Genomic DNA, 230686 nt, shown 5'->3' with positions numbered 1-230686 from the left:
TTGTACATGATTTAGCAAAAGGGCATAATGGTAAATTAAGAATTGATGTACTAGAAGGAAAGAAAGATTTCATGAAAGTATTAGAGATTGCTGGTTTTAAAAAGGTGAATACACCACCAATTATGATGAAAAATAGCGGTCAATTATTAAAAAGGAATAATGAGTTATATAGCATTGCAGCACAAATTTTTGGGTGAAAAAGAATCCTTCTGAATGAAGGATTCTTTTTCGCTAATCACGATATTGATCATGAGTCGGCTGAAAGAGGTCTTCCTCGATATCTCTCACCATAGAAAAATGATCAACGTTATAATGACCGTGTAAAGTTTTATTGTGATGACCAATAATTTGCTCTGCAGACAATACGTTAGAATCAGTTGTTGAATGCCCGTTTTTAATTAATGTAACGTCAAATCCTTGTACAGTTGCTGTCCTAACGGCAGTGTCAATGCAATGTTCTGTTTTACATCCGCCTATAACAATATGATTAATGTTTTCTTCTTTTAAAAGTTCAAGTAAAGAAGTGCCGTAGAATGAATTGGTTGCTGCTTTATTAATAAAGATTGCAGACTGGGGTACTTGAATTTGATTATGTACTTCAAATCCTTCGCCACTACCAGAAGCAACATCGATATCTCTTACGAAAACAATAAGAGCATTTGAATCTATTGCTTTCTGCAGGGCTATATTTAGTGTAGATAATAGCTCGGTTTTACGAAAAACTTCATTTTCTTGCTCATTTCCATCAATTAATTCTTGCTGAGCGTCAATAATTAATAGTGCTTGTTTCATCGTGTCTCCCCTTTAATATGAAATAAGTTCCACTGTACATATTCCTTCAGATTGTTAGAAAATCCTCCATTGTAAGAGAAGTAGAAGATTGATTTACAAAGTTGTCAAAGAAATTTCATTCTCATAGCGTGTAAAAACATGTATGATAGGAGATGGAGAATTTTTGAGTAGGTGGGAATAACATGCAAACAGTAGAAGATTATCTTTCATTCTTACATACGAAAGGATTTAAATTATCAGAGGAAGCACAAGGGTTTATTATGTTTGGACAAGGATATACTGGTGCGTCTGATGGGATTGTGAACGCAGCAATAGAAGCCACAATTAAACATCAATTGCAGTTTGATGGTAGTTATTTCGTTGCGTTATTAGAACGATTGAAAGAGGAAGAAATTACAGATAAAAAAAGCGCTAAGGCTTTTATGCGGAAGTTACAAGCGTAACTTCACGCAGCCTGCGCTTCTTTTTTTGTTTTGGAAGGTAATTCAACAAAAATCATGCCTAGAAAAATACATAGACATCCGATAATAGCAGAAATAGAAAGTTGTTCATTTGCAACGAGAACGCTTGTTAATGCAGCAAAAACGGGCTCCATTGCGAAAATAATTGCTACTCTCGTTGGAGAAGTGTGTTTTTGTGCCGATGTTTGAATGAAAAAAGCAATAGATGTTGCAAACAGGGCAGTTAGAAAGAGTGCGAATAAAAAGGATTGATTCGTCCATAGTGATACTGAAAATAACTTTTCCCAATCTTCAAACAAGAAAGCGCAAATAGAAGAAAATATACCAACAGCTAATACTTGAGATGTGCTTAATAATAAAGGTGATATTTTTTTAGAAAAGAAGCCGTTAATAAGAATATGGGCAGCGAAAGCGACTGCACAACCAAGAACAAGTATATCTCCTATATTTAATTGGAAAGAATCAGCAGCTGTTAATAAGTACAAACCTGTTGTAGCTACAGCAATACCAAGTACGATGAAAATGGTGGCTTTTTGTTTTAAGAAGATAAATGATAAGATTGGGACCATAACAATGCTTAGCCCAGTTAAGAAACCTGCTTTTGAAGAAGTTGTATAAAGTAAGCCAAATGTTTGTAATAAATAGCCGACAAATAAGAAGAACCCAACCATTAATCCAGCTAAACTACTATGTTTTAATTCTTGTTTTGAAGTTTTCTGTGAGGAAATAATTTGAACGAATAATAAAATAATTCCAGCGAATAAAAAGCGAATACCATTAAACGTAAATGGACCAACGAAAGACATAGCGTTTTGAACGACAACAAACGTAGCTCCCCAAATAAAAGAGACAAATAATAAAGCAAGAGGAGCAATCCACTCTTTTTTCACACTCATACCCCCGTTAATTTTGTAAGATAGCTTTTCTAGCTAATTCATCAGCTACTTTATTTTGACTACTTGGAATCCACTTAATAAAAAAGAGATCGAAGTTTTTTATGTACTGCAGTGCTTCATCTAAAAGAGGTGCAAATATTTTATTTTTTGCGTATTCCTTTTCAACAGCCCGCTCAACAAGCTGCGAATCTGTACGAAAAGAGACAGTGCTATAATTATGCTCGATGCAATATTTTAATGCTAAAAGTAAAGCGCGGTATTCTGCTTCATGATTGGACATTGTTCCAAGTGGTACTGATAATTGTACAGGTGGCTGAACGCCTTTAATAAACACTCCTGCACCAGAAGGACCAGGATTTCCTTTTGATGCACCATCAATATATACTTCAATCAAAATGAGAAACCTCCAAATTATAAGATGATCCCCTACTTAAATATTTTTTTGAAGTAGGGGATAGAGTAGTTATCCGATTGTGATGCTGTAACGACATGTAAATGTTTCATTCGCTTGTAAAGATTGAATTCCCTTTTTGTTCTTGAAATCTTTTGCTGGATTTACTTCATCAGCGATGCCATACCAAGGTTCAATACATAAGAAAGGTGCGTTATCCCCTGGTGTCCATACGCCAACAAATGGGAATCCATCAAATTCTACTTTTACAAATTTATTATGTTTATGAGAACGAATCGAAATTTCATTCGTATTCATATGTTCAAAAATAAGTGCATCATTTTTGAATAAATCATATGTAAGTGGCAATTCAGTCGTATTTTCAGCGATTAATTGCTTTTTGTTTGAAAGATAAGGTCCTTCTAATACGCTTGTTTCTAAGCGTTCCGAACCATTAAACGATAAGTGATAATCTGTAAATGATTCACCGTCCAATAAAGGGAAGTTGAATCCAGGATGTGCTCCGATTGAGAAGAACATCTCTTTTGAAGTAGGATTGTTTACTTCATATGTTATATGAACGCTTTGTCCATTTAGCTCATAAGAAACGAGTAATTCGAATTCGTATGGGTATTTTTTTAATGTTTCTTCATTACTAGTAACGGTATAAGTGATTTTTGTTTCGCTTTGTTCTTTCACAGAGAAAGTAAGATCACGGGCGAAACCGTGTTGTGTTAATGAATATGGTTTACCGTCTACGTAGTATGTATTATCTACTAATCGACCGACAATTGGGAACAAAATTGGTGCACGGCGTCCCCAATAAGTAGAATCACCTTGCCATAAATATTCTGTGTTGTCTTCTTTTAAGCGAACGCTCTGTAATTCTGCACCTTTGTCAGAAATGGAAACGATCACTTTTTCATTTTGAATTGTTGCTGTCATGAAGTGAAACCTCCTAAATCTTTCATATGTTTCATTATACGTTGTCTAAAAGGAAAAAGGTAGTTTATGATAGGAATCTATTGACGAAAGAGGGGCTACCACGTAAAATATAATCTTGTTGCTTAAAAAACGAATAACGTGGTTCGAAACCATCCCACGTAAAAAAACTAAGGAGATTTTGTCATGAATATTAGAACTTTAGTCGGTAATGGTATTTTAGCGGCATTATATATTGCTGTTTCTATGCTTATTCAGCCATTTGGCTTTACGAATGTACAATTTCGTATTTCAGAGATGTTTAATCATCTCGTTGTATTTAACAAGAAAGCAATTTACGGAATTGTATTAGGTGTATTTTTAACGAATCTCTTTTTCTCACCTATGATCGCTTACGATTTAGTATTTGGAGTAGGGCAATCTATTCTTGCGTTAGTTGCAACGATTATTTCTATGCGATTTATTAAAGGTGTTTGGGCTCGTATGATTTTTAATACAGTTATCTTTACAATTACAATGTTTATGATTGCAATTGAACTTCATCTTGCATTGGGTTTACCATTTATGTTGTCTTGGTTAACTTGTGCAATTGGTGAATTTGTTGTCATGGCGATCGGTATGCCTGTAATGTACTGGATTAATAAGCGAGTACAATTTGAAAGATTTATGTAATAGATGAAAGAGCTATTCCTATAGGGATAGCTCTTTTTGTATGTAATCATATTGAATATAATGCTGTGACTCTAGATAAAATATAATAAAATAAAGTGAGGCTTCAATTAGCCGGATATATATAAGAAGTCTTACATAAGGGGAATGTAGTATGAAATATAAAATTCATTGGTTGTATAAAACGAAGCGTGGATTGCAGACGGAATTAACAACAGAGTATATGAACATAGAAGAAGTACTTCAATTTGCAGAGGATTTTGAGAAAACAGGAAGAGCTAAGGAACTTTTATTTTACGATGAAATGGACGCAGAATGGTCATTAAAAGAGATGAAAAAGTTAAGTAAGCAAGTAGAGGAAGAGCCCCAAGAAATACTCGTTTATTTTGATGGGGGGTATGATGTGCAAACGAAAGAAGCTGGCGTTGGTATATGTGTGTATTATAAAAAAGGAAATACAAACTACCGCATTCGCCGCAATGCATATATAGAAGGTATATATGATAATAATGAAGCGGAATATGCATCATTATTATACGGTATGAATATACTCGAGGAACTAGGGATTAAGTATGAAGCAGTTACACTTCGCGGAGACTCACAAGTGGTACTGCAGCAATTAGCCGGAGAATGGCCTTGTTATGATGAACATTTAAATCATTATTTAGACCAAATTGAGCAAAAGGCGAAGCAAATGAAATTAAAACTTATATGTGAGCCGATATCTAGAAAACAAAATAAAGAAGCACATCAATTAGCTACGCAAGCATTAGAAGGAACAAGTATTGATAGTCATAAAGAAATAACCGAATAGAGAGGTGCAAAGGTGGATAAAAAGCAACTCATTACAGAGGTAAATGACTTATTAGAAACGTATTGTGAAGGATGTTTTTTGCGAGAACATAATCGAAAGACAAATAGTAAGTATTACGCTCATTCATTTTGTATAAGGCAATGTACAGTGGGAGAAACATTGAAAAAGTATGGGGAACAGTTGTCATGAAAAAACATCCAGAGAAAATTCTCTGGATGTTTTTTAGTGTCTTGCTTCGTTTAGTTGATGCTCACATTTATTTAATTTTTTTTCCTCATTCATTAAAAATGGCTCATCTAAATCAGTTGCAACAGATTTCATAATTTCAAGCTGAGAGCGAGCTGCTTCTACAGCAGTAGTAGCATGTTCTAATGTATCTGGATCCATTGAAATTGTTGCTGATCCTACCATTTTTTGTGCTGTTTCTACACGGAATTTCACTTCTTCAAAATCATTTACTTCTGATCCCATTAATAATTCCTCCTTTGTATAGTGCGCATTTCACATAGTTTTTGCTCTGTAAAACGGAAATATACAAAGGAATAACAAAGGAGGTTACCAAGTAAGGTAACCTCCTGTTATATGTTGGATTAAAGTTTTACTACGTTAGCAGCTTGAGGTCCGCGGTTACCTTCAGTAATGTCGAAAGATACTTCTTGACCTTCTTCTAAAGCTTTGTAGCCGTCGCCTTGAATAGCAGAGAAATGTACGAATACATCGTCAGCGCCTTCCATTTCGATAAATCCAAAACCTTTTTCGTTGTTAAACCATTTTACTTTTCCTTGCATGTTACAATTCCTCCTAAAAGCGTTTACTATTTTCATTTAGTGAAATTCATTTTAAAAAAATAATATAAACTAAAAATGCTATATTCTTGAATATTCTGCTAAATGATTAATTTAAATATACACGAATTGGGAGAATTTAGTCAAGTAAGCGATTTTATTTTTTTGTATTTTTAAATAATTTTTCAGTCAAATTTTTAAATAGGTATAGGACAGGCTGAGTATATAATATTCTTAATTGAATGCTATACATAATGAGGTGAAAGAATGAATAAGTCTTACTTATTAGATAATGAAGGAATGAGAACGAGAACCGACATACCGGATTGGGTTGCAAAAGAATTTGAGATTTTTTCAAATGTTGTGTTAGAACCAACTTTTCCATGTTATTTCGGTTTAACAGCTTTGAAAAAGAATGAACTTCGTTATTCATTTCTTTCTCATAATGATTGGAGTCATTTACCACATACAATGTTATCTTTTTTAGAGTTAATGAAAGAGAGGCCGATTGTAAGAAGGGGCTTTTTCCTTTTTGTAGAACCGGAATGTGAAGAACAGCCACTCGAATATTACCGTGATTCCTTTTGGAAAGTGTTACAGTATTTACATGAAAACGATAATCAAGCATGGCCAAAGCAAATTCCTGAAGATCCAGACCATTATTTATGGGAATTTTCATTTGGTGGTGAGCCAATATTCGCATTTGGAAATGCGCCAGCTTATAAACAACGAAAAACTAGACATTTAGGGAATTCTCTCGTTATTGGGTTTCAGCCACGCACTATTTTTGATGGATTAGAGGGAGATCGTCCTAAAGGAGCATATTCAAGACAAATGGTTCGTGAGCGAGTTGAAAAGTGGGATCAATTGCCGAAACATCCTAACATTAGTCATTATGGTGACCCAGAGCATCGTGAATGGAAACAATATTTCATAGGAGACGATGTAGAGCCAATAAAAGGGAAATGTCCTTTTCTTCATAGGATAGAAAAGTAAGAGCCATCACCTAGATGGCTCTTTTGTATATTTTGGATAAAAAAGGGTATTTTATTATGAAAGCTAGTCTATTTTTTCAAATTACATCATTAACTAGTAGTAAAGAGAGTAGAAAGGATAGAGCGATGTTTGGAGCAATTATACAGCAAATCGTATTAGGTATATCATTAGCTGCGCCAGTAGGGCCGATTAATATTGAAATGTTAAAACGAGGAATTGAACGTGGGTTTTGGCACGCTTGGGTTGTTGGAATTGGTGGAATGACTGCAGATGTTTTATTTATGCTTCTCATTTATTTCGGTTTATCTTCTGTGTTTATGTATACATATGTACAAGCCTTCATGTATTGCACGGGTTTTTTCTTGTTATTTTATTTAGGATTTCAAAGTGTAAAACAAGGAATTTTCGACTCGAATATGGAATATAAAAAAGAAGAGGTAGGTGGCCTTAAGCAATCGTTTATGGCAGGATTTTTAATTGCGATATCCAATCCATTAAATCTTGTTTTTTGGTTTGGTATATACGGAAGTACACTTAGCTCATTACTTACGAAGGTAACGAAACAAGAAGCTTTTTTGTACAGTCTTTGCATTATTGTTGGTATTATTTTATGGAATTTAAATATTGCTTTTTCTGTACATTTTGGAAGAACTTTATTAAAACCAAAAGCGCTTGGCTACATAACAGCCGGAGCAGGTATTATTTTAGTAGGTTACTCTATACATTTTGCATACAAAGCTTTACAGTTGTTCACATAAGATTGAAGGGGAGATTTTTATGTATCGAACCACTATTGACGGAAAAGAAATTATAATTACGTTAGCGCCAAAAATCCGAAAAGAAATTACTGATAGAAATCCACTATATGAAGCGGTATTTCATAATGCTGCAAGATTGTTACAAACAAAGCAACCGACGTTTGCAGTAAATCATGAAATATTTGGGCTCATTATTGGAGAAGTGCAAAGAGGAGAAGTAACAGTGTTTGCAGTGGAACATATTATTCCGAAGCAAAATATATTTGGACCAAACAATTTTTTCTCGACAATAGAACAGCAGGCAAATTTGTAAAGTGAATAGAATAAGAATAGAAAAGAAATAGTCGTAACGATATGTTGCGGCTGTTTTTTGGGAAAAGGGGGAAACAAGATGAAGAAAGTGGGGAAAGAGTTCTTTTTACAACATGATATCGTTATTATGTATAGCATTCTATTTGTTTTCATTATTATTTTAAAAATGCAATTTTTTACGTGGTTTGGCATGTTAGCATGTATGTTTGGGATTGTTTTCTATACACTTAATGAATATATGACACATCGTTTTTTATTCCATATAAAGCCACCTAAAAACACATTTCTATTAAAAGTGTTAAGAAGATTGCATTATGATCACCACGTATATCCAGATGATTTAAAACTTTTGTTTTTACCTGTATGGTTTAGTATACCTAGTTTTACTATATATTTACTTATAGCATATGGTATTACAAAAAGTGTTACTATTACACTTTCATTTGGAATCGGAATGATTATTATGCTGCTCGTTTACGAATGGAAACATTATATTGCTCATAGACCGATTCGTCCCGTCACTAAGTTTGGAAGATGGCTAAAAAAACAACATATATTACACCATTATAAAAATGAAAAGTTTTGGTTTGGTGTTTCAAATCCAGTATTCGATTTTATATTTGGAACACTGAAAGACGGAAAAGATGTTGAGCTAAGCGAAACGGCTCGTAATTTAGAAAAGGAAAAAAAGACAAAAGTAGTGCGTTAAGCACTGCTTTTGTCTTAATGAGGATAAATAAGTAAAGTGTCACTTTATTTTGAAAAAGTATATTAAAAATTTAGGGGAAATTGCCGAAAAATGTCTATCAAAAAATCTTTGCATGAATGCATGGATTGTCTAAAATGAATATAAGTTTCTGAATATTTATAAAATTTAGTCTTTAGGTATGCAAGGGGGAAGTGTATTTCAAGTAAGAGAGGGGATCGGTTAATGAAACGAGACGATACGTCAGCACGTAAGTTGCAAAATGAGGTGAATTATACAGAGGTCGTTCAGTCGGAAGAATTTCAATTGTTATTAAATACGAAAAAGAAGTTTATCATTCCAATGAGTATTTTCTTTTTTAGTTTTTTTATCGCATTACCTATTCTAACATCGTATTCAAAGGTGCTTAATACACCTGCATTTGGAGACGTTACATGGGCGTGGGTATTTGCTTTTTCCCAATTTATCATGACATGGGCACTATGTATGATTTATAGCAAAAAAGCAGAATCATTTGATGAAATCTCCCGAAAAATTCTGCAAGATATGCAAAAAGGGAGGGGCTGAACTTGAATACTACTGCATTTGCACTATTTTTAATTATTGTTCTTGGTACGCTCGTCATAACCTATTTTGCATCGAAAAAAACGAAAAATGCGAGTGAATTTTATACGGCTGGAGGGGGATTAACTGGTTGGCAAAATGGTCTGGCCATTGCTGGAGATTACATGTCTGCTGCTTCATTTCTCGGTATAGCTGGAGCAATCGCATTAACTGGGTTTGATGGATTCTTTTATAGTATCGGTTTTTTAGTTGCTTATCTAGTTGTACTATATCTTGTTGCAGAACCGCTTAGAAATTTAGGAAAGTACACTTTGGCGGATATGATTGCAGCACGCTTTGATGCGAAAAAAGTTCGCGGAGTTGCAGCTCTTAATACGATGACGATTTCTATCTTTTATATGATTGCACAATTAGTTGGCGCGGGTGCACTTATTAAATTATTATTAGGGATTGAATATACGACATCTGTATTAATCGTTGGAACACTTATGACGGTGTATGTTATTTTTGGAGGTATGACAGCAACGAGCTGGGTACAAATCGTAAAGGCTGTATTACTTATGGCTGGTACGTTTATTATTTCTGTTATCGTTTTCGCAAAATTCAACTTCAGCGTGACTGAAATGTTCGCTCAAATGAAAACAGCTACACCTTTAAAAGATTCATTTTTAAATCCAGGTGTAAAGTATAAGGATGGTCTTGATACACTTTCTTTAAATTTAGGACTAGTACTTGGTACAGCTGGATTACCACATATACTTGTCCGCTTTTTTACAGTACGTGATGCAAAAACTGCACGTCAATCTGTCGTATATGCGACGTGGTTAATTGGTGCATTTTATATTATGACGATTTTCTTAGGATTTGGTGCGGCAGCGTTTGTAGGAAATGAAGCGATTATTAAAGCAAACCCAGCTGGTAATATGGCGGCACCTTTATTAGCCAAAGCGTTAGGTGGAGACTTCTTATTTGCTTTCGTATCAGCAATTGCTTTTGCAACGATTTTGGCTGTAGTGGCAGGTCTTGTATTAACAGCAGCATCAGCATTCGCTCATGATTTTTATAATGAAATCATTCGTAAAGGAAAATCAACGGAAAAAGAGCAAGTATCCATGGCTCGTTATGCATCTATTGGAGTAGCGATACTATCTATCATACTTGCATTATTTGCCCAAACATTAAACGTAGCATTTTTAGTATCATTAGCATTTGCAGTTGCAGCGAGTGCAAATCTACCAGTAATTTTATTTACAATATATTGGAAGCGTTTTAATACAACGGGTGCTATTTCGGGTATGATTGTAGGTCTCGTATCAGCAATTGTTCTCGTAGCGTTGAGTCCGAATGTTTGGAACCCTGTAGCTGAAAAAGCTATTTTTGTTGGGGAAGCGTTATTCCCATATACGACACCAGGAATTATTTCAATTCCACTCGGATTTCTTGCAGCATATTTAGGAACGGTTTTATCTAGTAAGAAAGAAGATGAAGCGAAATTTGATGAAATTCTAGTGAAATCTAATACTGGTCATGGCATTAGCGATGCGTCTTCACATTAAATAAAAGAGGAGCTTTTCGATAGATAAGAAAAGCTCTTTTTTCTTTTGTCATTTTCTTGTAAATATTACTGATTTGTAAGTAGGATTTGTCTTAATTTTGTGGAATGAAAATAGCAGGGAGAAATTTAAGTCATCATGGCACCAGCGCAGCTTTTGTGAAAAATAAGTTGTTATGGAAGGTGGAAGTAATGATGAAAACGAAGCAAACTGATGAATTATTAGCAAAAGATGAGCAATATGTTTGGCACGGAATGCGTCCCTTTAGTCCAAATAGTACAATGGTAGGGGCAAAAGCTGAAGGGTGCTGGGTTGAAGATATACAAGGAAAAAGATATTTAGATGGTATGAGTGGCCTTTGGTGTGTCAATAGTGGATATGGAAGAAAAGAGCTCGCAGAAGCGGCTTATAAGCAATTACAAACATTATCATACTTTCCAATGTCACAATCCCATGAGCCAGCTATAAAGCTTGCTGAAAAGTTAAATGAGTGGCTTGGGGGAGAGTATGTTATTTTCTTCTCAAATAGTGGTTCAGAAGCGAACGAAACAGCTTTTAAAATAGCAAGGCAATACTATGCTCAAAAAGGTGAACCACATCGTTATAAATTTATGTCACGTTACCGTGGGTATCACGGGAATACAATGGCGACAATGGCAGCGACGGGACAAGCGCAGCGTAGATATCAGTATGAGCCGTTTGCTTCAGGTTTTTTACACGTAACACCACCGGATTGTTACCGTATGTCTGAAATTGAAGGGCAGCATATTTATGATGTAGAATGTGTGAAAGAAGTCGATCGTGTTATGACGTGGGAATTAAGTGAAACAATTGCCGCTTTTATTATGGAACCAATTATTACAGGCGGGGGCATATTAATGCCACCACAAGACTATATGAAAGCTGTTCATGAGACGTGTCAAAAACACGGTGCCTTGCTTATTAGTGATGAAGTAATTTGCGGTTTCGGTCGTACAGGAAAAGCATTTGGGTTTATGAATTATGATGTGAAGCCAGATATTATTACAATGGCAAAGGGCATTACGAGCGCATATTTACCATTATCTGCAACAGCTGTGAAAAAAGAAATATATGAGGCTTTTAAAGGTAAAGGAGAATATGAATTCTTCCGCCATATTAATACATTTGGTGGAAATCCAGCAGCTTGTGCATTAGCACTTAAAAACTTAGAGATTATGGAAAATGAAAATTTAATCGAGCGATCTGCGCAAATGGGTTCCCTTTTATTAGAGCAACTAAAAGATGAAATTGGGGAACATCCGCTTGTTGGGAATATTAGAGGAAAAGGTCTATTAGTTGGAATTGAATTAGTAAATGATAAAGAGACGAAAGAGCCAATTGATAACGACAAAATTGCAAGTGTTGTAAATGCTTGTAAAGAAAAGGGCTTAATTATAGGACGAAACGGTATGACAACAGCAGGATATAATAACGTTTTAACATTAGCGCCGCCTCTTGTTATTTCAAGTGAAGAGATTGCTTTCGTTGTTGGAACGTTGAAGACAGCGATGGAGCGTATTTAATAAATAGAGAGAGGAGCGAGCTGTAATATAAGGCTCGCTCTTGTTTAGTAGGAGGGGACTTTTAATGGAGAAATATGATCCTAACAAACATTATCACATCGGATATTATGAAGACGGATATGGTTTAGAAGTGACGGCGTACAAAAGAATAAATGAACCAGTTTGGGATGCTTATATTCCGCACTATGAGGCAGACGATTTTTATAAGAAAGTGGAGGGAATGAAGCTAGGTAAATATATAGATGATTATGGCATTATGGTGTATTCATTTGGGAATGATATTGATGATGATGAAGCACGAATTATTTTTGAAAAATGGTTAAAAAAGAACGGGATTGTTTAAAGATAAAACAAAAAGGAGATTGCTATCTTATAAAATAGCAATCTCCTTTTATTATAGTAAATTTATTTACTTGCTTTCATTGCTTTATCTTTTGCACCAAAAGTGTATTTTAACATTGGTGGTGTAATCATTGTAGTTAAAATAACGACAATAACGATTGCTGTAAAGTAATCTTGTGCCAATAGACCTGAAGAAAGTCCTGTTCCTGCGATGATAAGTGCAACTTCACCACGAGAAACCATTCCAGCACCGATAATTGCAGAAGACTTAGCGGCAAATCCAGTCATTCGTGCACCGAATCCACAGCCGATTAATTTCGTTAATACAGCGATAACAGTTAATGCTAAGATGAACCAAATTTGATTGCCGATACCGTCAAATGTAATATTCATACCGATACTAACGAAGAATACTGGAACGAACATAGCGTAAGCAATTGGTTCTACTTTCTTTTCTACTTCATGTTTGTAGTTTGTTTGAGAAATTGCAATACCAGCAGCGAAAGCACCGATAATACCAGCAATTCCTAATAATTCGCCGAAATATGCGAATGAGAAACAGATGATAAGGGCCGCGCTCACGATAGACTCAGATACGCGCAGTGGTGATAACCAGCGCATAATCGCAGGAACACCTTTCCATCCGATTAAAATAATAGAAGCGAAGAATACTACTTTCTTCAAGATAACCATTGTTAAGTTAACATCATCAGTACCTAAGAAGCTCATTGCAAATGCTAATAAAATAACAACAAGAATGTCATCAAATACAGCTGCGCCTAGCATAGTTGTACTTTCACGTGTTTTCATCTTTCCTAAATCGCGAAGTGTTTGAACGGAAATACTAACACTTGTCGCACATAGAAGTAATCCTAAGAATACAGCGTTTCCTTGTTCCATTCCCATAACAAGGCCGGAAACGTAACCACCTACGAATGGAAGAATGATACCTCCGAGTGCAACTGCTAAAGAAGAATTACGATTTGCGTTTAATTCTTCTAAGTCTGTTTCAAGTCCAGCCATAAACATTAAGAGAATAACCCCGACATTACTTAATTGAGTTAGAAGCTCTGAATTTTCAATCCAACCTAATACAGCTGGACCGATAACGATACCGACAATTAATTTACCTAGTACAGAAGGTTGACCTAATCTAACACTAAGATCACCAGCAAGCTTTGTACTTAATAAAATAAGTGCAATTTGAAAGAAAAATTCGAATTCCATCTGATCCTCTCCTCGTCATTTTTAATTTTATCATACGATTTCTCGGAATTTGCCTAATGAAAATATGTAAAACCCATTAAACAAAAGGGTCTGATTACAAGTTCTTTTGAACTCGTAATTTGAACCTGTAATTAATATATAATAGATTTTATAAAAAATCAATGAAAAAATGGGAGCTTTTTGAGGAAGAAGCTGTCTTATTGGGATATAGGTGTAAGAGTAGTGTGTGAATTTTATATGTATAAAATAGTATGAAGTCCTTTTCCATTACAAATAATAAATTCTACATACTATTTCACGAACTATAACTGTGAAAGGGAGGATTTATAATTTGAAGGCATTAAAAAATAACTTGTCTATTGTTGCTTTAGGTGGAGTAAATGAAATAGGAAAAAATATGTATGCTATCCAATATGAAAATGATATTGTCGTCATTGATTGTGGATCTAAATTTCCAGATGAAAGTTTATTAGGGATTGATTTAATAATTCCAGACGTCACATATTTGCAAGAAAATAAAGAAAAAATTCGCGGTTTAATAGTAACGCACGGGCATGAGGACCATATTGGCGGAATACCATATTTTTTAAAACAACTAAATGTACCAATCTATGCAACAAAGTTAACGTTAGGTTTAATTGAAATTAAATTAAAGGAACACAATCTTCAAAATGATACGGAATTAATCGTTATTCATTCAGAATCAGAAATTGATTGTGGTTCTATTAAGGCAACTTTTTTTAAAACGAACCACAGTATTCCGGATTGTCTCGGTATTGTTTTTCATACACCAGAAGGTACTGTAGTACATACAGGTGATTTTAAATTTGATTTAACACCAGTAAATAATCAACATCCTGATATTCATAAAATGGCTAAAATAGGAAGTGAAGGTGTACTAGCTTTATTATCTGAAAGCACAAATGCAGAACGTCCAGGTTTTACTCCATCAGAAAGGTCAGTAGGAGAACGGATAGAGGAAATATTTATGAAAGCAAATAGAAAAGTAATTATTTCTACGTTTGCTTCTAATGTGAATCGTGTTCAGCAAATAGTTGAAGCATGTATAAAAACAAATCGAAAACTAGCTTTGCTAGGGAGAAGTATGGTAAATGTAGTAGAGGTTGCTCTAGAGAAAGGTTATTTACATATTCCAGAAGGTATGTTGATTGAAGCAAATGAGGTAAATCGTTTAGATCCAAAGCAGGTTGCAATACTTTGTACAGGAAGTCAAGGAGAACCAATGGCAGCTTTAGCGCGTTTAGCTAGTGGAAACTATAGACAAGTGGATATTTTACCAGAAGATACGGTTATTTTAGCCGCAACCCCTATCCCAGGAAATGAACGTAACGTTTCTCGAATTATCGATAATTTATTTGCATTAGGAGCAAAGGTGATTTACGGATCAGGTAGTTCTACTGGAGTGCATGTATCCGGTCATGCATATCAAGAAGAGTTGAAGTTAATGCTTACATTAATGAAGCCAAAATATTTTATTCCAATTCATGGAGAGTTTAGAATGCTACACCACCATAGTTTGTTAGCAGAATCAATTGGTATTGAAAAGGAAAATATCTTTATTGTACGTAATGGAGATGTTGTAGATATAAGTAATGAAGTGGCAATTCAATCTAGAAGGATACAGGCAGGAAATATATATGTAGATGGATTAGGAATTGGAGATGTTGGAAATGCATTATTACGTGATCGTAAACAACTTTCAGAAGATGGAATGCTCGTTATAGTTATTACTTTTAATAAAGTGGATGGAGAAATAATTTCAGGTCCAGATATTATTTCTCGTGGATTTGTCTATGTCCGTGATTCAGAAGAATTTCTAAGAGAATTAAATAAATTAGCTGTTATTACGATTAATAATTTAAAGAAAGAGAATGTGAATAGCTGGGGTATTTTGAAAAGGGAGGTAAGAGAAGCATTAGGGAAGTATATATATACAAATACAAAACGAAAGCCGATGATTCTTCCTATAATAATAGAGGTTTAATAGTAAAAAAGAATTCTCGTATGGGAATTCTTTTTTGTTTTGAAGAGAAAATGAACATATAATGAAATAAATAGAAATGGAAGGAAATAAAAGATGTTATTAAATAAACGTTTTACAATTGGAGAAATGGCGAAAATGCATAATATCGCAGAATCTACATTAAGGTATTATGATGAAAAAGGAATTTTTCATCCGTCCATTGTGGATCCTCAAACGAATTATCGTTATTATACAATCGATCAATTTTCACTGTTAGATACGATTAAATTTTTACGCCAGTTAAATATTCCGTTAAAGGAAATTAAGAAATATATTGATGAAAGAAATCCAGCATACGCACTCAATTTACTGGAAAAACAACAAGAGATGATGCTGAAGAAACAAAGAGAAATTGAGTATGCTTTGGCGAAAATGGAGCATAGAATTCATTTAATTAAGAAAGCAACAAAAGCAAAAGCTGAACAAATGGTAATTAAAGAGATTCCGCAGCGAAAAATTACAGCAATTGCGGTTGCTCCAAATACGACGGATGATATGTTTGAGTACTACATTCATTCGTTACAAAAAAATATGAGGCAAATGGATGATAGTTTATTTTCTGGAGATATTGGTGTAACTGTTGCGAAAAAAGGATTAATGCAAAATGAGTTTCAAGCATATAGCAGTGTATTTATTCTTTTGGATTATATGCCGTATGAAGTGCATACTTCAGATGAAATTAAAGAAGGTTTATATGCTTGCTCTTATCATCATGGACCGTATGAAGAAACAGATGCAACGTACAAGGAGTTACTTACATACATTGATAAAGCAGGTTACGAAGTACATGGAGATTCGATTGAGATTGGATTGATTGATTGGTCTGTAACAGAAAATCCAGAGGAGCAAGTAACAGAAATTCAAATTCCTGTAGTAAAAAAATAAGATGAACACCTTTGAATGGATTACAAATTTACATTCATTAATATAAGTCAGTTACCTGTTTTTTTAATTCTCTCTTGACCTTCAAGTTACTTGAAGGTTTAAACTAAGAAAAGAGAGTTGAAAAAAAGGAGCATATTAGAGTATGGAAGCAACAGAAAAATTAAGAGAAAAACCGATAAAAAGCTTATTTATTTCTTATTTAATACCAGCCGTTCTTGGAATGGTATTAATGTCAGTGAATATTGTAATTGACGCGGTCATGATTAGTAGAGGAGTTGGGGCGAACGGTTTAGCAGGAGTGAACGTGGCTATTCCAGCATTTTCGATTTTCTTCTCTATTTCATTATGGATCGGAATGGGCGGGGCAACGTTATACTCCATTGCATTAGGTGAAAATAAACGAGAGAGAGCAAGGTCTATTTTTACTCAATCCATGACGGTAGCAGTTGTTATCGTAGGTGTTTTAGCGGCTATTTGCTTATGGAGAATAGAAGATTTAGCATACTTATTTGGTGCAAATGAAGTGATTCTACCATATGCGTTAGACTATTTACACGTATTATTAACATTTGGAATGATATACGTTTTAGAAAATATTTTAAGTACATTCATACGAAATGATGGAAATCCTAATTTAGCAATGGCTGGTCTTGTTGTAACAGCTGTATTAAATATAGTGTTTGACTATATCTTTATTTTTATCTTTGGATGGGGCGTAACAGGTGCTGCTTCAGCGACTATTCTTTCGGCAGCGATTGGTTTCCTTGTATTATTAACTCATTTCTTTAGAAAAAGTAGTATTTTAAAGTGGACGAAATTCCATTTTGAATGGGATACTGTCAAACAAATTATGGTGATTGGTTTCCCAAGTTTTACAGCAGAAAGTACGGTTGCAATCGTAACGATTGGTTTTAATATCGCATTCGTCCAATATGCAGGAGAAGTAGGAGTAGCTTCCTATGCGATGGTGAATAGTATTCATGCAATGACATTACTATTATTCTTTGGTGTTGGAGCAGCATTACAGCCAATTGCTAGTTTCCATTATGGGGCAAATTTATCAGAGAGACTTCGTGAAGGATTGAAGTTTGCTGTGAAAATTGCAGTTGTCCTCGGAGGCATTGCGATAATTGTCGGATTATTCTTCGGGAAATATATCATTGGTTTATTTGATGTTCAATCTCCAGAATTATTGGAGTTAACCTTAACAGGTATTAGCTTATTCTTTATCCAATACGTATTTTTAGGTTATAACATTGTGTATGGAGAGTATTTCCAATCAGTGCGACAAACGAAGAAATCAGTACTTATTATAATGAGCCGAGGATTACTATTTATTATTCCATTGTTATGGATTATGCCGAAATTATTTGGGATAAACGGAATTTGGCTCGTTATGCCAGTTGCAGAAGTAATGACAGCGATTATCGTATTTACGATGAATCGTATGAAACATCCTGTTCCATTAAATATGGCAGGAGAGAAAGAAGCGATATGATGAAAAAAATCCCCTTAAGCAATTAAGGGGATTTTTTTATTCCTTTAAACTAATCGCAAAAGATCCATCCGTTTCTTGAACAGAAGCAAAGGCAACGTTTTTAATATTTGTAATTCCTTTTTCCTTTAATTCTTTATATAACCATTTTTCATCTTTATGTATTAACTTTAAGTTATCATATTGAATTTGTGAATCGACGATAAGTGCAATTGGTAATCCAGCATACTTAACTTCTATGTTTAAATCTTTTGGAGTTAATGGTACAAGTTCTCTTTTTGGTAAAATACTAATAGCGCCGTTCGCTTCTAAAATAGCGTATTCAATTTCATGAACACTTGGATATCCTGCAACGCGAAGATTAGAAAGCAGTTCTGCAATGGGGTATCTACTTTTTTGTAAGTTCTCAAAAATAATATCACCATGTTTAATTAAAATGATAGGGTGTCCGAGAATAAAACGATTTAGTTTGTTGAATAGGCTTAATTTTGTAAGGAGTAAATGTAAACATGTGATAATAACCATACCGAGAAATGCTTGCAAAGCACCAGAGACTGGTATGGCCTGAAAAGCTAAATAAGATAAAAAGATAATAGCACCAAAATCATGAGGAGTTAGTTGTGCTAAAGCTGATTTACCGAGCATCTTAAGTGATAGTAAAAATAAAATAAAAAAGAACGATACGTTACATAAAAAGAGAAGCAATAGAGACACTCCTTCGTGCAAAGTTGTACTTACTGTTCCCGAAAGAAATATAAATATTACTTTCTAGAGGATAAATTAGGTTGAATTGGAATTTGTCTGTATACAAACAAATAAATGGATATTATCATGAAAGAAGCAAAGAACATAGGAGTATATGGATATGAAAAAGAAAAAAATAATTAAGTATATGATAGGAATTATAATGGTTTGCGCCGTTTATGTGGGATTTTTACAATATAACATTTATAAGCATGGGCAAATGAATGCGACCTATGAAGCTGATTATATAATTGTATTGGGCTCGAAAGTAAACGGAACGAAACCATCGTACTCATTGCAATATCGTATTGATAAAGCAGCTGAGTATTTGAAATCACATGAGAAAGCAATCGCTATTGTATCTGGAGGGAAAGGAAAAGGGGAAGATATTTCAGAAGCATTAGCAATGAAAAATGAATTAATGAAATTAAAAATTGCAGAAGACCGCATTATAATGGAAGATAAGTCAACGAGTACTGATGAAAATATTAAATTCTCAAAACCTTTAATTCCGGACAATATGAAAAAAGGAATGATCGTAACAAACGATTTCCACATGTTTAGAGCGAAAAAAATAGCGGCAAAACAAGGTTTACAATTAGAAGGTCTTCCGGCAAAAACACCGAAACCAATCATCATTCCATCGAATGTACGAGAATATTTAGCAATCACACAGTACTGGTTTATGAATCGAATATAGAGAAAAAAATCCCGTCTGAAAGTCCAGGTGGGATTTTTTGAGGGAAATCTTACAAACATGTCATCTTAATGAAAGGTAAAGCGATAGTTTCTAGAATGGATTCCTGACATAATGAAGATAACAAAAACTATTTAGAGGTGAGTCGGATGAAAGGAAATAATATACTATCTTCACTATGTTACTTTAGTATCTTTTTTGCACCATTTTTACTACCAATTATCGTGTACTTCGTTGCGGAAGATGAAGTGAAATACCACGCGAAAAAAGCATTTTGGTCACATATTTTCCCGTACGCAATTTTATTCGGAGGATTAGCGATATCAGGAATATTCGGTTTAGGATTCAATCAATCTGACGGTGCTGGAATTGGAATGATGATCACATATGCAGTGTTCATTCTTGTAGGAATTTACTACTTCATTTGGAATATCGTAAAAGGTATTAAAGTTTTGAAAACGGCGTAATAAGATAAGAAATAATATGATGTAAATCTGTCGGTATAATTTCATTTACCGTATTAATAAACGTTTTAAAAAGAGCAATTCAAAAAGAATTGCTCTTTTTGTGCTTATAAGTTGTGAATATTGAAAAAGATATGTTAATTTTTCATTAGGAAGAGAAAAAGGAGTGATTTTCATGAATGAGATGATACATAAAATGGAGCAACACGTTTCAGTTCGTAAATATAAAGAAGAACCTATTCCGAAAGATGTAGTAGAAAGAATGGTGCAAGCTGCGCAGCATGCTGCGTCCTCGCATTTTGTACAGGCTTATTCTGTTATATATGTAACAGATCAAGACCTAAAGATTAAACTAGCAGAGCTATCCGGAAATCGTCACGTGAAAGACTGTGCAGCATTCTTTGTTTGTTGTGCAGATTTAAAACGACTTGAAATGGCATGTGAAAAACATGGTACCGAGATAAAGCATGAAGGAGTAGAAGATTTTATCGTTGCGACAGTAGATGCTTCACTTTTTGCGCAAAACTTAGCGCTAGCAGCAGAATCGTTAGGATACGGTATTTGTTACATTGGTGGTATTCGTAATAACCCAAGAGAAGTGAGTGAATTGCTTCATTTACCAGATAAAGTATATCCTGTATTCGGAATGACAGTCGGTGTACCAGATGAAGATCATGGAGTGAAACCACGTTTACCAGTAACAGCTATCCTTCATGAAAATGGATATGATGAAAAGAAATATGATGAATTATTAAACGAATACGACGAAACGATGAGCGCGTATTATAAAGAAAGATCATCAAATCAAAAAAACGTAACATGGACGGAATCAATGAGTTCATTTATGTCTAAAGAAAAAAGAATGCATATGAAAGAGTTCTTAAGTGAAAAAGGATTAAATAAGAAGTGAGTAAAGAGGCAAACCTGTGATATAGGTTTGTCTTTTTGGGAAGGAGAAATACCTAAGGCCAGAAAGTTGTTTATTCTTTCTGAACTTAGGTATTTTGTTTGTTATCATATACATAGAAATAAAAATTAATAATTTTTTACAAAAGTGATAGAAAATGAGAATGAAATGCCAATAGTAAGTAAAAGCAGCATAATAGCCGCTTTTTATCGTTTTATTTAGTATTTGATTTGAAATGTTTATCTTATGAAAGAAAGATTATTGCTAATTGTAAACTGTCAATAAAGTTATTTAAGGTTTGATATGGAATACCCTGCCGGAAAATACAGCAATAATTTTGTTTGAACATATCTGTTATGGCACAATCTAAAGCATCTTCTATAACAAGTTCAAACTTTCAATAAGAAGATAACCCCCTGTACAACTTAAAAGAATGTACGTAAATATTTTAAAAATCCGTTGATTAAGCCATTTAAAAATAATTTGACCTATAAACAAACCTAAAAATACAATTGGAATGGCATAAAAACTTGATTCCCAAATGGTTTTGTTTGTGCCAGTAAAGAGTATTTGAGTTACTAGGCTAATGAAATATATAAACAAATAAAAAGCTAATGTAGTTGCTCTTGACTTCTCTTTTTCAGTATCAGTCCCTGTAAAATAAAGTAACAGGGGTGGACCGGGCATACCGATACTTGTCGTTAAAAAACCAGATAATCCACCAACTATGAAATCTCTAGATTGTGTTGATCTAACCTTAACGTTGCATATTAGCAACAATGTTAATAGTAAGAGTAGGATGCTAACTGCTAATTTAAAAGTGTTTATGTTAACGGAAATGAAAATTAAAATGCCAAAAGGAACACCAACTATACTTCCAAAAATAAACCTTTTCAGTAGAACAAAATCAACGTCCATTCTTATTTTCCAAATGAGTGAAATGGAAATAATTAAAGATAAAATAATGTTTATTTGTATAGCTTCTTGTGGTAGAAATAACATAAGTAAGAAAGGGGTTGCCATTATGGAAAAGCCAAAACCTGTACTTGCTTGCAGAATAGAAGCCACTAATATAATACATACGAAAATGAATGTGATACTCAAAACAGCCCTCCTATTTAATCAAGTTTAACTAGTTAAAGTCTATTATTTAAGTGCAATATTTCACAAACTCATTTGTATTTTAACATAAATATCTAGTTTTTTCTCAAATAGTATTGCCATATAAGGCTCTTTAACTAAAAAATCCGACTTACATTTTGAAACAATTTTATTATGGGGAAACAAATAATGAATGGAATCAAAATGTATTGGTTATCATTAAATTATTCACTGAGATCCCCGCGATAAAACAAGAACAGCCATATAAAACTTACAAAAATACAGCATGTAGCTAATAAACTGCCAATCATTTGAGGAGAAAGAATTTCTAACAGCCCTCCTGTAAAAAACATCGATAACTGAATAAGAGATCCGTAAATAGAATAATGGAATGAAAAAACTTTACCTATCATATTTTCGTGTGTGTAAGTTTGAAGTAATGTCGTATCAAGTGGAACGATGATTCCTCCTGCTATACGCATACAGAATAAAGTAATGATACCGATAATAAGTTGATCGGATAGAATGAATCCGAGAAAGAAAATTCCTTGTAATAAGTAGGCCCAACCGAATACTTTTTTCATTTTTTCTTTATTATGGGATATATAAAGATTAACGAGAAGGCTTCCTATCATAAGCCCAGCCCCTTGAACCGTATATAAAATCCCAATGTTCGTATGGAAAATTTTTTCGGCATAGATCGTTAGAAGTAGTTGATAAGCGCCTCCAATAATGCCCCATGAAATGCCGACAAGAATTAATGTTAAAATGATTTTTGTTTGTAATATGTATGTATAACCACCTTTTATATCAGTGAAAAATGCTTTGTTCTTGTTACAAGTATCATGAGCAGGAATACTCATGTTATAAATAAAATAGGCTGAAATAAAGTATGATAGGCTATTTACTAAAAAAGCGAACTCAATATGTAAAGATTGTGTAAGTATCCCGCCCAAAGAAGCACCTATAATAGACATAAAACCAGTAATTGTACTAGAAAGAGAGTTAGCAGTTACGAAATGGTTTTGGTGTACGATATTTTTTAGGGTTGCTTGTTTAGCCGGTTCAAATAAACAAGAAAGTAAAGATAAACATATATTAGCAATGAAAATAATCTCAATTTTATAGCCTGCGAGTAAGTATGTAAGGACTAGAATTCCCCGTGTAATATCGGTAAAAATCATAATATTCTTTTTAGAGAAACGATCTACAATTCCGCCTATGAATGGACTAAGAAGAAGCTGTGGTAAACTTTTACTTATAAAAGTAAGTGCGATCATAAACGGCGATTCCGTTATGCTGTAGACAAATGTTAATAAAGCTACCGTATGGAACCAATCCCCAAGTACACTTAATGTTTGCCCATAAAATAGTTTATTGAAGTTTTTATTTGTTTTAAGAAGTGTGGAATAAGAAACTGACATAAATAGATTAATCCTTATGTATTGATGATGCTTGAACTTGTTTTTTCCATTCGCTTACATGCACTTTCTCCTCTGTAGGAAGTCCAACAGGTAATTGTGCTTCGTAAAGACCTTTAATCATTGTAATCCTCCTTAGTAAAATGTTTCTTCCTCCATATTAAACGATATTTTGTTAGTTGAAATCGCAAATAAGAGGGATATAAATTCATACGAAAGTATGAAAAAAAACAGCTCATATTTGAGCTGTTTTTTTATAGTTTTTAGTTCATTTTTCAAGGATAGGATATATTAATATCCGTATCCGCCGCCACCCCAACAGCTACATCCGATGATGATTAGAAGGATGAATAGTACGATAAGCAAAGCAAATCCACCGCCGAAACCAGCGCAACTTCCACCATAACTCATATGTTTTCCTCCTTTTTAGTAAGTTAATCTATATGGTTCATGGACTACTATATACAGTATGTTTTTTGTATAGAAAACGAGCCAGTCTCATTTATAATTAGACAAATGCCTGTAGATTCATTAGGATTGCATGTTAGTGATTTGTAAATAAACCTTTACGTAATTCATAATTTAGGCATAAAAAATAAAAAATTGTAAAAAAAACCATTTTCTTATTTTTTTATGAGAGAATATGTACTATAATTTTACAAGTAATATTATGGGAAAAGGGAGTTTTAGTATAGAGATGGAGATGGGACAATTAAAAAATAAAATAGAAAACAAAAAGAAAGAGTTAATTCAACTTGTTGCGAGACACGGATTGGATCATGATAAAGTTTTGTTATTTAGTCGTGATTTAGATATACTTATTAATAAGTTTATGAACATAAAAGACAAAGTGCATAAATAAAAAATTTATAGTTTTTTATATTAAGATGTTTCACAGAAAGGAGAGGACAGTAATTGGAACATTTACAGGAAGAATTGTATAAACAAATAAAAGAAGAAAAAGGTACAGTTACAATTTTCTTAAAGAGTGGCGTTAGAATAATAGGAGAAGTTGTTGGAGTGGATAAATTTACAGTTTTAATCTTAGTGGATGGAAAACAACAGCTTATTTATAAGCAGGCTATATCAACAATAATGAAATAAGACACTCTTGTTGAGTGTCTTATTTCATTATTGCTTGCATGCTTCAACATCAATGCCGGCAGCAATTAACTTCTTTTCTCCATCTTGTTCAATGATTTTTTGTAATTTAGATAGGAAAGAATCAAAGTTTGTATGCTTTGCTACTTGGAATGTCATTTTATGTTCAATTGGTAGCCACGTATCAATATCAGCTTCGTTATGCTGGATTTTCACCTCAAGTTTATCGAGTGCATTAGCAACTTTTGCTTCGTACGTTTCTTTCGCTTCAAACTCCATCCATAAGTCATATAATTCCTCACCGAGAGAACCTGTTAATGTTTGTTTAATATTTAAAATAGCTTCTAGTTCATTTTTTTGTTTTTGTAGCTGTAAGTCATGACTATTCATTGTATCAAATGCAGGGATATCACCAGCTTCGGCTTCGACTAGATCGTGAATAATAACCATTTTAAGTAATTTCTCAATATTTACTTTTTGATCCAAATAAGGTTCAACTAAAATGGCCATTAGAGACATGCGCCATGTATGTTCGGCAACACTTTCTTGACGTCCGTTGGAAAGCCAGCTATGTCGCATTTCATATTTTAGTTTTTCTGCTAATGCAATGACTTGTAAAATGTTGTGTTCCATCGTGATCCTCCTCACTTATTCATACCATAATTCTAATATAGAAATGAAATGTGTCAATTTCATGAGTATATTGCGATAAACAGATGATGAGCGTATAATACATGTTATATGTGAAAACGTATTATTAAAATAAAAAAATGTTATATAAAAATGGAAAGGAAAGGGCAGAAATATGGGAGAGAAAAATCAAGTATTAGCTAGACCACAAAGAAGAAAAAGGAAGTTTGATATTTCTAGCCCAGTGGGCATTATAGTAGGTTTCATTATAGTGATAGCGGCAATTATGCTTGGCGGCGGTGGAATAAAAGCTTTCAAAAACTTTTTAGATGTTTCATCTATTTTAATTGTCATAGGGGGAACAACAGCGACAATTGTTGTGGCATATCGATTTGGAGAAATAAAAAAATATACGAAAAGCATTTTTACTGTTTTACATAGAAGAGAAGAAGATTTAGAACAGTTAACGGATTTGTTTGTTGATTTTTCGAAAAAGTCTAAAAAGCACGGCTTGCTTTCTTTAGAGGTAGATGGAGAGCAAGTGGATAATCCTTTTATTCAAAAAGGAATTCGATTAATGTTAAGCGGTTACGATGAAGATGAATTAAAAGAAGTGTTATTGAAAGATATTGAAACGGAAGTGTATGAGTTAAGAAAAGGAGCAGCATTATTAGATAAAATTGGTGATTTTGCTCCAGCTTGGGGCATGATAGGGACTTTAATTGGTCTTATCATTATGCTCCAAAACTTACAAGATACATCGCAAATTGGTACAGGGATGGCAGTTGCGATGTTAACGACATTATATGGGTCTGTACTTGCGAATATGATTGCAATCCCTCTTGCGGAAAAAGTATATCGTGGTATTGAAGATTTATATACAGAGAAGAAGTTTGTAATAGAAGCAATTTCAGAATTGTATCGTGGACAAATCCCTTCTAAATTAAAGTTGAAACTGGATACATACGTATACGAAACAAAGGTAAAAAAGGTAAAAGGAGCAGCCTAATATTTCAAGGAGTGGTATGATGAGTAAAGGACCGCAAAAGGGATCGCCTCGTTGGATGACGACTTTTACAGATTTAACGATGTTATTATTAACTTTCTTTGTATTACTAGTTGCTACATCAAAGCAAGATGCAGTAAAATTGTCAAAGATGCTTGAAAAGTTTAGTGATACGGGGCAAGTAGATGCAAAAGTAATGGAAAATACAATACCAGATATTTCACATGAAAAAAATGATGAAAAAATGATCTCAAAAAAGAGAATGGATGAATTATATAAGAAGTTAAAAGCGTATGTAGATAATAACGGTATTAGTCAAGTGAATGTATATCGGGAGGATACAGGGGTAAGCGTCGTTATAGTAGATAATTTAATATTTGATACAGGCGATGCAAACGTTAAGCCCGAAGCGAAAGGGATAATAAGTCAATTAGTTGGATTTTTTCAATCCGTACCTAACCCAATTGTTGTAGAGGGACATACAGATAGTAGACCTATTCATAACGAGAAATTCCCTTCTAATTGGGAGTTATCTTCAGCACGAGCGGCAAATATGATTCACCATTTAATTGAAGTGTATAATGTGGATGATAAAAGGCTAGCTGCGGTAGGATATGCAGACACAAAGCCAATTGTACCAAATGATTCACCGCAAAACTGGGAAAAGAACCGTCGCGTTGTTATTTATATAAAAGAGTAGTATATTATTATTTTAATAATAAAATAATAAAAATACGAAAATTCTTTTAAAAAAATATTAAATTTTATCATTTTATTTTGTATAATGAGTGAGAATGATAAGGTGAAATATTAAGATATATTTATACATAGAAGGAGAGAATTAAAAAGAATGGCACATAAAATTTTAGTAGTAGACGATGCGATGTTTATGCGAACGATGATTAAAAACTTATTAAAAAGTAATGCTGACTTTGAAGTTATCGGCGAAGCAGAGAATGGGGTAGAAGCGATTCAAAAGTATAAAGAACTTCAACCTGATATTGTAACATTAGATATTACTATGCCAGAAATGGACGGGCTTGAAGCATTAAAAGAAATTATTAAAATTGATTCAAGTGCAAAGGTTGTTATTTGTTCTGCAATGGGACAACAAGGTATGGTATTAGATGCAATTAAGGGCGGGGCAAAAGACTTTATTGTAAAGCCATTCCAAGCCGATCGTGTAATTGAAGCTTTAACAAAAGTAGCAAATAGTTAATATAGAAGGGGTGCCACAAGGAATCAAAACAGTGATAGCAGATCGACGTGTGGCCCCCTTTTTTCTCATTGTAAAACACTAAATTGTTATACATAAATGAAATGTTTGTTAGACAGGTAGGGGATAAAAATGCAAACAGATCTATTAAATATATTTTTCGAAGAGTCAGAAGAACATTTACAGTCGCTAAATGAAAATGTGCTAGTGTTAGAGCAAAATCCTGCTGATATGGATGTTGTGGGAGAAATATTCCGCTCCGCTCATACATTCAAAGGTATGTCTGCGAGTATGGAATTTACGGAGATGGCTGATTTAACGCATAAGATGGAAAATGTGTTAGATGAAATTCGTCATGGAAATATAGTTGTAAATGCGGATATTATTGATGTGATTTTTGAGTGCATTGATAATTTGGAGAAGATGGTTGCAGATGTGCAACAAGGTGGAATGGGCAATATTGATGTAGCCTCAACTAAACAGAAATTAGAAGCGTTATTGAACGGCAATGTAGAAACTCCTACGGAACATATAGAGCAAAATCATATAGACAACGATGATGCAGTTTCGCATGAAGTGCATATAACAGTTGAACAGCAAGCGATTTTAAAAGCAGTACGTGCCATTATGTGTATTGAAGCATTGCAAAATGTAGGGAATATACAAAAAACAGCTCCGAGTATTGAAGAAATTGAAGCAGATGCTTTCGGATTTGAATTTACAGTATTTATGGATACGGATTGTAGTATAGAAGAATTGAAACAAGTAGTACTTCATGTTTCTGAAATTGAGAAAGTGGAAGTAAAGCAAGGAGAACCTATATCGAAGGAAGTAGCTTCTAAAAAAGTCGTTACACAAGAAGTTGTGCAAGTAGAAGAAAAGCTACAACCAGCTGTGGCTACGCAGGTAGAATCACCGATAGAGGCAACGAATCAACCTTCAAGTGCTATGCCAGCTAAAAGTACTACAAAAACGAAAAATGCTAAAGTGGAGAATCGTTCAATTCGTGTTCAATTAGAGAAAATCGAAAGATTAATGAATATGTTTGAAGAAAGTGTAATTGAACGTGGGCGCATTGATGAATTGGCTCAAACGATTCAAAACAAGGAGCTAATTGAACATTTAAATCGATTAGGCGATATTTCAAAAGATATTCAAAATGTACTATTAAATATGCGTATGGTGCCGATTGAAACTGTGTTCAATCGTTTCCCGCGTATGGTACGTATGTTAGCGAAAGATTTAGGGAAAAAAATCGATTTACAAATTACAGGTGAAGATACTGAAGTAGATAAAATTGTTATTGATGAAATCGGTGATCCGCTCGTTCATTTAATTCGAAATGCAATCGATCACGGTGTTGAAACTGTTGAAAAACGACGTGATGCAGGTAAAAATGAGACAGGTACGATTAAATTAGAAGCCTTTCATAGTGGAAATCATGTCGTTATTCAAATTACGGATGATGGAAACGGTATTAATAAAGGGAAAGTATTAGAAAAAGCGATTAAAAATGGCGTTGTAACTGAAGCGGATGCGAATAGATTAACAGATCGTGAAGTGTTTGATCTTATTTTCCAACCAGGATTTAGTACAGCTGAAGTTGTATCAGATCTTTCTGGACGCGGTGTCGGATTAGATGTTGTAAAACATACGATTCATAGTTTAGGTGGACATTTAATTATTGATTCTGAGGAAGGAAAGGGAAGTACATTTAGAATTGAACTTCCATTAACGTTGTCTATTATTCAATCTATGCTTGTTCAAACGAATGATAAGCGTTATGCTTTACCTCTTGGGAATATCGTTGAAGCAATTCGAATTAAGAGAGAAGACATCCAATCCTTACAAGGGAAAGATGTGTTAAATTATCGTAATCAAATTATTGAAGTGAAACATTTAAGTACTGTATTTGGTGAAAAAACAGTAGATGAGGCGTTTGCGTCATATGATGGTCAAATGGTTCCTGTGTTAATTGTTCGTAATACACATCGCAGCTATGGACTTATTGTAAACACAATTATCGGTCAAAGAGAAATAGTCTTAAAGTCATTAGGTGACTTCTTTGCAGAGAGTTCTAACTATTTCTCTGGTGCGACGATTCTCGGTGATGGACGAGTGGTCCTCATTTTAAACCCAGAAGGTTTATAATAGGAATGAAGGAAAGCTCCCCACTTGTATACAATTGGGGAGCTTTTTGGCTAATTGCTACGAATCTAATAATGGGATACATAGTAACGTTTTATACTAATGAGTTTGCTAAAATAAAATAAGAGTTTATATTATTTGATAGAAAAACAGAAATGAGGAGGCAGGGAAAATGCCTGAGCAACACACAAAAGGGGATACGAGCACGATTGTGCTAGAAAAAGAAAATGAGCATTTAACGCCTCAAGAATGCGATATTCTTGGCGAAATTGCAAATATATCATTTGGTTCAGCTTCGACTGTATTATCAACAATTTTAAATAGGCAAGTAAGCATTACTGCTCCTCGCATAGAGTTGGTAGATTTATATGATTCAAGAGATGTCGAAGTTCCACATGTTGTATTAAACATTCATTTTACAAAAGGATTAGATATGGAAAACCTTCTTGTCCTTAAGCAAGATGTTGCATTATCCATTGCTGATTTAATGATGATGGGAACAGGTGAAGTGGAGGACGGAAAAGAACTTGGCGAATTAGAGCTAAGTGCTGTACAAGAAGCGATGAATCAAATGATGGGATTCGCAGCTACATCTATGTCGGAATTCTTCCAAGATACAGTAGATATGTCTCCGCCGACGATTAAAGTTGTAAAGTTATCAGAAGAAATGGAGAAAATTTCTGAAATCGATGGGAATCATACGATTGTTAAAGTGTCGTTTGATTTAAAGATAGATAATCTTGTAAACTCTAAACTTGTACAAATTGTTTCAGTTGATCATGCGAAACAAATGGTAAATAAATTAATGCAATTATCTGGTGAAGTAGAAGAAACAGTCGAACCAGCAGAAGTAGTGGAAACTGAGATTGTAGAAGAACAAGTTGGAAAAGAGCATTTAACACAAGAAGAGAAAGATGTACTTGGTGAAATTGCAAATATTTCAATTGGTTCCGCTTCAACAGTATTGTCAACGCTTTTAAATCAGCCAGTTACAATTAGTACACCAAATGTGGAAGCAATCAATGTTCGTCATTATGATGGAGTACCAGTGCCATTTGTTATTTTAAATGTCGACTTTGTTGAAGGGCTAAAGAATGAGAATGTATTCGTATTTACGAAAGATGTCGCCTTAACAATGGTAGATTTAATGATGATGGGAACAGGGGAAGTTGATCCGGAAAAAGAGCTTACTGAATTAGAACTGAGCGGTATTAAAGAAATTATGAACCAAATGATGGGTCATGCTGCTACGGCGATGTCAGAAATGTTCCAAGAAAAAATGGACATGACGCCGCCAAATGTTAAATTTGTAACGTTAAAAGAAGAAATGGAGTATTTGGGAGAGTCAATGGAAGTGGACGAACTCGTTCAAATTACGTTCAATCTTGAAATTGGTGATCTGCTTCAATCGAAAATGTATCAAATTTTGCCAATTTCTGAAGCGAAAGAAATGGTAAGGCGACTTCTGTATCCAATGGTGGAAGAAGAAGAGATTGCCACAGAAGAAATTGAAGAAGAAAAAATTGTAGAACCAGTTGTGCAACCTATTGAATTTAAAGAAGTAAAACAAATGGAACCAGTATATATGGACACGTCCATTCTACAAAATGTAGAAATGAATGTGAAATTTGTATTTGGAAGTACAGTGAAAACGATTCAAGATATATTAAGTTTACAAGAAAATGAAGCAGTTGTGCTAGATGAGGATATTGATGAACCAATTCGTATTTATGTAAATGATGTATTAGTGGCGTATGGTGAACTTGTAAATGTAGATGGATTTTTCGGAGTAAAAGTGACGAAATCACTATAAGGCATTGAAATAGGAGTTTGAACTAGTAGATGAAAAACGTAAAGTTTTTTCTAATGAGTTGGCTATGCATACATGTATGCTTGTTCGTCCCCTTGCAAAGTCAGGCTGAGGAACAAATTGAGTCAGATCAAAAAATAAATGAAGTGAATGTACAAGAAGAAAATAAGGAATCTCAAGAATCGTCAGAACAAGTGGAAACGAAACAAGATGAAGAGAAACAAAAAGAAGCAGAACAACAAGAAGTAGTAAATAAACAATTGAGTGAAAGAAAGATAGAAACAGAACAGGGAATTATTACAGTAAATAAGCCGGAGCTTAAAGTTGGCGAAGAGGTGCGAATTGCTGTAGAACCAAATGGGAAAAACATTCAAAGTATGAAAGGTATATTGCAGTTACAAAAAAATGGGGAGCAATATGCGCAAGAAAGAATGTTATCTTTTGAGTATGATGAAGAAACGAAGAGCTGGGTTGCTAACTATAAAGCAGGGGATTTTGATTTGCAAGGTGATTGGAATCTTCAGCTCGTTCAAAGTTACAAAGAGAATGAGAAAGAAGAGCTCATAAAAAATGAAGTGAAAGTCCCGCTCATTCGTATTAAAAATGAAACCCCAACTATAGATAAAGAATTGCCAAAGTTACAGAAAGTTACTATTGATGAAGTAAAAGAGAACTTAGTTGAACGAAAACAGGGAGATTCTATACATATACGAGTAAAAGCGTCAGATATAGAATCGGTTGTAAAAGAAGTGCGCGTTACATTAAAAGGGAAAGAAAATAAAGAGCTTTCGTTTTTATTAGACTACAACAAGCATGATATGGATTGGCAAAAAGTATTTGAAATAACAGAAGCATTGCCGGCTGGGCCATACGAATTACTTGTAGAGATAATAGATGCAGCAGGTAATAAACTTGTTGAGGAAAGTGAATATACCATTTCTGTTTTGGCGCCAAAAAATGAAGATGATAAAAAGATAGAAGAGAAAGAAGATAAATTAGATAATAAACTAGAAAATGAATTAGAAGATAAGAAAGAAAATGAGAAGCAAGAAGATTCCAAAGTCAAAAACCCGGTTCCAGAAGAAAATTTGCCAGTTGTTCAAATTCCGAAGCGAGATGAGAAAGTAAATAAGTTTATAAAAGAACCGTTGAAAGAGAAAGAGGAATTTACTTACGTTATAAAAGAGCCGTTCGAAGACAACAAGGAAGTACATAAGGCGAAGGACCAAAAAGAGAAAAATAACAAACAAGTTGCCTCTAAAAAGAAAGAACAAAAAGAAGAACCGAAAGACAAGAAAGAAGAAAAAGGTGAACAGGGAGTGCAAGCTTCTGATGTGTTTACTATCATGTCAGGTTTATTCGTACTGTTTTTAGTTTTAAAGAGTAATAAAGAATGGGGCTAATTATTTCATAGTAGTGGAGGCGCTTAAATGGAGATTAAACGTACGACAATTGAAGATAAGGCGTTACAACCATTAAAACAGCCTGCAGCTATTTCGGAGCATGAAATCCAGAAAGAACGAAAGCGTAGCAATTTAGTGTTTACTGGACAGTCTAAAATTATTTCGAAAAATAATGAAATAGGCATTTTACTTGCAAGTTTAAGTGATGGAAAGATTATGAAGGAAATGCTTTCTAAAGAGATGGATACAGTGTTACAACTTTTTAAAAAGTTACATACGTTATCTGGAGAAGGTAAGCAAACAGAAAAAATATTTGAACAAGTAATTAGAAGCCTACAAGGGCTTGTTAAGCAGGCGCATATAAAAGAACTTCCTTTGTTAGATGGAACATATGATTTCGCTGAAGTACAACTATCATTTGGTAGAAAAGTACATATTCCGTTACTAGATGTGAGTGCACTTATCTCTAGAGTGGAAAGTGATTCTTCAGAAGGAAATATAAATTTGATGGTAACGGTTATTACTGCTTATATAACGAAATTGGCTAACGAAACAATTTTAATTAGTGTTACAGACCGCATTGCTAAAGATCGGGATGTAAGTGTATGGAGAGCGCTTGCGGAAATGAACATGACACAATTATCACAGGCATTGAAACAAACGATGCAAGAACATAAATGGTCTATGACGCTTCTTTTTCTCTTTATATGGATTGTCGGTATTATTTTAATTCGAGTTATGTAAAAAGGTCGTCACTCCATTGTGACGACCTCTTTTATATTTTTTCGTAGAAGAATGTATCAAATCGCTGAAGATTGTAACGCTCGGGTGTTAAAATTTGTTCCGTACTACCAACAAATAGTACACCGCCTTTTCGTAAAGAACGACTAAATTTTTCGTAAAGTTTTACTCTTGCTTCTTCTGTGAAATATATCATTACATTGCGACAAATAATCAAATCATAATTTGTATCGAATGACTGCATTAAAAGGTCATGTTGTTTAAACGAGACGTTTTGTTTAATGTTTTGATGCAATGAATATAGATCATTTTCTTTTGTGAAATGACGTTCTTTCAAATCAGTAGGTAATTCCTTTAAAGAACGTTCTGTATATTGACCGCGTTTTGCGGTTTCTAAAATATGAAAATCAAGATCTGTTGCTTGAATTTCAAAACGAAATGGAGCAAGATGCTTCGATAAAATTAAAGAGAGTGTATACGGTTCTTCACCAGCAGCGCAAGCGGCACTCCATACCTTTAATTTTCCGCTATTTTGTTCGAGTAATTTTGGTAGTGCTTTCGACTCTAAAGTTTGCCATCGTTCTTTATTTCTAAAAAACTCTGAAACGTTAATTGTAATATAGTCAATAAAATTTAAAAATAAATTTTGATCAGCGCGTAATTTGTTTAAAAAATTAGTGTAGTTTTCGAAGCCTTTTCTCGAAATGAAAGCATCGATTCTACGGCGCATTCTATCTTGTTTATATGAAGCGATGTCCATATTGAATTGTTGTTTAAAACTCGCGATAAAATGATCATAATCTTGTTCAATTATCATATTTACAATGGGCACAATAATGATATTGTGCCTCCCCCTTTACATCATACGAATTTTTTGTTCAAAGCTTTTTTTCATTTGCTTTTCATGTAATCCTGGTAAATCATAAATGACAGCATCAATACCTGCTTCTTTTGCAACATCGACAGGGATGACAGATGTATGTTTGTCCCCATTATAAAAACAGAGAACTAAATCAGTGTCTTCAATAATTTGTTTAACAAAAAACATATAATCTGATCGGTAAATGGAGTCAGAAGGATGATCAAAAGCAACATATTCGGCTCCGTGTTTTTTTAAGTAATCAACGACTTCTTGGAATTCATCTGTAATTGCTTGCAATGGTTGCAGCGTGTAAAGGCATAAATTTTGAGCGAGTCTTTCATTCTCAACGAAAAAACGAAGAACCTCATTTTCAATAGATTTATAACATAATATGTAAATTTTATGTTTGTGAGCATAGTCAGTTAAAAATTTTTTAATTTCTTCTTGATCTAATGCTGTTAATTGATTTGAACCACAAAGGAAAATATTCATAGAATTGTGCCACCTCATGCTAAATTGTAACATATCTTTTATAAAAAATAACTGCAAAATATTACTGTTCAGAGTATAATTATAAATAACTGGATTTTACGATTAAGTTTAGGAAGAAATAAAAAAATAAATAGGTGATATATATGCTACGTTCTATCTCGCATAATCCAATTTTATCGCATATACCGCCTGCTACTCAAATGCCGAAAGAAGCAAATGTCAGAACAGGACTTGCATTTTCGGATAATTTGCATGCAGATCCGAAAAAAGATAAATTACTAGAACAAATGGAAGCGTTTGTCGATAATATTGGAGAAATTAAAGAGAAAATTGAAATGGAATTAACGCTTGATAATGTAATGGAATACAAAAATACAGTAAAATCATTTTTGAATTTCTACGTTGATAATGTATTGCAGTATAAAGATGTCATGTCTCGTCACCCACGTTACGGATATTCACAGAAAATGACGATTGTGAAACAGGCAGAAATGGGATTGAATGAATTAGAAGATGTTATGAATTTAATTAACACGAAAACAGGACATTTAGAAATGTTAAATCAAATTGGAGAAATCCATGGCTTAATTGTAAATTTAGTCTTGTAAAAGGAAGGAAGCTATATGTACATACAATTATATGAAAAGCTTGTTATTATACAAAAAGCGTATGAAAATATTCAAGCGCTTGGAGAGCAAATATATGAGAATTTAAAAAATAAAAATGTAAATGCAGTTCAAAAGTTACAAGTAGAGCAATTGCAGTACATTGATGGTTTAAAAGGGTTATCAAGCTCATTTGAAGAAATGGTTGTTCAGTTCTGTAAAGAACAAGGAGTTGAATCGTTTCGTGTAAGTGCGTTATTTTCGTATTTTTCTCAAGAAGAAATTGAAAAAATGAAAGAATTACAAAAAAACGTAACTGAATTAGAAGAGAATGTAAAAATGATTCTTTTGAAAAATCAATATTACTTAAACGTACTATTAAAAACTACAGAAAGTATTGTGGATTCTGTTTCTGAATATAATTTAGAGCGAAACAATAATTCGCAAATCTTTATGAACGAACTATTGTAAAGGAGAAGTGAAGCTTTATGAGATTATCTGATTATAATACACCGCTATCGGGCATGTTAGCGGCTCAAATGGGGTTACAAACAACGAAACAAAACTTGTCTAATATTCATACACCGGGTTATGTTCGTCAAATGGTGAATTACGAATCTGCTGGAGGGAGTAAAGGGTATGCACCAGAACAAAGAATAGGGTATGGTGTACAAACGTTAGGTGTTGATCGTATTACAGATGAAGTGAAGACAAAGCAATATAATGATCAAATGTCACAGTTCTCTTACTATGCATATATGAATTCTACTTTGTCGCGAGTAGAGTCTATGGTAGGAACGACAGGTAAAAATTCATTATCTAGTTTAATGGATGGGTTTTTCAATGCTTTTCGTGAAGTTGCAAAAAATCCGGAGCAATCAAATTACTACGATACATTAATTGCTGAAACGGGGAAGTTCACAAGTCAAGTAAGTCGTCTTGCGAAAAACTTGGATACAGTGGAAGCACAGACGACAGAAGATATTGAAGCGCATGTTAATGAATTTAATCGACTTGCTGCTAGTTTAGCAGAAGCGAACAAGAAAATTGGACAAGCTGGTACACAAGTACCAAATCAACTATTAGATGAACGTGATCGTATTATGACAGAAATGTCTAAGTATGCAGATATAGAAGTATCGTATGAAGCTACAAATCCTAATATTGCAAGTGTTAGGATGAATGGTGTTTTAACTGTAAATGGTCAAGATACATACCCACTTCAATTACAGAAGGATAAAAAGCCAATGTCTGTACAAATATCTGGAACAGATATCCTATTAAGTGGTGGAACAATTTTATCGGCAATTGATACGAAAACAAAGATTACAAATTATAAAGATAATCTGAATGAGTTTGTAAATTCGTTAAAAAAACAAGTGAATAATACTATGAAGAAAGAGCTTTTTGTAGGAGAAGATGCGAAGAAGCTTGAATTGAATCCTGATTTTATAAAAGATATTTCAAAAATGAAAATTTCGGCTGAAACTGCCAACAACCTTGCGGCTATTACAGATAAAGGCTATAAGGATGGACTTACATATAAGCAAGCCTTAGATCAATTTTTAGTTGGTGTAGCCTCTGATAAAAGTTCAGTAAATGCATATCAAAATATTCATAAGGATTTATTAGAAGGTATCCAGCAAGAAAAGATGAGCATCGAGGGCGTAAATATGGAAGAAGAAATGGTTAATTTAATGGCCTTCCAAAAATACTTCGTGGCGAATTCTAAAGCTATAACTACTATGAATGAAGTGTTTGATAGTTTGTTTTCGATTATTAGATAAGGAGTAGTCATGTATAGTTGGTAATTGGAAATATTTAAGGAGGAGATAGAAATGAGAGTATCTACATTTCAAAATGCAAACTGGGCAAAGAATCAGTTGATGGATTTAAATGTGCAACAGCAATACCACCGAAATCAAGTAACCTCAGGGAAGAAAAACCTTCTTATGAGTGAAGATCCACTTGCAGCAAGTAAATCATTTGCGATTCAACATTCATTGGCAAATATGGAGCAAATGCAGAAAGATATAGCGGATTCGAAAAATGTATTAACACAAACTGAAAATACTTTACAAGGTGTTTTGAAATCTTTAACAAGAGCAGACCAATTAACAGTACAAGCGTTAAATGGTACAAATAGTGAAAAAGAATTGCAGGCTATTGGTGTAGAGATTGATCAAATTTTAAAACAGGTCGTCTATTTAGCGAATACAAAAGAACAAGGTCGTTATATTTTCGGTGGTGATAGTGCAGAAAATCTGCCATTTACAGAAGATGGTACGTACCAGGGTGGAAAAAATGATGTGAACTGGAAACTAAATGACGGTTATGAATTCAAAGCGTTCCGTAACGGTGAAGCATTATTATCCCCTGTTATAAAAACGTTAAAACAGATGAGTGAAGCGATGCAAAACGGTGACCAAAAAGCATTAAAACCGTTATTAGAAGAAAATAAGCAAAACTTAGATGGCATCATTAACCGTACAACTGAAGTTGGTTCAACAATGAACACAATGGAGACGTTTAAAACAATTTTAAGTGAGCAAAATGTAGCACTTCAAGAAAACCGTAAAGAAATTGAGGATGTTGATTTAGCGGTCGCAATTTCTGATTTAGCTTATATAAACGCAACGTACGAAGCGACATTAAAAGCTGTTAGTACGATGAGTAAAACGAGTATTTTAGATTACATGTAAATGATAAGGAGTGAAAAATATGGCAGGAACAATATCTGATTATGGTGGCAGACAACAAATATGGAATTTAGGAAATAACATAATAGATACAAAGAAGTTAGTAGATTTAGAGTTACAAGCATTGGAAATGAAAAAATCACCTTATACTACACAAAAACAAACATTAACAAATGAAAAAAACGTGTATGCAAGCATGAAAAAAGAATTTGGAAATCTTGTACAAGTGTTCAAAGATTTATACGCATTTAAAGGTGATGAAAAGAAAACAACTTTATCCAAAGATGGTTTTATGAAAGCACAAGCAGACGCTGCTGCAATTCCTGGAACATACACGATTACAGTAGAACGGGTAGCTGAAAGACATCAAATAACTACAGCTCCACTTACTCCTTCAAAAACTCCTGAAGGTATGGAGCAAAAGTTTAGTTTAGATTTAAAACTTGGAGTAGATGATGTATTTCAGATAAATGGAAAAGAAGTTAAAATCTCAAAAGATATGACGTATAAAGATCTTGTCAATAAGATAAATAATGGGAATTATGGTGCATCAGTATACACATTAGGGGATCAACTATTTTTCACATCGACTACTGCAGGAGAAGCTGGAGAGCTGAAATTAACGGATGGCGCCAATGGTTTTTTACAAAATATAGGGTTAGTTACTTCTGCGAAAAATCCGGATGGAACGAATGTTGTTGCACATCAAGTGACAGGAGCAATAAATGCTGAGTATACAATAAACGGAATAAAAGGAACTAGTAAAACAAATAAGATTGATACAATTCCAGGATTAACCATTAATTTAGAAAAAGAAACTACAGAGCCAATAAAATTAACTATTGAAGATTCTGATATAAAAAATTCAATAGATTTAATAAAAAAAATGAAAGACGAGTATAATAAGGCTGTTAAAAGTTTGGATTTATTTGCTGGAGAAAATGGAGTAATGCAAGGGAGTAATGTGTCATTTGCTATCAATAATGCAATGACAGGTATTTTTAAATTTTCCCAAGATGATAAGTATTTATTTTCTTTTGGAATTCAAATTGATAAAAAAGGCAATATGACTCTTGATGAAGAAAAATTAAAAACAGCTTTTAAAGAGAATCCGGAATCTACGAAACAATTTTTCTTTGGTTTAAATGGTTTAGGTCATGATACAGAGAAAAAGTTAGATGGGATATTTGGAGATGAAGGAATTATTGGGAAACGTTCTAAAAGTATTGAAAAGCAAGTAACTGATTTAGAGAGAAAAATTCAAGATATTGATACAGTTAATAAGGAAAAACAAAAAACAATTATTGATAAATATGCAAAATTAGAAAGTCAGTTAGCATTGCTTGATAGTCAGTTGAAGACAATTCAAGCAATGACAAAAACAAAAAGTGATGACTAATGAAAGCTGAGGAAGTGATTGTATGCAAGCATGGCAACGTTATATGCAAAATGATATTATGACGAGTAATCCAATTAAAAATACAATATTTATTTATGAAAGATGCATCATTGAGTTTCGTAAATTGGAAGAACTTTTAAATACATTCAAACTTCAAGATGGTGATGAACTTCTTGAAAAGTTAGAACGTATATTTGAAGAGTTGAAGCTCCAGTTAAATCCTGATATTACGAAAGATTTATACGATAGTTTATTTGGTTTATATGATTGGATTAGCATTCAAATTCAAACGATGAAAGTCACGCGTGAAGTAAAAGACATTGATGCCATTGTGCAAGTGTTACAAGATTTAATAGATGGATACCGTGGAGCGCTTGAAAATGAACAATGATATTTATCGAACGTTTGTCAGTTGTTTTAATGAAATCGGTGAATTACAAGTGTCAGATGAAGAGTTTGCTGAGAAGAGTGAGATGTTAAATCGCTGGATGATGACACTAGATGAAGAAAGACGTGCACAAGTTGCAGCAGAAGTAAGCCCATTCATTATTAAGGCAGCACAGCACATTCGAGATAAGCAAAAGATTTTGGAAGAAATGATAATGGCAAATGATGGGCGAATGAAGGCTAATTCATTTTACGGTAAATATTAATAATAACGTCTGGAAACAGATTCCCCTTTTAAAAGGGGGTCTATTCCTTCGTTTACATAAAGAACTCCGCTGATTGAGGTTTCATTTTATGACTGTGATGAAAAAATAATAGTAATCTAAATAATAGAAAAATGGACTTTAGTTTATAGTTTATATATTGAAATGTTCTATAGATTACTATGTGTATACAGTTTTTTGCATTCTTTTTTTATATTTTTGTATTTTTCTAAAGACAACAATGAAAAAATGGAATAAAATATGTAAGGGTACATAATAGTAAATATTTTAATAAACGCATATAAGAAAATAAATAATGAAGTGAAACTTCTATCAGTGGATCATTACGTTAGAAAAGGAAGGGTGTGGAATATGCCAGATTTAGTGAGTGATGTAAGCCATTATATGAATTATTTAGTAACGAAACGAAATACTGTTTCCAGTAATATTGCAAATGCGAATACACCTGGCTATAAAGCACAAGATGTAACATTTGCTGAGCAGATGAATAAAAGTAGTGCATTATATAAAAACAATGCGGCTGATTTAAAGAGCAATCCAGATTTATATCAAACGAATGAAATGCACTTGCCGACAGTAAATACGAAAAATACATATGCAAAGATTCAAACAAAATCAATGCAAACGAATAAAGACGGAAATAGTGTGGATGTAACGACAGAAATGCTAGATTTAATGAAAGCAAATCAGTTATACGGTATTTCAATTAACGCAATTAATACACAATATGCAATTAACCAAGCGGCACGCGGACGTTAAAAGTAGAAGGAGAGACAACGAATGTTTCAGGCAATTAATGCAAGTGGCTCAGGGCTAACAACAGCGAGAAAGTGGATGGAAGTTACTTCTAACAATATTGTAAATGCAAATACGACGGCGGCTCCGGGGACAGATTTATATGAGCGTCGTAGTGTGGTGCTAGAATCAAACAATAGTTTTGCAAGTATGCTAGATGGGGCTCCTACTAACGGAGTAAAAATAAAAAGTATTGAAGCAGACAAAACGGAAAATTTAGTGTATGATCCGACGCATCCGCACGCAAATGAAGAAGGATATGTACGTTATCCAAATATTGATGTAACTGCTGAAATGACGAATGTAATGGTTGCTCAAAAAATGTATGAAGCGAATACGAGTGTATTAAATGCGAATAAAAAAATGCTTGATAAAGATTTAGAAATCGGCCGAGGATAAGGGGGAAGATCGTAATATGAAAATTCAACCAATGTTACATACACAACCATTTGGAGCAATTCAGTCAATTGGTGCACCGAAAACTTCTCAAACATCGGTAGCTCCGGAGAAAAAGTTTATTGATTTATTGGAAGATATGAATCAAACGCAAAACAATGCACAAACAGCAGTATATGATTTACTAACTAAAGGGGTAGGAGAAACACATGACGTTTTAATTCAGCAAAAGAAAGCTGAGTCTCAAATGAAAACGGCTGCTCTCGTACGTGATAATCTTATTGAAAATTATAAGTCACTAATTAATATGCAAATTTAGGAAAGTGGACGGGTGTGTTTAAATGGAAAAGATGAAAAATGTTATCCAATCGTTAAAAACGTGGCATAAGTTAGTAATCGGTGCTGCGCTTTTAGCGATTGTAACAGGAGCACTTTTATACTTCACCTTGCCAGATAAATATGTTGTTGTATATCAAAATTTAAATGATGCAGATAAACAAGAGATTACAGCAGAATTATCGAAGTTAGGTGTCGATTACCAATTAGCGGCCGATGGTTCAATTCGTGTGCAAAAGAATGATGCTCCATGGGTTCGAAAAGAAATGAATGGGATGGGCTTACCGTTTAATTCGAAAAGCGGTGAAGAAATTTTATTAGAAAGCTCGCTCGGTTCAAGTGAACAAGATAAAAAAATGAAGCAAATTGTCGGTACGAAGAAGCAATTGGAACAAGATATCGTAAGAAACTTTGCGACAGTTGAAACGGCAAATGTTCAAATTACATTGCCTGAAAAAGAGACAATTTTTGATGAAGAAAAAGCGAAAGGAACAGCGGCGATTACGGTTGGAGTAAAACGTGGACAATTGTTAACAGCTGATCAAGTTGCAGGTATACAGCAAATGATTAGTGCAGCGGTTCCTGGTGTGAAAGCAGAAGAAGTAAGTGTTATTGATAGTAAAAAAGGTGTTATCTCAAAAGGAGCAGATGAAGCACATTCTAGTAGTTCCTCTTCTTATGAGAAAGAAGTAGAGATGCAGCACCAACTTGAAGGTAAATTAAAGCAAGATATTGATGCAACGTTAATGACGATGTTTAAACCGAATGAATATAAAGTGAATACGAAAGTATCTGTAAACTACGATGAAGTTACACGTCAGTCAGAGAAGTATGGTGATAAAGGTGTACTTCGTAGTAAACAAGAGCAAGAAGAAAGCTCTACTGCGCAAGAAGGGGCAGATACGAAGCAAGGTGCTGGTATTACAGCGAACGGTGAAGTGCCAAACTACGGTACGAACAATAATCAAAATGGTAAAGTTGTCTACGATAATAAAAATGGCAACAAAATCGAAAACTATGAAATAGATAAAACAGTTGAAACAATTAAGAAACACCCAGAATTAACGAAAACAAATGTTGTTGTATGGGTAGATAATGATACGTTAGTAAAACGAAGAATTGATATGACTACTTTCAAAGAAGCAATTGGAACAGCGGCAGGACTTCAAGCTGATCCGAACGGTAACTTTATAAATGGTCAAGTTAACGTTGTAACTGTTCAGTTCGATCAGCCGAAAGCTGAAAAAGAGAAAGAGCCAGAAAAAAGTGGTATGAACTGGTGGTTATTCGGTGGAATTACAGCTGGCTTATTAGCAATCGGTGGTCTAGTATGGTTCTTATTAGCAAGACGTAAGAGAAAGAAAGAAGAAGAGGAATATGAAGAATACTTAGCAGAAGATGAAATTGCTGCAAGTAATGAAAGTATCTTGGAAATTCCTGAAGAAAAAATAGTGCCAGAGCCAAAACCTGAACCAGAAGAACCGAAAGAACCAACGTTAGATGAACAAGTGCAGGATGCTACGAAAGAACATGTAGAAGGTACTGCAAAAGTAATTAAAAAATGGTTAAACGGACAGTAAGGGAGGAACAACGATGTTAGATGAAATCTCCTCCAAAGAAAAAGCTGCCATCCTCATTCGTACATTAGACGAAGGGGTGGCAGCAAAAGTCATTGAATATATGACAGCTGAGGAAAAAGAAGTATTACTTCGTGAAATTGCGAAGTTTCGTGTATATAAACCAGAAACGTTAGAGAATGTACTAGGAGAGTTCTTATATGAACTAAATGTAAAAGAATTGAACTTAGTCACTCCAGATAAAGAGTATATTCGTCGTATATTTAAAAACATGCCAGAAGACGAACTGGAAAAATTATTGGAAGACCTTTGGTATAACAAAGATAATCCATTTGAATTCTTAAATTCACTTACAGATTTAGAACCACTTCTTACAGTGCTTAATGATGAGTCACCACAAACAATTGCAATTATCGCTTCTTATATTAAACCGCAACTTGCGTCTCAATTAATTGAGAGATTGCCAGATCATAAGCGAGTAGAAACGGTAATGGGTATTGCGAAACTAGAACAAGTTGATGGTGAATTAATTAATCAAATTGGTGAGTTGTTAAAAACGAAATTAAATAATATGGCATTTAGTGCAATTAATAAAACTGATGGCTTGAAAACAATCGTAAACATTTTAAATAATGTTTCACGAGGTGTTGAAAAAACAGTCTTTCAAAAACTGGATGAAGTCGATTATGAGTTATCTGAGAAAATTAAAGAAAATATGTTTGTCTTTGAAGACTTACTTGGTCTTGAAGATCTTGCGCTTCGCCGTGTATTAGAAGAAATTACAGATAACGGTGTTGTTGCGAAAGCACTTAAAATTGCAAAAGAAGAAATTAAAGAGAAATTATTTACATGTATGTCTTCAAACCGTAAAGAGATGATTCTAGAAGAATTAGATGGCTTAGGACCGCTTAAGATGACGGATGCTGAAAAAGCGCAGCAAACGATCACTGGTACAGTGAAAAAGCTAGAGAAAGAAGGAAGAATTATCGTTCAAAGAGGTGAAGAGGATGTCCTTATTTAAAAACAGAATTCCGAAGAATTCTGTTTCTTTTTCTGAAGAAACGTATGAATTACAATTTCCAAAACCAGCTTCAGTCCAAATAGAAGAGGAAGAATTACAAGCAGATCATGCAGAGCTTCGCGCCCAGCAAGAATCATTACATATGGAAATGAATCAGCTAAGGCAAGAGCAGCAAATGCTAGAACGAGAGCGTCAGCAGTTATTACAAGATAAAGAACAATTTCAAATGCATATTCATGAACAAATGGAACAGATGGAAGCAGCGCGTGTGCAGTTTCAAAAAGAACAACAAGAAATAGCATATGAATGGACAGAGTTATTATGGGATCAATCATTTCATTTAGCAGAAAAAATCGTGAATCAAGCGGTAGATTCACGATTGCTTGATGTGCTACCTATTTTAACTGGCATCGTGCAAACATTGCCAACTTCGTTTGAAAAATTAATCATTACAGTACATCCAGAAACGTTTGAACGTATTCAAGAAGAGAAGGAGAATACGAAAGAATATTGGTTACTACAATTAGTAGAATGGAAATATGATTTCTCCCTGCAGTTTGGTGAATTTGTTCTGGAAGAAGAGAAAGAGTTCTTTGAATTTAAATTTGCACCTATATTTGCGAAACTTCGTCAGAAATGGGAAGAAGAGAAGTTATTTGAGGAGCAAAATGTATGAGCCGCCTGTTAATGAATGAGAACGAAAAATGGAATAAGTTCATTGAAACACCGCTGTATACGAAAGTAGGCAAAGTTCATAGTGTACAAGAACAGTTTTTCGTAGCAAAAGGGCCGAAAGCGAAGATCGGAGATGTTTGCTTCGTTGGAGAACATAACGTCTTATGTGAAGTGATTGCCATTGAAAAAGAAAATAATATGCTACTTCCATTTGAACAGACAGAAAAAGTATGTTATGGAGATTCAGTGACACTAGTTTCAGAAGATGTTGTTGTACCACGTGGTAATCACTTGCTCGGAAAAGTGTTAAGTGCAAATGGTGAAGTGTTAAATGAGGAAGCTGAAAACATTCCATTACAGAAAATAAAACTAGATGCACCGCCTATACATGCATTTGAACGTGAAGAGATTACCGATGTATTTGAAACAGGAATAAAATCAATTGATTCTATGCTAACAATTGGTATCGGTCAAAAGATTGGTATTTTTGCTGGGTCAGGTGTTGGTAAATCTACTTTACTTGGAATGATAGCAAAAAATGCAAAAGCTGATATAAACGTTATTAGTTTAGTAGGAGAACGTGGCCGGGAAGTAAAAGACTTTATTCGAAAAGAGTTAGGCGAGGAAGGTATGCGAAAAAGCGTCGTTGTTGTAGCGACGTCAGATGAAAGTCATCTTATGCAACTTCGTGCAGCGAAACTCGCAACGTCTATTGCTGAATACTTCCGTGATCAAGGTAATAACGTATTACTTATGATGGACTCTGTTACTCGTTTTGCCGATGCACGAAGAAGTGTTGATATTGCTGTTAAAGAGTTACCGATTGGTGGTAAAACACTGTTAATGGAAAGTTATATGAAGAAGTTGTTAGAGCGTTCCGGAAAAACACAAAAGGGATCTATAACAGGTATTTATACGGTACTTGTTGATGGGGACGATTTAAATGGTCCTGTACCAGATTTAGCACGTGGTATTTTAGATGGACATATTGTATTAAAGCGTGAGCTTGCAACGCTTAGTCATTATCCTGCGATTTCAGTATTAGATTCAGTAAGTAGGATTATGGAAGAAATCGTTTCACCACATCATTGGCAACTTGCAAATGAAATGAGAAAGATTTTATCAATTTATAAAGAAAATGAATTGTATTTTAAGTTAGGAACGATTCAAGAAAATGAAGAAAATGCTTATATTTTTGAATGTAAAAATAAAGTAGAAGGCATAAATACATTTTTAAAGCAAGGCCGATCGGATAGTTTCCCATTTGATGATATCGTTGAAGCGATACACCATATAGTATAAGGCCTCTGCCCAAGAGGTCTTATTTTTTTGTTTTTTAATATTTCACAGATTTTTTTGGAAAAAAACTATATAATAGAAAAAGAGAACGTTATAATAGGAAGGGGCTATGAAAACAGGTGGATAAACAGCAGTACGACACAATAAAATTGCAAATAAATCAAGAAAAAGAACATATTTTAAAAGAAGTGTATGAATTAACAGCTGAAAAAAGAAAAATAGAACAAAAAAAAGAATATGATTTATATGTTGTGAAATCGCGTAGTAAAGTCGTACAAACTGGGCAACGTATTATGGCTGGTATGCTTTCTTCACATACGTTTTCACCTGAAAGAATTGAAGAATGGAATCGGAAAATTAAAAAAACGGAAGGTTTTATTCAAAAAAATGAAAGTCTTTTAGAGCAAGTAAAAGAAAAAGAACGTGTCATTGATGAGATGTATCAAGAAGATTGCAAAAAGCTTGCGAAAGCACAAGAAAAGCTGGAAGAAAAAATGCTTCTGGATTTAAAAATGTGTATGAATGGATGAGGTGAATGTAGTGATACAGTCTGTATTACCGGTGCAACAAAGTTTACCTCCGCAAAAAGAAAAAGGGCTAGAAGTACAATCGAAAAATGAAGATTCTTCATTTGATCGTACGATGAGAATCGAAAATAAAAAGCAGCCGAAAACGGAGAAAACGAAACGAGAAGAAGCACCAAAAGAAGAGAAAAAAGAATATAACCTTTCTAAAACATCGGTAACGAAAGAAGAACCAATTGTAAAGAAAGAAGAAAAAAAAGAGACAGAACAGTTGTTATTAGCTGTATCTGAGCAAATGGTTGCAATTGAGCAATTACATGTGCAGCCGGAATTGTTATATCAATACATACAAAAAATACAAGAGCTATATAAAGAATATGGCAATATTAAACTTAATGAATTACCTGCAGCTGAATTACAACAATTACAAGAACTTCTTTCAAATATGAATATCAAAAATGCTATATGTTTAGAAGATACAATGCAAATGGTATTAGACAAAATGAAGATGCCAGAGCAAACGATGCAAGCATTGAAGGTTGTAGAAACAGAAACTTGTAATATTGCAAAGAAACAAGAAGAGTCTAAAGAGGTAGATCTTCCGAAACTTGAGAGCGATGATGCAAAGGTAGAGTTGCCAGAAGTTGATGCATTAAACGATTCGAGCTCTGCAGGTGCAGAATTATTAAATAAAACGACGAGTACCGAACAAATAGGGAAATCAAATAGTGGTGCTGAGAAAGTTTCATTACCTGACTTAGGAAAGAAAATGGAAGCGCAAGTAGAAGCGCTGCAAAAATTTGTAGTGAAACAAGAACGTGTTTTATTCCAGTTAAATCCAGAAAAACTTGGTACATTAACAGTGTTTATGAAAAAACACGGAGATCAAATTGACGTTCACGTAGAAATGGAAAAACACGATGCGAAAAAACGTGTTGAAATCATTTTTGATGAATTGAGATTAAAGTTAAAAGAAAAAGAAATCAATATTCAAATTAGCTATTCAGATAAAGATGAAAATCGTAAAGAACAGCGAGAACAAGAGCAAAGGCAAAAACAGAAATTAGCAAATACAAATCATGAAAAACAACAATCAACAGAATTTGCGGGATTATTGGAGGAATAACGCGTGCCAACAGTTGGATTAAATACAACGAGTACAAATCATATTCCGTTACAAGCAGGAGCGCAAACAAAAAACGCATCTGTAAATGGTGTGCAATCGCCAGTTCAACAAACAAACGGAGTATCAGCAAGTAATCAAAAAACACCCGGTATTATGGATAAAGATGATTTCCTGAAACTTTTTTTAGCGAGCTTTCAACATCAAGACCCGTTTAATGCGATGGATATGAACCAAATGATGAATCAAACGGCTCAACTATCGCTTATGGAGCAAGTACAAAATATGACGAAAGCAGTAGATAAACTACAATCAACGATGTATACGACAGCTCTTGATGGTGGGATGAAATTTTTAGGAAAGTATGTTAGAGGTATAAACAATAAGGGGGAGCAAGTGACTGGTCAAGTGGAAACAGTTCGACTTGCCGAAAATAACGATGTACAACTTATTGTTGATAATCAAGTTGTCTCACTTCGTTTTGTAGAAAGGGTTTCAGATAAACCGATAGCAGAAACAAATCCAGAAGATGAGAAGAAAGATGATATAGAGAAAAATGAAGAGGTTAAGCAAAATTAATAAAAGGAGTGTGTATAGGTTATGATTAAAGCGTTATATACGAGTATTACAGGGATGAATGCGGCACAAAATGCATTAAGTGTTACTTCAAATAATATTGCAAATGCACAAACAGTTGGATATAAAAAGCAAAAAGCTATTTTTGATGATCTGCTATATAATAATACGGTTGGTTCACGTGGGGATGGTGCTTATGCTGGTACGAATCCAAAGAGTATCGGTAACGGTGTAAAGTTTAGTGGGACATCTACAGATTTTAGTGATGGTTCTATTACTTTAACTAGTGATAAGATGGAGACAGCAATAGAGGGAAATGGTTTATTTTTAGTTGGCGATCGTAATAGCGGAAATGTAGAGTATACGAGAAAAGGGTCTTTCAGTGTATCGAAAGATAACTATGTTACAAATACAAGTGGTCAGTATGTGCTAGGGTATGGTGTGAAAACAGGAACTCAAGAAATAGATTTTTCTTCACGACCAAGTCCAATTCATATTCCAATGGGATCAGCTGTTGGTGGGATTCAAACAGATAAAGCAACAATAGGTGGAAACCTTCCTAGAAATCAAAATGCATTATCTCACGAATTCACAGTTTTTGATGAGGAAGGGAACTCGTTAACGTTACGTGTAAATATTAAACAAAAGACTACAAAAGAGACTGTAGATGGTAAAGAAGTTGAAAAGCCTGTGCCAGGTGAATATACGTATACAGTTTCTGTAAGAAATGATTCTAAAAACGAAAAAGAGTTTAAGCCGGTTGAAGGCATGACGGGCGAAAAAAATCTTAAATTTGATACATTAGGAAATCTAAAGGAGACAGATGAAGCTGTACAAAAAAATCCAGTAACTGGTGAAATTACTAAAGGTGGAACGGTTAAAATTCCTTTTGGTAAGGGACTGACACTGGACTTAAGTGGTTTAACAAATTATCCAACAGGGAAAACTATTTCTACAACAGAAGTAACGGGGCGTCCAGCTGCAATTGCAAATGACTATTCAATTTCTGACGGTGGTTTCGTTATGATGAGATATTCGGATGGTAGTATGAAGGTTGTAGGACAACTAGCTGTAGCTACATTCCCTAATTCAGGTGGATTAATGAAAACTGGGAATGGCAATTACATTGCCACACCATCAGCAGGGATTCCAGGGATAGGTGTTGCTGGTGAGAATGGTGCAGGTAATGTAAGAGGTTCAGCAAAAGAAAGTTCAAACGTAGATTTATCTGTAGAATTCGTTGACTTAATGTTATATCAACGTGGATTCCAAGGAAATGCGAAAGTAATTAAAGTGTCAGATGAAGTATTAAATGAAGTTGTAAACTTAATTCGATAATGTATTATAAAGAAAGATCGTAATGTAGTAGAAAGGGTTTTTATTCGTATGACAAGACAAGAACGAATTTTACAATTGCCATTTTTCGAGAATAAACGTGAACTTGCTGAGCAAGTGCTAAAAATGGAACGAGAAGAGCATGTATATTTACCAGATCAATTTGAAATTAAGCAAGTGCCCCCGTATTCATTTGCTGAAAAGGAAGCGATTATTGGTCGTATTCATGAGTTTTATTTCGTCAGTATTGGCAGTGATGGCGCATGGAAGTATCAACTGTTTAAGGACGAGATGAAGTGCCGTGAGTTTTTTGTTACATTATCAGGCATTACGGATCAGCAAATTGCGTTTTGGTTCAACAATATCGAGTTGCTTAAAGGCGCTTAAAAGTGTTTTTAGTCTTAGGTGGCTCGGAGCTGTAAGAAGAGAACTATAGAAATGTACTGGAATGGTTGAACAATAATCTCTTTATAGCAAGTCAGTACTTTTTATAGTCTGTGAGTTGTGACAATAGGTCAATGAAATGAGAGTATGCTAGTTTCATTTCATATGTTTGTGACGATAGATTTTTATAAAAGGAGAGGTGAAGAGGATGGCGCAAAATAAGTATCGCGTTACATTCATTTCGCCGAGTGAGGTTGAGCAGCGGACTGTAATGGCGGCGAATAGTTTGCCAGATTTAATTCGTAAAGTAGAAAGTATTATTGCAGATCCAAACGGTTATTTTGTAAACGATAAAAAAAATAATTGCTATTTTAAAGTGATTAAAGAAAATGTTACGTTTATTCAATATGAGTTACTGTTTTCGGATAAGGAAATTCATATTGAAAAATTAAAACATATAGCACCAGTGGTATTAAAACGATTATTTGAAAAAATAAATGACCCGGAACTATATGCACTCGCGCTACTTGATGTTGATATAGCAACGAAAGAATATGTGCTAGCAGAAATGAATTCTGAGCTGAGAATAAGAGTAGAGACGGAGCTTTCGAAAAAATGGGAAGCAATGCCGACAGAAATTGTAGGGGCGCAAGAAGTGTTATTAGAAGCACTTGCTTCTTTTATACAAGATTAATTGTTTTTTAATAAAATGAATCGATCGACTATCTATATTTTTTATATAGGTAGTTGACTTTTTCTCTTTTATAAAGCTTAATAATTAGATATACGGAATTAATGGAAGGGGAGCGACACCTTTATGTCACAAGCACAAAGTATTTTATTAGAAAGCGGAACAAATGAATTAGAGATTGTTACGTACACTGTTGGTGAAAACCTATTTAGTATTAATGTAATGAAAGTACGTGAAATCATTAATCCATTCCCTGTTACAACTGTGCCAGAATCTCATCATGCAGTTGAAGGTGTTGTTCAAGTACGTGGTGAAATTTTACCTGTTATTAACTTGGCAATGGCTCTTAATTTAAAGTCAACAAAGCCACTTGATCAAACGAAATTTATCATCTCAGAATTAAACCAAATGAAAGTTATTTTTCGCGTTGATGAAGTGCATCGTATTCAACGTATTTCGTGGGAACAAATTGATGAACCAGCTTCATTATCTATGGGACTAGAAGAAACGACATCTGGTATTGTAAAACTAGATGGAAAAATCATCTTACTATTAGATTATGAAAAAATTGTATGTGAAATTAGCGGCACTGGTTATGACAATAAATCAATTGCAGGATTAGAACAAAAAACAGATCGAGCTGAAAAAGTAATTTATATTGCAGAAGATTCAGCGATGCTTCGCCAAATATTAGAAGAAACATTATCATCAGCTGGATATACGAAAATGAACTTCTTCAGCAATGGTGCAGAAGCGTTAGCGCAAATTGAAAAATTAGCGAAAGAGCAAGGCGAAAAAATGTTTGAACATATTCACTTGCTAATTACGGATATTGAAATGCCAAAAATGGATGGACATCATTTAACGAAAGTGGTTAAGGATAGTGAAGTAATGAATCGTTTACCAGTCATTATTTTCTCTTCATTAATTACAAATGAATTATTCCATAAAGGTGAAGCTGTAGGAGCAAATGCTCAAGTAAGTAAGCCAGATATTCAAGAGCTAATTGGTTTAGTTGATAAGTTAGTGTTGTAAGAAAAGTACTTTTTTAGCTGGAATAGAGGAACTAGCTATGTGTGGCAACGGTCAGTGCCTAATAGAGACCCATGCGATGTAAGACCAGAGATATGGAGTGTTTTTTAGGTAAATGGGAAGAGAGAGCCGCCGAGATAGCTTTAGAAGAAGTGAGACTTCGATTGAGGATTTGAAGAATGGGTTTATAACTCTATTCTGTTAGAGAGAGGAAGGAATTAGCCATGTGTAGCATTGGCTAGTTCCTTTTTAGTATTCTATACTTTAAGCTGGCAGAAAAATAAAAGGTTTCTGAGGTGTTTGTCGCTGAATGTAAGTATAATCTTCATTTGAAGATTTTTGATTTGAAAATATAAGAGAACGTATTTTTTGGATTATTTTAGTAATATTTTCGTGGTAACGCAAATTTTTTCGGTGAAAAAACATTTGAAATACCATATAATATAATTAAATGTAATTAATATGCAATTTTACATATTAATTAAAAAATATTTTCCAAATTTTTATACTTTCTATACATTTTTGTATGTTTATTATTTGACAGATAATTTCGAACTGTTATAATATGGATATGTAAAAATTGCTATTTTCTTAAAAGACATGGGAGTCAGATGAGAATTGTGAAAGGATGAGGGGGAGTGGCACAGATTATGTATCACCACACAGCAATTAATGTATTAGGTCTTTTACAAAACATGTCAAATAATAAAATGAACGATATGCAACTAGAGGTGGAATTTAAAAAAATAGAAAAAGAATTCCAAGTAAAGTATGAAGAATTAGTTGATTTACATAATAGAATGGTATTATTCCAAATAGATATAGAAAAAAATGGCGGGATGCGAGCATATGAAAAATCAACAATTACATGGCTGAAGTCTGAACTAGAGCTACTGTATGAAGTGTATCAATTTTGTCAGCGTCACGGTTTAAACATTTTAAATATTTCAAAATACGTAAGTAAAAATGAACTAAATCTTTTTCCTAAAACGGAAAGTCAATTGCAAAATACGTATTATAAATTGAAAAAACGTGAAATACCGTTTGAAAATATTGAAAAACAAAAACCGGGACGAAAGCGAAAATATATACCAGTAAAAGAGACAATCGTTGCAAGAAAACAAGAAAACGAGTACGAATTAAAAGAAGAAATCCAGCATAAAGAGGATGAAAAAAATCTTGTAACAGTTATATCTGGTATCGTTGATAACTTTGAAACAATTAATCAGTGTAGTGAAAGGAAAGAAGACGAACTACATCAGTTTATGGAAGGTATTTATAAGCTTTCTAGCATGGCGGCAGGGCGTTCTAGAGAAGCAGAGAATACACGTAGCTTAGAAGATGAATTGCAGTCGTTACAACTAGAAAATGAAAGGCTAAAACGAGAGAAAGAAGATCTTGTACAAGATATTAAAGGTATGACGCAGCTTTTAATTCATTTCATTACAAGTTCTGATATTGATCAAATACGTAAATTACCAACTTTCGTACAAGATTGTAAAATGGAATTACATAAACTAGGGCTATATAATGCACAGGACGGTAAAATGAAAATTATGGTTGATCGTAGCGGACAAGTTATGACCGTAACACAGTAATAAAATTTGGGTACAAAATAAAAGGGAGATACATAGTTTATATGTATTTCCCTTTTATTTTGTATAGAATCGTTCCAAAGAAGGAAGATGAATTTTTACGAGTGTAGTAGTTTAGAAACCATTTGCGGAATTTGATTTGCTTGTGAAACCATACTAAGTGCAACTTCAGTCAACAATCTGAACTTTAAAAAATCACTTATCTCCTGCGCCATATCCGCATCTTCAACTTGAGATACAGCATCTGTTAACGCCATACTTTGGCTATTTAAATTTTCAATATTGAACTGTAAACGATTTATTATAGAGCCAAGGTCGGCACGGTGAAGTGATACATTTTGTAAAGCCTCTTCAATTTTAAGAATCGCCGCGCTTGCTTCTTGTTCTGTTGAAATCTTGATGTTATGTTGTGTAGGGGAAGGGGGAATATGTTTCGTCATATGTACCGTATGACTGATATCGTCTAATGTAATAGGGCGGTTTTGACCGTCAAATACGGATAAATCATTAAATTCAGTTGTCTCGCTAATATAGCCAATTTGTTCTGTTAAAGATTGAAACTCTGTATTCAGTGAATCACGGTTTTTATTTGAATTCGTACCGTTCGTAGATTGAACGGCTAAATCACGCATACGCTGCAAAATATTCGTCACAGTTTGAAGGGCAGCTTCTGCCGTGCGAAGCATTGATATCGCATCCTCATCATTACGAATCGCCACGCGCATACCACTTGCTCTCGCATGCATTCGAGTCACAATTGCAATATTAGCGGGATTATCAGAAGCATGGTTTAACTTCTTACCAGTCGCCAAATGCTCCATTGACACATTCATACGTTTCTCATTCTCATACAACGACTGCCTAGCATTCATACTTAAAACATTCGTACCAATACGCATAATAGACACTCCTTATAGATTGATATAGTCAGTGTTCTAAAGTTAATAAACGGTTATGAAGTGAAAAAGAGATTTATGCTCACTTTATCTTTTTGTTTTCATACACGGAACGAGAATAAAATAGGTCCTGACCGCTACTAAATATGGCTAGAGCTTCTCTTTAAGCTAAAAAAATCTTTCAATCTATCTATATAGAAAAAATAAACCTCTCTGCAAGCAGGGAGGTTTATTCAGGAAACTAACACAAATGGCTTATTGTAATAATTTAGAAACCATTTGTGGAGTTTGGTTAGCTTGAGAAAGCATGCTGATTCCAGCTTCGTTCAAGATTTTGAACTTAGTCATTTCAGACATTTCTTTCGCCATGTCAGCGTCTTCGATTTGAGAAGCAGAAGCGGCCATATTAGTAGCTTGGCTGTTTACATTGTTTAAATTATGATCTAAACGGTTTAACTGAGAACCAAACGTTGCGCGCATGTCAGCTACTTTTTGGATAGCTGCATCTAGTTGTACAATGGCACCAGCAGCATCGTTATCTGCAGCTGGTGCTGGTGGTGCTGGTGGTGCTGGTATTACAGGTGCTGGTGGTGCTCCAATAGTTTTTGTAAGGCCAAGTCCTGTAGCACCTGTTGTCGCATCAACAGCCGTAATTGTAAGATTATCGCTAGCTACATCAGAAAGCTGAATGCTAATATTTTTATCTGTTCCAGCCGCAGCTAATAAGCTTTTTCCATTAAAGTTTGTTTTTCCAGCGATATGATTAATTTCCTCCTGCAATTCTTTAAATTCCAGGTTTAGAGAATCTTTATCTTTGCCGTCATTTGTACCATTAGCAGATTGGGTAGCAAGGTCACGCATACGAAGTAAGATGTTAGAAATAGAATTCAAAGCAGAGTCAGTTGTACGTAAAGCAGACATAGCGTCTTGCGTATTACGTGCTCCAACGTTTAATCCGCCTTCTTTCGCACGCATACGAGTAGCGATAGCTAAACCAGCCGCATCATCAGCAGCACTGTTAATAGATTTACCGCTAGATAAACGGTTCATAGAAGTGTTCATTTTGTCTTGATTTTGGCGCATGTATTCTTGTGTACGCATGCTATTAATGTTTGTATTAATTCTCATGTTAAGAACCTCCAGTAGTTTTTAGTTATATAAAATAACCCTCTGTATTACAGAGAGTTATTTTTATTGTAAGTCATTAAACAAATTATTGTAATAATTTAGAAACCATTTGAGGAGTTTGGTTAGCTTGAGAAAGCATGCTGATTCCAGCTTCGTTCAAGATTTTAAACTTCGTCATGTTAGACATTTCTTTTGCCATATCCGCATCTTCAATTTGCGAAGCGGAAGCGGCCATATTAGTAGCTTGGCTGTTTACGTTGTTTAAGTTGTGATCTAAACGGTTTAATTGAGAGCCGAATGTCGCACGCATGTCAGCAACGGATTGGATAGCTTTGTCAAGTTCCTTAATTGATTCCGCAGCATCTCCACCTTTTCCTGTAGATGCAATAGTTTTCGTAAGATTGAGTCCATCGGCTCCTGTTGTTGCATCTACAGATGCAATTGTAAGTTTATCGCCAGATATATCGGAAAGCTGGATATCAATATCAGTTCCTTTTGCAGCTAATAAACTCTTTCCATTAAAGTTTGTTTTTCCAGCGATATGATCAATTTCCCCCTGTAATTCTTTAAATTCTAAGTTCAGGGAATCTTGATCTTTACCGTCATTTGTACCATTAGCAGATTGAGTAGCAAGATCACGCATGCGAAGTAAAATGTTAGAAATAGAGTTTAAAGCAGAGTCAGTTGTACGTAAAGCAGACATAGCGTCTTGCGTATTACGTGCTCCAACATTTAATCCGCCTTCTTTCGCACGCATACGAGTAGCGATAGCTAAACCAGCTGCATCATCAGCAGCACTGTTAATAGATTTACCGCTAGATAAACGGTTCATAGAAGTGTTCATTTTGTCTTGATTTTGGCGCATGTACTCTTGCGTACGCATGCTATTAATGTTTGTATTAATTCTCATGTTAAGAGCCTCCAGTAGTTTTTATTTTATATCATCAAATGAATTTTATTGTAGTAATTTAGAAACCATTTGAGGAGTTTGGTTAGCTTGAGAAAGCATGCTAATACCAGCTTCGTTCAAGATTTTAAACTTCGTCATGTTAGACATTTCTTTTGCCATATCTGCATCTTCAATTTGAGAAGCTGCTGCCGCCATATTAGTAGATTGGCTGTTTACGTTGTTTAAGTTATGGTCTAAGCGATTTAATTGAGAGCCAAAGGTAGCTCTATTATCAGCAACTGTTTGAATAGCTGCGTCAAGAGCCGTAATAGAGTCAGATGCGTTTTTGGTGCTTTTAACATCTCCAGTAATTTTAAGCGTAGCAGCTGTTGCATCAATTGCTGTAATTGTAAGTTTATCACCAGATACATCGGAAAGCTGAACGTCAATATTGTTTGCAGCGGCAACTCCAGCTAATAAAGTTTTCCCATTAAAGTTTGTTTTTTCAGCAATATGAGTAATTTCACCTTTTAACTCTTGAAATTCTAGATCCAACGAATCTTGGTCTTTTGTATCATTTGTACCGTTTGCAGATTGAGTTGCAATATCACGCATACGAAGTAAGATGTTAGAAATAGAATTCAAAGCAGAGTCAGTTGTACGTAAAGCAGACATAGCGTCTTGCGTGTTACGTGCTCCGACGTTTAATCCGCCTTCTTTTGCACGCATACGAGTAGCGATAGCTAAACCAGCCGCATCGTCAGCTGCACTGTTAATAGATTTACCGCTAGATAAACGATTCATCGCAGTATTCATTTTGTCTTGGTTTTGTCGCATGTACTCTTGCGTACGCATGCTGTTAATGTTTGTATTAATTCTCATGTTAAGAAACCCCCATTTTTTTATATTGATTTTTCTGTTAATTGTTAAACGTAAATATGCAAAAAAATCAATTTCGAGATTAATTGTAATCCTTGGTATATATCGTGTCAACGAATAATTGTAATTAATGAATATAAAAAAATGATAATTTCCTATTTGTTCATTTTTTTATTACAATATTATCAAAAGGATTATTGCAAACTTTAAAAAAAAACTCTAATATTAGATTATCTTTGTTTACCGAAAAGGTGATATTATGATAGTTGGAAATATAGTAAAAGAAGTGCTTGCATATAAGAAAGGACAAATTCAGCAAAAGCTAAGTAGTCCACAAGCATTTGTTAGTAGTCGTTTTCAAGAAAAGTTGCAGAGTGAACCTGTAAAGGAGACGAAGGCTACTACGCAACCGGCAAAAGTAGAAGATATGAGTCAGCCGGTACAATCTACGAAAATAGAAACGGTTGTTAATAAGCCGGAACAATCTATTAATAAAGTAGATGAAGCGAGTAAGCCCGAAGAAAAGGGTGAAACGAAGAAAGCAGATGAAGTGCAAGTTGCGCAAAAAGAGTTTGAACGACGTTTCCCAGAAACGAAAAATGAGGCTGCTGATACGTGGGGATTAACGAAGAAGTATAATATTCAAAAAATACGTTCTTCCAATGAAGGGAAGTATGAGGATATTATTGATCGAGTAAGTCGTACATATGGAATTCCAAAAACGTTAATTCAAAAAATGATTGAAGTAGAGTCTAATTTTAATCCGAAAACGGTGTCACATGCCGGTGCGATGGGACTTATGCAGCTTATGCCAGCGAATGTGAAGGAGATGGGTGTGAAGAATCCCTTTTCACCAGCTGAAAGTATTGAAGGTGGCGTGAAAGAGTTAAGCGGTTATTTAAAGAAAAATAACGGCGACTTAGTATTGGCGCTTGCTTCTTATAATGCTGGCCCTGGGAATGTGAGAAAGTACGGAGGCGTACCGCCATTTAAAGAAACGCAAGGATATATTAAAAAAATATTAAATATCGACGTTTCAAAATAGGGAGTTTCATATATAGAGAGAACATGAAATTTTCGTGAACATGATATGGGAGTTGGCTAGATTTGAAATTACAAGATGATATTCCGTTAACAATTTATTTTGAAATCGGAAATACGAAAAAGAAAATTGAAGATTTGCTTCATATTACGAAAGGTACATTGTATCGTCTTGAAAATTCAACGAAAAATACGGTGCGTCTTATGCTTGAGAATGAAGAGATTGGAACCGGAAAGATTTTAACGAAGAATGGGAAGATGTACGTTGAAATCGTTGAATTGAAAAGGTAGGGAAGGGGATTGTCATGAGTGGCGAAAAATTAAGCCAAGAGCAAATTGATGCCCTGCTGAAGGCGGTAAATGAAGGCGAGGAAATGCCAGCTTTCGCACAAGAAGCAGGAAAGCAAGAGAAATTTCAAGAGTATGATTTTAATAGACCAGAGAAGTTCGGTGTTGAGCATTTACGTAGTTTGCAAGCGATTGCTTCTACGTTTGGAAAGCAGACGTCACAGACGTTATCAGCGCGTATGCGTATTCCAATTGAACTAGAACCTTCAACAGTTGAGCAAGTTCCATTTACGAGTGAATATGTGGAGAAAATGCCGAAAGATTATTATTTATATTGCGTAATTGATCTCGGTTTACCAGAGCTTGGAGAAATTGTTATTGAGATTGATTTAGCATTCGTTATTTATATTCATGAATGTTGGCTTGGCGGAGATAGTAAGCGTAACTTTACGATGCGCAGACCGTTAACAGCGTTTGAGTTTTTAACGCTTGATAATATATTCTTGCTTCTTTGTAAAAATTTAGAGCAATCATTTGAAAGTGTTGTTGCGATTGAACCGAAATTTGTAACGACGGAAACAGATCCGAATGCATTAAAGATTACGACAGCGAGCGATATCATTTCATTACTTAACGTAAATATGAAAACAGATTTTTGGAATACGACGGTGCGTATCGGAATTCCATTCTTATCTGTTGAAGAAATTATGGATAAGTTAACGTCTGAAAATATTGTCGAACATTCTTCAGACAAGCGTAAAAAGTATACGTCTGAAGTGGAAGTGAAAGTAAATCAAGTGTACAAACCTGTTCACGTTGCAATTGGTGAGCAGAAAATGACAATGAGTGAGATTGAACAAATTGAAGAAGGCGATATAATTCCGCTTCATACGAAAGTTTCGGATGAATTACTTGGTTATGTAGATGGAAAGCATAAATTTAATTGTTTTATTGGAAAAGATGGAACGCGTAAGGCGCTCCTATTTAAAAGTTTTGTAGAGTAGGAGGATCCATATGAAGCATGAAGTATCTCCCGTGTCATTAATGGGATTAGAAGATTTTGCAGGAAAGCGAAATGAAGCAGGTAAAGCACATATTGATACTGTTTCAGATATTTCGATTGAACTTGGTGTAAAGCTTGGAAAGTCATCTATTACACTTGGTGATGTAAAGCAGTTAAAAGTTGGCGATGTTCTGGAAGTAGAGAAAAACTTAGGACATAAAGTAGATGTGTATTTAAGTAATATGAAAGTCGGCATCGGTGAAGCAATCGTAATGGACGAAAAATTCGGTATTATCATTTCTGAAATTGAAGCCGATAAGAAACAAGCGGCGCTCATGAAAGCGCAAAGTCAAATGCAAGATAAAGAGTAGAGGAGGAGTCATATGTCGTATATGACGACCTTATTTCAAGTCGTTTTACTGTTTGGTGCGCTCGGTTACGGTGCATATTATATGACGAAAAAGACGCGCAAACAGCAGTTTTTTAAGCAGGGTGAAAATGGACATATTCAAGTAAAAGACGGCGTTTATTTAAATCATCAAACGAGTGCCTTTTTATTTGAAGTGGACGGAAAGCAAGTGTTCACTGTTATTAGTAATAACGGTGTGCAGTCTGTGCAATTAACCGGAACAGGAAATCAGTTTCAACAAGCACTAGAAGACGCGGTGAAGAGTGAAACGAAAAAAGTAGAGGATCCATCATGAGAATAAAGAAACAGTTATCATTATTAGCCGTTATTTTCGTATTTTCTATTGTTTTTTCAATTGTTTTTGTAAATCCAGCGTATGCAGCCCCGAACGGTTTTATTAATTTCGAAAATGGAAAAGAGTTTACGAGTAATTCAAGTGTACAACTATTTGCACTCGTTACCCTTTTATCATTATCTTCTTCTATCGTTCTATTATTTACACATTTTACTTATTTTATGATCGTTCTAGGGATTACACGTCAAGGACTTGGGGTAATGAATTTACCACCAAACCAAGTGCTTGTTGGACTTGCATTATTTTTATCACTCTTTACGATGCAGCCTGTACTTGGGCAACTGAAGAGCGATGTGTGGGATCCGATGACGAAAGAGAAAATAACGGTAAGTCAAGCTGCGGAGACGACAGCTCCTATTATGAAAGAATATATGTCAAAGCATACGTATAAGCATGATTTAAAAATGATGTTGAAAGTACGCGGAGAACAGTTGCCAAAAGATTTGAAAGATCTTTCCTTATTTACACTCGTACCATCCTTTACGTTAACGCAAATTCAAAAGGGTTTACTAACAGGGATGTTCATTTATTTAGCGTTTGTATTTATAGATTTGATTATTAGTACACTTTTAATGTACCTCGGGATGATGATGGTACCGCCGATGATTTTAAGTTTACCGTTTAAAATACTCGTTTTCGTATATTTAGGTGGATATACAAAAATCGTCGACATTATGTTTAAAACGGTCGCCTGAAGCGTTTGATGCTATGTGATAGGAGTCATATAAATGAATACGTCACCAATTATAGATATTTTTCAAACCTTTTTTTATAAAGGGGTTATGATTTTAATGCCGGTTGCCGGCGTAAGTATGATTGTCGTTATTATCATCGCTGTCATTATGGCGATGATGCAAATTCAAGAGCAAACGCTGACGTTTTTACCGAAAATGGCGAGTATTGTCCTCGTTATTATCATTTTAGGTCCGTGGATGTTTCAAGAGTTAACGACGCTTATTTTAGATTTATTTGATAAAATCCCATCGCTATTGCGTTCGTACTAAGATAGGTGAACTGAAATGAATATGGAATTATGGGCGGCAACGTTTTTTGCGTTTTGCCGCATTACTTCATTTTTATATTTTTTACCGTTTTTCTCAGGACGATCTATTCCAGCAATGGCGAAGGTTACAGTTGGACTTGCTCTTTCAATTACAGTGGCTGATCAAGTGGATGTCTCTCACATCAAGACAGTTTGGGACGTTGCAGCTTATGCAGGAACGCAAATTGTAATTGGATTATCACTTTCAAAAATCGTAGAAATGCTGTGGAACATTCCGAAAATGGCGGGGCATATTTTAGACTTTGATATCGGTTTATCACAAGCAAGTTTGTTTGATGTAAATGCGGGCTCACAGTCTACTTTACTATCAACCATTTTTGATATATTTTTTCTCATTATTTTTATTTCACTTGGCGGCATTAATTATTTCGTTGCCACGATTTTAAAGTCGTTTCAATATACAGAGGCGATTTCAAAATTGTTGACGACTAGTTTCTTAGATAGTCTACTCGCAACGCTATTATTTGCGATCACATCAGCGGTTGAAATTGCTCTTCCGCTTATGGGAAGTTTATTCATCATTAACTTTGTTCTAATTTTAATTGCAAAAAACGCTCCGCAATTAAACGTTTTTATGAATGCATACGTAATTAAAATTACATGTGGGATTTTGTTTATTGCGATGAGTGTACCGATGCTCGGTTATGTGTTTAAAAATATGACGGATGTATTACTAGAAGAGTATACGAAACTATTTAACTTTTTCTTAACGAAGTAGGGGGACGCGCATGGCAAAGGATAATAAAACAGAAAAGGCCACCCCGCAGAAGCGTAAAAAATCGCGTGAAGAAGGGAATATTGCCCGGAGTAAAGATTTAAATAATTTATTTTCCATTCTCGTATTAGCAGTTGTCGTTTATTTCTTCGGAGATTGGCTAGGGTATGAGATTGCAAATTCCGTAGCGGTGCTGTTTGATCAAATTGGAAAAAATACAGATTCAACCGAGTATTTTTATTTAATGGGGATTTTATTACTGAAAGTATCGGCTCCGATATTAATACTCGTATACGCTTTTCATTTATTCAATTATATGATTCAAGTCGGCTTCCTATTTTCTTCTAAAGTCATTAAACCGAAAGCGTCACGTATTAATCCGAAAAACTATTTTACGAGACTGTTTAGTCGTAAAAGTTTAGTAGATATTTTGAAATCACTATTTTATATGGGATTAATCGGTTACGTCGCTTACGTTCTCTTTAAAAAGAATTTAGAGAAAATTGTCAGTATGATTGGATTTAACTGGACTGCATCACTTACTGAAATTATTAGGGAAATTAAATTTATTTTCTTAGCAATTTTAATTATTTTAATCGTTCTTTCTATTATTGATTTCATTTATCAAAAATGGGAGTACGAGCAAGATATTAAGATGAAAAAAGAAGAAGTGAAACAAGAGCATAAAGATAATGAAGGGGACCCGCAAGTTAAAGGGAAACGAAAAAACTTTATGCATGCAATCTTGCAAGGAACAATTGCGAAGAAGATGGATGGCGCAACGTTTATTGTAAACAACCCGACTCATATTTCGGTCGTACTTCGTTACAATAAACACGTTGATGCAGCACCAATTGTCGTTGCAAAAGGGGAAGATGAGCTCGCATTATATATACGAACGCTTGCCCGTGAACAAGAAATACCAATGGTGGAAAACCGTCCGCTTGCTCGTTCTTTATATTATCAAGTCGAGGAAGATGAGACGATTCCAGAAGATTTATATGTAGCTGTAATTGAAGTTATGCGCTATTTAATTCAGACGAATGAACTTGAAGTATAATAGCGCGTTTGGAGGAGATCTCTTTGTTTAAGATAGATTCTGCAAGAACCTATTTTTCTATCTTTTTAGCAGCGTCATTCGTAGTGGCGCTCTTAATTCCACTTCCACCATTTATACTTGATATCATTATCGTTTTTCTACTAAGTATGTCAGTGCTTATTTATATGCGAGCGACAAGTATTAACGAGTGGGATGAATTAAAGTCATTTCCAACGATGTTGTTATTAATCGGGATTTTCCGCGTATCGATTAACGTATCGACGACGCGAGCGATTTTGACAGATGGAAATGCAGGTCATGTTATTGAAGAGTTCGGCCAGTTCGTAATTGGCGGAAACTTATTAATTGGTATCGTTATTTTTACAGTATTAATCATATTCCAGTTTATCGTTGCAAACGGTGCGTCTCGTACAGCTGAAGTTGCAGCTCGTTTTACACTTGATTCTTTACCAGGGAAACAAATGTCTATCGATGCTGATTTAAACCAGCGTATTATTTCAGAAAAAGATGCACAAGCAAAACGAAAAAAATTAAATATGGAAACAGAGTTTTACGGGGCGATGGATGGTGCCGGAAAGTTCATTAAAGGGGACGTTATTTTCGGGATTGTCATTTTATTCGTAAACATTATTTTCGGTTTAATTGTCGGAATGATGCAGCAAGGGATGAGCTTTGCAGATGCGGCTCTTCATTATACACAGTTAACTGTCGGTGACGGAATCGTAAACCAAATTGGATCGCTAATGCTTGCAATTTCAACAGGTATTATCGTAACGCGTGTATTTGACGGCTCACCGGATACAGTAACAGAAGGTATCTTTAAAGAGTTATTAGCGCATGAAGTCGTTGTATATGCGCTCGGTGGTTTATTTATCGCAATGGGTATTTTTACTCCGCTACCATTTCTACCATTCGCACTCGTTGGCGGAACAATTATCTTCTTAGGAATTCGTAATAAAAATCGAATAAAGAAAGAAAAAGAAGACGAGCTTCAAAAAGAAATAGAAATGATTCAAGGCGAAGATGAGCAACTGCAACAAGTGGAAGATTCATTTGGAGTATTTACGGATAAATATCCAATTATAGTAGAACTCGGTTTAGATTTAGCAGCACTTGTAAAGCAGAAAATTAACGGAGAAACAGCGCGTGATAAAGTTGTTCTTATGAGGAAGTCAATTATTACTGACCTTGGTATTAACGTTCCTGGAATTAACTTTAAAGATAATACGAGTTTTAGACCACGCGGACGTTACATTATTCGAATTAAAGGTGCGAAGGCGGCTGAAGGTGTTTTAAAATCAGGTTATTTATTAGCACTGAAAACACCGAACGTAATGGCTGATTTAGATGCAGAGCCAGCGAAAGATCCAATTTTCGGTGAAGATGGATATTGGATTTTAGAGCATATGGTGCAAGATGCACAAATGAAAGGCTATCAAGTGTTAGAGCCACTTAGCATATTAATTACACATTTAGATGTTGTCGTTAGACGTAATCTTCACGAATTAATTCAGCGTCAACATGTAAAAGACTTAATTAACTCGCTTGAAAATGATAATGGCGTTCTATTAGAAGAGATTAAGAAAAAAGAAATTGATTTATCACTCGTTCAAAATGTTATTAAACAACTTCTAAAAGAAGGTATTTCTATTCGTGATTTACCAACAATTATTGAAGGTATTATTGACGGCAAAGAAATTTATCAAAACCACGTGGATGGTGTAACATCATTTGTTCGTGAATGTATTTCAAAAGTTATTTGTGAAAATGCGAAAAATCCAGACGGAAAAATATATGCAGCGCTCTTCTCTGATTCAATTGAGTTAGATGCGGATGTTGTGAATAATTCATATCAAGGTTACTTATTAAACTGGGATTTAGATTTAGAAACACGTGTCGTTGAGCAAGTGCAGCGCGTCTTTAAGCAAGCACGTTTAATGGGAAGAGAGCCAGTGTTATTAACACGTAGAAAAGATTTTAGATTTGCGATTGTAAGATTGCTAGAACGTTATCAAGTGGAAGCACAAGTACTTTGTATTAGTGAATTAGCACCAGAAATTGTTGTGGATCAAATTGCCTATATTGAATAGTAGGGGGTGAAGTAATGGAAAGTACAGAAAAGAAAGAAGCGTTAATGCGAATAAAAGCAGCTTCGAAAAATGAATTGTATCGAAAGTTATTTGACCAATATGGTACAGATTATTATTACGTTGTCGATGAAAGTGTAAAACGAAATATACCGTTTTTCTGGAAAAAGGATTATGAAATGTTAGTTGCTTTTCCAGAAGAAAAACAGGAAGAAGTGAATGAAGGTACAGCTCAATTTCATGAACAGTTAATGGATGTTGTGAATGATCCTTCAGAACAAATTGTGAAGGCGAATGGAATTCAATCAGTACTGCACAATTTAGAAAACGTAACGACTTCTATGTCATACGCGGCGATGCAAACAGGAAATAGTGAAGAATGGGCAAGAAAAAAAGAGAAACTATTAAAGCTGTTTGAAAAAGGAATTGTCGTGGTGAAACAGACGAAAGAAACGGAAGTAACGAAAAAGAAAAAAGTTGTGAAACAAGTCGTTCCGGTAAAGAAAGAAGAAGTAGTTCCAAAGAAAGAAAATCAAGAATCTGTACCGTTTATTATTCAAAAAGTAATTCGGATGCTAGAACAAAACGATGTGGAACAATATTTCATTCATGCATATGCTGAAAAGTTAAAAATAAAGTTTGAAAATGCAACGATGATTACGGAAGAAGAAGTTATCAGGTACATATTGGAAGATATGAAATCTCATTTCAATACGGAAAACGTCTTTGAAAAAGAAGTACAAACAATTGCATTAATAGGTCCAACTGGCGTTGGTAAAACGACGACACTTGCGAAAATGGCATGGCAATTTCACGGTAAGAAAAAAACAGTTGGTTTTATAACGACCGATTATTCGCGCATAGGGACAGTGCAGCAATTGCAAGATAACGTAAAGACAATTGGATCTGAAGTAATTGCTGTGCGTGATGAAGCTGCAATGACAAGAGCGCTTATGTATTTTAAAGAAGAAGCACGCGTCGATTATATTTTAATTGATACAGCAGGGAAAAATTATCGTACGTCAGAAACAGTGGAAGAAATGATTGAAATGATGGGACAAGTAGAACCAGATTATATTTGTTTAACGTTATCAGCTTCAATGAAAAGTAAAGATATGATTGAAATTATTACAAACTTTAAAGATATTCATATAGATGGTATTGTGTTTACGAAATTTGATGAAACAGCAAGTAGTGGCGAATTGTTGAAAATTCCAGCAGTATCATCAGCTCCTATTGTATTAATGACAGATGGCCAAGACATAAAGAAAAATATACATATCGCTACAGCTGAACATTTAGCAAAACAAATGTTACAAACATCGTAGAAAAGAGGTGAAGAATAAGGCGCTTGCCTTATTCAAACGAATATGAACGGTCTTTATATAGGTTCTATGGGCATGATGAATTACATGCAGCGCATTAATGTTCATTCGAATAACGTTGCAAATGCTCAAACGACAGGATTTAAAGCAGAAAATATGACGTCTAAAGTATTTGATGTACAAGACACATATCGCCGCGGAGATGGGGCGGTAACAAATATCGGTTCGGTCGATTACGCTGTAGTACCAGCTGCAACGCATGTGAATTTAGTACAAGGAAATATACAAATGACAAATAGCGCTACAGATTTCTTTTTAGATGACGGCGCGGCTGGTACAACATCATTTTTTGTTACTTCTAAAAATGATGAAACGTTTTTAACGAGAGATGGTAGTTTCACATTAAATAGTGATCGTTATTTACAAACGTCATCTGGTGCTTTCGTAATGGGAGAGAATAATGAGCGTATTCGTATTCCAGAAGGAGCAAAGGTTGCTGTACAAGCAGACGGTACATTATATGATGAAGTAACACAAAATAATATTGGTCGTTTGCAAACAAAAACAGTAGATGCAGAAACGAATGCACGTCTCGTGCAACGTGAAAACAAAAGCTTTACACTAGCAGAAGGAAACATTGCTAATTTACCGAACGGAACAGGAATAGTAAAAAATCATATGCTAGAAAATTCAAATGTAGATATGACGAAAGAGATGGCAGATCTTATGACAGATCAAAAGATGATTCAAGCATCACAGCGTGTTATGACGTCATTTGATAAAATTTATGAAAAAGAAGCGAATGAAATATTGAGATAGTGGACTCCTAATAAAGGAGTCTTTTATTAATTTTAAATTTCAGAATTATCAATTGACTTTACGGAGCTTCTTTTTTATATTAGTAGGTATAACTATAACTACTAAAGAGGTGAGAGTATGGCAACGGCATTATATTTAGAAGATGCATACAAAACGAGTTGTGAAACAGAAGTGATAAAAGTAGAAGGGAATAAAGTATTTGTAAAAGAAACAGTTTTTTATCCAGCTGGTGGAGGGCAGGAATGTGATACGGGTGTCATTGTACAAGATGGGTCTGTATTTGAGGTTGAAAAAGTAAAGAAGGAGCAGGGAGAAATAGTTCACTATATAAAAGATGAAGCTCAAGTAAAATTAGGTCCAGTTAAATTAGAGATGAATTGGGAAAGACGTCATAATTTAATGCGTCATCACTCTTTACTGCATCTTATCGGAGCTGTTGTTTATGAAAAATATGGAGCTCTATGCACTGGAAATCAAATTTATCCTGATAAAGCACGTATCGATTTTAATGAGTTACAAGAGTTATCGAGCATGGAAGTAGAAGAAATTGTTGAGGAAGTGAATAAACTTATTAAGCAAAATAAAGAAATTTCCACTCGTTATATGAGCCGCGAAGAAGCAGAAAATGCTGTAGGAATGATTAAAACAGCAATAAATCTCCTGCCAACTACTATCCAAGAAATCCGCATTGTTACAATTGAAAATTTAGACGAACAAGCTTGTGGAGGCACACATGTGAAAAATACGAGTGAAATAGGAACACTTGTTATTGATAAAGTAAAAAGTAAAGGGAAGCAAAATCGTCGTTTTGAAGTAAGGGCGATTTAGATTGTGAGGGGTTACCGATGGATGAAATTATAAAGGAGTTACAAAAGTTAGGATTTTCCCAGTATGAATGTAAAGCGTATATTGGACTACTAAAACATTCCCCAGTAACAGGCTATGAAGTGAGTAAACAAACAGGAGTACCTCGTTCTATGATTTACGAGGTACTCGGTAAGTTAATGGATAAAGGAGCGGTGCATATTGTACCTTCTGAACCAGTGAAATATGTACCAGTACCAGCTACCGAATTAATGAATCGAATGCGAAAAGACTTTGAAAAGTCCTTTGAATTTTTAGATGAGAAACTAAATTGTTTAGAACAAGAGCGACAAATAGATGTAATTTCGCATATTCGCTCAAATGATCGTGTTTTAAAAGAAATATGCAATATAATTAGTAGAGCTAAGGAAGAATTATGGATTTCTGTATGGGAAGATCAAGTGCATGAAATTGAGCCATACATTCATCAAAAGGAAGAGGAAGGCGTACATATATTTTCAATCTTATTTGGAGCTCCAGAAACAAAAATAGGAGCGACGTTTCATCATAATTATATGACGCCCCACGTCGTTGAAAAGAGAATGGGTGGTCATTTAACTGTTATTGCTCGTGATGGAGAGGAAGTATTAATTGCGAACTTCTCAAATGATAGCACTTCATGGGCCGTTACAACGTATGACCCAGCGCTAGTTCTCGTTGCTACAGAGTATGTGCGGCACGATATTATGGTTGAAGAAATCACAAAGGAATTTGGAGCTGATAAGTTAGATACGTTATGGCGTGAAAATATAGATTTAGTTCATGTCGTAACAGGAAAACGAACTTTAGAAGGAATGGAGGATGATAGAGATGAGTAAAGCTCAGGCACATGTAGCTTTGCAGAGCGATGATACATTTCAGCAAGGAGTAAAAGATTGTTTACCAACTGTATTTGGTTATTTGAGCATCGGTATAGCAGCTGGTGTAATTGCAAAAACAGCAGGTTTTTCTATCATTGAAATTGCATTTATGTCGACTTTAATTTATGCAGGTTCTGCCCAGTTTATATTAGCTGGTATGTATGCAGCCGGTGCTCCTGCTTCCGCAATTATTTTTACTGTGTTTTTTGTTAATTTACGCCATTTATTAATGAGTGCTGCCCTCGCGCCGTACTTTACGAAACTACCTCTATTAAAAAACGTCATTATTGGTTCGCAAATTACAGATGAAACGTTCGGCGTCGCAGTGCAGCATGCAGCGCAAAAAGGATATTTAGGCGAAAGATGGATGATTGGGCTAAATGTAACGGCTTATTTAAACTGGATTCTTGCTACTATCATTGGCGGGCTATTTGGTGAGTGGATACCAGATCCACATACATACGGGATGGATTATGCATTACCAGCGATGTTTATCGGATTATTTGTACTTCAGCTCATAAGTAGTAAACCAAAGCTAGCAATTCATTTAAGTGTTGCAATTGTAGCGATTATACTTGCATACGTTTCACACTTAATTATGCCAGATAGTATAGCGGTTATTATCGCAACATTACTAGCTGCGACGATTGGAGTGGTGATTGAAAAATGGAAATGAGATTAGATGTATTATTACTTTTACTAGCAGCAGGAGCTGTTACACTCGTGCCACGTATTTTACCTCTACTCGTATTTAGCAAACTACAAATTCCAGACTGGGGTTTAAAATGGTTAAATTACATACCAATTGCAATATTAGCAGCACTTTTAGCACAAGTTTTATTTATGCACGAGACGATGCAGTGGGATTATCTTATTGCAGCAATTCCAACATTTCTTGTAGCGATATATACTCGTAGTTTATTAGGTACAGTATTAACGGGAGTGGTTGTGATTATTTTGTTACGTTTCTTTTTCTAAAAAGGATTACGCTCATATAATAGCGAAAAGTGTAATAACATGAAAAATATAGGGGTGGTGTTATGATACTTTTAACGATAGGAGCAATTTTGTTAACGTTGTTTATTTTCTTTATTATCGGTTTCGTTACGTTTATGATGTTTGTTGATAAGGCGACACCTCAAATATATTATACACCTTGTGAATCAGTGACAGTGAAAACTAAAGGTAAACATAGAAGGAAGAAAAGTTGAAAGTTGGCTTTTCTTCCTTCTTCTATTACATCCCCGAAAGAACTAACAACAACAGCCCAAATAGAAAACTAATAAAGGAAAGAAAAACAATACATATCGAGAACACACGATTATTTCTCCATTCGTGCCAAAAAGCGATAAATCCTAAAATACAAAGGAAAAACCAAATGGGCAGGAATATGAACTCGCTAACTTTCTCGGGGAGTAACGAATAAAAAGTTGTTACATATAAAATCCAATTTGTAAAAAATAAAATGCAAATGATAATAGATTGTAAGTAGGGGCGGTTGAAAAATATCCCTTTTTTTACGGTTTTAAAAATGATAGTTAGCGCTGAGATAAAGGCAATGAGTATGAAAACAAGTAAGAGTAATGTCAGCGTCATTTTGAGTCTCCTGTATAAGATTGTTTTTATCACGCATGGGCAGTAAGACCCACACCTTAAAACTCAACGTAAGAAAAGAGATTAGGTGGGGGATGCCCCCCCACTGATTGAAGTTTCACTTTACAAGAAATGAATCTATTAAATTGTATGCTTCTTTTGTAGAGTGCCCGTTATATTTTTCAGTGTACGGATTTAGAAATCCATGTTCACCGTGTAGTTGTTTTATTTCTAATAAAGGGTTATTCTGTTGCTGCAATGTTTGAATGAAAGAGGATACTGAAAAACTAGCTTCTTTTTCAGGGAATATAAGTAATGTAGCGCATGTAGGCTTTATGTGAACATAGTCGCGTATACGAGAACCGTAACATCCGATAATAAAATCTATTTTCGGATTGTTACTACATAGCCATGAGATGGTAGCTCCAACACTAAAGCCGATAAGTCCAATATGTGTATAACTACTAGAAAGATGAGAAATGAATTCTTCAATTTGCTTTTTTCCATCATCAAATCCAATATGATTTACAAAATGTTCATATGCTTTTTCTTCATCACGATAATGAAATGCGTGTTGTGATTGTAGAAGATTAGGACAGAATACATCTATATGAGATGAAGTAAAGTGCTGGGTAACGTGATGCATATGGTCGTTCACACCATATATTTCATGAACAATAACGAGAGCTAATTTTTCCTTCATAGTTATAAAGTACCTCTATGAAACTTAAATTCTTTCTCAACAAGGCAAATACGCAGATGGAAGTTTTCATACCATTGCTCACGACCTCTTTTTTTCGCTTCTTTATGTAAGGTGTTCTTCTTCCAATTTTCAATCGCATCAAGTGATTCCCAATAAGAAATTGTTATTCCGAGTCCAGAATTACCTCTTGCACTTTCTACACCTAAAAATCCAGGTTGTTGCTTTGCAAGTTTCTCCATTTCTTCGGCAACGGTATTATAGTCTGTTGTATCATTTGATAAATTAGAAGTGAATATAACTGCATAATAAGGCTTGTTTTTTTCTAAAGTAGATGCCATTATTTTTCCTCCTTAATGTATAGTACGAATAATTAATCCATAGTTTGTATTTTAGCAGGTCACAAAAAGAAAAGAAGTAGAAAGTTCTTATTTTTTCAGCTCATGTAAAATAAAGGGTTGAAGAAATTTATAGTAAGTAATCTGAAAGAAGAAAAATGCCACTTCAAAAGAGAAGTGGCATTTCTTATATTTCCTCTAAGCTATTAACTGGAACAGTTAATTCGCGTTCTGGGTTTTTTACTTCATATATGCGGGCGGTTTCATTGCTTTCATCGACGTGTTGAATCATAACAGGCATGCCTTGAAAACTGACATTGGCTTGCTCTGCTGACACAGAAAGCTCTATTGCACGTTGTATATTCATTTATATTCCTCCCATCATTATTATCTTTGCTAAAAAAGAGGAATAATATACCATTTAGAGACATTCTTAAAGTTTTTGTATTATTTGTAATGTTTCTTTAATAAATGAAGTGAAGATGGAATCAGGATAGGACTGTACGATTTCATATGCTTCTGTTACTTCTTCAAGAGCTCTTTTTTTATCATTAAGTTTCACATAACAAAGAGCGCGATATGCCCCAGCTGTTGTAAGTCGTGCGTGATCAAGTGGATGGTTTATATAATCTGGTATGATAGCGCGTTGCAATGTTTTTAAAGCTTCTTCGTATTGTTTTAAACCATACAAAGCTTTTCCTTTTTCAAGATAATATGATCCATCATCTTGAAAAATTGGCTCATCTTTTAATTTTTCTCGAAATTGTTCTAAATGTTCTAATGCAACTGTATATTCATTAGCAATTGTGTTGTAGTAGAAAGCTTTTAAAAGATCAATAACCGCCGCAGAGAAATTATCTTCTGTAAAAATGGCGAATTGCTCTGATTTTTTTATGTAATGTAAATATTGTTCTTTATCAGCCGTGATTACTTTTTGATAAGATAAAATACGATAAAATTCATCTGTTTTATAATACACTTGATGCTTTTTTGAAAATGCAAGTGCATCTAAAATGACACTTTCACATTGTTCGTAATCACCACATGCAAGAAAAATAATTGCTTCATATAAATATAATTCGATATGTATAATGAGATCCATTTCTAAATGTTTCTCTTCATAGTCATTTCGGATACTAGCTATAAGTTGTAAACATTCAGCATATTTTTTACGTGTGAATATCGTAAAGGATAATTTTAATTTTGTTTCCGTACTATCCCGGTATAACGTATATTTCTCAAAAATAGAAGTAGCCTTTTCAACGTAATATTCAATATTGTAATCTTTCATTTTAGCCGCAGCTGTTACAAACTGTTTATATAAACGAGCAGTATTCAAAGTGGGAGGTAGCTCTTTTTGAACGATCGGTAGTAAAACCTCATATACTTCATCGTACTTGTTTGCTTTTATTAGTTTCTCCGTTTGTTGAATGAGTTCTACAATTTCTACATCATCATCTTCTAATAAAAAACTTGTTTCACATTCAAGTTTGTCAGCGATATATTGTAGTGTTTTCATAGAAGGTGTAGCTTTTCCATTTTCAATTTGACTTAGCATACTTTTTGTGAGTTCTGAACCTGCTAGATCAGTTTGAGTAAGCTTTTTTTCTTTTCGTAACGTTTTAATTTTTTCACCGAGAGTAGCCATATAATTGCTCCTTTATAGTTAGAAAGTTAAATGTCATTAAACTTTTTGTTGTAAAAATTGGAAAGTTAATTATATAATAAGTTTAACACAATTTAACTTTTAAGGGGAGAGTGTCAAAAATGGGGGATATAAGTATAGGACAACATGATTCAAGAATGAAGATTGCAACGAGAAATATTATTTTAATGATGATTGGGAAAATGACGTCTTTGCTAGGAGCCGGTATTTATACGTTTGCAATGGGATTATACGTATTAAAGACTACGGGTTCAGGAATGGGGTTTGCAACTACGCTTATTTGCGGATCGATTCCAAGGCTAATCTGTGGACCGATTGCTGGTGCTGTAGCTGACCGCGTCAATCGAAAATGGCTTGTTATTGGCACTGATTTATTAAGTAGCTTAACGATGCTTATTATGTTTATTCTTGCTACTATATTTGGACCGTCACTTCTTTTTATTTATATTTCAGCAGCATTATTATCAATTTGTGCAAGTTTTTATTCTGTTGCATTAACTTCGTCTATTCCGAGTTTAGTAGATGAAGGACGTATTCAAAAAGCGAGTGCTTTGAACCAGACGGCAGCTTCTTTATCAAATATTTTAGGGCCGATTATTGGCGGAGTTGTATTTGGTTTCTTTTCAATTCAGTCGTTCTTTTTGTTAAATAGCATTACATTCTTTTTAGCGGTTGTTGTGCAATTATTTATCGTATTTGATTTATACAAAAAAGAAATGGCTGAAAGTAAAGAGCATTTCTTGACGAGTATAAAAGAAGGGTTTTCATATGTAAAAAGACAGCATGAAATATATGGTTTAATGAAAATTGCAGTAGGGGTAAACTTTTTTGCGAGTGCACTTTTCGTTTCACTTCCATATATTATTGTTCAAAATTTGCATCTATCTTCGAAGCAACTCGGTGTTGTAGAGGGAATGTTAGCAGTTGGGATGTTAATTGGTGCAATTGCGTTATCAGTACGTAAAGAAGTGAATAATCCGTTTCGTTCTGTTTATATTGGGTTGCTTTTATTTGCGGGCTTGAGTTTATGTACAGTGTTTCCATTAGTAGTCACCATCCCGAAAGTAGCAAGTTTTATTTACTATATCGCTTTTATGATGTTAACTGGTATATCAATGATGGTTGTAAATATCCCGATGCAAGTACATTTGCAAAAGACGACAGATCCAAGTTATTTAGGACGCGTTTTCGGCTTACTTGAAACAATTTCTACTGCAATCGCACCGCTCGGTATGATTGTGTATGGATTATTATTAGATATGTTGCCAACTAGCATTGTTATGATGACATTAGGCGGAGGTTTATTGTTAGTTGTATTAGTAGGAATAAAGAAGCATGTAATGAAAAAGCAAGTGGATGTGTCTGTCTAAAAGGCAATTTGACTTAATAAAATAAAAATGACCGAATTAGTATTTTAGTTTTTGAAACTCTTTTTCATGTATGTTACAGTATAGTGAGCAGGAAAAGAAAAGGAGACAACAGCATGAAAAAATTAAGTTTTGTTATGCTTTTTCTATTAGTCGTAATGGCTGGATGTAGCAATTATGACACATATATTGAAACAGGTATGCAATCATTGAAAGATGAAAAGTATAGTGATGCAACAATGTGGTTCGAAAAAGCAGAAAAAGAGAAATCAGGAAATGAAGCGAAATCATATAAAGAAGTTGCTGAGAGAATGGATCACGGAGCAACAGCATTAAAAGACGGTAAGTATTTAGAAGCGAAAGACATTGCAAATGAAGTGTTACAAAAGAAAAAAGATGATGAACTTGAAAAAGCTGTAACATCAAATGCAGAGAATATGCTTCAAAAAGCAAAAGATGTGGAAGAGAAAGTAAATGAAAGAGTGGCAAAGCGTAGAAAGGTAGAAGAAGAAGGAATCGATAAACTTATTAAAGCTGTCGATAGTATAGATGAAGTGAAAGAAAAAGAGAAGAAAGTATCAGAAGCATTAGATAAGGCTGAAGAGGCGCAAGCAAAAATTGAGGCAAAGAAAAATAAATAGATTTATAGTTTAAAAGGCTGTCGTGCATAACGACAGCCTTTTAATTTTTTGTTGTAAATGAAGTGATGCTTTGTAGTAAAAAAGAAATGATTTTAGAATTCCATCTGTCCTCATGATGAATCGTATAAATATTACGCTGAAATTCAAATTCAGGGATTGGTATATAGCATAGCTCATTTCGTTGTATTTCTTGCTCGATAGCAAGTTTAGAAATAAAGGCAATTCCATTACCATATTTTAAAATTTGTTTCATCGTTTCTAATGAGTCTAATTCAATTTCAGATTGGAATGTAATGTTGTGCGCCAACGTCCATTGTGTAAGTAAATCTCTCGTTGTAGATGGATTACGATGCAATAGTATGCGTTCCTTTTCGATATTTTGTAACGATACATTGTCTTTCTTTGAAAAATGATGTTCTTTGGAAAAGGCAAGAACAAGTGTATCGGGCATTATATTCGTTTGTTTTAAAAGTGGTTCATCCAATGGAGCAGCGGAAATTATCCCAAGATCGATTTCGTGATTTTGTAGCATCATTCGAATTTCAGGGGCTGTTTTCACTAGTAGCGTTATTTTTATATTGGGAAATTCGCATTGAAATTGATGAACGACTTCTGGCAAAAGATAAGTCGCTGGTACATAACTAGCGCCGATTGTTATAGCACCTTTATGAAAATCTTTAAACTCTTGCGTGACACGTCTAGCTTCTTTCATAAGCGCATCTATTTTACAAGCATAATGGTGCAAAGCCTCACCAGCCTCTGTTAAGAAATACCTTCCAGAACGTAATTCAAATAAAGACACACCGAGTTCTTCTTCTAAGCTTTTTATATGAAATGTAATAGTTGGTTGTTTAACGCCAAGTTTTTCTGCAACGATTGTAAGCTTTTTGTATTTCTTAATAAGTACTACAATTTCTAATTTTAAGAGATTCATTATGAATTGCCGCCTTTTTTATTTTAACTATAGAAAAAATCTATAGAAATAAATAGTTTATTAGAAGTTTTTTAATTTAATCTTTACAGTACATTAACATTGAGTATAAATCTTCCATATAGAATGAAAGCAGGTTAAGAATGAGGGGAGAGAGGTGAAGCAATGGATATTACAATTAGTGGATTAGAAAAGACATTTGGAAAAATACAGGCGTTAAAGCCGTTGCAGATTGTAATGAAACAAGGGGAATTCACTACACTTTTAGGACCTTCGGGGTGTGGGAAAACGACTTTGCTTAGAATGATAGCAGGACTTGAAGAACCGGATAAAGGAGAAATATATTTTGGAGACCAGTGCATGTATTCTGCTACAAAAAAGATAAAGACATCTCCTCATGAACGGAATATCGGTATGGTATTTCAAGATTTTGCTTTATGGCCGCACATGACTGTTTTTGAAAATGTTGCATTTGGTTTAAGGGCTACAAAGCAAACGAATCATTTACGAGAAAAAGTAGAAGATGCGATAAAGCGAGTTCGCCTGCAAGGTATGGAGAAACGGTATCCACACGAACTTTCTGGTGGACAGCAACAACGTGTCGCATTCGCTAGAGCAATTGTAACAAAACCTCACTTTATTTTGTTTGATGAACCGCTAAGTGCACTCGATGCAATTTTGCGAGAAGAAATGAGAATAGAGCTTATGGATATCGTTCATTCCATTGGTTTAACTGCACTGTATGTCACTCACGATCAAATAGAAGCAATGTCAATGTCAGACCAAATTATTGTCATGAAACAAGGAGAAGTATTACAAAAAGGAACACCGGAAGATATTTATGTGAAACCGTCTCATGAATTTGTTGCCAAATTTGTTGGTAAGGCGAATTGGCTTGTAGAGGGTGAAAAAATGATTCGTCCAGAGCATGTGAGTTGGACAAAAAATGATGTGTGCGAAATGTATACAGGTGAAATTCAGCACGTTACATATGTAGGAGAACGTTATGAAGTGAAAGTAAATATGGGGACTTTAGGCATCTGGACAGCCTATCACAATAGTAAGCTAAGCATCGGTAAACCAGTATCGTTATATGTGCCAAAAAAATGTATTCATCATATAGGGGGAGAATCGTATGAAGAAATTCAGTTCGCTTAAGTCTTTATTTGTATGTACTTTATTATTTTCGGCTGTAGTAACAGGGTGTAGTTCAAAGACAGGTAATGCAGATGCAAAAAGTAAAAATACGAATGAAAAGAAAATTGTTGTATATAGTGCAGGACCAAAAGGGTTAGCAGAAAAAATTCAAAAAGACTTTGAAAAGAAAACTGGTATAAAGGTGGAAATGTTTCAAGGGACAACTGGTAAAATTTTAGCGAGAATGGAAGCTGAAAAGAAAAATCCAGTCGTTGATGTAGTCGTACTTGCATCATTACCAGCGATGGAAGGATTAAAGAAAGAGGGTCAAACGTTAGCTTATAAAGAAGCGAAACAAGCTGATAAGCTGCGTTCTGAATGGTCAGATGATAAAGGACATTATTTCGGGTATAGTGCTTCAGCATTAGGGATTGTGTACAATACAAAAAATGTGAAGACAGCGCCTGAAGATTGGAGCGATATAACGAAAGGAGAATGGAAAGGGAAAGTGAATCTTCCAGATCCAGCACTTTCAGGTTCAGCTTTAGACTTTGTAACAGGATACGTGAAAAAGAATGGACAAGATGGATGGAATTTATTTGAGCAGCTTAAGAAAAATGAAGTTACAGTAGCAGGAGCAAATCAGGAAGCGTTAGACCCAGTTGTAACAGGTGCGAAAGATATGGTCATTGCGGGTGTTGATTATATGACGTATAGCGCAAAAGCAAAGGGTGAACCTGTTGATATTGTATATCCAAAAAGCGGAACAGTTATTAGCCCACGTGCAGCTGGGATTATGAAGGATAGTAAAAATGTTGAAGGTGCAAAAGAGTTTATTGATTATTTATTATCCGATGATGTACAAAAACAAGTTTCTAAAGCGTATTTATTGCCTGGTAGAACAGATATAAAAGCTGAAAATAGACCAAATGTAGAAGAGATTCCAGTATTAAATATTGATTGGAAAACAGTTGAGAAAGAGCAAGATGAAATAGGAAAACAATTTAAGAAAGTATTTCAATAAGATGGTGATTCCATGGTAAATCGATTCGTATCAGTAAGACAAGTTGGAATGACGGTAGCGTTATTACTTGTGGCGATGTTAATCGTCATTCCACTTTTTCTTATTTTATTTTCTAGTGTATATGAAAATAGTAGTTGGAACTTTTTAAAGCCTTTTGAAGTGATGCAGAGTGGTGGATTAGCGGGGATTTTTCTAAATTCGATGCTTCTAGGTGTACTCGTTGTAATAGGTGCTACAATATTTGCATTTCCATTGGCATTTATTATGAGCAAAACAGATGTAGGAAAGTATAGTAAGTTAGATATTGTTTTTATGATTCCATTTATGACACCGCCGTATATTGGATCGATGGGCTGGATTTTGTTCATGCAACCTAACGGCTATTTTGAACAATTTTTCCCGATGCTAAAGACAGTTTCATCATCGTTTTTTAGTTTAGGAGGTATGGTATTAATTATGAGTCTGCATTTATTCCCATTCCTTTATTTCATGCTGAAAAACACGTTACTTCAGATTGGGAGTAGTAAAGAAGAAGCTGCAGCAGTTCATGGCGGAAGTTTTTTCTATCGTTTAAGAAAAATAATATTGCCGTTATTAGTATCAAGTTATGTAATGGGTGCTTTACTCATTTTCGTAAAGACGATTGCTGAATTTGGAACACCGGCTACATTCGGACGTAGAATAGGATTCCACGTGTTAACATCAGAAATCCATAAATTTATTTCGAGTTGGCCAATTGATTTTAGTAGTGCAACAGCATTATCTTCTTTATTACTTAGTGCTTGTATGCTCATTTGGTATATGCAAAATGTATTGAATCGAAAGTATTCATATGCAATAGTTAGTGGAAAAGGTGTGAAATCTAAAAGATATACTTTGTCTATATTTACGCGCGTTGTAGCATGGATGTATGTAATTGGTTTATTAATCGTATCAATTGGAATTCCATACTTTTCTATACTTATTGCTTCTTTTTCAAAATTAAGAGGCGGCGGTTTACATGTAAATAACTTTACAACAAGCCATTATGAGGCATTGTTTACAATGGGATCTCCGGGATTAGAGGCTTTATGGAATAGTTTTCTTTTTTCACTCGTAACAGCGATTATAGCGGTAATGATTGGAGTCTTTTTGGCACTTATGATTCGAAAGGGGAAAAAAACCTCTGAAAAATGGCTTGATATGTGCGGTATGTTACCGAATATGGTACCAGGAATCGTTATGGTTGTAGGTCTTATTCTATTTTGGAATTCACCATATATGCCTATGTCAATTTACAATACACCAGTCATGGTTATCGTAACGTATGTTGTGCTGTTTTTACCTTACACGGTGCAATATGTAAAATCATCACTCGGACAAATTGATGATTCTCTCATGCAGGCAGGAAGTGTTTTTTCTGGAAATTATATTTATATTTTTAGAAAAATAATATTGCCTCTTATTATCCCAGGCATTCTTGCTGGATGGGCGATGACATTTACAATTTCGATAAGAGAGTTAGTAGCATCGCTTCTCGTATTACCTCCATCAGTAGAAACGTCAGCAACGTTTATTTTTGCTCAATTTGAACAGGGTGAAGTATCTATAGGCATGGCGATGGCCGTTGTTTCTGTTGGGCTTACAACAATATGCTTATTACTGCTACAACATATGGAGCAAAAACGAAAAGGGGTAGCATGATGAGAGTGGAAGTATGGGGAGGAGCAGGAGAATACGGTCGCTCCTGCTATTTTGTAAAAAATAAAGAGACGAAAATAGTATTTGATTGTGGTATTAATCGATCTTATGAGGATAGTTACCCAAAAATAGAGAGAGAAGCTGTTCCATTTTTAGATGCGGTATTTTTATCACATATTCATGAAGATCATACGATGGGTTTACCTTTATTAGCGAAGTATGGCTATAAGAAAAAAATTTGGACGACTCGTTATACGAAGGAGCAACTGCCGTTATATTATGAAAAATGGAGAAACTATAATGTGCTGCAAGGGTGGAATTTACCTTATAGCGACCAACATATAAAAGATTTAAATTATGTATGTATTGATGAGATTAGCAATCCAAATGAATGGGTACAAATTACTCCTACATTGCGGTTTCAATGGGGATATAGTGGGCATGTATTAGGAGCTGTTTGGTTTTTAGTTGATATGTGTAATACATACGTATTTTATTCAGGCGACTATTCAGCAGAGTCTAATATACTACGAGCTAATTTACCTGAGAAATTGGGCCACAATATAAAAGTTGCAATTGTAGATGCCGCTTATCACACAGAGGATGTTTCGCAAAATGAAAGATTAGACGATCTATGTGCAGAAATTGAACGAGTTATGCAAAATAAAGGAATAGCATTATTACCGCTGCCACAACTTGGTAGGGCACAAGATATAGTATTGTATTTATATGAACGATATAAAGAATTTCCGCTTATAGTAGATAAAGAAATTTTGGCTGGGTTTGAAGAGATGTTCGTATATAAAGATTGGATAAAAAATAATGAAGAACTTAAATGGGTTATGGAGAGTTTAAAAAGAAACATAATAGTGATGGATAATGATATTAGTATGCAAAATAGTTACGGAATAGTTGTAATGAGTGATGCGAATATGCAAACGAAACGAGCGCAGTTATATTATGAACAACTTCGGAATGAAAAACGGAATGCCGTTATTTTTACTGGGCATATTGCGAAAGGGAGTTTTGCAGAAAAAGTTATGAAAGAGCATGTAAGGAATACATGTAGGGTGAATCGAGTTGTGTATAAAGTTCACCAAAGTATAAGAGACGTTAAAGAGATGTTAAATACATTATTACCAGAACATACGGTGCTAGTGCACGCTTTGAAAGAGGATACGGATCGATTACAACAAAAGCTAAGTACAGCAGGATATGAAAATGTATATTCACTTGCAATGGAACGTATAGAAGTCATTTGAAATGTAAAGGGGATAGGTATATGAAAAAAGTATTTGTATTCGTAAGCATTTTCTTTTGTTGTTTCCTTTATAACGTTAAGGAAGGGTTTGCAGCTAGTCCAATGAAACCTAGTTTTGAAGTGAAGTTATTATTGAAGCCAGAACAAGTATTAGGTGATAACAAAGAGATGAAGCAAGAGGTACTAGAACATTTCCAGGCTGGTACAAAATATGAAAGAATACAAGTGCAATTTTTAGATACTGCGAATAAAAGTTTAAGCGAGGAAGGTTGGTTTGCTAGAATTCGAAAGAAAGAATTTAGTAAAGATTTTGAACTAACATATAAAAAAAGATATCCTATTCCAAATGGTGTAATTCAAGATGCACTAGAAGTAGCTAAAAAAGAAGGATTCGATAGTAATACGGATAGTTATGAGGCGGAAATAGATTGGGGATTTGAGAAGAAAACATTAAGCATTTCAAATAAGAAAAGTTACAGTGCTAAAGGATATGGAATACTTGATTTACCAAATAAACAAGCTGCTCAAAACATGTTAATAGAAAAATTACCAGGGAAAATGAACAAATGGTTGTATACAAATTGGGGAGAAGAGATGTTAAAGAATTCCCGTATTTACGGTCCTGTATTAATGAAACGATATACAGGAGAGTTTGAAAACATAAAAGCAAATATTGAAATTTGGCCATTAAGTAATATAGGAAAATTAGAAGATGACTTCGTAATAGAAGTGTCATTTAAAACAAATGAAGAAAGTATTGCGACAAAACAAAGGGAATTATTAATGGCGAGTTTAGAGAAAAAAGGCTGGTTGTTACCGAAAGATAGTTTGAAGACAGAGCTTATTTTTCAGTAAATAGTAAAAAGGAATCCATATGCCATGGATTCCTTTTTATATATGAGTATTAAGCTAAATCAGCTGACACGAACATATCACTATTTTGAAGGTTTTTAGAGCGTAAACTATACGCAACTACCTTCTTTTTATATTGTTTTACAACATCAACATGCTCTTCATGACTATAAATATAAAATGTAAAATCTTTTTTACCACGTTTTGCATTGATAATTAAAGGAGTGCCTTCATTATGGGGTGGTGCATAATAGCGATCTAAAAATAAACCTTCGTTAAAATCATGAATAATTTTTGATTTCTGTTCGCCTTCTACGTTATTTCCGTGAATTGTAATAGTCACATTCTCTTCTTCAAGTTGTGGATGTGTTTCGTACTTGCTAATAATGGATTCAATAACAGTGTTAGGAAGGCTAGAAACGATAATTTTAAATGCTCCAAATACAACTAACATTACAATAAACCAAGTCGTCATAGTATATCATCCCCTTTATTCTATTTAATAATATAACTCATATGGTAATAGTACATATGGTGAAGTTTTGTATAATTTGTGAAAAATATGCCATTTTCACGAACGAAATGTTAGAAAAATCAATTTTGTTACAAAAAGTTGAAATCGAAGTATTTTAAAAGAAAAAGGTTTATAATAAAAATATAACTAATAACCACATTACTAATTATAAGGAAGTGTAACTATGAGTACTGTAGCAATCGTATATGGTATTATTCTTTCCACAATTATTGTTTTGTTTTTCGTTGGGGTTTCACGTTATATTCATAAATGGAAAGAAGGCGTTGCGAAATTAAATCACATTGAAGAAGAACTTAGTGATTTAATGTTACATCATGGTAAGTAAACATTTATTTTTTAACTAAACAATGTGAAGAATATCACAAAACGTGCTTTCCTAATGAAGGCATGTTTTTTTTGTTGTTTAAGAAAAGAAGTATTTTTGTATAAATAATCTAATTATTACTTAAAAAGGGAAATTTATTTAGTATAATATATAATATGTTTATTTTAGGGGGAGTATCATGAGGGGATTAAAAGTTGTTGGAATTATAGCTGGAATTACTATAGTAGGCTGTATAGCTTTCTTTTCAGTGAAGGAATATGTCAATTCCAAAGAAGACTCTAATTATGTGCTAAATTACATAAAAGAACATAAGGATGATAAAACAACTTCTTTAATTGTTAAAAGAAATGGTGAAACATTGACATCAATAAATGAAAAAGAAAAATTACCGCTAGCAAGTATGTCGAAAATCGTTATAGCAATTGAATATACTAAGCAAGTAGCTGAAGGGAAAATAAGAAAAGACGAGAAAATTTCATTGAAAGAATTAGAAAAATACTATGTGAAAAATACTGATGGTGGTGCACACCCTGCATGGCTAGATGATGTAAAAGGTAAAAAGTTAGTGAAGGGTGGTCAAACTTCTTTAGAAGAAGTAGTGAAAGGAATGATCCATTATAGTTCGAATGCGAATGCATCATATTTATTGGACAAGCTTGGAGCAGCGCGGATAAATGAAAGTTTGAAAGAGTTAGGCTTAAATAGTCACGATGAATTTTATCCAACGTATACAGGGGCATTATATATGAGGGGCTATGTTGAAAAAGAACTGCATATTCCTCAAAATAAAGCATTGGACAAGCTACGTAATATGTCTAATGATGAATATGTTAAGCATGTATGGCAAATACATGAATGGATGAAAGACGAGAAAGAATGGACAAAACGCGAGATATCGTTAAAAGCCGATATGGATTTTCAGCGTATTTGGTCAGATCGGTTTATAGGTGCAAATGCGAAGGATTACATGAGTTTATTGGAAAAGATAAATAGCAGAAATTATTTTACACCACAAATGCAAGGTGAGATTGAGAATATATTTAAAGGAACCGTAGGAGAGGGTATGTTCGAATTTGCTGGACAGAAAGGTGGTTCTACTGCATTTGTATTAACAAATAGTTTCTATGGTACTGATAAAAAAGGGAATAAGATTGAGATTGTCTTTATGATGAACAATTTGAGTGAAAAAGCATTTGAAAAGCTTCTAAGTAATATGGATTACTTTATTCGAGATATTGTCATAAGTGAGGAATTCAGAAATAAATTATAATGAAATAATTTTATTATGTAAACAAAGGGGCACTTATGAAAAGTGCTTTTTTGTAATACAGGATTTTCCAATCTTATTATTGAATATAAATTGAAAATAAGAAAGGAGGTTGAAAAATGACAACAATATATTTCGTTCGCCATGCCCATTCTACATATACAAAAGAAGAACGGGAACGACCTTTATCTGAAAAAGGGCACTGTGATGCAGAGAATGTAACACATTTATTAAAAGATAAACATATTGATGTTGTTATTTCTAGTCCGTACAAAAGAGCAATCCAAACTGTACAAGGAATTGCGAATACATATAAATTATCAATACAAACAGAAGAAGATTTGCGTGAAAGATTATTGAGCACAGAGCCAGTACCAAATTTTAATGATGCTATGCAGAATGTGTGGGAAGATTGGAGTTTTGCATACGAAGGCGGAGAATCGAATGATATCGCACAAAGGCGCGCTGTAATATGTATGCAAAATATATTAAAACAATATGAAGGTAAGAATATTGTAATAGGTACGCATGGAAATATTATGGTATTACTCATGAATTATTTTAATTCGAAATATGATTTTGAGTTTTGGAAAACACTTCATATGCCTGATGTGTATAAATTAAATTTTGATAAAAATCGTTTCATTTCTGCTGAAAGAATAGAGAAAACAGGTCATCGGTTAAATATTTTGTAAAAGTTTATCAAAAAAAGAGGAAAGAGAGAAGTTATTGTAGAAGTATGACTTTGTAACATAAAAAATATATGTTAAAGGAGGCTGTTTACATGTTTGAGAAAGAGAAAGAAGGGCTTATTGAAGTTCAAAACGTATATGAAATTGCACCAGAAGATGGAACAATCATTGGTATGGCAACGGAAGAAGAAATGGAAATTGCTGCTGAACTAGAGTTACAGTACTATGCCCATTCTCGTTTGTTAGAAGCAAATATTCAGTTAGACGGTTCCTCCTACAAAGAGTTACTTCAGGAGTTCCAGGAGTACGAAAGAAAATCAATGAGCTTTTGGCGAGCGATACATAAACGTTTAGCTGTGCCATGGGCGTGGGTACTACGTATTGATGTTGCGAATGGCCCTATATATGTAAGTAATGGAAGTTCATATTACGAAGAAATCGATGATGAAGAAGATTATGAATAGATAAGTAAGGAAGCAGCTTTAGTTGCTTCCTTTTTTTATTTGTAAGAAATGAATCGCCTCAATAATAATATCTGGTCGATCATTTTCTATACCGTGACTAGCATGTTCGGCAAGAATATATTGGCTGTTAGTTGAGAGGTGTAATTGTTCGTGAATTAGTTCTTGCCACATTGCTTCAAGTTGTGTTGCTTCCTCTTTTGGCATGCCACCATTAGTCAATTGAGTAATAGAATATTGAGGATCTCTACCGATAACGATTAATGGTATTTCTAATGTTTTACATAGCTCTTTTAGTGAGAGAGCACAGTTTTTCCACTCCGATAGTTCAGAAGCTGTCGCTTTATATAATGAAGGCGAGGTAGAGAATTCAATTTGCTGTTTTGATTGATCGGTGAGAATAGGTTTTAGTTCGTTATAAAGTATGTCTACATCCATTTTTGAATACATATTATATTTTTGAAACCAAACATCATCAGAATCAGTTTGATCAGAAATTGGTAAATGAAGTTCATCTAAACGGTGTAAGTTCATCGAAGTAGAATCAACTAAAATAAGTGCTTGCAGCTTATCTTCATGTAACATCGCAAAATGTTGTGCACATAATCCTCCATAGGAATGACCGATTAGAATAAATGGTTCTTGAATAGCTAGTTTGTTTAGTAACATATGTAGCTCTTTTGTAACTTGCCTTATTGTACGCGGCTGATTGCCTAAATCACTTTTTCCGTAACCTGGGCGATGGTATGAAACAACTGTAAAGTGCTCTGAAAGCTTTTCTATAATAGGAAACCAATCATAAAATGAGCAAGTCATTCCGGTTTGAATGACTACAGTTTGTTTACCATCTCCTTTTATATGTACTTCTATATTTTGCCCCATTATTTCTACAAATTTATGAATGTTAATTCCTCCTAAGCTTGAAATAATTTTTGACAAGCAAAAACGATACACCAAACACCTATACCAAGTAGGACAGATGTACTAAGTGTAAATGAATTTTTTAAACCAATATAGACAATAAATAATAGTAGTGCTGATGCGGGGAATCCATATAATACCCCTAAAGCAAATTGACTCAATTCTTGTTTATTTCCGCCTTCGAATGAAATCCAAAATAAACTAAGTAAACTCACGAGAGGAAGGGCAGCAATAAAGCCACCTATCGTACTGTAATGTTTAGCGACTTCAGTGATAACGCCGATAATAAGTGCCGAAACGATTATTTTAACGAGGAAATGCATATTTTGCCTCCTTCGCTAATAAGGAAAATGCTTTTTCAATTAATTGTTGTTCTTCTGTTGATAACTGTGATTCTAATATTTTTATCTTTTCTTTATCTAGTAAAATATGTTTTTCTAATACTTCAATTCCTTCAATTGTTAATGTAAGGTTTACCACTCTTTCATCTTTTTTATTTCTCTCTTTAACGATGAAACCCTTTTGAATAAGGCGTTTTATATGTTCAGATGCTGTGTTATGAGAAAGACTAAGCTCAGTAGCGACATTTCCAATTGTTATATCTTTCTCACGAGAAACGATTTGTAAAATACGAATTGCTTGGTGGGAAAGATTGTCCTCGTATTCGTATCGTAAGTGATAATAAATGCTCTCCCAATGTTGATTAATGTTGTTCATAATAATAAATCCCCTTTTTATATCGTATAGTAAGATATATTCGTCGTTTTAGAAATAAAACCCTTTTATTTGGATAAAAAATGTTGAAAAAGTTTATTTTTATTGAAATATAAGGTAATCTATGTGTAAAGGTATACATTTAGCAAGAGAGAGGATGATAGCTGTGAATACATTCAAATGGATTAGTCATGAACAGATGTATGTAGATGAAATACATGTTGAAAAATGTGGTCCTCTTTCAGTCGGCGTATATGGGGGAAATCAAGAGAGTGATGCGTATGAACGAGGAGATGCGGTGCTGGCTTGGTGGGATCCTGAATTACACTTTGAATTTGTTATGATTTTTGATACACATCACAAAACAAAAAATATAGATTATATAATAGAAGCGATTTCGGAAAGAAAAGAAAAACTAAAAGAGTTATTCTCATATCCAATACATTTAGCTTTTCATCATACACATATGTACTTATTAGCGTTATTTACAGATGAGTTATTTATTAAAAAGTGTGATCAAGATGATGAGGAACTCGCTTGCTTAATTTGTTTACGAAAAGGCGAATTTTTATATTGGTTATCAGTTGGTGATTGTTTCGCGTATTTATTCCATTCTGAGAAAACGAAAAATGGAAAAGGACGATTAAATAAACGGAAAAATTACGAATATATTGGCAGGAAAAATATTTTTGCAGCAAATACACCTTGCTTTACGTCAGGTGTAAGAGGATTAGAAAAAGGAATGAATCACATTGTAATGGCAACGGACGGTATTTTAGAGTGTGATAAACGAAGGTTTGATGATGATCAATCTTTAGTAGAAATATTACATGACGGGAATAGCTTGCAGATTGAGCCAGTATTAACAAATGTACTGCAGTGGAAAGGTAGAGATTGTGCCACGATTATTGGGTGGTCTATTGATACTGATAATAAACAATGTGCTAATTAATATAAAAGGAGTTCAAGGCTTTTATCCTTGAACTCCTTTTTGTTAAGCAATATGAATATGATATGTTTTTAACCATTCATTTACTTGTAGCATATACTCCATGGCACTTCTTGCCTCAAAATTGTTAATCTCTTTATTACTTTGATCAGCAATTGAAAGTAAGATGGAATGGTTAATAAGTGAGAAAATAGGATTGTTTTTATTACTACACATATCAAGTGTTAAATTACGGATTGTTTGTAAGTAGTGTGGATCTTGTGAAGTTGGATAAGCGCTTTTTCTTCTATTACGTACATCGTCAGGTAAAGCTGGTTGTAGTGCTCTACGTAAAATGCCTTTTTCAATATTATCAATACTTTTTATGTTGAAAGGAACATTCCATAAATATTCAACTAATCTATAATCGCAAAACGGTACACGAACTTCAAATCCAACAGCCATACTCATACGATCTTTACGGTCAAGTAAGAAAGGAAGGAATCTTGTTAAAAATAAATAAAACATTTGGCGTTGTTTCGCGGATTTTTTACTTTCCCCTTCAAGAGTAGGTACTTCAAGTATCGCTTCTTGGAATCGTGTATCAATATAGTTTTCTAGATTACATTGGTTACTTACTTCATTTAGTAGAAGAGGGGATGTATTTTTCCAATTTGTTAGCCAAGGAAACTTATCTACATATAGTAATTCTTCTTGATGAAACCAAGGGTATCCACCGAATACTTCATCAGCCGATTCACCGGATAAAGCTACGGTCGCATCTTTTTTCATTTCGCAAAATAGTAAATATAGTGAAGTTTCCATTTCACCAGCACTCGGTAAATCTTTCGCATGAAGGGGAACGAATAAGTGATTTGCTAATTCTTCAGCATTCACAATAATATCATGATGTGCTGTCCCTACATGTTCAGAAACGCGTTTTACCCAAGGAGCGTCTAAACCAGTGCGAGCAAATGTCAGTTCGAAATCTTTTGCGCTATTTACAAAGTCAACAGAATACGTATGAAGTGTTTTATTTTCAGCAGCAAATTCTTTACCCGCAAGTGCAGTAATACCGCTAGAGTCTAATCCGCCTGATAACATACAAACGAGAGGAACATCGGCGATTAATTGTCTTTTTACTGTATCTTGTAAAATAGATAAAATATGCGAAGATGTATCTTCTATAGAGTCTGTATGGAACTTACTTTCTAAATTCCAATACTTCGTAACTACTTTTTTATGACGTGTAAACGTTATAAAATGTCCAGCACGTACTTCTTGAATATGTTTAAAGACGCCACATCCTGGAGTGCGAAATAAGCCTAATCCAAATATTTCATTTATTCCACCCGCATCAATTTCAGCAGGAACAGATGGATGCGCTAATAATGCTTTTATTTCAGATCCGAAAATAATGCTGTCATTTCTTTCTGTGTAAAAGAGTGGTTTTACACCTAAATGATCACGCGCTAAAAATAATTGTTGCTTCTGATCATCCCATAAGGCGAAAGCGAAAATTCCGTTTAAATGTTGTACGCAGTCTTCTTTCCATTCTAAATAAGCATGTAGTAATACTTCTGTATCTGAATGGGTTTCAAATGCATGCCCACATTTTTGAAGCTGCTCTTTAAGTTCACGGAAATTATAAATTTCTCCATTATAAGTAAGAGCATACGTATAATCACCAGCACGGAATGTCTTCGGCTGTGTCCCGCCTTCTGGATCAATTACAATTAAACGCCGGTGTGCAAAGGCCGCATGAGGTGAAAACCAAAATCCTTCAGCATCTGGACCACGATGCTCAATACTATTTGCCATCTTTTTTAAAATAACATGTTGATTTGAAAGGTCTTCCTTCCAATCTACCCAACCTGTAATTCCACACATACACATCTCATCTCCTAAATTAAAATAGTAGATTAACGAAATAAAATGTACACTAAGTTAAAAAGTGACTATATAAATAGTGTACTACATGAATTAAATTACAGACTTGAGAAAATTTTCTTTGAACGCATAGTTATGTGAGACAATGGCTAAGGGAAAGTATTCCAAAAAATAAAAAGATGAGAGAAAAAATTTTCTCAGACGTTATATAGGGTGTAAAAGCTTTTACAAAACAATAAGGGGAATCGCTACATGAAATCAAATGAGAAAAATTTTATAAAAAGATTACAGCGGCAAAAAGAAGACGCGTTAGAATTTGTTGTCGATACATACTTACCACTCATAAAGGGGATCACGCATAAAGTTCTACTTCCAATTCAAAATGATGGACTCATAGAGGAATGTATAAACGATATATTTCTTTCCATTTGGAATAACGCAAATAAATTTCATGGAGAGCCGAGTGATTTTAAAAAGTGGATTGCAGCTATTGCAAAGTTTAAAGCAATTGATTATTACCGGAAATCGACTAAAACGGTAGAAATCATTTCAGATGAGTTTCATATCAGTACAGAAAAATCAGCAGAAGACGAATTAATTGTTATGGAAGATAGAGAAGAATTATTAATGCTTATTAATCAATTAGAACCGCTAGATCAAAAAGTGTTCATTATGAAATATTTACTCGGTATGAAGACAGAAGAAATAGGTGACAAGTTAGGATTAACCCGGGCAGCAATCGATAATCGAGTGTACCGGGGGAAAAAGAAACTACAACAAAATGCTACGAATATTAGTTTTGGAGGTAGTGCAATATGAAAGACATTTATGAACTATTAAATGATATTGATATAGACGAAAAAGAACTAGAAGAAATTGAGGCTTCTGAAATTGAAAAGGAAAAAGTAAAACGAAATGTAAAACAATCGATACGTACGAAGAAAAAGATGAAAAGTTGGAAAAAAGGTGTGGCTGCTGCATCTATTTTAGTAGGATTATCAGTTGCAACACTCGGTATCGGATTTCCTACATATGCGGGGGGATTGCCAATTGTAGGGGACATATTCCGATTTTTAGATAATGGTAGAACAGGGTTATATGAAAATTATAAAGAATTTTCGACTGAGTTGAATATGACGAGAGAGAGTAGTGGAGTTAAGGTTACAATTAATGATGTAATTTCTGATGGCAGAACATTATCTATAACGTATTCACTGGAAAGTGAGCAGGACTTAGGGGAGGATCCTATCATATTAGGGGGATTGGATATAATGGACGCTCATGGTAGTTCAGGCAGTGGTAAAATGACTAAAGTTAATGAAAAAAAGTATGTAGGTATGGTAACAACGACGCATCATGATAGCAATAAAAAGGACAAAGTAAACTTTAGATGGAATATAGAGAGAATAGAGATGCCAGATAGGAAAAAATCAATACAAGGTAATTGGAATTTCGCCTTAACTGTAAAATCAGTGGATAGTAAAGAGAGAACAATTGGTGGGAGTTCGGAAAAAGAAGGTATAAAAGCAAATATGGAAAAGGTCGCAATATCGCCAGTTTCATTTATTCTTTATTACAATCAAGAGGTTTCTAAGGGCGCGAGGAAAGAATGGGATAGTGTAGATGTTGAATTGACGGTTAAGGATGATTTAGGGAATATTTATTCGGGTGAAGGAAATGGGGGAAGTGGCAACGATCCTTACAATATCCATTGGAGTGCCACCTTCCAAAAACTAAACGAAAATGCAACAAAGCTTATCGTTACACCTAGTGTGCACTTGCGAGTACATACACCTGAAAATCATGGTGGAGTAGAGTATGTGAATGGGAAAGAGAAGAAAATAGAAGTGCCGAAAAAAGAAGCGAAGAGTAAAGATATTGTGTTAGATGATATTGTCATTGATTTAAAGAAATAAAAGAGAGACTGCCTAAAATCATTTAGGCAGTCTTTTTTCGTTAAGAACTAGTGACGAGTAGTGCATGCGGATGCTGCGTTTTATATTCATCTTTCCACGGAATGTTTAGTTGTTCCCACGATTCGCCGCTATCATTGGATTGAAAGACGCCATTGTTATTTAACGTGTAAAACGTATGTGGTTCAGCCTTGTTTGTCGCAAACATCGAAATGACTGTACCGATTGCAGATGGTAGTCCTTGTTGTACTTGCTGGAACGGAGTATCTTTCGTTTTTCGATAAATATAAGATTCATAAGGGATACGGTGATGAGCCAGATCAGCACTCGGTGCAGCTGAAACGAGAATCGTATTGCAATCAGCTGGATCAATTGCCATGCTGTATAAATAATGATGTTCAAGTCCTTCACTGCGTGAGATCCAGCTGTTTCCATTGTTATAACTTTCAAGATAAGCACGATCAGGTCCGCCCATAAATCCGTCACCACATGATGCATAAAGACGATTTGGTGCTTCAGGGTGCATAAGTAATTGATGAGCATCGATAGGAGCACCGAATTTTTTATCAATCCATGTATGCCCTTTATCATTACTTTGAATAACAGCACCAGCTTCGATTGAAACGTGTATTGTATTAGGGTTGTTTGGATCAACTGTAATCCAGCGTACGTGATGGGTAAAAGGTCTAGGCGGGAAAGCCCACGTATAAGAAGATAATAATGATTTCATATTTTTAAGTTCAGTCCACGTTTCACCACCATTTTCAGAGCGAAATAAAGCGCTCGGTTCTGTGCCGACATAAACGACCCCATATCCGTTCACTTGTTCATTTGAGCTTATTGTTATGGAAGTGATAGAGGAGTGTAAAATACCATCTTCTTTAGGGAAATCAAAGTAACGATAAGAATCTCCAATTGGTCTCCATGAATCCCCGCTATCGTCACTTAACCATAGACCTCGTCCAAATGTTCCGCAATATACACGGTTTGGGTGGAACGGATCAACAGCGATACAGGTAGGTTGCATATTTTGTAAGTGGTAAGTCGTTTCATAGTTATCATATTGTTCTTTCACTACAACAAGTTCACGTTCCATACAGAGAAATAAACGTTTCATTTAAGTAACCTCCTTAAAATTCTTTCATTAGTAAACAATATGAAAATAAAAAAGAAGTAGTCTTGTTTTATTTGAGAAAAAGGGATTGTCTAAAAAATAGCGAAGTGTGTATACAGAGGAAGCGGGCGTTTACAATCAGTCGATTCGGGATAAAGATGGGGAGTTTGTTTCATACTAACATACAGATATTGTACTTAAAGGAGTATAAGTATGGGACATTCGCATGATCATGGTCATTCAAAAAATAAAAAGGCATTACTAATTGCCTTCCTACTAACAACAAGTTTTATGATTGCAGAAGTTGTTGGTGGATTTGTAACAAATAGCTTAGCACTACTATCTGACGCGGGGCATATGCTAAGTGATGCGGTATCGTTAGCGCTAAGTTTACTTGCGTTTAAGCTTGGAGAAAAAACAGCAACAACTGCAAAAACATATGGATATAAGCGAGTCGAAATGTTAGCGGCATTATGTAACGGTGTCGTTCTTATTGTCATTTCAGTATACATTTTTATTGAAGCAATTCGCCGTTTTAAAGAGCCAGTTGAGATTGCTAGTAATGGGATGCTCATTATTGCTGTACTTGGTCTACTTATTAATATTTTATCAGCTTGGATATTAATGCGAGGCGGAGATGTGAAGGGCAATTTGAATTTAAGAAGTGCTTTCTTACACGTATTAGGTGATCTATTAGGATCAGTTGGAGCGATTATTGCTGCGTTACTTATTAAATTTTTCGGATGGATTGCTGCAGATGCGATTGCTAGTATTTTTGTGTCTATTTTAGTCATTATTAGTGGATGGCGTGTAACACGTGATACGGTTCATATATTAATGGAAGGTGCACCACAGCACATAAATGTTGAAGAGGTAAAAAGTACGTTATTAAATATTCCGATTGTCAAAGAAGTTCATGATTTGCACATATGGTCTGTCACATCAGATTTTCAAGTATTAACATGTCATCTTATTATTAAAGGGAATGAAACGCAAAGTGTATTAAAAGAGGCTACGTATGTATTAAAGGAGAAATTTCATGTAGAACATGTCACCATTCAAGTAGAAATAGATGGTGAATTTAATCATGATGAGACAACTTGCAAAGTATGAAAGAAAAAGGATAAGAAAAAGTGTCATAACATTTTTCGCACGGCATACATATATATAATGTGGCCACAAATACTTTGCAAGGTAAATATTTCATGAAATTACTTTACTTATAAAGAGTCATCTTTTATAATCAAAAGTGGTAATTGATAAAGATTATCATTTTCAATGATCGTAGAAAGGAGTTTTTTAAAAGATGAGTAGTCAACTCCGTTTTGCTGTTGAAAATCGTAAGAGGCATTTAATTGATGAGTTAATTGGAGCAGGTGTGTTTAAGATTCGCGACCGACAATTATACGAGCTGTCTTTAGAGGAATTGGAAAAAGAGTACGAAGATATGGAAGATTATGCAAATGTTCAGGCATAGCTATATAGATTAGTCAAAGGAGAGCTGGTTACGATTTTGTGTAACCAGCTCTCTTTTTATTTCGTAGAAATTATTTTTTGTATTTCTTTCATGGGACGGAGCCAGTTTTGAATCATTATTTGTTCCATTTGTTTTTCGTCCTGCTTCTGCAATGCTTGAATGATAGAGTGATGTTCTTCAATAGATTGACTTGCTGGAACAAAGTTTTGGAAAAACAAATATTCAAGACGTAAAACGTGAAGTTGCATATTTTCTAGAAAGGGTTCAATATATTGGTTTTTAGCAATAGAAGAAATTGTATTGTGGAATTGTATATCTAATTTTAAAGCTTGTTTTGCGTTTTTTTTCTCTATAGAGTGCTGAAAATGATCATTTATTTCAGAAAGTAGTTGAATATCAGCGTCTGTAATGTTTTGAAGAGCTTGCTTTCCTATAATAGAGTGAAGACCAGCCATCGTTTCATAAATGATAGATACGTCGTCTAACTTAATAGGAGCAATTTTCGTTTTTTGCCCTGGTACCATTTCCACTAATCCAGAAAGCTCTAATATTTGAAGTGCTTCCCTTACAGGTGTTCTGCTTACTCCTAGTGCCTCAGCCAATTCCCCATCATTAATTTTTTCATTGGGCTTCAGTACACCTTCAATAATCCAAGTTTGTAGTTGATTTAAAACGAGTGATTTTGCTGAAATTCTTCCTGGTTTTTTATAATTTTGAGGGACAGGCATAGTGAATTCAATCCTTTCATTGTATATTTTCCTTTTTTGCATGAACAAGCTTTAATTTTTGTTTCCCTTCATCCGGTTTTTGGCTTAAGATGAGCACCATTACAATGACACAAAAAGCGCCTAATAACTGAAAAGATTGAAATGGCACGTGCAATATAAGTACAGAAGAAATAATAGCTGCGAGTGGTTCTGTGCAACCAAATAATGTTGTTTCTTTCGGAGTCAGGTATCGTATGCTGTCTAAGTATAAATAAAAGGCAATAAGTGTCCCGAAAATGACGACAAATGTGATGAGCGGTAGGGTACTTAGTTTTACATATTTCATAGTTGATAATAAAATGAATTCGTTTGTAGAAATAAAGTGTACAATCGTTACACCAATACCCCCAATAATCATGCCCCATCCAACGATAACGGAGGAAGACCACTTTTCTAACAATTCCTTTGAATATAAACTATAAAAAGCGAGAGATAATCCAGATAAAATACCCCAAATAATAGCTGGTGTAGAAACAGCCAAGTTATGAACAGACCCGTTTGTTAGTAAGAGAAAAGTGCCTACTAATGAAAGGGTAATTGAAATGAAATCAATTTTTGATGGACGAACGTTCCATTTGAAAAGTAAGTATACAGTGATGAATATAGGAGCTAAATATTGTAATAATGTTGCCACGGCAGCATTTCCTTCTTTAATTGAAGCGAAATACGTATACTGTACAGCAAGCATACCGAATAGACCAAACAAAATCATTTTAATAGCATCAGATTTTTGTTTCCAAATGCCAAATATCTCTTTTTTTCTCGTTCCGAATGAGGAAATAATGAGCAAAATAATTCCAGATATAAGTAAACGGATCGTAACTAACCATTCGGTTGAAACATTGTCATATTGAAAAAGCTGTTGTGCAGCTGTACCAGACAAGCCCCATAAACAAGCACCGATTATGACCATTATAATTCCTTTTAATCGATTTGAATCCATATGATTTAAAATTCTCCTTTCTAAAAATATAAATTGAATACAATATGCAATATATCACAGAATAACTCGTTAATAAACTGAAATTTCTAATTTTATTTTTTTTATGTATAGTAAAATATTGTAGAGGAGGGGGAGTATATGTTAGCTGGATTTTTAGTTTGTTTATTTGTTGGGTTACTTATCATTTTTTTAGGGTATCAAATACATGTGAAAAAGAGGTTGTTTTTGTTAGCAGGATATCCAGAAGAAACGTTTGTTGGAGATAAAAATAAATTAGCGAAGCTTTCAGGAGCATTTTCTTATATAGTTGGAGTTGCTACTATAATATTACCGCTTGGCTTAGAAAAAATAGGGGATGTAGTTGGTATCGTATATGTTATATTAATTGTTTTAGGTACAATTGTATTTATAATTAAAGCAAACCTATTAAATAAGAGTGCTATAAAGTAAAAAGGCTTCATTCTACTGAAGCCTTTTATTAATTATTATGAAGTATAAGTAAAAGCCGGAATAGGATCAATAAATGTATTCCACTTTTGTCCCATTTCCTTTTCTGTTAATAGACAATCATCTAATGATTGTTCAATCACAGAACGATTCATATCAATACCGATAAATACGAGCTCAGTTATTCGATCTCCATATCGCTCGTCCCAGTTTTTTAATACTTCTGGTTCTTCTGCAATCATTTGATTTCTTTCAGTTTCAGGTAATGCGGCTATCCATTCACCGGCTCCTTGAATTGTAATAGAGGAACCTGCTTGAGATAGAAGCCCTATCATATTATTACGAGATGCCAGCCAGAAGAATCCTTTCGCTCTTACAACATCTAAAGGCCATTTTTCTAGCCAATTCATAAGGCGCTCGGGATGGAAAGGATATTTGCGGCGGTAAACAAAGGAATTGATACTGTATTCTTCCGTTTCCGGTGTATGATGTTCACTATTTAATTCTTGTATCCAGCCGGCCGATTGACTAGCTTCTTCATAATTAAATAGATTTGTGTTTAAAATTTCTTGTAATGGTACTTTGCTAAACGAAGCTTCAAGAATTTTTGCATTAGGATTTAATTTTTTTAGTAAATGATGAAGCTCTATCACATCTTCTTTTTCTAGCAAATCTATTTTATTAAGAATAATTACGTTTGCAAACTCAATTTGATCTATTAATAAATCAATAACTTCCCGGGTATCATTCTCATCGATTGCTTGTTTTCGGTCTAATAAACTTTCTCCGTCTGCAAAATCATCCCAAAACCTATTTGCATCTACAACTGTAACCATCGTATCGAGGCGACAATTTTTTGTTAAATCAATGTTAAGAACTTCGTCTGTATAAGTAAATGTTTGAGCAACTGGAATAGGCTCACTTATACCAGAAGATTCAATAATAATATAGTCAATATCACCATTTTCAACAAGACGATTCACTTCTATCATTAAATCTTCTCGTAGTGTACAACAAATACAGCCATTTTGAATTTCTACTAGTTTTTCCTCCGTACGTGAAAAACCACCCTTTTTTATAAGAGATGCATCAATGTTTACTTCGCTCATGTCATTAACGATGACAGCTACTTTTAAGTTATTCTTATTAGTCAAAATGTGATGTAGTAAGGTAGTTTTTCCAGATCCTAAAAAACCACTTAATACAGTGATAGGTACTTTTTTCATGAAATGATCTCTCCTTTAAATCGTAATGATTACGTTTTATGTTAAACGATGGGAAAAGAAAAAGCAAGAATAAATCATAATGATTACGATTTAAGAATAGAAATAGACTATAAAATTTGTGCTGTAGTATGGAGCATTTGGACAAGCACATGTTTACATATAAATAAAATGGAGGCGAGAAGCTTGGTCTTTAATAGAGTTTCAAAAGAATTAGTAGGCATAGCTCTTATCGCTATGTTTCTCTTTTTATTATTTTTTGTAGATTTTACAAGTCTAGCAAATTTGCACAAAAATATGCCACAGGAATGGTTGAATGTGAATACAGTATTTTTAAGTATCATTTTTGAAGCAATACCCTTTATTTTATTAGGGGTCATTGTTTCTTCATGTATTCAAGTGTTTGTGACGGAAGATATGATTCAAAAAGTAATGCCGAAATCTCCGATTGTTGCAATGATTCCGGCAGTATTTGTGGGAGTTCTTTTTCCAATGTGTGAATGTGTCATTATACCAATTGTAAGAAGGCTCATTCAAAAGGGGTTACCACTTCATGTAGGCATTGTTATTTTACTGAGTGCACCCATTATGAATCCAGTTGTTCTTTTATCTACTGTATATGCGTTTCCAAAAAATGATTACGTTGTATATGCACGCTTTGGGATAACAATTTTAGTTGCTCTATTCATAGGTCTAATTGTGTATTATTGCTATCGCGAAAGAAATGTTTTAAAAGATGTAGAGGTTTCAGTTCAAACAAGCAATAAAAAGAGTTGGAAAGATGTTATGAATCATATTGTAGATGAGTTTTTTGATACTGGTAAGTATTTATTGATTGGTGCTTTTTTAGCAAGTGTATTTCAAACGTTTTTTGATCGGAATGTACTGGATGCAGTAGCACATAACGAAGTAATTGCCCCCTTTATTATGATGGGATTTGGTTATGTTTTATCAATTTGCTCTGCAGCCGATGCTTTTATAGCGGCATCTTTTGGACATGTTTTTTCGGTAAAGGCACTTCTCGCATTTCTTGTGTTTGGGCCTATGCTTGATATGAAAAATATGTTAATGCTATTTGCATATTTTCAAAAGAGATTTGTATTCTTTTTGATAGGAATTGTCATTATATCTGTGTATACCATCCTGCAAATCATAATGTTATAGGAGGTGAGAAAGAATGGGGAAAGAGGAGCAGAAGGCATATCATTGCTATATTCGTGGCATTATTTTAATTGGTTTAGCAATGCTCTTATTTAAACTACTTGTAACAGGGAATATTTATAATTTTATCGCTCCAAAAATGATCAAATTTACGTATATAGCTTTTGTAGTAATTTTAATTTTTGGTATTGTACAAGTTTGGAGAGATGGAAGAGAAAAACAGCATGATTGTAATTGTTGTAAACATCATACAACATCAAAATCAGGGATAAAAAGTTTCTTTGTATATGTTTTATTTGTCGTTCCGATAGTTAGTGCTTTTCTCTTTGGAAGTGTAACAATTGATGGAAGTTTAGCAGGAAAAAGGGGTATGAATCAAAGTGTACAGTCGAGAAGTCTAGAAAGGAACGAAAAAGAGGGGAAACAGGTTAAGTTTGATGGGCGAGAAGTATCAGTTGATCCAGAAGAAACATCAAATTTAGCAACGATTTATAAAACGGAAGAGCAAGTAGTAAAAAGTATGTTAGGACAGCGTAAACTACAAGTAAAGGATAAGGATTATGTTCAAACAATGAATGTAATTGGTCAAAATGTCAATTGGTTTAAAGGGAAAGAAATTACATTCTTAGGGTTTATATATAAGGATAAAGATGTGACGGGTAATAAAGCAGTAGTGGCTCGATATGGTATAACTTGTTGTATTGCGGATGCATCAGTCTGGGGGATGATTGTTACCGGGAAAAATGTTGAAAAAATTCCAGAAGAAACATGGGTGAAAATAACAGGATTATTAGATGAAACGACATATAAAGGAACAGTCTTTCCACTTGTAAAAGTAAACAAAATCGAGAAAATTAATAAGCCAACTGACCCATATGTATATGATGCTTTACCTCAATAGAAAAGAATAAATTCTTCATATTTTCATGAAATAGAATCATAATCATGGCAATAAAAAAATAAAGATAAGAGTAATTTGGTTTGTTAAAAATATGTGCAGAAGGAGTTATGCGATGAACTGGGTTACTCATAAACCATCATTTGAATTTGAAACATTTAGTCCTATTATTCGGTCACAATCTGCGTGGAGTGGACATTTAGATTTTGCATATGACTTAGTACGATTTGAAAAACCGGAAACTTTAGTTGAGTTAGGTACACATCTAGGTGCTTCTTTCTTCAGTTTTTGTCAAGGAGTAAAAGATGGAGGGTTATCGACTAAATGCTTTGCAGTAGATACTTGGGCTGGAGAAGGGCATACAGGTCCATATGGAGAAGGGGTTTTTCAAATAGTAGAAAAAGTAGTGAGCGATAACTACCTTAATATAGGAAATTTAATTCGATCTACTTTTGATGATGCTGTAGACCGGTTTCAAGATGAAACGATAAATCTGTTGCATATTGATGGCTATCATACGTATGAAGCTGTTTCTCACGATTATAATACATGGCTACCGAAAGTCGCGAAAAACGGTATTGTATTATTTCATGATATTGAAGTTAGAAGTGGTGATTTCGGCGTGTATAAGTTTTGGGATGAGGTAAAAGCGAAGTGCCCTCATTTTCAATTTGCGCATTCATATGGACTGGGAGTGTTATTTCCGAAGGGTTGTAGTGATAAGTTTGAGGAAATACTTAAAAATAAAGAAGAAATACAAAATATGTATAAATAAAGATAGGGCATACATCATTTTAAGGATGTGTGCCCTATTTTTTGCGTAGAAAATAATGGTGTGAATTAAAAAGTTAAGATAGTTGTAAAAAGTTTTGTTGCAGCAAATATTAAAAAAGTTAGTATGGGATTGTACCTTGTAAATAAAGTGAAGCTTTAATATGTTCATATCGATTCGGAATTTTACAGTAGTTAATTTCTTACCTAAGTGCTTTGCACTTACTGAATTTTAAGGCGGAGGTCTTATTGGCCGAAAATATCGGGATAAATAAAAATACAACATTTTTTATATTTTTCATTGCGAAAAACGTAATCTACTTTTACAATAGAAAGGGTTGTGAATATATTATACTGGAAAAATAAATCGAAATAATATGAAAATTTTGTTTTGTCTTCGCTAATTGTATATTACATACATGTAAGACGACATACGTCATGTTATCGACTTGTAAGGAGAGAAAAAAATGAAAAGTGTAAGATTACCATCGATGCTAGAAATCATAGTTCTTTTATTACTATTTCTTGCTGTTGTCTTTTCCTTCCAAACGATTTTTGATCTCCCAATTCAATTAGCGCTATTTATTTCATGGTTTTTAGTAATTGCGCTTGGATTAAGATTAGGATTTCGTTATCAAGAATTGCAAGATGCAATTACGAAAGGGATTTCTAACGGATTAGAAGCAATACTGATTTTAGTTGCAGTAGGTGCTTTAATTGGAACGTGGATTGCTGGTGGGGTAGTACCAACATTAATCTATTATGGATTAGAATTTATTCACCCTAGCATATTCCTATTAGCAACATTAATTATTTGTTCTATAACTTCTATCGCAACAGGAACGTCTTGGGGAACAGTGGGAACAGCAGGTATTGCTATGATGGCAATTGGTGAAGGACTTGGTTTACCACTTCCGCTTGTTGCTGGTGCAGTTCTTTCAGGAGCTTATTTCGGCGATAAATTATCACCACTTTCTGATAGCACAGTTCTTGCAGCTTCTATGGCGAAAGTAGATGTTATTGCTCACGTTCGAGCTATGCTCGTATTAGATGTTCCGGCTTATATTATTACTAGTATTATGTTTACTGTAGCTGGTTGGATGTATGGCGGCGATAATGTAGATTTGAATCGAGTAGAATTTTTAAAAGAAGCTTTATTAAAGCAATTTGATATTAAAATATGGATGCTTGTTCCGGCGGTCATTGTTATCGTTCTATTAGCGATGAAGAAACCGTCTATGCCAACAATTGCAATGGGAGCTTTAATTGGTGCAATTTGGGCAACTCTTTTCCAAGGGATGAACTTTGGAGAGGCGATTGGAACAGCTTATAACGGATTCTCAATTCAATCTGGTGTTGAGTTTGTTGACAAGTTATTAAACCGTGGTGGAATTAACGGCATGCTTGGCTCAGTAGCCGTTATTATTTTCGGTTTAGGATTTGGTGGATTACTTGAAAAACTAGGTGTTTTAAAAGTAATCGTATCAAAATTTGAGAAGAAATTAAATTCTGCAGGTAATGTAACATTGTCTACATTAATCGTGGCATTCTTAGCTAATATATTTGGGTGTGCGATGTATGTATCACTAATTTTAACACCAAAAATTATGGAAGATAGCTATGATAAATTAAAAATAGACCGTCGTGTATTAGCGCGTAACTCAGAAGTAGGTGGAACGTTAACTTCAGGTATGGTTCCATGGTCTGATAATGGTATTTTTATGGCTGGTATTTTAGGTGTAGCAACGTTCTCATACGTTCCGTTTATGTGGTTAAGCTTCGTATCGTTAATTTTAGCAGTTATTTACGGATATACAGGCAAATTCATCTGGTATGTAGATGATGCAGATAAAGGAAAGCAAGCATCATAAAATAAAAATCACCTTCTACAATATGTAGAAGGTGATTTTTTTATTTTTTAATAGCATTTGCTGAAGTTATTTCATTCTCATATTTAGCAATTTTTTGTTGTATCTTTTTTAAGTTTTTTTCAGTGTCTTGCATGAGCTGTAAGACATTGGTCTCCTGTTGTTTCATTAATGCTAACCTTTGAAGGATGGTAGATTCTCCTTCCATAGACCAGTCGATAAATTGTTTTATTTTTTGAATTGGCATACTGGTGTTTTTTAAACACAAAATCATTTCTAAATATTTCAGTGCTTCTTCATCAAAAACTCGATCTCCTTTTTCGTTTCTTTGCAGAAAAGGAAACAGTCCTTGTTTATCGTAATAACGTATTTGAGAAATAGTTAAATGTTGCATTTTGGCGACTTGCCCAATTGTATAATACATATCATTCATCCTTTTATTACCAAGGTATAATGCCATCTTTGTTAAGTATTTTACCATTATAGTTTGTTTCACTTAATGCATATTTAATAATAATTTTAGCACTTTCAGTGGTTGTATGGCCACCAGGGGAATTTCCATTAAGATCCGTAGTTGTAAAACCAGGAGTTACCCCAAATACTTCTGGACCGTTAGTGGCAAATTCTTTACTAAAAGCTAATGTTAAAGCATTAATAGCTGTTTTGGAAGAATTATATCCTAGTGTATTAATTGGATGTGTTTCACCATTAGCAAACATTGTTAGTGAGGCCATGTCAGTTGTTACATTTATGATTTTACTGTTGCTTGAATTCTTTAATAATGGTAAAAAGGCTTGCATCATTTGGAAAGTTCCAAAAAAATTAACTTCAAATCCTTGGCGTAAAGTTTCAATATTTAATTCACTAGGTAGTGTATTGAAGTCTAGCGCTATGCCTGCGTTATTAATTAATAAATGTAAGTGGTCAGTCATTTCGTAAATTTTCTTTATTGCTTCTTGAATGGATTGTGAATTTGAAATATCTACTTGAATATAGGAAACGTTTGAAACATTTAAAGATTCTACGGCTTGTTGTCCAAGTTGTTCATTACGAGCACCTAAAAATACGTGATAATCTTTTTCTGCTAATTGACGAACAAGTTCATATCCAATTCCTTTATTTGCACCTGTTATAAAAGCATATTTTTTCATATTGAATTCCTCCAGTAGTGTTATAGTAGGTTACAATGGAAAGGATACAGCCTAAACTTAAGTTTAGGTCAAGAGGAATTTTTTAAAATAAATATAGAATATCTATATATAAGAGTGAGAATTCTTATCATTTAAGAGAAAGTCTGTTATTATAAGAGATGTAGGTATTATATTTTCAAGGGGATGAAAACATGGAGTACAGAATTGAAAGAGATACATTAGGAGAAATAAAAGTTCCAGCTGATAAATTATGGGCAGCACAAACACAACGTAGTAAAGAAAACTTTCCAATTGGAACAGAGCAAATGCCACTTGAAATTGTAAAAGCATTTGCAATTTTAAAGAAGAGTGCAGCGCTTAGCAATCAAAAATTAGGAAAGCTATCAGAAGAAAAAGCAGAAGCAATTGTAGAAGCTGCGGATGAAGTGATTGCAGGGAAATGGAATGAACATTTTCCGCTTGTCGTATGGCAAACAGGTAGTGGTACACAGTCAAACATGAATGTGAATGAAGTAATTGCAAATCGTGGGAATCAAATTTTGAAAGAGAAGGGATCTGACGTACATATTCATCCGAATGATGATGTGAACATGTCACAAAGTTCAAATGATACATTTCCAACGGCGCTTCATGTAGCTTGTGTAATCGCAGTAGAAAATCACGTATTACCAGCAATTACGAAATTAAAAGAAACTTTAGCAGAAAAAGTAACTGCATTTGAACATATTATAAAAATTGGTCGTACACATTTACAAGATGCAACGCCGTTAACTTTAGGGCAAGAAATTAGCGGATGGCACCGTATGCTTGAAAAAACAGAGCGTATGATTGCAGAGAGCAATACATATATGAAAGAGTTAGCAATTGGTGGAACTGCGGTTGGAACAGGTATCAATGCTCATCCTAAATTTGGTGAGATGGTATCAGAGGAAATTAGTCAATTTACAGGTAAACAATTTGTTTCTGCACCAAATAAGTTCCATGCATTAACGAGCCATGATGAAGTTGTATATACTCACGGTGCATTAAAAGCATTAGCTGCGGATTTAATGAAAATCGCTAACGATGTACGTTGGCTTGCAAGTGGTCCACGTAGTGGTCTTGGAGAAATTATTATTCCAGCAAATGAACCGGGAAGCTCTATTATGCCAGGGAAAGTAAATCCAACGCAAAGTGAAGCATTAACGATGGTTGTAGCGCAAGTGATGGGGAATGATGCAACAATCGGATTTGCTGCGAGCCAAGGTAACTTTGAGTTAAATGTATTTAAACCTGTTATTGCTTATAACTTCTTACAATCAGCTCACTTATTAGCGGATGCAATTGTTTCGTTTAATGACAATTGTGCAGTTGGTATTGAAGCAGATGAAGAAGTAATTAATGAAAATGTGAATCGTTCACTAATGCTTGTAACAGCGCTAAACCCACATATCGGATATGAAAATGCAGCGAAAATTGCGAAGCATGCTCATAAAGAAGGGTTAACTTTAAAAGAAGCAGCATTGCAATCTGGGCTACTAACAGAAGAGCAATTTGATGAAATTGTAGATCCAAAGAAAATGATTGCTCCAAAAGAGTAATAGAGAAAGCCAAGGTTCTTAGTATAGAATCTTGGCTTTTTTGATGTTCATTTTTATGTTTCATCTACTTGCAATACTACAAGCTTCAAAATATATTATTTGTTAGCAGGCGTATTCATTACTTTCATCTGTGGGCAGTTCTCTTTTAAGAGTGAAATGAATTTTTCTTCTTCTAGTGGTACGAAAGTGGTCACTGAGTCAAATAAATTGTAATGGATTTCTAATTGTTGTCTAGTCCATTTTTTTGAATGAAGTTTTTTACCAGAGTATTTAACGTGACGAATATCTTCAAATGGAATTTCAGTATGAAAAATGAAACCGTGTTTTACAACAAGAGATGATTCCGTTATGTTGTAGTGAGAGAAATAGAATGAAGAAAGATTCACGATATTTAATAGCATCATGAGAGTGAAAAAAATAGAATTTTCATTTTGGAAGAATAACGAAACGAAAAAAATAATTATAAATAATGTAATGAAAATGACGTGGAATGGATTTTTTTTCGCTTTAAATTTCAAGTTAGTCACCTCGGTATACTTGTTCTTTAACTAAATTAAATCATAACATTGTGATAAAACGTGTGAATATGCAGAATTGCATATTCGCGCGTTTTATTATTCATGTAAAATTTCTTGATGGGATAAATTCAAAAGAAGTTTTGTAATAGTGGAGTGGCATAAAGTGACTTACAAGAATAGAAAGATAGCGTTAGTCATAATTAGTTGTATGATCATTATGAGTAGTTGTGCTAATAAATTTGTTGAAGATAGAAATCGAAAGCATACATTTGTACAAGCAAGTAAGGTTTTAGTAGAGACTGTAAATAGAATATATAAAAAGTAAAGGATGTTTTCTTATACGAAAACATCTTTTTTGTAGTTAAAATTGAATACTGAAGTTTTGGAATGAGTGAATACCAGTTCCATATTCACTGATCGCATATGTATTCTGTGCAATTTGTTTAACGGTAAACTAAGGGTCTTAAAGAATATTTATGTTCTATTTCACATCCTATAAAATGAATTTGTATAAACATATTCGCTTTTCGTTGTATTAAACCCTTTTGTTAGATGTTTTTATAAAAGTTTATAAAATGGGCAAACGAAACGTTGAAATGTTTGTTTGCGTTGTGATAAGATGATGAAGTGATAATAAACGATATATTGATTTGTTTGGTTTTAAATAAACATTTTGAAGGAGTGTTTAGTATGAGCGATATTTCAGAGAAGTTTTGGGATGCGTCAATAGAGGAATTAAAGAAAGGGTATGTGTTTGATGAAGAAAAAGAGGAGTACATTTGCTTAGCTTGTGGTGAAACATTTATTAAAGGTGTTATTTATCAAGATAACCAAATTTTGTATGAAGCAGAGAAGTTCGTCCAATTGCATATTCAAAATGAGCATACGTCTATGTTTGATTATTTGTTAAATATGGATAAGAAATTTACTGGTTTAACGGATTTACAAAAGAAAATGGTTCAGTTTTTCCATATGGGACTGAATGATAAAGAAATTGTAAAAGAGATGGATGGCGGAAGTACATCAACAATTCGTAATCATCGATTTACACTGCGAGAGAAAATGAAGCAAGCAAAAGTATTTTTAGCGCTAATGGAATTATCAGAAGAAAAATCAAAAGTACAAACGAAATTTGTGCCAATTCATAGAACAGCAACGATGGTGGATGATCGATACAATATTACGGAAGAAGAAAATGATGAAGTATTAAAAGCTCATTTTACAGAAGGATTAGATGGACCTCTCTCTAAATTTCCGAAGAAACAAAAGCGTAAATTAATTATATTGCGCCATTTAGTGAAGAAGTTTGATAGTAATAAAAAGTATACTGAAAAAGAAGTAAATACAGTGATAGAAAATGTATACCCTGATTTTGTAACTTTAAGAAGATATTTAATCGAATATGGATTTTTAGATCGAACAGCCGATGGAAGTCAATATTGGGTGAAGTTATAATCATACGAAAAGAAAATGAATAGAAGCACAGTATTATAACAACTATACAAAGAGATAGAGATTGAAAATAGATGTTTAATAAAAGGAGAAATGAAATTTGAAACCACCTGCAGATAACAATAAAGAAGGTGCGGAGTCACATAAGTTGGAAAGTGAGAGTAAACCGATTTGGAAATCGATGTCGATGTTTTTAGTACCGTTATTATTAAGTAATGTACTACAATCAGTTGGACAATTATTTGGTATGGTAGTAGTAGGAAGATGGCTTGGAGTTAATGATTTAGCGGCTATATCAGCATTCTTCCCATTATTTTTCTTGCTCGTTTCATTTGTAATTGGTATCGGTTCAGGAAGCTCTATTTTAATTGGTCAGGCGTTTGGTGCTAAAAACGAAGATCGTTTAAAAGCTATCGTTGGTACGACGTTGACGTTTACCTTTATTATTGGAGTTGTGTTGGCGATAATAGGCAGTATTTTTGCGATGGATATTATGCGTCTAATGGGAACGCCAGAAAATATTATTGAAATAAGTGTACATTATGCACGGATTTTATTTATATCGATGCCAGTATTATTTTTATATTTCGCATATACAACATTTATGAGAGGTACAGGAGATTCTAAAACGCCATTTTACTTTTTAATTGTAAGTACAGCGCTAAATATGATCTTATTACCGATTCTTATTTTTGGATGGTTAGGAGCTCCGAAATTAGATGTGTATGGAGCGGCCTATGCATCTGTTATATCTACAGTTATTACGTTTATTGTCATGCTTGTGTATTTAAAGAAGAAAAATCACCCATTACAACTAGATGGAACGGTTAGAAAATACCTTCGAATGGATGGGGAGTTATTAAAGCTATTACTAAGGCTCGGTATTCCAGCGAGTATTAATATGATATTAGTTTCATTATCTGAAATTGCCGTAATCGCATTTGTAAATCGTTACGGTTCGGATGCAACAGCTGCTTACGGCGTTGTGAATCAAGTTGCAAGTTATGTACAAATGCCAGCAGTTAGCCTTGGTATTACAGTTTCCATTTTTGCGGCACAATCGATTGGTGCGAATCAATTTGATCGATTACAGAAAGTTGTGAAGGCCGGAATTATTATGAACTACGTCATCGGTGGTGTGTTAATATCTCTTATTTACGTATTCTCAAGAGACATTTTATCACTATTTTTAACGAGTCAAACTACAATTGAAATTGCTCATAGCTTAGTTATGATTACATTATGGAGTTATTTAATTTTCGGTCATGCACAAATTATTAGTGCGACAATGCGAGCGAGCGGTACAGTACTTTGGCCAACTGTTATTGGAGTTGTTTCAATTTGGCTTGTAGAAGTACCCGTAGCATATTATCTTTCTTACCATACAAGTCTTGGAATAGAAGGCATTTGGATCGGGTATCCAGCAGCATTTATTGTCAGCTTAATATTACAGTATGCATATTATAAGCTTTCATGGCAAAAGAAACGAATTACACGATTAGTTAGTTAAATAGAAAAATGTCCCTAAGTTATTAGACTTAGGGACATTTTTTCGTAAGTTCAGGTTTATAAATAGCTTTTTAAAGTTATATCAAAATGTTGTCTAATGAGTGTTTTATTACTCATATAAAACTCCCACGCTTTTTCCGGTTCACCGATAATCTCAAAGGATTCCTCTGTAATATATAAAGCGCAATTATCCTCCAGTGCAATTCCTTCTATATTCCCTTGATGATTTTGTAAAAAGGAATGGAAGGCGTTCATTCTGTTTAATTGATTATAATGTGGACAAAATCTTTTATTAACAATACCCCATCCGTTACTCTCTATATAACCAGAACCTTCATAATCTGATCGGATACTAGACGTGAACCAACACATAGCACCAGCGCTATAACCAGCAATAAGTGTTCCTTGCTGCAGAGCCAATAATAATTTTTCATCGAGTCTATGTTCTTTCCATTGCGTAAGCATGTGAATATAGTTCCCGCCACCTAAATAAATTAAATCGGCTGAATGAATCATCTCGTCTATTTCATACTTTGAAGGTGAATCTGTTGTAGTACGTAAAATTTGTACTTCACAATGTAATTGTTTTTCAAAAGTGTCTAAAAATAATTTTATATAGCTTTCATCATCATGACTAGCCGTTGGAATAAACAATATTTTTGGGTACTGTTTATTTGTTAATTCTATAAGGCGTTCATTAATAGGCAAGTGATTTGAATCTTGTAAATCACCGCCACCAATGACAGCTAATTTCATAGTAAAGCACCACCTAATTATTTTTGTTATATAAAAATTCGATAGAAGAGAGTTACATTCCTTCCGTAATGTAATCAATAATTAGAAAATGTAGCTTAAGTATATCGGAATAGTAAAGAAACTACTGACTATATATACCAATGCATTAGAAACCATACATTGATATATAATATTTCATACTAATGTTTCAAAATATGGAAAAATATGTTTAAATAGATATAATGACGCATTGATTCATATTGAATTTATACTTATATTTTAAAAGGGTATCGGAAATAATAGCGATTTTTTAAAACAGTTTTTACTTTTAATAGGAAGTTGTATTACAATATGTTAAAATTATTTCAATATATTTATTTAATATGAAATACAAAGAAGGAGAGTGAAAAAAGTGGATTTTCGATTTGAATTTACAACGAAGCTGAAAGAATACTTAGACGATGAGAAGGATGAAAAAATAATAAAAGATGGACACAGAGATGTAATTTTTCACTATTTATATGCGTTAGAGACTGAAATTGGCGTTGTTAAAAATCCTAATTTTACTTTTTTTGCATCAGGAAGACGTTCACATATAGTGTTAGAAAACGTTGAATTTAAAACAGAAGTAAATGTAAAAAGTAATATAATTGAAATTACAAAAATAGTGGATAATGTAGCTATTCCGTTAGATACTATCGTAGCGAAAGATCGGGAATTATTTGCACTTGGACGTAATGAGAAGTTTAGTGTACAAATATTAGAGCAGTATCTTTTTGATACATTTGGAGAAAAATTAGGTTTAAAATGAATGGAATAGCCTATGTATTTATGGGTAGTTAATTTTCATATATATCATTTACGTTTGACCTTTCATTTAATTTATACTACAATTCGTAGTGTGAAAGGAGTTGTACAATGTTTACTCAAAACTATAAGTTAAATGAGCACGGGTTAAATCATTTCTTTGGACCGCTTGAAGCGAAAATTATGGAGATTGTTTGGTCTAGCGATGGTATTACTATTAAAGAAGTGCAGCAGAAATTAAGTGAAGAATCACCTGTGAATTTTAACACTGTTATGACAGTTATGAACAGGTTAGTAGAGAAATTACACTTAGAAAAACAGACTGTGAAAAGAAGTGGTATATATCGTGCTGTACAAACAAAAGAAGAATTCTTATCCAATCAAACGAAGAAAATGACACAGGAATTGATGGGGGAATTTGGAGATTTAGTTGTAAATCATATGTTAGATGAGTTAGAGCAGGCTGATCCGACTTTAATAAAAAAGTTAGAAGACAAATTGAGTCAGTTAAAAAGAGAGGATTAATGAAATGAAATGGCAAATGCGTAAAATCGTATTGTTAGCAGTAATTGTTAGTATCCTCTTTTTCAGTATGTTAGTGTATTACGTTACATATCCATTTCTGTTTCAAAATAAGATGTTCCTTCTTTCAAATTTTTGCTTGTTCCAGTTAGAAAAACATATGAAAGAATTATCGCTGATTCGTATTATAATCGCTGGATTATTACTACTTACTGTATTAATCGTGTGCAAAAGAATTTGGCGACAATTTTTCTATAGTAAAAAATTACAAAAAGTACTTATCCCTTTCGTCCGAAAAGGAAAACAAATATATATATTGCCGACTACGGAAGTTGCGGCATATACAATTGGGCTATTTCGTCCGAAAGTTGTCATGTCAGAAGGGATGCTTCAAACATTTTCAGATGAAGAAATAGATGCAATTATTTTCCATGAAGAATATCATCAAAAGAATTGGGATCCGCTAAAATTATTTTGTTTTACGCTATTAGCAGAAGGAATGATGTACATACCGATATTAAAAGGGTTGTTACAGCGATATCATACGTATCAGGAGCTAGCTGCTGATAAATATGCGATGCAAAAAATGGAATCTTCATTTGAGTTAGGTAGCGCGTTATTAAAATTAATTAAAATAAAGACAATGGAAAATCGATGTGTTACAGCTTCATTTGCAAAAACAGCAATAAATTTACGAATCGAGCAAGTGTTAAATGAAAAGGTTGTTAAGCTTACTATTCCGTTACATACGAATTCGGTATATGTAACAGTAGGTTTATTCTGTATGTCGGTTGTACTTATTGTCGGAGAGTGCATATAGCCTCTTTTTTTAAGAATAAACACTACTCATTGTAGTGTTTAAGGGGGAATAAAATGAATGCAGCAGATTTAACAATTTGGCTTGTGGCTGGGGCGGGAGTATTGTCATTTATATCACCGTGCTCTTTACCGCTATATCCATCTTATTTATCTTATATTACCGGTGTGTCTATCCAAGATTTAAAAGAAAATCGTGGAATTATGCAAAAATCAGCGATTATACATACAGTATTTTTTATGATCGGATTTTCGGTTATATTTTACGCGTTAGGTTTATCGGTAAGCTGGATTGGAATAACATTTTCATCTAATCAAAAATTGATTCAACAAATTGGTGGGATTTTTATTGTTTTAATGGGGCTATTTATGACGGGCTTGTTTCAGCCTAAGTGGCTTATGGCAGAGAAAAAGGTGCAGTATAGAAGTAAATCGACTGGATATATTCGCTCGATTTTAGTCGGTATGACATATGCAGCAGGTTGGACGCCATGTGTTGGACCGATATTTTCAGCTGTACTCATGCTTGGCGCGACGAATCCTGAAGGGGCGCTTCTTTATATTACAGCGTATACTCTTGGGTTTGCGGTTCCATTTTTCGTGATGGCATTCTTTATTGGGAAGGTAAAATGGATTGTTACATATGCCAATGTCATGATGAAAATTGGCGGTGGAATGATGATTGTAACAGGTATTTTATTGTATACAAATCAAATGACGAAAATTACAGCATTCTTTATTCGTCTATTCGGTGGATTTACAGGTTTTTAAAAATGAGGAGGAAGAAAAGTGAAGAAACTAATTGCTATTATACTAGTAGGTGCTCTCGCTTGGGCGGGGGTTAACTTTTATAATTCAAAGAAAGAAGAAAAGGAAAGAAAAGCAAAGCAAGCAGAGTTACAGGAGAAAGAAGTATTACCACAAGTCGGTTTTAAAGCACCTAGCATCACATTAAAAGGATTAGACGGAAAGTTACAGTCGTTAAATGATGCAAAGGGAAAACCGTATATTATTAATTTTTGGGCATCATGGTGTGGGCCGTGTGAAATGGAGGCACCTGACTTAGTTCATATGTATGATAAATATAAAAAGGATGTTGAAATTTTTGCGGTGAATGCAACTGTTAGTGACCCAGTACAAGAAGCAAGCGCATTTGCTAATCGTTATGGTTTTGAGTTTCCTGTTCTACTAGATATGGACGGAGTAGCTGGACTAGATTATAAAGTATTCTCTTTACCGACGACATTTTTTGTTAATAAAGATGGAATTATAGTAGATCATGTACGAGGTGTATTACCACCAGATCAATTAGAAAAGAAATTTAAGAAATTGATTGAGAATTAAAAGGAGATTTGGTGACGATGGAGTGGATTGTGAGGTTACAACCCATATCTCTTATAATTGGAAGTCTATTTGGTTTTATGTTGATGAAACGAAAGATGAAGTATCAAAATGTATCATATGAAAAAATGATGGATGCCATAACAAATGCTTTTCTTATCATCGTATTTGTATGGAAGTTTGCACCAGCAATTTTAAATCCTGTATGGGCTTTTGGGGCGCCGGTGCAAGCAATATTAGCTATTGGAAGTATGCAACATATTGTAGTAGGATGCGTAATTGCGAGTGTATACATTTTTTTGAAAAGTAAAAAGGAACAATTTTTGCTTCGTATTTTACTTGATGTACTCCCTTTTGGATTGTGTGTGTGCATTATCTTTTATTTTCTATTCCATCATGAAGTAGGTGTACAAACGACACTACCATGGGGAATGAATATATATGAATCTAAATTTTTATATCATCCTATTTTCGTATATGAGATCATCCTTGCTCTTTGTATAATGGGCTTGTTATGGATGAAAAATGAAAGGCTCGGAAATGGAAAGAATATAAGTGTTTTTCTAATTATTGAGGGGTTTGCTCATATTATTATTTCGCTTGTTAGTGAACAAAATTCGGTTCTGTTTGGTCTATCAGCAGAGCAAATAATGAGCTTTTGTATTATTAGTTTAGGGATTTTGTTGGTGCCGAAAAAATAAAAGATAGCCATGTACAGAGAGTATCTGTATGGCTATCTTTTATAAGCATATTTCTTCATCATATGCTAAATCATTATATTGTAGAAATCTAAAAACCCCTTTATTAGGGGTTTTTAGGTTTCTATAGGTCTGCATGTGTTTCTTGTTTATCTGTATCCCATTTTGGAAGTTGTTTTGCTTGTTGACTTTCAGTAAAATTATTAAATCCAAAAGCAAGTATGCATGTAAAGGTTAAAATAGCTAAACTAATCTTTTTCATTATCTTAGTGCCTCCTTAGTTAATAATTTTTGTTTTGCTTCGTAAGTTTTGAAAAAATATTTTTGAGATTTCTCTATTTTATTCACTTTATGAAATTCTACTGCTAATAATTCGTAATATTCTTGTACATAATCGTATAATTCTTTACTGTTAAAATATGTAGTGCCTGCAATGATTGCGTTTTCTAAGTCGTCTAGAATACCAGTGTGTTGTGTTTTTAAGATAGTGAAATGGTGTTTATATTCTTGATTATTTAATTCATTACAAATTTCTAAGCCTTTTTGAACCCAATCGTTTGCAAGTTCTTTTTCATTTAAACTAAAATGTTCTTTGGCTTGTAGAAAATTGGCTTTTAGGTGTTTAGGTAATTTGTTTGTAACTATTGTAAGATGTCTAATAGCAAGGGTTGATAGATTTTGAGAAGAGTAGAGCCAACCTAAGTTATTTCGAACTTTTAAGATTAGTGTATCGTCTTTCAGCTTTTGTAAAATATTGATTGCTGAATTATAGTTCTCTTCTGCTTGTTCGAATTGTTTTAAATAAACAGAACATGAGCCTAAAATGTTTTCGCATAGAGCTATTTTAATTTCATAACGTGGATATTTTGAGAAAATCTCTTTAGCTTGATTTGCATAATTGATTGCTGTAAGTGGTTTGTTTGTATGGTGATTAAATATAGCAAATTTATATTTATATTCAGCTTCTTCTAGTTCGCCTGGTACATGTTTTAAAAGGGATTCAGCTTTTTCGTATTCTTTTTTTGCTTCATCATAATTTCCAATAATGGTAGCATGTTCAGCTTTAAAAAAGTGATAATAATAAGTAATAAAGTCTTCAGTTATTGGATTGTCTAAACGAACAATTTGACTAAAAGTATCATACTTAATGTTTGTCCAATCGGTTAGGACCTTATATTTAAAGTTTAGTAGGGAGTAGTAAAGCGATAGAGTTTGATCAGCTTCAATTTTATTAATCTGTTTCTCTATTTTTTCTTTTAATTGTTTCGCTTCAATTAATTGCTCCGCTACCATTACTTGATATAAAATGTTTAATTCGTTGACAATCTGTTCATGCCCTTTTAATAACACACTCATTATATATTCCCCCATTCGATAAAAGTATCCTAATTTAATTATTTCTATAATAGCAAAATAGAAGAAGTATAAGAGTGATTTTATCATATTTTTCAACAAAATTCTGAAAAATTAATTAATTTTTACATATTTCTTATTTTTATGTGAATATTACAAGTGCCTCTGGTAGTGGTGGGATGAATCTGACTCATGATACGTTAGCATCAATGGGAGGGATAGTTTTACTTGTAAATATGTTTTTAGGAGGATTGTTCGGATTGGGTCCAACTGTTAAGTTTTTAACAAAAATTTCACTTTCTTATTTAATAAAAACAGGATAATCCTCACTTTATAAGAATCATCCTGTTTTTATTGATATATTAAAAAATCGGCGGAGTAACAGAAAATAGGACTATCGCGTTTTTTTCAAAATGATTCACCCATTTATGCTTTAAATAAGCAGGTATTTTTACACTGTCGCCAGTTTCTAATACGTATTCTTCCTCATTTAAATATAATGTGATTTTCCCATCTAAGACAAATGCTAATTCTTCTCCTTTATGTTCTAGCACATTTTCTGATGAAGCTGTATTAGGCGGGACGGTCATAATTGCTGTTGCTAAATTTCCAGTGAAATCAGGTGAAAGCATTTCATATGATAAATTATCAATAATCATTTTCTTTCGTTTATGGGAACGTACAATTAAATCGTCTGTATTTGTATCTTCAAGTAAAAAGCTAAATGTTGGCACATCAAGAGCTTTAGCAAGCACTTTTAATGTTTGGATAGAAGGGTTAGCGGACCCGCGCTCAATTTGACTTAACATTGATGGTGTAATATCGGCCATCTTTGCTAGTTCTTTACTAGTTAAACCTTTTTCTTTTCTTTGTTTTTCAATTTTTTTACCAATATCTATATTTTCCATAATGAAAATCTCCTTAATAATTATTAAATTATATTTAAATAAATTAAATTAAAATTAACTTAATGGGATTATTTGTGTTAAACTATATTAAAATTAATTTAATTATAATTTATTGTATGGTGAGCTACAAGGATATAAGGAGGAAACAAAATGAAAGAAATAGGGGCATTACAAGCAGAATATCCATTAGTGAATAAGCTTATTGCAACAGAAGAAGTATTTTGGATAAATCCAAACATAGAAAAGTATGAAACAGCAATAAAAGATTCACCACTTAATGAAGAGAATGTAAAAGATGCGGAAGAGAGATTAAAGCGTTTTGCACCATATATTGCGAAAGTTTTTCCTGAAACGAAAGGGGCGAACGGCATAATCGAATCACCTTTAGTGAAAATACCTTCTATGAAAGAAGCTTTAGAGAGAAAATATGAGCAACCTATTTTAGGAGAATTATTATTAAAATGTGATAGTCATCTTCCAATATCAGGATCAATTAAAGCTAGGGGCGGTATTTATGAAGTGTTGAAACATGCTGAGCAACTAGCATTGCAGCACGGAATGGTAACAGAAGAAGATAATTATTCCGTTTTAGATAGTGATACATGTAGAGAGTTTTTCTCGAAATATTCAATTGCAGTAGGTTCTACAGGGAATTTAGGACTTAGCATAGGGATTATGAGTGCGAATCTAGGTTTTAATGTAACTGTTCATATGTCAGCAGACGCAAAAGAATGGAAGAAAGATTTATTAAGAAGTAAAGGTGTAAACGTTATTGAATATGAAGATGATTATAGCAAAGCAGTAGAAGAAGGAAGAAGACAAGCGGATGCGGATCCTAGCTGTTATTTTGTAGACGATGAAAACTCGCATGATTTATTTTTAGGATACGCAGTAGCAGCATCACGATTACAAAAGCAATTAGAAGAGTTAGAGGTTGTAGTAGATGAAAATCATCCTTTATTTGTTTATCTTCCGTGCGGAGTAGGAGGAGGACCTGGCGGAGTAGCATTCGGTTTAAAGTTATTGTATAAAGATAATGTTCATTGTTACTTTGCAGAGCCAACACATTCTCCTTGTATGTTACTCGGCTTAATGACAGGCCTTCATGACAAAATTTCCGTTCAAGATATCGGAATTGATAATGTAACAGATGCGGATGGACTTGCGGTAGGAAGGCCATCTGGATTTGTCGGTAAAACGATGGAACCATTTTTGAGTGGGAATTACACAGTAAGCGATGAAGAGTTATATAGATTGTTAAAAGAGCTAGCTGATACGGAGAATATTTATTTAGAGCCTTCTGCACTAGCAGGTATGATAGGGCCAGTGAAAGTATGTAAAGAAGATGAGTATTTACAAAAGCTACAGTTAACAGAGAAGGTGAAAAAAGGTACTCATATTGTGTGGGGAACGGGTGGAAGTATGGTTCCAAACGATACAATGGATGAATATTATAGGAAAGGTTTGGAATTAACGATATAAGAAAAATGAGGCTAGTTGTAGCCTCATTTTTTCATGTACATAAAAATCTTTGTTATTTTCACAATAGTTCTTTATAGTATATATAAAGGATAACTAATATTGAATAAATACAACAAAAAGCTTTATTTTACATAATAAGAGGATGTGTATACGATGTCATTACAGACTAAATATATAGCGGGTATTTCACTTGGGGTTATGGGTGTCGGCTTTGCGGCTTCTATCCCTTTTCAAGGAACGATAGCTGGAGAGATTATACAAGGGGGATTTGAAGCTGGGTTAGTTGGCGGGCTTGCAGATTGGTTCGCAGTTACAGCATTATTCCGTCACCCGATGGGAATACCAATTCCGCATACAGCTTTGTTACCTAAAAATCGTAAACGAGTAACGAAAGGGCTCATCAATACGTTAGAAAATGAATGGCTGACGAAAGAAAGTATTACGAATAAAGTAAAAGAGATGCAGTTAGCACAAATGGTACTGCAAATTGCTGAGAGAGAAATGCAGTCTGATGCTGTGAAAAAGGGGATTGTAACGATTGCAGAGAAAGCAATTGTTACAATAGATACAGAAAAGTTAGCTGTTATTATTGAAAAAGAATTAAAAACATATTTGCATACAATTAATACAAGTAACATCTTACAAGTGCTTGTTGATCAATTAGTTGTGCAAGAATATGATGAGAAGACACTTGATTACATTTTAGTAAAAGTGAAAGATTGGACAGCGCAAGATGAAGCACGCTACCAGCTTGGAAGTTTAGGTATGAAGGCGATGGAAAATATAAAAGTAGATGGATTCTTACAGTTTACATTGAAATCGTTTATGAATATTGTAGATGAAGATAAAATTGGCGGCATTTTGCAGAAGTTTATTATTAGCAATATTAACAGCTTACAAGATGCAGATAATAGCACGAGACAACTTATATTAGCGAAAATTCGTCAAGAAATTATAAATGTAAAAGAAAATGAAGCGTTACTACAAGAATTAGAAAATTGGAAAGAAAAATGGATTGCCAATTGGAATGCTACTGACAAAATAAAAGAGATGCTAGAGCAAGTACAACAAAGAGCAGTTGCTTTTGTAAATAATGAAGAATTTGCTGATAAATATGTTATTCCATTTTTACAAAAACAAATGAACAAAATAAAAGAAGATGAACAAACTGTTCAAAAAATAGAGGAGTGGTTACAAAAGCAAGTTGTTACACTTGTGGAAAAAAACCATTCGAAAATCGGTAAGCTTGTACAAGAAAATCTTGATAAGTTAGATGATAAAACGTTAATCGAAATGATTGAAAATAATGTCGGTAAAGATTTGCAGTGGATCCGAGTGAACGGGGCGGTTTGCGGATTTATGATTGGATTAGTGTTAGAAGGAATTAAAGCGATTATATGAGAAAAACCTTCCGCAATTGCGGAAGGTTTTTTATTTTTCGAGAACACTCATATTCAAATTATAAGCTTTCTCAATATTTAACTTGTACGTGCCATTTCCAGTTTTAATCGAATTTTTATACCAATGTTCTTGGTTGTTTAATTCTGGATGTTCTTCTGAAGAAGTATTTTCGTTTTTCGTTAAATCTTCTACTTGTTCCCAAGGTGTGCTTCCGTGTGTTTCTTTTTGATTTGTTACTGCTGTTAAAGATACATCACTTTCTTTTGCAAGATGGACAGACACTCTTGAGCTTTCCTGTACAAACCAATTATTTTGTAATTGACCTGGATAAAGAGATAGTTCGTTATTTGAAGCACGGATTTCCACATTTTTATTTTGTGGAAGAACAAGCGTTGGTTTCACCTGTGGTGCTGAATTAAATAACGTATGCTGAACAGGTAATGATTTTAAAGTGATATACATCGTTTCTCCAGCCGTTTGAACTGAAAGGAAATCATCTCGTTTTAAATTGAGTTTTTCATTTGCTTTCGTTGTCATTTCATAAGTTCCCAAAAGATGAATTTGATTTGTATTATTTCCCTCTATCGTTAGAGGTTGATGTCCTGCATCTACTACGATTTTTTTGATAGATTCAGGTATATCAAATTGTCCGTCTGGAATATTACTCGTTTGCCTCGTTGTGTTAATAGAGTGACGAACTTCTTCTAGTAATCCAGTTGATAATAAACAGTAAAAAGCAATTCCGACGCTTCCTAAAACACCGATAAAGAAAATACTAAAAATATCATATTTAATAAATGATTGTTCCTTCTTAGAAAATAGAAGGTATAGTAAAACTTCAGCTCCAAGTATGATAAGTAAAACTGGCCACCATGCAGTTAGTGTATCTAATACTTGAATTCCTTTTACGACTGAAAATAGTAAAAAGCACCCTAACGATATAATAGAAAGCCCCATTGAGAATGTTCCAACACGCCAAGTCCTCATTCGCTTGTCCCACCTTTGTTTTCTTTATTTCCAAGTAACAATTTAAAGCCGCCGCCAATTAAAAGGAGCGCAACGATAGATGTCTGGAAATAGCGATAATATAGTTCACTAAGATGAATATTAAATATAGTTACAAAATAATCATTCAAAATAGGAAGGACTGTTTGATTTAATAAATAATAACCACCGAGTGTAATTAATCCGATACCGATCCATCTTTGATGATTTATAAAATAATCGATAATGGGTTCGTCTTGTACTCGTTCTTTTCCGTATTTTGCTGTTTGCTGTAACGCATCAAAAAAGCTATAGAACCAAATGATTGGTACTAAAAATAAAAACGCAGAAAGTCTTAATAAGTCGAGTAAATAAATAGATAGTAAAAAGGCTGCCATAAGCTGAAGACCACGGCGTTGTAAACCTAAATACATATGACCTGCTCCAGGGAACATCGCTAAAATAGAAGCAAATGTTTTACTTTTCTTTCCTTGCTCTCGATGTTCTTCAAAATCTTCGAAAATAGTACGGTCAATTAATTGCTCGTCGCGTTCTTTTTTCTGTAGTTGCTGAACAACGTCAAAGAAATTATAAATCCATAAAACAGGTAACGTAATAAGAAAGATAAGGAAACTTCCTTGAGATGTTAATAATGTTACAAATATAATCATGCTGCCTAAGCCAGCGCAAGCGACTAAAAATGTAAGACCGCGTTGCATAAGTCCTAATTGGAAATGGCCAAGTCCAGGGATGATGGATAGGAGAATGATATAAAATCGTTCGCTCTCTTTAGAGGAATTTATCAATTCTCCAGCTTCTTGTTTTTTCGTTTGTTTTATAATGGTGATAACTAAATCTAGTAAGTTAATTACCCATAGAACAGCTAGTAAAAATAGAGAAAGAAAAGCAATATCACGTTCTCTTACTACTATGGTACAAAATACTGCAAAGGAGAATAGAAATAAAGATCCTCCGCTATATAAAATAAACCGTCCTAGCTTTTTTAAGTATAAATGTCCAAGCCCAGGAATTAGCCCTAATACAAGTGCTAAAAAGGGGTTTTTATTCATGCTTTAAACCTCCGTCCTTTTTTGATGTATCTACCGATTTGTTTACAATTTGTTGTGAGATAGAAGACTCGTTATGTTTTGAAGATTTCTCGAAATTTGATGTCGCTGTAAAAATATATTGGAATAAACCACTTACCATAAAAATAATTGTAGCTGCAGTCGCAATTATGTAGTGAATAATTGTGCGCTTTAGTGAGTTTGTTTTTATATTTTCATTAGGTTGTAGCGTTTCAAAATTAATTTGCGTCATAACTTCGTTCGTAAATGAATCATCATTTATCATTGGAAGGTTTTCATGTTGTTCATCAATACTTTCCATATAAAGTGTTAAACAATGATCACATTCGTAAAGATGTTCTTCCATAGATTCACGTTTATTGTTTTCTATAAAATCTAATGTATAATTGCGCCAATCTTCTTTTGAATAATGCATCATAGAAACTCTTCCTCCTTCCAATGTTTTTTAATCCATTTTCGTGCCCGATACAGTTTCATTTCGACTGTTTTTACTTCGATGTTTTCCTGTAAAGCAATTTCTTGATAACTTTTTTCTTCTAAGTAATGTGCGAGAACGACGTCACGGTAATTTTCGGGAAGTTCTCTCAGTTTTTGAGCAATGAGTAATTTCTGCTCTTTCGTCAATAATAAAGCCTCAATATTATGAGAGGACTTTATATTTTCCTCAGCTTCTTTACATAAGGAGAGTTCTTCACTTTCTCTAGCTTTCTTCCTCTTATAATCAATAGCGTGATTGGTGGCAATACGCGCCATCCACGTTTTTAATCCGCGAAATTGATAATTTGGGAGAGAGGTGTGAATTTTTACGAATACTTCTTGTGTAACATCTTTCGCATCTTCTTCATGTCTTAAAATAGAAAAGATAACTTGAAAAATATAATGACGATATGTTTGTACAAGGATACGAAAAGCATGCTCGCTTCCTTGCTGTGCTTTTTCAATTAATTGTTTTTCCTCAATGGGTCTCTCCCTCCTTTTTGACGCATTCTATTATATAGACGTAAAGAATGATAAGTCACCCTACACATATTGTAAAAAAAGAATAATATATTTTTTGCAGGAGAGCTAGATGAAAAAAGGTGTGAAAAAATGGTAAAGAGAAGTATATAATGAGCAAGTAGGAAATGTTACACGGAGAAAGGATGTGAATGTTAGTAGGGGAAGGGCCATACTAACAAACATGAAAATTAAAATATTAATAGCGGATGATAACTCTTTTATTAGAGAGGGCATGAAAATTATTTTAAATACATACGAAGAGTTCGAAGTAGTAGATACTGTAAATGATGGGGAAGAAGCTGTAGCATATTGTAAAAAGCATGAAGTTGATATTGCTCTTTTAGATGTTCGCATGCCAAATATGAACGGGGTAGAGGCGACGAAGTTCATTTGTGAAGAGACGAAAACAAAACCGCTTATTTTAACGACGTTTGATGATGATGAATATATTTTGGATGCAGTAAAAAACGGAGCGAAAGGTTATTTGTTAAAAAATAACGATCCGGAGCGTATTCGTGATGCGATAAAAGGAGTATATAACGGTCAAACTGTTATGCAAGATGTTGTCCTCGATAAAATTAAGTCTAATTTAATGGAAAGTAAAGAGGAAGAATGTAAAATTGATAAGAGCCTTTTCACAGAAAGGGAGCTTAGTATTATCGCATTAATTGCAAAAGGTTTCTCGAATAAAGAAATTTCGAAACAGCTTTTTATATCTGAAGGAACAATTGCAAATTATATTACGTCAGTTTTAGGGAAAACTGGACTTGAACATCGCACACAAATTGCGATTTATTACTTAACAGGGAAAGTAGATTAGTGATATGGAATTTTGGCTAACTGTAAGTAAATTAATTGTCTTTTTATATATTGTGTTTAGTTATATTTACGCAAATGTAGTAAATTTACCTTGGGTTATATTTACTTTACTTATTTACCTCTCTGTAAACGTAATGATTTCTATATTTAAAAAAGATACGTATAAAAAATTATTAATCTGTATGTCAATTGGCATAATTATGTTATTTACATGGAGGGTTCATCCATTTTTTATTTTGTTTTTACCTTTGAACTTATACGAAATTACATTCCATTACATAGAAAAGAATTGGCCACGCTTTGTTGTTATGATGCTCCCAATTACGATTGCAGATGAAAGTATTCGAATGACTTATGGATTAATTGTTGCATTTTCTTTTCTCGTTTTAACTATAGCAGATCGATATATATCGCGTGTAGTAAAGCTTGAATCGCAAAATGATAAGATGCGAAAAGATATGCAACGACTTACGAAAAGCTTACATGAAAATAAAGAGTACATAAGACAATCTGAATACACATTTAAGCTAGAAGAGAGAAATCGGTTATCGCAAGAAATTCATGATAAAATTGGTCACTCGATGACGGGTGCACTTATTCAAATGGAAGCAGCAAAAAGGTTAATGGAAATAGATAAAGAAAAATCTGCGGAGTTATTACAAAATGCAATTCACATTTCAAAAGATGGAATTGAAAGTATTCGCATTACATTAAAAAATATGAAGCCTCCAACTGAGCAAATTGGCATTCATCGTATGAAATTATTCATAGAGGAATTTGCCGGTAAGAATGATGTGAATATTCCTTTTGTATACAAAGGGAACTTAGATATGATTTCTCCCATTCAGTGGAAAATTATCGGTGAGAATGTTACAGAAGCACTAACAAATGCAATGAAATATGCTGATGCGACAGTTATTTCTATAGATATTCATGTACTTAACAAGATGGTTAAGGTGCAAGTGAAGGATAACGGAAAAGGGGTAGCTCTTGTTAAAAAAGGTCTCGGTATTATGGGGATGGAGGAGCGAACGGCGTCTGTAAACGGAAAAATTATTGTAGATGGGACAAGTGGTTTTTCAGTAACGATGTTGTTGCCAATATAAAGAGAATGGTACGAGGATGAACCATCTCATATGAAAAAAGTGAATATTCTCATGTGAAAAGAATGAACTTCTGCACTGAGCAGGTTCATTCTTTTTGTTTATACTAAAAGCAGAGAAACCGAAATAGGGGTGAAAATGATGAATACATTAGAAATTAAAAATTTAACGAAAAAATTTGGTGATTTCATCGCAGTTGATAATATGTCTTTATCTATTAAAGAAGGAGAAATATTTGGCTTTTTAGGATCAAATGGTGCTGGTAAGAGTACAACGATAAATATGATTGCTGGTTTGTTAAGAAGTAATGAAGGTGAGATTAGCATACTAGGAAAAAATATAAAGAAACATAATCGATTTGCGAAAATGAATATCGGTATTGTTCCGCAAGATATTGCGATTTATGAAGAGTTAACTGCCTATGAAAATGTGAAATTCTTTGCTGGATTGTACGGGTTACGAGGAGCCGAATTAAAAGCTAGGGTAGAGGAAGCTCTTAAATTTGTAGGACTTAGTGATAAACAGAAAAGCTATCCGAAGAACTTTTCTGGTGGGATGAAGCGAAGACTGAATATCGCTTGTGCAATTGCTCATAGACCGAAGTTAATTATTATGGATGAGCCGACAGTTGGAATTGATCCACAGTCAAGAAACTACATTTTGCAGTCAGTACGTAAATTAAATGAAATGGGAAGTACAATTATTTATACGAGTCACTACATGGAAGAGGTAGAAGAGATTTGTACGAAAATAGCGATAGTAGATCACGGTAAAGTAATTGCAGAAGGTACGAAAGAACAGTTAAAAGCAATTATTACTGACACGAAAGATATTTGGATTGAAGTGAAATCGGTAGAGAATTTAGATGTAGAAAAATTAAAAGAGATAAACGGTGTGAAAGCAGTTCAAATTGAAGAAAACGTAATTAAAGTGAATTCTGATGCGGGATTAAATAATTTAAATAAAATCATTCAACACTGTATCAATCATGATATTGAAATTCGTTCATTAGAGGAGCAGGCTCCCAACTTAGAAACAGTATTTCTTACCTTAACCGGAAGAAACTTACGAGATAAATAAAAGGTAAATGAAGAAAAGGTAAAGGGAGGTTCATCAATTGAACATCTTCAATATTGCAATTATGCACATTAAAAGAGAATTTAGAGACGTAAGAACTTTAGTTTTTATGTTAGCATTTCCGATTGTACTTATGCTTGTGTTAGGAACAGCGTTAAGTAATGCATTTAATAGCGATAGTCATACTATTAAAGATATACAAGTGATATACAAAGATGAAGCAAATGGTACGTTTTCTCAATCATTTGAAGCATTTGCAAAAGAAGTAAGTAAATCTGGTATTCACTTTAAGAAAGTTTCTGAAGAGGTAGATGGAAAAGAAAAAGTAAAACAAAACAAATATGCTGCGTATGTAGAATTGAATAAGGACGGGGTAAAGTTTTACGGAAGTGATAGAAGTAGTATTGAAAGTAGCATAGTTGAAGGAATGATGACTACATTTGTTGATAAGTACAATGTAGTAGTTGAGATTGAGAAAGTAGACCCTAGTAAAATTAGCACAATAATTCCGAATGGAGAACGTAATGAGTATATTAAAGAAACGGCATTACAAGCGACTAAAAAACCAGGTTCTATGGATTACTATGCAATTGTAATGACAACGATGGTTGCTTTGTATGGTGCGATGGGAGCAAGTAATTTAATTAGAGGCGAACGAATACGTAAAACAGGAGATCGTCTCATTGCTGCACCTATAACGAAAGCGGAAATTTTTATCGGGAAAATATTGGGTAATATGGTGGCGAATGCACTGTGCATACTACTTGTCGTTTTATTTAGTAAATTTGTTTTTCAAGCTAACTGGGGCGATCATCTTGGAGTTGTCTTACTTATTTTACTAACAGAAGTCCTTTTAGCAACTAGCTTCGGCCTCGGCATCGGATATATTACAAAAACAGGTGAAGCATCTAGAGCAATTATTTTAGTTATCGTACAACTAGCTTCTATTTTTGGCGGGGCATACTTCGTAGTAGAAGAAAATTTCGTTACGAATTTATCACCATTAACGTGGGCAAACACTGCCGTTATGAAAATTATTTATGCAAATGATGTAGGGGCGGCACTACCAGTCATCTCTTTAAATATCGGAATCTCAGCACTCTTTTTATTCATATCGATTATCGCATTACGCAGACGGGAGGGGCTATAGTATGAAAGATATTTTATGGCTTATGCAAAAAACATTATCAGTCCTTTTGAAAAATAAAAAAGGGTTACTCATTATTATTAGCTTGCCGATAATAGGAACGTTAATCTCCTTTTCAATATATGGAAATGCGGGGCAAGGGACGTTAAATATCGGAGTTATAAATAAAGAAAATGAGTCGATAGCAAATGATACGGTGAAATTTTTAGAAGAAATCAATCATGTAAAAGTAAGTAAAGTGAAAGAATCTGAAGTAGAAGATAAACTCACTTCAAAAAAACTTGATGGAGTGATTACGTTACAGTCTGGTTTTTCAGAAAGTGTCCGAGAAGGAAAACCAAGCAATATTGAAATTTCATCGATTAAAGGTGATCAAGTAACAGCGTTTATTAAGTCATATTTGTACAATTATATTGATAATGTAGCAGCGATAAGTAAAGTAGCAGGAACAGATCAAAGTGCATTTGATACGATGTACGCAGGATATCAAAAAAGTTCATTTAAAGTGAAGACTGAGACGTTAGAAGATACTTCGAAAAATAAAGATATGACGAACCAAACCATGGGTTATCTTATTATGTTTATGTTATTTTCAGCAGTGAACTTATCAGGCTATATTTTAAAAGAAAAAGAGAATAGAACGTACTTTAGATTATTATCCACGCCGATAGATGGAAAGAAATTTATATTATCTAACGTCGGGGTAAATATGATTATATTAACAGTACAAATTATGATTACAATCCTATTCTTAACGAATGTTTTTCATACGAATATCAATATGCCCTTCATCGTTATGGTTGGTGTACTGATGATATTTGCTTTAATAGCGATTGGAATGTCGTTAGTAATTGTTGCTTTTTCAAAAAACTCATCATCGGCAAATGCGATGCAAAACATGGTCATTGTACCAACATGCTTACTAGCGGGTTGTTATTTCCCATATGACATTATGCCAAGTGCAGTACAAAAAGTAGCTAATTTTCTTCCGCAGCGCTGGTTGTTAGACACAGTATCGAAACTACAACAAGGAATACCATTCTCGGAGTTGTATTTAAACATTTTAATTTTATTCGCTTTCGCAATTGCATTCTTCTTAATTGCTATTTATAAGTTTGGAAGAAATAATGATGCGAGAAATTTTGTTTAATGTGAAAAGGATGTGACGTTAAGTCACATCCTTTTTTGTATGAAGCATGAAATCTAAATTTGAATGACAAAATAGAAAGGTGGAAAGAAAATGATCGGAAGGAAATCAAAATGATTAAAAAAATATTGCGAGTTACTTCTATTGTTATTGCTATTTTCGTTTTTATTTTAATTTGGGTTCATATTGACGTTACACTCGGAAGAAAAATGGAAGCCGGGAAAAACATGCCGACAGAGTATGCGCCTCATTATAGTGACTTTCAATTATATGTAGAAGGGAAGTCTTTTTATAAACAATTATTTACTGATATAAGTGAAGCGAAAAGCTCCATTTACACGTATTTCTTCATTTTGTCGGATGATAAAAGTAGCCATACTTTTTTAAACTTATTAAAAGAGAAGGCAAAAGAAGGAGTAAACGTCTATTTATCCGTTGATCGCATTAATGATTTATCATTTGAAAGAAAGATGAAAAATGAATTGCAGGAAAATGGTGTGCATTTTACATATAGTAGAAAACCTGAATTACCATTCGGCTTTTATTCTCTTCATCATCGTAATCATCGCCGTATTACGACGATTGATGGGGAGATTGGCTATACAGGCGGATTTAATATAGGAGATGAGTACTTAGGGAAAGATAAGCGATTTGGATATTGGCGTGATTATCATGTACGACTTAAAGGAGAAGGAGCAAAAGATTTAGAACAGCAATTCGCTTTAGACTGGAAACGAGATACGAAAGAAGAGATAAAGAGAAGTACGAATAAAGCTAGTAAAGGGAATACATTACATACTATGACTAGTTACAATGGGCATTACGTTGCTGAAAAATATATAGAGCTCATAAAACAAGCTCAGCACTCCATTGTAATTGCAACACCGTATTTTATAGCGAAAAATAAAGAATCTATGAATGCTTTAATCGCAGCACAAAAGCGTGGTGTTACAGTAAAAATACTTTGGTCATATAAACCAGATCTACCTCTTATAAAAGAAGCGGCGTATCCATACATACGTCAAGCTGTTAATAATGGGATTACTGTATATGGGTATAAAAAAGGAATGTTCCATGGTAAATTAATGCTTATTGATAATGAATTAACCGTTATTGGTACAACAAACTTTACTTCGCGTAGCTTCAATATAAATGATGAAATGAATTTTTATATTTATGGTGGTCCTATTGTAGGACAAGTTAATAAGGCGTTAACAGAGGATTTTCATGATTCGAAAGAAATGACGAAAGAGTTTTTTGAAAAGTTATCTTTTTGGGAGCGTTGTAAGGAGAAAGTGGCGGGATTGGTTGACTTCTATTTGTGATGATGAATTAGGAAAGGGTGCCTACAAAAGGCACCCTTTTTTGGTGGGAAATCATTATTTTTCATGCACCAGCATCGTAACATCATCATTAATCAACGTCCCCACATGTTCGCCTAAACATATTTTCTTCATGACACCAGGCTCATCAAAGTTAAAGACGTGTGCTGGTAAATTGTAGTCCCGGGCAAGCAGTAATGCCGCTTGATCCATGACTTGTATATTTTGTCTAACGACATCATTATAGTTTAGTTTGCTGTACATTTTTGCTGATTTATTATGCTTTGGATCACTTGTAAAGACGCCATCGACCCCTTGTTTTGCGACTAATATGGCATCACTATTCATCTCGATGGCTCTTTGTACACTTGGATAATCTGTCGTCACGAACGGTTGGCCGTTTCCGCCTCCAAAGATAACGATATAACCGTTATCTAAATGGTGGACTGCACGCAAGCGAATGTATGGTTCAGCTACTGCATTAAATGGAATGGAAGTCATAACGCGTACTTCTCTATTTGTTTTACTTGTTAAAACACCGCGAAGCATTAAGCTGTTAATGATTGTACCTAACGTACCGATATTATCAGCTTCTACTCGATCGATTCCCCATTCTTCAGCTAGATGCCCCCTAAAAATGTTACCGCCACCGATGACGATGGATACTTCGATACCTAAATCAACAATGGATAAAATTTCGTTTGCGATATGTTCTAATCGTTTGGAGTTAAAGCTATTTCCGGTTTGATCGGCAAGTGCACCGCCGCTTAATTTAATTAAGACACGTTTATATGGTCTCATAACAATTCCCCCTATATAGATCGCAGTCAACTCCCCCCACTGAGATAAAGCCTTTCAGTGGGGGCTTGAGTTCGAACACTAGGTCTTTTCGTCTATCGCTAGACAGTTTGACGCTCTAGCATTCATGCTACCTTATGGTAACACCCCGAGTCTGTTTTTGGTTGGTACTGACAACGAACGATTGTTTTCCCACTTGCATCACCCTTTCGAAAAAGAGCAGTTCTCCCTTATGGAAGAAGCCACCACTCAGATGAATCCGGCGTGTGCTACAAGCCCCGACAAGTCGCGTACACATGGATGGTTGACGCACCCACTAAGCTATGCACAAAGCAATAGCCTTACGTTTTTGCACTTCTAATAGAATCGGCGTTTTCACTTTGAGATTGCCATCCAATTCTACAACTCCTGACTTTTTCAATGTATTCAGCGCACCATTAATATCAGCATGGATACATGTTCCTGCTTTACTTTGATACAGACCACGCGTAATTCGTTTGCCGCTAAAGCGATATTGCGTCTTATCATCCTTAGACCAAACTGGAACCGGATCCTTATCAAGAAAACTAGCTTTTGAAGTATAGCTTTCTTCTTGTTTGAAAAAGCGAATGCCTTCTTTTACACATTTATTCTCAATCGCTGCAATCAATTTCTGAAATGGGATTTGAACAAACTTTTGATTATTCTTTTTCCACATATGAGAGTTTTGTTTCCAACCAGCGTTATACCCTACAACAATCGTATCTATATCGAATTCTTTCACTTTTTTGAACAACAGACCTACTGTTTGTGCAATATAACCGTTTATTTGTCTTTCTCGTTTATGCCAAAGTGCGGCCATTTTATTCGTTACAATACGTTTTGAAATTCCATTGTCCATATTTTTCTGCCCTAGATTACATATCATTTTGTTGAAGTATTGATTTATGGATTTTAGTTTTTTCCCATCCATTAAGAAGGCATCACCTGTATTGGTTACGCAACTTAACAATCTGTCTACACCTAAATCGCAACTCAAAGCGTTACTAGTGGTCGTAGGTGGTTTCTTCATTTGAGAAACGTGCATTTCATATGTATAATGCACCTCAAAGAACCGACCTTTTTGCTTTGGTACAATCTCAATGTAGGAGATGTTTTTATTTCTTAAGTTTTTTGGCATACGTATTTTAATAGAACCGAATTTTTTTCTGAATGCAACATTCATCGGAATCATCCAATACCCGTTCTCATCCACTTTTGGCACTTGATAGATTTCAATAATTCGTTTGTCAGTGGAACGAGAATAATTCGGAAACTTAGGACGCCCTGTGAACTGCTCAGTTTTTTTCTTCCACTGTTCCAACGCTTTAAAAAAGCTCTTCACTTCTGTAAACAAGGCTCTACGAATCGCTTGAACCGAATTTGATTGAATGCCCCAGTAATTCATATCGGCTTGCATGGCAGTATCCACTTCTCTTATAGTAGCCATTTTATTATGATTCAAGTAACTTTGTTTAATCGTGTACAATCCAACATTTCGCAATGCTTTTGAACTATGTGACATGCGTTGCAGTAAGCGGAATTCTTTAGCAGTCAAGCAAGCTCGCCCAATATTTTGTTTTTGAGTGAATCGTTGTATGATTTCTCTTTTCTTTTGTTTACGTAATACTTTCACTGCTTTCTTTCTGGCCATTGTTTTCACCGTCTTTCTTAGAGGACTCATTAAAAATTTTTTAACAAATCCATATTTGGAACGAAATGAAACAACATGCGAACATGTTCTTCATCGTAATTCCTTTTGACTCAAGTAGCTGAATGATAAGCATTATCCAATTTCGTTGTCTTACAATCTATTCCCTCCTCTCCTTATCTACGCAGATTATATCGTAAGACAAAAAAACAAACATTCGCACTCAAAAAATTATTATGAGCGAAACAAAAGAGTTCAGCCTACCTTCTGACGGCAATTCATCTCCACCTGAATTGTTGAGTTTCACCCGTAACACAAATCGGAGGGAGTCTTCTTGCCGAAAAGGATAAAAAAAGGAACAAAGGCAAATGCCCTTGTTCCTTTTTAAGAAAATGAAAAAGAAAAGAAGAAGATAAGACGAATTGTTTTGTATAGTTTTTCATATCATCCACTCCTTTTCATTTTGAGTTGTTTTAAGTATATATCTTTTTGATTATACGAAACAATCTGATTACTTATCAAGTTTATTTTATCGTTTTTTAACAAAATGGTGTCAATGAAAAAAAGAAGAAAAATATTTGAATTTTTTGTGACGAACTTGTAGGTTTTTGTATGATTTTGTAGGTTCGCTTATAAGATGTGTGAGTAGCTTTTATAAATTCAAATTGAAAGCGTTCGCATGAAGGGGATGAACATAAATGAAAAAATTCGGATTGGCAACACAAATTTTTGTCGCGCTTGTTTTAGGGATTGTAGTAGGGGCAGTCTTTTATGGCAATAAAACGGCGATTTCTTATATCACACCAATTGGGGATATATTTATTCACTTAATTAAAATGATTGTAGTACCAATTGTTATTTCAGCATTAATTGTTGCGGTAGCCGGTGTAGGCGATATGAAGAAGCTTGGGAAATTAGGCGGGAAGACAATTCTTTATTTCGAAATCATTACAACGATCGCTATTTTAATGGGGTTACTCGCGGCGAATATATTCCAGCCAGGTACTGGCGTTGATATGAATAACTTACAGCAAAGTGACATTTCTTCTTATAAACAAACAGCAGATGCTACAGAGAAGCAAGGATTCGCTGAGACGATTGTTCATATCGTACCGAAAAACGTATTTGAATCGATTGCACAAGGTGACTTATTACCGATTATTTTCTTCTCAGTATTATTCGGTTTAGGAGTCGCAGCAATTGGAGAAAAAGGAAAGCCTGTTTTTAACTTCTTTGAAGGTGTACTCGAAGCGATGTTTTGGGTTACAAATCAAGTGATGAAATTTGCACCATTTGGTGTATTCGCATTAATTGCGGTTACGGTTGCAAAATTTGGTGTAGCAACACTACTTCCTTTAGGAAAACTAGTGCTAGCTGTATACGTAACTGTTATACTATTCGTTGTGATTGTATTAGGTATTAATGCAAGAATGGTTGGCGTAAACATTTTTACATTAATGAAAATTTTAAAAGAAGAACTTATTCTTTCATTTACGACAGCAAGTTCAGAAGCTGTTTTACCTAATATAATGAGAAAGATGGAAGAGTTCGGTTGTCCAAAGGCAGTTGCCTCTTTCGTAATTCCGACAGGTTATACATTTAACTTGACTGGATCGGCTATTTATCAAGCGTTAGCGGCATTATTTGTTGCACAAATGTACGGTGTGCACATGTCACTGACAGAGCAAATAACGTTATTATTCGTTCTCATGTTAACATCCAAAGGTATGGCGGGAGTTCCAGGTGCATCGTTCGTTGTTGTATTAGCAACGTTAGGTTCAATGGGGTTACCACTAGAAGGTATCGCGTTAATTGCGGGAATTGACCGCATTTTAGATATGATTCGCTCATCTGTCAATGTATTAGGAAATGCATTAGCGGCCATTGTTATGTCGAAGTGGGAAGGCGAATTCGATAATGAGAAAGCAAAACAATATGTAGAAACAGTCAAAGAAACAAAAGCAGCATAAGAAATCGTTAAGGAGTGAATAATCATGGCAACATTAACTGAAGTTAAAAATGGTGTTCGAATTGAAAAAGACTTTTTAGGTGAAAAAGAAGTACCAAACTATGCATACTACGGCGTACAAACAATGCGTGCAGTTGAAAACTTCCCAATTACAGGATACAAAATCCATGAAGGTTTAATTAGAGCGTTCGCAGTTGTAAAAAAAGCTGCAGCGCTTGCGAATACAGATGTAGGAAGATTGGAATTGAACAAGGGCGGCGCGATCGCAGAAGCTGCTCAAGAAATTCTTGATGGAAAATGGCATGATCATTTCATCGTAGATCCAATCCAAGGCGGAGCAGGTACTTCAATGAACATGAATGCAAATGAAGTCATTGCCAATCGTGCGCTTGAATTATTAGGAATGGAAAAGGGAGACTATCATTATATTAGTCCAAATAGTCATGTAAACATGGCGCAATCAACAAACGATGCATTCCCAACGGCGATTCATATCGCAACATTAAACGCATTAGAAGGTTTATTACAAACGATGGGTTATATGCACGATGTATTTGAATTAAAAGCAGAACAGTTCGATCATGTGATTAAAATGGGACGTACACATTTACAAGACGCTGTGCCAATTCGTCTTGGACAAGAATTTAAAGCGTACTCTCGTGTACTTGAACGTGATATGAAACGAATTCAGCAATCACGTCAACACTTATATGAAGTGAACATGGGAGCAACTGCAGTTGGTACAGGCTTAAATGCAGACCCAGAATATATTGAAGCAGTTGTAAAACATTTAGCTGCAATTAGTGAACTACCACTAGTTGGTGCAGAAGACTTAGTAGATGCAACGCAAAATACAGATGCATACACAGAAGTATCTGCAGCACTTAAAGTATGTATGATGAATATGTCTAAAATTGCGAATGACCTTCGCTTAATGGCATCAGGTCCACGTGTTGGTTTAGCAGAAATTATGTTACCAGCTCGTCAGCCAGGTTCATCTATTATGCCAGGGAAAATAAACCCTGTTATGCCAGAAGTTATTAACCAAATTGCGTTCCAAGTAATTGGTAATGACCATACAATTTGCCTTGCTTCAGAAGCAGGACAATTAGAATTAAACGTGATGGAACCAGTACTTGTTTTCAACTTACTACAATCAATTAGCATTATGAATAACGGTTTCCGTGCCTTTACAGATAATTGCTTAAAAGGAATTGAAGCGAATGAAGATCGCTTAAAAGAGTATGTTGAGAAGAGTGTAGGAATTATTACAGCCGTGAACCCTCATATCGGTTATGAAGCTGCAGCTCGCGTTGCGAAAGAAGCAATCGCGACAGGGCAATCCGTTCGAGAACTTTGTGTGAAAAATGGTGTACTGTCACAAGAAGACTTAGAGTTAATTCTAGATCCATTCGAAATGACGCACCCAGGGATTGCAGGAGCAACTCTTTTAAAGAAAAATTAAAAGAAGAGGGGGGACAAGCCCCTCTTTTTTGTTTACAATATAGAAATGCTATATATGAATAGAGGTAGGGATGTTATGAGCAAGTTTACAGTAGCTTCTAATGGTGCATTAGAAACAACATTAAGAGGAGCAGAAGTATTATCAACACCACTTTTAAATAAAGGGGTCGCTTTCACACAAAATGAAAGAGAAGAGTTAGGTTTAAAAGGGTTATTACCGCCAGCGGTTTTAACGTTAGAAGAACAGGCACGCCGAGCATACGAACAATTTAGTTCTCAGCCGGATGATTTATTAAAGAATGTATACTTAACTGCGTTACATGATCGAAATGAAGTATTATTTTATCGTATATTAACAGATCATTTACGTGAAATGTTACCGATTGTATATACACCAACTGTCGGTGTAGCAATTCAAAGATATAGTCATGAATATCGTAAACCACGTGGTGTTTATTTATCGATTAACGATCCATCAGGTATTGAAGAAGCATTCACCAATATTGGTGCAACAGCTGAGAACATTGATTTAGTCGTTGTAACAGATGGAGAAGGCATATTAGGAATTGGTGACTGGGGCGTTGGTGGTATTAACATCGCAATCGGAAAATTAGCTGTTTACACTGCTGCAGTTGGAATCGATCCTAGTCGTGTATTACCAGTAATTTTAGATGTAGGTACAAACCGTGAGGAGCTATTAAACAATCCATTTTATATTGGAAATCGTCACCCTCGTATAACAGGTGAAGCTTACGATGAATTTATTGATACGTTTGTACAAGCGGTAAACAAACAATTCCCGAAAGCACTTTTACATTGGGAAGACTTTAGCTCTCGTAACGCACGAAAAATTTTAGATAAATATCGTCATGATGTTTGTACATTTAATGATGATATTCAAGGTACAGGTGCAGTTTCACTTGCGGCAGTATTATCGGCAGTGAAAGCTTCTGGTGTACCGCTAAGTGAACACCGCGTTGTTGTATTTGGTGCTGGTACGGCTGGAATCGGTATCGCAGATCAAGTTAGAGATGCGATGGTCCGCGTAGGTGTATCTGAAGAAGAATCATATAAGCGTTTCTGGTGTATTGATCGTAACGGGTTAGTTACAGATAATATGGAAGATCTTCTTGATTTCCAAATTCCGTACGCAAGAAAAGAAGCAGAAGTAAGTGAGTGGAAAGAAAATGATGTGATCGGACTTGCTGAAGTTGTGAAACATGTAAAACCGACAATTTTAATTGGTACATCTACTGTTGCAGGTGCATTTAAAGAAGAGATTATTAAAGAAATGGCTTCTCACGTAGAAAGACCAATCATTTTACCAATGTCGAATCCGACGCCACTTGCTGAAGCAAAACCAGCAGATTTAATCGAGTGGACAGAAGGAAGAGCGTTAGTTGCAACAGGAAGTCCATTTGAACCAGTTACATATAACGGTGTAACGTATGTGATTGGACAATCAAATAATGCACTTATTTTCCCAGGGCTTGGTCTTGGAACAATTGTAGTACGAGCAAGCGTCATGACGGATGGAATGTTCGCAGCGGCTGCTGAAGCAGTTGCAAGTATGGTAGATACAAGTCAGCCAGGAGCACCTATTTTACCAGAGGTCGAAGAATTACGTAATATCTCAGAAATGGTTGCAATTGAAGTAGCGAAAGTTGCAGTTGCAGAAGGTGTTGCAAGAGTGAACTTAAGTGATAACGATATCAAGATGGCAGTGCAAGAAGCAATGTGGAAGCCAGAGTATCGCCAAATAAAAGCGGTAGAAAAGGTTAGAATATAGAAAAAAAGCCCGTTTATAACAATAAGCGGGCTTTCACTTTTACTACTGAAAAAAAGTATAGGAAGTGTCACCTTTGAATTGGAATCAATTATGGAAGAAAGATATGTCCCTTTTAATTATATTAATGGTCGTTGTTCCGATTGCTGGAGAGCTGAACTTTCATCCCTTTAATGATACGTTTCGAGTTAGCTTCGGTACACCGCTATTCTTCTTTTTATTATTATTTTTAAGAAGAGTACCAGCAGGAGTTGCAGGTATTCTTGTTGGTATATCTGTAGTCTTATTCCGAGTATGTCTTGACTGGATCATGCAAGGTTCATTTCATATGACAGAATCATTTTATTTGCGTTATCCTGTGTTCTTCTATTATTTTATTTATGGCAGTTTTTTTTCGCTTTGTAGGGTAAATAAATTCCATCAGAAACCAATCATTATTGGATGCCTTGGAATTTCAATTGAAATTGTTGCAAGTATGTCAGAACTTGCGTTTTATCACATGTTAGTACTAGGTACAACAATAACGATTTCTGAAGTGAATAAACTTATTATTATTGCTATTTTTCGTAGTTTCTTTGCACTTGGTTTTTTAAATATGATGAATTTATATGAAACGAAATTAAAAGAATCGCAAGTTCGAAAAGAAAATGAAAATATGTTAATGCATCTTTCTAATTTATATGTGGAATCTGTTCATTTGAAAAAGACGTTACAAAATGCGGAGTTAATTACACAAGAAGCATATCAACTATATCGAAATTTACAAGTAAGCGCTGATTCAAGTAGTAAAACAGCATTGAAAATAGCGGGGGAAGTGCATGAAATAAAAAAGGATAATCAAAGGATATTTGCAGGATTATCTAAACTGTTATTAGATAAAAATGTGGCTGAATATGTAGAAGGACATGAGTTAGCAGAGATGATTGTTAGAATAAACGAGAAGTATGCTGAAATGCTAGAAAAGGATATACGTTTTTCTAAACATATAGAAGGTGAGCATGCTGCATACCACGTGTATACAGTGCTATCAATTTTTAATAACTTAGTTGCAAATGCAGTTGAAGCAATTGAAGATAAAGGTTTCGTTATTATTAAGCTATATAAAAGAAATCAGCATATATTTTTTGAAGTAATTGACGATGGGCCTGGTATTACACAAAAGTATAAGAAATTAGTATTTAAGCCAGGATTTACTTCCAAGTATGATCAAACGGGAACACCGTCAACTGGTATTGGGCTTTCTTACATAAATGAAATGGTAACAGAGCTAGGCGGAGAAGTGAAATTAGAAGACCGAGAAAATAAAAGAGGATGTAAGTTTATCGTTTGTTTACCAGAGGGTAGTTTAAAGCGGGAAGGGGAATAGATTTGTTTTATTATATCGTAGACGATGATGAAGTTTTCCGTTCGATGCTTTCGCAAATTATTGAAGATGGAGATCTTGGAGAAGTAATTGGTGAGGCGGATGACGGAGCTTTTATTGAAGCGGATCAACTAAATTTTAAAAAAGTAGATATTTTATTTATTGATTTGTTGATGCCGATGAGGGACGGAATTGAAACAGTTCGTCACATTGCGTCAACTTTCACGGGGAAAATCATTATGATTTCTCAAGTGGAATCGAAGCAGCTTATAGGTGAGGCATATACACTTGGTGTAGAATATTATATTACAAAACCATTAAACAAAATCGAAGTTGTATCTGTTGTACGCAAAGTGATGGAGCGTATTAGATTGGAGCGTTCTATACATGATATTCAAAAATCATTGAATAACGTGTTTCAGTGGGAAAAGCCGCAATTGCGTACTGAACCAGTGCAAGAAGGAAAAAAGATAGGGGATTTAGGACGCTTTTTACTATCAGAACTCGGTATTGCGGGAGAGAATGGAAGTAAAGATTTACTTAGTATGCTGGAATATTTATATGGTCAAGAAAAGGCACAGACATTTGAGTTTGGCTTTCCTGCGTTAAAAGAAATTTTTCATCATATTACGATAAGGAAATTAGGGGATCTAGCTTTAGAGGCGGATATTGATAAAGAGAAAAAAGCGTCTGAACAAAGAGTACGTCGAGCTATTTATCAGTCGTTAAATCATTTGGCTTCTTTAGGATTAACAGACTTTTCAAATCCAAAATTTGAAAGCTATGCTCCAAAATTTTTCGATTTTACCGTAGTTAGAAAACGGATGACAGAAATGACGAAAGATGAACTCGCATCTTCTGGTCATACGCGAATTAATACGAAGAAGTTTATTCAAGTGTTGTATTTTGAGGCGAAGAGGTTGATGGAGATAGAGTGAAGAAGATGCTTATAAATAAGCATCTTCTTTTGTTAAATCAACATTTTATATTTTCTCGTGGAGCATGTAAAATGTTAAGTAAGAGAAAATGGTTTTATATTAAGGAAGTGTCAAAGCGATGAGTTTCACATTGAATAAATCGATTATTAAAGAAGTGTGCGGAGAGACCTCATATAAAAGAGGTGAAGCCTATTATAAATCAAATAAAGTGATAATAGATCATTACGATGAAAATAAAGAAATTTGTGAGGCGACAGTAAAAGGGAACGAGGATTTCCATGTTACAGTAGCAAAAGCCAAAAAGGGTGATGTTGTTGCAAAATGTAGTTGTCCTTCATTAGCGTCTTTTCAAACGTACTGTCAACATGTTGCAGCAGTATTAATACAAATAAACTATAATCAACAAATAGGTGGAATGAGCTCCACTAGTAGCAGAAATGATCAATTGACAAGTGGTATGTTTCAGCTGTTTGCAGACAAACCACTGAGGCCAAAAAGTAAACAACACCGTTTTGATACACGTGAAATATTAGATATTGAGTTTATATGTACACCAGTTGCTACGAGAAGTGGTGGGGCTCTTCTTGGGATTCAATTGAAACTTGCCAAAGTGTATTTCATAAATCATATTAGAGAATTTCTTTCTAAGGTGGAGAAAAGAGAGTCTTTTCATTGTTCAAATGAATTTACATATACACCAGATGTACATAGTTTTAAACAAGAAACGGATGCAATTATTCAGCAGCTCATTAAAATGTATCATAACGAAAAAATGTATGAAGATACGCTAGAAGTACATGCGAAACAAGATGAAAGTATGATATTTATACCACCAGCTTCATGGAAAGATATGCTCTTTTCACTTTCTAAAGCTGAATATGTACAGCTGAAACAAAATGAACAACTGTTTCAGGGATTACAAGTTTCAAAAGGGTTGTTGCCGTTACACTTTGAATTTACGAAGGGAAATAATGGCGGATTTACACTTCATATAGATGGTTTAAATCGTGTACAAGTTATGGATATGTATAACAATGCACTTTACGATGGGAAATTATATCACTTACACATTGAAGATTGTATGCGACTTATTGAATTACAAAAGATGATGAGTCGCTCAAATAGTAATCAGTTTTATATTCCAGAAAGTAAGATGGAACATTTCGTCGCGAAAGTTGTACCAGGATTAATGAAGCTCGGAACTGTACACATTGATGAAGTAATATCGGATCGTGTTGAAACACCTTCGCTAAAAGCGAAATTGTATTTAGACCGCGTGAAAAATCGCTTATTAGCAGGTCTTGAATTTCACTATGGGAACGTTATGATTAATCCGCTAGAAGAGGATGGACAGCCGTCTGTTTTTAACCGTGATGAGAAAAAGGAAAAAGAGATTTTAGACATTATGAGTGAAAGTGCTTTTGCAAAAACAGAAGGCGGTTACTTTATGCATAATGAAGAAGCTGAGTATAACTTTTTATATCACGTTGTGCCAACATTAAAAGGTTTAGTTGATATTTATGCGACAACAGCAATCAAATTGCGAATTAGTAAAGGGGATGCAGTTCCTCTTATTAGAGTGAGAAGAAAAGAAAGAATTGATTGGTTGTCATTTCGTTTTGATATAAAAGGAATACCAGAAGCAGAAATTAAAGGTGTATTAGCGGCCCTTGAAGAGAAACGTAAATATTATCGATTGGCGAATGGTTCGTTTTTATCGCTAGAGAGTAAAGAGTTTAATGAAATTAATCAGTTTATAAAAGAATCAGGTATTCGGAAAGAATTTTTACATGGAGAAGAGGTAAATGTTCCGCTTATTCGAAGTGTAAAATGGATGAACGGACTTCATGAAGGCAATGTTTTAAGTTTGGATGATTCTGTTCAAGAGTTAGTAGAAAACATTCAAAACCCGAAAAAATTAAAGTTTGCTGTGCCGAATACTTTAAATGCAGAAATGAGAAAGTATCAAGTATATGGGTTCGAATGGATGAAAACACTTGCTCATTACCGTTTTGGCGGTATTTTAGCAGATGATATGGGACTTGGAAAAACGTTGCAAAGCATTGCTTTTATAGATTCTGTTTTGACTGAGATTCGAGAAAAGAAACTGCCAATATTAGTCGTTTCACCATCATCTCTTGTTTATAATTGGTTTAGTGAATTGAAAAAATTCGCCCCGCATATTAGAGCAGTTATTGCAGATGGAAACCAAGCAGAGCGCCGGAAAATTTTGAAAGATATAACGGAATTTGATGTCGTAATCACGTCATATCCATTACTGAGAAGAGATATAAGATTATATGCAAGACCATTTCATACACTATTTCTTGATGAAGCACAGGCGTTTAAAAACCCTACAACGCAAACGGCAAGAGCTGTGAAAACAATTCAAGCTGAATACCGTTTCGGACTAACTGGTACACCTGTAGAAAATTCATTAGAAGAGCTATGGTCTATCTTCCATGTCGTCTTCCCGGAATTATTACCAGGAAGAAAAGAGTTCGGTGATTTAAGGCGTGAAGATATAGCGAAGCGAGTGAAACCATTCGTATTAAGACGATTAAAAGGGGACGTATTAAATGAGTTGCCAGAGAAAATAGAGCACTTACAGTCATCGGAGCTATTACCCGATCAAAAGAGTCTTTATGCTGCTTATTTAGCGAAGCTAAGGGAAGAAACGTTAAAGCATTTAGACAAAGATACGTTACGTAAAAATAAAATTAGAATTTTAGCTGGTTTAACGAGATTGCGACAAATTTGTTGCCATCCTGCTTTATTTGTTGATGATTACAAAGGAAGTTCAGCTAAATTTGAACAACTGTTAGAGATTTTAGAGGAATGTAGAAGTACAGGGAAGAGAATATTAATTTTTTCTCAATTTACGAAGATGCTTTCCATTATTGGTCGTGAGTTAAATCGACAAGCAATTCCATACTTTTATTTAGACGGGAGTACACCAGCGCAGGATCGTGTAGAGCTGTGCGATCGGTTTAACGAAGGAGAAGGAGATCTATTTCTCATTTCTTTAAAAGCTGGTGGTACCGGACTTAATTTAACTGGTGCAGATACAGTAATATTATATGATTTATGGTGGAATCCAGCTGTTGAACAACAAGCGGCCGATAGGGCGTATCGAATGGGACAAAAAAATACAGTGCAAGTTATAAAGCTAGTAGCTCAGGGAACAATTGAGGAGAAAATGCATGAACTGCAAGAAAGTAAGAAAAATTTAATCGCTGAAGTGATTGAGCCGGGAGAAGAGAAATTGTCCTCAATCACAGAGGAAGAAATTCGAGATATTTTAATGATTTAATATGAAAAAGCTATGCTTTCACATGTGAAAGCATAGCTTTTTGTTGTAATAATTATATTTTGTTTTGTGCAAAGTAAAGAAATCAAATGTTATTTAAATTACTTCTTTGTACCTTTACTTTTGTAGGGTTTGGCAGCTGCTTTTTTCTTTGCACTTGATTGCCAACGGTTCCATCCTTTACTTCCTGTACCTTGTCCTACACCTTTTTTCGGTTTTGCTTTCGTTTTACTCATATGATCACTCCGTTACATAAAAATCTTATTTGATAATAGTCAATGATTTAGAAAATACTCTTTATAAATGACTATGATTGCTTTAAGTAAAAATAAACTGCTTGAATGCTATAGTATAACATGAATTTGCAAGTAAACTGAAAGGAATTATAAAGAAAATGAAAATAATAAGAAATACTGCAGATTCTATATTCCGAACGATCACATTAATTGTTGTGTATACGTTAGTTTCGGTCAGTGAAACATTTTTGGGATTGACGAGGCAGAAAAAGTAAAGATGTTAAATTAACAACAATCAATAAAGCCGTAAAATAAAGAATTGAAAAATATTTTAAAACTTTTTGTTGACTTTCTTTATTTTTTGTATAGAATAATCATTAATAAAATGTTTCAGAGATGTGACAACAAAACGACTATGAAAGGACGAGTAGTAGTAGGACGTAGTTTAAGCGAGTCAGGGGTGGTGTGAGCCTGATACGAAGCCTATTATGAAGAACCTCCTGGAGTTGCTAACCGAAATCCTTTATAGGAAAGTAGACTTAGCCGGGAACTTCGCCGTTACAAGAAGAACAGTATCGAGATATTTCATCTCCGTATTGTATAAGTGAGCAACCTCTGTTGCTAATTTGGGTGGTACCGCGGAACCAAAGCCTTTCGTCCCAGTTTTTTGGGAAAGAAGGGCTTTTTTTGTTGGCTTCTTTTCACAACATCCAAACATTTTAGGAGGAAACCACCATGTATCAATCATTAATGACAGTAAGAGAGACTCAAATCGCAATTAAGGAAGTTAAAACATTTTTCGAGGACCAATTAGCAAAACGCCTTGAACTATTCCGCGTATCTGCACCATTATTCGTAACGAAAAAATCAGGATTAAACGATCACCTAAACGGTGTAGAACGTCCAATTGAATTTGATATGTTACATTCAGGAGAAGAATTAGAAATTGTTCATTCACTAGCGAAATGGAAACGATTTGCATTACATGAATACGGATATGAAGCTGGTGAAGGTTTATATACAAACATGAACGCGATTCGTCGTGATGAAGAACTTGATGCAACGCATTCCATTTATGTTGACCAATGGGATTGGGAAAAAATCGTTCAAAAAGAATGGCGTACTATTGAATACTTACAAAAAACAGTACAAACAATTTATGGAATATTCAAAGATTTAGAAGATCACTTATTTGAAAAATATCCGTTCCTTGGAAAGTATTTACCGGAAGAAATTGTTTTCGTTACTTCTCAAGAATTAGAAGATAAATATCCAGAATTAACACCGAAAGATCGTGAACATGCAATTGCAAAAGAACACGGTGCAGTCTTCATTATCGGAATTGGTGATGCACTTCGTTCAGGTGAAAAGCATGACGGACGCGCAGCTGATTATGACGATTGGAAATTAAACGGTGACATTTTATTCTGGCACCCAGTACTACAATCTTCATTTGAGTTATCATCAATGGGAATTCGTGTTGATAGTAAATCACTTGATGAGCAGTTAACGAAAACTGGTGAAGACTTCAAACGTGAGTATGATTTCCATAAAGGTATACTAGAAGACGTACTACCATTAACAATTGGCGGTGGCATTGGACAATCAAGAATGTGCATGTACTTCTTACGTAAAGCACATATCGGTGAAGTTCAATCTTCTGTATGGCCTGACGATTTACGTGAAGCTTGCAAGAAAGAAAACATTCATCTGTTTTAATAGAAGTAAGGGAATAGCTTAAATATAGAGCTATTCCCTCTTTTTTATAAAACATTACTTATTTATTACCGAGTTCTTCTGCTAAACCGATTAAAATTCCTTCGACTCCACGAATGTAGCAGAGACGATACGAGTTCTCGTACTGAACTACTTCGCCAACGAGCTCTGCACCATGCTTAGTGAGTCTCGATACCATTTCGTCAATATCCTCGACAGTGAACATGACGCGTAGATAACCGAGGGCGTTTACAGGAGCTGTTCGGTGATCTGCTATAGTAGGAGGGGTGAGAAATCGCGAAAGTTCAATTCGGCTGTGGCCATCTGGAGTGACCATCATAGCAATCTCTACGCACTGAGAACCGAGTCCAGTTACGCGACCAGCCCATTCACCTTCGACATTTGCTCGACCTTCGAGATTCAAGCCAATCTCCTCAAAGAAAGAGATTGCGTTATCAAGGGATTCTACAACGATGCTGACATTGTCCATTCGTAGTAATTTGTTTTTTGCCATAGTCTTATCTCCTTATGTATAAAAGTTTATTATTTAATTATCCTCATAATTATACTACTAAGTAGTTACAAATTCCTTTCAGTCAAAAACACCTTGTCACAGTATAGGAAAATGTGACAAGGTGTTTTTTAATATATCATATAGCATCTTGTTAACGAATAGCTTTTTATTTAATAGGAAGGAAGTAGATTAATATGTTTTTTTTATAAGCGTTACTAAACATATCAAATTAGCTCATTTGCACGAAAGGCTCAATTTTCGCCATAAATGATTGATGCAGCGCCTCAACGCCTGTTACTAAATGAAGGCGGTCAATAACGACAGACACTTTAATTTCTGATGTACTTACCATTTTAATATGAATATCTTCTTCTTTTAAAGTAGTGAACATATTTGCAGCGACACCTGGGTTAGATACCATGCCAGATCCTACGATTGATACTTTTGCTAAATGATTTTCATATTCTACTGCTTCATAGTGAAGTGCCTCTTGATTTTGTTCCAATACTTCTAATGTTTCTCTTAAATCATTAGAATGGATGGAGAAGGAGAGATGAACAGTTCCTTCATTTGTAATACTTTGAATGATGATATCTACATTAATATGTGCCGCTGCTAATGTAGAGAAAACTGTTGAAAGCGAGCCTTGTTCTAGTCCTTTAATTGTGACACGTGTAATATTATCCTCAAATGCAATACCTTTAACGATTGATTGTTGTTCCATGTTACATTCTCCTTTTACAATTGTTCCGTTTTCTTGTTCCATACTTGAGCGAACTTCTAAAACTACGTTATGATTTTTAGCAAACTCAACGGCGCGCGGGTGTAATACGCCAGCACCGAGATTAGCAAGCTCTAACATTTCGTCATAAGAAATTTCGTCTAATTTGTAAGCATCTTTTACAACTCGTGGATCCGTCGTATATACGCCTGTAACATCCGTATAAATATCACATTTTTTTGCTTTAAGTGCAGCGGCTAATGCGACAGCAGTTGTATCAGAACCGCCTCGTCCAAGCGTTGTAATTTCAAAATCTTCACTGACTCCTTGGAAACCAGCTACAATAACAATCGTACCTTCAGCAAGATAAGATTGAATACGATCTGTATGAATGTCAGTAATCCGTGCACTACTATGTACAGATTCTGTCGTGATACCTGCTTGCCACCCTGTTAATGAAATTGCATGATAGCCTTTTGCTTGCAGTGCCATTGTTAATAATGAAATAGTTACTTGTTCTCCTGTAGATAGAAGCATATCCATTTCACGTTTACTTGGATTTTCTGTGATAGCGTTAGCGAGTGCGACAAGTTCATCTGTGCTTTTTCCCATTGCTGAAACGACAGAGACAATGCTATGACCTCGTTCATATTCTTCAATAATTAAATTTGCTACATGTTGAATGCGTTCGACGCTTCCGACAGAAGTGCCACCAAATTTTTGAACAATTGTTTCCATTACAAATTCCTTCTTTCGTCTATTTTTAAGAATAGATTAGGAAATATATCAATCCCAATACTCCTGTAGTTACCAGAAAGACAAACAAAAAACACCATCTCAAATAAGTGAGGATGGTGCTGTTACAGGAAAAGGGAAACAGAAAACGGAGCTAATAAAAAAACCGCCAAAAAAGGAATATCATAAAAAATGATATCTCTTTTTTGTAGATAGCTCTTCATACGTACACGTTTGTACATATGACAGTTCTGTTTCTATTCGAAAACAGCCCCAATTGATAAATGCAGAGAAATTTATCAATTTCGGCAATACTTCCTTTCATCTAAGTTCATAGACATCTCTGTGTCTCCATTAGAATACTCATAAGTATCGCAACCTCTATCTCACGTTTTAGGCGAGAGTGTTTGATTTATGAAGTTGTTGGTAACATTTGTTTTATAATAATTTAAATTTTTCGGGGAATCAAGTGTTTTATATATATTTTAAAAATTCTTTCTTTTTTCTGAGGAAGTTTGTGAAAAATGTAGCAAAATAAATTCATTGCATGTACATTAAACTTATAGTGCATAGGAGGTGGGGAGAATGAAAAGGAAACAGCCTATTTATGTTGCGACAAAAATGAACACGACGATGGAAAAATTATGGGAATATACGCAAGAACCACATATACATACAGTGTGGGATGCTCGCTTTACTGAAATTTCGTATTTAGAGAAAAAAGAAGGAGAACCACAGAAGTTTTTGTATAAAACAAAGATTGGATTTGGGCTTGAAATAGCTGGAGAAGGGGAATCAATAGGTGAAATAAGAAAAGAAACTGGTGAAAGAATTTCTTCTTTAAAATTTTGGACGGATAATACATTATCTCTTATTCAAATAGGACGTGGTTATTGGAAGTATACGCCAAATAAAGAATACATCCATTTTGAGACACAATATGATTATGATACAAGATTTGGTCGTGTAGGGAATGTAATAGATTGCTATATATTTCGGCCGTTATTAGGTTGGGCGACTGCTTGGAGTTTTGATGCTTTAAAATTATGGTTAGAAAAGGGGCTTCATCCTAGGTTACTAATTAGAAGAACAATGACGTATTGGCTCGTATGTTTTTTATTTGCTTTTGTATGGATATATCAAGGGATAGTGCCAAAACTACTGTTTACTCATTTAGAAGAAGTAAAGATGCTTTCTGTATTAATCGGTTCAAATGAAAGTAGTATATGTATACTTAAAATAATTGGGATGTTAGAAATAATTTTCGGCGTCGTATGGCTGTTGCCAATAATAAAACGAAAATTATTTATACTGCATATTATTGTATTACTAGTTTTAACGTTAGCAGCAGGATTTACGAATATTGCAAGCTTTACAGGGCCGTTTAATCCGATTACATTAAATGTTCTTCTAATGGGGTTATCAATTGTCGGTTATATAAATAGTTTCGATTTACCAAGCGCGAAAAATTGCAAGAGGGCGAGAAAGGGATAAGTGTATGGCTAATATGTATGAACGATTATTAGGGGATACCTATAAAAATCTTCATCCTGAATTGCAGAAGCGTTATGCGATTACAGAAGAGAATAGTTTTACAGGGGAAGGAAAAATGGATGAAATTTACGGTGGCTCTTTTTTCGTGAAATTTATATTGAAAATTACATCGAAGTTTCGAATGTTTTTCTCGGAACGAGGAGAGGAAATTCCATTTACGATACAAAACATAGCTGAGCGAGATGAATATGGACGAGAATTAGTAAGGTGGAACCGTACTTTTTATTTCCATAATAAGAAAAGATATTTTAATGCAGTTATGCAATTGGATGAAAACGAAAATGAAATTGTAGATTATTTTGGTGAACCACATTTACTCGTTTCTACACTGCATTTTCATATCGATGAGTTAGGGGCAATGCATATTTCTTCAAAGAAACAATGGTTTTATATGTTTGGAAGAAAAATGCCGTTACCAAAATTTTTGTATGGTGAGGCAAAAATTGTTGAAAGTTATGATGAAACACTACAATGTTTTCGAATTCATGTACAAGTACGAAACCCGTTAATTGGTTCGCTTTTTTCATATAAGGGAACATTTGTGGAAAGGGAATAGACGATATGAAAAATATAATATTTGGGCTTGCTTGCTATGTTGTTTTTCTAATATATGAGTGGTCGAATATAAATCCTGTTGAAGCAATTATATTATTATCTGTTTTATTATTTATACCAATGTCATTTTGTATTATTGATAAAAGAAAAAGAGATGGATCGCAATTATTATTTTATAAATCCGTATCATTTTTATATCCAATCGCAGCAATTTGTGCAATGCTAGCTTTCGTCACAAATCACTATTTATTTGCGCTAGTTTGGTTTGTATATACAGGAATTGTTGCGTTATTTGGTGTAAGTAGATTGCTAGAAAGAGGATGGAAGCCGTTAGAAGAGATCGCCATAGATAGTGCGTTTATTTGTTTTTAGGTGGTTTTTGGTTTTCTGCTTCAGTAGCAAAACTTTCAATTATGCATTTTAGCTTTGACATTGTTTTACTCACAGCTGCACATTTTCATTATTCGGCGTTTCTATTGCCATTATCAGCTGGTTTAATAGGGAGAAAAAGAGAAAAGAGAAGTAAAGTGTATGATGCTATTATGTTTATCATCATGATTTCACCTATGACAGTTGCAATAGGAATTACATACTCAAGAATATTTGAATTTTTTGCAGTGTTCCTATATTTATGTGCAATTTATGGGTATGGATTTTACGTTTGGAGAGCAAAATTTAATGCTATCAGTGCAAAGATTCTTCTAATCGTTTCGTCTAGTACACTCATGGTTACAATTATGTTCTCACTTATATATTCATACGGGAATTTGAAGCATGTCTTGACGATTACAATTGCTCAAATGGTTTGGATTCATGGTGTTGTCAACGGAATTGGAGTAGCGTTACCGGCATTTATCGGCTGGGTGATTGAAAAGAGTGTTCCGAATTATAAATACTATGGGAAACCAATGAGTAAGTTAAGAGGAAATGTGGCAATTGGTGAGGCTTATTTATATAGCAACAATTTAGTAGACAGTAAGGAATACAACGGTTTAGTCGATAAAGTAAATGACTTTCATAGTGAGGCATTTGATGTGACGAAGGTTCCTTTAAGTATGATTCATTTTTATGAAAATACAACAGAGTATGAGTTGCAATCAAATATTAAATGGACTCGTTGGTTCCGTCCGTTCGCACTTTGCTATGAGAAAATGAGTAAGCGTGTAGAACAAATACATTTAGGTATGGGCGGCAATTGGGAAACGATGCATGGCTCTATCATTAGTGTAATAGATGAGAAAGATGGAAGAGAGAATGTAAGGGCTTGGATAAGGAAAAATGAAGCAGGTGAATCTATTTTTGTAGCTCTTTATTCAAAGCATACAAATAAGAATGAGACATATATGAATATCGCCTTACCTTTACCTTATTCGAATATGACTGGTATTTTGAGGCTATGTAATGATAATCATGATTTAATCATTACTAGTAAGTTAAGAGAAAATGGCCAGGGAGATGAGGGGATTTATTTACATACTCGGTTCTTAACAATCCGTTTACCGTTAGCAGAGACTTTCATCATTACAGAGGGTAAGGATAAAATGTTAACAGCTCATCATAGCATGTGGCTATTTGGACTTGAATTTTTACATATTCATTATAAGATTGAAAAAATTGCACAGAAGTAAGAAAGGCTTGGATGGGTTTCCAAGCTTTTTTATGTATGAGTAATTGTCATAGAAATTTGTTTATTTAGCTCATTATCCCAAACACGTTGAATTTCAAAAGTGCCTGTTTCAAAAAATAATGGGAATCTTTCTTTAAACCAAGTTTGCATAGGTAGCTTTAGTGCTGTATTGATTGGTATCCATAATAATTCACCCTCAGGAGGATTCAAAAGAAGTTCACCTTCAAATGAGTCTGTCCAATAGTTAAATACCATATATCGAACATTACCTTTCGGATTGACATATTCATCTAATCCTTTAAAAGTTAAATTGGAAACAAGTAATCCAGTTTCTTCTTTTACTTCTCTTATAGCGGCTTGAACGATACTTTCGGGGAAATCTACTTTGCCGCCAGGAGCGATGTAGCCAGGGAAACCTCGATGGCTGGGGCGTTTTATGAGTAAAATTTCATTGTTACGTTGGATCATACACATTGTATAGATCTGATGTTCGATGTTATGTGAATTTGGAGGCATAATGATGTATTCTCCTTTATATTTTTTTGATAATTTTACCATAACATAATTGTTTCTTATATAATTAGAAATGGAATGTTATAAATTTTCAGTTATATATTATAAATTCTATAGTCATTCGAAAAGAGGGGAGAGACATGCAAGGAGAAATACAAAAGGAGAAAAGTTTAGGTTATATTGGAAAATTATTATTACCAGTTAAAGTATCAACGCACTTTAAGTTTTTATGGATTGGACAATTACTCTCGGCCTTAGGTAGTTCGATAACTATGGTCATACTTCCAGTTGTTGTGTATTCATTAACTGGTTCAACAGTTGTAATGGGGATGACGATGGCAATGTACATGCTACCTAATATTCTTGCTTTACCGTTTGCGGGTTTAATTGTAGACCGAATTGATCGGGTTAGGTTAATGTTATTTACGGATATAATCCGCTGTATATTAATGCTATTACTTGCATCGCTTATATTTATGGATTTATTAACAATTACGATTTTATATATTCTCGTTGCCATATACGGACTTATGGAAGGGATATTCCAACCAGCATATTCTGCTGTAAGGGCGAAAGTATTCGTCCCTGAAATTCGTAATGCAGCTAACGCACTCACTCAAATGAGTAATCAAGGTATACGATTAATTGGGCCAGCACTTGGTGGGTTAATCGTATCGGTTGCATCTGCAGGGATAGGTTTCGGACTAGATGCAGCAACGTACTTATTATCATTTTTATGTTTATTATTTTTAAAAGAAATTAAGTTTAAAAAAGTAAAACCCATTGAAAAGAGTAAGCTTAATTACAAACAAGAGTTTATGGAAGGTGTTTTCGTTTTAAAAAGTCATCCGTGGCTGTGGATTACAATTTTAGTTTTTTCTTTTATAAATATTTGTTATGCCGGTATTATCGTCGTATTAATTCCATGGTTATTTAATGTTCATCATCATTTTGAAGCTTACGTGTATGGACTTGGCATGGCCTTTTCTGGTGGTGGGGCTGTAATTGCCGCATTAATATTTGGTGGGAAAGAGCTGTGGCATAAGAGAGGATTACTGGCTTATGGAGGTGTTTTAATGAGTGGCATTGCTTTATTAATTATGCCATTCATTTCTTGGGCACCCGCTTTAATATTCTTAATGGCAATTGAAGGATTTGGCATGATGATATTTGGACTCATTTGGGAAACGAGTTTACAGGAGCTTGTACCAGAAGAAGCATTCGGAAGAGTGGCAAGCCTTGATATGTTGGGTTCTTTTGCTTTATTGCCATTAGGATACGTAGTTGTAGGCTGGTTAGCTACTGTCATAGGTGGCGAGATAACTATTATAACACTAGCTAGTTTAGTAATTTTAACAATTGGAATAGCATTGTCTGTACCGAGTATTCGTCGATTTAATTGATTATATGGGAAAAGAGGGCTAGACCTATATAGAAAATAACTTAGCATATAATCAACTAGTATTAATAAAACATCTTTGTAATGAAAAGCCTTCCATACACATTTGGCACAAAAAAATTAGTATGGAAGCAACAAAAATAGAAATCACAAAAGAAGTGATGGAAGCGATACAAGTAGGTTTCAAAAAAGAAGAATAAGCCCTAAAGAAATTAGGACTTATTCTTCATTAAATACAAATGTTTGTTTCATTTTTTTACCTTCATTTACCGGATGGCCGTTATAAGAGAAATTCTTTTCTTCCCAAGTGATCACAACTTTAAAATTATGACTATTAAAGTCTAATGGGAATACCATGTAGTCAAAGCTTGTATGACTTTTAGAAATGTTTTCATTAGGTGTAGAAGGTTTAAAGGTAGCTTTAGAGGTAGGATTGTTATCAAGTATTTCCACAGATACGTTTGATACATCATGACCGATGTTTTTTACGAGTAAACTATACGTATCAAATACACCTTGTTTCGGCTGGATTGCTTGCTTGTTTGAGTTATGAGATTTATCAATTTCGACATACCATTGTTTAGACTTTGACGCAATCGGTAGTGACTGAAATGTGTAAGCACTAGCTTGCATTGGTAGTGCTAAACATATAAGCGTAAAGAGAGTTAATATTTTTCGTTTCATTTTTTAAGAGCTCCCATTCTTTAATGGATTTACTTGTTATTATCTTCTTTTTACGAGTAAATATACCATATAATGTAAAGTGGGTATTGTGAGTAGTGAATTAATATATTATTCACTACTCTTATAGCTGGCATCATTACGTATGTAGTAAGAAAGAATAAATTTGTTTTTTCTATACTTAGATTGCTACCCTTTTTAAAAGGGCTATTTTTATGTTTTAATAAAAAAAATATACTAAGAGTTCCGTATAAATTATTTATTTTAATGTAGTTAAATGTGCTTGTATATTGTGAAATTAGAGAGGGAAGTTGTGTAGAGATGTTTCTACACAGCTATTTAGGATATGAAAAAATTACCAAAAATATGTTAAAATAACATTGTCATACAACAAGGGGGATTTGTTTTATGGAAAATGGACATCTTGCTAAAGTAGACTTAACGAAAAAAATTGAATCAAAATCTAAGTACAATAAGAAATTAGAAAAATATCAAAGGCGCTTATTAGCATTACAACAAATTTTGAAAGAAGAAAAAATCGCGGTTATGCTTGTTATGGAAGGATGGGATGCGGCTGGTAAAGGTGGGGCAATTAAGCGGGTGACGGAACATCTTGACCCACGTGGGTTCCAAGTAGATCCAATTGGAGCGCCTGCACCTCATGAAAAACGTTACCATTATTTGCAACGTTTCTGGCGCAAAATTCCACAGTACGGGCAAATCACCATTTTTGATCGCTCATGGTACGGTCGTGTGTTAGTTGAGCGTGTTGAAGGATTTGCTACAAAGGAAGAGTGGATGAGAGCATATGATGAGATTAATGATTTTGAAAAACTACTAACAGATGACCATTACATAATAGGGAAGTTCTTCTACCATATAAGTAAAGAGGAACAGTTAAAGAGATTTAAAGATAGAGAGAAAAATCCTTTGAAAAGATGGAAAATTACAGACGAAGATTGGCGTAATCGTGAAAAATGGGATGAATATGTTGAAGCAATGGAAGACATGTTTGAAAAAACAAGTAAGCCAAATGCGAAGTGGCATATTATTGAAAGTAACGATAAATTGTATGCCCGTGTGAAAACGTTAAAAATCATTATTTCATTCATTGAGGATTATTTCTTAGAACATGGTATAGAATTGCCTTCTTATTATTATGAAATGAAAGAGGATATTGAAGTTTTGCAAGATGTAGGTGTTAAAGAGTAAAAAAGAAAATGGTCCTGTGAATTGGTGAAACCAAATTATGGGGCTTTTTTATTTAGAAACATTTTACAATTAACAGAATAAGGTATATAATCAATAATCATATTAACATTGTTAATATGATTATTGATTATATACTATGTGGGGGTTTTACTTTGAAGGGAAGAGATGTTGTTTTAGGTTTATTAATGCAAAAGGAATTGTCTGGTTACGATATTAAAATTGTGTTTGAAGACGTATTTACTCATTTTTTTGATGGAAGTTTTGGAATGATTTATCCAACGTTACGACAATTGGAGAATGAAGGGAAAATAAAAAAAGAGGTTGTCATGCAAGAGGGAAAACCGAATAAGAAAATGTACTTTATTACAGATGAGGGGCGTGAAGAATTTTATCAATACATGCAGACACCTGTAGAGAAGGATGTTTTACGTTCGGATTTTTTAATGAGAATGTATTTTGGTAACTATAGTGATGATGTAACAATAAAAAAATGGATTAAAGATGAAATTGAAAGAAAAGAAGCGTACATTGCAGATCTTCGATTGAAATATGAAAAGTGGAGAGTAGGTATTACTTTCGTCGAAGAAATTTCACTAGATGTAGGTATTGCATCGTATAGTGCACAAGTGGAGACTTTGAAGAAAAAATTAGAAGAGTTAGAGGCGAAAGAAAACAATAAAACAGAAGAATGAAAAACGCGTTCACAATAAATAAAGGGGTATATAAAGATGGAGCAATCAAAGGGTATTAAGATTGTCTTTTTAATGTGTCTAGGTATCTTTCTTTGTATGATTGATACGACAATTATGAATATAGCTTTACCGGCAATACAATCGAGTGTAAATACTTCGTTAGAAAAGATGTCTTGGGTATTAAATGTTTATACAATGACGATTGCAGTACTTGCCATTCCGTTAGGGCGGATAGCTGATATCTTTGGAAAAGCAAAGATGTATATTCTTGGTCTGGTGATTTTTGGTGGTGGATCGGTACTTTGCGCTTTTGCTAATACAGGTGATTTTCTTATTTTTTCTCGTTTTATACAAAGTATTGGGGCAGCGATTTTATTTCCAACAAGTATGGTAATTGGTGTATCAGCTATGCCATTAGCTAAGAGGCATGTTGCGCTTGCAATTTTAGGAGTAACACAAGGATTGTCAGCTGCTATGGGACCAGTAATAGGTGGAATTATTACGCAACATTTAGGATGGAGATGGGTGTTCTTCGTTAATGTTCCGGTTTGTATAATAGGAATCGTGTTATGTTGCATCATGCTACAAATAAAAAATGAAGAACGTATTATCTCAAAAATAGATTGGATAGGACTACTATTAAGTAGCACAGCAATTTTTTCATTTACTCTCATATTAGTAAAAGGTAATACATGGGGATGGCAAAGTAATATTGCTTTGTCTTGTTATGCAATTAGCACTATTTCTCTTATTCTATTTGTTTTAGTAGAACGAAAGATTCATAATCCAATGGTGAATTTAAAGTTATTTCAAGATCGAATGTTTGTCGGAGCGTCTATCGTTGTTATATTAAGTAATTTATTTTTAATTGGAGTTACTGTATTGCTTCCAACGTTCTTGACGAAACTACAAGGTCGAACGGAAATTGAAGCGGCTTTTTTAGTGACACCTATTTCAGCAATGATATTTTTTGTCTCACCAGTTGCAGCAACTTTAATTAAAAAACTCGGAAAAGTAACTATTATTTTGTCAGGATTTCTTATTATGGGGCTTTCCTACTATTGGTTGCAAATGATTGATGTTCATTCAACAAATATAGAAATTATTATTCCATGTATGATATTAGGTGTTGGATATGGTTTAGTAGTGGGGCCAATTACAGTTTTAAGTGCGTCTTCGTTTGAAGGAGAATTGTTAACTGCTTCTCAAAGTGTTGTATCAATGTTACGACAAGTTGGAATTGTATTGGCAGTCGCAATATTTGTCTCTAACTTAACTCACAATTTAACTGTAAATAAAGAAAAAGTATATCGTTATGCAGAAGAAAAGGTGCGTACTATTCATGTGAATAGTACTGAGCAAACTGAAATTTTACAAATGACTAAAGAGAAAATAGAGAATCAAAGTTTAGAGTCGAATATAAATAAGAAACAAAATGCAATGACAATGGGATTAAGTAAAGAGAAAAAGGAAGAATTGATTCGCGACAAGACGGATGAAATATTAAGAAAAGTTCCAGTAGAATATAGAGATGTAAAAAGAGAAGAAGTTATGAGGCAAGTGACAAAAGAAGTTGAAAAACAAGAGGAAAGTATAAAGAAAGAAGTACTCACATTTTCAAATGATGTGAATCATTATGCCAAGAATCAGATGGCTATGAGTTTTACAGATTTATATAAAGCAAGTGTGCCAATTATTTTAATTTGTGCTTTCGTAAGTTTGTTGTTTTGGGAAGGGAAAGCTTTGAGTAAAAAGAGAAAGGGAAGGATAGTAGAAGAAGCGTAAAGGAAAACAGGCTGCTATTAGCCTGTTTTCCTTACGTTAGTATGAAAAATCTGGATTTAATTCTTTAAATTTATGACTATAATGCCTTTTATTATTAAAACCAACAAAATCAATTCCGACACAAGATTCTAAATTTCCGTCTACAATCGTAGAATCCACGAAGCTTAAATGTTTTAATTTTTGTAGTTCTTTAATGAATTGTAGATTTCATATGTTACCACAACTTGATAAGATGAGAGTTTCTAATTCCGTTAAATAGCGCAAATATTCGTGGTTTTTAAGCTTACTGCAATGGTCGAATTCGATGTGTTTTAAAGTTGAAGCATTGTTTTCAATTTCATCAATATGCTCTAAATTTCTTAAATAATTGAGTTCTAAATGCTTTAATTTAGGTAATGACCTACATCCTTTTAATGAATTAATGTTCCCTTGTGTAATGCTTAGTTTTTCAATTTTTTGTAAAGACATTAATTCTTCAAGGTTCTTTTGTTTCGGTTTGTATTTCCAAATGTATAGTTCTTTTAAGTTAGGACAAGATTCGAAGCCTTTAATGTTTTTATTACACTTTATGTGAAGTTCCTCTAAATTTGTAAAGCTTTCTAGCTCTGTTAAGTTTAGTGGAACTTGTGGTTCTTCTAGTGATAAAGATTTTAAGTTTTTTAATTTATATAGGGCTGAATAATCAGTAATATATATACTACTAATGTGTAAGCTTTCAATTTGCGGGCAGTGTTCAAGAAAATTAATATGGTGCAAACTATACCTAAGATCATTAATGAAAACATCAGTAAAGTTGTTTGTATTAATGAAGTCTACGTATTCATCCAGTCTGTTTTCATGGATTTGTACTGTGCCATCCATAACTAAAAAGTTTTGTGGTTTCTTTTTGATAGATATTTGTAAAGGATTCATGTATTGAAATATTTCTGTCTTGTTTTCTAAAATAGTTTCAACACTTCTTTTGACAGTTGGAACATTGTCTCTTTGTTTGTAAGCTATTAAGGTTGACTTTATTTCTGACGGATCTGCTAATAAAATTTTTGGAGCCATTTCATATAGTACATCTTCATTTGCAGGTATACAGCTAACCATTGCATCAAGTGCTATTAAACTTAAAGGGTGTCCTTTTGTTAGCCAAGACTTAATTCGTCTCCAAGTTAGTTGTGATACTGCAGCTAATCGCGCCCAATCGTTATGAAATGATACTGCATGTTCCTCTATCCAATCTAATGTTTCTGAGGATTGAAAAGAATGCAGACAAATGAAGGAAGTGGTCGGAAGCTCACTTTTTAATACTGTTTTTAGCCTTTCTATTACTAAAGGAAAGGCTTCTTCAAATGGTAAACAATAAGCTGCAGCGTGAGAAAGAGGTGCAAGTAAATCTTCATCAAATGCCTTCCACAGTTTTCTTATCCAATCTGAGGCGAATTCTCCTAGTACACATATAACAATCTCAAGTAATCTAGTTTTAATTACACCATTCATTGTGTTTGAAAAGCGGTTTATAACAGCATCTAGTACTTCGTTTTGATCGTACCTATTAAGAGCTTCAATTTCTGCTTCTTGAAGAAACCATCTAGTCATGGTGTAATCAAGTAATTCCTCTAAACTAGAGCGAACTTCTTCTAAAGTGGGCACGGGTGTAAGTTTGTGCTCATTCATCTCTAATTTTGGTTGCTTCGCTTTACCATCTTCTTCATAAAAACTATCATGCAAATAATATTTATAAGGTGAGTGAATCATTACAAGGTGGTACCATTCTTTAGGATGTAAAGATAACGAAATAAGACGCTCATGACATTGGTTACATAATTTATAAGGTTGATTTGCTTGATCGGATTCTTCTATTTTATATACTGGATCATGTTTGCAAGCTTCACATAATTCTACTGTTTTTTTCATTGTTTTCTCCTTGCATATTGTGAATAGTAGTATTTTTAATATAGCATGGGATAAGTCGAGTATGATCAGAAAGTTTTTTAGAATGAAAGGAAGGAATGGAAAATGCCATTGAATATGTAACGTTATACATAGTACATTAACAAGAGGGATTAATTTTAAAAGGAGGATGGGGAATTGCTAGATAAGGCAGGGGCTTTAATAGATAATCATGTGTACACAGAAGAAGAGCAACAAAAACTATACAAACGAACGTTAATAATCGTCAGCATTTCACAAATGTTTGGCGGTGCAGGACTAGCTGCTGGTATTACAGTGGGCGCACTTCTTGCGCAGCAAATGCTTGGAACAGATGCGTTTGCAGGATTACCAACTGCTATGTTTACATTAGGATCGGCATTAGCAGCTTTCATAGTAGGGAAGCTTTCGCAACGATATGGACGCCGGATAGGTCTTGCAACAGGGTTTATAGTAGGCGGATTTGGAGCAATTGGTGTTGTAATGGCAGCTTTAACAAATAGTATTATTCTTTTACTTATTTCTTTACTCATATATGGTGCCGGTACAGCCACGAATCTACAAGCTCGTTATGCAGGTACAGATTTAGCAGATAAGAAGCAGAGAGCAACGGCTGTTAGTATTACGATGGTAATGACGACTTTCGGTGCAGTTGCAGGACCAAATTTAGTAGGGGTAATGGGAAGTTTTGCTCATTCAATTGGAGTTCCTAAACTTGCAGGTCCGTTCATACTATCGGCAGCAGCATTTATACTGGCGGGTCTAGTTCTTTTTGTTATGCTTCGTCCAGATCCTTTGATTATTGCTAACATAATAGAAAGATATAAACAGGAACATACATATAAAGGACAACCAATAACAGAAGAAGCGAAAGAAAATAAACGAGGTATTACAGTTGGAGCAATCGTAATGATACTTACGCAAATAGTGATGGTTGCGATTATGACGATGACCCCAGTTCATATGGGACACCACGGTCACGGTTTAAGTGCAGTAGGACTTGTGATAGGTTTTCATGTAGGTGCAATGTATCTTCCATCTCTCGTTACAGGAATGTTAATTGATAAAATTGGCCGAACTACAATGAGCATAGCTGGTGGAGTGATTTTACTTGCAGCGGGTGTCATAGCTGCGATAGCGCCAAGTGATTCTTTATTATTATTAATCGTTGCTCTGTCTTTACTTGGGCTAGGATGGAACCTCGGATTGATAAGTGGTACAGCACAAATCGTTGATTCCACAACACCGTCTACACGTGCTAAAACACAAGGGAAAATAGATGTTTTTATTGCGCTAGCTGGAGCTTCTGGTGGAGCAATGTCAGGTATGGTAGTAGCGAATTCAAGTTATGCGGCATTGTCATTGGCTGGAGGCGTGTTAGCGTTATTACTTATTCCTGTTGTGATATGGTCTCGAAAAGGGGCAAGAAATTAAATGAAAAAGAGGTTCTAGTTACTGGCTAGAGCCTCTTTTTATACACTTAAATTAAATTCCACTCTACAATAAGCCCTAAATGCGTAAGTCCGCCACCAAATCCGTATAGTAAAAGTGTGTCTCCGTTATTTAATTTCCCTTCTTTTATAGCTAAATTTAAAGCGAGTGGAATGGTGACTGAAGAGGTATTCCCCATATATTCCACGCTCGTTAATGTTTTTTGTATTGGAATTTGAGACTTTTCGCAAATAGATTCGATCATTCGTAAGTTAGCGCTGTGGGGTATGAACCAGTCTATATCATCTACTTGCATATTTACGGTATGTAATAAATTTTTTATGCCTTTTGGTACCGTGCGTGTTGCCCACTTATATACTTCTCTTCCATTTTGAACGATTTTTTCATTTGTTTGCAGTGGTGTGCCATTCATAGTAGTAGATAAGTTTGTTCTATATAGATGAATGCCGCCATCACCGTTTGTTCCCATGTGAGCAGCGATAAAGCTTGGGGTGTTTTCATCTCTTTCTAATAAAATAGCTCCAGCACCATCACCGAATAAAATACAGGTCGTTCTATCGGTATAATCAGTAACTTTAGATAATGTCTCTGTCGCTACGACAAGTACTTTTTCATGTGATTCAGAAGTGATTAAGCTATTACCGACGTGTAGTCCATATGTAAAACCAGCACAAGTTGCATTTAAATCAAAAGCTAGTGTATGAGGTATGTTGAAGTATTGTTGTATTTGGCAAGCAACACTAGGGAAAACGTAATCAGCAGTAGTAGTAGCGACAATGATACAGTCGACATCTTCTAAGTTTTTCTTATATGTTGTACATAAATTTTCAATTGCTTTAATGGCTAAGTTTGAGGAGTATTCTTCTTCGCTAGCGATTCTTCTTTCCCTCATTCCTGTTCTTTGTACAATCCATTCATCATTCGTATGGACCATTTTTTCTAAATCGTTATTAGACAATATTTGATCTGGAACATAAGTACCAATTGCAGTAATACGAGATTTAGAATGCATAGGAACATCTCCTAACTTTTGTTTTTATAACCTGATACTAATATTAGGTTATAAAAATGTCAATAAAGATTTTTGTTGTATTAAAACAATAATACTTAACTTACTATGAAGGAATTTGGCGAGTGCTGTAAAAATAATATACGAGAAGTTTCTAAAATTGATAATTGCTTTTGTTATTTTTATTGTGAGAAAAACTCGCAAAAAATGACGATTAAAGTAAAAATATAAAGATTTTCTTTCGTGTGATATAGGTTGTTAAACCTTGTGAAAGCGAATTACTTATGCTACACTTTATGTAACTTAAAATGAACGGAGGGGCTTCCTTTGATCTTAATCAGATTACGTCTCAATACTTTGTGCCAATAATTGAATAGCGCTCAAAGGCTCTGTCTGTGTACAGAGTGAACGGGATTGGTCTGCCTATTTTAAAGGAACCCTTTATTAAGCTTATATGTGAAAAAGAGGGAGGGACGAATACGCCCTCTTTTTGTTTTGCCTTTATAAATAGAATGGGGTTGTATAAGTGAACACTTACTGTGGATACGTATACAATCTTGGGACTTTTTGACTATAAAATAGGATGAAAGCATAGCTTTCTTCTATTTCTTTGGTGAACCCTTATCCGTTTACGAAAACACAGGCAGCGACCTGTGTTTTTTATTTTACGTAATCGAAATGGAGGAATAAATATATGGAAGAAGTATTACAAAGAGCAGTTTTAGTTGGAGTAAATGTAGGTAATGAAGATGATTTTGCATATTCGATGGAAGAGTTAACAAATCTTGCGGAAGCTTGTGATGTAGAGGTAATTGGGCAAGTAACGCAAAATTTACAACGAGTAAATCCATCGCATTATATCGGAAAAGGAAAGATTGAAGAAGTTGCAGCGTATGTACAAGAAATAGATGCGAATATGGTTATCTTTAATGATGAATTATCTCCTTCACAAATTCGAAATTTAGAAGAGGATTTAGATTGTAAGGTAATTGATCGTACCATTTTAATTTTAGATATTTTTGCGCAACGTGCGAAAACGAAAGAAGCACAGCTACAAGTAGAAGTAGCACACCTTCAGTATATGATGCCTCGTTTAATCGGTCTTCGTGAATCGTTAGGGAGACAGAGCGGCGGCGTTGGTACGAAAAATAAAGGTGTCGGTGAAAAGAAGTTAGAGTTAGACCGTCGTAAAATTGAAGAACAAATTTCAGTTTTGAATAAAGATTTAGAAGCGCTCGTTGCCCAGCGTCAAACGCAGCGAAAGCAGCGTAAGAAAAATGAAATACCTGTTGTAGCATTAGTAGGTTATACGAATGCAGGAAAGTCAACGACGATGAATGCAATGCTTGAAATTTATAATGGTACAGAAGAAAAACAAGTATTTGAAAAAGATATGTTATTCGCGACGTTAGAAACATCTGTACGAAATATTGATTTGCCAGATAATAAATCATTTTTATTAACAGATACAGTTGGATTTGTAAGTAAATTACCACATCATCTTGTGAAGGCGTTCCGTTCAACGTTAGAAGAAGTAGCGGAAGCAGACCTACTTATTCACGTTGTAGATTACGCAAATCCAAATTATGAACAATTAATTGATATTACAAATGAAACGTTAAAGAAAATTGGAGTAGAAAATATTCCAACGATCTATGCTTATAATAAATCAGATATGGTAGATGTTGAAATTCCGAAAGTGCAAGAAGATCGCGTTTATTTATCAGCGAAGAAACATGTTGGAATTGAAGAACTTGTAGAAATGATTCGCTCACACATCTATAAAGAATATACGAAGTGTGAAATGTTAATTCCATATGATCAAGGACAGGTAGTTTCGTATTTCAATAATCATGCACACGTTTTATCTACGAGTTACGAAAACGAAGGTACCAAATTACAAATAGAATGTAAGACGAGTGATTACGAGAAGTATAAGCATTTTGCAATTTAATGTAAGAGGCAACCCAGTATGTGATTGGGTTGTCTTTTTTTTTGTACTGTTTTACCGCTGAAAGTTACAAGGATGCAAGCCAATGACGGGAGTTAAGTTATATTTCTGGAAAAAGAAATGAAAGCAGTATAGAATAGAAATGTTTCAAAAGTCAGAATTTATTACACCTACTGTAATAAATATATATTTTGTACAGAAAGGGGAGATTCACATATGCATGCAGTTTCACACAAAAAAACTGTAGAAACACCGACAATATATCGAATTTTATTTGCGATTAGCTTTGGGCATTTTTTAAATGATTCGATGCAAGCAGTTGTGCCGGCGTTGTTTCCTATTTTGGAAAAAACGATGAATTTATCCTATATGCAAGTAGGGTGGATTGCGTTTGCATTAAATATGACGTCATCGATTATGCAACCGGTGTTTGGTATGTATTCAGATAAGAAGCCGTCACCATTTTTATTACCACTCGGCATGTTTTCAAGTATGCTTGGAATGATTGGACTCGCGTTTGCACCAAACTTTATTATTGTTATTATTTCTGTTTTATTTATTGGTTTAGGTTCCGCAGTCTTTCATCCAGAAGGCGCTCGTGTTGCGTATATGGCGGCAGGTGCAAAACGAGGGTTAGCGCAAGCAATTTATCAAGTTGGGGGAAACACGGGGAATTCTCTAGCTCCTATTTTTACAGCGCTAATTTTCGTTCCACTCGGTCAAATTGGTTCATTAGGTTTTACAGCATTTGCAGCAGTAGGAATTGCATTATTAATTTTCGTATCGAATTGGTACAAAAATGAATTAGCAACCGGTGCTGTAAGAAGGAAGAAGAGGGCTGCACTTGAGGCGGAAAATGCAATTGTAAGTACACACATTAAATTCGTTATTATACTTCTTGTTTTTCTTACTTTTGTACGCTCTTGGTACGGTGCTGGTATCGGGAATTTCTATCAATTTTACTTAATAGAGCATTACGGTTTATCTATAAAAAATGCCCAGTATTTCGTATTCGCATTTATGATTGCTGGTGTGTTAGGCACTTTCTTCGGAGGACCGTTAGCAGATCGATTTGGTAAGAAAAATATCATCGTATTTTCAATGTTAGGTTCAGCGCCACTTGCACTGTTATTACCACATGTCTCACTTGTGTGGGTCGTACCGTTATTTTTATGTATCGGTTTTATTAGTTCAAGTAGTTTTAGTGTAATTGTTGTATATGCACAAGAGCTTGTGCCTGGAAAAGTGGGAATGGTGTCAGGATTAATCGTAGGTCTTGCATTTGGACTTGGAGCATTAGGTGCTGTAGTTCTTGGGAAATTAGCAGATATATATAGCCTGCAATTTATTATGCTATTATGTAGTTGTCTACCATTAATTGGACTCACTTCATGGTTACTGCCAAGTGATAAGAAAACGATAGAATAGGGGATGCGCTATGAAATTGTGTGAAAACGTTACGGAATTAATAGGAGATACACCTGTCGTCCGATTATCTAAATTTATTCCAGAAGACGCAGCAGATGTGTATGTGAAACTAGAAATGTTTAATCCATCGCGCAGTGTGAAAGACCGTGCTGCTTATAATTTACTTCACGTTGCAGAAGAAAATGGTCTCATCAAACCAGGAGATACAATTATTGAACCGACAAGCGGGAATACAGGGATTGGTTTAGCGATGAATGCAGCAGCTAAAGGGTATAAAGCGATTTTAATTATGCCAGATAATATGTCAAAAGAGCGTATTAATTTATTGAAAGCATACGGAGCAGAAGTAGTTTTAACACCAGCAGAACAAAGAATGCCAGGAGCAATTGCGAAGGCGTTAGAACTGCAAAAACAAATACCGAATAGTTTTATCCCGCAACAATTTGAAAATCCAGCTAATCCGAATATTCACCGTTATACGACTGCACTTGAAATTTACGAACAAATGGATGGAGAGCTTGATGCTTTTGTTGCAACGGCAGGAACAGGCGGAACGATTACAGGGACTGGTGAAACGTTAAAAGAGAAATTGCCAAACTTATATATTGCAGTAGTGGAACCGAAAGGATCTCCCGTTTTATCCGGTGGTGTACCAGGTCCTCATAAACTAGTAGGAACAAGCCCAGGATTTATTCCGAAAAACTTAAATACAGAAGTGTATAACGAAATTATTCAAATTGCAGATGAAGAGGCTTTAACGACAATGAGAAACTTAGCTAGACAAGAAGGATTATTAGTTGGGCCATCTTCTGGAGCATCTGTTTACGCTGCAATCATGATAGCGAAACGCCTAGGCGTTGGTAAAAAAGTTTTATGTATTGCGCCTGATACAGGTGAACGTTATTTAAGCATGGGGTTATTTGAATAAAAAGGATAGAAACACCTTAATAGTGAATAGCTGCTATTAAGGTGTTTGTTTTATGGAATGAAGAGGGGGAGAAGAACAATGAAACTATTAAAACCAATCCATGAATATAGTGAGCATATTACGGCGTATAGACAAGCGTTTTTACACTCAGGGGAACAACCACATGGAAGTAGTTCTTTACAAAACTTTGATTCTCTTGATGAATGGTTTGAAAAAGTGAGTAAACAAGAACTAGGAGAAAATTTACTAGCTAATCGAGTGCCATCTAGTCAGTTTTTAAGTTTTGAAAAAGGGGAACTTATAGGTTTTGTGAATATTAGACATAGATTAAATCCAGAATTATTACGGGAAAGCGGTCATATTGGATATAGTGTCCATCCGAATAAACGTCGCCACGGTTACGCTACGAAACAACTACAACTTGCATTAGCTGAAGCGCAAAAATTAGGATTGCAGAAAGTATTAATAACTTGCGATAAATCCAATATCGGTTCTGCTAAAACGATTCAAAAGGTTGGAGGTGTGTTAGAAAATGAAGTAGTTTCTTCTCGTACTGGTGAAGTTATTCAGCGCTATTGGATACAAATATGATTAAGTAGGAATTTGAAAAGGTAATGCAAGCTGTAATATCGAAATAGATAAATGAAATATAGGGGATTACTGCAATTTTAGGGGGAAATGAAATGGGATTAAAAGAGAAAGCGATAGAGATGTCAGAGATTTATAGGAAAAATCCGAAAGTAGAAGCTATTATTTTAGCGGGTTCAGTAGCTAGAAAGCTTGAAGATGAACATTCAGATATAGAATTACATATTTTATGGTCAACACCGCCAGAAGATGAGGATCGTAGGGCCCCTATTCATCATATTGATGGGACAATATTATCGTATCATCCGTATGAGGAAGAAGAATGGTCGGAAACGTATTTAACGAAAGAGGGAATTAAATTAGAGATTAGTAACTTTTTAACAGAGACAGTAGAGAAAGTGATTTCGGATGTGGTGGATCAATATGATATAAGTTATGAAAAACAATGTATTGTATCATCCATTCATGATGGTGTTAGTTTGTATGGAGAAGGGAAAGTGAATGAATTAAAAGAAAAAGTAGCGGCATATTCAGATGAACTAGCAAAACGGATGATTTCAGAAAATCTATGGTTAAGTAATCGTTGGCACAATCGAAAGGCGCTTTTAAAACGGAAAGATTGGCTTATGCTTTATGACGTTATTTGCGAAGTACAAAGGAACATATTCGGTGTTTTATTTGGTTTGAATAAAATGTACGTACATCATCCAGCGTTTAAATGGATGCCTAATAATGTGGAACGAATGGCTATTAAACCTGAAAAATTATATGAACGTATGGCGGACACATTAATAGGGAATCCAGAAAAAAGTGTGCAGGAGTTAGAGTTGCTAATAGAAGAAGTGTTGCAACAAGTTCATACATACGCACCAGGAGTAAATGTGGATGAGCAAGAAAAATCTATTTTTTATTTTGTGAAATAGAAAATAGTAATAAGGGGGAAGTTATGGGGTTTTTTAATAGGTTTTTTAAAAAAGTTGAAAAAGTAAATGAGCAAGAAGCTACTCTTCATGAATTAAGTGAAGAATTGTATGTTGAATCACCGGTAGAGGAAGCGACTAGTTACTGGGTATCAATGGCACAAAATATAATTGTTAATGCTGTAAAAGCGGCTGACAATGATGTGGAACGTGCCTTCGTGTTATTGAATTTGAAGAAAGGTGAGGCTTCATTTGATATTTTTTATCAAATAAATGGGCAATTGTATTTCTGGGATCAGCTAGAAAATGAGACGATAAGAAATAGAATTCAGAACGAGTTGTTACCGCAAGCTCCAGAAGTTTCAAATGCAGTAAATGAGCAATTTCGTGGAGCTGATCACCCTATAATTTCGTTCGCACAATTGCAGTTTGAATGGGAAACGAAAGCCTGGTTCTCACATATAATTTGGGAAGATAGCCTTGCTGCTCAATTGCCCAAAAATCAAATTCTAAATGAATGGTTTCGTGTAATTAAAGAAGAAACGAAAAATAGACCATTGGATAGTGATGCGAAATTTTCTTGGTATCCATCAAACTCTTAAAAAATGAATACAGAGAGACAGGTTATGTTTCTAGATGATTTGTATTATTGAATAAGTATCAATAATACGTAATTCTTTTTCTATTGCCTGTTAGAATTCGTTATGTACTAAGCTACTTGTTTTCTAAACTAAAACTTATATTTCGAATTTTTAAATAGATTGTAATACATAAAAATTCGAAATATAAGTTGACACTATTTTTAATGTGTGATAAAAATGATAGTAATCAATTCGGAAAATAATATTTGGGCAATGAAAGGGTATAGTAGTGAATATCTCCCTATTTCAGAGAGCTGATGGTTGGTGTGAATCAGTATATAGATTATTCATGAAGTTCGTCCTGGAGCATCTTTCATAAATCTCATATTTTGAGGAAATGAAAGACGGTAGTTTATACCGTTATCAAATAAAGTGGTGAAGATTTTTTCACAACTAGGGTGGTACCGCGATATTTATCGTCCCTACGTATTTACGTAGGGACGTTTTTTATTTAGGTCCTAACTTTGGTGTGGCTTCATAACTAGGGTGGTACCGCGATATTTTATCGTCCCTACGTTTTTGCGTAGGGGCGTTTTTATTTAGGTGGTTTCTTAGTGTTCTTCACAACTAGGGTGGTACCGCGATAATTTTGTCGTCCCTACGTATTTACGTAGGGGCGTTTTTTTATTATTAGGGAGGAAGTGAACGTATTAGAAAAGAGTATTGATAGAACAATATAAATACCGAATTGTAACAAAGAAAAAGAGATAGAGAGGAGATTAACAAATGAATTCACAGCAATGGACATCGAAATTAGGTTTCGTATTAGCTGCAGCAGGTTCGGCAATTGGTCTTGGGGCGATTTGGAAATTCCCATATATGGCCGGCATTGGAGGAGGCGGAGCGTTCTTCCTAATTTTCATCGGTTTCACATTATTAATTGGTTTACCGCTATTATTAGCTGAATTTGTTATTGGAAGAAGTACACAAAAAGAGGCTGTCGATGCATATAGAGAGATTGCTCCTAAAACGTTATGGCCTTGGTTAGGTAAATTAGGAATTGTAACATGTTTCATATTACTTTCTTTCTACAGTGTTGTAGGAGGCTGGATTTTATTATATTTATGGAATGCAATTACAGGTAGACTATGGGAAGGAAATGGAGCATACGAAGCTACGTTTGGTGAAATCATTTCCAATCCATATTTAGCAGTTGGATCACAGCTATTATTCATCCTTATTACTATTTTCATCGTAAGTAAAGGTGTACAAAATGGTGTTGAAAAAGTAAATAAATATTTCATGCCAGCACTATTCGTTTTATTCTTTGTATTAATCGTTCGTGCACTTACGTTAGATGGTGCTGGAGAAGGCGTTCGTTTCTTCTTACAACCTGATTTCTCACATGTAACATCAGAAGTTATTTTATACGCAATGGGGCAATCGTTCTTCTCATTATCTGTTGGGGTAGCCGTTATGGTAACGTATAGCTCATACTTACCGAAAGAAGAAAGCTTACCACGTTCAGCATTTTCTATCGTAGCCTTAACTCTTGTTATTACATTACTTGCAGGACTTGCAATTTTCCCAGTTGTGTTCGCATTTGGGATGGAACCATCTCAAGGACCAGGACTATTATTTATCGTATTGCCAGCTATTTTCAGTAAAATGGCATTCGGAAAATTATTCTTCATCGTTTTCTTATTACTATTCTTCTTCGCTACGATTACATCAGCAATTTCGATGTTAGAAATTAGTGTTGCATCGTTAACATCAAAAGGTAAAGGGAAACGTGAAAAAATGGCCTTAATCGTAGGGTTATTAATCTTCGTTGTTGGGGTACCATCAGCATTATCATTCGGTATATTAAGTGATCTGAAGATTTTCGGGAAGACAGTCTTTGATTTAGCGGACTATGCAGTAAGTAACGTATTAATGCCACTTGGTGTATTATTAGTTTCTATCTTTGTTCCTTTAAAAATGAAGAAAGATGTATTAATGAAAGAGCTAGGTGTAAGTAAAAATAAAGGTTATAAACTATTCGTATTATGGTTATTCTTACTTCGTTATATCGCACCAATTGCGATTATTATCGTATTCTTAAATGTACTTGGCATTATATAAAAAGAAAGGTAGCGTATCATACAAAGATACGCTACCTTTTTATTTTGCTCTTTTTTGCAATTCATTTACTGTTACGAACTGATAGCCCTTCTTAGATAAAGAATCTAAAATACCTTCAATCGTTTGTAAATTTTCATTAGACTCATCATACATAGAGTGCAGTAAAATGATAGAACCTGGTTTTACATTTTTATTAACGTATTTAATTTTATCAGCCGCAGATTTATAAAAAGTATCGGGCTCAAGATCCCATGTGATTGTTTCGATATTGTTTTTATTTAAATAATATGGCAGCCCTATTAACTTTTTACCGTTAGGGGGCCTAAAATCAATTTCGTCTGTAAATCCTGTTTGGCGGATTAATGAATTCGTTTTTTCTATTTCATCTTTAATAAAAGAAGGTGTTTTGAAAACCATTCTATTATGAGAATATGTATGGTTTCCAAGTTGGTGCCCAGATTGCGTGATAGCTTCTCCTAACGATAAATTTTGCTCTAATTCATTTCCAATTAAAAAGAAAGTAGCTTTAGCGTTGTATTTATCTAGTAGCGGTAATATTTGTTTTACATTGTTAGTAGGGCCATCATCAAAAGTTAAAGCAATCACTTTTTCATTTGTTTCTACGCGTTGTGTTAAATCTCCAAATAATTGAAAGCTTCTTGCGTTCATCAATTTGTATGTTCCGAATAATGCCGTGATAATAAAGAATAGTGTAACGATTGTAATGATAATTTTTTTCTTCATAATGTAACCTCACAATGATTTTTAATTCAGTTAAAAAGTATTATATCAAACTAAGTAATTTCGTGCTTTAAGAAGGGTGTGGATGCAAGGAGAAGGAATTTATCATATAATAAAATGCAAAAGGTATATTAGGAGGTGTTTATATGGCGATTATAATTCAATTGCCAGACACTGCAACGTCTCATGCAAAGCCAAGTATGGAAATGGCGATACTTTGCGTGAGGTAGACAAGTAATATACAATCGCCTATATGAGCTCGTATCATTTTTTATATTTGGCTTTGCACCTTATTGAAATGAACCATAAAAAATAAGGGGCGAGCAGAAATGAAATACGTAAAAGCTAATGCTGTTTTACCAGAGAGTTTAATTACTGAAATTCAAAAGTATATACAAGGTGAAACAATTTACATTCCGAAACAAGAAACGAAACATTATAAATGGGGTACACGATCTGGCGGAAGAAAACAACTAGATGAAAGAAATAAAGCAATTAAAGAAGCGTTTAAAAGTGGGATTGCTATTCATCAACTTGCAGAAGAATATTTTCTTTCTGGGGAAACGATTAAAAAGATTGTGTATTCTAAATAAGAGGAAAAGAGTCTGATTCATATATTACTTTGAATCAGACTCTTTTTGTTTTATGTGTATTGGATATATGAGGCGTGAACGGGCATGATAATAGAAAAAATGTGCCGTTTTTTTATTAAATGGTATACAGAGCACTTGAAAAGTAGAAAGGTGAACATATATGAATCATATTGGACAAATAACGATAGAGCTTTTAGTTGGTTTTTTTGTTCTATTAATTGCTACAAAAATATTAGGGAAAACACAAATATCTCAGCTAACGCCATTTGATTTTATTTCTGCAATCGTCCTAGGTGAGCTCGTTGGAAATTCAATATATGATCCTAAAATTAAAGTATGGTCTATTTTATATTCAGTATTTGTTTGGGTAATTTTAATTTATACTATAGAAGTGATAACACAAAAAGTAAGAGGAACAAGAAGGTTTTTTGAAGGGTATCCTTCAATTATTATTCGTAACGGAAAGATTGATCGTGAACAATTAAGCGTAAATCATTTGGATATAAACCAATTACAACAAATGCTTAGGCAACAAAAAGATATATTTTCAATCCGAGAAGTTGAATATATGATATTGGAACCGAACGGAAACATAAGCGTTCTGAAAAAAAGTAAATACGAATCTCCTACTATAAATGATTTAAGTTTAAAACATAAGCCTGTATACTTACCAATTTCATTAATTAGTGATGGAAAAGTAGTTAAGGATAATTTGAGGGAAGCGGGATTTGATGAAGGATGGCTTTATAAACAAATAAAGCAAAAAGGAATTACTAAATTTGAAGACGTATTATATGCGGAATGGAAAACAGATGATGGCTTCTTTTGTCAGGAAATGCAGCGGTAGAGAATAAGTGATATATGTAATGTTTGTTTCTAAGTTATCTTTTACATATCAAAAAATGTAATCATTGTATACAATAAAACTAGATCAACAATTTGTATGGAGTGATAAAGATGGAAGCGTTTATTAGAAGTGATCAATATAATTTTATAAAATCACAAGCTTATATTTTAGCAAACGGGCATGCAACGGCAAATGATAGAGGTGTAATTCAAGCGTTAAAATCGCTTGCGATTGAAAAGATAATACATGTATTTGAGAATTTAACGGATGAACAGAAAGAGTTAATTGATACGGTATTAACAGTTCAAAATAGAGAAGATGCAGAATCATTTTTAATGAAAATAAATCCGTATGTAATTCCGTTTCAAGAAGTTACAGCACAAACATTAAAAAAATTATTTCCTAAAGCGAAAAAGTTAAAACTTCCTGATATGGAAGAAATGGATATGAAAGAAATATCTTATTTAAGCTGGATTGATAAGGGGTCAAGCAGGAAATTTATTATAGCGAAAAATGATAAAAATAAATTTGTTGGTCTGCAAGGAACGTTCCAAAGTTTAAATAAAAAAAGCATTTGTTCGTTATGTCATGGACATGAAGAAGTAGGAATGTTTTTAGTTGAAATTAAAGGCGATGTACCAGGAACTTTCGTTAAAAAGGGAAACTACATTTGCAAAGATGGTGTAGCTTGCAATCAGAATATGAAGTCACTTGATAAATTACATGATTTTATTGAGCGATTAAAAAAATAACGAGAAAACCTCTAGTATTTAAACTGGAGGTTTTTGTTTTTTTGAAGAAGTAAAATAAGCTTTCTTTGTAAATGTAGATTTATAATGAAATTTGATAAAAATATCTATTATGATACAGTTGCTTATATGCAAGGAGGTAAAACATGGATTACCTTTTATCGAAAGAAAAAGTGAAACGATGGCCCAAAGATATGATAGCGGCGGGGCGTTGTCATACAGTTGGCCTGAAATCGGATGGCACGGTAGTAGCGGTGGGCCGGAATAAAGAAGGGGAATGTAATGTAAGTGGCTGGCGAGATATTGAAGCAGTCGCAGTGGGCAATGTTCATATGGCAACGAACACGGGTAATGCTCATACAATCGGTCTTACATGTGACAGTACTGCGGTAGCACTGGGTTGGAATAAGCATGAACAATGTGATGTAAACGATTGGCATAATATTGTAGCGGTTGCGGCAGGGTGGCGTCGTACTATTGGCCTGAAATCGGATGGCACGGTAGTAGCGGTGGGCCGAAATAAAGAAGGAGAATGCAATGTAAGCAGTTGGCAAGGTATTGTGGCAGTCACAGCGGGTGACTGGCATACAGTCGGTCTTAAATTGGACGGCACATTGACGACTGTGGGGAATAATCGATATGGTCAATGCAATGTAAGTAGCTGGCGAGGTATTGTAGCGGTCAAGGCTGGGTATCTTCATACTGTTGGTCTTAAACGAGACGGTACGGTGACAGCAGTGGGGAATGATAAACATAACCAGTGTGATGTAAGTGGCTGGCGAGATATTGTAGCAATAGCGGCTGGTACGAATCATACAATCGGACTTAAATCAAACGGTACCGTGGTCGCAGTGGGTTGGAATGAGTATGGTCAATGTAACGTAAGTGATTGGAGAGATATTGTAGCGATAGCGGCTGGTTGTGCACATACAGTCGGACTAAAATCAGACGGTACGGTGATCGCGGTAGGTAATAATGAATTTGGCCAATGCGATGTAGGTAGCTGGCGCGACATTCGGTTACCTGGCAAATAGTCAATTTACAATAAATCATTAGTAATATTATTCTATTTTAGGAGTAATTATGGAATAGGATATGTAGAAAATAATTAAACTTAAATCTGCTGAATAAGAATCTCTTTTGAAAAGGGATTCTTATTATTTTTCATAAAATGAGGGTGTAAATGGAATTTTTGAACAAATTTTATTTCAAAATTACAGTAGAAGATATAAATTAAAAAGTATAGAGGAGATAAAGGAATGCTTAAAAGGTTTTTACTTTCTTTACCGGATGTTTTACTTATATGTATCGTTCTCTACATAATGTACACAAATTCTTTTAGTTTTGGACAGATGCTAGTAATTTCCATTGCAATCGGAATTATTGGTGGTCTTGCTATTAGAATTTGTAAGGATGTATTCACGTATATAAGATGGACAATTAAACAAAGAAAAAATTGAATATGTTTAATAGTTATTAGGAGGGAATGAAATGACTAAGAAAAAGAATAGAGTGAAAAACGAGATAGTACTTTGGTCACTAACAGCAATTGTTCTGTTAATTGTATGGTACTTTTATCAAAAATAAAAACGCAACGTACTAAAAAAGCACGATGCGTTTTTATTATTTTTTTTGCCAATTTTCTTTTATAAAGTCTTCACGCCCAGATTCTTTTTGCTCAGTAGCATATTTCTCTGGATTCTTTTTATAGAAATGTTGGTGGTATTCCTCTGCTTCGTAAAAAGGTGCAGCAGGACGAATTTCAGTCACGATTGGATCTTTAAACATACCGCTTTCTGCAAGAGCTTGTTTTGATTTTTCAGCAAGCCCTTTTTGTGTTTCGTTATGATAAAAAATAGCGGTACGATAAGATGGACCACGGTCAAAAAATTGTCCGCCATCATCAGTTGGATCGATTTGTGGCCAATATAAGTCTAGTAATTTCTGATAAGGAAAAATAGAAGGATCGAATGTAATTTGAACAACTTCTAAATGTCCAGATGTTCCAGCTTTTACTTGTTCATATGTTGGGTTTTCTACATGACCTCCTGCATAGCCAGAAAGTACTTTATGAATACCAGGAAGTTCATCAAATGGTTTTACCATGCACCAAAAGCAACCGCCTGCGAAGGTTGCGAGTTCGTATGTTTTTTCGGACATTGCTGTAATCCTCCTAAATGTATATGTTTTATATAGTATTATATAAATTGTTTTATTGCGCAATAAAAAAGATTTGAAAATATATGTTTTTTACAAACAAGATCCTCCGCTCACATCAATTAATTGTCCAGTAACCCAGCGGCTGTCTGGAGAAGCAAGGAATGCAGCAGTATCGGCAATGTCTTCTACTTCACCTAAGCGATTGAAAGCGGAAATAGTAGTAGCGTACTGCTTCATCATCGGGTCGCTCAAGAGTTCTGCATTCATATCTGTTTTAATAAATCCTGGAAGTATTGCATTCACCGTTATTCCTCGTGCTCCAAGCTGTTTTGCTAGCGTAAAAGTCATTGTATTAATAGCGCCTTTCGTCATACTATATGCAACAAAATCAGGTAAAGAAATGCGGGTGGCAGCGGATGAAATATTAATAATTCGGCTATTGTCACGTAAACGTGGTAGTGCTAGTTGAATGATAAAGAATGGAGCTTTTGCATTTACTGAAACCATTCTATCAAAAAACTGTTCAGTCGTTTCTTCAATAAAAGCACCAGGACCAATGCCAGCATTGTTTATTAAAATATCAAATTGTGTTTCACCAGTGCGCTTTTGTAATTCAGTATCTAAAGCGTTATAAAGGTTTTCTACACCGTGTAAGGATTCTAGATTTGCGCCGATAGAAAAAGTTTGGCCACCATCTGATCGAATTTCATGAACAGTTTCTTCAGCGTCATCTTTTCGACTACCGTAATGAACAGCAACCAATGCACCGTCATTTGCTAAACGTTTAGCGATCGCTCGTCCAATTCCTCGGCTTGCTCCTGTAACTAACGCTACTTTCCCTTTTAACATAGTTTCCTCATCTCCTCATAAACTTTATAAGTTTTTCTTTATGTAGTAATGCAAACATACTTAAGTAATATATGAGTGTATGTAAGTAATGCATTCCAATTTTGATTTGAGAAAAAATAAATAGAATGAATTTTGATTTTTTTGAAAAAAACATATTGACAACGAAAAGAACAACGTCCTATAATACGTGTAACAAATAAAAGTTAATTAAGAATTTTCTAACTTTATATGTTGTATATGCAAAGAAGAGGAAAGTAGATGATTATGATCGTTTCAGAGAGCTACTCCAAGGCTGTGAGGGTAGTAACAATCGAATCATTGAAGATCACCTCGGAGCATCGCTTGCGAAAGGGAAACTGAGTAGAGGGCGGCGGCATCGTCTCCGGTAAAAGGACGGAGGTCTGATTGGACCTACAAAGCTTATATTTCGTGAGAAGTATAAGGAAGCTGAGTGGTAACGCGAAACTCTCGCCTCAGCAATCAAAGCTACTAAATTGTAGTAGTTGATTGCTGAGGCGAGAGTTTTTATTTTTAAAAATAGAAGAAGAGAATGCGTAGAAGAGGAGAGTAAATGATAAAGATTGTTTCAGAGAGCTGCCCCGAGGCTGTGAGGGTGGTAACAATTTACTCATTGAAAATCACCTTGGAGCACTACTTTTGAAAACTAGTAAAAAGTAGCGGGGTTGTTCCCGATAGAAAAACAAAAGTCTAATTGGACTTGCAGAGCTTATATTTCGTGAGAAGTATAAGGAAGCTGAGTGGTACCACGATTCCCTCGTCTCAGCAATGGATTGCTACAAGTATGTAAGTAATCGATTGTTGAGACGAGTATATTTTTAAGGTTTATATACTGAATATTCTGTTAAAAATACTCATCTCAGCAATCGATGTAGAAATAGATTGCAAAAAATAGAGAAAAAAAGAGGAGCGATGTGAGATGGGAAACCAGTACATTTACATGAATGGGGAATTTGTAGAAAAAGAAAAGGCAGTTGTTTCAGTATATGATCACGGTTTTTTATACGGAGACGGTGTATTTGAAGGGATTCGTAGTTACGGAGGAAATGTATTTTGTTTAAAAGAACATGTGAAACGATTGTATGAATCAGCGAAATCTATTTTACTAACAATTCCAATGACGGTAGAAGAAATGGAAGAAGCAGTTTTACATACACTCCAAAAAAACGAATATACTGATGCTTACATTCGCTTAATTGTCTCAAGAGGAAAAGGTGACTTAGGGCTCGATCCGAGAAGTTGTGTGAAGCCGAGCGTAATTATCATTGCAGAACAATTAAAGTTATTCCCACAAGAATTTTATGATAATGGGCTAAGCGTTGTATCTGTTGCATCAAGACGTAATACGCCAGATGCGTTAGATCCACGTATTAAGTCAATGAATTATTTAAATAACGTACTTGTAAAAATTGAAGCAGCACAAGCAGGAGTGTTAGAGGCTCTTATGTTAAATCAACAAGGATATGTTTGTGAAGGTTCTGGTGATAATGTTTTCGTTGTGAAAGATGGAAAAGTATTAACCCCGCCATCCTATTTAGGAGCATTAGAAGGTATTACGAGAAATAGTGTTATCGAGCTATGTGAGCGACTGAGTATTCCGTGTGAGGAAAGACCGTTCACTCGCCATGATGTATATGTAGCGGATGAAGTATTTTTAACAGGAACAGCAGCGGAGTTAATTCCAGTTGTAAAAGTTGATTCCAGAGAAATTGGAGATGGGAAACCAGGAAGTGTAACGAAACAATTGACCGAAGAATTTAAAAAATTAACGAGAGAAAGAGGAGTACGTGTTCCCGGGCTGACGGAAAGCTTAGCATAAATAAGGAGAGGAGTTAATGGAAATGAAGCAGCAGTATACAGCGTATGAGAAGTTACAGTATGAAGAAATGACAGGCGCTGGGCACGTGATTCAATGTTTGAAGAAATTGGGTGTAACGACCGTTTTCGGCTATCCAGGCGGAGCGATTTTACCAGTATACGATGCGTTATACGAAAGTGGTTTGAAACATGTTTTAACTCGTCATGAGCAAGCTGCCATTCATGCGGCTGAAGGATATGCGAGGGCTTCTGGAAAGGTCGGGGTAGTCTTTGCTACCTCTGGCCCAGGGGCGACAAATTTAGTTACGGGCTTAGCAGACGCTTATATGGATTCGATTCCTTTAGTTGTCATTACCGGGCAAGTTGCAACGCCTTTAATTGGTAAAGATGGATTTCAAGAAGCGGATGTTGTCGGAATTACAGTACCTGTTACGAAGCATAATTACCAGGTTCGTGATGTGAATCATGTATCACGAATTGTGCAAGAAGCTTTTTACATCGCCAAAAGCGGGCGCCCGGGACCAGTATTAATTGATATTCCAAAAGATGTTCAAAATGCAAAAGTCACCAGTTTCTTTAATGAAGAAGTTGATATTCCGGGGTATAAACCAGAATTTGTACCAGACAGCATGAAACTTAGAGAGGTGGCTAAAGCAATTTCAAAATCTAAGCGTCCACTCCTTTATATTGGAGGAGGTGTCATTCATTCAGGTGGATCCGATGAACTCTTCGAATTCGCAAGGGAGAACCGTATTCCAGTCGTTTCAACTTTAATGGGACTTGGTGCATATCCACCGGATGATTCATTGTTTCTAGGGATGCTTGGTATGCATGGGACATACGCTGCTAATATGGCGGTAACAGAATGTGATTTACTACTTGCATTAGGTGTTCGCTTCGATGATCGTGTAACAGGAAAATTAGAACTTTTTTCTCCAAACTCGAAAAAAGTACATATTGATATTGATTCTTCTGAGTTTCATAAAAATGTAACTGTAGAACATCCGATTGTTGGTGATGTAAAAAAAGCGTTACACATGCTGTTACATATGTCTATTTATACACAAACAGACGAATGGCTTCAGAAAGTAAAGACATGGAAAGAAGAATATCCACTTTCTTATAAGCAAAAAGAATCTGAGTTAAAACCACAGCATGTGATCAACTTAGTAAGTGAATTAACGAATGGTGAAGCGATTGTCACAACAGAAGTAGGTCAGCATCAAATGTGGGCTGCTCACTTCTATAAAGCAAGAAAACCTCGGACGTTCCTTACCTCTGGAGGATTAGGAACGATGGGGTTTGGTTTTCCAGCAGCAATTGGTGCTCAGCTAGCTAAAAAAGAAGAACTTGTCATTTGTATTGCAGGTGACGCTTCTTTTCAAATGAACATTCAAGAACTACAAACAATTGCTGAAAATAACATCCCTGTAAAAGTATTTATCATAAATAACAAATTTTTAGGAATGGTAAGGCAATGGCAAGAAATGTTTTATGAAAATCGTTTATCAGAATCAAAAATTGGATCACCAGATTTTGTGAAAGTAGCAGAAGCTTATGGAGTAAAGGGATTAAGAGCAACAAATTCAACCGAGGCAAAACAAGTGATGTTAGAAGCATTTGCTTATGAAGGTCCTGTCGTAGTTGATTTTTGTGTAGAAGAAGGTGAAAACGTATTTCCGATGGTTCCGCCAAACAAAGGGAATAACGAAATGATTATGAAGAGGTGGGAAGAATGAGTCATACTTTTTCACTCGTTATTCATAACGAGCCAAGCGTCTTATTACGTATAAGTGGGATTTTTGCTCGGCGTGGTTATTATATTTCTTCTTTACATTTAAAAGAAAGAGATACTAGTGGTGTTTCTGAAATGAAACTCACAGCAGTTTGTACTGAAAATGAAGCGACATTACTTGTTAGTCAGTTGAAAAAATTAATTGATGTTCTGCAAGTAAATAAATTATAAGGAGTGTATGGAATATGAAAACATATTATGAAAAAGATGCAAATGTAGAGTTATTACAAGGAAAAACTGTTGCAGTAGTTGGTTATGGATCACAAGGTCATGCGCAAGCACAAAATTTACGTGATTCTGGTGTAGAGGTTGTAGTTGGTGTTCGTCCTGGTAAGTCGTATGAAGTAGCGAAAGCGGATGGATTTGAAGTAATGTCTGTTTCAGAAGCGGTTCGAACCGCACAAGTTGTACAAATGTTATTGCCAGATGAACAGCAAGCTCATGTGTATAAAGCAGAGGTAGAAGAGAATCTTCGTGAAGGACAAATGTTACTTTTCTCACATGGATTTAACATTCACTTCGGACAAATTAATCCGCCAAGTTACGTAGATGTAGCGATGGTCGCGCCAAAAAGTCCAGGTCATCTCGTTCGCCGTGTATTTCAAGAAGGAAATGGTGTTCCAGCATTAGTCGCAGTGCATCAAGATGCGACGGGAACAGCGCTACATGTAGCACTGGCGTATGCAAAAGGTGTAGGGTGTACACGTGCGGGGGTAATTGAAACGACATTCCAAGAAGAAACCGAAACGGATTTATTCGGTGAGCAAGCTGTACTTTGCGGCGGGGTAACTGCACTTGTGAAGGCCGGGTTCGAAACGTTAACGGAAGGTGGATATCGTCCTGAAATTGCATACTTTGAATGTTTGCATGAATTAAAGCTAATTGTTGACTTAATGTACGAAGGTGGATTAACGACTATGCGCCATTCTATTTCAGATACGGCAGAGTTTGGAGATTATGTAACAGGATCGAGAATTGTTACAGATGAAACGAAGAAGGAAATGAAGCGTGTTCTGACAGAAATTCAGCAAGGTGAATTTGCGAAGAAATGGATTTTAGAAAATCAAGCAGGGCGTCCGACGTATAACGCAATGAAAAAAGCAGAACAAAATCATCAATTAGAAAAAGTGGGAGCAGAGCTTCGTGAAATGATGAGCTGGATTCATGCACCGAAAGAATTAGTAAAGAAATAGAGTAAGAGAGTATAAATGAAAAATATGTAAGAGGGGATTTGACAAGATGAGAAGTGACATGATTAAAAAAGGTTTTGATAAAGCACCGCACCGTAGTTTATTAAAAGCAACTGGTTTGAAAGATGAAGATTTTGATAAACCTTTCATAGCGATTTGTAATTCTTTTATTGAAATTATTCCAGGGCATAAACACTTGAACGAGTTTGGGAAACTTGTAAAAGAGGCAGTTCGCGCGGCAGGTATGGTACCATTCGAATTCAATACAATTGGAGTTGACGATGGTATTGCGATGGGACATATCGGTATGCGTTATTCTCTTCCGAGTCGTGAAATTATTGCAGATTCAGTAGAAACGGTTGTAAATGCACACTGGTTTGACGGCATGATTTGTATCCCAAACTGTGACAAAATTACACCAGGTATGATGATGGCTGCACTACGTATTAATATTCCGACTGTGTTTGTTTCAGGCGGCCCGATGGCGGCTGGAAAAACGTCAAAAGGAGAAGTTGTTGATTTAAGCTCTGTTTTTGAAGGGGTAGGAGCTTATCAATCTGGGAAAATTTCAGAAGAAGAATTAAAAGATATTGAAGATCATGGCTGTCCATCTTGTGGCTCTTGTTCGGGTATGTTTACCGCGAACTCTATGAATTGTTTATGTGAAGTATTAGGTTTAGCTCTTCCTGGTAACGGGAGTATTTTAGCAATTGATCCAAGACGTGAAGAGTTAATTAAACAAGCAGCAGAGAAATTGAAAATTTTAATTGAAAGAGATATTAAGCCGCGTGATATTGTAACAGAAGAAGCAATTGACGATGCTTTTGCACTTGATATGGCGATGGGTGGATCAACGAATACAGTATTACATACGCTAGCACTCGCACAAGAGGCAGGACTAGATTATGATATGAACCGTATTGATGCAGTTTCAAGACGTGTACCTCATTTATGTAAAGTAAGTCCAGCCTCAAATTGGCATATGGAAGATATTGATCGTGCGGGCGGGATTAGTGCAATTTTGAAAGAGATGAGCCGGAAAGAAGGAGTACTTCATCTTGATCGAATAACTGCTACTGGGCAAACATTAAGAGAAAATATCGCTGAGGCAGAGATTAAAGATAAGGAGGTTATTCACTCTCTCGAAAACCCTCATAGTGAAGAGGGGGGCTTACGTATATTAAAAGGAAATCTTGCTAAAGATGGAGCGGTTATTAAAAGCGGTGCAACAGAGGTAAAGCGTTTTGAAGGGCCTTGCGTTATTTTTAATTCACAAGATGAGGCACTTGCGGGCATTATGCTTGGGAAAGTGAAAAAAGGAGATGTAGTTGTCATTCGTTATGAAGGACCAAGAGGTGGCCCTGGTATGCCAGAAATGTTAGCCCCAACATCAGCAATTGCTGGAATGGGATTAGGTGCTGAGGTTGCATTATTAACAGATGGACGTTTTTCTGGAGCTTCACGTGGAATTTCAGTAGGACATATTTCACCAGAAGCAGCAGCGGGCGGGATGATTGCACTTCTTGAACAAGGGGATATTGTATGTATTGATGTTGAAGAACGCTTGCTAGAAGTAAGGGTGAGTGATGAGGAATTAGAAAAGCGTAAAAAAGAATGGAAACGACCAGAACCAAAAGTGAAAACTGGCTGGCTTGGACGTTATGCACAAATGGTAACATCGGCGAATACAGGGGCTGTTCTGAAAATCCCACATTTTGATTGAGCCAATTTAAAAGAGATAAGGATGATATATAATGGTGCAAAAGGTAAAGGAGAGAGTGAAAATTGAAGATATCTTAATGGCCCATAATTGCATGAAAGATATCGTTATTAAAACACCGTTACAACGTGATACAGTTTTATCTGAGAAATATGATTGTGACGTTTATGTAAAACGAGAAGACTTACAATTAATTCGCTCTTTCAAAATTCGTGGTGCATACAATTTGATTCAAAGTTTACCGAAAGAAAAGTTACAAAACGGTGTTGTTTGTGCAAGTGCTGGTAATCATGCGCAAGGAGTTGCTTACACGTGTAATTTATTGAAGATTCCGTCAAAAATATTTATGCCCACAACAACACCGAAACAAAAAGTATCACAAGTACAATTTTTCGGTGGTGATTTCGCAGAGATTGTATTAGTTGGTGATACATTCGATAGCTCTTTCCAAGAAGCACAGTGTTATTGTGAAGAAAATAGAATGACATTTGTTCATCCGTTTGATGATCCGTATGTAGTTGCTGGTCAAGGGACAGTGGCAGTTGAAATTATGCATGATATGGAGAAACCGGTTGATTATATCTTTACAGCAATTGGCGGTGGTGGATTAGCATCAGGAGTTGGTACATATGTAAAAGGTGTTAGTCCTACTACAAAGGTTATTGGTGTAGAGCCAATGGGAGCTGCATCTATGAAAGAGGCTTTTCTTCAAAATGAAAATGTAGCATTGGAGAAAATAGATAGCTTTGTTGATGGGGCAGCTGTTAAAAAAGTAGGAAAGTTAACATTTGAAACTTGTAAAGATGTAATTGACGATATTATTTTAGTACCAGAGGGGAAAGTTTGTACGACGATTTTAGAACTGTATAAGAAAAATGCGATTGTAGCTGAACCGGCTGGTGCACTCTCTATTGCAGCGCTTGATTTATATAGAGATGAAATAAAAGGTAAAACAGTTGTATGTACGCTAAGTGGTGGAAATAATGATATTGATAGAATGCAAGAAATGAAAGAGCGTTCGCTCATTTATGAAGGACTGAAACATTACTTTATCATTGAATTTCCGCAGCGTTCAGGTGCGCTAAGAGAATTTCTTGATAAAGGATTAGGACCAGAAGATGACATTACGCGCTTTGAGTATATTAAGAAACATAATAAAGAAAATGGTCCAGCATTAGTCGGCGTAGAATTAAAACATAAAGAAGATTATGAGCAATTAATTACTCGCTTTAAAGAAAATAATATTCAATTTATGGAACTTAATAAAAACCCTGTTTTGTTTGATTTGCTTATTTAATAGAAGGAAAGAGTTAGAATGTAAATAAAAAAGATAGATACAAGCGAGGGAATATAGTGCTTGTTCTATCTTTTTTATAGTTAAACTAGGTACTCATTAAATTCAAGAAGAATAAAGCTAGCTAACCAAAAGAGTATCGCAATACGAATGATTACATACATTGTAAATTCAAAAGGAGTAAGATTTCTCTCTCGCTTTATTTTTTTAAATAGTCTCACAGAATAAAAGGAACATAAAAGCAGGATTGCTATAGACATTTTATAGATGTTTTCTAAGAGGTTTATATTTTCTAATAACTCTTTCAGCATGTTTATCACCTATTCTGTAAAGTATATTACAGAGAAATAGATCTTGAGCTGTCTAGTTTCGTTTGTTTTTTATTTTCCCTGTATCATCAATTTCTACATCAGTTGAAATTGTTTGTAAATATTGAAGAGCTTTTTTCTTTTCTCCTTCATTTACAGGGGAAACTTGGTTGTTGCGAATGATATAAGGATTGAATGACATTTGGACATCCTTTCCTTTAAAAGTTAAAGTTAATACGCCAGTTTCAGCGCTTTTCCCATTCACATAACTCGGGAATAAAAAGTTACCTAATGAGTAAGCGATAGGAACTTTATTATAATACTCAAACCCTTGTAACCAATGTGGATGGCTCCCGATAATTGCGTTAGCTCCTGCTTCAACCATTTTAGGTACATATTGCTTTTGGTATTCTACCGGACGATTTGATTTTTCAACGCCCCAATGCATATAGACGATTAAATAGTCTGCATCTTTCTTTTGTTCTTTAATTGTTTTTGTTACAAGATTTAAATCATAGCCATTCGCAACGCCAGGTTTATTCTCACCAGCTACCCAATTAGAATCAGGCATAAATCGAACGAAGGAAAGAAATTTAAACTTTTTCCCTTTTACGGTCATTTCTCGTGCTGTATATGCATCTTTCGCATTTTTTCCGGCTCCAATGTAAGGGAACTTTAATTTTTCTACGTGAGAAATCGTATCTAATAATCCATCTTGCCCATAATCAAGTGTGTGGTTATTCCCAATATTTACGATGTCATATCCAGTGTTTTTAATAGCTTGTAGTGTAGATGGATCACTTTTAATCCAAAACAGTTGCCCAGGTGCTTTCTTTTCTTTCGTTGTAAATGCCGACTCTAAATTCACAAAAGAAATATCAGCTTTTTTTATTTCTTCTTTTACATGTTGGAATGGGTAATCAGCCCCATTCTTTTCGATTATAGGACGTAATTGCCAATCAAACATTGTATCACCAGAGAAGGTGAGTGTGATTTCTTGGTCTTCTATTTTCTTTTCGCTTTTTGAAGCGGTTTTACTAGATTTGTTTTGCAAATCGGGTTTGTCTTTTGCTTTTGAAATAAAAGAGTAATTGATTAATAAAACAATCGGTGTAATGAAAAAGGCTATTAACAAAAATCGTTTTAGTAAAGTTTTCATATATACCTTCCCTTTTAATATTATCCCGCAATTAAATTAACACTGAATCTATTAGAGGTAATTAAAGTTACAAAAAATAGCGGGTTATGTAGTGGAAAACATTTGTTAATATTCTCAATATTAAGTTAACATATAGATAACCTGTAAATCAATGTATAAACCAAAATATAGAAATAAAGAATTCGAAGGGTGAAGAATGAGAAATGGTTATATTAGGAGCAGTTGTAAATGGAATTTGTATTATATTTGGTACTTTACTTGGTAAATTATTTAGTAGGATTCCAGAAAGTATGAAAGGGACGATAATGCACGCAATCGGTTTAGCGGTTACTGTGCTTGGGCTTCAAATGGCATTAAAAAGTGAAAACTTTCTTGTTGTCATACTGAGTTTAGTGATTGGTACGGTAATTGGAGAATGGTTACAATTAGAAGAAAAGTTAAAACATTTAGGGGATTGGCTAGAAAATAAAGTTGGATCGAAAGGGAAAGGTAGCATATCAGAAGGTTTTGTAACAGCTACTTTAATTTTTGCAATTGGCGCGATGGGGATACTTGGTGCACTTGACAGTGGGATTCGCGGAAATCATGATATTTTATTTACAAAGGCGATTATCGATGGATTTATTTCTATTATATTAACGACAACTCTAGGAATTGGCGTAGTATTTTCGGCAATTCCAGTTGTTTTATATGAAGGTGGTATTGCAGTTTTTGCAACACAAATTAATAGTTTTGTCCCGAAAGAATTAATGAACCAATTTATAGTGGAGATGACGGCTACGGGCGGCATTATGATATCTGCTATTGGATTGAACTTGCTTAGTATTATTAAAATCAAGGTGGCAAATTTACTTCCAGGTATATTGGTAGTGGGTGTAATTGTTTCAATTATTTATGGTTACGGTTTGTTAGTAAATTAGTAGAGGATGGAAACACATATGGAGGAATTTCAATTTACAAAACGTGTGCATAAAATATTGGAGATTGCAGCAAAAGAGAGTGAGTATAACATAATTCACCCAGTCCATCTGTTTATAGGTATGTGTAAAGAAGGTACAGGAGTTTGCGCTGAGTTATTTATGTATTTGTTTCACAAAGTCGGTCCAGATTTTTTAGAAAAACTTTCGTTACGAAAACAATTCGATTTACATAATCAAGAGTATAAAAAAATAGGGCAATATAAACTATCTTATAAGGCGATAGAAATTTTACAAATAGCGCAGAAACGTATGGAACGCTTTCAGCAAGTAGTAGTAAATGAAGGACATGTTATGTATGCATTATTTCATGTAGATACAAATATTGGTGGATTTATACATACACAAATGCAAGAAGATATATTACGTATTACAGCTGCACCGAGAGACTTAGCGGTTGATTTAAATAGTTTTAAATCTATTTATAATACATTATTTTGTCATGTAAGAAGAGTTAGTCCTTCTGATTTTGATAAGTTATCACGATTTGTAGTGGATGAATTTGGTGAACGGTGGTTACAGTCGGTTGATTATGGATTTCGGACATATAACGAAAAGTTACCTATCTATATTGCACAGCAGGAGGAAGTAATAGTTGGTTTCGCCTGTTACGATGTAGTGAGAGGAAAGAAAGGCTTGTTTGGTCCAATGGGCATAGCGAAACAAAATCGTGTGAAAGGTGTAGGAAAAGAATTATTGCATCATTGTTTATATAATATGAAGCAAGATGGATATGAATATGCGATTATTGGACAAGCAGGTCCCATTGAGTTTTACGAGAGAAATTGTAATGCTCGTTTAATACCGATAGATAATAAGTAACCAACTTCATATAGAGGAGTTGGTTTTATTATGAAAATGATGTAGAGATGTAGTGTTTTTTACTAGAAAATAGCGGGTTTTGTAGTAAATCTTGCATATAAAGCAAATTACTAAACTTTTTACAAGAAAGGGTGTAGAATGGGTATCTAAAGAAAGAAGGTGTGAAAATGGCCAGCTGGAAACGGAATTTAATGATTTGTTGGCTAGGTTGTTTTACCACTGCAGCCGGTATGAGTTTAGTAATTCCTTTCTTATCTTTTTATATTGAGGAATTAGGAGTAACTGGCACTTCAAGCATTGCACAGTGGTCGGGACTTGCATTTGGTGTAACATTTTTAATGGGTGCGATCGTATCGCCAATATGGGGAAAGCTTGGTGATATACATGGACGGAAATTGATGCTTATTCGTGCTAGCCTCGGTATGGCGATTATTATGACGCTTATGGGGTTTGTAACGGATGTGTATCAACTAGTCGCACTAAGATTTTTAATGGGAGCAGTATCTGGTTTCCTTTCAACAGCGATGACATTTATTGCAGCAGAAACTCCGAAAGAACATTCAGGTTGGGCGATTTCCACAATTTCAACTGGTGGTGTGAGCGGTTCGTTACTTGGCCCGTTACTTGGCGGTTATTTGTCTGAGTTAATTGGAATGCGTCATGTCTTTCTTGTTACGGGAGCTTTTTTATTCCTTTCCTTTCTCATCGTTTTTTTCTTCCTGCATGAAGAAAATCACTCTGCTCAAGCAAAAAAAACACAGCCGAAAAAAGTATGGACGATGGTCCCAGCGAAGCATTTAATTATTAGTTTATTTGTAACAACATTTATTATTCAACTTGCTAATATGTCAGTTCAACCAATTGTTACATTGTACGTGAAAAATTTAGTAGGTCCTCATACTGCACATATTGAAACAATTGCGGGTGCAGTTATGTCAGCGACAGGATTAGCAGTTATTTTGGCAGCACCAAGACTAGGAAGATTATCAGATCATATCGGTCCTCAAAAAACGTTAGTTGTAGCGTTATTTGCTGCAGGAATTATTTTTATCCCGCAAGCATTTGTAACGTCAGCTTGGCAACTATTAATTCTTCGATTTTTATTAGGTATCGCACAAGCAGGATTATTACCTTCCGTACAAACTCTACTAAAACAACATACACCAACCCATGTTACGGGACGAATATTTGGATATAATCAATCATTTCAGTTTTTAGGAAATATGATTGGTCCAGTGCTCGGGGGACAAATTGCAGCGCATGCAGGTTTCCAATATGTTTTCCTCTCTACATCTTCACTATTATTTATTGCGTGTATTTGGGTTTATTTTCATAATAAGAACGAAGAGGTATCAGAGAACCGACATTTGGAAGTTAGTTAACTAAGTGAATGAAAAAGAAAAAGGATGAAGCAGCATGTGCTTCATCCTTTTCTTTAAAATCGAACACAAAGATAACTTAATGTACCAAGCTCGTAACTACGGTGAATGACTTCACCGCTATTTTCACCACTTCCCATAGCGATAAATAAAGGAACAAAATGTTCTGCTCTTGGTACTGCTAATTGTGCATGAGGAGCATTTTTCTCCCAATTAAACAATGCATCTTTATCGTTATTCTGCATATGTTTAATAATCCAATCATCAAATTCAATTGCCCATTTTTCAGGTGTAGTTTGATTCCATTTCAGTGCTCGTAAATTATGAACGGTAACGCCACTCCCGATTACTAAAATATCTTCTTGTCCGAGTCCTTTAAGTGCTTCTCCAATTTCAAATTGTTCTTTTGCAGAAAGGAATGGATTGACTGATATTTGCACGACAGGAATATTTGCTTCTGGATACATGCGGTGCAGGAGTGTCCATGAACCATGATCTAAACCTCTCGTCATATTATGATGGACTGAAATACCTTTGTTCTTAAATTTTGTTTCTAAAATAGATGCAATATGAGAAGAGCCTTTCGCACGATATTTGATTTCGTATAACTCAGGGGGAAAACCTCCAAAATCATAAATTGTTTCATACTCGTTATCTGATGAGGAAATCGTTAATACTTCACTTTCCCAATGAGCAGTGAAAATAACAATTGCTTTCGGTTTATATGTTTCTCCAAGTGTTTTTAAAAATCGTGTATAGTCTGTATCTTGAATAGCGAGCATAGGCGAACCATGTGCTAAAAATAATGATGGCATCATAATAGTAGGAACCTCCTAAAAATTATATAGTTACTTTATGTAAGTAACTATATAATTTTATTTTGGGTTCGTCAAGAAATTAGTTTAAAAGCAAGTCTGAAAAATACATCATTTGTCATAATGAAAGCAATTACATATAATATAAAATAAGAAAAGTGAATGGATATTCATTTTCTTAAAGCTATACATAATAGAGTTGGGGGCTGACGAAATGAATGTACAGGAAAGTTTCGTTACGGCATTGGATGGATCGGAAATTTATTTGCGTAAGTGGCTACCAGAAGGAGATCCGAGAGGAATTATTCAAATTGCACATGGCATGACAGAGCATGCAGGGGTGTATACAGAATTTGTAGATGCTTTATTGGAAGCAGGGTATGGTGTTTATGCGCATGATCATAAAGGACATGGGAAAACAGTAAAAAAAGAAGAAGATTATGGTCATTTTGAACCAAATATAGGCTGGAATCAAGTTGTATCGGATGTTATCTTTGTTTCAGAAAAGATAAAAGAAGAGCAGTCAAGTCCTTTGTTTTTACTTGGACATAGTATGGGTTCTTTTTTATCAAGACGTGCTGTACAACTTAGAGGCGAATTATATGATGGATTTCTGATTTCAGGAACAGGTGGAAATCCAGGGCTTTTAGGAGCTATTGGTCATAAAGTAGCAACAATCGAAATGAAATTGCGTGGGGCAAAAACGAAAAGTCCAATGTTAAACTTTTTATCTTTCGGAAACTTCAATTCGAACTTTAAGCCAAATCGTACAAAATTTGATTGGTTATCTTCAGATAATAATCAAGTTGATAAATATATTGCGGATCCGTTATGTGGTTTCATTTGTACGACGAGTTTTTACCGAGAATTATTTTCTGGTGTATTAGAAGTAAATAAACTAGAAGAATACAAGAAGACGCCAAAGAATCTTCCAATACATATATTCTCTGGTGATCGTGATCCTGTTGGCGATATGGGGAAAGGTGTAAAAGAAGTATATGAAAACTATAAAAAATGTGGTGTGAAAGACGTGACACTACGTTTATATGAAAATGGTAGACATGAAATGTTTCATGAAGTAAATAAGGATGAAGTATTTAAAGATTTAATTTCGTGGTTAGATGCGCATAATAAATGAGAAAGATAATCCCAAACTGTTTGTAGTTTGGGATTATTTATTATACAGAAATAGGGGCAATAAATTCTTAAATTCACTTTACTTAATAAAAAATAAAAAAATATTGTATGAGAGGAAACCTCACTTTTCTGAAGTGAGGTTTTTTGTAGTAACGAAGTAATAGTGAATAAAACTAATTTTAAAAGTAATTTAAAATTAAACTTTTTATAAAGCAACAGATGCTCGTTCATAATAGTAGTATAATAGTGAATGAGGTGTTAATAGAATGGAAGATAGAACGTTAGGTTTATTACTAGATGTTGTTGGGGAACTATTTTCAGATGAAATTTCAATTGCTGTTTCGAATACGAAAGAATATATTTACTATCGGCCAAGTAAACGAATTGATTTAAAGATTAGTGTCGGGGATCCTATAAAGGAAGGAACGATTGCTCATAAAGCGATGGTGATGAATCAAAAAACATCTGAGTTTATGAATCGAGATGTTTTTGGTATTCCTTATCATGGAATGGCTGTACCATTTTCAAACAATGGAAAGCTTGAAGGGTGCGTGACGGCAATTTATCCAGCTTTAACGGATGGAAAGTCAGTTGTTACTTTAAAAACAACAGACGGCTGGATTCCGGTTCCTTTTTCAAAGGTTATGTATTTAGAGGCTAAAGATAAAAAGACGTATGTGAATTCAGAAGAGTTATCAGGAACACATAAATACTCTCTGCAAGAATTCGAATACTTGCTTCCGAAAGATTCATTTATTAGATGTCACCGTTCGTTTATTGTAAATGTTAATCATATTAAAGCGATTTATCCTGATACCCATTCTACTTTTGTACTTTCGATGGATAATGGTGAGAGAGTACCAGTTAGTCAATCATACGCTAGTTATTTCCGTAAACTTCTAGGATTCTAAATTTTTCTGCTTTAGAACCTAGATTTGCTGTTCTGTCTGAATTTTCGGCATTGTATACTAAAATCCCTATTTTGATAGTGTTAATGTGTAAAATAATTATGAATATTCAATGAGAGAGGGATTACATATGGAGAACAATTTAGATAGAATCAGAGATCAACGTCTAAAAAATCGGGTAGTTACACCTGAAGAAGCAGCTTCCTGGATTCAAAGTGGAATGACTTTAGGCTTAAGTGGGTTTACACGTGCAGGTGATGTAAAAGCAGTCCCATTTGCGCTTGTAAACCGAGTTAAGAATGATGAATCTTTTAAAGTAAATGTTTATACTGGGGCTTCTTTAGGATCGGATGTAGACAAATTATTTGCTGAGGCAGGAATTTTAGGGAAAAGATTACCTTTCCAAGCTGACGCTACTATGCGAAAAGGAATTAATAACGGAGACTTTTTATTTGTGGATCAACACTTGTCTCATACAGCAGAGTTACTCCGTGCTGACGTTCTGGATATAGATTTCGCTATTTTGGAAGCGGTTGCGATTACAGAGGACGGAATGATTATTCCAACCACTTCAATTGGAAATTCCTTAGCGTTTTCCTTAAATGCTAAGTCTATTATTATTGAAATGAATATGGCTCAATCCGCGCAATTAGAGGGGCTACATGATCTATATGAACCAGGTAAACAAGGGGAGAGGCTTCCAATTCCGCTTGTGAAAACAGATGACCGAATTGGAACAATCGGTATTCCAATTGATCCTGAAAAAGTAAAGGGAATTGTGTTTACGAATCAATTGGATTCGCCATCGACAATTGTTCCTCCGGATGAAGAAACTGTTATTATGGCACAGCATTTAATAGAATTCCTTCGAGAAGAAGTCAAAGTAGGCCGATTAACAAATCGTTTAGCGCCGTTACAATCAGGAATTGGTTCAGTGGCTAACGCCGTATTGCATGGAATGTTAGATTCAGAATTTGAAGATTTAGAAGTATATTCCGAGGTTTTACAAGATGCAGTTTTTGATCTTATGGATGCTGGAAAAGTCAATTTTGCTTCTTGTTGTTCTATCACGCTTTCTGAAGAGAAAATGCAACAAGTATTTTCTAACTTTGAAAAATATCGTGACAAATTAATGATGCGTCCACAAGAGATTTCCAATCATCCTGAAATTATTCGTCGCCTTGGATTAATCTCAATTAATACTGCATTAGAATTAGATATATACGGAAATGTTAACTCTACTCACGTTTTAGGTACAAAAATGATGAATGGTATTGGTGGGTCTGGTGATTTTGCAAGAAATGCTCGCCTAGCTATCTTTGTTACTAAATCGATTGCGAAAGGTGGTAACATTTCAAGTATCGTTCCTTTCGTTTCTCATGTAGACCATACTGAACATGATGTAGATGTTATCGTCACTGAACAGGGATATGCCGACTTAAGGGGACTTGCGCCAAGAGAAAGAGTGGAACTTATTATTGAGAATTGCGCACATCCAATGTATCGTGAACAGCTACGAGCTTATTACGAAGAAGCAAAAATAAGAGGTGGACAAACTCCTCATATTTTAGAAAAAGCTTTTTCTTGGCATACGAACTATGCTAAAAATGGAACAATGCTTGAAGCGGTAGTAGAAACTGTATAGGTTTGTATCGTACGAAATAGTAAAACGAATGAGTGAGCTTGAAGATTAAATTTTAGAAAAAGAGAACGCCAACTTTTAGGGATGGCGTTCTTTTTCTTTAAAAAAATTGTTGAAAATCGTACTGATTATAATAAAGATTTATAAAATCAATTTCTATTTTATGGAAATTAAAGGTTTTTTTGAAGTGCTTTCCGAATCAATTTAGTAGTGTACATATTGAAAGTGAGGAAAAAGAATCATGAAGATAAGAGAAGCATTATTAAGTGAAGCAAATGAATTAAGTGAACTCGCACTGCATTCAAAAGCAACGTGGAATTATAGTGAAGAATTCATACTTGCTTGTAAGGAAGATTTAACAATTACGGAAGAGTACATAAAAAATAATTTTGTATATGTTTTAGTAAACGATAATGCGAAGATTGGTTTTTTCTCATTTTTACGTAATGATAAAGCTCTCGATTTCTTGTACATTCATCCTCATTACAAAGGAAAAGGTTACGGGAAAATACTTTGGGAGTATGTAATAGAAAAAGCCAATGAACTAGGATTAAAAAGTTTTACAATTGATAGTGATCCGAATGCAAAAGGATATTACTTGAAAATGGGAGCACAGTTAATAGGAGAGACACCATCAACTGTCTTTAAGGGTCGTGTACTGCCTCTTTTGAAATATGATGTGTAAAACTATTAATAGTAGGGGAAGATTAGAATGGATGATGTAAAGGAAAAAAGAATATATGAAGCACTAATAAAATCGTGGTCGATTGAAACGAGTTCAAAGTGGACAATTGAAAACCCAGCAAAGGGACAATGTGGTGTTACAGCTCTTGTCGTTCAAGACATATACGGAGGAGAAATTAAAAAGACAAAAGTAAGAGAGGTATGGCACTTTTATAACTTTATAGATGGGCAGAGATTTGATTTTACAGAGACTCAATTCAATGGGAAATTGAATTATATGGATGAAAAGTCAAATCGGGAAGAAGCATTTGCAGATACAAATGAAAAGCAATATAACATTTTGAAGGGAAAAATAACGAAAGAATTAAAATTATCTTTTGACTCTTAATCTTTAATAAGTTACTATAATGGTGGTAACTTATTAAAGGGAACTTCATAGAGTTGAAAGGGGAAATACTTTTGAAAACAACTTATGTAAACGCTACAATTGTAACGATGAATGAACAAAACGAAGTGATAGAAAATGGATATATCATTGTAGAGAATGATCAAATTATAGATGTAAAGAGCGGAGAATTCGCTAATGAATTTGAAGTAGATGAAGTAATTGACATGAAAGGAAAGTGGGTTTTACCAGGGCTTGTAAATACACATACACACGTTGTAATGAGTCTCCTAAGAGGTATTGGAGATGATATGTTATTACAGCCATGGCTTGAGACGAGAATTTGGCCACTGGAAAGTCAATTTACTCCCCAAATTGCGGTCGCTAGTACGGAATTAGGATTACTTGAGATGGTGAAAAGTGGTACAACATCATTCTCTGACATGTTTAATCCAATTGGAGTAGATCAAGACGCAATTATGGAAACGGTATCAAGGAGCGGGATGCGAGCTGCTGTTTCAAGGACTTTATTTAGCTTCGGAACGAAAGACGATGAAAAGAAAGCGATTGAAGAAGCTGAGAAATATGTGAAGCGTTACTATAACGAAAGTGACATGTTAACTACGATGGTTGCACCACATAGTCCATATACATGTAGTACAGAATTGTTAGAAGAGTGCGCACGGATTGCAGTAGAGAATCAAACGATGGTTCATATCCATCTTTCTGAAACAGAGCGTGAAGTACGTGATATTGAAGCACAATATGGAAAACGTCCAGTAGAATATGCAGCGAGCTGCGGATTGTTTAAACGCCCAACAGTTATTGCACACGGTGTAGTATTAAATGATGATGAGCGTGCATTTTTAGCAGAACATGATGTTCGAGTAGCACATAACCCAAATAGTAATTTAAAACTAGGTTCTGGTATAGCGAATGTAAAAGCGATGCTAGAAGCAGGAATAAAAGTAGGAATTGCAACAGATAGTGTTGCATCTAACAATAATTTAGACATGTTTGAAGAAATGCGCATAGCGACTTTATTACAAAAAGGTATTCACCAAGATGCAACAGCATTACCAGTTGAAACAGCTCTTTCTCTTGCGACAAAAGGAGCTGCGGAAGTAATCGGGATGAAACAAACAGGGTCACTAGAAGCTGGTAAGTGTGCGGATTTTATTACGATTGACCCGTCTAATAAGCCGCATTTACAACCAGCGGATGAAGTGTTATCACACCTTGTATATGCTGCGAGTGGAAAAGATATAAGCGATGTAATTATTAACGGAAAACATGTCGTTTGGAATGGCGAATGTAAAACGTTAGATGAAGAGCGTATTATATTTGAAGCAAGTCGTTATAAACGAGGTTTGCAAAGATAGATAATTATGTGGCAGTTGAAAAAGCTATCCTTTTAAAAGGATAGCTTTTTTCTTGAACGAATAAATATTCAAAAGAATGTCGCATCTTTCTGTTAGTATTTCTGCTATAATATATTACGCTTTATAATATTTTATATTTAAGGAGAACAACTCATGAAGCGAAAAAAGAGCCATTTAATGGTAATGGCACTTGTTACATCTTTATTATTAACAGCTTGTAATAATAAAGCGAATAAAAGTGATACAGAGGTTAAAAAACAAGTGTTAAATGTAACAGTATCAGAAGAAATTCCTTCTCTGGACACTGCGAAAACAATGGATGGTACATCAGCCCACGTTATGCAGAATATATTTGAGGGGTTATATGTATTAAATGATCAAGATCAGCCTATTCCAGCAGTAGCAAGATCGTTTAAAAGAAGTGAAGATGGTAAGAAATATACATTTGATTTGCGTAAAGATGCAAAATGGTCAAATGGAGACAGTGTGACAGCAAATGATTTTATATTTGCATGGAAACGTGCAATTAATCCTGAAACGGCATCTCAATATGCATACATGCTCTTTTATGTGAAGAATGCGAAAGAGATTAATAAGGGAACAATGCCTCTTGATGCACTTGGGGTTAAAGCAATAAATAATTATATGTTAGAAGTTGAACTCGAACAGCCAGTTCCGTATTTTTTACAGTTGTTAGCACTACCTATATACTTACCACAGCATGAATCATTTTTGAACGAACAAGGAAACAATTATGCATTGGAACCTAGTAATCTCATATATAACGGTCCATTTGTATTAGAAAAATGGAAGCATGAACAAGAGTTTCAATTAAAGAAGAATGCTACATATTGGGATCGAAAGAAAGTGAAATTAGACGAAATAAACTTTCATATCGTAAAGGATACAATGACAGCTGTAAATTTATATGAAGCCGGAGATTTAGATCGAGTACCTATTAATTCGCAAGTTGTAGACAAGTATAAAGGGAATAAGGAATTACATATGTCGAGTGATCCTGGAATTGCTATGCTTCGTTTTAATGAAAAAAATAACGCGTTAGCAAATAAAAAGGTGCGTCAATCTATTTCATTAGCGTTAAATAAAGATGATTTCGTTGCTCACTTTATTAATAACGGAGCAAAACCTGCAAGTGGACTTGTACCAGTTGGTCATGTAAATGAAGTGACTGGTAAAGATTTTAGAAAAGAAAATGGAGATATTTCCTCATATGATTTGCAAAATGCGAAAAAACTTTGGGAAGAAGCGAAAAAAGAGCTTGGGGTAGAACAAGTAAACCTAGAGTTCTTAACGTTCGAACAAGATAACGCAATACGTATGGCAGAATATATAAAAGGTGATTTAGAGAAGAATTTGCAAGGGTTAACGATACAAATTAAACAACAGCCATTTAAGCAAAAATTACAGTTAGAACAAATAGGTGATTACGATATAACTATGGCAAATTGGGGACCTGACTATAAAGACCCAATTAGTTATTTAGAGTTATTTACGACAGGGAATCCGAATAATAAAATGAATTATTCTAATGTTCGTTACGATGAATTAATAAAGAAAGCGAAAACGGATTTTGTACTAGATACGGAAAATCGATGGAAAGCGTTGCGAGAAGCCGAGCAGGTATTATTAGAAGATGCTGCGGTGGCGCCGCTTTATCATATTGGCTCAGCATATGTACAAAAGGATTATGTAAAAGGAATTGAAAAGCATCAATTTGGTGGTATTTATACTTATAAGAATGCTTATATTGCTAATGAATAAATACAAAAAACCTTACTTTTTAAAAGTAAGGTTTTTTTTACAGAGGACCGGGAAATCCTTTGGTGGTGTTCCTAGCATATAAAGAAGAGAAGTGCAAAATTGTAGTTACACATTCATAAGAAGTTGCAACAAATAATATTGAGCAGTTTGTTTAAGTAAAGAGAAGAATAGAAATATAGCATACAAGGAATAAGGGAATGTAGTACAGATCAGCATACAAGCATTTTCTTTCTGTAACTATGTTTGTTTTTAATTATATAAAAAAATATTAGGTTATATATTTTGTCCTTGGTATACTTAAAAGGTAATTTGGGGTATTAAGATGAATTGATAGAGGTGTTTGTGTGGAATTATTTGAGTATTATAAAAAAAGGGGGCGGTTTAAGTGTTTAATTGGGACAGGGATTTTTCTCTTTGGATTATATTGTCTGTATAATAGTTGGGGTGATGTTAATTGGGGAGAAATAATATTTATGGTTATAGCTTCGTTTGTTTTGGGGGGGATTGGATTTTGGCAATTAAGAAAAGGGAACTTATTAGAAGAGAATATAGCTAAAAATGATTTGAAGTTTTGGGATATTGATACTTATGTTTTACTAGAATTACCTCAAAATAATAAACATTACGGTTTATATACTCCCGATGGGGCCTATATAGTAGGAACAACTATGGTTTCAACTGATATAATTTCTTCAAAATTACCTTTTTTAAAAAACAAGCAAGTTATTGGATTGGAAGCAAAGGATGGGGAAACTCTTGCATATTTTCATAGTGAAGTTGAAAACTATGATTGGGCTATTTATGACTCAAATTATAATTGTGTAGGTATGTTTAAAGAAAATATGATACAAGGATTTGGAATGGTACGTGGTTCTTTAATGAATGAAAAAGAGATAAGACTTTCTGAAGTAGAAGTTGAATTTGATTTTTTCGAAACTTCTTTTCGTACAATGGATAACCGGATATTAATAAACTGTAAAAGAGGATATATGCCTTTGGAATGGAGCGAAAGATTCGGATTAAATGTACCTATTATTAAATTAGGTAATAATATTTCTAATGCTGAAAAGATATTTGGTTTAGGGGTTCTTTTCTATATTTTAGAAACAATTAAAGTAAGAAAAAGTAGGGTTTTTAATGATTAGAGTTTCAAAAATTATTTAAAAAAGAAATTGAAGAAAAGCAGTGATTCTTTTTAGGTGTTGGTGTTTTTGAAATAGTTAAAGAATGAATCTTAATTCACATATACATAAAAAAGGGGAATTTCTATGAAATCATTACGTTTATTTATGATTCTCACTCTTGTTGTATTGTTAAGCGCGTGCAATACAGCGACACAAGTTACAAAGGTTCAAAAAAATGGCGAAACGACTTTAAAAATTGGTTCTCTGCAAGGGTATTACGATGTACAAACACTTAAAGCTGAAAAAGGAAATGTGGAAATCCCTTATGAAGCAGCTGTTGAAGAAGGTACGATTTTATTACAAGTTACAAAAGATGATAAGGTTATTTATGAAGAAGAAATCACTTCTCAAAAAGAAGGTTTGCTTTCTTTTGAAGCTTCAAAATCCGGATCATATGATTTAATTGTACGCGTGAAGGGTGAAAAAGAGAAAGCAAAAGAAATTCAAATACATACTAAGCTATGAAAAAACGGTAAGTGGAGTGCACCCGCTTGCCGTTTCCATTTTCAGTTGATTCTGTCACAACATATGTTTATCAATTTAAGAGGTGATCTTCCGAAATTCCTAATGAAGTTAAAATAAGAGATCAACAAAAAATATGTTACAACCTTGGCGTGGTAGTAACGGAATTTATAACTCTCTTTTACACGATAAAAAGACTGGGTTTGATACATTTTTATTCGAAAGAGATGTAGATGGTAAAAAGCAAGTAGTAGTATTTAGGAGAAGGGACATAAGGTGATGCTCTTTTTGGAGAAGGTGTACTAGATCTTACTACCGATATTGATTATATATGGGGGGAAATAAGTTGAAAAGCATTGAAGTTCTAAATACATATATTGAAGGGAGTTCTGTTTCAATCCCTACGTGGTTAAAGCATCTAATTGAGGCAGAGGAGATACATCAAAATTATGAGAATGTACAAGTACTTGGTGCATTAAAAACAGATGCGGTGTTGTACTATGTACACCGTACGCTGCAAGTGTTGGATGGACTGTCTTTAGATGAAGAAGCATATCGTATTATTGAAAAGGTACTAACGTATAGTGAGCTTGCAAAGGTAGGATCTTTAAAACAGCGGGAGCAATGGAAGAAAAAAGGGATTAATCTATTGGTACATAACGAGGGTTCTGCTGATATCTTTAGTGATATTCAGTTTATTGAACGTGTAGAGACAAACTTAAACTCTACTGAGTATTTGTTTATTCAAGATTTAATTAGAACACATGGATTAATCGGGCAGTATATACGCGGGGAGGCTCGTTTGGACTCTCATGTTGATTTAATTAACACATATAAAGAAGAATACGGAGACGTTAGGTTAAAGGAGATTCTATACTATCTTAACCAATGCATTATTGAGGGCGTATCAAAAGCTTTGTGGAGTGAAGTGAAGAACGATGTGAAGATTACAATTGATGGTCTGTTTGATGGTTATATGGAGCCATTTACTTCTCGTATACATAGACTCACGCCAAAACATAAGGAGTCAGCATTTGAAAAAGATATAATTATGGGGAGCGAGAAGAGTGACGTTCAAACATTCCTATCTAATAAGGATTTGTGGTATGTAGAACCTTCTATGCATGCTCTTAGCTTTGAGGATATTTGGACAGTTTTTGTTATGTTAAAGAATGAGATAGGCACTAGAAAAGTTCAGCATATACATTTCGAGAAATTGATGCAGCAGCTACATTATGATTTCAAAGGCGAAAAAAAGGACAACGTGTATCGTAAGCGAGTTATTGAGAAGTATCTACGGGAGTACCGTGAGAACGAGAAACCGAATACAACGCATGTTTCTTTTCAGGTTAAAGTCGATGAAGATATGAAGACTGCGTATGTGTCGTTTCGGTTTTCTGCTGTAGGTGAGGCGTTAATTACCTTCTGTGTAGAGGCAGAAAAGATAGATATGATGCATGCTCGGGCAAATGTGCTGCTGTTTGATTTCTTCGGGTTACGAAAGGATGCATATGATAGATTCCATAACGAAGAAGTGTATCTGGAGCATATGAATAGCTCGGCTGATGATAAACGAATTATTCTTGATTATATAAAGGGAGATACGATTGTAGATGTCGGAGCCGGTGGTGGTGTCATGCTAGACATGATTGAAGAAGAGACCGAGGATAAACGAATCTACGGTATCGATATTTCCGAAAACGTGATTGATACGTTGAAAAAGAAGAAGCAGAACGAGGGGCGTTCTTGGAACGTCATTAAAGGGGATGCAATCAATTTAAGCAGCTCATTTGAAAAAGAATCGGTTGATACGATTGTATATTCTTCTATCCTTCATGAGCTGTTCTCTTATATCGAGTATGAAGGTAGGAAATTTAATCATGAAGTAATTAAAAAGGGGCTGCAGAGTGCTTATGAGGTGTTAAAGCCAGGAGGCCGTATTATCATTCGTGATGGCATCATGACCGAAGATAAAAGGTTAATGCGGGTGATTCGTTTTAAAGATGCAGGCGGAATGAAGTTCTTAGAGCAGTATGTCCAAGAATTTAAGGGGCGTATAATCCAGTATGAGGTACTTGCAGACAATACAGTCAAAATGCCTGTTAATGATGCAATGGAGTTCTTATATACGTATACTTGGGGTGAGGATTCCTTTGTTCATGAAGTGCAGGAGCAGTTTGGAATTTTTACGCCAAACGACTATAAGGACTTCGTAAAGGGTATCTTTGGAGATAAAGTAAATATCGTTCAAGCTATGAACTATTTGCAGGATGGATATACAAACCATCTTAGCGAGAAAATCGAGTTTACAGATGAGTCTGGGAATGCTGTTACGCTACCAGATAGTACGTTCTTTATGGTTTTAGAAAAGAGGTAATGATGTTGAAAGACTTTAAAAATATAATTTTAAGAAACTTAATTTAATAGTCTTCAGTTAAATAGCGTATTTTTAGAGTAATGAAAAATTCCTAATTTCTTAACTTTATACCGAGAAACATATCCAAGTGGGGTATTGACGATTAAAACCGGGAATATTAGAACAAATTCGCTAGCTGAAATCTATCGAAACTCCCCTGTTTTTCAAAATCTTCGTAATCCTGACAAGTATAAGGGAAAGTGTGGTGTTTGTGAGTTTCGATATGTTTGTGGGGGATCTCGTTCTAGAGCATATGCAATGACGGGGGATTATATGGAAAGTGAGCCTTTCTGCGTATACGTACCAAAAGCATTGCGAAAACAGAAAAAGAACATAAAAAAGGGCTATGAGTAAAAGCTTACTCACAGCCCTTTTTTAATGTTTTATAATGTATAGTACTTCGCATCCGTCATTAAAAATTCGCTACCTATAACTGTTGTACTGAAACAAGTTTTTTACACATGTATTCTACTAAACCGATTTTAATAAAGAATAAAAATTCGTATCATAGGGAATGTCATCTTGATACATATAATTTTTTAGAACTCCTTCTTTTTCAAAACCTAGTTTTAATAGCACTTTATTGGAAGCTTCATTTTCAAGAAATACAATTGCCCCAATCCGCTTTAAATGAATCGTATGGAAACCGTATGATATAACCTCAGAAACAGCTTCAGTCGCATATCCTTTTCCCCAGTGTTCAGGCAAAAAGGCATAACTTATATTGGCTCGTTTATGCTCAGAAGACCAATCGTGAAAACCAATGGTACCGATGAGTTCTTTCTTGTCTTTTAATTCGATTCCCCATTTTATACCGTTTCTTGCATTGTAACTCAACTTAAAATTATGAATGATTTGTTTCACTTGATCAACATCTTGTAACGGTTTTTGGCCATAATAGCGCAGTACATTAGTATTAGAAAAGCATTGTAGTATACGCGGTGCATCTTCTTCGGTAAGTTCTCTTAAAATAAGTCTTTCAGTTTTTAATAAAGGAAACATATTTTCGCTCCTTTTCACATGAAAATAGAATGTATTTGTTATTATATAATTTAATCTGAAAATAAAGATTATTCAAGGTGTAAGGGTAGATTTGATTTATGATAAACTTAGATGTGGAATATATTTCAAAAAAGAGGTTTGGAAATGGAAAAAAATTCGATATTAATTGTAGATGACGATAAAGATATTATTCAATTTATTAATGTGAATTTAAAACAAGAAGGTTTTAAAGTTTTTAGTGCTCATAACGGAGAAGAGGCTTTAGAAATAATAAATAATAACAGTATTCAACTTGCTATTTTGGATATTATGATGCCTCAAATGGATGGTATAGAACTTTGTAGAAGGATTAGAGAAAAACATAGTTTACCAATTATGTTTTTAAGCGCGAAATCATCGGATGTAGATAAGGTAATTGGATTTAGTACTGGGGCAGATGATTATATTGTGAAGCCGTTCAGTACAATTGAATTTATCGCAAGAGTGAAAGCTCAATTAAGAAGGTATACATATTTCAATCAAAATGCTCCCCAAGTAATGGAAAAGAAAATAAATATTAGAGGTTTAGAAATAGATGAAGTGTCGAGAACAGTAATGTTATATGGAGAAAGAATCAATCTTACGAAAACTGAATATGATATTTTTCACTTAATGGCAGCTGCAAGGAATCGTGTGTTCACAATTGAAGAAATATATGAGAGCGTTTGGAACGAAAGAGCCTATGAAAGTAATAATACAGTAATGGTTCATATTGCAAGATTGAGAAATAAAATTGAAGAGAATCCAAAAGAACCGAAGTTTATTCAAAATGTTTGGGGAGTCGGATATAAAATTGAAGATTAAATCATTACAAGGCATTAGAGCTAGGTTTTTTATCGCATTCATATGTAGCATCTTGTTAGCGACTGTAAGTATAATAGTGTTTCAAATTTTAGTTGGAAATATATATAGTCAGGTTAATGTTTTAGAGGAAAAATATTCATTTTTATATTTTATAGTTTTTTTGATTTTTACTACAACATACTTTGCATTCATGACAAAAACGCTGATGAAAAGGTTGTCTCAAATTAACAAGAACGTGAAAGAAATAAGTGAAGGTAATTTTGAAATACATATACCTATTTCGAAAAGCGATGAGATTGGTGAACTAGCGGCAAATGTTAATAGAATGGCGAAAAGCTTAAAAGAGTCTATCGAGAATGAAAAAAAATCACAGGAAATGAAAAATGAAATGATTAGTAATATTTCTCATGATTTACGAACGCCAGTAACATCTTTAATTGGTTATGCGGATCTGTTAGGAAATAAACTTCATTCGAATGGTGAAGAATGTGAACAGTATGTAAGTATATTAAAGCGAAAAAGTTATGAATTAAAAAATCAAGTAGATGATTTATTAGAATACTGTCAAATAAATTATAGAGAGATTGAATTACATAAAGATGAAGTAGATATGAAAGCATTAATTGAACAAATCATGATTGACTTTGTACCACAATTAGATGATGCTAATATGAGCTTTTATATTAAAAGTGATGAAGTGCTGCATGTAGAAGTTGATGTAGCACTTATAGTGAGACTATTTGAAAATGTAATAGGTAATAGTATTATGTATGGAAAAGATGGAAAGGAAATTGCAATTGAAATTTCCAATAAAACAATGAATGTTGAAGTAGAAATTAAAAATTTTGGACAATGCATTCCGAAAGAGGACCTTCCTTACGTTTTTGAGAAATTTTATCGTAGTGAAAAATCACGTAGTTCTCATACGGGCGGGAAAGGAATAGGACTTGCAATTTCAAAAAGTATAGCCGATCTCCATCAAGGGGATATCACTGTACGTAGTAACGATAAAGAAACAGTTTTTACTGTGAAATTACCGCAGTATAAAAAAGTAAGAAAGTCGTAAGTATTTCTTTTATATGTCGTAATTTTTACTTTGTATCATTGAGAAAAAGGATATGAGAGTAGGGACGCGACATGTGGAAGGCATTTTTATTAGTAATTATAGTTTCTTTTTTAATTATAAGTTGGATCTTAGTTTATGTAGCTAATGGTGTTACATCAGTTTTTGTTTGGTGGAGTATACAGGCTTTTAGTTTTATTTCAGTTTTCCTCTTGGTAGGATCAGTAATAATATTTTTTTGGAAAGGCATTTTTAGAAAGCGGATAGATAGAACGCTATTTTTAATCATTCTGTTTTCTATCATTGGAGCTTGGCCTGTCGGTTGGTTTGCTAATATAGGTAGAATTGCTTATCCAGCAGATATACAATCTATGAGTCCTAAAGCAGTAGTTCGTTTTCCTTTGAATGAGCGAGCATTAATAGGTTGGGGTGGTGATCGGTTAGAAATGAACTATCACGTTATAAAACCAAATGAAAGGTGGGCATATGATATTCTCATTCCACCTGCTGAAGTGAAAAGTAGTAAGTTAGAGGATTACGGAATATATGGAGCGAAAGTAATGGCACCAGCTTCTGGGACGGTTGTATCAATTAATAATAATGAACAAGATTTAGTTCCGGGATCGGATAATTTTCAGTCAATGGCTGGGAATCATATTTATTTACGACTAGATGAAACGGGCACATTTTTAATTCTTGCCCATTTAAAGAAAGGATCAATTAATGTGAGAGAAGGACAACATGTAAATGAAGGAGAATTTCTTGCTCAAGTCGGTAACTCAGGAAGTTCAAGTGAGCCGCATTTACATATTCATCATCAAAGGCAAGATCCGTCCAAGGTAAGTATGTTTTTTGCGGAAGGATTGCCACTTTACTTTCGAACTGAAAATGGTGTCATGATGCCGGAAAGAGGGACATACACAAGTGGTAACTAGAAGAAAATCATTTCATCCAAAAAGGGTACTCCAAATTAAAATTGGAATACCCTTTTTTCATTACCCTACAAATGTTTGATACAGTAAGAAGATATTTAAAACGATAACGAGTGCTGCAATTATCCAAGCGATAAATGTTGTTATACGGTGGTTAACGAGTGCACCCATAATCTTTTTGTTACTTGTAAACATAATAAGTGGCACTAGTGCAAATGCAATACCGAATGATAAGACGACTTGGCTCATGACTAGAGCGTAAGTTGGATTTACACCTAAAGCGATAATAACTAATGGTGGAATCATTGTAATAAATCGGCGTAAGTATAACGGAATATGCATGCGAATGAAACCTTGCATAATAATATCACCCGACATTGTACCGACAGAAGAGCTAGATAGTCCTGCTGATAAGAGCCCAATTCCAAATAAAGCAGCTGATACAGGACCTACTAAGTTGGTAAATTGAGTGTAAGCAACATCTAAATCTTCAACGTGCAAGCCGTTTTTAAAGAATAGTGCAGCAGCAACAATTAACATACTTGCATTAATTGCTCCAGCAATAACCATTGCAATAATAATATCGATAAATTCGAAACGAAAAATCTTTTTCTTTTGTTCGTCAGTTGTTCCGACCACACGGCGTTGTGTTAATGCAGAATGCAAGTATATTGCATGCGGCATAACTGTCGCACCTAAAATCCCTGCTGCAAGTAATATACTGTCTACACCTTGGAATTTTGGAATAAATAGTCCTGAAAGAAGGGGACTTAATTCTGGTTTTGCATAAAAAACTTGAATCCCAAAAGCAATTACTACAATGAAAATCATTCCTGTAATAATAGCTTCTAGTGGACGAAATCCTCTACGTTGAAATTCAAGGATAATAAATGATCCGGCTGCTGTAATTAAAGCGGCAGGTAGCATCGGGATTCCAAATAGTAAGTAAAGCCCCAATGCAGCTCCAATAAATTCCGCTAAATCTGTAGCCATAATAACTAGTTCACCTTGTATCCATAAACCGATAGACACAGGCTTTGGAAAGTTTTCACGAGCTATTTCGGGTAAATTGTTTCCTGTAGCAATTCCTAATTTAGCTGATAAAGTTTGGATTAATACAGCCATTAAGTTAGAGGCGAGTATAACCCATAATAGTAAATATCCATATTGTGAACCAGCTGCGATATTTGTAGCAAAGTTGCCAGGATCAATATAAGCAACGGACGCTATAAAAGCGGGTCCTAAAAATGGTAACAGTCTTTTCCAGCCTTTTGTTTCTCCACTTAAAGCTAAGTGAGCTGATTGTACGGTTGTACTTTCAGAAGGGAGATGTTCATCTTTTGTTATATCTTTATTCATAGTAGTTTTCCCCTTTAAAATGTTAACTTGATGAAATTATTGTATTTATTCTTACTCATTATTTCAATACATTTAGATATGTTATATGATAATTTCATTTGAACACGAAAGTTTCCTTAATGCAAATTATATGCCTTTATGCAATGGATGGTGTGATAACGTAAAATAAATTGGGAGTTTATGGTGTGATGACGTGGGGAAACATAATAAATTAAAGGGTCAATTTTGAAATTTATGTGAACATAAAGCCGATAATCCAGCATATTAATTGATGGAATTGCATTTGTATGATATATAATATATTGGGATTACAACATAACCATAGTGTTTTGATGTGTAATCTTGTTTTTTATTTTTGTTAACTGATAGAAAATAGTATAAAGAAAAGAAAATGGGATTCATTTTCTTATTATATATGTTTTGATATGAACGTTAACTTATACATGATTTTAAAAATTAGATAGGTGGTAGAATTACATTGGCAACTACAAAACCATACAGAGTATTACTATATTACATGTACACAACAATTGAAAACCCAGAAGAATTCGCGGCAGAGCATTTAGAATTTTGTAATTCACTTGAATTAAAAGGAAGAATTCTTGTAGCGAAAGAAGGTATTAACGGAACTTGTTCTGGAACTGTAGAACAAACAGAGAAATACATGGAAGCAATGAACAATGATCCACGTTTTGACGGTATCGTATTTAAAATAGATGAAGCTGATGGTCATGCATTCAAGAAAATGCACGTGCGTCCTCGTCCAGAGTTAGTTACACTTCGTCTAGAAGATGACATTAACCCACACGAAATAACTGGGAAGTATTTAGAGCCAAAAGATTTTTATGAAGCAATGAAACAAGAAGATACAGTTATCATTGATGCACGAAATGATTATGAGTTTGATTTAGGTCACTTCAAAGGTGCGATTAAACCTGATATCGAATCATTCCGTGAATTACCAGATTGGATTCGTGAAAATAAAGAAGTACTTGAAGGTAAAAAGATTTTAACTTATTGTACAGGCGGAATTCGTTGTGAGAAGTTTTCTGGTTGGTTAGTTCGTGAAGGCTATGAAGATGTAAGTCAGCTTCACGGAGGAATTGTAACGTACGGAAAAGACCCAGAGGTACAAGGTGAGCTTTGGGATGGACAATGTTACGTGTTCGATGAGCGTATTGCTGTACCAGTAAACCAAAAAGAACATGTTATCGTTGGTAAAGACCACTTTACAGGTGAACCTTGTGAGCGCTATGTAAACTGTTCAAATCCAGAATGTAATAAGAAAATTTTATGTTCTGAAGAAAACGAAGCGAAATATTTACGTGCATGTTCTCATGAATGTCGTGTAAGTCCACGTAACCGCTACGTAATACAACATGAATTAACGGAAGAGCAAGTAGCTGCTGCATTAGAGCAAATCGAAGCAGGGAAGTAAACTGAATTCGTATAATAAAAGGGGTACTCCAAGTTTTATTTTGGAGCACCCTTTTTTTATTATCCGGTCCTGTCATTTGTCGGTAAGTCGATATATTAAAAAAATCGCTGATATATTTCGAGTTGCGCCGATATAATCGGAAAATCGCTCATAAAAATTTCACTTAATGCAGCGCGCCAAGAATTTGAAAATAACCTTTTTTAATTTTTATCTTCTTTCTCTTTAACGGCAGAAAGTACAGTTTGTTTTACCCAAGCTTTTCTTCGTTTATGCTGTAGACCCCATTGGTATAAACTTTGGGCTCCTAAAATAAGTGAAATGACAATGCCGCTAATCGCAATTAATAGAGCGAAAAATTCAAGAGGTGACGATATTTTGTTTGAATCGGTGTTTCTTAAAAGGTCAATCATAGTAAACCCTAACATTTGGCCCACTACAGAGTAGAGCGTTAAAATTAATAATAAGAGGCTATCTTTTTTAGAGGCGACATTTTCTTGATATTTAAACAAACTATCAAGATTTTGTTTCGCGTTCGAGTATAGAACCTCAATATTAAAAAGTTTTCTTAAACGAAAGAAAATATCTTCACTTTGTGATTGGGATACTAATTCTAAAGAAAAATAATTAGCAGTGAACGAATTGATCGAATAAATTAATTTCTCTATTTCATTAGTATCTTGTTCAATGTTTAGCTCAGCATAGGCGTTAGCCATTTTTAATAAAACAATTTTATGGAATAGGTTTAATAATAAAGCGTAATAAAATTCTCCGTACATTTGACTAGCAAGTTTAGCGATTTTACGTTCTCCTTCATTTGTTACACATGTAAAAATATGTTCTTCCATTATGAAATAACGATTTGGAGCCCATCTCTGGTAAGCGTGTTTTTTTAAATAGTCATGAATGTAAGGAAGGTTATTTGCGCTCACATATGGCTTACCATCACTTGTTAATCCGGAAAGACTAGAAGTACGATAAACATCCACTTCATTAAGCTCCATACCTTCTTTTAGTGACAATAAAGTTTGGACGTACATTCTTTGGTCTTCGAAGAAAGGGAAGGTTTGAAAGTATGAACTTCTTAATCTCTTCTTTTCAAAGAAATCAGTTACACCATAAAATAAATAACCAAAAATGAATTTTTCAACTTGGGAATACTTTTTTCCGTTACATTCAATACAAATAGTCTCATTTGTATCATTTTTAGTTTCAAGTACACGGAAGCGAGCAGCGAATTCGATTGCTTCAGATAAAGTCATGTTTGGAGCAGTGTTTACTTCTGTTCGAATTGTTAAGAAGCCAAGTTCATAAGGACAAAGAGTGACATCAATAGAGTGTATCTTGAATGGAATTGAAATAAGGTTTGTTGTTAAATGTCCAGTTAAGTTAAGGTCCTTTGAATAACGTTGCAAGCCCTTTTGATGCTCTGAGTGAGGAAAGAGAATTTTATTTGTAAATGAAAGATAGTATGCTTCCATATTTTGATGTGAAACTTTAAACTCCCCATAATATGTATTTTCATCATCGAGATGATCGAGCCGAAAAGGACGAAAATCGTTTTTTTGTAAGAAAGGGAACATCTCTTGTTCATATCCAGCTTTAAACGAAAACGGGAATATAAATTGAAATATAGCTGTTGCTACACCTTTTTCCTCAATTGATTGTATTGCCTCCATCTACATTGTGTCCTTTCCATATATGCTATAGAAACAACATGCCCAAATTTATTTGAAAATAACCACTCTTTTATACTCAATTGAGAGTGAAAATTCAGCTTATTTAGCAGGGAACATGTATAATGTTATGTATACTAAAAGTTATAAAATTGTATTTTGAAAAGGGGGATGCTGTATGCGGATTTTAGTATTAGGCGCTGGTGGAGTCGGAGGATTTTTTGGTGGCAGATTAGTCGAGAAGGGAGAAGATGTCACGTTTCTTGTTCGTAGTAAACGGAAAAAACAATTAGAGGAAAGAGGACTTGTAATCCGAAGTGTTAACGGGGATTTTTCCTTCCGACCGAAATTAATAACGAAAGAAGAGCGAACTTCTCCATTTGATGTTATTTTATTTTCAACAAAAGCGTATCACTTAAACGAGGCAATTCAAGATTTGAAGCCGTTTGTTGGCGAAAATACTGTAATCATTCCATTGTTAAATGGTATCGCTCATTTATCGCTATTACAAAAAGAATTCGGCGAAGAAAAAGTAATTGGCGGTTTATGCTTTATCGAGACGACGTTAAACGATCAAGGAGAAATTGTACAAACTAGCGCTGCCAACAGACTTGTGTTTGGAGAAATTAAGTCTCAAAATTCAGAGAGAGTAAAGCATATTTCTAAAGCATTTTCAGGTACGAAATCTAGTTTTGTTTTAAGTGAAAATATTACGCAAGATATGTGGCATAAATATTTATTTATTACTGTAATGTCAGGTGTGACAACGTTAATGCGTGCACCAATTGGACCAATCCGTGAAAGTGAAGGCGGCCGTGATTTTATCCGTAATGTGTTTGAGGAATCTGTACAAATCATGAGAGTATTAGGAGCTCCAGTAAAGGCTAATATTGCCCAGGAACATATGAAAACGATTGATAAAATTTCGTATGATATGAAGTCATCAATGCAACGTGATATGGAAAAGGGTTCGTTTATTGAAGGGAAGCACTTGCAAGGATATTTACTGGATGTAGCAGAGAAATTTTCTATAGCGGCACCATTATTAGAATCTATATATCAAAATTTAAAGGTGTATGAAGAGATGACCTTTAACAAATCTGTAATAGAATTAGATGTATGAAAAAATAAAAAAGATAGCAATATATAAGTGTATTGCTATCTTTTTTATTTTTTTGTATGACAAATTATTTATTTCTTTTCGTTCTATCTGTCAAATTTATTTCCTGTTCACGTTTACCATATAACTGATTAATTTCATTTGCTACTGCATCTAAATATGAATCGGAAAAAATAGGCTTCTTTTCTTTAGACATATGGGTCTCCTTTGCGGATTTTTAATATTCATTATGTATATTTCTCAGCGGATTATGCGCAATCATTTTAATTTTTTTCTTATTAAAAATTTTTGTTTACTTTTTGAAAATAAAGGAGTATTATAATCCACAGTTTCAATTTTCTAAATCGCTGAAACCGCATGGTACGGGGGACCCGTTTTTACGGATTAGTACATAATCCGATGGGGTGAATCCTTGAAAAAGGTAGGGCTACTCATAGGCCCGAATCCGACAGCTAACCTCGTAAGCGTTATATTGAGAAGGAAGGTGGAGCTTGTGCGACAAAAAAAATAATGTCTACAAGTCTATTTCGCTATGGCTTGTAGACATTTTTTGTTTTCTGAAGAAATCGTTTACTGGCTGTAACAAGCAGAAAAGTTCGTACAAAATTATTGGAGAGTGGACAGCATTGGTTTCATCTATTAAAAGATTTTTAATTGGAAGACCGTTAAAATCAACAGAGCTTGGAGAACAAAAGCTTAATAAAACGAAAGCTTTAGCTATTTTATCTTCTGACGCATTGTCATCAGTTGCTTACGGTCCAGAACAAATTTTAATTGCTTTAGCAGGTGTGGGAGCGATCGCTTATTGGTATTCCATTCCGATCGCTGTTGGGGTATTAGTATTATTGACAGCCCTTATTTTATCTTATCGTCAAATTATTTTTGCTTATCCGCATGGCGGGGGAGCGTATGTTGTATCAAAAGAAAATTTAGGGATGAATCCAGGCTTAATTGCTGGAGGATCTTTATTAGTCGACTATATTTTAACTGTTGCGGTAAGTGTATCTGCAGGTACAGATGCGCTAACATCTGCTTTTCCTAGTTTACATGCACATAATGTAATCATTGCGATTATATTTGTTATATTTATTACGATCTTAAATTTAAGAGGAGTAACGGAATCGGCTTCCGTTTTAGCATATCCTGTTTATTTATTTGTTTTAGCCCTATTTATATTAATTGGTGTAGGCATATATAATATTTTGACTGGTCACGTTTCACCAACTTTACACACGCCGATCGGAACGCCGGTTGCGGGTATTAGTTTGTTTTTACTGTTAAGAGCATTTGCATCAGGTAGTTCTGCTTTAACAGGTGTTGAAGCAATTTCAAACGCAATTCCGAACTTTAAAGATCCTGCGCCAAACAATGCTGCAAAAACATTGCTTGCAATGGGTGCATTACTTGCTGTGTTATTTTCAGGAATTGTGTTTTTAGCCTATTATTACGGAGTGACTCCGAGTAAAGAAGTAACAGTTGTTTCTCAAATTGCTGAACAAACATTTGGACGTAATTTCATGTACTATTTCATACAAGGTACAACAGCTTTAATATTAATTCTTGCTGCTAATACAGGTTATTCTGCATTTCCTTTATTAGCGGTTAACCTTGCAAAAGATAAATTCATACCGAGAATGTTTACGATTAGAGGAGACCGTCTAGGTTACTCAAACGGTATTATTATACTTGGAGTTGCTTCGATTATTTTAATTGTAGCTTTCCAAGGACAAACAGAACATTTAATTCCACTATATGCAGTAGGGGTATTTATTCCATTTACACTTTCTCAAACAGGAATGGTATTAAAATGGCTTCGCGAAAAGCCTGAAGGATGGGCTTTAAGATTAACGGTTAATTTAATTGGTGCAGTTATTAGTTTTATCGTAATGAGCATGTTCTTTTTAACTAAATTTGCACAAGTTTGGTCGATTCTTATTTTCTTACCAGTTATTATCTTCTTGTTTCATCGAATTAAGAAGCATTATGATGCAGTGGGTGATCAATTAAGTTTAAAAACTTGTGAACCTCTTATTCCAATTGAGGGGAATGTAATTGTCGTTCCTGTAGCAGGTATGACGCATGTAGTAGAAAATTCATTGAACTATGCGAAATCTCTTTCTGCAGATCAAGTTATCGCTGTATATGTTGCTTTTGACAGAGAAGAGGAAAAGAAATTTGAAGAGAAATGGAAGGTGTGGCAACCTGAAGTAAGGCTTGTTACATTACATTCTCATTATAGAAGTATTATTCAGCCGCTAACGAAGTTCATTGATACAGTGCAATATAAGGCAAGTGAATCGAATTACCGCGTTACGGTCGTTATACCACAGTTCATTCCGAAAAAAGGTTGGCATAACATTCTTCATAATCAATCCAGTTTACTCATACGTGCGTATTTACTTTATAAAAGAAATGTTGTTATTACGACAGTTCCATATCATTTGAAAAAATAAGAAGATTTTTGAAGGATAGCTTCGTGAAAATGAAGCTATCCTTTTTGTGTATATGCTATGCATAATTGCATATGAGTTTAAAAATTATATTGATATAATTTTATCGGTTATTTGCAAGTAGTGTTTTCTGTTGTGATATGTAGATATTTCAATCAATAAAGTGAATCGGATTATATTTTGAAATAAGGACATGAAAGCTTGAAAATAAAGGGAATGAAAATACTTCTTTACGTTATATAAACAGCTGTGTTTAAATGACCTTACAGTACAAAACATATATGAAAACAAAACGAAATTTCATATTTACGCATGTTGTTTAGTTTGAAATGAATAATATTTTTACGTAATATATTCACTATGTGAATGTGGGAATTTCTATAAAATAGAAAATTTATACAATATTATTCATACTAAACACATATGAAAAATAATAAAATGTTTTGTGACGATAAGTAAGTACTGTAGCAATACGAGAGAGGTGGTTCATACATGGATCACGGTGAGAACGTTCTCTATTTTAATCATCTCAAATTATGGGCAAGAAAATAGAATAATAAAATGCGATAGTAATAGTTGCTAATACATAGGAGGAGTTAAAGTGAAAAAGACTTTAATTACAGGGTTATTGGTTACAGCAGTATCTACGAGTTGCTTCATTCCTGTAAGCGCTTACGCTAAGGAGGGGCAAACAGAAGTGAAAACAGTATATGCGCAAAATGTAATTGCTCCAAATACATTATCCAATTCAATTAGAATGTTAGGATCACAATCACCGCTTATTCAAGCATACGGATTAATTATCTTGCAACAGCCAGACATTAAGGTAAATGCGATGAGTAGCTTAACGAATCATCAAAAGTTTGCAAAGGCGAATGTACGAGAATGGATTGATGAATATAATCCGAAGCTAATTGACTTAAATCAAGAAATGATGAGATACAGCACTAGATTTAATAGCTATTATAGTAAGCTCTATGAACTAGCAGGAAACGTAAATGAAGATCAGCAAGCAAAAGCAGATTTTATGAGTGCATATGGAAAATTACAATTGCAAGTACAAAGCATCCAAGAGAGTATGGAGCAAGATTTATTAGAGTTAAATCGATTTAAAACAGTATTAGACAAAGATAGTAACAACTTATCAATTAAAGCCGATGAAGCAATAAAAACACTGCAAGGATCAAGTGGAGATATTGTGAAATTAAGAGAAGATATTAAAAGAATTCAAGGGGAAATTCAAGCTGAACTAACTACTATTTTGAATAGACCTCAAGAAATCATTAAAGGTTCTATTAATATCGGTAAACAAGTATTTACAATCACAAATCAAACTGCACAAACGAAAACAATCGATTTTGTTTCTATCGGTACTTTAAGTAATGAAATTGTAAATGCTGCAGATAGTCAAACGAGAGAAGCAGCTCTTCGCATTCAACAAAAGCAAAAAGAGTTATTACCACTTATTCAAAAGTTATCACAAACTGAAGCAGAGGCGACTCAAATTACATTCGTTGAAGATCAAGTAAATAGCTTTACAGAATTAATTGATCGTCAAATTACAACTTTAGAAACGTTATTAACGGATTGGAAAGTTTTAAATAATAATATGATTCAAATTCAAACAAATGTTGAAGAAGGTACGTATACAGACAGTAGTTTACTTCAAAAACATTTCAATCAAATTAAAAAAGTAAGTGATGAAATGAATAAGCAAACAAATCAATTTGAAGATTACGTTACAAACGTTGAAGTACATTAAACAGAAAAATAATTAGCGATATAGGGAGAGAAGAAAAATGACAAAAAAACCTTATAAAGTAATGGCTCTATCAGCACTGATGGCAGTATTTGCAGCAGGAAATATTATGCCGGCTCATACGTATGCAGCTGAAAGTACAGTGAAACAAGCTCCAGTTCATGCGGTAGCAAAAGCTTATAATGACTATGAAGAATACTCATTAGGACCAGAAGGCTTGAAAGATGCAATGGAAAGAACAGGTTCAAATGCTTTAGTAATGGATCTGTACGCTTTAACAATTATTAAACAAGGTAATGTTAACTTTGGAAATGTATCGTCTGTTGATGCGGCTTTAAAAGGGAAAGTAATTCAGCACCAAGATACAGCTAGAGGAAATGCGAAGCAATGGTTAGATGTATTAAAACCACAGCTTATTTCAACGAATCAAAATATCATTAACTACAATACGAAATTCCAAAACTATTATGATACTTTAGTTGCTGCAGTTGATGCAAAGGATAAAGCGACTCTTACGAAAGGCTTAACTAGATTATCAAGTAGTATTAATGAAAATAAAGCGCAAGTGGATCAGTTAGTAGAAGACTTGAAGAAATTCCGAAATAAAATGACTTCGGATACGCAAAACTTCAAGGGTGATGCAAATCAAATTACATCTATATTAGCTAGTCAAGATGCGGGAATTCCGCTTCTGCAAAATCAAATTACAACGTACAATGAAGCGATTAGTAAATATAATGCAATTATTATCGGTTCATCTGTTGCGACAGCTCTAGGACCAATTGCAATTATCGGTGGTGCAGTAGTTATTGCTACGGGTGCAGGAACACCGCTAGGAGTAGCATTAATTGCAGGTGGTGCAGCAGCTGTAGGCGGTGGTACAGCTGGAATCGTATTAGCGAAGAAAGAGCTTGATAATGCACAAGCAGAAATTCAAAAGATAACAGGACAAGTTACAACTGCGCAATTAGAAGTAGCAGGATTAACGAACATTAAAACACAAACAGAGTATTTAACAAATACAATTGATACTGCAATTACAGCGTTACAAAATATTTCAAACCAATGGTACACAATGGGATCAAAATACAATTCTTTACTTCAAAATGTGGATTCAATTAGTCCAAACGATCTTGTTTTCATTAAAGAAGATTTAAACATTGCGAAAGATAGCTGGAAAAACATTAAAGACTATGCAGAAAAGATTTATGCTGAAGATATTAAAGTAGTAGATACGAAAAAAGCATAATCGAATACGAATCGTTAGGGCGTTAAGTGTTGATGAATGATTTGAAGCTCCTGTTCAGTTGTGAGCAGGAGCTTTTGATATCCTTATAAAGAGAATAGGTGAAAAATATGCAGAAACGATTTTATAAAAAATGTCTTTTAGCGGTAATGATTGCTGGGGTGGCAACGAGTAACGCATTTCCTTTACATCCTTTTGCAGCAGAACAAAATGTAACGGTGCTACAAGAAAATGTGAAAAACTATTCTCTTGGACCAGCAGGATTCCAAGATGTAATGGCACAAACGACATCAAGCATATTTGCAATGGATTCATATGCAAAATTAATTCAAAATCAACAAGAGACGGATTTAAGTAAAATAAGTTCGATTAATAGTGAATTTAAAGGAAATATGATTCAGCATCAAAGAGATGCAAAAATTAATGCAGCATATTGGTTAAATAATATGAAGCCTCAAATTATGAAAACAGATCAAAATATTATAAATTACAATAATACTTTTCAATCGTATTATAATGACATGTTAATAGCGATTGATCAAAAGGATAGCGGGAAATTAAAAGCGGATTTAGAAAAGTTGTATGCAGATATTGTAAAGAATCAAAATGAGGTAGATGGATTATTAGGAAATTTGAAAGCTTTTCGCAATAGAATGGCGAAAGATACAAATAGTTTCAAAGAAGATACAAATCAGTTAACAGCGATATTGGCAAGTACGAATGCTGGTATTCCAGCTCTAGAGCAACAAATAAATACATATAACGATTCGATTAAAAAGAGTAATGATATGGTCATTGCTGGTGGCGTACTTTGCGTAGCGCTAATAACATGTCTTGCTGGCGGGCCAATGATCGCGGTTGCGAAAAAAGATATCGCAAATGCAGAAAGAGAAATCGCTAATTTAAAAGATAGAATTTCAGGAGCGCAAGCAGAAGTCTTAATTTTGACTGATGTAAAAAATAAAACAACAAACATGACAGAAACAATTGATGCAGCAATTACAGCACTACAAAACATATCAAATCAATGGTATACAGTAGGTGCAAAATATAATAATTTACTACAAAACGTAAAAGGAATTAGTCCGGAAGAGTTTACGTTTATAAAAGAAGATTTACATACAGCGAAAGATAGCTGGAAAGATGTAAAGGATTATACAGAAAAATTACATGAAGGCGTGGCGAAGTAAACAGTGGACTAGTTCTGCTGTTTATTTTTTTATCCTGTTTTTTGTGAGAGTTGAACTGTGTTTTATCAATGTGGCTATTGGGTAATAGTTAATCAAATTGATACGAATAACCTAAATAAACTTCTGATCAAGCTTTTTATATGTAATGTTTTAATGAAAAAAGCTATACTGTAAGAAAAACTAAAAATTGGAAAGGAAATATTAGAACATGGAAAATTATTTATTATTTATTCTTACAGCAATGCTAATCATAATCATGCCTGGTCCTGGTTTTGCACTAGTTACAAAAAATACTATAGCGTATGGCAAAAATGGTGGGATGAAGACTGTCTTAGGAACGATATCTGGAATGATGATTCATACAATAATGGCTACGCTAGGACTCTCTGCCATCCTAATGAAATTTTCTATGTTATTTACATTTATAAAATATGCTGGAGCTTTTTATTTAATTTACTTAGCTGTAAAGTCAATTAAAAGTGCTTTTTCTAAAAAAGAAGATATGCAAGTTTTATTGGAAAGGCACTCTAAGGATATTGGGACGATTAAAAGTTTTAGACAAGGATTTACAACGGCAATCTTAAACCCAAAAACGGCTGTATTTTTCTTAAGCTTTCTCCCTCAATTTATTGTGAGTAATCAAAATCATTTCTTCCAATTTCTTTTGTTAGGACTCACATTTACGACTTTGACTGGAATATGGTATTTGCTTTATATCTCGCTAATACGTCAATTAAGAATTTTTTTAAGAAAAGAACGAGTGAACCGTACAATGGAGGGTATTACAGGCACAGTATTGTTAGTATTTGGAGTTAGGTTATTTTTCCAAAAATAAATATGTAGATAAAACGAGAAATAAAAAAGTTGATTATTTCTCGTTTTATTCTTTAAAATCTGCAACAGAACCAGGATCTCCCCTCAAAGTATAAATTCCAAGGGGTGAGCCTGTTTTTTATTTACTTATATACGTACAGCTGTACCACTGACAGCAACCATTAACATTCCATCACGTACAACTTCGTAATCTACGTCAATGCCGACGATAGCGTTCGCACCTTTTTGTTTTGCAAGTTCTTTCATTTCGTCCATTGCAATATCACGAGCGTCTTTTAGCTTACTTTCATAAGCACCAGCACGGCCACCGACAACATCACGAACTGAAGCGAATAAATCGCGGACAATGTTTGCACCCATAATAGCTTCACCATTTACAATATCAATATACTCAATAATTTCTTTACCTTGAATTCCGGAAGTTGTTGTTACAATCATGACTGACACTCTCCTAATAAGTTGTAGTTTTGATAAGATTTCTTATGCCTTAGAAAAAGTGGTTCTGGTGCCAAAAATACTCGATAGAAACATAGAGTATTTTTGCATCAAAACCTTCAATTACATATGTCTTGTTATGACATATGCAATTAAATAAAAGGAATAAAATTGTTTAACATATGTATCGCTATAACATATGCAAGGGATCTATTAGAAATAAGATAAGCCGCAGTAAGCATCACTGTGCCAGGTAAATATATAGCAAGATCCGAAAGTTGATTTGAATGAAGACCTGCAAAAATTATAATCGAAACGATGGATGCAATAGCAGTACCAACATATTCCGAAAAACGATTTACTAATATATGACGAAATATAATTTCTTCAATTATTGGTCCTATAATCCCAAATAGAAGTAATGTGAATATAATAGGCATCTCTGCGCCATTTGTAAGGATCTGTTCTTGGTTCTCTGGCTGACCTGTATTTAGAAAATGCATAATAGAATTTTCCACAATTATCATAAGTAAAACTACCATAGGAATGCTTACTATTTTCAAAATTGTTTTCTCTTTAAAATAAGTAAAACTTTCAATAATTTCTTTCCTAAAGAAAATGATTCCTACAATAGCAGGTACAGTCAAACCGATGGCACTAAGAGCAAATTCTGATTCAACTAAGTTGCTGTTAGTTAAAAGGGAGATGCCAAATAATATGAACAAGCCAATTTGAAGTAGTGCAAACAGTATATAAACTATTAGCATAACAAGTTCTTTTGTATTCATTTTTATAAAGCTCACTTTATTACCTCCATAATGAAATTACTTAGAATCTTTGATTTTTCTTGTTGCATTAGGTTCTCCTTCTAAAATATATTTATTTAATACCGAACCGGACCGTTCGGTTCGAAAACTTATGATACTATAAGTTTCTAGTTTTTTAAACCCCTTTTATAAATTATTAATAAAATAAAAATGGTAAATAACAAATATATTTATATCTCAGTTGCTTATTTACAAGCAAATTTCAGTACTCATTAATTTTTGACAATTAGCTTTTTATAGAATGAAGTGATAAGGCTTTTAACTGCAAGGACTGCGGGAGATATCCTAATATACGAAGTGAAAGTGGGAGTAGTTCAAACACTTTAGCTAAACATATTAATAAAAATTATATATAATAATCATAGTCTATACGTTAAAATTAACTATATATTTTTACACCTTCTACGATTGTAGGTGAAATTAGTTGTATAACAGGACTGAATTAAATAATTGGACATGTTAATTTTGACAGAAAATTCATTTGAATGATAGAGGTAATACAATTTGATTACCTCTTTTCAAACTGTATGGTTTGAGGTTCACATAATATAGGGATGGATAATATATTTTTGTTCCAAACTTATTTATACTTACAAAAAAATTCAAGAAAATAGATGGTAAATATCACCTGGAATATTAAGCTCGTTTTTATTAGGAGGATTACAAAGTATGACTAAAGTTGATAAGATTAAAGAAAAAATTATTGAAACATCTTTATATTTATTTAATACTAATGGGATAACTCGCACATCCATACAGGATATAATGACAGCTACTGAACTACCTAAAGGATCTATTTATCGTAGATTCAAAAGTAAAGAAGAAATTGTCCTTGCTGCCTATGACAAAAGTGGTGAGATTATGTGGAGTCATTTTCATAAAGCAATGGAAAATAAAAAGACAGCAATCGATAAAATTCTTGCAATTTTCCTTGTATATCAAGATGCAGCTAATAATCCTCCTATTGCTGGAGGCTGTCCATTACTTAATAGCGCAATTGAAAGTACTGGAGTATTTCCAGAATTACAAAAAGCAGCAGCAAAAGGTTATGATGATACAGTAATGTTAATGGCTTCTCTCATAAAAGAAGGAATAGAGAAACAAGAACTTAAAGAAGATATAGATATTATATCGCTCGCTTCTTTTCTTGCATCTTCAATGGAGGGAGCTATTATGGCAAGTCGCGTATCTAACGATAATATACACCATCATTATTTTATTGAACAAATAAAACATCATCTTTTCTCTTATTCTAAATAAGTGAGAACTTGCAGTGTTTCCATCCGATTTTTATAAACTTAAATTGAATACATACCCCTTATGAACAGTATCTTTTGTTTATGAGGGGTATTTGAATAGCTTTTAGACGATGTTTCATGTTTCTTATTGAACGGCTTTGTTATCGTTACTACAGGAAAAGCAATAAAGAATGAATTACATATAAACTGATTTATATGTTGTAAGTGTTTCTATATTGGGTTTGTAAATCTACACAATAAGGTTTCATTGTATATAATAAGTGGAATAGAAGTTCAGTTAGATAAAATTCGGTAGTCGAATTTTTTTGCATAAAGCTGTATAATGCTTGTAACGAAAGGGAAATACAGGAAGGGATTTGTAATGAGTTACTATGGAAAAAGATAAACAACAATTAAGCGTTGAAGTTGCAAGATTATATTATCAATCAGATTATAGTCAGCAAGAAATTGCTAACAAATTAAATATTTCAAGACCGACGATTTCTAGATTGTTAAAGTACGCGAAAGAAAAAGGGTTTGTTCAAATTAGCATCGCCGATCCATTTGCGGATTTAGATAACGTTGGGAATTTACTGAAAGAAAAGTACAACTTGTTAGAGGCACATGTTGTGTTTTCTCCAGTACCGGAATATGCAACGATTACAGAGTATATAAGTAAATATGCTGCTGAGTATATGGAAAAGACGGTTAAAAACGGTGATATTGTTGGTGTAAGCTGGGGAATGACGATGTATGAAATCGCTAGAAAAATCGTACCTCAACATGTAAAAGGGGTAGAGGTTGTCCAGCTAAAAGGTGGTATTAGTCATTCAAGTGTAAATACATATGCGAATGAGACGATAGCTTTATTTGCAGATGCTTTTCAAACGACGCCAAGAAATCTACCTCTTCCAGTTATATTTGATAATGCAGTGACAAAAGAATTAGTGGAGCAGGATCGACATATTCATCACATTATCGAAATGGGAAAACAAGCGAATATTGCAATTTTTACTGTAGGAACAGTGCGAGACGAAGCGTTATTATTCCGATTAGGTTATTTCGATAAGGATGAAACAAATTTACTCAAAAAACAATCGGTCGGTGACATTTGTTCACGTTTCTTTGATGGAGACGGAAATATTAGTAGCGAAGAAATCAATAAGCGTACCATTGGAATTGAGTTAGAGGAACTGAAATTAAAGAAACGCTCTATTTTAGTTGCAGGTGGTAATAGAAAAATAAAAGCAATTGATGGTGCGTTACGTGGCGGGTATGCGAATGTATTAATTATCGATCAGCATACAGCAAAAGAACTGTTACATTATCAAAAAGGTTAGAAATAAAAGGAGTTCTCAAAATTAACATATTGAGAACTCCTTTTATTTTGTTATGTATGAATGATAGGAGTCTTTTTTGAACACAATTTGCCTTTTTAAAAATAATTATGGATATGGAGATACATACTACCATTGTTAACATAGAAAATTTGATTATATAGGAAGTGTTCTTTGTTAGAATGCGCTTTATTTACTACAAGAAAATTCCTTTTAAAAAAGAATGAACAAAATTTCAAAAGTGTATTTACATTTGTTCAACTAAGAGTTAGAATGAAGTTGTTAAAAGATATGAGGAGTGAAGATAATGAACATTGCAAAGTTAATTGACCATACAATTTTAAAAGCTAATACTACTAAAGAAGATGTTATGAAAGTAATCGAAGAAGCAAAGGAATATAAATTCGCTTCTGTTTGTATTAACCCAACATGGGTAAAATTAGCGGCTGATGAACTAGCTGGGCATGATGTAGACGTTTGTACTGTAATCGGTTTCCCATTAGGAGCAAGCACTACTGAAACAAAAGCATTTGAAACAAAAGATGCTATTGCAAAAGGTGCAACTGAAGTTGATATGGTAATCAACGTAGGCGCTTTGAAAGATGGCGACAACGAACTTGTTGAAAAAGACATTTATGAAGTAGTACAAGCAGCAAAAGGAAAAGCTCTTGTAAAAGTAATCATTGAAACTTGCCTATTAACAGATGAAGAGAAAGTACGTGCTTGTGAATTATCAGTAAAAGCTGGTGCTGATTTCGTAAAAACTTCAACTGGATTCTCAACTGGCGGAGCAACTGCTGAAGATATCGCATTAATGCGTAAAACAGTAGGACCAAACGTTGGTGTAAAAGCATCTGGCGGTGTTCGTACACGTGAAGATGCAGACAAAATGGTAGCTGCTGGAGCTTCTCGCGTTGGAGCAAGTGCTAGTGTTGCAATCGTATTAAATGATGCAAAAGGTGCTACAGATAACTACTAATCGATAAAAGCTTAAAGCAATAGATATACGTTTAAAGTATATCTATTGCTTTAATAATTGAAAAAAATGTAAGCGGATACGAATGGGAGGAAACGGCTTATGAAATACTTAATCGGTGTTTTTGGCCTCGTATTGATTTTAGGTATCGCTTGGCTTGCTAGTAATGATAGAAAGAAAGTCAAATATCGTCCAATCATAACGATGGTTATATTACAATTTATTTTGGGGTTTCTATTATTAAATACAAGTGTAGGGAATATATTAATTAGCGGAATAGCAGATGGTTTTGGAGAGCTATTAAAATATGCCGCTGACGGTGTGAATTTCGTATTTGGTGGATTAGTAAATCAAAAAGAGTTTTCGTTCTTTTTAAGTGTATTAATGCCAATCGTATTTATATCAGCCTTAATAGGTATTTTGCAACATATTAAAGTATTACCTATTATTGTGAAATCTATCGGTCTAGCATTAAGTAAAGTAAATGGAATGGGGAAACTAGAATCATATAACGCTGTTGCATCTGCGATTTTAGGACAATCTGAAGTATTTATTTCAGTTAAGAAACAACTAGGGTTATTGCCAGAGAAAAGAATGTATACATTATGTGCATCAGCAATGTCTACAGTTTCTATGTCTATCGTTGGATCATATATGGTGTTATTAAAACCACAATATGTTGTAACCGCTTTAGTGCTTAACTTATTCGGTGGTTTCATCATTGCTTCTATCATTAACCCATATGAAGTTACTGAGGAAGAAGATATGTTAGAAGTACAAGAAGAAGAGAAGAAGACCTTCTTTGAAGTATTAGGGGAATACATTATTGATGGATTTAAAGTTGCGATTACAGTAGCAGCTATGTTAGTCGGTTTCGTTGCTCTTATCGCATTCATTAATGCAGTATTTAAAGGTGTAATCGGTATTTCATTCCAAGAAATTCTTGGTTATGCATTTGCACCATTTGCATTTATTATGGGTGTACCTTGGCATGAAGCAGTTAATGCCGGAAATATTATGGCAACAAAATTAGTATCAAATGAATTTGTCGCTATGACAGATTTAGCACAAGGAAACTTTAATTTCTCAGATAGAACGACAGCGATTATCTCTGTATTCTTAGTTTCATTTGCAAACTTCTCTTCAATTGGGATTATTGCAGGGGCAGTTAAGAGCTTAAATGAAAAGCAAGGGAATGTAGTCGCAAGATTTGGTTTGAAATTACTATTCGGTGCAACATTAGTAAGTTTCTTATCAGCAACAATCGTTGGCTTATTATTTTAATAGATTTATATAATATAAAAAGGAATGGTGATTGTAATGAGAATGGTAGATATTATTGCAAAAAAACGTGACGGCAAAGAATTAACGACTGAAGAAATCAAATTCTTTATTAATGGATATACAGACGGAAGTATTCCTGATTATCAAGTGAGTGCGCTTGCAATGGCAATCTTCTTTAAAGATATGACAGATCGCGAACGTGCAGATTTAACGATGGCGATGGTTGAGTCTGGAGAAACGATCGACTTATCAGCAATTGAAGGAATTAAAGTAGACAAACATTCAACTGGCGGTGTTGGTGATACAACAACATTAGTATTAGGACCGTTAGTAGCTGCTTTAGATGTACCAGTAGCAAAAATGTCTGGTCGTGGTTTAGGACATACAGGCGGAACAATTGATAAATTAGAAGCGGTAGAAGGATTCCACGTTGAAATTACGAAAGAACAATTCATTGATATTGTAAACCGTGACAAAGTAGCTGTTATTGGACAAACAGGAAACTTAACACCTGCAGATAAAAAGATTTATGCATTACGCGACGTAACAGGAACTGTTAACTCAATTCCTTTAATCGCAAGTTCAATTATGAGTAAAAAAATTGCAGCTGGTGCTGACGCAATCGTACTTGATGTAAAAACAGGTGCTGGTGCATTTATGAAAACAGAAGAAGATGCAAAAGAATTAGCACATGCAATGGTACGTATCGGAAATAACGTAGGACGTCAAACAATGGCAGTTATTTCAGATATGTCACAACCTCTTGGATTTGCGATTGGTAATGCTCTAGAAGTGAAAGAAGCGATTGATACGTTAAAAGGTGAAGGTCCAGAAGATTTAACAGAATTAGTACTCGTATTAGGAAGTCAAATGGTCGTACTTGCGAAAAAAGCAAATACGTTAGAAGAAGCTCGTGAAATGCTAATTGAAGTGATGAAGAACGGAAAAGCAACTGAGAAGTTTAAAGAGTTCTTAAGCAATCAAGGCGGAGATAGCTCAATTGTAGACAATCCAGAAAAAATGCCACAAGCGAAGTATGTAATTGATGTACCTGCAAAAACTTCAGGTGTTATTTCTAACATTGTTGCAGATGAGATTGGTATTGCAGCTATGTTACTTGGTGCAGGTCGTGCAACGAAGGAAGATGAAATCGATTTAGCAGTAGGATTAATGTTACGTAAAAAAGTTGGCGATGCAGTAAAAGAAGGCGAGCCGTTCGTAACAATCTACGCAAACCGTGAAAATGTAGAAGATGTAAAAGCAAAAATTTATGAGAACATCTCTATCGCTGAAACAGCAGTGGCTCCTAAATTAGTTCATACAGTTATTACTGACTAATCATCATTTCATTTACTTTGAGGGGGAAATAATATGGATAAGAAAAAATATATTGAAGAAGCAAACAAGATGTTATCGAAAGCGTATATTCCGTATTCTAAATTTCCTGTTGGCGCAGCGTTAGTTACGAAAGAAGGGAAAATCTATACTGGTTGTAATATAGAAAATGCTTCTTATGGTTTATGTAACTGTGCAGAAAGAACAGCAATATTTAAAGCGGTATCAGAAGGGGAGCGCGATTTTAGTTATTTAGTTATTACAGGAGAAACTGATGGACCTATTTCACCATGTGGTGCGTGTAGACAAGTAATTGCTGAATTCTGTGATCCGAAAATGCCTGTATTACTAACGAATGTAAAAGGTGATGAAAAAGAAGTGACTGTTGAGCAATTACTTCCAGGTGCTTTCTCAATAGAAGATTTAAAATAAGTTGAAAAGTGAACTGCACCTCCAGTTGTTAGACACGCATAACAATTGGAGGTGCAGTTTTTTTACTTTATATTGCGGTGAATTATTTACTGATATTTCGTCCCCTTTTTCATCAATTTATTATTTTACCACATGTGAAATTTTAAAAATTAAATATTAATGTAGTGTAAGTACAATATAAATTCCAAATTAATATTAAAAGATGATAGGCTATTTTTATAATTGAATTACTTTTCGTACTCTAAAAAACACCCTACCAACAAAGGTTCTCTATCAATATAAAAATCTATACTAATATGGTATAAATTTCATGCTCTATTAAGTATAGAAGGGGGTTATACGATGGGACAATTTCAAAGTAATTTTCAAAGCGCTACACAAATCGCAACGCAAATGAGAGCAGCTTCAGATACAATCCAAAGCGCAACAAATCGTTCTATAAAAAAGGCGACACGTACTACGCTTTCAGTTAATTCAAAAGCACAAGAAGCGAACCAACAAGTTTTAGATTTGACGAAACAATTTTCCACCGCCTTTCAACAAGCGGTCGATAACATTCATTCGGTAGCCAAAGAGTTTGAGAGAATGGATCACGAGCTTCACAATACTTTCCGCTAATATGACCACCTTCGTAAAGATAAAACGGTAGGAGGAAAAAAATGGATTGAGATATCAAAAACCAAATTAAACAGTTAAATCAAAAATTACGAAGTGTATTTGAAGAACAGGACCGAAATTAATCCGCGCTTCGAACTCAGGAACAAGCGGAAGCTGATTTTCACGAATTGAAAAATCGAAGCAACCGCTTATTTAACCGTATTTTAGAAACTTGGCACAACGATAAAGAGTTATCTCATTTCTTTATAAATATCCGTCAAGAAGCACAACACATTGAGCGAAAACTTACATTGAATGCAAAAGATTGGAGTACATGGCCGGGGCACCCTAAATACAGTAAGGTTCCGGAAATTATAAGACTAGAAATGTTAGAACGTGAAGCAGTGGCTAGAGAAGCTTTGAAAAAATCAATAAAAGAGAGGTTACAATCCATTGAAAACAATAGTTAAAAATATAGGTGGTAAAAAGATAATAGCTACAGCAGAAGAACATTTAGGCCCTCAGATAGAAAAGTTATTGTATTTGCTAACTAAAGTAGAAGATAACAAATTAGTTGATAGATTTTCTATGCAAGTTGGTTGGTCTATTTTTGTTCTATCCAAACGTGAAGATGGGTATCATATTATTGCCCCAGATTATACAAAAAATCCATTTAAGGATACTACAGATGATCTAACAATTGCTTTATGGGTGCAATTAGAACAAGTACATTGTTTACGTCAGTTAAATATTGACGGTGAAACAATAAAGTTTAGCGATAAAATAGTGACTTCAAAAAATGTGTTACAACTAGATGAGGTTTATTTACAAAGAGCTAGGGATTGTGACAAAGGTGATTCTGGTTGGTATATCGGTCCTGTCGATGAAACAGAAGAAACTGACGGTGAATTAGAAGCATATTACGCATATCAGCTACTAAAAATTAGACCTTCAATTATTCAAGTTTTAGCCTTACCTTATGAATATCTGGTAGTTTTTGAGAAAGATAAAATCAAAGCCATTTTAGATGATAATGATGTCGATGTTTGGAATGGAGTTACAAACTAAGATTAGTTAAGTTCTAAAATAATTGAGAGGGCTTAACCGCATGAACTCAAAAATCCCGGAAATTCTAGGAATATTAGACGGTTATGAGAAAAGGGTAATTTTAGTAATTATAGAAACTGAAGCAATGGTTTAAATTAAGCTAGAAACTTACAGGATGGAAAATAATCAATAATGAACAAATTATAAAAGAGCATCCCACCATTAAAAACTGAACTGCACCCCAATTGTTAGACACAGTCTAACAATTGGAGGTGCAGTTTTTCTATGGTTAAATTCACAACTGATGAAAAAATATACATCGTTCAACGTTATTTGAACGGAAATGAAAGTTACCGAGAAATTAGTAAAGCTATTGGTATAAGAGACACCGTAATTTTGAAATGGGTAAACCAATATAAACAAAATGGCTTTTTATTTGAAAATAGGATGTAATATTTTATTCATATTCCGTTCATAAACTTTCCGTAAAATGATTGCAGCGAATATAGAAAGTTTACAACAGGAGGAATAAAATGAAGAAATTATATAATGCGGCATTTATTTACTTAATTATTGGTTTATTATCAGGTGTATTCGCAAGAGAGTATACGAAAGCACAAGGAATTAAAGGATCCACAATGTTGCAATTAGTGCATACACATGTATTAGTGCTCGGTTTTGTATTCTTTTTAATTGCTTTAGCTTTATGTAAAGTGTTTCATGTACAAGAAACAAAGAGCTTTTGTGCATGGTTTGTTGTTTATAATGTAGGAGTAATCTTTACTATTGCTACAATGCTATGGAGAGGTCTTCTACAAGTAAATGGAACTGACTTTTACGGTTTAAGCCATATGGCTGGATTAGGTCATGTTATTATAAGTATCGGGCTCGTTTGGTTTATGATTTTGCTAAAAAAGTCATTTAAATAGATAGGAGTGGAAAGTATGATAGCACTTTTATCAAGTGTCATAGCGGTTTGTATGGCTGTTGGGGTAATGTTTCTACGTTTTAAAGCAGCGAAAAAGCCGATAACGAAAAAGAAAATTATATTGCCGCCAATTTTTATGAGTACTGGAGCAATGATGTACTTTTTACCGGAATTCCGATTAACGTCGTTAGAAATAATAGAAGCAATTATTGCAGGGCTTATTTTCTCTGTATTTCTTATAAAAACAACGAAGTTTGAAATAAGAGACGAACAAATATATATGAAACCGTCAAAAGCATTTATATTTATTTTAGTCGGATTATTAGCTGTACGAGTAGCGTTGAAATCATATTTAAGTCAATCGATTGATTTAGCGGAGTTAAGTGGAATGTTTTTCTTACTTGCATTTGCGATGATTGTGTCGTGGAGAATTGCGATGTATCGCTCGTTTACTAAATTAAAAAAGACAATAAAAAGAGCTGGAATTTCTATATAGGAAATCCAGCTCTTTTTATGTTTTATTAGAATTCTTTAGCGCGGAACTCATTTGCTTAATTTTAAACGTATTTGAGCATCTTGTAATGCAGCAGGTGTAACGTTAAGACCATTTTGATCAACAATTTTTGTGTTTAATAAAATGGAATCTAAGCTTCCACGAAATGTTTGTGTATAGTTTTGGCGCAACATTTGTTGTTCTTGTTTTTCATCAACTGTTAATCCATTCGCTTTTTCTTTTTTTGACAATTCGTTAATACGGAATAAAATGTTTTTCATTTGATTCACCTCTAGTTAGATTTAATTATATTAGTTACTTACTAATATATAGTTATTTTAACGCTTAATTTTTATTATGTCAACACCATCTAAAAGGTTAAAAATTGACGAAAAATTATAACAATAATAAAATGAATAACAGAGGACAATTAGCTTTACAAGCATACATAGAACACTAGGGGGATTATTATGAAATCAACATTTTTTGCTCAAAATAGAGAAAGACTAACGAAAACATTACCTGATGAATCCGTTACGATTTTATTTGCGGGACAAGCACCGCATATGTCAGCTGATGCACATTATAAATTTGTACCGAATCGTAATTTTTATTACTTAACGGGAATCGATGAACCAAATGTTATTTTTATGCTGAAAAAGTTTGGGAATAGTGTAGAAGAGACACTTTTCATTGAAAAATCAGATCCAGTAATGGAAAAATGGGTTGGGAAGACAGTTTCTAGCGAAGAAGCAGAGGGAATTTCAGGTATAAAGAAAGTTGTATATTTAGATAGCTTTGAAAAGACAATGTCAAATATACTTTTTACAGAAAATGCGAAGCATCTATATTTAGATATAGAACGTCGTGATTGGAATGGTACGGAGACAAAAACATTAGCATTTGCTAAACATGTAAGAGAAAAATACCCACACGTAACAATTGGTAATGTATATCCGAACATTTGTGAATTACGAGTATTTAAAACAGAGGAAGAAATTGAAATTATTAAAGAAGCGATTGCTGTAACGAAAGATGGTATTTACAATGTGTTAAAAAATGCAAAAGCAGGCATGATGGAGTATGAATTAGAAGCTCAATTTGATTTTACACTGAAATCATCTGGCATTAAGCACCATGCGTTCAATACAATTTTGGCGAGTGGGAAAAATGCTACAGTTCTTCATTATGAAGATAATGATGCACAAATTCAAAATGGTGACTTAGTATTACTAGATTTAGGTGCTCAAAAAGACTACTATAACGCTGATATTAGTTATACATTCCCGGCAAATGGAACATTCTCTAGTCGTCAAAAACAAATTTATAATATTGTATTAAAAGCATTAAAAGAAACAACAGCGCTTATTAAGCCAGGATTAAAGTTCGCTGCATTAAATGAGCATACAAAAAAGGTACTGGCAGAAGAGTGTAAAGCAATTGGTTTAATTCAAGAAGATGAAGAGTTATCAAAATACTATTATCATGGTGTCAGCCATTTCCTTGGTTTAGATACACATGATGTAGGAACATATAAAGATAGAGTGTTAGAAGAAGGTATGGTTATAACAATTGAACCTGGTCTTTATATTGAGGGAGAATCAATTGGAATTCGTATTGAAGATGACATTCTTGTAACGAAAGACGGGTATGAAAACTTGTCAAAAGATATCATTAGGGAAGTTGAAGAAATTGAAGGATTTATGAGTGTAAATAATGAACATGTAAAAGGAAACCAAGCTGTAGTTAAATAATAAAAGAGTCATCACTAATTTATTTGAACTTTATCTCGAACCGTGGACAATTAAAAAATCCATGATTCGGGATAGGGTTCTTTTCTTCGAAATACTAATCTTTAATTATTAATCCTAATAAAGTAGCAAACTGAACAGCTTGATATGTTGATACTTTACATCCTCTTAAATCGTTCACTGAAACTGTAAGTGTATCAAAGGTAGAAGAACTAATATCTATCCCCTTCAGTGATGTCTGATCAAAATTAGCTTCATCAAGACTACATAATTGGAATTCAACTTTTTTAAGTTTACAGTCAAAAAAATCTGCATTATTTAATGAAGTTTCATTAAATATAATTTTTTCCAGTTTAGAATTTCCAAATGCTGCTAAATTCAAAATTGAATTCTCAAATTTAACATTTCCTAAGCTAGATTCTGTGAAATTTACTCCGATTAATTTACTGTTTTTAAATTCGACTCTGTGAACAGAAGAATTGCTTAAATTAACATTTGATAAATCACAGTTTTCAAAACAAACATCTGTAATATCAATATTGCTAAAGTCTGTATTAGTGAATTTACAATTCTTTATCACTGCATCATACAATCGCACTCTATCTACACATTCATTTTCGAAAGTGGAGTCTATAATTTCACAGACTTCTAATGTTGGATCTTCTTCATAAAAAATATCTTGAAAATTCTTTGAAGATAACTCTGGTGAAATTTTTGGTCTATCAATTTTCATCGTATATCAATCCTCTTCTATTTGATATATTTGTGTAATTTGAGTCCATTGTCTGTAAAGAACATTAGTTCTTATTATACAAAAATCTAAGTTCTTTTGTGAAGAGCATTTTAGCTACATTTTTCTTATTTAATAATAGCAGTGTTATTGTTTCTTAAGAAATAACGTCAAAACAAATACGAGAACGGCTAATATAGTCGCTACAAGGAAAGCATT

Annotated in this window: 240 protein-coding genes, 4 pseudogenes, 3 riboswitches and 4 other annotated features (1 of these 251 running past the window's edge); of the genes and pseudogenes, 177 read left to right on the top strand and 67 right to left on the bottom strand. The window is 34.3% G+C overall.

Translation table 11 applies throughout. The features are described from left to right. On the top strand, positions 1 to 197 hold the 3' portion of the coding sequence (locus BLT20_RS14675; protein WP_000571023.1) for a GNAT family N-acetyltransferase. Its footprint begins 664 nt before the window's first position; 197 of the gene's 861 nt are visible here — the last part of the coding sequence; the start codon falls outside the window, past its left edge; the stop codon is at positions 195 to 197. A gap of 34 nt (positions 198 to 231) precedes the next feature. On the opposite strand, the gene BLT20_RS14670 is transcribed toward BLT20_RS14675, so the two are convergent. Further along, complete coding sequence (locus tag BLT20_RS14670; protein ID WP_000806320.1) at positions 232 to 792, bottom strand: cysteine hydrolase family protein; 561 nt, start codon at positions 790 to 792, stop codon at positions 232 to 234. 182 nt (positions 793 to 974) lie between these two features. Between BLT20_RS14670 and BLT20_RS14665 the strand changes: the two genes are divergently transcribed. Continuing rightward, a complete protein-coding gene (locus tag BLT20_RS14665; RefSeq protein ID WP_001195212.1) occupies positions 975 to 1235 on the top strand; it encodes a DUF6123 family protein in 261 nt (86 codons plus the stop codon). Positions 1236 to 1237: 2 nt separating this feature from the next. On the opposite strand, the gene BLT20_RS14660 is transcribed toward BLT20_RS14665, so the two are convergent. From BLT20_RS14660 to BLT20_RS14650, 3 genes are all read right to left on the bottom strand, one after another. Continuing rightward, on the bottom strand, positions 1238 to 2143 hold the full coding sequence (locus tag BLT20_RS14660) for a DMT family transporter (RefSeq protein WP_000712614.1): 906 nt from the start codon (positions 2141 to 2143) through the stop codon (positions 1238 to 1240). Positions 2144 to 2156: 13 nt separating this feature from the next. Continuing rightward, a complete protein-coding gene (locus BLT20_RS14655) occupies positions 2157 to 2543 on the bottom strand; it encodes a reverse transcriptase-like protein (protein ID WP_000573880.1) in 387 nt (128 codons plus the stop codon). Between the two features lie 69 nt (positions 2544 to 2612). Beyond that, entirely contained in the window at positions 2613 to 3485 is an 873-nt protein-coding gene (locus tag BLT20_RS14650) for an aldose 1-epimerase family protein (RefSeq protein ID WP_000127420.1), read from the bottom strand. A 132-nt stretch (positions 3486 to 3617) separates the two neighbouring features. Further along, a riboswitch (PreQ1 riboswitch) is annotated at positions 3618 to 3662 on the top strand. A 6-nt stretch (positions 3663 to 3668) separates the two neighbouring features. Here BLT20_RS14650 and BLT20_RS14645 point away from each other — a divergent pair. From BLT20_RS14645 to BLT20_RS14635, 3 genes are all read left to right on the top strand, one after another. Beyond that, entirely contained in the window at positions 3669 to 4154 is a 486-nt protein-coding gene (locus BLT20_RS14645; protein ID WP_001026474.1) for a QueT transporter family protein, read from the top strand. Positions 4155 to 4305: 151 nt separating this feature from the next. Beyond that, on the top strand, positions 4306 to 4965 hold the full coding sequence (locus BLT20_RS14640; RefSeq protein WP_000875547.1) for a ribonuclease H family protein: 660 nt from the start codon (positions 4306 to 4308) through the stop codon (positions 4963 to 4965). Positions 4966 to 4977: 12 nt separating this feature from the next. Continuing rightward, on the top strand, positions 4978 to 5154 hold the full coding sequence (locus BLT20_RS14635; RefSeq protein WP_000358801.1) for a zinc-finger domain-containing protein: 177 nt from the start codon (positions 4978 to 4980) through the stop codon (positions 5152 to 5154). 33 nt (positions 5155 to 5187) lie between these two features. On the opposite strand, the gene BLT20_RS14630 is transcribed toward BLT20_RS14635, so the two are convergent. Both BLT20_RS14630 and cspB read right to left on the bottom strand, forming a co-directional pair. Then, the gene (locus tag BLT20_RS14630; protein ID WP_000534392.1) at positions 5188 to 5436 is read right to left on the bottom strand and encodes a DUF2564 family protein; all 249 of its coding nucleotides are present in this window, start codon (positions 5434 to 5436) and stop codon (positions 5188 to 5190) included. A 119-nt stretch (positions 5437 to 5555) separates the two neighbouring features. Next, positions 5556 to 5753, bottom strand: a complete 198-nt coding sequence (gene cspB / locus BLT20_RS14625) for a cold shock-like protein CspB (protein WP_001161731.1) — start codon at positions 5751 to 5753, stop codon at positions 5556 to 5558. Positions 5754 to 6017: 264 nt separating this feature from the next. Between cspB and BLT20_RS14620 the strand changes: the two genes are divergently transcribed. The 8 genes from BLT20_RS14620 (at position 6018) to BLT20_RS14585 (ending at position 12526) form a co-directional block, all read left to right on the top strand. Next, on the top strand, positions 6018 to 6746 hold the full coding sequence (locus tag BLT20_RS14620) for a YqcI/YcgG family protein (protein WP_001043767.1): 729 nt from the start codon (positions 6018 to 6020) through the stop codon (positions 6744 to 6746). 14 nt (positions 6747 to 6760) lie between these two features. After that, on the top strand, positions 6761 to 7504 hold the full coding sequence (locus BLT20_RS14615; RefSeq protein ID WP_001196841.1) for a LysE family transporter: 744 nt from the start codon (positions 6761 to 6763) through the stop codon (positions 7502 to 7504). Positions 7505 to 7523: 19 nt separating this feature from the next. Next, positions 7524 to 7817, top strand: coding sequence for a hypothetical protein (locus BLT20_RS14610; protein WP_000286361.1), 294 nt, complete (start codon positions 7524 to 7526; stop codon positions 7815 to 7817). A 78-nt stretch (positions 7818 to 7895) separates the two neighbouring features. Beyond that, positions 7896 to 8525, top strand: coding sequence for a sterol desaturase family protein (locus BLT20_RS14605; RefSeq protein ID WP_000755402.1), 630 nt, complete (start codon positions 7896 to 7898; stop codon positions 8523 to 8525). 222 nt (positions 8526 to 8747) lie between these two features. Further along, positions 8748 to 9089 (top strand): DUF485 domain-containing protein, encoded by a 342-nt coding sequence (locus BLT20_RS14600; RefSeq protein WP_000817366.1) that lies wholly within the window; start codon positions 8748 to 8750, stop codon positions 9087 to 9089. A gap of 2 nt (positions 9090 to 9091) precedes the next feature. Continuing rightward, positions 9092 to 10642, top strand: a complete 1551-nt coding sequence (locus BLT20_RS14595) for a solute symporter family protein (protein ID WP_001098234.1) — start codon at positions 9092 to 9094, stop codon at positions 10640 to 10642. Positions 10643 to 10833: 191 nt separating this feature from the next. Next, positions 10834 to 12183, top strand: coding sequence for an aspartate aminotransferase family protein (locus BLT20_RS14590; protein ID WP_000850977.1), 1350 nt, complete (start codon positions 10834 to 10836; stop codon positions 12181 to 12183). A gap of 64 nt (positions 12184 to 12247) precedes the next feature. Further along, a complete protein-coding gene (locus tag BLT20_RS14585; protein WP_000417072.1) occupies positions 12248 to 12526 on the top strand; it encodes a DUF3986 family protein in 279 nt (92 codons plus the stop codon). Positions 12527 to 12588: 62 nt separating this feature from the next. Here the strand turns inward: BLT20_RS14585 and BLT20_RS14580 are convergent, their stop codons facing one another. Then, a complete protein-coding gene (locus BLT20_RS14580; RefSeq protein ID WP_073340059.1) occupies positions 12589 to 13752 on the bottom strand; it encodes a cation:proton antiporter in 1164 nt (387 codons plus the stop codon). 331 nt (positions 13753 to 14083) lie between these two features. Between BLT20_RS14580 and BLT20_RS14575 the strand changes: the two genes are divergently transcribed. The 3 genes from BLT20_RS14575 (at position 14084) to BLT20_RS14565 (ending at position 18179) form a co-directional block, all read left to right on the top strand. Next, on the top strand, positions 14084 to 15757 hold the full coding sequence (locus BLT20_RS14575; protein WP_073340057.1) for a ribonuclease J: 1674 nt from the start codon (positions 14084 to 14086) through the stop codon (positions 15755 to 15757). Positions 15758 to 15850: 93 nt separating this feature from the next. After that, positions 15851 to 16681 carry a MerR family transcriptional regulator gene (locus BLT20_RS14570; RefSeq protein WP_000925934.1) on the top strand — a complete coding sequence of 277 codons (831 nt, stop codon included), beginning with the start codon at positions 15851 to 15853 and terminating at the stop codon, positions 16679 to 16681. Positions 16682 to 16823: 142 nt separating this feature from the next. Next, on the top strand, positions 16824 to 18179 hold the full coding sequence (locus tag BLT20_RS14565) for an MATE family efflux transporter (RefSeq protein ID WP_000388399.1): 1356 nt from the start codon (positions 16824 to 16826) through the stop codon (positions 18177 to 18179). Positions 18180 to 18215: 36 nt separating this feature from the next. Here BLT20_RS14565 and BLT20_RS14560 read toward each other — a convergent pair whose 3' ends face one another. Beyond that, positions 18216 to 18881 carry a DUF421 domain-containing protein gene (locus tag BLT20_RS14560; protein WP_000923928.1) on the bottom strand — a complete coding sequence of 222 codons (666 nt, stop codon included), beginning with the start codon at positions 18879 to 18881 and terminating at the stop codon, positions 18216 to 18218. 160 nt (positions 18882 to 19041) lie between these two features. On the opposite strand from BLT20_RS14560, the gene BLT20_RS14555 reads away from it, so the two are divergent. The 3 genes from BLT20_RS14555 to nfsA all read left to right on the top strand — a co-directional run bounded on the left by BLT20_RS14555 (position 19042) and on the right by nfsA (position 20991). Continuing rightward, entirely contained in the window at positions 19042 to 19620 is a 579-nt protein-coding gene (locus BLT20_RS14555) for a YdcF family protein (protein ID WP_000727397.1), read from the top strand. A gap of 146 nt (positions 19621 to 19766) precedes the next feature. Beyond that, positions 19767 to 20084: a magnetosome magnetite crystal formation protein family gene (locus BLT20_RS14550; RefSeq protein ID WP_000678038.1), complete on the top strand. Its 318-nt coding sequence runs from the start codon at positions 19767 to 19769 to the stop codon at positions 20082 to 20084. 172 nt (positions 20085 to 20256) lie between these two features. Further along, complete coding sequence (gene nfsA, locus BLT20_RS14545) at positions 20257 to 20991, top strand: oxygen-insensitive NADPH nitroreductase (RefSeq protein ID WP_001004527.1); 735 nt, start codon at positions 20257 to 20259, stop codon at positions 20989 to 20991. A gap of 375 nt (positions 20992 to 21366) precedes the next feature. Here nfsA and BLT20_RS14540 read toward each other — a convergent pair whose 3' ends face one another. From BLT20_RS14540 to BLT20_RS14530, 3 genes are all read right to left on the bottom strand, one after another. After that, positions 21367 to 22092, bottom strand: a complete 726-nt coding sequence (locus BLT20_RS14540) for a sulfite exporter TauE/SafE family protein (RefSeq protein WP_000028732.1) — start codon at positions 22090 to 22092, stop codon at positions 21367 to 21369. Positions 22093 to 22313: 221 nt separating this feature from the next. Further along, positions 22314 to 23513: an MFS transporter gene (locus BLT20_RS14535; protein ID WP_000117058.1), complete on the bottom strand. Its 1200-nt coding sequence runs from the start codon at positions 23511 to 23513 to the stop codon at positions 22314 to 22316. Between the two features lie 288 nt (positions 23514 to 23801). Then, positions 23802 to 23921: a YjcZ family sporulation protein gene (locus BLT20_RS14530; protein ID WP_000120179.1), complete on the bottom strand. Its 120-nt coding sequence runs from the start codon at positions 23919 to 23921 to the stop codon at positions 23802 to 23804. Positions 23922 to 24153: 232 nt separating this feature from the next. On the opposite strand from BLT20_RS14530, the gene BLT20_RS14525 reads away from it, so the two are divergent. After that, entirely contained in the window at positions 24154 to 24372 is a 219-nt protein-coding gene (locus BLT20_RS14525; protein WP_000291688.1) for an aspartyl-phosphate phosphatase Spo0E family protein, read from the top strand. A gap of 53 nt (positions 24373 to 24425) precedes the next feature. Next, positions 24426 to 24614 carry an RNA chaperone Hfq gene (gene hfq, locus BLT20_RS14520; protein ID WP_000400664.1) on the top strand — a complete coding sequence of 63 codons (189 nt, stop codon included), beginning with the start codon at positions 24426 to 24428 and terminating at the stop codon, positions 24612 to 24614. Positions 24615 to 24641: 27 nt separating this feature from the next. Here hfq and BLT20_RS14515 read toward each other — a convergent pair whose 3' ends face one another. Then, positions 24642 to 25244: an HD domain-containing protein gene (locus tag BLT20_RS14515; protein WP_000400752.1), complete on the bottom strand. Its 603-nt coding sequence runs from the start codon at positions 25242 to 25244 to the stop codon at positions 24642 to 24644. A gap of 172 nt (positions 25245 to 25416) precedes the next feature. Here BLT20_RS14515 and BLT20_RS14510 point away from each other — a divergent pair, with 172 nt between their 5' ends. From BLT20_RS14510 to BLT20_RS14480, 7 genes are all read left to right on the top strand, one after another. Further along, positions 25417 to 26250: a flagellar motor protein MotP gene (locus BLT20_RS14510; protein ID WP_000504191.1), complete on the top strand. Its 834-nt coding sequence runs from the start codon at positions 25417 to 25419 to the stop codon at positions 26248 to 26250. A gap of 19 nt (positions 26251 to 26269) precedes the next feature. Beyond that, positions 26270 to 26947 carry an OmpA family protein gene (locus BLT20_RS14505; protein ID WP_000033627.1) on the top strand — a complete coding sequence of 226 codons (678 nt, stop codon included), beginning with the start codon at positions 26270 to 26272 and terminating at the stop codon, positions 26945 to 26947. 150 nt (positions 26948 to 27097) lie between these two features. Next, positions 27098 to 27466 (top strand): response regulator, encoded by a 369-nt coding sequence (locus BLT20_RS14500; protein WP_000940565.1) that lies wholly within the window; start codon positions 27098 to 27100, stop codon positions 27464 to 27466. Between the two features lie 129 nt (positions 27467 to 27595). Beyond that, positions 27596 to 29614, top strand: coding sequence for a chemotaxis protein CheA (locus BLT20_RS14495; protein WP_001192608.1), 2019 nt, complete (start codon positions 27596 to 27598; stop codon positions 29612 to 29614). A 169-nt stretch (positions 29615 to 29783) separates the two neighbouring features. Continuing rightward, a complete protein-coding gene (locus tag BLT20_RS14490; RefSeq protein ID WP_001115004.1) occupies positions 29784 to 31424 on the top strand; it encodes a flagellar motor switch protein in 1641 nt (546 codons plus the stop codon). Positions 31425 to 31453: 29 nt separating this feature from the next. After that, complete coding sequence (locus BLT20_RS14485) at positions 31454 to 32824, top strand: hypothetical protein (RefSeq protein ID WP_000800088.1); 1371 nt, start codon at positions 31454 to 31456, stop codon at positions 32822 to 32824. A gap of 27 nt (positions 32825 to 32851) precedes the next feature. Then, entirely contained in the window at positions 32852 to 33568 is a 717-nt protein-coding gene (locus BLT20_RS14480) for a hypothetical protein (RefSeq protein WP_000403949.1), read from the top strand. 31 nt (positions 33569 to 33599) lie between these two features. Here the strand turns inward: BLT20_RS14480 and cheR are convergent, their stop codons facing one another. Further along, a complete protein-coding gene (gene cheR, locus BLT20_RS14475) occupies positions 33600 to 34382 on the bottom strand; it encodes a protein-glutamate O-methyltransferase CheR (protein WP_000582879.1) in 783 nt (260 codons plus the stop codon). Positions 34383 to 34421: 39 nt separating this feature from the next. Next, positions 34422 to 34919, bottom strand: a complete 498-nt coding sequence (locus tag BLT20_RS14470) for a flagellar motor switch protein FliG (protein WP_001020110.1) — start codon at positions 34917 to 34919, stop codon at positions 34422 to 34424. A gap of 143 nt (positions 34920 to 35062) precedes the next feature. Between BLT20_RS14470 and BLT20_RS14465 the strand changes: the two genes are divergently transcribed. From BLT20_RS14465 to BLT20_RS14360, 22 genes are all read left to right on the top strand, one after another. Further along, positions 35063 to 35527, top strand: coding sequence for a YaaR family protein (locus tag BLT20_RS14465; RefSeq protein WP_000946323.1), 465 nt, complete (start codon positions 35063 to 35065; stop codon positions 35525 to 35527). Between the two features lie 15 nt (positions 35528 to 35542). Further along, the gene (locus BLT20_RS14460; protein ID WP_000275879.1) at positions 35543 to 35995 is read left to right on the top strand and encodes a hypothetical protein; all 453 of its coding nucleotides are present in this window, start codon (positions 35543 to 35545) and stop codon (positions 35993 to 35995) included. Between the two features lie 17 nt (positions 35996 to 36012). Then, positions 36013 to 37311 carry a flagellar hook-associated protein FlgK gene (flgK, locus tag BLT20_RS14455; protein WP_001239696.1) on the top strand — a complete coding sequence of 433 codons (1299 nt, stop codon included), beginning with the start codon at positions 36013 to 36015 and terminating at the stop codon, positions 37309 to 37311. Between the two features lie 51 nt (positions 37312 to 37362). Continuing rightward, a complete protein-coding gene (locus tag BLT20_RS14450; protein WP_001266408.1) occupies positions 37363 to 38226 on the top strand; it encodes a flagellar hook-associated protein 3 in 864 nt (287 codons plus the stop codon). Positions 38227 to 38245: 19 nt separating this feature from the next. Then, the gene (locus BLT20_RS14445; protein ID WP_000929220.1) at positions 38246 to 39622 is read left to right on the top strand and encodes a flagellar hook-associated protein 2; all 1377 of its coding nucleotides are present in this window, start codon (positions 38246 to 38248) and stop codon (positions 39620 to 39622) included. A 22-nt stretch (positions 39623 to 39644) separates the two neighbouring features. Beyond that, on the top strand, positions 39645 to 40013 hold the full coding sequence (gene fliS, locus BLT20_RS14440; RefSeq protein ID WP_001149504.1) for a flagellar export chaperone FliS: 369 nt from the start codon (positions 39645 to 39647) through the stop codon (positions 40011 to 40013). Next, complete coding sequence (locus tag BLT20_RS14435; protein ID WP_001058084.1) at positions 40003 to 40275, top strand: hypothetical protein; 273 nt, start codon at positions 40003 to 40005, stop codon at positions 40273 to 40275. The genes fliS and BLT20_RS14435 overlap by 11 nt, the downstream gene beginning before the upstream one ends. Positions 40276 to 40593: 318 nt before the next feature. Then, entirely contained in the window at positions 40594 to 41052 is a 459-nt protein-coding gene (flgB, locus tag BLT20_RS14430) for a flagellar basal body rod protein FlgB (RefSeq protein ID WP_370445031.1), read from the top strand. 21 nt (positions 41053 to 41073) lie between these two features. Beyond that, positions 41074 to 41487: a flagellar basal body rod protein FlgC gene (gene flgC, locus BLT20_RS14425; RefSeq protein WP_000484685.1), complete on the top strand. Its 414-nt coding sequence runs from the start codon at positions 41074 to 41076 to the stop codon at positions 41485 to 41487. A 16-nt stretch (positions 41488 to 41503) separates the two neighbouring features. Then, complete coding sequence (gene fliE / locus BLT20_RS14420) at positions 41504 to 41803, top strand: flagellar hook-basal body complex protein FliE (RefSeq protein ID WP_000701670.1); 300 nt, start codon at positions 41504 to 41506, stop codon at positions 41801 to 41803. Between the two features lie 22 nt (positions 41804 to 41825). Continuing rightward, positions 41826 to 43400 (top strand): flagellar M-ring protein FliF C-terminal domain-containing protein, encoded by a 1575-nt coding sequence (locus tag BLT20_RS14415; RefSeq protein WP_000413931.1) that lies wholly within the window; start codon positions 41826 to 41828, stop codon positions 43398 to 43400. A 13-nt stretch (positions 43401 to 43413) separates the two neighbouring features. Further along, positions 43414 to 44418, top strand: coding sequence for a flagellar motor switch protein FliG (gene fliG, locus BLT20_RS14410; RefSeq protein ID WP_073340054.1), 1005 nt, complete (start codon positions 43414 to 43416; stop codon positions 44416 to 44418). Next, positions 44405 to 45094: a FliH/SctL family protein gene (locus BLT20_RS14405; RefSeq protein WP_000051695.1), complete on the top strand. Its 690-nt coding sequence runs from the start codon at positions 44405 to 44407 to the stop codon at positions 45092 to 45094. The genes fliG and BLT20_RS14405 overlap by 14 nt, the downstream gene beginning before the upstream one ends. Then, positions 45091 to 46395 (top strand): flagellar protein export ATPase FliI, encoded by a 1305-nt coding sequence (locus BLT20_RS14400; protein WP_000088690.1) that lies wholly within the window; start codon positions 45091 to 45093, stop codon positions 46393 to 46395. The genes BLT20_RS14405 and BLT20_RS14400 overlap by 4 nt, the downstream gene beginning before the upstream one ends. A gap of 116 nt (positions 46396 to 46511) precedes the next feature. Further along, complete coding sequence (locus BLT20_RS14395; protein WP_000360855.1) at positions 46512 to 46922, top strand: hypothetical protein; 411 nt, start codon at positions 46512 to 46514, stop codon at positions 46920 to 46922. Positions 46923 to 46932: 10 nt separating this feature from the next. After that, on the top strand, positions 46933 to 48042 hold the full coding sequence (locus BLT20_RS14390) for a flagellar hook-length control protein FliK (protein ID WP_002025582.1): 1110 nt from the start codon (positions 46933 to 46935) through the stop codon (positions 48040 to 48042). A 3-nt stretch (positions 48043 to 48045) separates the two neighbouring features. Beyond that, complete coding sequence (locus BLT20_RS14385) at positions 48046 to 48618, top strand: flagellar hook assembly protein FlgD (RefSeq protein WP_001143477.1); 573 nt, start codon at positions 48046 to 48048, stop codon at positions 48616 to 48618. A gap of 21 nt (positions 48619 to 48639) precedes the next feature. Beyond that, positions 48640 to 49953, top strand: coding sequence for a flagellar hook protein FlgE (gene flgE / locus BLT20_RS14380; RefSeq protein WP_000588311.1), 1314 nt, complete (start codon positions 48640 to 48642; stop codon positions 49951 to 49953). Between the two features lie 48 nt (positions 49954 to 50001). Further along, on the top strand, positions 50002 to 50337 hold the full coding sequence (locus BLT20_RS14375) for a DUF3964 family protein (protein WP_000198175.1): 336 nt from the start codon (positions 50002 to 50004) through the stop codon (positions 50335 to 50337). A 205-nt stretch (positions 50338 to 50542) separates the two neighbouring features. Then, the gene (locus BLT20_RS14370; RefSeq protein ID WP_000068301.1) at positions 50543 to 51028 is read left to right on the top strand and encodes a hypothetical protein; all 486 of its coding nucleotides are present in this window, start codon (positions 50543 to 50545) and stop codon (positions 51026 to 51028) included. 123 nt (positions 51029 to 51151) lie between these two features. After that, a complete protein-coding gene (locus tag BLT20_RS14365; RefSeq protein ID WP_000075943.1) occupies positions 51152 to 52060 on the top strand; it encodes a chemotaxis protein in 909 nt (302 codons plus the stop codon). Between the two features lie 647 nt (positions 52061 to 52707). Beyond that, complete coding sequence (locus BLT20_RS14360; protein WP_000274686.1) at positions 52708 to 53655, top strand: DNA-binding domain-containing protein; 948 nt, start codon at positions 52708 to 52710, stop codon at positions 53653 to 53655. A 95-nt stretch (positions 53656 to 53750) separates the two neighbouring features. On the opposite strand, the gene BLT20_RS14355 is transcribed toward BLT20_RS14360, so the two are convergent. From BLT20_RS14355 to BLT20_RS14340, 4 genes are all read right to left on the bottom strand, one after another. Beyond that, entirely contained in the window at positions 53751 to 54551 is an 801-nt protein-coding gene (locus BLT20_RS14355) for a flagellin N-terminal helical domain-containing protein (RefSeq protein WP_001219720.1), read from the bottom strand. Between the two features lie 252 nt (positions 54552 to 54803). Next, the gene (locus tag BLT20_RS14350; RefSeq protein ID WP_001222383.1) at positions 54804 to 55676 is read right to left on the bottom strand and encodes a flagellin N-terminal helical domain-containing protein; all 873 of its coding nucleotides are present in this window, start codon (positions 55674 to 55676) and stop codon (positions 54804 to 54806) included. A gap of 85 nt (positions 55677 to 55761) precedes the next feature. Further along, a complete protein-coding gene (locus tag BLT20_RS14345) occupies positions 55762 to 56586 on the bottom strand; it encodes a flagellin N-terminal helical domain-containing protein (RefSeq protein ID WP_061685130.1) in 825 nt (274 codons plus the stop codon). 45 nt (positions 56587 to 56631) lie between these two features. After that, positions 56632 to 57447: a flagellin N-terminal helical domain-containing protein gene (locus BLT20_RS14340; RefSeq protein ID WP_050843170.1), complete on the bottom strand. Its 816-nt coding sequence runs from the start codon at positions 57445 to 57447 to the stop codon at positions 56632 to 56634. Between the two features lie 256 nt (positions 57448 to 57703). On the opposite strand from BLT20_RS14340, the gene BLT20_RS14335 reads away from it, so the two are divergent. The 17 genes from BLT20_RS14335 (at position 57704) to BLT20_RS14255 (ending at position 70544) form a co-directional block, all read left to right on the top strand. Next, positions 57704 to 58489, top strand: a complete 786-nt coding sequence (locus BLT20_RS14335; protein ID WP_000635246.1) for a lytic transglycosylase domain-containing protein — start codon at positions 57704 to 57706, stop codon at positions 58487 to 58489. A 62-nt stretch (positions 58490 to 58551) separates the two neighbouring features. Beyond that, positions 58552 to 58776, top strand: coding sequence for a flagellar motor switch protein FliN (locus BLT20_RS14330; RefSeq protein ID WP_000775712.1), 225 nt, complete (start codon positions 58552 to 58554; stop codon positions 58774 to 58776). 14 nt (positions 58777 to 58790) lie between these two features. Beyond that, positions 58791 to 59777 (top strand): flagellar motor switch protein FliM, encoded by a 987-nt coding sequence (gene fliM, locus BLT20_RS14325; RefSeq protein WP_000012360.1) that lies wholly within the window; start codon positions 58791 to 58793, stop codon positions 59775 to 59777. 10 nt (positions 59778 to 59787) lie between these two features. Further along, entirely contained in the window at positions 59788 to 60147 is a 360-nt protein-coding gene (gene fliN / locus BLT20_RS14320; RefSeq protein WP_000680010.1) for a flagellar motor switch protein FliN, read from the top strand. A gap of 12 nt (positions 60148 to 60159) precedes the next feature. Next, positions 60160 to 60480, top strand: a complete 321-nt coding sequence (locus BLT20_RS14315) for a hypothetical protein (protein WP_000121176.1) — start codon at positions 60160 to 60162, stop codon at positions 60478 to 60480. Further along, positions 60477 to 61235, top strand: coding sequence for a flagellar type III secretion system pore protein FliP (locus BLT20_RS14310; protein WP_001220588.1), 759 nt, complete (start codon positions 60477 to 60479; stop codon positions 61233 to 61235). The genes BLT20_RS14315 and BLT20_RS14310 overlap by 4 nt, the downstream gene beginning before the upstream one ends. A 33-nt stretch (positions 61236 to 61268) precedes the next feature. Further along, a complete protein-coding gene (locus BLT20_RS14305) occupies positions 61269 to 61544 on the top strand; it encodes a flagellar biosynthetic protein FliQ (RefSeq protein ID WP_001098085.1) in 276 nt (91 codons plus the stop codon). 15 nt (positions 61545 to 61559) lie between these two features. After that, positions 61560 to 62321, top strand: coding sequence for a flagellar biosynthetic protein FliR (locus BLT20_RS14300; protein ID WP_001055718.1), 762 nt, complete (start codon positions 61560 to 61562; stop codon positions 62319 to 62321). A gap of 10 nt (positions 62322 to 62331) precedes the next feature. Continuing rightward, a complete protein-coding gene (gene flhB, locus BLT20_RS14295) occupies positions 62332 to 63378 on the top strand; it encodes a flagellar type III secretion system protein FlhB (RefSeq protein ID WP_001030111.1) in 1047 nt (348 codons plus the stop codon). A gap of 23 nt (positions 63379 to 63401) precedes the next feature. Continuing rightward, a complete protein-coding gene (gene flhA / locus BLT20_RS14290; protein WP_000472534.1) occupies positions 63402 to 65468 on the top strand; it encodes a flagellar biosynthesis protein FlhA in 2067 nt (688 codons plus the stop codon). A 14-nt stretch (positions 65469 to 65482) separates the two neighbouring features. Further along, positions 65483 to 66793, top strand: a complete 1311-nt coding sequence (gene flhF / locus BLT20_RS14285) for a flagellar biosynthesis protein FlhF (RefSeq protein ID WP_000446184.1) — start codon at positions 65483 to 65485, stop codon at positions 66791 to 66793. Between the two features lie 42 nt (positions 66794 to 66835). After that, complete coding sequence (locus BLT20_RS14280) at positions 66836 to 67609, top strand: flagellar basal-body rod protein FlgG (RefSeq protein WP_001013935.1); 774 nt, start codon at positions 66836 to 66838, stop codon at positions 67607 to 67609. A 117-nt stretch (positions 67610 to 67726) separates the two neighbouring features. Beyond that, complete coding sequence (locus BLT20_RS14275) at positions 67727 to 68437, top strand: alanyl-tRNA editing protein (RefSeq protein WP_000179556.1); 711 nt, start codon at positions 67727 to 67729, stop codon at positions 68435 to 68437. Between the two features lie 17 nt (positions 68438 to 68454). Then, positions 68455 to 69291, top strand: a complete 837-nt coding sequence (locus BLT20_RS14270; RefSeq protein WP_000343360.1) for a TrmB family transcriptional regulator — start codon at positions 68455 to 68457, stop codon at positions 69289 to 69291. Further along, on the top strand, positions 69284 to 70009 hold the full coding sequence (locus BLT20_RS14265; RefSeq protein WP_000030490.1) for an AzlC family ABC transporter permease: 726 nt from the start codon (positions 69284 to 69286) through the stop codon (positions 70007 to 70009). Before BLT20_RS14270 ends, BLT20_RS14265 begins: the two co-directional genes overlap by 8 nt. After that, positions 70000 to 70311, top strand: coding sequence for an AzlD domain-containing protein (locus tag BLT20_RS14260; protein ID WP_000425944.1), 312 nt, complete (start codon positions 70000 to 70002; stop codon positions 70309 to 70311). Before BLT20_RS14265 ends, BLT20_RS14260 begins: the two co-directional genes overlap by 10 nt. 62 nt (positions 70312 to 70373) lie before the next feature. After that, the gene (locus tag BLT20_RS14255) at positions 70374 to 70544 is read left to right on the top strand and encodes a DUF3951 domain-containing protein (protein ID WP_000602244.1); all 171 of its coding nucleotides are present in this window, start codon (positions 70374 to 70376) and stop codon (positions 70542 to 70544) included. A 25-nt stretch (positions 70545 to 70569) separates the two neighbouring features. On the opposite strand, the gene BLT20_RS14250 is transcribed toward BLT20_RS14255, so the two are convergent. The 5 genes from BLT20_RS14250 to BLT20_RS14230 all read right to left on the bottom strand — a co-directional run bounded on the left by BLT20_RS14250 (position 70570) and on the right by BLT20_RS14230 (position 73612). Beyond that, complete coding sequence (locus tag BLT20_RS14250) at positions 70570 to 70929, bottom strand: hypothetical protein (RefSeq protein ID WP_002025604.1); 360 nt, start codon at positions 70927 to 70929, stop codon at positions 70570 to 70572. A 115-nt stretch (positions 70930 to 71044) separates the two neighbouring features. Continuing rightward, positions 71045 to 71629 (bottom strand): dienelactone hydrolase family protein, encoded by a 585-nt coding sequence (locus BLT20_RS14245; RefSeq protein ID WP_000660123.1) that lies wholly within the window; start codon positions 71627 to 71629, stop codon positions 71045 to 71047. 2 nt (positions 71630 to 71631) lie between these two features. Beyond that, positions 71632 to 71967 carry an antibiotic biosynthesis monooxygenase family protein gene (locus tag BLT20_RS14240; protein ID WP_000168851.1) on the bottom strand — a complete coding sequence of 112 codons (336 nt, stop codon included), beginning with the start codon at positions 71965 to 71967 and terminating at the stop codon, positions 71632 to 71634. Positions 71968 to 72151: 184 nt separating this feature from the next. Beyond that, positions 72152 to 72331, bottom strand: a complete 180-nt coding sequence (locus BLT20_RS14235) for an H-type small acid-soluble spore protein (protein WP_001025733.1) — start codon at positions 72329 to 72331, stop codon at positions 72152 to 72154. Between the two features lie 66 nt (positions 72332 to 72397). After that, complete coding sequence (locus BLT20_RS14230; protein ID WP_000212380.1) at positions 72398 to 73612, bottom strand: transcriptional regulator; 1215 nt, start codon at positions 73610 to 73612, stop codon at positions 72398 to 72400. 119 nt (positions 73613 to 73731) lie between these two features. On the opposite strand from BLT20_RS14230, the gene BLT20_RS14225 reads away from it, so the two are divergent. Continuing rightward, a complete protein-coding gene (locus tag BLT20_RS14225; RefSeq protein ID WP_000502477.1) occupies positions 73732 to 75000 on the top strand; it encodes an MFS transporter in 1269 nt (422 codons plus the stop codon). A 113-nt stretch (positions 75001 to 75113) separates the two neighbouring features. After that, complete coding sequence (locus BLT20_RS14220; protein ID WP_000736443.1) at positions 75114 to 75638, top strand: COG3014 family protein; 525 nt, start codon at positions 75114 to 75116, stop codon at positions 75636 to 75638. 40 nt (positions 75639 to 75678) lie between these two features. On the opposite strand, the gene BLT20_RS14215 is transcribed toward BLT20_RS14220, so the two are convergent. Beyond that, positions 75679 to 76572 (bottom strand): LysR family transcriptional regulator, encoded by an 894-nt coding sequence (locus BLT20_RS14215; RefSeq protein ID WP_001050615.1) that lies wholly within the window; start codon positions 76570 to 76572, stop codon positions 75679 to 75681. A 162-nt stretch (positions 76573 to 76734) separates the two neighbouring features. Between BLT20_RS14215 and BLT20_RS14210 the strand changes: the two genes are divergently transcribed. The 5 genes from BLT20_RS14210 to BLT20_RS14190 are packed head-to-tail and all read left to right on the top strand — an operon-like array spanning position 76735 to position 82526. Next, on the top strand, positions 76735 to 77727 hold the full coding sequence (locus tag BLT20_RS14210; RefSeq protein ID WP_000355540.1) for an ABC transporter ATP-binding protein: 993 nt from the start codon (positions 76735 to 76737) through the stop codon (positions 77725 to 77727). Continuing rightward, positions 77705 to 78730 (top strand): ABC transporter substrate-binding protein, encoded by a 1026-nt coding sequence (locus tag BLT20_RS14205; protein ID WP_000714684.1) that lies wholly within the window; start codon positions 77705 to 77707, stop codon positions 78728 to 78730. Before BLT20_RS14210 ends, BLT20_RS14205 begins: the two co-directional genes overlap by 23 nt. 12 nt (positions 78731 to 78742) lie before the next feature. Then, a complete protein-coding gene (locus BLT20_RS14200) occupies positions 78743 to 80413 on the top strand; it encodes an ABC transporter permease (RefSeq protein ID WP_000248164.1) in 1671 nt (556 codons plus the stop codon). Further along, on the top strand, positions 80410 to 81672 hold the full coding sequence (locus BLT20_RS14195) for an MBL fold metallo-hydrolase (RefSeq protein WP_033684367.1): 1263 nt from the start codon (positions 80410 to 80412) through the stop codon (positions 81670 to 81672). Before BLT20_RS14200 ends, BLT20_RS14195 begins: the two co-directional genes overlap by 4 nt. A gap of 20 nt (positions 81673 to 81692) precedes the next feature. Next, a complete protein-coding gene (locus BLT20_RS14190) occupies positions 81693 to 82526 on the top strand; it encodes a hypothetical protein (RefSeq protein WP_000755313.1) in 834 nt (277 codons plus the stop codon). Positions 82527 to 82575: 49 nt separating this feature from the next. Here BLT20_RS14190 and BLT20_RS14185 read toward each other — a convergent pair whose 3' ends face one another. Then, positions 82576 to 82998 carry a YfmQ family protein gene (locus tag BLT20_RS14185; protein ID WP_000214603.1) on the bottom strand — a complete coding sequence of 141 codons (423 nt, stop codon included), beginning with the start codon at positions 82996 to 82998 and terminating at the stop codon, positions 82576 to 82578. 41 nt (positions 82999 to 83039) lie between these two features. Between BLT20_RS14185 and BLT20_RS14180 the strand changes: the two genes are divergently transcribed. The 5 genes from BLT20_RS14180 to BLT20_RS14160 all read left to right on the top strand — a co-directional run bounded on the left by BLT20_RS14180 (position 83040) and on the right by BLT20_RS14160 (position 85806). Further along, positions 83040 to 83156, top strand: coding sequence for a hypothetical protein (locus BLT20_RS14180; protein WP_001987133.1), 117 nt, complete (start codon positions 83040 to 83042; stop codon positions 83154 to 83156). Positions 83157 to 83221: 65 nt separating this feature from the next. Further along, positions 83222 to 83383 (top strand): hypothetical protein, encoded by a 162-nt coding sequence (locus BLT20_RS14175; protein ID WP_000108701.1) that lies wholly within the window; start codon positions 83222 to 83224, stop codon positions 83381 to 83383. 178 nt (positions 83384 to 83561) lie between these two features. Next, positions 83562 to 84653, top strand: coding sequence for a serine hydrolase (locus BLT20_RS14170; RefSeq protein WP_001214677.1), 1092 nt, complete (start codon positions 83562 to 83564; stop codon positions 84651 to 84653). A gap of 116 nt (positions 84654 to 84769) precedes the next feature. Beyond that, positions 84770 to 85345 carry a histidine phosphatase family protein gene (locus BLT20_RS14165; RefSeq protein ID WP_000208261.1) on the top strand — a complete coding sequence of 192 codons (576 nt, stop codon included), beginning with the start codon at positions 84770 to 84772 and terminating at the stop codon, positions 85343 to 85345. Positions 85346 to 85434: 89 nt separating this feature from the next. Beyond that, complete coding sequence (locus BLT20_RS14160) at positions 85435 to 85806, top strand: hypothetical protein (RefSeq protein ID WP_000461779.1); 372 nt, start codon at positions 85435 to 85437, stop codon at positions 85804 to 85806. A gap of 18 nt (positions 85807 to 85824) precedes the next feature. Here the strand turns inward: BLT20_RS14160 and BLT20_RS14155 are convergent, their stop codons facing one another. The 3 genes from BLT20_RS14155 to BLT20_RS14145 are packed head-to-tail and all read right to left on the bottom strand — an operon-like array spanning position 85825 to position 87441. Then, positions 85825 to 86757 carry an alpha/beta fold hydrolase gene (locus BLT20_RS14155; protein WP_060852253.1) on the bottom strand — a complete coding sequence of 311 codons (933 nt, stop codon included), beginning with the start codon at positions 86755 to 86757 and terminating at the stop codon, positions 85825 to 85827. Further along, positions 86718 to 87047 carry a DUF3147 family protein gene (locus BLT20_RS14150; RefSeq protein WP_000545608.1) on the bottom strand — a complete coding sequence of 110 codons (330 nt, stop codon included), beginning with the start codon at positions 87045 to 87047 and terminating at the stop codon, positions 86718 to 86720. The genes BLT20_RS14155 and BLT20_RS14150 overlap by 40 nt, the downstream gene beginning before the upstream one ends. Next, a complete protein-coding gene (locus BLT20_RS14145; protein ID WP_001059789.1) occupies positions 87031 to 87441 on the bottom strand; it encodes a MarR family winged helix-turn-helix transcriptional regulator in 411 nt (136 codons plus the stop codon). The genes BLT20_RS14150 and BLT20_RS14145 overlap by 17 nt, the downstream gene beginning before the upstream one ends. A 121-nt stretch (positions 87442 to 87562) precedes the next feature. On the opposite strand from BLT20_RS14145, the gene BLT20_RS14140 reads away from it, so the two are divergent. After that, entirely contained in the window at positions 87563 to 88390 is an 828-nt protein-coding gene (locus BLT20_RS14140; RefSeq protein WP_002023784.1) for a PP2C family serine/threonine-protein phosphatase, read from the top strand. 42 nt (positions 88391 to 88432) lie between these two features. On the opposite strand, the gene asnB is transcribed toward BLT20_RS14140, so the two are convergent. Then, positions 88433 to 90256 carry an asparagine synthase (glutamine-hydrolyzing) gene (asnB, locus tag BLT20_RS14135; protein WP_000333927.1) on the bottom strand — a complete coding sequence of 608 codons (1824 nt, stop codon included), beginning with the start codon at positions 90254 to 90256 and terminating at the stop codon, positions 88433 to 88435. Between the two features lie 252 nt (positions 90257 to 90508). On the opposite strand from asnB, the gene BLT20_RS14130 reads away from it, so the two are divergent. Continuing rightward, on the top strand, positions 90509 to 91075 hold the full coding sequence (locus BLT20_RS14130) for a sigma-70 family RNA polymerase sigma factor (protein ID WP_000840009.1): 567 nt from the start codon (positions 90509 to 90511) through the stop codon (positions 91073 to 91075). Beyond that, entirely contained in the window at positions 91072 to 92172 is a 1101-nt protein-coding gene (locus tag BLT20_RS14125) for a DUF4179 domain-containing protein (RefSeq protein ID WP_000653133.1), read from the top strand. Before BLT20_RS14130 ends, BLT20_RS14125 begins: the two co-directional genes overlap by 4 nt. A gap of 40 nt (positions 92173 to 92212) precedes the next feature. On the opposite strand, the gene BLT20_RS14120 is transcribed toward BLT20_RS14125, so the two are convergent. Next, positions 92213 to 93286 (bottom strand): WD40/YVTN/BNR-like repeat-containing protein, encoded by a 1074-nt coding sequence (locus BLT20_RS14120; protein WP_000825319.1) that lies wholly within the window; start codon positions 93284 to 93286, stop codon positions 92213 to 92215. Positions 93287 to 93496: 210 nt separating this feature from the next. Between BLT20_RS14120 and BLT20_RS14115 the strand changes: the two genes are divergently transcribed. Together BLT20_RS14115 and fbpA are read left to right on the top strand one after the other, a co-directional pair. Further along, positions 93497 to 94396: a cation diffusion facilitator family transporter gene (locus tag BLT20_RS14115; protein WP_000510032.1), complete on the top strand. Its 900-nt coding sequence runs from the start codon at positions 93497 to 93499 to the stop codon at positions 94394 to 94396. Between the two features lie 193 nt (positions 94397 to 94589). After that, the gene (gene fbpA / locus BLT20_RS14110; RefSeq protein WP_000098303.1) at positions 94590 to 94760 is read left to right on the top strand and encodes a Fur-regulated basic protein FbpA; all 171 of its coding nucleotides are present in this window, start codon (positions 94590 to 94592) and stop codon (positions 94758 to 94760) included. Between the two features lie 56 nt (positions 94761 to 94816). Here the strand turns inward: fbpA and BLT20_RS14105 are convergent, their stop codons facing one another. Next, positions 94817 to 95488, bottom strand: a complete 672-nt coding sequence (locus BLT20_RS14105) for a GntR family transcriptional regulator (protein ID WP_001145063.1) — start codon at positions 95486 to 95488, stop codon at positions 94817 to 94819. Positions 95489 to 95504: 16 nt separating this feature from the next. Next, on the bottom strand, positions 95505 to 96470 hold the full coding sequence (locus BLT20_RS14100; RefSeq protein WP_000378080.1) for a DMT family transporter: 966 nt from the start codon (positions 96468 to 96470) through the stop codon (positions 95505 to 95507). A gap of 138 nt (positions 96471 to 96608) precedes the next feature. Between BLT20_RS14100 and BLT20_RS14095 the strand changes: the two genes are divergently transcribed. Continuing rightward, positions 96609 to 96920 (top strand): DUF3784 domain-containing protein, encoded by a 312-nt coding sequence (locus tag BLT20_RS14095; RefSeq protein WP_000879369.1) that lies wholly within the window; start codon positions 96609 to 96611, stop codon positions 96918 to 96920. Positions 96921 to 96955: 35 nt separating this feature from the next. On the opposite strand, the gene BLT20_RS14090 is transcribed toward BLT20_RS14095, so the two are convergent. Next, positions 96956 to 98143, bottom strand: a complete 1188-nt coding sequence (locus BLT20_RS14090) for a GTP-binding protein (protein ID WP_000757668.1) — start codon at positions 98141 to 98143, stop codon at positions 96956 to 96958. A 168-nt stretch (positions 98144 to 98311) separates the two neighbouring features. On the opposite strand from BLT20_RS14090, the gene BLT20_RS14085 reads away from it, so the two are divergent. The 4 genes from BLT20_RS14085 to nhaC all read left to right on the top strand — a co-directional run bounded on the left by BLT20_RS14085 (position 98312) and on the right by nhaC (position 102841). Continuing rightward, the gene (locus tag BLT20_RS14085; RefSeq protein ID WP_172794687.1) at positions 98312 to 99304 is read left to right on the top strand and encodes a permease; all 993 of its coding nucleotides are present in this window, start codon (positions 98312 to 98314) and stop codon (positions 99302 to 99304) included. Positions 99305 to 99317: 13 nt separating this feature from the next. Beyond that, positions 99318 to 100202, top strand: coding sequence for a TIGR03943 family putative permease subunit (locus tag BLT20_RS14080; protein ID WP_000513978.1), 885 nt, complete (start codon positions 99318 to 99320; stop codon positions 100200 to 100202). 112 nt (positions 100203 to 100314) lie between these two features. Continuing rightward, positions 100315 to 100974 (top strand): class I SAM-dependent methyltransferase, encoded by a 660-nt coding sequence (locus BLT20_RS14075; protein WP_073340039.1) that lies wholly within the window; start codon positions 100315 to 100317, stop codon positions 100972 to 100974. A gap of 463 nt (positions 100975 to 101437) precedes the next feature. Beyond that, positions 101438 to 102841 carry a Na+/H+ antiporter NhaC gene (gene nhaC / locus BLT20_RS14070; protein ID WP_000843992.1) on the top strand — a complete coding sequence of 468 codons (1404 nt, stop codon included), beginning with the start codon at positions 101438 to 101440 and terminating at the stop codon, positions 102839 to 102841. Between the two features lie 40 nt (positions 102842 to 102881). Here nhaC and BLT20_RS14065 read toward each other — a convergent pair whose 3' ends face one another. Next, entirely contained in the window at positions 102882 to 103262 is a 381-nt protein-coding gene (locus tag BLT20_RS14065) for a MerR family transcriptional regulator (protein WP_000291863.1), read from the bottom strand. Between the two features lie 16 nt (positions 103263 to 103278). After that, on the bottom strand, positions 103279 to 103989 hold the full coding sequence (locus BLT20_RS14060; protein ID WP_000759544.1) for an SDR family NAD(P)-dependent oxidoreductase: 711 nt from the start codon (positions 103987 to 103989) through the stop codon (positions 103279 to 103281). Positions 103990 to 104180: 191 nt separating this feature from the next. Between BLT20_RS14060 and fumC the strand changes: the two genes are divergently transcribed. Next, positions 104181 to 105569, top strand: a complete 1389-nt coding sequence (fumC, locus tag BLT20_RS14055; RefSeq protein ID WP_000456608.1) for a class II fumarate hydratase — start codon at positions 104181 to 104183, stop codon at positions 105567 to 105569. A gap of 95 nt (positions 105570 to 105664) precedes the next feature. Here fumC and BLT20_RS14050 read toward each other — a convergent pair whose 3' ends face one another. Further along, a complete protein-coding gene (locus BLT20_RS14050) occupies positions 105665 to 106087 on the bottom strand; it encodes a PH domain-containing protein (RefSeq protein WP_000669069.1) in 423 nt (140 codons plus the stop codon). A 690-nt stretch (positions 106088 to 106777) separates the two neighbouring features. Between BLT20_RS14050 and BLT20_RS14045 the strand changes: the two genes are divergently transcribed. Next, positions 106778 to 107542 carry a DUF2087 domain-containing protein gene (locus tag BLT20_RS14045; RefSeq protein WP_001280271.1) on the top strand — a complete coding sequence of 255 codons (765 nt, stop codon included), beginning with the start codon at positions 106778 to 106780 and terminating at the stop codon, positions 107540 to 107542. Between the two features lie 97 nt (positions 107543 to 107639). After that, complete coding sequence (locus tag BLT20_RS14040; protein ID WP_000804124.1) at positions 107640 to 109049, top strand: MATE family efflux transporter; 1410 nt, start codon at positions 107640 to 107642, stop codon at positions 109047 to 109049. Positions 109050 to 109105: 56 nt separating this feature from the next. Here BLT20_RS14040 and BLT20_RS14035 read toward each other — a convergent pair whose 3' ends face one another. Continuing rightward, complete coding sequence (locus tag BLT20_RS14035; protein ID WP_000762117.1) at positions 109106 to 109804, bottom strand: peptidase E; 699 nt, start codon at positions 109802 to 109804, stop codon at positions 109106 to 109108. Positions 109805 to 110195: 391 nt separating this feature from the next. Between BLT20_RS14035 and BLT20_RS14030 the strand changes: the two genes are divergently transcribed. The 6 genes from BLT20_RS14030 (at position 110196) to BLT20_RS14005 (ending at position 113970) form a co-directional block, all read left to right on the top strand. Continuing rightward, positions 110196 to 110594 carry a DUF3942 family protein gene (locus tag BLT20_RS14030; protein ID WP_000347525.1) on the top strand — a complete coding sequence of 133 codons (399 nt, stop codon included), beginning with the start codon at positions 110196 to 110198 and terminating at the stop codon, positions 110592 to 110594. A gap of 107 nt (positions 110595 to 110701) precedes the next feature. Then, positions 110702 to 111115, top strand: a complete 414-nt coding sequence (locus BLT20_RS14025; RefSeq protein WP_000495053.1) for a BlaI/MecI/CopY family transcriptional regulator — start codon at positions 110702 to 110704, stop codon at positions 111113 to 111115. Between the two features lie 4 nt (positions 111116 to 111119). Then, positions 111120 to 111932: a M56 family metallopeptidase gene (locus BLT20_RS14020; protein ID WP_000871937.1), complete on the top strand. Its 813-nt coding sequence runs from the start codon at positions 111120 to 111122 to the stop codon at positions 111930 to 111932. A 53-nt stretch (positions 111933 to 111985) separates the two neighbouring features. Continuing rightward, positions 111986 to 112699 carry a cytochrome c-type biogenesis protein CcdA gene (gene ccdA, locus BLT20_RS14015; protein WP_000990443.1) on the top strand — a complete coding sequence of 238 codons (714 nt, stop codon included), beginning with the start codon at positions 111986 to 111988 and terminating at the stop codon, positions 112697 to 112699. A gap of 18 nt (positions 112700 to 112717) precedes the next feature. Next, positions 112718 to 113272 (top strand): TlpA family protein disulfide reductase, encoded by a 555-nt coding sequence (locus BLT20_RS14010; RefSeq protein ID WP_000733176.1) that lies wholly within the window; start codon positions 112718 to 112720, stop codon positions 113270 to 113272. 17 nt (positions 113273 to 113289) lie between these two features. Then, positions 113290 to 113970, top strand: coding sequence for a prolipoprotein diacylglyceryl transferase family protein (locus tag BLT20_RS14005; protein WP_073340036.1), 681 nt, complete (start codon positions 113290 to 113292; stop codon positions 113968 to 113970). A 121-nt stretch (positions 113971 to 114091) separates the two neighbouring features. Here the strand turns inward: BLT20_RS14005 and BLT20_RS30585 are convergent, their stop codons facing one another. Together BLT20_RS30585 and BLT20_RS14000 are read right to left on the bottom strand one after the other, a co-directional pair. Then, a complete protein-coding gene (locus BLT20_RS30585) occupies positions 114092 to 114229 on the bottom strand; it encodes a hypothetical protein (protein ID WP_000724012.1) in 138 nt (45 codons plus the stop codon). After that, a complete protein-coding gene (locus tag BLT20_RS14000; RefSeq protein WP_000114849.1) occupies positions 114229 to 115323 on the bottom strand; it encodes a response regulator aspartate phosphatase in 1095 nt (364 codons plus the stop codon). The genes BLT20_RS30585 and BLT20_RS14000 overlap by 1 nt, the downstream gene beginning before the upstream one ends. A gap of 143 nt (positions 115324 to 115466) precedes the next feature. On the opposite strand from BLT20_RS14000, the gene BLT20_RS13995 reads away from it, so the two are divergent. Continuing rightward, a complete protein-coding gene (locus tag BLT20_RS13995; protein WP_002025592.1) occupies positions 115467 to 115643 on the top strand; it encodes a hypothetical protein in 177 nt (58 codons plus the stop codon). A gap of 39 nt (positions 115644 to 115682) precedes the next feature. Here the strand turns inward: BLT20_RS13995 and BLT20_RS13990 are convergent, their stop codons facing one another. Then, a complete protein-coding gene (locus BLT20_RS13990; RefSeq protein WP_000427637.1) occupies positions 115683 to 116228 on the bottom strand; it encodes a helix-turn-helix domain-containing protein in 546 nt (181 codons plus the stop codon). Between the two features lie 150 nt (positions 116229 to 116378). Here BLT20_RS13990 and BLT20_RS13985 point away from each other — a divergent pair, with 150 nt between their 5' ends. Further along, entirely contained in the window at positions 116379 to 117710 is a 1332-nt protein-coding gene (locus BLT20_RS13985; RefSeq protein ID WP_000658539.1) for a D-serine ammonia-lyase, read from the top strand. Between the two features lie 153 nt (positions 117711 to 117863). Continuing rightward, positions 117864 to 119111 (top strand): DUF445 domain-containing protein, encoded by a 1248-nt coding sequence (locus BLT20_RS13980; RefSeq protein WP_000058301.1) that lies wholly within the window; start codon positions 117864 to 117866, stop codon positions 119109 to 119111. Positions 119112 to 119141: 30 nt separating this feature from the next. On the opposite strand, the gene exsE is transcribed toward BLT20_RS13980, so the two are convergent. From exsE to BLT20_RS13960, 4 genes are read right to left on the bottom strand one after another with little or no spacing between them, the layout of a single operon-like run. Further along, a complete protein-coding gene (exsE, locus tag BLT20_RS13975; RefSeq protein WP_001261427.1) occupies positions 119142 to 120098 on the bottom strand; it encodes an exosporium protein ExsE in 957 nt (318 codons plus the stop codon). Beyond that, a complete protein-coding gene (locus BLT20_RS13970) occupies positions 120095 to 121165 on the bottom strand; it encodes a hypothetical protein (protein WP_001039115.1) in 1071 nt (356 codons plus the stop codon). Before BLT20_RS13970 ends, exsE begins: the two co-directional genes overlap by 4 nt. Then, on the bottom strand, positions 121158 to 121601 hold the full coding sequence (locus BLT20_RS13965) for a hypothetical protein (protein WP_000972341.1): 444 nt from the start codon (positions 121599 to 121601) through the stop codon (positions 121158 to 121160). Before BLT20_RS13965 ends, BLT20_RS13970 begins: the two co-directional genes overlap by 8 nt. Then, positions 121598 to 122086: an RNA polymerase sigma factor gene (locus BLT20_RS13960; RefSeq protein WP_071740389.1), complete on the bottom strand. Its 489-nt coding sequence runs from the start codon at positions 122084 to 122086 to the stop codon at positions 121598 to 121600. The genes BLT20_RS13965 and BLT20_RS13960 overlap by 4 nt, the downstream gene beginning before the upstream one ends. Before the next feature lie 277 nt (positions 122087 to 122363). Between BLT20_RS13960 and BLT20_RS13950 the strand changes: the two genes are divergently transcribed. From BLT20_RS13950 to BLT20_RS13925, 6 genes are all read left to right on the top strand, one after another. After that, positions 122364 to 123002: a response regulator transcription factor gene (locus BLT20_RS13950; protein WP_000694093.1), complete on the top strand. Its 639-nt coding sequence runs from the start codon at positions 122364 to 122366 to the stop codon at positions 123000 to 123002. Positions 123003 to 123006: 4 nt separating this feature from the next. After that, positions 123007 to 124107 (top strand): sensor histidine kinase, encoded by a 1101-nt coding sequence (locus BLT20_RS13945; protein ID WP_000397690.1) that lies wholly within the window; start codon positions 123007 to 123009, stop codon positions 124105 to 124107. 138 nt (positions 124108 to 124245) lie between these two features. Beyond that, positions 124246 to 125184 carry an ABC transporter ATP-binding protein gene (locus BLT20_RS13940; RefSeq protein ID WP_001093804.1) on the top strand — a complete coding sequence of 313 codons (939 nt, stop codon included), beginning with the start codon at positions 124246 to 124248 and terminating at the stop codon, positions 125182 to 125184. A 37-nt stretch (positions 125185 to 125221) separates the two neighbouring features. Then, positions 125222 to 126331, top strand: a complete 1110-nt coding sequence (locus tag BLT20_RS13935) for an ABC transporter permease (protein ID WP_001020162.1) — start codon at positions 125222 to 125224, stop codon at positions 126329 to 126331. A 1-nt stretch (position 126332) separates the two neighbouring features. Further along, entirely contained in the window at positions 126333 to 127478 is a 1146-nt protein-coding gene (locus BLT20_RS13930; protein ID WP_000651904.1) for an ABC transporter permease, read from the top strand. Between the two features lie 110 nt (positions 127479 to 127588). Further along, the gene (locus BLT20_RS13925; protein ID WP_000591941.1) at positions 127589 to 128800 is read left to right on the top strand and encodes a phospholipase D-like domain-containing protein; all 1212 of its coding nucleotides are present in this window, start codon (positions 127589 to 127591) and stop codon (positions 128798 to 128800) included. A 54-nt stretch (positions 128801 to 128854) separates the two neighbouring features. Here the strand turns inward: BLT20_RS13925 and pyrH are convergent, their stop codons facing one another. Further along, positions 128855 to 129598: a UMP kinase gene (gene pyrH / locus BLT20_RS13920; protein ID WP_001248059.1), complete on the bottom strand. Its 744-nt coding sequence runs from the start codon at positions 129596 to 129598 to the stop codon at positions 128855 to 128857. 313 nt (positions 129599 to 129911) lie between these two features. Further along, positions 129912 to 131267, bottom strand: coding sequence for an RNA-guided endonuclease TnpB family protein (locus BLT20_RS13910; RefSeq protein ID WP_000101433.1), 1356 nt, complete (start codon positions 131265 to 131267; stop codon positions 129912 to 129914). Between the two features lie 695 nt (positions 131268 to 131962). On the opposite strand from BLT20_RS13910, the gene BLT20_RS13900 reads away from it, so the two are divergent. The 6 genes from BLT20_RS13900 (at position 131963) to BLT20_RS13875 (ending at position 142097) form a co-directional block, all read left to right on the top strand. Continuing rightward, on the top strand, positions 131963 to 133234 hold the full coding sequence (locus BLT20_RS13900) for a cation:dicarboxylate symporter family transporter (protein ID WP_000713289.1): 1272 nt from the start codon (positions 131963 to 131965) through the stop codon (positions 133232 to 133234). Between the two features lie 24 nt (positions 133235 to 133258). Further along, a complete protein-coding gene (aspA, locus tag BLT20_RS13895) occupies positions 133259 to 134698 on the top strand; it encodes an aspartate ammonia-lyase (protein ID WP_086709442.1) in 1440 nt (479 codons plus the stop codon). Between the two features lie 75 nt (positions 134699 to 134773). Further along, positions 134774 to 136486 (top strand): oxaloacetate-decarboxylating malate dehydrogenase, encoded by a 1713-nt coding sequence (gene malS / locus BLT20_RS13890; protein WP_002023847.1) that lies wholly within the window; start codon positions 134774 to 134776, stop codon positions 136484 to 136486. 64 nt (positions 136487 to 136550) lie between these two features. Then, complete coding sequence (locus tag BLT20_RS13885) at positions 136551 to 137849, top strand: sensor histidine kinase (RefSeq protein WP_073339737.1); 1299 nt, start codon at positions 136551 to 136553, stop codon at positions 137847 to 137849. Between the two features lie 2 nt (positions 137850 to 137851). Beyond that, the gene (locus tag BLT20_RS13880; RefSeq protein ID WP_000500302.1) at positions 137852 to 138784 is read left to right on the top strand and encodes a response regulator; all 933 of its coding nucleotides are present in this window, start codon (positions 137852 to 137854) and stop codon (positions 138782 to 138784) included. Between the two features lie 118 nt (positions 138785 to 138902). After that, positions 138903 to 142097 carry a DEAD/DEAH box helicase gene (locus tag BLT20_RS13875; RefSeq protein WP_000011039.1) on the top strand — a complete coding sequence of 1065 codons (3195 nt, stop codon included), beginning with the start codon at positions 138903 to 138905 and terminating at the stop codon, positions 142095 to 142097. Positions 142098 to 142195: 98 nt separating this feature from the next. Here BLT20_RS13875 and BLT20_RS13870 read toward each other — a convergent pair whose 3' ends face one another. Beyond that, positions 142196 to 142330, bottom strand: a complete 135-nt coding sequence (locus BLT20_RS13870) for a DUF3934 domain-containing protein (RefSeq protein ID WP_000047588.1) — start codon at positions 142328 to 142330, stop codon at positions 142196 to 142198. Positions 142331 to 142736: 406 nt separating this feature from the next. Further along, positions 142737 to 142995 (top strand) — a binding site (T-box leader). A 70-nt stretch (positions 142996 to 143065) separates the two neighbouring features. Here BLT20_RS13870 and asnA point away from each other — a divergent pair. Further along, positions 143066 to 144049, top strand: a complete 984-nt coding sequence (asnA, locus tag BLT20_RS13860) for an aspartate--ammonia ligase (RefSeq protein ID WP_000284897.1) — start codon at positions 143066 to 143068, stop codon at positions 144047 to 144049. A gap of 58 nt (positions 144050 to 144107) precedes the next feature. On the opposite strand, the gene BLT20_RS13855 is transcribed toward asnA, so the two are convergent. Then, the gene (locus BLT20_RS13855; RefSeq protein ID WP_001107259.1) at positions 144108 to 144560 is read right to left on the bottom strand and encodes a VOC family protein; all 453 of its coding nucleotides are present in this window, start codon (positions 144558 to 144560) and stop codon (positions 144108 to 144110) included. Positions 144561 to 144789: 229 nt separating this feature from the next. Next, positions 144790 to 146019, bottom strand: a complete 1230-nt coding sequence (locus tag BLT20_RS13850; RefSeq protein ID WP_000448037.1) for an aspartate kinase — start codon at positions 146017 to 146019, stop codon at positions 144790 to 144792. A 202-nt stretch (positions 146020 to 146221) separates the two neighbouring features. Next, a riboswitch (Lysine riboswitch) is annotated at positions 146222 to 146408 on the bottom strand. 193 nt (positions 146409 to 146601) lie between these two features. Here BLT20_RS13850 and BLT20_RS13840 point away from each other — a divergent pair. From BLT20_RS13840 to BLT20_RS13830, 3 genes and pseudogenes are all read left to right on the top strand, one after another. Next, positions 146602 to 147510, top strand: coding sequence for a DoxX-like family protein (locus BLT20_RS13840; RefSeq protein ID WP_000823951.1), 909 nt, complete (start codon positions 146602 to 146604; stop codon positions 147508 to 147510). A 4-nt stretch (positions 147511 to 147514) separates the two neighbouring features. Next, positions 147515 to 148126, top strand: coding sequence for a DUF4166 domain-containing protein (locus BLT20_RS13835; RefSeq protein WP_000002654.1), 612 nt, complete (start codon positions 147515 to 147517; stop codon positions 148124 to 148126). A 5-nt stretch (positions 148127 to 148131) separates the two neighbouring features. Continuing rightward, positions 148132 to 149753: pseudogene (locus BLT20_RS13830) on the top strand (YndJ family protein). A 29-nt stretch (positions 149754 to 149782) separates the two neighbouring features. Here BLT20_RS13830 and BLT20_RS13825 read toward each other — a convergent pair. Beyond that, positions 149783 to 150268 (bottom strand): 8-oxo-dGTP diphosphatase, encoded by a 486-nt coding sequence (locus BLT20_RS13825; protein ID WP_001134945.1) that lies wholly within the window; start codon positions 150266 to 150268, stop codon positions 149783 to 149785. A gap of 137 nt (positions 150269 to 150405) precedes the next feature. Between BLT20_RS13825 and BLT20_RS13820 the strand changes: the two genes are divergently transcribed. Beyond that, positions 150406 to 151668: an MFS transporter gene (locus BLT20_RS13820; protein WP_001161162.1), complete on the top strand. Its 1263-nt coding sequence runs from the start codon at positions 150406 to 150408 to the stop codon at positions 151666 to 151668. A 215-nt stretch (positions 151669 to 151883) separates the two neighbouring features. On the opposite strand, the gene BLT20_RS13815 is transcribed toward BLT20_RS13820, so the two are convergent. Next, positions 151884 to 152348: a hypothetical protein gene (locus BLT20_RS13815; RefSeq protein WP_000823333.1), complete on the bottom strand. Its 465-nt coding sequence runs from the start codon at positions 152346 to 152348 to the stop codon at positions 151884 to 151886. 405 nt (positions 152349 to 152753) lie between these two features. Between BLT20_RS13815 and BLT20_RS13810 the strand changes: the two genes are divergently transcribed. From BLT20_RS13810 to BLT20_RS13800, 3 genes are all read left to right on the top strand, one after another. Next, complete coding sequence (locus BLT20_RS13810; protein WP_000427312.1) at positions 152754 to 153557, top strand: polyphosphate kinase 2 family protein; 804 nt, start codon at positions 152754 to 152756, stop codon at positions 153555 to 153557. A gap of 152 nt (positions 153558 to 153709) precedes the next feature. Further along, complete coding sequence (locus tag BLT20_RS13805; protein ID WP_000678346.1) at positions 153710 to 154249, top strand: PadR family transcriptional regulator; 540 nt, start codon at positions 153710 to 153712, stop codon at positions 154247 to 154249. 36 nt (positions 154250 to 154285) lie between these two features. Further along, complete coding sequence (locus tag BLT20_RS13800) at positions 154286 to 156034, top strand: MDR family MFS transporter (RefSeq protein WP_000438106.1); 1749 nt, start codon at positions 154286 to 154288, stop codon at positions 156032 to 156034. A 207-nt stretch (positions 156035 to 156241) separates the two neighbouring features. Here the strand turns inward: BLT20_RS13800 and BLT20_RS13795 are convergent, their stop codons facing one another. Next, complete coding sequence (locus tag BLT20_RS13795; RefSeq protein WP_000754352.1) at positions 156242 to 157936, bottom strand: leucine-rich repeat domain-containing protein; 1695 nt, start codon at positions 157934 to 157936, stop codon at positions 156242 to 156244. Positions 157937 to 158110: 174 nt separating this feature from the next. Between BLT20_RS13795 and BLT20_RS13790 the strand changes: the two genes are divergently transcribed. Next, a complete protein-coding gene (locus BLT20_RS13790; protein WP_000884513.1) occupies positions 158111 to 159385 on the top strand; it encodes an MFS transporter in 1275 nt (424 codons plus the stop codon). 46 nt (positions 159386 to 159431) lie between these two features. Here the strand turns inward: BLT20_RS13790 and BLT20_RS13785 are convergent, their stop codons facing one another. Continuing rightward, positions 159432 to 160415 carry a ketoacyl-ACP synthase III gene (locus BLT20_RS13785; RefSeq protein WP_000555762.1) on the bottom strand — a complete coding sequence of 328 codons (984 nt, stop codon included), beginning with the start codon at positions 160413 to 160415 and terminating at the stop codon, positions 159432 to 159434. 691 nt (positions 160416 to 161106) lie between these two features. Between BLT20_RS13785 and hflX the strand changes: the two genes are divergently transcribed. From hflX to BLT20_RS13750, 7 genes are all read left to right on the top strand, one after another. Beyond that, entirely contained in the window at positions 161107 to 162366 is a 1260-nt protein-coding gene (hflX, locus tag BLT20_RS13780) for a GTPase HflX (RefSeq protein WP_000393283.1), read from the top strand. A gap of 213 nt (positions 162367 to 162579) precedes the next feature. Continuing rightward, entirely contained in the window at positions 162580 to 163791 is a 1212-nt protein-coding gene (locus tag BLT20_RS13775; RefSeq protein ID WP_000543417.1) for an MFS transporter, read from the top strand. Positions 163792 to 163801: 10 nt separating this feature from the next. Further along, positions 163802 to 164719, top strand: a complete 918-nt coding sequence (gene cysK / locus BLT20_RS13770; RefSeq protein WP_000762273.1) for a cysteine synthase A — start codon at positions 163802 to 163804, stop codon at positions 164717 to 164719. A 78-nt stretch (positions 164720 to 164797) separates the two neighbouring features. Further along, positions 164798 to 165310, top strand: coding sequence for a GNAT family N-acetyltransferase (locus tag BLT20_RS13765; RefSeq protein WP_000771271.1), 513 nt, complete (start codon positions 164798 to 164800; stop codon positions 165308 to 165310). Between the two features lie 92 nt (positions 165311 to 165402). Continuing rightward, positions 165403 to 166230 (top strand): DUF4037 domain-containing protein, encoded by an 828-nt coding sequence (locus tag BLT20_RS13760; RefSeq protein ID WP_000523173.1) that lies wholly within the window; start codon positions 165403 to 165405, stop codon positions 166228 to 166230. 23 nt (positions 166231 to 166253) lie between these two features. Beyond that, on the top strand, positions 166254 to 166829 hold the full coding sequence (locus BLT20_RS13755; RefSeq protein ID WP_000505543.1) for a hypothetical protein: 576 nt from the start codon (positions 166254 to 166256) through the stop codon (positions 166827 to 166829). Between the two features lie 243 nt (positions 166830 to 167072). Then, positions 167073 to 167295: a binding site (T-box leader), on the top strand. 299 nt (positions 167296 to 167594) lie between these two features. After that, the gene (locus tag BLT20_RS13750; RefSeq protein WP_001088187.1) at positions 167595 to 168932 is read left to right on the top strand and encodes a sodium-dependent transporter; all 1338 of its coding nucleotides are present in this window, start codon (positions 167595 to 167597) and stop codon (positions 168930 to 168932) included. Positions 168933 to 168971: 39 nt separating this feature from the next. Here the strand turns inward: BLT20_RS13750 and BLT20_RS13745 are convergent, their stop codons facing one another. Next, a complete protein-coding gene (locus BLT20_RS13745) occupies positions 168972 to 169676 on the bottom strand; it encodes a polysaccharide deacetylase family protein (protein WP_000726860.1) in 705 nt (234 codons plus the stop codon). A gap of 326 nt (positions 169677 to 170002) precedes the next feature. On the opposite strand from BLT20_RS13745, the gene BLT20_RS13740 reads away from it, so the two are divergent. The 5 genes from BLT20_RS13740 to BLT20_RS13715 all read left to right on the top strand — a co-directional run bounded on the left by BLT20_RS13740 (position 170003) and on the right by BLT20_RS13715 (position 173322). After that, positions 170003 to 170266, top strand: coding sequence for a CD3324 family protein (locus BLT20_RS13740; protein ID WP_000878325.1), 264 nt, complete (start codon positions 170003 to 170005; stop codon positions 170264 to 170266). A gap of 160 nt (positions 170267 to 170426) precedes the next feature. Beyond that, complete coding sequence (locus BLT20_RS13735; RefSeq protein ID WP_001015543.1) at positions 170427 to 171113, top strand: DUF421 domain-containing protein; 687 nt, start codon at positions 170427 to 170429, stop codon at positions 171111 to 171113. Between the two features lie 110 nt (positions 171114 to 171223). Then, complete coding sequence (locus BLT20_RS13725; protein ID WP_000387072.1) at positions 171224 to 171865, top strand: FusB/FusC family EF-G-binding protein; 642 nt, start codon at positions 171224 to 171226, stop codon at positions 171863 to 171865. Between the two features lie 143 nt (positions 171866 to 172008). Next, positions 172009 to 172896 (top strand): RCC1 domain-containing protein, encoded by an 888-nt coding sequence (locus BLT20_RS13720; protein ID WP_000385090.1) that lies wholly within the window; start codon positions 172009 to 172011, stop codon positions 172894 to 172896. A 225-nt stretch (positions 172897 to 173121) separates the two neighbouring features. Next, positions 173122 to 173322 carry a hypothetical protein gene (locus tag BLT20_RS13715; RefSeq protein WP_000919314.1) on the top strand — a complete coding sequence of 67 codons (201 nt, stop codon included), beginning with the start codon at positions 173122 to 173124 and terminating at the stop codon, positions 173320 to 173322. A gap of 163 nt (positions 173323 to 173485) precedes the next feature. On the opposite strand, the gene msrA is transcribed toward BLT20_RS13715, so the two are convergent. Together msrA and BLT20_RS13700 are read right to left on the bottom strand one after the other, a co-directional pair. Next, positions 173486 to 174022 carry a peptide-methionine (S)-S-oxide reductase MsrA gene (msrA, locus tag BLT20_RS13705; protein WP_001291883.1) on the bottom strand — a complete coding sequence of 179 codons (537 nt, stop codon included), beginning with the start codon at positions 174020 to 174022 and terminating at the stop codon, positions 173486 to 173488. Between the two features lie 90 nt (positions 174023 to 174112). Next, positions 174113 to 174871 carry an SDR family oxidoreductase gene (locus BLT20_RS13700; protein WP_073339734.1) on the bottom strand — a complete coding sequence of 253 codons (759 nt, stop codon included), beginning with the start codon at positions 174869 to 174871 and terminating at the stop codon, positions 174113 to 174115. Between the two features lie 233 nt (positions 174872 to 175104). Continuing rightward, positions 175105 to 175350 (top strand) — a binding site (T-box leader). A 67-nt stretch (positions 175351 to 175417) separates the two neighbouring features. Beyond that, positions 175418 to 175657: a binding site (T-box leader), on the top strand. A 151-nt stretch (positions 175658 to 175808) separates the two neighbouring features. Here BLT20_RS13700 and ilvE point away from each other — a divergent pair. The 6 genes from ilvE to ilvA are packed head-to-tail and all read left to right on the top strand — an operon-like array spanning position 175809 to position 182709. After that, entirely contained in the window at positions 175809 to 176708 is a 900-nt protein-coding gene (ilvE, locus tag BLT20_RS13695; RefSeq protein ID WP_000528161.1) for a branched-chain-amino-acid transaminase, read from the top strand. Positions 176709 to 176730: 22 nt separating this feature from the next. Then, the gene (gene ilvB, locus BLT20_RS13690; RefSeq protein WP_002164572.1) at positions 176731 to 178446 is read left to right on the top strand and encodes an acetolactate synthase large subunit; all 1716 of its coding nucleotides are present in this window, start codon (positions 176731 to 176733) and stop codon (positions 178444 to 178446) included. After that, entirely contained in the window at positions 178443 to 178673 is a 231-nt protein-coding gene (locus BLT20_RS13685; RefSeq protein ID WP_000019909.1) for an ACT domain-containing protein, read from the top strand. Before ilvB ends, BLT20_RS13685 begins: the two co-directional genes overlap by 4 nt. 14 nt (positions 178674 to 178687) lie before the next feature. Then, a complete protein-coding gene (gene ilvC, locus BLT20_RS13680) occupies positions 178688 to 179695 on the top strand; it encodes a ketol-acid reductoisomerase (RefSeq protein WP_000861143.1) in 1008 nt (335 codons plus the stop codon). Between the two features lie 46 nt (positions 179696 to 179741). After that, positions 179742 to 181415 carry a dihydroxy-acid dehydratase gene (ilvD, locus tag BLT20_RS13675; RefSeq protein ID WP_001255814.1) on the top strand — a complete coding sequence of 558 codons (1674 nt, stop codon included), beginning with the start codon at positions 179742 to 179744 and terminating at the stop codon, positions 181413 to 181415. Between the two features lie 31 nt (positions 181416 to 181446). After that, the gene (gene ilvA, locus BLT20_RS13670) at positions 181447 to 182709 is read left to right on the top strand and encodes a threonine ammonia-lyase IlvA (RefSeq protein ID WP_000250327.1); all 1263 of its coding nucleotides are present in this window, start codon (positions 181447 to 181449) and stop codon (positions 182707 to 182709) included. Positions 182710 to 182789: 80 nt separating this feature from the next. Here the strand turns inward: ilvA and BLT20_RS13665 are convergent, their stop codons facing one another. Both BLT20_RS13665 and BLT20_RS13660 read right to left on the bottom strand, forming a co-directional pair. Beyond that, positions 182790 to 183017, bottom strand: coding sequence for a hypothetical protein (locus tag BLT20_RS13665; RefSeq protein WP_000910604.1), 228 nt, complete (start codon positions 183015 to 183017; stop codon positions 182790 to 182792). Positions 183018 to 183069: 52 nt separating this feature from the next. Then, positions 183070 to 184173: a CapA family protein gene (locus BLT20_RS13660; RefSeq protein ID WP_000854534.1), complete on the bottom strand. Its 1104-nt coding sequence runs from the start codon at positions 184171 to 184173 to the stop codon at positions 183070 to 183072. 203 nt (positions 184174 to 184376) lie between these two features. Here BLT20_RS13660 and BLT20_RS13655 point away from each other — a divergent pair, with 203 nt between their 5' ends. The 3 genes from BLT20_RS13655 to BLT20_RS13645 all read left to right on the top strand — a co-directional run bounded on the left by BLT20_RS13655 (position 184377) and on the right by BLT20_RS13645 (position 187354). Further along, entirely contained in the window at positions 184377 to 185093 is a 717-nt protein-coding gene (locus tag BLT20_RS13655; RefSeq protein WP_000236030.1) for a DUF554 domain-containing protein, read from the top strand. Positions 185094 to 185111: 18 nt separating this feature from the next. Next, positions 185112 to 185972, top strand: a complete 861-nt coding sequence (locus BLT20_RS13650; protein ID WP_000390858.1) for a GNAT family N-acetyltransferase — start codon at positions 185112 to 185114, stop codon at positions 185970 to 185972. Between the two features lie 167 nt (positions 185973 to 186139). Further along, positions 186140 to 187354 (top strand): multidrug efflux MFS transporter, encoded by a 1215-nt coding sequence (locus tag BLT20_RS13645; RefSeq protein WP_000179304.1) that lies wholly within the window; start codon positions 186140 to 186142, stop codon positions 187352 to 187354. A gap of 53 nt (positions 187355 to 187407) precedes the next feature. Here BLT20_RS13645 and BLT20_RS13640 read toward each other — a convergent pair whose 3' ends face one another. Next, positions 187408 to 188169, bottom strand: a complete 762-nt coding sequence (locus BLT20_RS13640; protein ID WP_000982900.1) for a DODA-type extradiol aromatic ring-opening family dioxygenase — start codon at positions 188167 to 188169, stop codon at positions 187408 to 187410. 211 nt (positions 188170 to 188380) lie between these two features. Here BLT20_RS13640 and BLT20_RS13635 point away from each other — a divergent pair, with 211 nt between their 5' ends. The 11 genes and pseudogenes from BLT20_RS13635 to BLT20_RS13580 form a co-directional block, all read left to right on the top strand. Then, on the top strand, positions 188381 to 189304 hold the full coding sequence (locus tag BLT20_RS13635; protein WP_001102581.1) for an alpha/beta hydrolase: 924 nt from the start codon (positions 188381 to 188383) through the stop codon (positions 189302 to 189304). A gap of 265 nt (positions 189305 to 189569) precedes the next feature. After that, on the top strand, positions 189570 to 190214 hold the full coding sequence (locus BLT20_RS13630; RefSeq protein ID WP_000390211.1) for a LytTR family DNA-binding domain-containing protein: 645 nt from the start codon (positions 189570 to 189572) through the stop codon (positions 190212 to 190214). 127 nt (positions 190215 to 190341) lie between these two features. Next, complete coding sequence (locus BLT20_RS13625; RefSeq protein ID WP_000429832.1) at positions 190342 to 191856, top strand: acetyl-CoA hydrolase/transferase family protein; 1515 nt, start codon at positions 190342 to 190344, stop codon at positions 191854 to 191856. A 238-nt stretch (positions 191857 to 192094) separates the two neighbouring features. Next, positions 192095 to 192538: a GNAT family N-acetyltransferase gene (locus tag BLT20_RS13620; protein ID WP_000701899.1), complete on the top strand. Its 444-nt coding sequence runs from the start codon at positions 192095 to 192097 to the stop codon at positions 192536 to 192538. Positions 192539 to 192565: 27 nt separating this feature from the next. Next, a complete protein-coding gene (locus BLT20_RS13615) occupies positions 192566 to 192925 on the top strand; it encodes a YunG family protein (RefSeq protein ID WP_000342907.1) in 360 nt (119 codons plus the stop codon). Positions 192926 to 192978: 53 nt separating this feature from the next. Further along, positions 192979 to 194304, top strand: a complete 1326-nt coding sequence (locus BLT20_RS13610) for a bifunctional S-methyl-5'-thioadenosine deaminase/S-adenosylhomocysteine deaminase (RefSeq protein ID WP_002025625.1) — start codon at positions 192979 to 192981, stop codon at positions 194302 to 194304. A 153-nt stretch (positions 194305 to 194457) separates the two neighbouring features. Beyond that, a complete protein-coding gene (locus BLT20_RS13605) occupies positions 194458 to 196086 on the top strand; it encodes a peptide ABC transporter substrate-binding protein (protein WP_000823512.1) in 1629 nt (542 codons plus the stop codon). Positions 196087 to 196430: 344 nt separating this feature from the next. Next, positions 196431 to 197231: a hypothetical protein gene (locus BLT20_RS13600; RefSeq protein ID WP_013141891.1), complete on the top strand. Its 801-nt coding sequence runs from the start codon at positions 196431 to 196433 to the stop codon at positions 197229 to 197231. Positions 197232 to 197354: 123 nt separating this feature from the next. Next, positions 197355 to 197735, top strand: coding sequence for a BA_1872 family lipoprotein (locus BLT20_RS13595; protein WP_000838922.1), 381 nt, complete (start codon positions 197355 to 197357; stop codon positions 197733 to 197735). A gap of 328 nt (positions 197736 to 198063) precedes the next feature. Beyond that, complete coding sequence (locus BLT20_RS13585; protein ID WP_002025623.1) at positions 198064 to 200109, top strand: class I SAM-dependent methyltransferase; 2046 nt, start codon at positions 198064 to 198066, stop codon at positions 200107 to 200109. 117 nt (positions 200110 to 200226) lie between these two features. Beyond that, a pseudogene (locus tag BLT20_RS13580) lies at positions 200227 to 200502 on the top strand (SPASM domain-containing protein); the annotation flags it as partial. 117 nt (positions 200503 to 200619) lie between these two features. On the opposite strand, the gene BLT20_RS13575 reads toward BLT20_RS13580, so the two are convergent. After that, positions 200620 to 201150: a GNAT family N-acetyltransferase gene (locus BLT20_RS13575; protein ID WP_000484221.1), complete on the bottom strand. Its 531-nt coding sequence runs from the start codon at positions 201148 to 201150 to the stop codon at positions 200620 to 200622. 144 nt (positions 201151 to 201294) lie between these two features. On the opposite strand from BLT20_RS13575, the gene BLT20_RS13570 reads away from it, so the two are divergent. The 3 genes from BLT20_RS13570 to BLT20_RS13560 all read left to right on the top strand — a co-directional run bounded on the left by BLT20_RS13570 (position 201295) and on the right by BLT20_RS13560 (position 203991). Next, positions 201295 to 201993 (top strand): response regulator transcription factor, encoded by a 699-nt coding sequence (locus BLT20_RS13570; protein WP_000414514.1) that lies wholly within the window; start codon positions 201295 to 201297, stop codon positions 201991 to 201993. Next, on the top strand, positions 201959 to 203059 hold the full coding sequence (locus tag BLT20_RS13565) for a sensor histidine kinase (RefSeq protein WP_168403621.1): 1101 nt from the start codon (positions 201959 to 201961) through the stop codon (positions 203057 to 203059). Before BLT20_RS13570 ends, BLT20_RS13565 begins: the two co-directional genes overlap by 35 nt. Before the next feature lie 71 nt (positions 203060 to 203130). Continuing rightward, complete coding sequence (locus BLT20_RS13560; protein ID WP_000265298.1) at positions 203131 to 203991, top strand: M23 family metallopeptidase; 861 nt, start codon at positions 203131 to 203133, stop codon at positions 203989 to 203991. A gap of 60 nt (positions 203992 to 204051) precedes the next feature. Here BLT20_RS13560 and BLT20_RS13555 read toward each other — a convergent pair whose 3' ends face one another. Beyond that, positions 204052 to 205347 (bottom strand): Nramp family divalent metal transporter, encoded by a 1296-nt coding sequence (locus BLT20_RS13555; RefSeq protein ID WP_001030679.1) that lies wholly within the window; start codon positions 205345 to 205347, stop codon positions 204052 to 204054. 478 nt (positions 205348 to 205825) lie between these two features. Here BLT20_RS13555 and BLT20_RS13550 point away from each other — a divergent pair, with 478 nt between their 5' ends. Continuing rightward, the gene (locus BLT20_RS13550) at positions 205826 to 206785 is read left to right on the top strand and encodes an oxygen-dependent tRNA uridine(34) hydroxylase TrhO (RefSeq protein WP_000246231.1); all 960 of its coding nucleotides are present in this window, start codon (positions 205826 to 205828) and stop codon (positions 206783 to 206785) included. Positions 206786 to 206985: 200 nt separating this feature from the next. Here the strand turns inward: BLT20_RS13550 and BLT20_RS13540 are convergent, their stop codons facing one another. Next, positions 206986 to 208461 (bottom strand): hypothetical protein, encoded by a 1476-nt coding sequence (locus BLT20_RS13540; protein ID WP_000387436.1) that lies wholly within the window; start codon positions 208459 to 208461, stop codon positions 206986 to 206988. A 175-nt stretch (positions 208462 to 208636) separates the two neighbouring features. Between BLT20_RS13540 and panE the strand changes: the two genes are divergently transcribed. Further along, the gene (gene panE, locus BLT20_RS13535; protein ID WP_001221912.1) at positions 208637 to 209581 is read left to right on the top strand and encodes a 2-dehydropantoate 2-reductase; all 945 of its coding nucleotides are present in this window, start codon (positions 208637 to 208639) and stop codon (positions 209579 to 209581) included. Between the two features lie 64 nt (positions 209582 to 209645). Here panE and BLT20_RS31055 read toward each other — a convergent pair whose 3' ends face one another. Then, positions 209646 to 209774, bottom strand: a complete 129-nt coding sequence (locus BLT20_RS31055; RefSeq protein ID WP_000031873.1) for a hypothetical protein — start codon at positions 209772 to 209774, stop codon at positions 209646 to 209648. 139 nt (positions 209775 to 209913) lie between these two features. Then, positions 209914 to 210060, top strand: a riboswitch (cyclic di-AMP (ydaO/yuaA leader). A gap of 144 nt (positions 210061 to 210204) precedes the next feature. On the opposite strand from BLT20_RS31055, the gene BLT20_RS13530 reads away from it, so the two are divergent. The 5 genes from BLT20_RS13530 (at position 210205) to BLT20_RS13505 (ending at position 217058) form a co-directional block, all read left to right on the top strand. Continuing rightward, positions 210205 to 212031, top strand: a complete 1827-nt coding sequence (locus BLT20_RS13530) for an APC family permease (RefSeq protein ID WP_000254900.1) — start codon at positions 210205 to 210207, stop codon at positions 212029 to 212031. Positions 212032 to 212629: 598 nt separating this feature from the next. Continuing rightward, on the top strand, positions 212630 to 213790 hold the full coding sequence (gene nheA, locus BLT20_RS13520) for a non-hemolytic enterotoxin NHE subunit A (RefSeq protein ID WP_000751828.1): 1161 nt from the start codon (positions 212630 to 212632) through the stop codon (positions 213788 to 213790). Positions 213791 to 213827: 37 nt separating this feature from the next. After that, the gene (gene nheB, locus BLT20_RS13515) at positions 213828 to 215036 is read left to right on the top strand and encodes a non-hemolytic enterotoxin NHE subunit B (RefSeq protein WP_000162968.1); all 1209 of its coding nucleotides are present in this window, start codon (positions 213828 to 213830) and stop codon (positions 215034 to 215036) included. A gap of 107 nt (positions 215037 to 215143) precedes the next feature. Continuing rightward, entirely contained in the window at positions 215144 to 216223 is a 1080-nt protein-coding gene (gene nheC / locus BLT20_RS13510; RefSeq protein WP_001171994.1) for a non-hemolytic enterotoxin NHE subunit C, read from the top strand. A 208-nt stretch (positions 216224 to 216431) separates the two neighbouring features. Beyond that, entirely contained in the window at positions 216432 to 217058 is a 627-nt protein-coding gene (locus tag BLT20_RS13505; RefSeq protein ID WP_000432980.1) for a LysE family translocator, read from the top strand. A gap of 125 nt (positions 217059 to 217183) precedes the next feature. Here BLT20_RS13505 and BLT20_RS13500 read toward each other — a convergent pair whose 3' ends face one another. Both BLT20_RS13500 and BLT20_RS13495 read right to left on the bottom strand, forming a co-directional pair. After that, positions 217184 to 217495, bottom strand: coding sequence for a heavy metal-binding domain-containing protein (locus tag BLT20_RS13500; RefSeq protein WP_000637505.1), 312 nt, complete (start codon positions 217493 to 217495; stop codon positions 217184 to 217186). A gap of 149 nt (positions 217496 to 217644) precedes the next feature. After that, positions 217645 to 218295, bottom strand: coding sequence for a CPBP family glutamic-type intramembrane protease (locus BLT20_RS13495; protein ID WP_000008141.1), 651 nt, complete (start codon positions 218293 to 218295; stop codon positions 217645 to 217647). Positions 218296 to 218988: 693 nt separating this feature from the next. On the opposite strand from BLT20_RS13495, the gene BLT20_RS13490 reads away from it, so the two are divergent. The 12 genes and pseudogenes from BLT20_RS13490 (at position 218989) to BLT20_RS13435 (ending at position 227989) form a co-directional block, all read left to right on the top strand. Continuing rightward, positions 218989 to 219579 (top strand): TetR/AcrR family transcriptional regulator, encoded by a 591-nt coding sequence (locus BLT20_RS13490; RefSeq protein WP_000169640.1) that lies wholly within the window; start codon positions 218989 to 218991, stop codon positions 219577 to 219579. A gap of 370 nt (positions 219580 to 219949) precedes the next feature. Further along, positions 219950 to 220897, top strand: coding sequence for a sugar-binding transcriptional regulator (locus BLT20_RS13485; protein WP_000409781.1), 948 nt, complete (start codon positions 219950 to 219952; stop codon positions 220895 to 220897). Positions 220898 to 221201: 304 nt separating this feature from the next. Next, a complete protein-coding gene (gene deoC, locus BLT20_RS13480) occupies positions 221202 to 221873 on the top strand; it encodes a deoxyribose-phosphate aldolase (protein WP_001017441.1) in 672 nt (223 codons plus the stop codon). A 99-nt stretch (positions 221874 to 221972) separates the two neighbouring features. Continuing rightward, positions 221973 to 223154 carry a NupC/NupG family nucleoside CNT transporter gene (locus tag BLT20_RS13475; protein ID WP_000876188.1) on the top strand — a complete coding sequence of 394 codons (1182 nt, stop codon included), beginning with the start codon at positions 221973 to 221975 and terminating at the stop codon, positions 223152 to 223154. Between the two features lie 36 nt (positions 223155 to 223190). Further along, positions 223191 to 224492 (top strand): pyrimidine-nucleoside phosphorylase, encoded by a 1302-nt coding sequence (locus BLT20_RS13470; protein ID WP_001983022.1) that lies wholly within the window; start codon positions 223191 to 223193, stop codon positions 224490 to 224492. A 33-nt stretch (positions 224493 to 224525) separates the two neighbouring features. Next, on the top strand, positions 224526 to 224921 hold the full coding sequence (locus BLT20_RS13465) for a cytidine deaminase (protein WP_000358532.1): 396 nt from the start codon (positions 224526 to 224528) through the stop codon (positions 224919 to 224921). Between the two features lie 342 nt (positions 224922 to 225263). Next, positions 225264 to 225539: a TIGR04197 family type VII secretion effector gene (locus tag BLT20_RS13460; protein ID WP_000529649.1), complete on the top strand. Its 276-nt coding sequence runs from the start codon at positions 225264 to 225266 to the stop codon at positions 225537 to 225539. Between the two features lie 53 nt (positions 225540 to 225592). Further along, positions 225593 to 225844: pseudogene (locus BLT20_RS31050) on the top strand (DUF3958 family protein); the annotation flags it as partial. A gap of 127 nt (positions 225845 to 225971) precedes the next feature. Then, positions 225972 to 226586, top strand: coding sequence for an immunity protein Imm33 domain-containing protein (locus BLT20_RS13450; protein WP_000849724.1), 615 nt, complete (start codon positions 225972 to 225974; stop codon positions 226584 to 226586). Between the two features lie 264 nt (positions 226587 to 226850). Further along, a pseudogene (locus BLT20_RS13445) lies at positions 226851 to 226994 on the top strand (transposase); the annotation flags it as partial. Positions 226995 to 227098: 104 nt separating this feature from the next. Further along, positions 227099 to 227494, top strand: a complete 396-nt coding sequence (locus BLT20_RS13440) for a DUF2871 domain-containing protein (protein ID WP_000737876.1) — start codon at positions 227099 to 227101, stop codon at positions 227492 to 227494. Positions 227495 to 227509: 15 nt separating this feature from the next. Beyond that, the gene (locus BLT20_RS13435; protein WP_000561068.1) at positions 227510 to 227989 is read left to right on the top strand and encodes a CcdC family protein; all 480 of its coding nucleotides are present in this window, start codon (positions 227510 to 227512) and stop codon (positions 227987 to 227989) included. 47 nt (positions 227990 to 228036) lie between these two features. Here BLT20_RS13435 and BLT20_RS13430 read toward each other — a convergent pair whose 3' ends face one another. Further along, the gene (locus BLT20_RS13430; RefSeq protein WP_000789773.1) at positions 228037 to 228267 is read right to left on the bottom strand and encodes a DUF896 domain-containing protein; all 231 of its coding nucleotides are present in this window, start codon (positions 228265 to 228267) and stop codon (positions 228037 to 228039) included. A gap of 189 nt (positions 228268 to 228456) precedes the next feature. On the opposite strand from BLT20_RS13430, the gene BLT20_RS13425 reads away from it, so the two are divergent. Further along, the gene (locus tag BLT20_RS13425; protein WP_000842982.1) at positions 228457 to 229740 is read left to right on the top strand and encodes an aminopeptidase P family protein; all 1284 of its coding nucleotides are present in this window, start codon (positions 228457 to 228459) and stop codon (positions 229738 to 229740) included. A 94-nt stretch (positions 229741 to 229834) separates the two neighbouring features. Here BLT20_RS13425 and BLT20_RS13420 read toward each other — a convergent pair whose 3' ends face one another. Next, entirely contained in the window at positions 229835 to 230470 is a 636-nt protein-coding gene (locus BLT20_RS13420) for a pentapeptide repeat-containing protein (protein WP_000687265.1), read from the bottom strand. Positions 230471 to 230686: the final 216 nt, after the last annotated feature.

Source organism: Bacillus sp. cl96, assembly GCF_900100505.1.
In the GTDB taxonomy this organism is placed as follows: domain Bacteria; phylum Bacillota; class Bacilli; order Bacillales; family Bacillaceae_G; genus Bacillus_A; species Bacillus_A cereus.
This window is presented reverse-complemented; position numbering and strand designations above follow the sequence as displayed.

What these genes read in the sequence shown, in the direction of transcription:
- BLT20_RS14670 (WP_000806320.1), bottom strand. Translation starts at nt 792, where the DNA reads ATGAAACAAGCACTATTAATTATTGACGCTCAGCAAGAATTAATTGAT.
- BLT20_RS14665 (WP_001195212.1), top strand. Translation starts at nt 975, where the DNA reads ATGCAAACAGTAGAAGATTATCTTTCATTCTTACATACGAAAGGATTT.
- BLT20_RS14650 (WP_000127420.1), bottom strand. Translation starts at nt 3,485, where the DNA reads ATGACAGCAACAATTCAAAATGAAAAAGTGATCGTTTCCATTTCTGAC.
- BLT20_RS14645 (WP_001026474.1), top strand. Translation starts at nt 3,669, where the DNA reads ATGAATATTAGAACTTTAGTCGGTAATGGTATTTTAGCGGCATTATAT.
- BLT20_RS14640 (WP_000875547.1), top strand. Translation starts at nt 4,306, where the DNA reads ATGAAATATAAAATTCATTGGTTGTATAAAACGAAGCGTGGATTGCAG.
- BLT20_RS14630 (WP_000534392.1), bottom strand. Translation starts at nt 5,436, where the DNA reads ATGGGATCAGAAGTAAATGATTTTGAAGAAGTGAAATTCCGTGTAGAA.
- cspB (WP_001161731.1), bottom strand. Translation starts at nt 5,753, where the DNA reads ATGCAAGGAAAAGTAAAATGGTTTAACAACGAAAAAGGTTTTGGATTT.
- BLT20_RS14620 (WP_001043767.1), top strand. Translation starts at nt 6,018, where the DNA reads ATGAATAAGTCTTACTTATTAGATAATGAAGGAATGAGAACGAGAACC.
- BLT20_RS14615 (WP_001196841.1), top strand. Translation starts at nt 6,761, where the DNA reads ATGGCTCTTTTGTATATTTTGGATAAAAAAGGGTATTTTATTATGAAA.
- BLT20_RS14610 (WP_000286361.1), top strand. Translation starts at nt 7,524, where the DNA reads ATGTATCGAACCACTATTGACGGAAAAGAAATTATAATTACGTTAGCG.
- BLT20_RS14605 (WP_000755402.1), top strand. Translation starts at nt 7,896, where the DNA reads ATGAAGAAAGTGGGGAAAGAGTTCTTTTTACAACATGATATCGTTATT.
- BLT20_RS14600 (WP_000817366.1), top strand. Translation starts at nt 8,748, where the DNA reads ATGAAACGAGACGATACGTCAGCACGTAAGTTGCAAAATGAGGTGAAT.
- BLT20_RS14590 (WP_000850977.1), top strand. Translation starts at nt 10,834, where the DNA reads ATGAAAACGAAGCAAACTGATGAATTATTAGCAAAAGATGAGCAATAT.
- BLT20_RS14585 (WP_000417072.1), top strand. Translation starts at nt 12,248, where the DNA reads ATGGAGAAATATGATCCTAACAAACATTATCACATCGGATATTATGAA.
- BLT20_RS14580 (WP_073340059.1), bottom strand. Translation starts at nt 13,752, where the DNA reads ATGGAATTCGAATTTTTCTTTCAAATTGCACTTATTTTATTAAGTACA.
- BLT20_RS14570 (WP_000925934.1), top strand. Translation starts at nt 15,851, where the DNA reads ATGTTATTAAATAAACGTTTTACAATTGGAGAAATGGCGAAAATGCAT.
- BLT20_RS14565 (WP_000388399.1), top strand. Translation starts at nt 16,824, where the DNA reads ATGGAAGCAACAGAAAAATTAAGAGAAAAACCGATAAAAAGCTTATTT.
- BLT20_RS14555 (WP_000727397.1), top strand. Translation starts at nt 19,042, where the DNA reads ATGAAAAAGAAAAAAATAATTAAGTATATGATAGGAATTATAATGGTT.
- BLT20_RS14550 (WP_000678038.1), top strand. Translation starts at nt 19,767, where the DNA reads ATGAAAGGAAATAATATACTATCTTCACTATGTTACTTTAGTATCTTT.
- nfsA (WP_001004527.1), top strand. Translation starts at nt 20,257, where the DNA reads ATGAATGAGATGATACATAAAATGGAGCAACACGTTTCAGTTCGTAAA.
- BLT20_RS14535 (WP_000117058.1), bottom strand. Translation starts at nt 23,513, where the DNA reads ATGTCAGTTTCTTATTCCACACTTCTTAAAACAAATAAAAACTTCAAT.
- BLT20_RS14530 (WP_000120179.1), bottom strand. Translation starts at nt 23,921, where the DNA reads ATGAGTTATGGTGGAAGTTGCGCTGGTTTCGGCGGTGGATTTGCTTTG.
- BLT20_RS14525 (WP_000291688.1), top strand. Translation starts at nt 24,154, where the DNA reads ATGTACTATAATTTTACAAGTAATATTATGGGAAAAGGGAGTTTTAGT.
- BLT20_RS14515 (WP_000400752.1), bottom strand. Translation starts at nt 25,244, where the DNA reads ATGGAACACAACATTTTACAAGTCATTGCATTAGCAGAAAAACTAAAA.
- BLT20_RS14510 (WP_000504191.1), top strand. Translation starts at nt 25,417, where the DNA reads ATGGGAGAGAAAAATCAAGTATTAGCTAGACCACAAAGAAGAAAAAGG.
- BLT20_RS14505 (WP_000033627.1), top strand. Translation starts at nt 26,270, where the DNA reads ATGAGTAAAGGACCGCAAAAGGGATCGCCTCGTTGGATGACGACTTTT.
- BLT20_RS14500 (WP_000940565.1), top strand. Translation starts at nt 27,098, where the DNA reads ATGGCACATAAAATTTTAGTAGTAGACGATGCGATGTTTATGCGAACG.
- BLT20_RS14495 (WP_001192608.1), top strand. Translation starts at nt 27,596, where the DNA reads ATGCAAACAGATCTATTAAATATATTTTTCGAAGAGTCAGAAGAACAT.
- BLT20_RS14490 (WP_001115004.1), top strand. Translation starts at nt 29,784, where the DNA reads ATGCCTGAGCAACACACAAAAGGGGATACGAGCACGATTGTGCTAGAA.
- BLT20_RS14485 (WP_000800088.1), top strand. Translation starts at nt 31,454, where the DNA reads ATGAAAAACGTAAAGTTTTTTCTAATGAGTTGGCTATGCATACATGTA.
- BLT20_RS14480 (WP_000403949.1), top strand. Translation starts at nt 32,852, where the DNA reads ATGGAGATTAAACGTACGACAATTGAAGATAAGGCGTTACAACCATTA.
- cheR (WP_000582879.1), bottom strand. Translation starts at nt 34,382, where the DNA reads ATGATAATTGAACAAGATTATGATCATTTTATCGCGAGTTTTAAACAA.
- BLT20_RS14470 (WP_001020110.1), bottom strand. Translation starts at nt 34,919, where the DNA reads ATGAATATTTTCCTTTGTGGTTCAAATCAATTAACAGCATTAGATCAA.
- BLT20_RS14465 (WP_000946323.1), top strand. Translation starts at nt 35,063, where the DNA reads ATGCTACGTTCTATCTCGCATAATCCAATTTTATCGCATATACCGCCT.
- BLT20_RS14460 (WP_000275879.1), top strand. Translation starts at nt 35,543, where the DNA reads ATGTACATACAATTATATGAAAAGCTTGTTATTATACAAAAAGCGTAT.
- flgK (WP_001239696.1), top strand. Translation starts at nt 36,013, where the DNA reads ATGAGATTATCTGATTATAATACACCGCTATCGGGCATGTTAGCGGCT.
- BLT20_RS14450 (WP_001266408.1), top strand. Translation starts at nt 37,363, where the DNA reads ATGAGAGTATCTACATTTCAAAATGCAAACTGGGCAAAGAATCAGTTG.
- BLT20_RS14445 (WP_000929220.1), top strand. Translation starts at nt 38,246, where the DNA reads ATGGCAGGAACAATATCTGATTATGGTGGCAGACAACAAATATGGAAT.
- fliS (WP_001149504.1), top strand. Translation starts at nt 39,645, where the DNA reads ATGCAAGCATGGCAACGTTATATGCAAAATGATATTATGACGAGTAAT.
- BLT20_RS14435 (WP_001058084.1), top strand. Translation starts at nt 40,003, where the DNA reads ATGAACAATGATATTTATCGAACGTTTGTCAGTTGTTTTAATGAAATC.
- flgC (WP_000484685.1), top strand. Translation starts at nt 41,074, where the DNA reads ATGTTTCAGGCAATTAATGCAAGTGGCTCAGGGCTAACAACAGCGAGA.
- fliE (WP_000701670.1), top strand. Translation starts at nt 41,504, where the DNA reads ATGAAAATTCAACCAATGTTACATACACAACCATTTGGAGCAATTCAG.
- BLT20_RS14415 (WP_000413931.1), top strand. Translation starts at nt 41,826, where the DNA reads ATGGAAAAGATGAAAAATGTTATCCAATCGTTAAAAACGTGGCATAAG.
- fliG (WP_073340054.1), top strand. Translation starts at nt 43,414, where the DNA reads ATGTTAGATGAAATCTCCTCCAAAGAAAAAGCTGCCATCCTCATTCGT.
- BLT20_RS14405 (WP_000051695.1), top strand. Translation starts at nt 44,405, where the DNA reads ATGTCCTTATTTAAAAACAGAATTCCGAAGAATTCTGTTTCTTTTTCT.
- BLT20_RS14400 (WP_000088690.1), top strand. Translation starts at nt 45,091, where the DNA reads ATGAGCCGCCTGTTAATGAATGAGAACGAAAAATGGAATAAGTTCATT.
- flgE (WP_000588311.1), top strand. Translation starts at nt 48,640, where the DNA reads ATGATTAAAGCGTTATATACGAGTATTACAGGGATGAATGCGGCACAA.
- BLT20_RS14375 (WP_000198175.1), top strand. Translation starts at nt 50,002, where the DNA reads ATGACAAGACAAGAACGAATTTTACAATTGCCATTTTTCGAGAATAAA.
- BLT20_RS14370 (WP_000068301.1), top strand. Translation starts at nt 50,543, where the DNA reads ATGGCGCAAAATAAGTATCGCGTTACATTCATTTCGCCGAGTGAGGTT.
- BLT20_RS14365 (WP_000075943.1), top strand. Translation starts at nt 51,152, where the DNA reads ATGTCACAAGCACAAAGTATTTTATTAGAAAGCGGAACAAATGAATTA.
- BLT20_RS14360 (WP_000274686.1), top strand. Translation starts at nt 52,708, where the DNA reads ATGTATCACCACACAGCAATTAATGTATTAGGTCTTTTACAAAACATG.
- BLT20_RS14355 (WP_001219720.1), bottom strand. Translation starts at nt 54,551, where the DNA reads ATGCGTATTGGTACGAATGTTTTAAGTATGAATGCTAGGCAGTCGTTG.
- BLT20_RS14350 (WP_001222383.1), bottom strand. Translation starts at nt 55,676, where the DNA reads ATGAGAATTAATACAAACATTAATAGCATGCGTACACAAGAATACATG.
- BLT20_RS14345 (WP_061685130.1), bottom strand. Translation starts at nt 56,586, where the DNA reads ATGAGAATTAATACAAACATTAATAGCATGCGTACGCAAGAGTACATG.
- BLT20_RS14340 (WP_050843170.1), bottom strand. Translation starts at nt 57,447, where the DNA reads ATGAGAATTAATACAAACATTAACAGCATGCGTACGCAAGAGTACATG.
- BLT20_RS14335 (WP_000635246.1), top strand. Translation starts at nt 57,704, where the DNA reads ATGATAGTTGGAAATATAGTAAAAGAAGTGCTTGCATATAAGAAAGGA.
- fliM (WP_000012360.1), top strand. Translation starts at nt 58,791, where the DNA reads ATGAGTGGCGAAAAATTAAGCCAAGAGCAAATTGATGCCCTGCTGAAG.
- fliN (WP_000680010.1), top strand. Translation starts at nt 59,788, where the DNA reads ATGAAGCATGAAGTATCTCCCGTGTCATTAATGGGATTAGAAGATTTT.
- BLT20_RS14315 (WP_000121176.1), top strand. Translation starts at nt 60,160, where the DNA reads ATGTCGTATATGACGACCTTATTTCAAGTCGTTTTACTGTTTGGTGCG.
- BLT20_RS14310 (WP_001220588.1), top strand. Translation starts at nt 60,477, where the DNA reads ATGAGAATAAAGAAACAGTTATCATTATTAGCCGTTATTTTCGTATTT.
- BLT20_RS14305 (WP_001098085.1), top strand. Translation starts at nt 61,269, where the DNA reads ATGAATACGTCACCAATTATAGATATTTTTCAAACCTTTTTTTATAAA.
- BLT20_RS14300 (WP_001055718.1), top strand. Translation starts at nt 61,560, where the DNA reads ATGAATATGGAATTATGGGCGGCAACGTTTTTTGCGTTTTGCCGCATT.
- flhB (WP_001030111.1), top strand. Translation starts at nt 62,332, where the DNA reads ATGGCAAAGGATAATAAAACAGAAAAGGCCACCCCGCAGAAGCGTAAA.
- flhF (WP_000446184.1), top strand. Translation starts at nt 65,483, where the DNA reads ATGGAAAGTACAGAAAAGAAAGAAGCGTTAATGCGAATAAAAGCAGCT.
- BLT20_RS14280 (WP_001013935.1), top strand. Translation starts at nt 66,836, where the DNA reads ATGAACGGTCTTTATATAGGTTCTATGGGCATGATGAATTACATGCAG.
- BLT20_RS14275 (WP_000179556.1), top strand. Translation starts at nt 67,727, where the DNA reads ATGGCAACGGCATTATATTTAGAAGATGCATACAAAACGAGTTGTGAA.
- BLT20_RS14270 (WP_000343360.1), top strand. Translation starts at nt 68,455, where the DNA reads ATGGATGAAATTATAAAGGAGTTACAAAAGTTAGGATTTTCCCAGTAT.
- BLT20_RS14265 (WP_000030490.1), top strand. Translation starts at nt 69,284, where the DNA reads ATGAGTAAAGCTCAGGCACATGTAGCTTTGCAGAGCGATGATACATTT.
- BLT20_RS14260 (WP_000425944.1), top strand. Translation starts at nt 70,000, where the DNA reads ATGGAAATGAGATTAGATGTATTATTACTTTTACTAGCAGCAGGAGCT.
- BLT20_RS14255 (WP_000602244.1), top strand. Translation starts at nt 70,374, where the DNA reads ATGATACTTTTAACGATAGGAGCAATTTTGTTAACGTTGTTTATTTTC.
- BLT20_RS14250 (WP_002025604.1), bottom strand. Translation starts at nt 70,929, where the DNA reads ATGACGCTGACATTACTCTTACTTGTTTTCATACTCATTGCCTTTATC.
- BLT20_RS14245 (WP_000660123.1), bottom strand. Translation starts at nt 71,629, where the DNA reads ATGAAGGAAAAATTAGCTCTCGTTATTGTTCATGAAATATATGGTGTG.
- BLT20_RS14240 (WP_000168851.1), bottom strand. Translation starts at nt 71,967, where the DNA reads ATGGCATCTACTTTAGAAAAAAACAAGCCTTATTATGCAGTTATATTC.
- BLT20_RS14235 (WP_001025733.1), bottom strand. Translation starts at nt 72,331, where the DNA reads ATGAATATACAACGTGCAATAGAGCTTTCTGTGTCAGCAGAGCAAGCC.
- BLT20_RS14230 (WP_000212380.1), bottom strand. Translation starts at nt 73,612, where the DNA reads ATGGCTACTCTCGGTGAAAAAATTAAAACGTTACGAAAAGAAAAAAAG.
- BLT20_RS14225 (WP_000502477.1), top strand. Translation starts at nt 73,732, where the DNA reads ATGGGGGATATAAGTATAGGACAACATGATTCAAGAATGAAGATTGCA.
- BLT20_RS14220 (WP_000736443.1), top strand. Translation starts at nt 75,114, where the DNA reads ATGAAAAAATTAAGTTTTGTTATGCTTTTTCTATTAGTCGTAATGGCT.
- BLT20_RS14215 (WP_001050615.1), bottom strand. Translation starts at nt 76,572, where the DNA reads ATGAATCTCTTAAAATTAGAAATTGTAGTACTTATTAAGAAATACAAA.
- BLT20_RS14210 (WP_000355540.1), top strand. Translation starts at nt 76,735, where the DNA reads ATGGATATTACAATTAGTGGATTAGAAAAGACATTTGGAAAAATACAG.
- BLT20_RS14205 (WP_000714684.1), top strand. Translation starts at nt 77,705, where the DNA reads ATGAAGAAATTCAGTTCGCTTAAGTCTTTATTTGTATGTACTTTATTA.
- BLT20_RS14200 (WP_000248164.1), top strand. Translation starts at nt 78,743, where the DNA reads ATGGTAAATCGATTCGTATCAGTAAGACAAGTTGGAATGACGGTAGCG.
- BLT20_RS14195 (WP_033684367.1), top strand. Translation starts at nt 80,410, where the DNA reads ATGATGAGAGTGGAAGTATGGGGAGGAGCAGGAGAATACGGTCGCTCC.
- BLT20_RS14190 (WP_000755313.1), top strand. Translation starts at nt 81,693, where the DNA reads ATGAAAAAAGTATTTGTATTCGTAAGCATTTTCTTTTGTTGTTTCCTT.
- BLT20_RS14185 (WP_000214603.1), bottom strand. Translation starts at nt 82,998, where the DNA reads ATGACGACTTGGTTTATTGTAATGTTAGTTGTATTTGGAGCATTTAAA.
- BLT20_RS14180 (WP_001987133.1), top strand. Translation starts at nt 83,040, where the DNA reads ATGGTAATAGTACATATGGTGAAGTTTTGTATAATTTGTGAAAAATAT.
- BLT20_RS14175 (WP_000108701.1), top strand. Translation starts at nt 83,222, where the DNA reads ATGAGTACTGTAGCAATCGTATATGGTATTATTCTTTCCACAATTATT.
- BLT20_RS14170 (WP_001214677.1), top strand. Translation starts at nt 83,562, where the DNA reads ATGAGGGGATTAAAAGTTGTTGGAATTATAGCTGGAATTACTATAGTA.
- BLT20_RS14165 (WP_000208261.1), top strand. Translation starts at nt 84,770, where the DNA reads ATGACAACAATATATTTCGTTCGCCATGCCCATTCTACATATACAAAA.
- BLT20_RS14160 (WP_000461779.1), top strand. Translation starts at nt 85,435, where the DNA reads ATGTTTGAGAAAGAGAAAGAAGGGCTTATTGAAGTTCAAAACGTATAT.
- BLT20_RS14150 (WP_000545608.1), bottom strand. Translation starts at nt 87,047, where the DNA reads ATGCATTTCCTCGTTAAAATAATCGTTTCGGCACTTATTATCGGCGTT.
- BLT20_RS14145 (WP_001059789.1), bottom strand. Translation starts at nt 87,441, where the DNA reads ATGAACAACATTAATCAACATTGGGAGAGCATTTATTATCACTTACGA.
- BLT20_RS14140 (WP_002023784.1), top strand. Translation starts at nt 87,563, where the DNA reads ATGTGTAAAGGTATACATTTAGCAAGAGAGAGGATGATAGCTGTGAAT.
- asnB (WP_000333927.1), bottom strand. Translation starts at nt 90,256, where the DNA reads ATGTGTGGAATTACAGGTTGGGTAGATTGGAAGGAAGACCTTTCAAAT.
- BLT20_RS14130 (WP_000840009.1), top strand. Translation starts at nt 90,509, where the DNA reads ATGAAATCAAATGAGAAAAATTTTATAAAAAGATTACAGCGGCAAAAA.
- BLT20_RS14125 (WP_000653133.1), top strand. Translation starts at nt 91,072, where the DNA reads ATGAAAGACATTTATGAACTATTAAATGATATTGATATAGACGAAAAA.
- BLT20_RS14120 (WP_000825319.1), bottom strand. Translation starts at nt 93,286, where the DNA reads ATGAAACGTTTATTTCTCTGTATGGAACGTGAACTTGTTGTAGTGAAA.
- BLT20_RS14115 (WP_000510032.1), top strand. Translation starts at nt 93,497, where the DNA reads ATGGGACATTCGCATGATCATGGTCATTCAAAAAATAAAAAGGCATTA.
- fbpA (WP_000098303.1), top strand. Translation starts at nt 94,590, where the DNA reads ATGAGTAGTCAACTCCGTTTTGCTGTTGAAAATCGTAAGAGGCATTTA.
- BLT20_RS14105 (WP_001145063.1), bottom strand. Translation starts at nt 95,488, where the DNA reads ATGCCTGTCCCTCAAAATTATAAAAAACCAGGAAGAATTTCAGCAAAA.
- BLT20_RS14100 (WP_000378080.1), bottom strand. Translation starts at nt 96,470, where the DNA reads ATGGATTCAAATCGATTAAAAGGAATTATAATGGTCATAATCGGTGCT.
- BLT20_RS14095 (WP_000879369.1), top strand. Translation starts at nt 96,609, where the DNA reads ATGTTAGCTGGATTTTTAGTTTGTTTATTTGTTGGGTTACTTATCATT.
- BLT20_RS14090 (WP_000757668.1), bottom strand. Translation starts at nt 98,143, where the DNA reads ATGAAAAAAGTACCTATCACTGTATTAAGTGGTTTTTTAGGATCTGGA.
- BLT20_RS14085 (WP_172794687.1), top strand. Translation starts at nt 98,312, where the DNA reads ATGGAGGCGAGAAGCTTGGTCTTTAATAGAGTTTCAAAAGAATTAGTA.
- BLT20_RS14080 (WP_000513978.1), top strand. Translation starts at nt 99,318, where the DNA reads ATGGGGAAAGAGGAGCAGAAGGCATATCATTGCTATATTCGTGGCATT.
- BLT20_RS14075 (WP_073340039.1), top strand. Translation starts at nt 100,315, where the DNA reads ATGAACTGGGTTACTCATAAACCATCATTTGAATTTGAAACATTTAGT.
- nhaC (WP_000843992.1), top strand. Translation starts at nt 101,438, where the DNA reads ATGAAAAGTGTAAGATTACCATCGATGCTAGAAATCATAGTTCTTTTA.
- BLT20_RS14065 (WP_000291863.1), bottom strand. Translation starts at nt 103,262, where the DNA reads ATGTATTATACAATTGGGCAAGTCGCCAAAATGCAACATTTAACTATT.
- BLT20_RS14060 (WP_000759544.1), bottom strand. Translation starts at nt 103,989, where the DNA reads ATGAAAAAATATGCTTTTATAACAGGTGCAAATAAAGGAATTGGATAT.
- fumC (WP_000456608.1), top strand. Translation starts at nt 104,181, where the DNA reads ATGGAGTACAGAATTGAAAGAGATACATTAGGAGAAATAAAAGTTCCA.
- BLT20_RS14045 (WP_001280271.1), top strand. Translation starts at nt 106,778, where the DNA reads ATGAGCGATATTTCAGAGAAGTTTTGGGATGCGTCAATAGAGGAATTA.
- BLT20_RS14035 (WP_000762117.1), bottom strand. Translation starts at nt 109,804, where the DNA reads ATGAAATTAGCTGTCATTGGTGGCGGTGATTTACAAGATTCAAATCAC.
- BLT20_RS14025 (WP_000495053.1), top strand. Translation starts at nt 110,702, where the DNA reads ATGTTTACTCAAAACTATAAGTTAAATGAGCACGGGTTAAATCATTTC.
- BLT20_RS14020 (WP_000871937.1), top strand. Translation starts at nt 111,120, where the DNA reads ATGAAATGGCAAATGCGTAAAATCGTATTGTTAGCAGTAATTGTTAGT.
- ccdA (WP_000990443.1), top strand. Translation starts at nt 111,986, where the DNA reads ATGAATGCAGCAGATTTAACAATTTGGCTTGTGGCTGGGGCGGGAGTA.
- BLT20_RS14005 (WP_073340036.1), top strand. Translation starts at nt 113,290, where the DNA reads ATGGAGTGGATTGTGAGGTTACAACCCATATCTCTTATAATTGGAAGT.
- BLT20_RS30585 (WP_000724012.1), bottom strand. Translation starts at nt 114,229, where the DNA reads ATGAAAAAGATTAGTTTAGCTATTTTAACCTTTACATGCATACTTGCT.
- BLT20_RS14000 (WP_000114849.1), bottom strand. Translation starts at nt 115,323, where the DNA reads ATGAGTGTGTTATTAAAAGGGCATGAACAGATTGTCAACGAATTAAAC.
- BLT20_RS13990 (WP_000427637.1), bottom strand. Translation starts at nt 116,228, where the DNA reads ATGGAAAATATAGATATTGGTAAAAAAATTGAAAAACAAAGAAAAGAA.
- BLT20_RS13985 (WP_000658539.1), top strand. Translation starts at nt 116,379, where the DNA reads ATGAAAGAAATAGGGGCATTACAAGCAGAATATCCATTAGTGAATAAG.
- BLT20_RS13980 (WP_000058301.1), top strand. Translation starts at nt 117,864, where the DNA reads ATGTCATTACAGACTAAATATATAGCGGGTATTTCACTTGGGGTTATG.
- exsE (WP_001261427.1), bottom strand. Translation starts at nt 120,098, where the DNA reads ATGAGGACTTGGCGTGTTGGAACATTCTCAATGGGGCTTTCTATTATA.
- BLT20_RS13970 (WP_001039115.1), bottom strand. Translation starts at nt 121,165, where the DNA reads ATGAATAAAAACCCCTTTTTAGCACTTGTATTAGGGCTAATTCCTGGG.
- BLT20_RS13965 (WP_000972341.1), bottom strand. Translation starts at nt 121,601, where the DNA reads ATGATGCATTATTCAAAAGAAGATTGGCGCAATTATACATTAGATTTT.
- BLT20_RS13950 (WP_000694093.1), top strand. Translation starts at nt 122,364, where the DNA reads ATGAAAATTAAAATATTAATAGCGGATGATAACTCTTTTATTAGAGAG.
- BLT20_RS13945 (WP_000397690.1), top strand. Translation starts at nt 123,007, where the DNA reads ATGGAATTTTGGCTAACTGTAAGTAAATTAATTGTCTTTTTATATATT.
- BLT20_RS13940 (WP_001093804.1), top strand. Translation starts at nt 124,246, where the DNA reads ATGAATACATTAGAAATTAAAAATTTAACGAAAAAATTTGGTGATTTC.
- BLT20_RS13930 (WP_000651904.1), top strand. Translation starts at nt 126,333, where the DNA reads ATGAAAGATATTTTATGGCTTATGCAAAAAACATTATCAGTCCTTTTG.
- BLT20_RS13925 (WP_000591941.1), top strand. Translation starts at nt 127,589, where the DNA reads ATGATTAAAAAAATATTGCGAGTTACTTCTATTGTTATTGCTATTTTC.
- pyrH (WP_001248059.1), bottom strand. Translation starts at nt 129,598, where the DNA reads ATGAGACCATATAAACGTGTCTTAATTAAATTAAGCGGCGGTGCACTT.
- BLT20_RS13910 (WP_000101433.1), bottom strand. Translation starts at nt 131,267, where the DNA reads ATGGCCAGAAAGAAAGCAGTGAAAGTATTACGTAAACAAAAGAAAAGA.
- BLT20_RS13900 (WP_000713289.1), top strand. Translation starts at nt 131,963, where the DNA reads ATGAAAAAATTCGGATTGGCAACACAAATTTTTGTCGCGCTTGTTTTA.
- aspA (WP_086709442.1), top strand. Translation starts at nt 133,259, where the DNA reads ATGGCAACATTAACTGAAGTTAAAAATGGTGTTCGAATTGAAAAAGAC.
- malS (WP_002023847.1), top strand. Translation starts at nt 134,774, where the DNA reads ATGAGCAAGTTTACAGTAGCTTCTAATGGTGCATTAGAAACAACATTA.
- BLT20_RS13875 (WP_000011039.1), top strand. Translation starts at nt 138,903, where the DNA reads ATGAGTTTCACATTGAATAAATCGATTATTAAAGAAGTGTGCGGAGAG.
- BLT20_RS13870 (WP_000047588.1), bottom strand. Translation starts at nt 142,330, where the DNA reads ATGAGTAAAACGAAAGCAAAACCGAAAAAAGGTGTAGGACAAGGTACA.
- asnA (WP_000284897.1), top strand. Translation starts at nt 143,066, where the DNA reads ATGTATCAATCATTAATGACAGTAAGAGAGACTCAAATCGCAATTAAG.
- BLT20_RS13855 (WP_001107259.1), bottom strand. Translation starts at nt 144,560, where the DNA reads ATGGCAAAAAACAAATTACTACGAATGGACAATGTCAGCATCGTTGTA.
- BLT20_RS13850 (WP_000448037.1), bottom strand. Translation starts at nt 146,019, where the DNA reads ATGGAAACAATTGTTCAAAAATTTGGTGGCACTTCTGTCGGAAGCGTC.
- BLT20_RS13840 (WP_000823951.1), top strand. Translation starts at nt 146,602, where the DNA reads ATGAAAAGGAAACAGCCTATTTATGTTGCGACAAAAATGAACACGACG.
- BLT20_RS13835 (WP_000002654.1), top strand. Translation starts at nt 147,515, where the DNA reads ATGGCTAATATGTATGAACGATTATTAGGGGATACCTATAAAAATCTT.
- BLT20_RS13825 (WP_001134945.1), bottom strand. Translation starts at nt 150,268, where the DNA reads ATGCCTCCAAATTCACATAACATCGAACATCAGATCTATACAATGTGT.
- BLT20_RS13820 (WP_001161162.1), top strand. Translation starts at nt 150,406, where the DNA reads ATGCAAGGAGAAATACAAAAGGAGAAAAGTTTAGGTTATATTGGAAAA.
- BLT20_RS13815 (WP_000823333.1), bottom strand. Translation starts at nt 152,348, where the DNA reads ATGAAACGAAAAATATTAACTCTCTTTACGCTTATATGTTTAGCACTA.
- BLT20_RS13810 (WP_000427312.1), top strand. Translation starts at nt 152,754, where the DNA reads ATGGAAAATGGACATCTTGCTAAAGTAGACTTAACGAAAAAAATTGAA.
- BLT20_RS13800 (WP_000438106.1), top strand. Translation starts at nt 154,286, where the DNA reads ATGGAGCAATCAAAGGGTATTAAGATTGTCTTTTTAATGTGTCTAGGT.
- BLT20_RS13795 (WP_000754352.1), bottom strand. Translation starts at nt 157,936, where the DNA reads ATGAAAAAAACAGTAGAATTATGTGAAGCTTGCAAACATGATCCAGTA.
- BLT20_RS13785 (WP_000555762.1), bottom strand. Translation starts at nt 160,415, where the DNA reads ATGCATTCTAAATCTCGTATTACTGCAATTGGTACTTATGTTCCAGAT.
- hflX (WP_000393283.1), top strand. Translation starts at nt 161,107, where the DNA reads ATGGAAGAAGTATTACAAAGAGCAGTTTTAGTTGGAGTAAATGTAGGT.
- BLT20_RS13775 (WP_000543417.1), top strand. Translation starts at nt 162,580, where the DNA reads ATGCATGCAGTTTCACACAAAAAAACTGTAGAAACACCGACAATATAT.
- cysK (WP_000762273.1), top strand. Translation starts at nt 163,802, where the DNA reads ATGAAATTGTGTGAAAACGTTACGGAATTAATAGGAGATACACCTGTC.
- BLT20_RS13765 (WP_000771271.1), top strand. Translation starts at nt 164,798, where the DNA reads ATGAAACTATTAAAACCAATCCATGAATATAGTGAGCATATTACGGCG.
- BLT20_RS13760 (WP_000523173.1), top strand. Translation starts at nt 165,403, where the DNA reads ATGGGATTAAAAGAGAAAGCGATAGAGATGTCAGAGATTTATAGGAAA.
- BLT20_RS13755 (WP_000505543.1), top strand. Translation starts at nt 166,254, where the DNA reads ATGGGGTTTTTTAATAGGTTTTTTAAAAAAGTTGAAAAAGTAAATGAG.
- BLT20_RS13750 (WP_001088187.1), top strand. Translation starts at nt 167,595, where the DNA reads ATGAATTCACAGCAATGGACATCGAAATTAGGTTTCGTATTAGCTGCA.
- BLT20_RS13745 (WP_000726860.1), bottom strand. Translation starts at nt 169,676, where the DNA reads ATGAAGAAAAAAATTATCATTACAATCGTTACACTATTCTTTATTATC.
- BLT20_RS13740 (WP_000878325.1), top strand. Translation starts at nt 170,003, where the DNA reads ATGAAATACGTAAAAGCTAATGCTGTTTTACCAGAGAGTTTAATTACT.
- BLT20_RS13735 (WP_001015543.1), top strand. Translation starts at nt 170,427, where the DNA reads ATGAATCATATTGGACAAATAACGATAGAGCTTTTAGTTGGTTTTTTT.
- BLT20_RS13725 (WP_000387072.1), top strand. Translation starts at nt 171,224, where the DNA reads ATGGAAGCGTTTATTAGAAGTGATCAATATAATTTTATAAAATCACAA.
- BLT20_RS13720 (WP_000385090.1), top strand. Translation starts at nt 172,009, where the DNA reads ATGGATTACCTTTTATCGAAAGAAAAAGTGAAACGATGGCCCAAAGAT.
- BLT20_RS13715 (WP_000919314.1), top strand. Translation starts at nt 173,122, where the DNA reads ATGCTTAAAAGGTTTTTACTTTCTTTACCGGATGTTTTACTTATATGT.
- msrA (WP_001291883.1), bottom strand. Translation starts at nt 174,022, where the DNA reads ATGTCCGAAAAAACATACGAACTCGCAACCTTCGCAGGCGGTTGCTTT.
- BLT20_RS13700 (WP_073339734.1), bottom strand. Translation starts at nt 174,871, where the DNA reads ATGTTAAAAGGGAAAGTAGCGTTAGTTACAGGAGCAAGCCGAGGAATT.
- ilvE (WP_000528161.1), top strand. Translation starts at nt 175,809, where the DNA reads ATGGGAAACCAGTACATTTACATGAATGGGGAATTTGTAGAAAAAGAA.
- ilvB (WP_002164572.1), top strand. Translation starts at nt 176,731, where the DNA reads ATGAAGCAGCAGTATACAGCGTATGAGAAGTTACAGTATGAAGAAATG.
- BLT20_RS13685 (WP_000019909.1), top strand. Translation starts at nt 178,443, where the DNA reads ATGAGTCATACTTTTTCACTCGTTATTCATAACGAGCCAAGCGTCTTA.
- ilvC (WP_000861143.1), top strand. Translation starts at nt 178,688, where the DNA reads ATGAAAACATATTATGAAAAAGATGCAAATGTAGAGTTATTACAAGGA.
- ilvD (WP_001255814.1), top strand. Translation starts at nt 179,742, where the DNA reads ATGAGAAGTGACATGATTAAAAAAGGTTTTGATAAAGCACCGCACCGT.
- ilvA (WP_000250327.1), top strand. Translation starts at nt 181,447, where the DNA reads ATGGTGCAAAAGGTAAAGGAGAGAGTGAAAATTGAAGATATCTTAATG.
- BLT20_RS13665 (WP_000910604.1), bottom strand. Translation starts at nt 183,017, where the DNA reads ATGCTGAAAGAGTTATTAGAAAATATAAACCTCTTAGAAAACATCTAT.
- BLT20_RS13660 (WP_000854534.1), bottom strand. Translation starts at nt 184,173, where the DNA reads ATGAAAACTTTACTAAAACGATTTTTGTTAATAGCCTTTTTCATTACA.
- BLT20_RS13655 (WP_000236030.1), top strand. Translation starts at nt 184,377, where the DNA reads ATGGTTATATTAGGAGCAGTTGTAAATGGAATTTGTATTATATTTGGT.
- BLT20_RS13650 (WP_000390858.1), top strand. Translation starts at nt 185,112, where the DNA reads ATGGAGGAATTTCAATTTACAAAACGTGTGCATAAAATATTGGAGATT.
- BLT20_RS13645 (WP_000179304.1), top strand. Translation starts at nt 186,140, where the DNA reads ATGGCCAGCTGGAAACGGAATTTAATGATTTGTTGGCTAGGTTGTTTT.
- BLT20_RS13640 (WP_000982900.1), bottom strand. Translation starts at nt 188,169, where the DNA reads ATGATGCCATCATTATTTTTAGCACATGGTTCGCCTATGCTCGCTATT.
- BLT20_RS13635 (WP_001102581.1), top strand. Translation starts at nt 188,381, where the DNA reads ATGAATGTACAGGAAAGTTTCGTTACGGCATTGGATGGATCGGAAATT.
- BLT20_RS13630 (WP_000390211.1), top strand. Translation starts at nt 189,570, where the DNA reads ATGGAAGATAGAACGTTAGGTTTATTACTAGATGTTGTTGGGGAACTA.
- BLT20_RS13625 (WP_000429832.1), top strand. Translation starts at nt 190,342, where the DNA reads ATGGAGAACAATTTAGATAGAATCAGAGATCAACGTCTAAAAAATCGG.
- BLT20_RS13620 (WP_000701899.1), top strand. Translation starts at nt 192,095, where the DNA reads ATGAAGATAAGAGAAGCATTATTAAGTGAAGCAAATGAATTAAGTGAA.
- BLT20_RS13615 (WP_000342907.1), top strand. Translation starts at nt 192,566, where the DNA reads ATGGATGATGTAAAGGAAAAAAGAATATATGAAGCACTAATAAAATCG.
- BLT20_RS13605 (WP_000823512.1), top strand. Translation starts at nt 194,458, where the DNA reads ATGAAGCGAAAAAAGAGCCATTTAATGGTAATGGCACTTGTTACATCT.
- BLT20_RS13595 (WP_000838922.1), top strand. Translation starts at nt 197,355, where the DNA reads ATGAAATCATTACGTTTATTTATGATTCTCACTCTTGTTGTATTGTTA.
- BLT20_RS13585 (WP_002025623.1), top strand. Translation starts at nt 198,064, where the DNA reads ATGGGGGGAAATAAGTTGAAAAGCATTGAAGTTCTAAATACATATATT.
- BLT20_RS13575 (WP_000484221.1), bottom strand. Translation starts at nt 201,150, where the DNA reads ATGTTTCCTTTATTAAAAACTGAAAGACTTATTTTAAGAGAACTTACC.
- BLT20_RS13570 (WP_000414514.1), top strand. Translation starts at nt 201,295, where the DNA reads ATGGAAAAAAATTCGATATTAATTGTAGATGACGATAAAGATATTATT.
- BLT20_RS13565 (WP_168403621.1), top strand. Translation starts at nt 201,959, where the DNA reads ATGTTTGGGGAGTCGGATATAAAATTGAAGATTAAATCATTACAAGGC.
- BLT20_RS13560 (WP_000265298.1), top strand. Translation starts at nt 203,131, where the DNA reads ATGTGGAAGGCATTTTTATTAGTAATTATAGTTTCTTTTTTAATTATA.
- BLT20_RS13555 (WP_001030679.1), bottom strand. Translation starts at nt 205,347, where the DNA reads ATGAATAAAGATATAACAAAAGATGAACATCTCCCTTCTGAAAGTACA.
- BLT20_RS13540 (WP_000387436.1), bottom strand. Translation starts at nt 208,461, where the DNA reads ATGGAGGCAATACAATCAATTGAGGAAAAAGGTGTAGCAACAGCTATA.
- panE (WP_001221912.1), top strand. Translation starts at nt 208,637, where the DNA reads ATGCGGATTTTAGTATTAGGCGCTGGTGGAGTCGGAGGATTTTTTGGT.
- BLT20_RS31055 (WP_000031873.1), bottom strand. Translation starts at nt 209,774, where the DNA reads ATGTCTAAAGAAAAGAAGCCTATTTTTTCCGATTCATATTTAGATGCA.
- nheB (WP_000162968.1), top strand. Translation starts at nt 213,828, where the DNA reads ATGACAAAAAAACCTTATAAAGTAATGGCTCTATCAGCACTGATGGCA.
- nheC (WP_001171994.1), top strand. Translation starts at nt 215,144, where the DNA reads ATGCAGAAACGATTTTATAAAAAATGTCTTTTAGCGGTAATGATTGCT.
- BLT20_RS13505 (WP_000432980.1), top strand. Translation starts at nt 216,432, where the DNA reads ATGGAAAATTATTTATTATTTATTCTTACAGCAATGCTAATCATAATC.
- BLT20_RS13500 (WP_000637505.1), bottom strand. Translation starts at nt 217,495, where the DNA reads ATGATTGTAACAACAACTTCCGGAATTCAAGGTAAAGAAATTATTGAG.
- BLT20_RS13490 (WP_000169640.1), top strand. Translation starts at nt 218,989, where the DNA reads ATGACTAAAGTTGATAAGATTAAAGAAAAAATTATTGAAACATCTTTA.
- BLT20_RS13485 (WP_000409781.1), top strand. Translation starts at nt 219,950, where the DNA reads ATGGAAAAAGATAAACAACAATTAAGCGTTGAAGTTGCAAGATTATAT.
- deoC (WP_001017441.1), top strand. Translation starts at nt 221,202, where the DNA reads ATGAACATTGCAAAGTTAATTGACCATACAATTTTAAAAGCTAATACT.
- BLT20_RS13475 (WP_000876188.1), top strand. Translation starts at nt 221,973, where the DNA reads ATGAAATACTTAATCGGTGTTTTTGGCCTCGTATTGATTTTAGGTATC.
- BLT20_RS13470 (WP_001983022.1), top strand. Translation starts at nt 223,191, where the DNA reads ATGAGAATGGTAGATATTATTGCAAAAAAACGTGACGGCAAAGAATTA.
- BLT20_RS13465 (WP_000358532.1), top strand. Translation starts at nt 224,526, where the DNA reads ATGGATAAGAAAAAATATATTGAAGAAGCAAACAAGATGTTATCGAAA.
- BLT20_RS13460 (WP_000529649.1), top strand. Translation starts at nt 225,264, where the DNA reads ATGGGACAATTTCAAAGTAATTTTCAAAGCGCTACACAAATCGCAACG.
- BLT20_RS13440 (WP_000737876.1), top strand. Translation starts at nt 227,099, where the DNA reads ATGAAGAAATTATATAATGCGGCATTTATTTACTTAATTATTGGTTTA.
- BLT20_RS13435 (WP_000561068.1), top strand. Translation starts at nt 227,510, where the DNA reads ATGATAGCACTTTTATCAAGTGTCATAGCGGTTTGTATGGCTGTTGGG.
- BLT20_RS13430 (WP_000789773.1), bottom strand. Translation starts at nt 228,267, where the DNA reads ATGAAAAACATTTTATTCCGTATTAACGAATTGTCAAAAAAAGAAAAA.
- BLT20_RS13425 (WP_000842982.1), top strand. Translation starts at nt 228,457, where the DNA reads ATGAAATCAACATTTTTTGCTCAAAATAGAGAAAGACTAACGAAAACA.
- BLT20_RS13420 (WP_000687265.1), bottom strand. Translation starts at nt 230,470, where the DNA reads ATGAAAATTGATAGACCAAAAATTTCACCAGAGTTATCTTCAAAGAAT.